The sequence below is a fragment of the Kordia aestuariivivens genome, from assembly GCF_014397005.1.
GTDB classification, from domain to species: Bacteria; Bacteroidota; Bacteroidia; order Flavobacteriales; family Flavobacteriaceae; genus Kordia; species Kordia aestuariivivens.
Genome location: NZ_JACGWS010000008.1, coordinates 57,672 through 262,754, shown reverse-complemented (window position 1 = coordinate 262,754; position 205,083 = coordinate 57,672). Strand labels below are relative to the sequence as shown.

Here is a 205,083-nt window from a genome sequence, read left to right as displayed (position 1 = left end):
TTGATCGCATTTTCTATATGTTCACTGTTGTATTCACTTTCTTTACGAACATCTAAGATGTTGATCGGTTCTTTTTTGTTTATATATGCAAGTTCATCTGCTGTTATTGATGAAATGGAATCGACTTCTTTTCCTGCTGCAATCCAAGCATCCATTCCGCCCTTTAGATACCCAAGTGTGTTGTCAAATCCAATTCGAGCTAATCGTGTAGCAACTTCTTCTTCTCTTCCAGCATCAGCTATAAGAATGAGTGGTGTGGAGGTGTCTATAATGGTTGTACCTACCCAATTTGCAAAGCTTCCGTCTAGTCCAATATTATATGCTCCCTCAACAAAACCTGAAGCAAAATTTTGTGGACTTCGGGTATCAAGAATAATAGGGCAATGATCATCGATTGCCTTTTCAAAAGCTGCTACGGAGAGTGCATTTGTTCCTTTTTTTACTACGGTATCAATACTTTCATATCCTTGAATATTGAGCATTACATTTTGTGGAAAATATCCAGGAGGCGGTGTAAGACCATCTAATATAGCTTCAATAAACTCTTCTTTGGTCATATCTGCTCTCAATGCATAATTGGTTTTCTTTTGATGACCAAGTGTATCGGTGGTTTCATTGCTCATCATTTTTCCACAAGCACTACCAGCGCCATGTCCAGGATATACAATAATATTGTCATCTAATGGCAGTATTTTATTTCTAAGAGAATCAAACAAATATCCTGCAAGTTTTTCTTGAGTTAAGTCAGGAATTACCTTTTGAGCTAAGTCAGGACGACCAACATCGCCTATGAAAAGTGTATCTCCAGAAAAGAGCGATGTTTCCTTATCATTTTCATCGATCAATAAATAACAACTGCTCTCCATCGTATGTCCAGGTGTATGGAGTAGTTTTATGGTACAATCTCCTAAGGTAAATTCTTGTCCGTCTTCGGCACTTACAAAGTCAAAACCAGTTTTCATAGTTGTGGGTCCATATACAATAGTAGCTCCTGTTTTTTTCGCTAAATCTATATGACCCGATACGAAATCTGCATGAAAATGGGTCTCAAAAACATACTTGATCGTTGCGTTTCTATCTTTCGCCATCTCAATATATTGATCTACTTCACGTAAAGGATCAATAATAGCTGCTTCGCCATTACTTTCTATATAATAAGCTCCTTGCGCCAAGCAGCTTGTGTAAATTTGTTCTACTTTCATAACTAAATCCTTTAAAAATTAGTCACAAATGTCTATATATGTACTTAAAAAAACACTGATGTTGATCAGTTTGAAAAGAAGTTTGTAAGAATAACTCTATGCTTATAATATAAAAAGCCATCAAAAAATAGAACCAAACAAAATGACTAAGTTTAATAATATGGAAAGATTATTATTCTTAATTAAAACACTGAGATTCCTACCACACCAAAATTTAAAATTGCTAAGCGAGCTTTTGATTTCAGGATGTTTTTGGACTTCAAATTCTACAAATCTATTTGCAGTGTACACAACCTTTAATGGATAAGTTTTATAAATTATTCTGACTGACCTAAATCATAGTTAGTTTAAACATTTCAGGATAAATTTGCTTCTTCAGGACAAAATCATAATATATAATGACGAAAGATTTACATCAAATCCTAAATGAAATTATACAATTGACGACGAATATTGAGGCTAACTATCCAGAACTCTATCGTACTTTGGATGAAAACCCAATGACTTTGCCTGTAATCAATAATCCGCATATTGATAAAAAGATAATGCAGGAATATCTTGAAAGTTTAAAACAATTGTTGTGGCATCATTTGGAAACGCATAAAAATAAATAATTCATTTAATAACAAAAGTTATGGGAGGAATAGCGACATCCGACAGACAAATTACTTTGTTTTATAGTACTAAATCTGTAAGAGCAAAACAAACATTAGCTTATGCCAAGGCAGAAGGATTGCCTATTCAAGAAATTGATATTTTAAAAACTCGCCTAACGGGAACGCAAATTGCTGAATTGGCTGATAGATTAAACCTAGAAATAAAAGAGCTTGTTAATCAAGAGCACCCAGTTTATACATCACATTTTGAACATCATAATTTTTCTTCAGAGGATTGGATTAAGATGATAAGACATAATCCTGAGATTATGAAACAACCTATTGCATTAAGAGGTGACAAAACAATATTGGTGGAAACACCTACCGATATTATTAAAATATAGTTAATACAAGTATTGCTATTTTCTATAGCATAACGCACTACAAAGTCATTTATTAATCATTTTTGGATTGCATTAGTTCAGGATAAAATTTCTTTAAAAAAGCATTTCGAGTTGAATCCATTTGTTGCATCATTTTTGAAATATCCAAAGGTTCTCTATTCCATTGATCAAAGAAATAGTCATCTTTAAAGAAGTCATTCATAAACAATGAATCATTTTGTGGAAAATAGGAAAAACGCTCATTCCATGTAAAAGGTGTATTCTCTTTAAAATATCCTCTAAATGAATTCATAATGCTATCCAGGTTTACCTGAATGGTATCACCTTCAATATTGGAATAAGAATAGGAATAAATAGAATCGTATTTGATGAGGTTTCCATGCTCATCGTATTTTTTCTTAACATTCCATTTTTCCTTAGGTTTAATGACCTCTTTTTTGTTTTTATCTGTTTGAGTTTCTTGGTTCTCTTTTTCTTGGCTATTGCAACCTAAGAGTACTATAAGAAACAATAGGGTAAAGGCTGTCTTTTTCATTTTTTATGATTTTAAATTAATTTCTTCTTCCTATTCTTCTCGTTGACGTTTTACTATACCTAGGATTATTAGAATAATTTTCCCTGTGGTATATTACTACTACTGTTATGACCTTTAACGCCCACAAATTTACTTCGATTGAGATCCATGCTTCTATATCTAGGAGGAAGCACGTCAACACGAATCCAGACGCTACTTTCCAAGTATAAATACTGTCGCGCAGAAAGGTCATAGTAGATAATATGCTCTGGAAAATAGACATAACGCACAGGTTCAATTCTATTTGGATATAACAACGAAGGTGTTGGTACGTGTGAATCTGGAGTTATAATTATTGGTCCACAACTTCCCAAAAACAATAAACTTGAAATTAGAATGACTGACAATAATAGCTTATTTCTTTTCATAACGAGTTATCTAGATTACAAAGAAAATATGTATGCAAGTAGATTGAAATGACCTAAGTCATTTAATAGATGCTCAATTTAAAATAATTTTGATTTCATAAAGCTCTAGCTCAATTTAAGACAACATGAAACCATCAAATAGAAAAAGTCCTGTAAAGATTACCCCTTTTTGGTTATATACGGCTTTTCTTATTTTGCTGGTACTTATATCACTTTTTAATTCTTTATATAGAACCTCAGATATAAGTTGGCTCACTTTTAAAACAAAGATGTTAGACGCACATGATGTAGAGAAAATTGTTGTTAAAAACAAGCAGACCGCAGAAATATATATTAAGACCGATCGCCTTTCCGATCCAAAATATCAGTCACTTAATACTTTTAAACTTAGCAAATCATTAGAACCTCATTATTCTTTACAGATTGGTTCTGTAGAAAGTTTTGAGCATAAAATGGAATTGGCGCAAGAAAATTTTGCCGAAAATGAACTTGTTGATATACAATATAAAGATAGTACAGGTTTAGTAAATCTACTTCCATGGGTATTTCCTATCCTAATGATCATACTCTTTTGGATGATACTATTTCGTCGTACTAGTAGAGGTGGTTTAGGTCCAAGCTCTATAATGAACTTTGGAAAATCTACAGCAAAACTGTCTAATAGAGATGTTAAAAGTCAAATCACTTTTAAGGATGTTGCAGGTCTTGAGGAGGCCAAGGTAGAGATTATGGAGATTGTTGATTTTTTAAAACATCCAGAAACCTATACTAGGTTAGGCGCAAAGATACCTAAAGGAGTTATGCTCGTTGGTCCACCAGGAACTGGCAAGACATTATTAGCAAAGGCGGTTGCAGGAGAAGCCCAAGTACCTTTCTTTTCATTATCGGGATCTGAATTTGTAGAAATGTTCGTTGGTGTTGGAGCATCAAGGGTAAGAGACCTTTTTAAGCAGGCTAAAGAAAAAGCACCTAGTATTATTTTTATTGATGAAATAGATGCCATTGGTCGAGCACGTGGTAAAGTGAACGCCCTTCATAGTAACGATGAACGTGAAAACACCTTGAACCAACTGTTAACCGAATTGGATGGTTTTGGTACAAATACTGGAGTCATTGTACTTTCTGCTACCAATAGAGCAGATATATTAGACAAAGCATTATTGCGCCCTGGTCGTTTTGACAGGCATATATATTTAGAGCTTCCAACCAAACAGGAACGTAAAGCTATTTTTAAAGTTCATTTAAAACCAGTGATAAAAGGAAATGATGTAGATGTGCCACTTTTAGCATCTTTAACTCCAGGCTTCTCTGGTGCTGACATTGCAAATATGTGTAATGAAGCTGCTTTAATAGCGGCTCGAAAAGCAAGAAATGAAGTTGGGCAAAAAGATTTTATGGAGGCTCGAGATCGTATTGTTGGAGGTTTAGAGCGAAAGGGAAAACTTATTTCACCGAAAGAGAAAAAAATTGTAGCATATCACGAAGCGGGACACGCCGTTGTGAGTTGGTACCTTGAAAATGTAGAATCGTTGGTAAAAGTATCTATCATACCAAGAGGTAAATCTTTAGGAGCTGCTTGGTATCTTCCTGAAGAGCATCAAATTATTACGAAGCCAAAATTTACAGATAGAATTTGTGCAGCATTGGGAGGACGCGCTGCCGAAGAAGTTACTTTTGATGAAATATCCTCCGGAGCGATAGACGATTTAGAGAAAGTTACAAAACAGGCATATAGTATGGTGGCATATTATGGATTAGATAAAGAAATAGGTCCTTTGAGTTTCTACGATTCGACTGGTGAAAATGAACGTCTTCTAGGAAAACCGTATAGTGAATATCTAGGAAAACGAATTGATGAGAAGGTTATAGAACTTATAGCTTCAGAATATGAGCGAGCAAAAACATTACTAACAATACATAAATCGGAATTAGAAAAACTTGCTCAATTGCTTTTAAAACAAGAAGTGGTTGACAAAGAAGATTTAGAACGCATTTTAGGAAAGCGACTGAACAATGTGATATCAATTTGAATACCTTGAATATAAATAAAAAATTAATTTAAAATAATAAATTATGTTACAGCAAAAGGAAGTTATTTATAGTACAGATCTACATTTTGAACACCAACGTTGGAGAAGCGAACTATTATTTTGGGAAGACGAATTACGATTTTTTACCAAGCGATTGGAAGAACTTGTAGTGCGTTGGACAGATAAGAGTGTGCTTGCTCAATTAGAGCATTATCAAAATCAATTCATAATTCACGCAGAAGTAATCGATACGTTACAAGACGATATCAATGTACACGAAACAGATTTAAGCGAGCATAGTAAGCGCAATGAAGATGTACTTAATCATAAGCTTGTTAAGAAACATATTGAGTTTAGATATCGTATGGAAGCGCAGCAGCAAATATTTGCTGATCTTAAAAAAGAATTCTTTCGATTTCTTTCAAAATATATGTGATTTCTTTAAGAATAAATAAAAAATAGAAGCAATTGTGAAACTATGTAGTTGGAATGTTAATGGTCTGCGTGCCATTGTAAAAAAGGATTTCTTTAAAATCATCACTAAGATCGATTCAGATATCTTATGCTTACAGGAAACTAAAGCACAAGATAAAGAAGTATTAAATGCCTTGTCGTCATTGTCTGGTTACAACTTATATGTTAATTCGGCAACAAAAAAAGGATATTCAGGTACAGCCATATTAAGTAAGGTTGAACCAATATCGTACACAAATGATATGGGGATACCAGAACACGATCAAGAAGGAAGAATACAATGTGCAGAATATAAAAATTTCTATTTAGTTAATGTGTATGTGCCAAATTCTGGACAAGAATTAAAAAGATTAGACTATCGGAAAAGTTGGGACGCTGATTTTCTTAATTTTCTAAAAGATCTGGAAAAAGTAAAACCTGTAATTATTGCTGGCGATTTTAATGTAGCACATCAATCTATCGATTTAAAGAATGATAAATCAAACTATAATAAAACTGCTGGATATACTCAAATTGAAATTGATGGAATGACCAATCTAATGAATGCTGGTTTTGTGGACTCATTTAGACACTTGCATCCTACTAAAATTGAATATACCTATTGGAGTTATCGTTTTAAAGCTAGAGAACGGAATGCAGGATGGCGTATTGACTATTTTTTAATGAGTAAATCTTTAGTAGATAAAATTAAATCGGCAACAATTCTTGCAGAATATTATGGATCTGATCATTGCCCTATTGATCTTGAAATTACTACCTAAATGAAGAAAAATATCATTTAATCAAGCTTTGCTTTCATAACACTTATCTGCCATTCACCAACTACCGAAAGTTCAACATCTGCATTTAATAAAACTAATCCATAACCCATTCTAGAGAGTTTGCAATCGTTTACAATCTCATTGTTTCGTTGGCTAAAAATAGGCATAAAATGTTTGCGTATTTCTAAACCAGATGATTTTGTAGCCTTTATAGCTTTCAAAACAGCAGCTGAAATTTGTTTAGGAGACAAACCTTGATCTAGTAGATCACTAGCAAGAAAATGCATTTGCAAACTATAGTAAAAATCCAAAAAAGACTCAACAGAATCAATAGGATTGAATGTGCTTTTATAAATTGAAATTTCCATGATAAATAATATAAATTAACAGTCAAATATTTTTAGCAAATTTGAAAACAATCTTTTTAAATTGATGAAAATCAGTTTTAAAAGTTTCCATTCTTCCGAGAAGGCGATGATGTTTTTCTCTATATTCTCCATCAGACAGCCCTTTTTCTCCTTTATGTATTCTTGAAAGCATTTTTTCGTGTGCTATAATATCATCTTCAAAATCATTAAAAAAATCCTGATGAATTTTGTCCAAACTCTTCAACATTTCTGCATATTCCTGATTGCTTTCATTGGTAGATACTTTTTTATTTAACAAATTATCAAAGAATTTAATCTCGTCTTTCCAAAAATTTATGGTCTCTATCCATTCTCGACTTTCAAAATGTAAAACATCTAATCCTGCGCCAAGTAATAAGGTTCTCTTTGGGTTTGAAATAATTTTATTCATAATTCTTTCTTTTAGATTAAAATATTTTTGAATGAATATAAAGAACAACATTTCCATTATTAAATAAAATGACACAAGTCATTCAGACCTTAATTTTTGCTTCATAAAATTTAACATTAAAAGCATTGTTAAAAAATAATTCCACTGATGTAGGTCATTTACATCAGGGAGTTATAATAATAATTTTGTGTAATTAATATTGTTTAATCAAAACTATAATTATGAAAACAGATGTAGAAATTAAAGATGATGTATTAGATGAATTAGCTTGGCAGCCAAATATTGATGAAACTCAAATAGGAGTTATAGTTGAAGATGGAGTCGTAACACTTAGCGGTATCGTTGATGGTTACTCTAAAAAAATAGCAGCAGAAAAAGCCGCAAAAAATGTTGAAGGAGTAAAAGCTGTAGCCCTCGATATTGAGGTTAAGTTTGGTGCCGATTTTAAGAAAACCGATAAAGAGATTGCCAAAACTATTGTAGATGCTTTTGAGTGGAACTCTTCGGTTCCTGAAGAAGATATCAGCGTAAAAGTTGAAAATGGCTGGGTCTATTTATCAGGCGAAGTACAATGGGCATATCAAAAGAATGCAGCAAAAAATGCTATTAAGAATTTGTTAGGTGTAAAAGGTGTATACAATTCTATCTCATTAAAAAATAATGTTGAACCCAAAGAAGTGAGAGATAAAATCAAAAAAGCATTTCAACGAATGGCAACTCTTGATGCAGATGGTATTATTCTTGAAACACATGGTCACACAGTGACCTTACGTGGTAAAGTACATTCTATTAAAGAAAAAGAAGATGCAGAAAAAGCTGCATATAAGGCACCAGGTGTTTATGATGTAAAAAACGAACTCAAAGTGCAGTATTACTCAAAGTATGTATAGGCATTATTTTTTTGTATAATTTTCTTAAATAATTCTGATTTTCATTTTCAAGTCAGGGTTATTATTTGGTGTAAAAACTCTTTTTTTTATTCAGAAAAAAAGCAACCTAAAAGGACAATGAAAGCTAACATCTCTAAAATAAAAATTACTGGTAAGAACAAGATTTTATTTCCAGAATCTGGAATCACAAAAAATGATTTGATTCTATATTATAATAGAATTACAAATTATATACTTCCTTATTTAAAGAATCGCCCCATAACTATGCAGCGCTTTCCTGGAGGAATTAGTGAAAAAGGTTTTTTTCAAAAGCATGTCCCTGATTATTTTCCAGATTGGATTACAACTGCGCGTATAGAAAAAGTGGGAGGTTGGGTAGAACACGTTGTTTGTAATACCAAAGAGACATTGTTATATTTAGTATCGCAAGGTGTTATTACGTTTCATAGCCCATTAAGTACTTTAGATCATATTAAATTTCCCGACAAACTGGTTTTCGATTTAGATCCTCCTAAAGAAAATTTTAAATTAGCCATTAAAGCAGCAAAAGCATTGCACCATCTTTTAGAAGAAGAACTGCAACTAAAGACATTCGTGATGACCTCTGGCTCTAAAGGATTACACGTTGTTACTCCTTTATTACAAAAAGATAATTTTGATGAAGTTCACGATTTTGCTAAGAACATCTCCCAGTATATTTGTAATAAATATCCCAATGATTTTACAACAGCTATCAGAAAAAATAAACGAGAGGGGAAATTATATGTTGATTTTCTAAGGAATTCTTATGCACAAACTAGTGTGTCTCCTTTTTCCGTTAGAGCAATTGAAAATGCACCAGTGGCGACACCGATTTCATGGAATGAATTGGATGATAAAAATCTTAATCCACAACTTTATACAATTAAAAATATCTTCAATAGATTAGAAAAAGTAGAAGATCCTTGGAAAGAATTCACATTAAATGCCAAAAGCATTGACGCTGCTAAACTAAAATTAGTAACGCTGATTACTAACTGATAGTGAATTGTACAAAGAAGAAGGAAACTCGCATTAAGAAATTCAATAAAATTCAAGCTCCGAGCGAATTTTCAGAGTTCACATCCTTTTAACTAATCTGAAATTAAATCTATAAAGCAGAACGAACCATAACTAAAGTAGAAATGATGCAATAGGCAAATGGGATAATGTGCTTTACTGATCTGCATCATTGTGCTGCTTGCTAGATAAAAGTTCCTTTGTTAAAAATTTAATCATTACTATGGCACTAAATTTTAATCAATACGCAACAGAAGGAAATACATTCCTCAAAGAATATGCTAAGGGAATAGGTCTTTCTGACAATCCAGAAAGAGCTGGTCGAGTACTTAGCGCTATTTTACATGACTTACGCTCCATAATCTCCCTAGAAGAATCATTACAGTTCTAATATTAATGTTATGAAATATATACTCCACGTTTTTATTCTATTAATAACATTACAAGGGTTTTCTCAAACGATAAGTACGTTATATGAGCAATCTAGTAGCTCGGTAGTTTTAATCAAAACAATGCAAACAAACATGACTTTTAGGGCTGGGATACCTGTTGTGAACTCATTAAGTAATTATGGTTCAGGCTTTGTTATTTCTAACGAAGGTGAAATATTAACGGCATCACATCTTGTACAAACCGCAGAAAAAATATGCGTGATATTCACAGATGGTGAAGAATTATTGGCAAGGGTACTCTATTCTTATCCGCTTGCTGATGTGGCACTAATTAAAATAATCACTCCCAAAAGTACACCTCTGGTTACTGTTAAGTTGGGAAACTCCGATCATAGCAGGATAGGCGATCAAGTCTTTATTATTGGAGCCCCTTTTGGTCTTAGACATTCGCTTTCTGTAGGATATATAAGTAGAAAATATAAACGAGAGCCAAGTTATAATGGCTTGGTAACAACAGAGTTTTTTCAAAGTGATGCAGCTATTAATAAAGGAAGCTCAGGCGGTCCTATGTTTAATATGAAAGGAGAGGTTATAGGAATTGTTAGTTTCTTAGTAAGTCAATCACACGGTTTTCAAGGATTTGGGTTTGCTGCTAGTTCTAATATTGCTAAAAAATTACTATTAGAAGAACACGCTATATGGACAGGTCTTGAGGCTAACTTCATTTCTGGTCCTATTGTAGAAGTACTCAATGTGCCTCAAAAAGGTGGTATACTTATACAAAAAGTTGCACCTTTTTCTTTGGGCAGTATTATGGAGCTACAAGGCGGAATTTATGAGATAATTATAGAAAATGATAATTTGATACTAGGAGGCGATATTATATTAACCCTTGATGATATACAACTGGTTAGCGAAGAAAGTGTTTTAAAGGCTTGGTATGTATTACAAGGACTTAAATTGGGAGATTCTTTAAGGATTACCATTCTAAGAAAGGGAAAAATTTTAGAAATTAAAAAAGAGATTCCTGACTTTTTTTTCGAAAAAATATAAAAATATAGCCTAACTGACCTAGGTCAGTTTGTATCTAAAAAAACAGCTTTAAATTAGCACTATAATTAAACAGCAAGTTCTTTAAATAAAATTAAGATATAGATTTTAGGATAGCAATACCCTAAAATCTTGGAGGTATCCAAAAGTATATTAAGTTTTACTTTTTCTGTATTTCTAGTAATAGCGATACAATAAATTGTAAATAATCTTAAGCTACATTTGATATCTTCAAGGAAACCGAACTATTTCGGTATTTCGGTTTCCTTAAAAAAAATAGCCTCTAGCTACTGCAAAGTACTAAAGGCCATTGTGAAGTGATCGGTATTTTTTCTAAAATCCATTTATAGAAATCCCCTAGAAATAGGTTGTTTTGAGTGATTGGTATTGATGAAAGAATAACAACATCTTCATAGGAAACGGGAAGTCTAGACTTCCCGTTTCTGTTTTAAAATAGATTTATCTTACTACGTTATTTTTAGTGGAAGTAACTTCCAATCCACTAATAGAGTACCTTTCAGGACACAAAAATTTTCAGAATATTCATTATTAGTGTGTCTTGCACTAAACTTTCTTCGATAATTAAGGAATTACGGTTTCTATAAATTTGTTCGCTAATTCTTTTTCGGTATAACCAGGTAGTAGTTACATAACTAGATGTTGCTTTAAGAATGAATTCTTCTTCAGTAATAACAAATATAGCTTGAGGACTAGTTTTTAAAATGGTATTTCTTATATCAATTTCTAACATAAAAAATGATACACATCAATATTCAAATAATAATATTCTTTCTAAAAGATTGCTATATAGTGATATAGATCATTGCCAAACCTATTCAAGAAATCTATTTTTGGATAAAAGAAATAATGGAATTAGTAACCAGACACGGAGTAATTCTTGAAAAAAGCAGTTACAGTTTTGAAAACTTGGGTGTTTTTAATCCTGCAGTGATACAAGATGGGCAACTAATACATCTTTTTTATCGTGCAGTAAGAGAAGGAAATTTTTCTACCATTGGTTATTGTAAACTAGAAGGACCATTAACCGTAACTGAACGCCATACAAAACCCATATTTTCACCAAAAAAGCCAGAAGAAACTCAAGGAATAGAAGATCCTCGTATGACCAAAATTGAAGATTCTTACTATATTTCATATTCAGTTTATGATGGATTTAGCGTCTTTGGTGCGTATGCCACTTCAAAAGATTTAAAGACTTTTAAAAGAATGGGCATCATTACACCCAAATTCACTTTTGAAGAATATTCTAAATTAATTATGAAGAATTTTGATAAAATTAATCCTAAACATTTCGATTTTTATAGAATGCTCTCTAGGTACAACTTACCCAAAATCATTAAAGAAAAAGTATATGTCTGGGATAAAAATGTTGTTTTCTTTCCGAAGAAAATAAAAGGAAAATATGCAGTTTTACATAGACTCTACCCATCTATACAAATTCTATATTTTGATCATCCTTCTGAACTTACCACCCAATTTTGGGAAGATTATATTTCCAATCTTCAAAAGCATATTATTCTTACTCCAAAATGCAAACACGAAAGTAGTCATATAGGAGCTGGCTGTCCTCCTATTGAAACCAAGGCTGGTTGGTTGCTCATTTACCATTCGGCACAGTCAACACCAAACGGATATATCTACCACGCAGCAGCAGCTTTGCTGGATTTGGAAAATCCTAAAAAACTAATTGCTAGATTAAAATATCCATTATTTTCTCCACAAGAAGACTACGAAAAAGAAGGATATGTAAATAATGTTGTATTTCCCACAGGAACAGCACGCTTCAATGACGAGCTCTATATTTATTATGGAGCAGCAGATAGCTGTGTAGCTGTGGTGTCGTTAAATATTAATTTACTAATAAATGAACTTAAAAGATGATGATTATGAAAATGAATTCTCAAATATCCAAAATAGTATTCTTATCTACGTTTCCACCTACAGAATGTGGTATAGCTACGTATACACAAGATTCCATAAATGCTATAAAAGAAGTTTATGGAGATACCATAGCTTGTGAAATATGTGAAATAACAAAAAACAAAACTGCAATTCTTGATAGACGCTTATCGTTAGATCCAGAAAATACTACGGATTATGCAATTGCAGCTAAAGAAATAAACAAGGATTCCTCCGTAAAACTGGTTCATATACAACATGAATTCGGTTTATTTGGAGGAGAATTTGGAAATTACTTACTAGATTTTTTAACTACGATAGAAAAACCTATTGTAGTTACTTTTCATAGTGTCATACCAAATCCTGATAAAAAATTGATGGCTTTTGTTTCAATTTTAATCTCATATTGCAAGGCTGTAATCGTAATGACAGAAGCGTCTAAAAGGATTTTAATAGAACAATATAATATCGATAAAAATAACATAGAATATGTGCCACATGGTACGCACATGGTTACTTATGAAGCACCAAACAAAATTAAGGAAAGATTCAATTTAGAGCAGCGAACCGTTCTATCTACTTTTGGGCTTTTAAGTTCAGGTAAGAGTATAGAAACAGCTCTTAAAGCGTTGCCAGAAATCATTAAACATCAACCTGATGTATTGTATTTGGTTATTGGAAAAACGCATCCTAATACAATTGTTAATAATAAGGATGATTATCGAACATACTTAGAAACATTGGTTAGAGACTTACAAATCGAAAATCATGTACGCTTTATCAATGATTATATAGAAATTGAAGAGCTATTATCCTATTTGAAAGCTACAGATATTTATTTATTCACATCAAAAGACGCAAATCAGGCTGTGAGTGGTACGTTTTCTTACGCTATGAGCTGTGCTTGCCCAATTGTAGCAACAGCAATTCCTCATACAAAAGAAATGCTTACTTCTAATGCAGGAATTCTTGTGAATATTGGAGATTCTAAACAACTTGCTGATGCCACTATAAAGATATTGTCCAGCAGTGAATTGTGTGAATCGATGGCGCTAGCTGCTTTTGAAAAAACGAGAACCTCATCTTGGAAAAATGTGGCTTTAAAACAAGTAAACATTTATAAAAAATGCATACCAGAAAATTTTGAATTTGATTATAAATATCCTTCCATTAAACTCGATCACATAAAGAATATGACAACGGATTTAGGAATATTACAATTTTGTAAAGTTTCTGATCCAGATAGTTCTTCTGGCTATACTTTAGATGATAATGCCAGAGCATTAATAGCTATGTGCTTACACTATAGTTCGTTTCAAAAAAGCAGCGATTTGTCATACATTAATACATACTTGACTTTTATTGAACGTTGTCAAAAAAAAATAGGAACGTTCATAAATTATGTTGATGAACAAAATAATGTGCATATAAAAAATGATTATGTAAATCTTGAAGATTCTAATACTCGCGCTGTTTGGGCTTTGGGAACAGTAATTTCAATGAAGAAATACCTTCCAAATACTATCGTGCAAAGAGCAACGATTTGTCTTCTAAAATGTTCTCAATGGTTAAAACATATCTTATCGCCCAGAGCAATTGGTTTTGCTATAAAAGGTTTATTTCTTTACTATTCTGTTGAGAAAGATAAATCAGTTGCACATCTCATTGAAAACCTTTCAAAAAATCTAATTACCAGTTACGATATTAATGCGAAAACTCACTGGAAATGGTTTGAAAATTATATGACCTATGCAAACAGCATACTCCCAGAGGCAATGTTATATACCTATAAAGTTACGGGTAAGGAACCTTACAAAAGAATAGCTATAGAATCTTTTGATTTTTTATTGTCAAAAATGTTTGTGAATAATCATTTTAAAGTAATATCAAACAAAAGTTGGTACTATAAAAATACTACACCGCATCCGTATGGAGAACAACCTATTGATGTTGCTTATACTATACAAGCATTGGATGTTTTTTATAAAACTTTTAAAGATCCAATGTATAAAACGATGCAGCAAATAGCATTCAATTGGTTTTTAGGTAAAAATCATCTGAATCAGATTATGTATAATCCTGCAACTGGTGGTTGTTATGATGGGTTAGAAAAAGAGAATGTAAACATAAACCAAGGTGCAGAATCTACCATTTGTTATTTAATTGCTCGTATAATAATGGAAAAACATAAGGCTGTTTCATCAGGAAAATTGTTTCAACTCGTTAAACTAAAAGAAGCTGCATTTTTAAGATTAACAAATAATGGCAAATGAATAATAAATGTGACGAGCTCCTATTAATCTCAAAAATGTTATGTATAATTTAATATTGAAATAAGTCTAATACCTAGATAAGTTTATAGATAAATTTTATTACAATTATTACTTTAATTAAAAATATCAAACGACTTCATTGTCATATGAAATCATCTTGATTTGTAAAAATTTAAAATGGATTAGCCCTACTTTTTATTGAAATGATCCTAGTCATTTCAAGATCATTTCTTAAACCATAATTTTAAAGGTTATTAGCCTCAAGCAGTAATACGTTAAATAGTAAAAAGCAGAGACTTTCAATAATACAACTATGAGAAAAACAGTACACATACAAAACCTCGTTTGTGATACTTGCGTAAAAATCATAACAAACAGACTTACAGAATTACGTAATATTAGCAATGTAGATGTTAACTTAGAAAAGGAAACTGTAAGCTTTGACTTTTTTGCAAAACGTGATTTTGAACATGCCAAACATGCCTTGGAAGCTTTGGGTTATCCCATACTTGGACATGATAATATTTTAAATCATTAGCATACAAATAAAGAATAAATAACACTTTTTTACACAATAAAAAATGGAAACGATGAACAAACGGAAATTTTTAAAACAAGCAATAACGCTATCAGCAGGCGCGTATATCGCACCTTCATTGCTGTTTTTAGCTTGTGAATCAGAACCTAAAAAAGAAAAAATTATGGAATCAACTTCAAACATCTTCAAATTACCTAAACTACCTTATGGATATAACGCTTTTCCAGATGTTATTGATCCTTTAACTATGGAAATACATTATACGAAACACCATCAAGGTTATGCAGATAAGCTTAACGCAGCTTTGAAAAAAGACAATATTTCTGGGAAAACGATAGAAGAAATTTTAAGTATGGATAATCTCCCCAATGCTATACGCAATAATGGTGGCGGTTATTATAATCATAATCTATATTGGGATATCTTAACTCCTGGTGGTACGATGAGCAATACCTTTAAAGCAAAAATCATTGAAGACTTTGGATCAGAGGAAGCTTTTATGAATGAATTATCAGATGTAGGAGCAAAACGTTTTGGATCTGGCTGGGCATGGGTTATACAGACTAATGACAAAAAGCTACGTATTTTTTCTACTCCTAATCAGGATAATTCGTTAATGAAAATAACAGAAATGAGCGGGACGCCAATTTTAGGTATTGACGTTTGGGAACACGCCTATTATCTCAAATATCAAAATAGACGAACAGAATATCTCCAAAAAATTCTAAAAATCATTAATTGGAATAAAGTTGAATCCAGAATGTCATGAACTACAAAGAAGTAAATATTCCAATAAAAAATATAAGCTTAAAGGGGCGATTGCGTATAGCAGAAAACCAAAAAGGCTTGGTTGTTTTTTCACATGGAAGTGGTAGCAGTAGAATGAGTAGCAGAAACAATTATGTTGCAGATTTACTCTTAAAAGAAGGTTTCTCTTCATTATTGTTTGATTTATTGACGGAAGCTGAAGACACTATATATGAAAACAGGTTTAACATCGATTTGCTTGCTGAACGATTGGTAAAAGTTACCCAATGGATAAGCAAACGAAAAGACATGCAAAATGCACCTATTGGTTTTTTTGGTGCAAGTACTGGTGCCGCTTCTGCATTAAAGGCAGTACCATTTTTAGGAACAAGCATAAAAGCCATCGTTTCTAGAGGTGGCAGACCAGATTTAGCTGCACCTATTTTAGATAAAATAAAAAGCCCAACTCTTTTAATTGTTGGTGGTAATGACGGCGTTGTTATTGATTTAAACAAAAATGCCTACGCTAAACTTTCTGGCATCAAAGAAATAGAGATTATTGAAGGTGCCACACATTTATTTTCCGAACCAGGAAAGTTAGAAGCTGTAGCAAAATCAACCTGTAATTGGTTTACTAAATATTTAAAAAGCTAAAGAGATGGTATTTAAAGATAGAATAGAAGCTGCCAATTTGTTAGCAGACAAACTAGAAACTTATAAGGGAAAAAACGCTGTAATTTTGGCTATCCCAAGAGGTGGTGTGCCTTTGGGGTATATCATAGCGAAACAATTACATTTACCTTTAGAGGTAGTACTTTCTAAAAAAATAGGGCATCCATTCCATAAGGAATATGCCATTGGTGCAGTTACCTTAAAAAGTCAAGTTTTAAGTGATGCAGCTAAAGAAATTTCTAAAATTTATATTGAAGAAGAAACTAAAAAAATTAGAACGTTGCTTACCAACCGGTATCAGGATTATTATGGAAATAAAGAACCTCAAGATCTAAAAGATAAAATCTTAATTATTGTAGATGATGGCATTGCTACTGGTAATACTATTCTATCTACGATAGAAATGTTGCACGATGAACAACCAAAAAGAATCGTGATTGCCATTCCTGTGTCATCTCAAAGTGCCTTACAGAAACTAAAAAACACGCCTTTTGTTGACGAAGTTATCTGTCTGTCAACACCTGTAAATTTTAGAGCTGTAGGTCAGTTTTACAAAAACTTTGACCAAGTTGATGATAACCAAGTTAAAACCTTTTTAAATAAGGTTAAAATAAATTAATGTTCATTATTTGTCTATTAACCCAAACGGATGCACATTCGGAAGTTTAGTTTTTTCTATTTTTATTTCAAGTGGCGTAATGGCTTTTGTTTTATTAAACCATATATACTCATCAAATTGAGATGGCAATACGGTTTTAAAATAATGATTCCTCAATTCGGTTTCTGGTCTATAAACAACACCAATAGCGCGTTCTAATCTTGGTGTATTTAAAAATTCTCTCAATTTTTTTTCTGAATGTTCTTCTCTTAAGGGTAATGTAAAATTAGTAACGTTTGTTTTATGACAAAGCTGTTCATAGCTTTCTGCAACAGAATCATTCACATTCATAACTTTCATGGTTTCTCCCCAATTTTTAGTGGCAGCAACTGTTCCTGTGTGTGTTCCAAAACCAATATGATAAGATTTAGACCCAAAATGCTCCTTACACAAATGACCAATATTTATTTCGCCTCTCGCATACATTTCGGTTGCCAAAGCATTCCCTATATGAGAATTATGCGCCCAAACAACAGCTTTTGAGTCTTTACCGTAATAAGATAGTAAAGATTTTAAAGTATAAAACATGTGAAAATCGCGTAAGTTCCAAGATTCTGCACTGCCATAATACATCGCCTTGTAATAGCGTTCTGCATCCACCACAACCGTCGCATTTTGGTAAGCATAAAAATAAGCTTGGGAATGATTGAGTTTGTTTTTGTTTTTCAACAAATCAAATAACATTTTTAGCACGTCTTTCTCACAACTCTCCAATTTTTTAGTATTTACTAATTTTCCATATAAAGAAGGATTAGACATATATGGCATCATACAAGAATAGCGGACTTTTGCAAGTATCGCTAAATCTACGTCAATATCTTGCAGATAATTAATGACTAAATCAATAGAGTTTTCTAATCCGTATAAATCGAGTCCATAAAACCCAATAGTAGTATTATGATTGGTGTTCTTTTTTTTAAGCCATTCCACAAAATCAAGTACTTCTTTATTTTTCCACATCCATTCTGGGAAACGTGCAAAAGGCATCCAATCTTGCAATTGGTATTGGTTTCTCACATAATTATTAATTTGCTCCGCATCAGACCAATCCGCTTCTGCACAAACAAGGTTAAACCCTTTTTTTTCTATAAGTGCTTTTGTTATTTCTTGCCTCATGGTATAAAACTCTGAAGTGCCGTGCGATGCCTCACCCAACAGTACAACTTTAGCATCACCAATTCGTTCTAGCAACCCATCTGTTGGAAATTTTTTAATTGTTTTAAAAGGAATAGAACTAATACCTATTTCGTCTATAATTTCATTTTCAGGATATATTTCTTTTCCTATTTTAGGAATTAGCTTTGGTCTTGGAATAAAATAATTATCTCGCAATGCTTTTGTAATATATTCAGTTTCAGAAATACGTTCTATAGTTTCCAACATAACGTGTGCCCAATCTGGACCAACGGGCGCCAATAATTTAGCTCCGATTTTTAATTGTTCTTTTATGGTCTCTGGAATTTCTTTGAATTCTGAAGCGCTTAAAATAGCATTAAATGGTGCTTTTGCTTTCCAACCGTTTTCCAGTTTTCCAGTTTTTATGTGTACGTTGCTAATATCTATATTTTTTAAGACTTCTAAAGCCCAATTTGAGTAGGTTTTAGTAGTTTCAACAGCATATACCTCTTTATATATTTTAGAAAGTACTGCCAATATATAAACAGAATCTACTCCAGTAATTAGAATTTTCTCTTCCTCTTTTACTTCTAGTTGCTCCAACATTCTGGCAACCACAATAACTCTAGGCTCTGTTTTTTTGATAGATTTTTCAATCCGTACATCCTCATAAAAATAAGGGTGTAAGTTTTCCGATAAAAAAAAAGCTTCAGGAATATCTTGAAAAGCCTCTAAAAGTAATGTATTGCTAATGCCTTTATCCTTTAATTGTTCTTCAATATTAATGCCTTTCATTTTTATATGTATTTAAAATAGCTACATAAAAGTATCATTGATTAATCAATTATGAAATGATGCAGGTCATTTTGTATGCTCTAAGTACTAGCTAACTTTATTTAATAAAAAACTAAACTTTATTATTATGAAAAAATTATTTCTTTTTTTATTGGTTTGTGGTCTAACTACACCTTTATTTGCTCAAGTAATTGAACTCGACACTGTTGTAATTCGTCCTATCAAATACAAATATATTTATGAAGTGGTGGATGATGATATCGATCAAAACGTTAAAGATTTACAAATAAAACTTGGAAAGTTTGATGTTACAAAAGAAGAGTATTACAACGATGAATATGATAGTTATACTGTTTCTTTTTATATTCCAAAAGGGTATGCTGTAGCTACTTATGACAAGGATGGCAAGTTGCTTAGAACTATTGAACGCTATAAAAATGTAAAACTACCGTTTGCCGTAAGTCAAGCATTATTAGAACGGTTTCCTAATTGGATAGTAGATAAAGACATCTATAAAGTGAGTTATTCTGAGCCAAAATGGGAATCTAAAAAAATCTACAAGTTGAAATTGACTAATGGAGAGAAAACCATTAGAGTTAAAACGGATCAATATGGTAATTTTTTATAAAGTTATAATACATTTTTATGAACTTATAATAATTTACGATACTACCAATTACTACACAAAAGTGATTATATAAAAGAGCATTGAACGGGAATAAATTCAATGTTCTTTTTTTATGCTTTATTGTGGAATTTCAGATACACTATAAGCCATATCTAAAATGTAAACCCCAATCGCTTCATAAGTTGTGACAAAACCAATGAACCAAATGTAAATACAATTACCCACCCAAATTGTTTTATTGATAAACTAGTTAAATGAAGCGCATCAGCAACAGGAGTAATAGAATAGGCACCTACTGTTATGATTATTGATACTATAAATGCTCCCCATACCCAAGGATTTTTAATCACTTCATTACTAAAAAAGGGAACTTCGGTTTTAGACATATTAAATACATTGAATAATTGCGCGAGTAATAACGTAAAGAAAGCCATGTTATTTATTTCACTTGGGGACGCTTTTAATGCGAAGTGAGAATATGCGGTAATCCCAACTACTGCAGCGGTAATACACAACCCATAAATAATAGTAGATGACCAAAGCTTTGGTGTCATAATGGGTTCATTTGCTTTCCTAGGTGGGCGTTTCATGATATCAACTTCTCCTTTCCCCATGCCTAGGGCAAGTGCAGGGAAAATATCTGTAATAAGGTTTAGAAATAATATCTGTAAAGGCAATAATGGTGCAGGTAAATTAAGCAAAGCCGCTAATCCAACAGATACTACTTCGGCTAAATTACATGACAAAAGATACACCACAAATTGCCTGATATGATCAAAAACAGCACGACCTTGTTTTATAGCTAACTCCATAGCAGTAAATCGGTCATTTTTAAGAATGATATCTGCCGACTCTCTTGCAGCTTGGGTTCCGCGTATTCCCATAGCAATACCAATATCTGCTTTTCGCAATGCAGGAATGTCATTTACACCATCACCAAACATACCTACGATATTATTGTTCTTTTGATAAAGCGCTATTACTTTTAGCTTTTGTTCAGGAGTTACTCTTGCAAAAACCGAGGCATTCAATAGCTTCTCTTTATTAGTAGTGTCTAGCTCTTCTGTAAGTTCTAGATCTTTACCGTGGATTACTCCATCAGTAGTAGAGTCTTTTCCTAGTAATCCGACTTCTTCAGCAATCTTTTTAGCAGTTCCAGGATGATCCCCTGTTAACATTACGACCTTAATTCCTGCGTCTTTATATATTTTTATAGTAGATTTTACATCATCTCTTGCTGGATCTAAGAATGCAATGACTCCTATAAAAGTTAAATTTGATAATAAGTCCTCTTTTATTGGTGGCGCTGCAACATCTCTATAAGCAAACCCTAATATTCTTAATCCTTGAGATGCTAATTTATTCACTTTGGTAAACCATTCTTTTTTATTTGTAAATTCTTGAATCTTATCTTTCCTCAATATTGTGTCGCAGTAGTTAACTAGACTCTCAAATGCTCCTTTAACATATATAGTAGCACCAATGACTACATTTTGATTCAATGTAACCATCAGTTTACTGTTAGTATCAAATGGTATTTCTAATACCTCTGGATTATTTTTTTTAATCTTTTTTAGGTCTAATTTTAATTTTTCAGCGAATTCAATAAGTGCTAATTCAATACTATCTCCTCTCTTATTCATAGCACCTAGCGCTACATTATTACACAAAATACTAGCCTTCATCATTGTGTTGAAAGATTTTTTTTTAAGTAAATGATCAAAAAAATGATATTCTTTGTTTTGAATTTTACTCAATAGTTCATCCTCAAAAGCCATTGTATGTACTTGCATTCTATCCTCAGTGAGTGTTCCTGTTTTATCAGTGCAAATAATATTTGTGGCTCCCAATGTTTCTACCGCCTCCATTTTTTTAATAATAACCTTTTGTTTAGATAATTTAAGCATTCCTCTAGCTAAAGCAATCGTAGCTACTATGGGAAGTCCTTCTGGTATCGCTGCAACTGCAAGTGCTACGGTTGTTTTAAGGATTTCTATGATATCCATACCTCTTAAGTATCCCGTAAAAAAGATAAGTATGGCGAATATCAATGTGAGCCAAATAAGCCATTTACTCAATTCGTTCAGTTTTTTTTCTAATGGAGTTCGCTGTTCTCCAATGACGGCACTCATTTTCTGAATTTTACCCAATTGCGTATGGAATCCTGTATGGGTAACAATAGCTTTTGCCGAACCCTGAATGACAGATGTACCCTTAAATACCATGTTGCTTCTTTCTGTGAGTGGTGTATTTTTGGCTAGTCTACTTAAATCTTTATTTACGGCTGTACTTTCACCTGTTAATAAAGCTTCTTTGATGGATAAATTTTCAACAGAAATTAAACGAGCATCAGCTGAAATAATATCACCTGTTTCAATAAAAATAATATCGCCAGGCACTAATAATGTTGATGGTATCATTTGGATTTTTCCATCACGCAAAACAGTGGATGCAGTATATCCCATTTTGCGAAGCGCTTCAAGAGAGCGAATACCTTGTAATTCCATGATAAAACCAATACCAACCGTAATTAGGATAACCATTAATATGGCAATTGTTTCAAGCAAATCGGGGCTAAAAAGAAATGTGAAAAATGTTGCTAATGCAAGAATGAGAATAATGGGATCTATAAATTGATCAATAAGGATTTTCCATCTGCTTTTTTTCTTTTTTTCTGGGATGTCATTGGTCCCAAATTCTTTAATACGATGTTGCGTTTCCTCATTGGTTAAACCAAATTGAATGGAGCTGCTTAGCTTCTGTGCCACAGTTTTTGCATGTATTGCAAAAGGCTCTAAAATCATTCTTAGCATTTGAGTTAGTTTGAAGATATATTATTTTAAAACCCTTTTGCCAAATCTTTTGTACGTAGAGTTTTGGTAAAAGGGTCATTATTGAAGATGATTTTCTGAAAATAATGCATTAGGCAATTTCAATTCTTTTTGGCTTTCTTACATTAGCTTCTTCTTTTTTGATAAGATCAAAACTAAGGATGCCGTCTTTATATGTTGCTTTGACATCTTCATCCTTTACAGAATTGGGAAGCTGTAACCGTTTTTCAAAAGAATTATAACTAAACTCTTTTCTTGTGTAATTATCATCATCTTCCTCTTTGGATTCTGATTTTTCTGCTGAAATATTAAGATAGCCATCATCTATGGTGACTTCAAAATCTTTCTTCGAAAACCCAGGAGCAGCCAATTCTACTTCATAGGCTTCATCTGTTTCTTTAACGTTTAATGCTGGTTCTTGCGATTTTCCATTCCAGAAATCTCCGTTGAAGAAACTTGTATTCCATAGGCGATTTCCAAAGAAAGGATCAGAATCAAAAAAATCTGAAGCAATGAGGTTTCCGAAGGGTCTTTTTTTTCTAAATTTTATTAGTGACATGATTTTTAAGGTTTTAAATTTAACAATATTTTATAAGGCTAAATTAAGGCAGTCTTTCGTCGTAAAGAATGACCTACGTCACTATAAAGGATTATTATAAGGTTAAAGACTTAACTGTTATTATAAAAGATGGTTAAATGGATTTCTGTAGATAAAAAAGGGAATATTGTTGTATACTTCAGAAACGATTTATTGACTATAACATTTAATGATGAAAAAATTAATTTTAAACTATAAAATAATAATAAAAAACTGCCATTCATCTCAATAGCTTCTGCGGAGCAAATCAAATTACCATTCACTTTAGTTTTTTTGTGATAAAAACCTCTCCACCGAAAATCACTAGGTCATCGCCAATTTCCGTATCAATAGTAATTTTTATCTCCTGACATCATCAGCAATACACTTATTGATGGACAAATCAACACTAACCGCAGAAAGATCATCATAAATACTATCATTGATAATAATTGTTCCATCTGCTGCATTTATTTTGATCGTTTCTTCCGCTAGATAGATATCATCTTTTTGCTGGTCTGAAATCACGATATCTTCTCCACTTTTAAACTGACCAAAAAGCCAAGCTTAAAAAGAGTCCCAAAAAAAGTAAACTTATTGTTTTTATACTATTAGATGTTTTTGATTTAATACCCAAAAAAACTGACTATGAAATAGTTATAAAATGAATCGCATCATTAGACCTATGATTTAGGGATAGCTTTTTCCTTCGAGTTCTAATATAATTCTCACAACTGATTCAGGTCATTTCAAATGGTGTAAGTGTTACATAATTTTGAAGTATAAATCAATATTAAATTCTTATAAATGAAAAAATTATATGTATTAGTGGTTATGTCCTTAGTTGTAATGACATCCACATTTGCTCAAGATCAAGATCGTGATAGAGATCGCCTTATGCTCGTTGACGGTGATGTATTACAAATAAGAGACCGTGATCAAATTAGATTGAAAGATAAGGTTACCCTTTCTGATGGAACTATTTTAAATCCTGACGGTTATATACAAGTTAGAGATCAAGATCGATTGCGTTTAAACGATGGAGAATGTATAGATTCAGATGGTGTTCGCTATCGTAATGAATATCATTATCGTTTTAAAATGCACAAAGAGAACCAAGGGCTCACACGAACTCAAATACGCACAAGAAGTCAAAAGAGAGTGCATTATGTATATATGGATGGACAGGTTATGAAAGTCCGTAATCAATCGCAAAACAGAATAGAAAAGCAGATACGTTTAGCCGATGGTACAACTGTAAATACTGATGGTACGTATATGCGCTCAAGAGATCGCAAACAAAATCAATTAAGAGATGGTGAATGTATTAATATGCAAGGCAGTGTTTATAGAAATATATTACAGCACCGTAAAATGATCTTACAAAAAAAGATGCTTAAAACTAAGAAGAAGGTTAAACCTAATAAGAATAAGAAAAAAGTTGGAGGGTCTAATTAAAATAATCACGTAATCATGGGCTTTGTTTTAATATTTAATGTAAAGCAAAGCCCATTTTTATCACATAAAATAAGATTCTAATGAAAAAAAATATTATTCTCAGTCTTTGTATTGCAATGCTTTCTATCTCGTATATATTCTCGCAACAACGGGAAGATGTTATTAAAAATCTATCCGATGACGACTCATATATTCTCGCAGATGTAAGTTATATAAATGATGCTGTTTTTATGGGTCGACGTGACTCTATTGCTGCTCCATATATTTTTCCATCCATAGGGTATTATGATGCTTCTGGATTTTTTGCAGATGCCACAGTATCATATTTAACTGCTTCTGAAGAACAGCGAGTAGATCTATTTTTACTGAGCGGAGGTTACTTATTTAATTCAAAAAAATGGAGTGGAGGTATTCTAGCCACTGGTTATTTTTATAATGACGATAGCTATGCTGTTCAATCTGAAATGGCTGTCAGCATAAATGGACTTCTATCATACGATCTAGATTATGTAGAACTTTCGGCAAGTATTGGTAGTTTTTTTAATTCTGGAAGTACGAATGACTTTTTCACAAGTTTTTTCATAGAGAAATCTTTCATAAATGAGAAGGAAACATTAGTATTCAAGCCATCTATTGGCATAAATGCTGGTACTCAAAATTTTTATGAAGCATATTACCAATCCAATCGTTTGGGAAATAGAAAAGGACAAGGAGCGGGTAACTCAGCTCAATTAGCATCTAATACCGTAACATTTGAAAAGAGTTCTTCCTTTAATATCTTGAATATTGAATTATCGACTCCTATAGAATATCATTATAAATCATTCATATTTTCATTTACACCTTCACTAGCATTACCACAATCTAGCGCAACTATAGTTACGGAAGATACAGTTTTTGAAGAAGATCTTGATTCTGTATTCTATTGGACTGTTGGTGTTAGTTACTGGTTCAAAACAAAAAAGAAGCAACAATGAAACATATAGTCTTCATCTTATTTTGCACTTTTCCAATACTTGCTATTAGCCAGAGCGATACGCTATTTATTACTAAGGAAGAGGTATTGTCAAAAATAGCATCTAATAACACTATTAAAATCTCAGAACAAGAGGTGTTAGTTGCAAGAGGTGATTTTAATCAAACAAATGCTATTTTTTTACCCAAAATTACAGCATCTCATAATGCTATATCTACTACGAATCCCCTAATGGCTTTCGGTTCAAAATTAAATCAAGAGATTTTAACAGCGAGTGATTTCAATCCTGCTTTTTTAAATAACCCATCTAGAATAGACAACTATAGCACAAAAATTGAAATAGTACAACCTATTCTCAATTTAGATGGTATCTACCAGCGAAAAGCTGCTAAACAGATTGTAAGCGCATTAGAACTTCAGTCAGAAAACGCAACCAATAAAATATCATTAGAAGTAGAAAAAACATATATGCAATTGCAATTGGCTTATAAGATGATTTCCGTACTTGAATTAACAAAGAAGACGGTAGACGAAAATAAACGTCTTGTAAAAAATCTATATAAACAAGGTATGGTACAAAAGACAGATATTCTGGAAATGGATATTAGAAGTACGGAAATTGAAAACCAATTACAATACGCAAAAAGTATTATTCTTAATACTTCAAATTATTTATCTGTATTGCTGAATGAAAACATAGCTAAACTAATAAAGCCTTTAGATTCTTTACAAATTAATCCAATGAAAGAGTTTCCAGGATTTATTCCAAAATCCAGAGCAGATATTCTAGCAATGGATTTTTCAATAAAAGCATACACAGCCATGAATAAAGCAGATAAAATGAGTTTTTTACCAAGACTTAATGCTTTTGGGAGTTATCAATTATATGACAACTCATTGTTTCAAGGAAATGCAAATGGTTATATAATAGGAGTTGATCTAAGTTGGGATATACTAGACGGTTACAAACGCTTTGGAAAGACTCAAAAAAGCAAGGCATTACTTGAAAAAGCAAAAATTCAGTATGACGAATATATAACACAAAGTCAACTAGAATTAAATAAAGTAATACGCCATTTCCAAGATATAAAGAACAAACTTGTTTTAACAGATTTGGCAGTAATACAATCTAAAGAAGCCCTTAGAATAAGAACGAATAGATTTAAACAAGGATTAGAAAAAACAAATGACTTGTTAGCTTCTGAATCGTTATATGCACAAAAACAGTTAGAGTATTATCAAACTGTTTTTGAGTACAATTTTGCGCAAGCTTATATCCAATATTTAACAAAAGAAGAATAAAGAATGAAAACATTTAGATACATAATTACACTTAGTATAACCATACTTTTATTTTGGAGTTGTAGCAACGATGATAAAAAGGATAGTATTGACAATGTGCCTGTCATTGCTGTAAAAGTAGCATCTGTACAACTCGACAAAAGTGTTCCTACGCTTAGTGTGAGTGGCAAAGTACAGGCTATAAATAGTGCAACATTAAGTACTCGTATAATAGGTTCTGTAAATAAGGTATATGTAAATATTGGTGATAAGGTAAAAAAAGGACAGTTGCTTATATCTATCAATAGTGACGATCTAAGAGCAAAAAAAGCCCAAATAAATGCCAAGATTTCCGAAGCAAGAGCTGCTTATATAAACGCTGAAAAAGATTATGATCGCTATAAAAATTTGTTTTCAGAATCAAGTGCTACACAAAAGGAACTTGACAATATGAGTACAAGCTTTGAAATGACCAAAGCACGATTAGAAACTGCGAAACAAATGAAAAATGAACTCCAAACACAATTTTCATACACAGATATTAGAGCTCCTTTTAATGGTGTGGTCATTAGTAAATCTATTGAGACTGGAGCTATGGCAGCCATGGGAATACCGTTACTCACCATTGAAGCTCCTGGTAAATTAGAAGTAAGTGCAATGATCCCTGAAAATGAGATTTCTAAGATACGAACAGGAATGGTTGTGGAAGTACATGTAAAATCGATCGATCAAACATTAAAAGGAAGTGTTACACACATAAGTCCATCAGCAAAAGAAACTGGAGGGCAATATTTAGTTAAAGTCATTTTAGAAGCTAGTAATACAACTGTTTTGTCAGGAATGTATGCGACGGTTCATTTTCCAATAAAGCGCACTATATCTTCTCTAAACATTGTCATACCGCAAAAAGTAATCATAAAAAAAGGAGAATTATCTGGAGTGTATACAGTGAGTAAAAGTAATAAAGCACTACTTCGTTGGTTGCGTTTAGGAAAAGATATTGGAGAAAATGTGGAAGTACTATCTGGGCTTAAAGCTGGAGAAAATTATATCATTTCTGCGGAAGAAAAGCTCTTTAATGGAGCAAAAGTCTCCGTTAAATAAGTAAAAAAATAAAATTAATACACCTCGTAAAATAGAATCATAATGAAAGAAGGATTAGCAGGAAAAATTGCCAAAGGCTTCATAAGTTCAAAACTTACGGTGCTTTTAATGATCGTTTTTATGGTTATTGGTGTTTATAGTTCATTCTTAATTCCAAGAGAAGAAGAACCTCAGATAAATGTTCCTATTGCAGATATATTCATCGGCTATCCAGGGGCAAGCCCTACCGAAGTGGAATCGAGAGTTATTAAGCCTTTAGAAAAGCTCATTTCTAATATAAAAGGTATTGAATATGTGTATTCTACTTCGATGCAAGAACAAGGAATGGTGATTGTACAATTCTATGTAGGAGAGGACATTGAACGTTCCTTTGTGAAATTATACAATGAGATTAACAAGCACATGGATCAGATGCCAGAAGGTGTTACATTTCCTTTAGTAAAAACAAGGGCTATAGATGATGTTCCAGTGCTAGGTCTTACGCTTTGGAGCGAGCGTTATGATGATTATCAATTAAAACAGATGGCTAATGAGCTAACAAATGAGATTGAAAAAATTACCGACGTTTCTGCTACCCACAAAATAGGTGGTAGAAATCGGCAAGTACGCGTTGTTCTAGATAAAGACAAGCTATCTGCAAGTGGACTAGATTTTTTATCAGTTTCTGAAATGATAAAGACAAATAATCATCAGTTGAGTTCGGGCAGCTTTAATAAAAATGATATCGAGTTTTTAGTAACAACGGGGCGTTTTTTAGAAAATAAAGAGGATATTGAAAATCTAATTGTTGGTGTACAGCAGCAGCAGCCCATCTATTTAAAACAAATTGCCACGGTTCATGACGGACCAGAAATACCAACAAATTATGTCTCTTTCGGTTACGGTCAAGCGAGTAATATGGACATTTCATATCCATCTGAATATCCAGCAGTAACTATATCTATTGCGAAACGCAAAGGAGCTGATGCTATGAAACTTTCCGAAAAAATACTAGGCAAAGTAACTCACTTAAAACGCACCCTTATCCCAGATGATGTCCACGTTACAGTAACCCGAAATTATGGAAAAACCGCATCTCATAAAGTATCAGAATTATTAATGCATCTTATTGGAGCAATCATTGCCGTAACACTTGTTGTTATGTTGGCTATGGGATGGCGTGGCGGTCTTGTGGTATTCTTATCTGTGCCTATTACGTTTGCACTTACATTACTGAGTTATTATATGTTAGATTATACGCTTAACCGAATTACGTTATTTGCGTTGGTATTTGTTACTGGAATTGTGGTGGATGATTCTATTATTATTGCCGAAAATATGCATAGGCATTTCAAGATGAAGAAGCTTCCCTTTAAGCAAGCAGCACTATTTGCAATTAATGAAGTAGGAAACCCAACCATACTTGCAACTTTCACAGTAATTGCCTCTGTATTGCCTATGGCTTTTGTTTCTGGTTTAATGGGTCCATATATGTCTCCTATGCCCATAGGCGCATCTATTGCAATGTTACTATCCTTATTTATAGCATTAACCATAACACCGTATTTGGGTTATATTTTTCTTAGAGAAAAAAATAAAAATGATAAAGAGATAAAGCCACTAGAAGAAACTTTCATCTACAGAATTTACTCAAAAATAGAAACACCTTTAATTGAGAATAAGAAAAAAAGATGGTTGTTTTTAGGGATTACATTTCTACTATTATTAGGCTCAGTAGGGCTTTTCTTTACCAAGTCTGTCGCTGTAAAAATGTTACCTTTTGACAATAAAAACGAATTTCAAGTCGTTATCGATATGCCTGAAGGAACAACACTTGAGCGTACGGCAGCCGTAACTAAAGAAATTTCACAATACTTATCGGGTCGTCCTGAAGTAGTAAACTATCAGGCATATACTGGAACATCTGCTCCCATTACATTCAACGGACTCGTACGTCATTATGATCTTCGAGGTGGAAGTAATATGTCTGATATTCAAGTAAATCTTACAGATAAAACAGAACGTAGTACTCAAAGTCACACTATTGCCAGTGCGATGCGAACCGACATTCAAACCATAGGTAAAAAATACAATGCCAATGTGAAAATTGTAGAAGTACCACCAGGACCTCCAGTATTATCAACTATTGTGGCTGAAATATATGGACCAAATCATAAAACACAAATTCATATTGCAGATCAAATAGAGAAAATACTAAGCACTACAAATGATGTGGTTGATGTAGACGGAATGACAGAAGCAGATCAAATCGAATATGAGTTCATAATAGATAAAGAAAAAGCAATGTTGTACGGTATCACACCACAACAAATTGTATATACTATGAATATGGCATTATCGAACAGACCTATTACAACTTTGTATGATGAGAATTCAACCTCGCAAATAGGGTTGGTTTTAGTGCTAGACGAAAAAGAAAAATCCACTCTAAATGATATTTCCCAACTAAGCATTAGATCTAAAAATAATACCATGACAACCATCGGTGATCTGGTTGACATTCAAGAACGAATTAAGGCGAAAAGCATCTATAGAAAAAATCAGAAACGATTAGTATATGTACTTGCAGATATGGCAGGTGCATTGGAAAGTCCAGTATATGCCATTCTTGGTATGGAAGATAAGCTTAAAGAAATAAACCTACCTAATGGTTATACACTTGATGAGTTGTATTTCAGTCAACCTGACTTAGAAGATGATTATACCGTGAAATGGGATGGTGAATGGCAAATAACCTTAGAAGTATTTAGAGATCTAGGAATCGCTTTTCTAGGGGTAATCATCATAATCTATATACTTATCGTGGGTTGGTTTCAAAACTTTAAAGCTCCTATAGTAATGATGGTAGCTATTCCACTTTCATTAATAGGTATTGTCCTTGGACATTGGTTGATGGGAGCTTTCTTTACTGCAACATCATTTATTGGTATGATTGCCTTAGCTGGTATTATGGTGCGTAACTCAGTTTTACTGATTGACTTTATAAACCTTCGCTTGGCTGAGAAAGTCCCCTTAAAAAAAGCAGTCATTGAAGCTGGAGCCGTTAGAACAACGCCCATTTTACTAACAGCTGGAACCGTTGTCATTGGAGCCTTTGTCATTTTATTTGATCCTATTTTCCAAGGATTAGCAATATCCCTAATGGGGGGTACTATTGTGTCTACCATATTAACATTGCTTGTTGTACCGTTAATTTACTATTTAATTGAACGAAAAAAATATGAATAATAAAGTTATTGATTGTAACTGTTGTAGAGCAATATCAATAAGATATAATACAATTCCTATAAAGATGAAAATATTAAGTAATACATTTAAAAAATGAAGCGTTATGAAAAATCGAGTTGTTAGAGGTGTAGCAGGAAGTTTTATACTTATAAGTCTATTATTAGCTATATATGTAAATATGAACTGGCTTTGGTTTACCGCCTTTGTTGGAGTAAACCTTTTTCAGTCTTCATTAACCAAATGGTGCTTATTGGAAACCATTCTAGAGAAGTTTGGAATAACAGATTAATAATAATATGTAGACAAACTTTAGGACGATACCCAACAGTTTTCAACTAAAAATCATGTGTTTTTCAAATTATGAGTTACTTTAACGAGTTGAAGATATCCTTTAATAAAATATTTGGAAATAAAAAGTACCCTGAAAATTGCAACGTTACTCATAATAACTACTGTGATCTGATCCTTTAAAACCCTATTGATCTCCATATTGGGTTTTGCTTCTTTGCGAATTGATTTTATATCTAATTGATCCGTTATGGATCTTTTTCAGTTTGTATTATACTATAAATTTCAAATGATAATAACTTCTTTTCTTACTTAGATTACTATTTGTTTTAAACTACTCAAAGTCTTTAAACTTCATATCTAAAACAAATATGAAAAGAAACACTTAAAATATGATTTATTCACTTTTATCATTCGGTACAAAATCGAACAAATAGAAAAATTTATGGGTCGTAAAAAACCTTAAAGTATTACTTTGAATCAAAGCGATACATGAATGACTTATGAATTTCAAAAAAGAAAAATAAATACTAACAAGAGAATAAAATCGGAATAATTAAAAAAGGTGTTTAGTAGAGAAAATTTAGCCGAAAAAGAGAAAAACAAATTGAATTTCAAATTAAATAAATAAAATCCAGCATTTTGAATACATTGTTACATTACGGAAACCCGTAAGGATTGCTAGTATTATAATTGTAAGGTGAAGATTTCAATACTGTAAAACTGTACTTATTTTACGGTATTTCCGTAAGTGACTAGACTCCTAACTTTTATCTTTGTAAGACATTTTTCCTTAATTATATCAAATAAGGAAAAAGGTAATATGTAACGAAAATATAGTTATTACTTACTGTTTTGCTTTCTGTTTTATTAGTAATTTACCTCTTTATGGAATTCTAATTTAAACCTAAAGTATTATGAAAAAAGTATTTTTAACAGCAGTATTTACATTTTTATTTTCAGTAATGTACACAAGCTGTACACCCGAAACATTAACTAACGAGGATGAACCAGATATTACAGTGGTTGATCCCGCAAATGACGGACAAGTAGATGATGAGCCAGAGGAAGAACCAGTTCAAGATTAAAGAAATATTAAGAGGCATTGTTTTATATTTATGTATAACGATGTCTCTTTATCATGTTTCATTTAATTTTTTATCAAATGAGCAGATTGAACATAAAAAAACCTATGTACCAATAATCAAAGAAAGGAATGAAAATCAACAATCTTTATTTAATAAATTTGAAAAAAATGAGATTACAAAATCAGATTTTTTAAGATTGTACAAAGAACAAACCAAATTATCAAAAACTAAAATAAACAACTATAACTATGTAAAAAGAGATTTGGCATTAGCACATTCCTTTAACGGAAGAAATAGCTTTCAATATTGGTTATTTGTTTTTGGCTTGTCATTTTCCTTTTTTGCATTATCCATACGTTATACATTACGTATCATTTACGATCATAAAAATAAATACCTAAAAAAATCACTTGTCTTAGAAGCATCTGCATGGATAGCAGTTTCGCTGTTTTGGGTTATTCATTCAATCTTTATTACAAACGCAGATTTACCAACGCCAATATATGCTAGTGTTATGTTTTGTATTTGTTTGGTTCTTGGTTTTTCCATCTTTTTTTCTATCAAATATTTAATCAATAGAAAAGCACATACTTTAAAAAGTTACAAAGCTTCCATTGTTAATCTTATTGAACTTATAGGAGAAATTAGAGTAGATCATTACTTTAAAATGGCAGCAAAAGCCATGACCAAAGAAAACAAGGAAATAATTTCAAAAGACTCTGAAGTTATGGATAAAAAGATTTTTTCAACGTTAGAGAAAGTAGCAGATGGAGAGTAATAATAAGAAGATATTAGACCGCCTTAAAAGTTTAGGATTCATCGTCAATGATGCTGTTACCCATAACCTAACAGTTACATTAACTGATGTCGTAAACTTCCTTTTAGATGATGAAATGAAGTTGTTAGATGAATTTGAAAGATTGCATAAAAGAAAAATTAACGGAGGAAATTTGTCTTATTTAGAAGAATCATTTTATAATCAACTTGCTAAAAGCTACGTCAAAGAATAGTTTATTTCTTGTTCACAATATCACTTATTTTTTGAGAAACTTTTAGTTTGTCTACAAATGAATTAAATGAAGATAATTTTAAAAACTCTTCTTCTCTTAAAAGCAAATACGCCACTATCTTGTCTTTGTCTACACTTTCCAAAGCTTTCAGTAAATCTTTGTCAAAGAATGATTTTAGTGTTTCTACTTTGTCAATCAATATAGGTTTTATACCATCTTTTAGCCATTTTCTTGAAATACCACAGTTTTGTTGTATCAATATCAAATATCCATCGTTAAGGCTTTCTCTATTGATAGCCTTGCGAAGCGTATTTGCTTTTAAACCAATAGATTCCGCAACTACTTTTGTGGATAAACCTCCTTCTTTCAAAGCTATATCGAATCGTTCATTCATAAATTTATAGTGATATTTGTCTTTTTATTTGTTTTATCAGGAAAAATGTCATTTATTTGTCTTGGTCTTAAACAAATGTAATGAAATCGCTCCTAATTTTTACTTCATTTGTTTTCTACCCTTATTTTTTTCATGATGTAAAAATAGTAATGAGGTTAAAAAAGGAACTTTCCCTAAAATAAGGGGAAGTTTCCTCTTACAATCCTTACTTTTTTTCATGTTATTTGTGGTTAAGTTACTGTATAGAAATTTCCCTATTCCCTAAAATTATGTTGCATATAATTTTTAAGAATGGGCGTAGCCGAAAACCTCTAAGAGTAGGCGTAAATCTAAAGAACTAAAAAAATGAAAATCGTAAGAAATTTAATGCGCACTTTGTGTATCTTGGTATTGTTTTTGTTTACTAATTGTCAAAATGATATCGTTACAGAAGTACAACAAGAGGAAACTTTACAAAAAGAATCTCCTTTTAGATCAACTCTAATGTCAAAACAAGACGTAGATAGTAACAACAAGCTTAGTGATAAAATGAGAAGTTTAGCAACACTACAACAAGGCAGCCTTGCAGAAAGTACGTATAGTGAACTATATAATTTCACTATTGACGCAAGTATTGTAAAGTTTGTTGAAAATGTGGAAACGAATGCACATTCATACACGTTTAGCATCAGTCGTGCAAACGATACAAGCAGTGTATTAGAGAATGCTGTTTTTTCATACAATGAAACTATGGATGATTATGATGCTAGTTTGATAACGTATCATTTTACTGAGTCACAAAGACAAGAGTTTTTAGCAACACGACACGTAAACTCCCCTTACGAAATAACATACGAGCCACTTGCCGTAAACTTATCAGACATACTAGGCGAAGACTCGTTACCATGTACTATTACGTATGCAGAATATCATGTGCCAGACGGTTCAAGAACTTCATATTTATATTCAACTAATGGGCATATACAGAACGGTTGTGAGCATGAAGGCGCAAATGATGTTCCTTGTACCACGTACACCAATATCGTTATTTATTGTCCGCCAAGTGGTAGTGGAACTGGTAATGGAACTGACGATAATACCACTGACCCTTCAACTCCTTCAACTACGGGTGGAAGCGGTGATACAACTGATGGAGATGCAACAAATGACAATACTACGGATGTTTTGACTTCACCAATTTCAGAAGAAGATATAGTAAAGCAATCTATTTTGGAATGTATTAATACCTTTTCTTTTGATACCGTAGATACCACTACTATTGACCCTGAAATTTTGGAGCAAGTTAGTTTAACACTTAGACAATGGACTGCCATTATTAATTATTTAGATGAAAATGGTTGTAGTGAAGTGTCGCAAGAGTTTGCTATAAATGTCCTTACTGCTTCAGAGAATGCAATAATAGATTTTGATTTAGAATTGATTATTGAAATTAACGAGACCGTTGAATTCCAAAACCAAACTTGTCTTAAATCAATTAAAGACGATGTCATAGCAACAAAACAGATAAGTAAAATAATTAAAAAATTTGAACCAACGTATCCTGTATTACATTTAGAATGGGGAATTTTTAGTAGTTCTCAATGGAGTAATACAGGGCAGACTAGCTTAAATCAACAGCAAGATACTGCCTTTCTTAACTTTAATAGTCAATCATTGTCACATGTAAGTAATATTATAATGGTTAAAACAATTGTCCACGAAATAATACATGCTGAGCTTTACAGGAAATTAAAAGAATTAGTAGAAAATTATAATATTATATCTATAACTGAATATGACGCATTACGAAACAATTATCAAGGTATAGCACATTATACTATGGCTTATGGCAATGTAGAGTCTTCACAAAATTCAGCAGGGAATCTAATTACATGGGCATTATATCCAGATTATTCATTAGCCCATCACAACCAAATGGCTTCATTTTACAGAGAAACTCTTATTCAAGCTATGAAAGATTATGATACAGCAAAAGGTATCACAAGAATTAACCCTGAAGAATTTTATGAAGCAATATCTTGGGCTGGTTTAAGACAGACTTCCAGTATTAATGGTAATAATAGTCAATATACAGATGCGTGGAAAAAATTTAAGGAACAAGTTGATATTGACGAAGCGAATATCCCTGAAGGTCAAAGAAAATATAATAGATATGAAAATATAATGAACCAAGAGTATAATAGTACAGGTGTAAATTGTAATTAAATCGTAATTAAAATGAAAACAAAAACAATAGCCATTAGCAGCTTCATTATTCTTTTATTTTGTTTTGCTTGTCAGCAAAAGCAGAATGATAATTCGTGTGAAGATTTACAAGGAAAAATAGATAGTCTTACAGCTTTACATGCTGATTTTGAGAATTCGGCAATGTATAAGTTTTACAATATTCTCAGTAAAGAAAAAGGAGAAAGTATTGATACATCTTTGATTAAAGAGTATACGAGCCTTATCGGAAAAGATGAATTAGTTGACTTATATATTTGGGATAGAATACATACTATAAATACCAATACTAATAAAAATAATATAATAGAAAGATTTACGGGAATATATATCTTGAAACCTAATCATAATGCAAAAGACGCTAAAGTTACATCAATTAGAATTCAAGAAGATAGTTGTTTCATATATAAAAACAAAAAATTACTCAAAGCTGAAAAACTTAAATTCAAAAATTCTTCCAATAAATACATAAACGGAAAAATTATAATAAATAATTATAGGATAAGTTTGAGTGATGCAACACATCCAAAAATAGCAACCCTAGATGATAATTTATGTATGGACTGTGAACAATTACAATTCTACAAGAAAAAATAAAATGTATATAGATTTCTGCTAATCAATATTAACGAAACTTGTATGTCATGAAAAATTTAACTTCGATACTCTTATTATTTTCCTGCTTTTTTTGTTTAGCTCAAGAAGTAAAAAAGCAAAACGTGTATTTACATTTTGACTCAAATAGTAAAAAAACTTATTTGGTTGAAGTAAATGGAAAAAATATCAAAGAAAAATTTTATACTAAAGGAATAAAGAAAGACGGGGAAATTACCTTTTACATTGATAAAGAAATGTTTCTCTCTAATAAAAAGCAAGCTGATACTTGTTCTGTTATTTATTTAAAAAATATCAAAATATCAAATATTGAAGACCTTAAAAAAGACGTTGACAAAATAAACCCATTATATCCATATAAAGTTTATCCAAATTTATTTTTAATTGAAAAGATTAATGATTCAACAATTGTCAAATACAAAGTCAGATGGGAATATTATATTGAATAAATATTAATGAATATCAAAATCAAATCTGTATAACATGAAAAATTTAACCTTCTTAGTATTCATTTTATTTTTTAGCTGTGCTAAAAACGATCAAGAAGATTCATTAAGAAAAGAATTGGAAATTCTTAAAAAAGATCACACTGAATTGGTCAATGAACTAAATTACATTAAGGAAAATTATTTAGAGCCTTTCAAATTATATGAAGAAAATGTTCTTAATGAGTTAAAAACATCACCAGATACAATCATATTAAATTATACCAAGCTTATTGAAAAATATCCAAACTCTTTTTGGAAGCACGAATCAGAAAAAAGAATGGAGAACATCAAGAACAGAAAACATCTTTGGACAAAAGAGAGTGGCTGGAATCTTAACAGTAAAAATTATATTCCTAAGCCCATGTCGGTAATAAAGCCTATAATTTGCCCGGGATGTTAAGTTAGGTCGTTCTTAAGAAAATGATTCTTTAGGGTGCTTAATTCAAGTTGAAAATCGGGTTAGTAGAAGATAAAATAGTTGATTAAACACCATAAGTATAGGTGTTATGAAACGGTATTTCTAAACAATTAACGATTATGAATATTGATAATGCTGAGCGATGCAAATGGTTTACAGCAGGAGTATGTATAGGGCTAATCATATCATTAATAACTTGTACCGTAGTCTTTTATTTTTTATGAGATAAGAAGAAAAAACACGTCGAGAATAGTATCATTTTTTCACTTTAAGTTACTACTAGAAAGCACTTTTCCGAATACAAGTGCTGACATTCAAGACGTGTTATTGATTGCAGAATTTTAGTCGAATTCTGCTGTTTAGGGCAAGACGGTATTTTGTAAAAGGCAAATAAAACCGTCTTGCTACTTAAACAAAAATAAGGATTTATCTAAAAGATTCACGCCTTCGCGGGAAATAAATATGAGCATACAAAAGTTAGAACGTTTCAAATGGTTTATAGTAGGTTTTCTTACTGCTATGATTATTGAAACGCTATTTCTAATCATATCACTTTATTTGTATTTAAAATAAACAGAATAGTTACCTAGAAACCCTAATAATCGTAAAACTAAAATTATTCTGAGTAAGAAAACCTCGAACATTGGTTCGAGGTTTTTGATTTTAAATAAATCCATAATGGAATAGCCAAATCCTAAAGGATAAAGTTCATTAAAATATAAAATTTAGAAAGAAGCTGCCTTCTCAAATTATGTTGCGCATTGCGTACCGCTTTTACAAGTCCAGCAAAAGCGTAGAATAAGCAGATCAAAACCTTAAAGTAATACTTTAAGTAAATCAAAAATTAGGGTTTATTTTTCATAGTTAAACTTGGTGCATACTAAGTGTTTTTTTAAAGTATCATTCCATGCGCAACAGTAAATAAATATTCTTTCATTTTTTTTCTTCAACTTATTACTAAACGATAAGTTTTATTTTTTAATCAAAACTGAAGCTAAATTGCAAAACTTTCCTTGTTTCTACGAAATAAAGGTGTTTTTTCAAATTTTATTTTTTATTCCAAAAAAAATAATTGATATTTTAAACATATAAGTAACTGAAATACAATTAGTTAACTTTTCAAAAGTAAAAGTGGTTTTACTTTTTATGAAATTCAAAAATATGCTAGTTTTTTAATTTCAAAAATAGAATTGAAATTTTTAGTGATTAAGTAACTGAAAAACAGGTGTTTGATTTTTCAAAAGTCAATGCGTATTGACCTTTTAGCATAAAAGTCAATCCACATTGACTTTTTTATAATTTGAATTTAAAAAACATCCATTTTTGAAATTTTTACGTCAAATATGAGAAAAAACACCTGTTTTTCGGAAAAACAGCCGTTTTATCAGCTTTTCTTTTGAAAAAAATAACTCAGTTTTATTTTCCAAAATAAAAAACAAAAAATGAAAGTAAAATTTTAAATGATCTTGATTTTTTGTAAGCCTTCGGTAAAACCCGATTTTTCGGGTTATTTATTTAATAATGAGTTGTCAAGAAATTAAACAGTAAAATAAGAGTAATTAAAAAGGGAAGATAAAAGTAAAAGGAAGGGAATTGAAAAGTCACTTTTCAGGCATCGTAATTCTGAATATTTTGTGTGATCTGCATACCAGTGTAAAATATGCTTTCACAGATTTTGTAAGCCGAATTTCAAAAATGAACATTGCTGTGGAAGAAGAAAAATAGCAATGGTATATTTAATTTTAAAAAGTGATTAAAAAAAATAATCAAGAAGTATGATTCAAAACAGCTTTGTAGAATTGCTCTAATAATTCTGGATTTCCAAGTTTCTGTATCTTTTTTTCGCAATCTTTAAACAATGACAAACGCGGTTTTTGTTTGGCAGTTTGCTTTTCTTCATTGTTTACAAAGCGTCTAATTTGTGCATGTAGAATTAATTTTAAGTGTGTTTTTCGTTTACTTCGCATTTGATTTTCATACCAAACTTTTGTCCCTGTAAAGCCAAATTTATTAGTTGGATCAAAATAACTGTTTGGTAACTGAACAAATCGATTCTGAGGATCTTTAGCGATGTATTTACATACCAATTCGATCCGTTCTAGATAGACTTTATGAACTTTATCCAAGTGTTGTTCTTTCACAGGTTTATACCATAAATGCAACAACTCTTTTGCTCGTTTTTCTTGATGTTTGGTTAAAAACACATGTTCATAAAGATTATTCTTTGCAAGTTTCCACAATGCATCCACATACAAATTAAAGGAGGCAAAGCCAGAAGCCTCAAGCCTTGAAACTGTGTCTTTGGCTTGTTCTATGGCTTCTAAGCTTTTACCTTCCTTCTCTGCATCAGTATCACATTGATTCTGTGTGTGTTTTTGATGATTTATATGTTCTCTTTGACGAAAATTTCGCGCGCCTGGTGTGCCTTGCGTATGTGGCTCAGTCTTTTTTATAACGCCTTCCTTCTCTGCGTATCTTGAAAAATGAGTCTGTTGCTTTTTCTTTTCTGTGCTTCCAGTATCGTTGCCAATTAAATTGTTAGCTGTTAGCGAGAGTGAACTCCTTCGGTTTTCTGCATCCAACTTTTTATCAACTGCTATTAGTATATTATTTATGTAACTATTGTTACTAGAGTCTGTATGTGGACAAGTTGTCCGCATATCGTTTTTAAAAAACTGATTATCAGTGGTTTTTGTTTTTTCGGTTTTTTCTTGAATTGAGGGTTTATCAACAGGTTGTTGACCGTTTATCAACAGGATTTTTGGGTTGAAATAAAGCTCATAACTAGCATTAGAACCATGCCAAATTTTCTTTGTCAAAATATTTGCTTCTAAAAGCTTTTTAAGATGTCTTTGAATGGTTCTAGTACTTGTGTGTGCAATGGTAGCTAACTGTACGTTATTGGTTTTTAAAGAAGGAATGTTTAAAGCGTCAAAAGAAGGCTCTTTACTCGCTTTTAATAAGGAAGCACCATAAATTCTAATAACCTCTCTAGCGGTCGCAATCACAGGTTGACGCAAACGGCTTGAAAGGTTATCAGAAGTAGCATTGTATTGTGCTACAAAAGTATCAAGTGCTTTAAAAGCAGTTGAAAAATGGATGATGCTCATTGATTATTTAGTATGCTATTTATTAAATGTCTTCGCTAACAAATCATCCATAGCAGAAGCCACAGAAATTAGTTTTTGTTTTTTTCTCTTAATTCTTTTAGCCGAAACCTTATGCAAATCAAGCATGGCATATAATCTCAGTTTCTCATCTGAGTTTAATGCTTGAATGACGTTATATACGGTTTCTGCTTTCAATTAAATTTTGATGCTATTAATGTTGAATTATGTATAAGTGATTCCTGTAATTTTGGACAAAAGAAATCCTGATCGCTTACTTGGGCGATTTTATATTTTTCATATAATTTGTTGAATAGCTACATCAATAATTAAATAACCAGATGTAGATAATTTGATATTGGTAACTTCTTTATTTTATCTATGTAAGTGCTACATGTTTTTTTACAATCAATATGATTGTACGGGTTTTACAATTTTGTTTCTTTAGTATTTTTTATTTTTAAAGGATTTATAAAATGGGTTCTGATATATGAGCAGTTAATCTCTAAATTAGGTACTCATACTAGTAATAACCGACCCCTTTCGGCTTGTAGTAAATCTAATTAATTTTTTGGTTAAAAACCATAGGTAAATTCAAGAAAAGTTGAAAATTAAAAATTGTAACTTGTTTATTTTATGAAAGTTAGCTTAAATTTTGCTGAAGTTTTACTTTAGTTTTATCTAAAGTTTGCTCAAGTTTTACGCAAAGTTTGTCAAAGATTTGCTAAAGTTTGTCGCAACTTTTGCTTCAATTTATATCAACGTTTAGTTTTTATTTTTACTCAAAAGACATAAACGGTTGATGTTCAGTTAAATACTATTTTTTTTCTATTTAAAAAGAAATAATATTCATGTAAAACTTGATAAAAATGTGTTTTTACAGAAGCGGAGATGTCCGAAAAGGAAAAAATAAAATGTTTAATTTCAATAATTTTGAAAATTTCTTTTAAAAATTTCATCAAAACATAGAAAAAATAATCTTTTTCATACGTTTGTCAGCGTAAATTTTGATACTAAAAAAGTGCAAAACGCGAGTTTTGGAAAATTAGCTTGTAAAAGTGAAGGATGTACTAAAGTCTATTCGATATAAAAACAGCAACTCATCACTAAGCAATGAATTGATGTTTTACAACTTATTACTTAACGATCAGTAGCTGTCCATAAAAAAAGAGCGCTGTACTTTTAATCAATAATGATACACGTATGTATAATTTTTGTGCGCGCTCTTTTTATAACCTTATTTTGGTTTAGAAGTCTATGGTATATTTATTTGAATAATCTTTTGCAAGTGAAGCACCAATGCCTCTAAGATATTTTTTTAATTGTGACTTGGTTTTATGTCTTGTGAATCCCATAAGTTCCATAAGCACTTGTTCGTTTGCTTTGCCTTCAGAAGCTAAAGAATTATATAAATTTGAAGCAGCGGTATGTTTAAAAGAATATAAGGTTTGATCTTCATCGAGTTCTAATTCTTTTTTCATGATGGCGAAACGATCATAAAAATGATTGGTTTTAGTTTTTTCCGAAACATTCCATTGTCCACAAGTTTCGCTATCTGAAAATATAAAATCAGTTGACTTGTACTTATGGAGTTCCATTTGCTCAATAACTTTGGCTAGACTACCAATAATAGGAACTACTTCCTTTGCTTCAGTCTTAGTTTGCACATACAAGCGTCTATTTTCTAAATCAATGTCACCAACTTTAAGTCGGCATACTTCCACATTTCTTAAAAAGGCATAGGCAATAAATTGCGTAAACTTTCTAAGGTATGGATCATTCTTGTCCATATACTCGCGCATTACTTTAATTTGCGAGTCTGAATATGATTTATGTTTCTTAGGGTTTTCTTTTAATTTTTTAATTGCAGTAATGATATTGTACTCTACAATATCATCACTTACTAATTGACCAAAAATTAAGGATAAAGAAGTTCTATAACCATTACGAGTTTTAGCACCAATTGCCTCATCTGTTAGCTTATGTTGTTTATCAATCTTTTTTAATGAATTCAAAAAGATTGAAATTTCACGTCTTTTAAGTGTTTTAATGTCAATCTTGTCTAGTTTTTGTTGTTCTAGCCAAGCTTTGAAACGTTTAAGATGACTTTTAATAGATACTTTCGCACGATCTGACAAATACGGTAATTTTTGTTTAAATGCAAAATCTAATGCTTCTACGGCGTTATAATTGTTAGGTTGTATCTGTGTATCAAGTTGCGCTTTTTTTACTTTTTCAAGTTTCTCAATTTTAGCTTGAGTGACCTTATAATTTTCGTAGGGGCTATATCCCTCTGATAAAAGCTTTTTAAGTGCTGACTTGTAAGCCATTAATATTTCTAAACGTTCTGCCTTCGTTTTAAACCGATTTGCTCCTTTATAGATAGGAGGTTGCCGTTTTAACTTCTCTGTATTGGGATCGCGAAATGAGTAATAAACATACCAACGTTTGCTTAAATCACCATCTGCGTCATAAATCTTTGGATCTGAGTACTCTTTTTTTGCGTTCAAACTGTATTCGGTAACGTATTCGTTTTGTAATAAGTCGTTAAATGTAGGCATAAAATTGGTGTTTTCAAAACAGAGAAAACACAGATGAATACTAGCTTTGTCGCTTTTTAGGTATATTTCTAATAAAGATCGATAGGTACAGCTATCCGCTGTATCTTTTTTTAAATTTGTCATTGCGAGAATTTTTAGAAAATTCGTGGCAATCTGCGCTTTAAATGAACAAATTACTTCGTCGTTCCTTCTCGTAATAACGCTTCAAAATTAAAAAAAGGATGCCGCTCCTATCCTTAACGCGAATAGATAATACCATTTGTAGTTTGAATAAAGGGGAAAAGGGCGTTTTATTACGGTAAATTCAAATGGTAAATGGTATAAGATACATTGTGTTTAGCAGAGTCGAAACATTCTTAACGCAAAATTGTACAATTCATTAATATCCATTACATTTAAAACTTAAAGCTATATTCTCTATGATTATTTTTAACCTTGATGCAATTCTAATCACTTTATTGGCTGGTATACTTTCACTTCCATTTTTTGGTATCTACTATTTTGGAGGCATGAATGAAGATATTTTAATTATCTGTATTAGTTGGATGATTTTAGTTGCTTCGTTTATTGGGAAAGCCTCAGGAACCGTTGGTCGTATATTCTTTATTCCAATGTGGTTACTCAGTATTCCATTACCATTTATCATGACCTACGGAAGATATGAATGGACAGGAATTGGTGTTACTTTTGCAATTTTCATTGGATTTATTAGCCTTATGGTGTTGTTAATGTATTATTTTGAAAATAAGCGTTTGAAAAAATTACGTTCTGAAAAAATAGAATTCCCCAATCGGGAAGAAGATCCCGAAGTGTATTGGGACGCTGTAAAGGACAAGTTCTTTATACCTACATTTTTAAAAATGACACCCGAAATTGCACGTTTCAATATCAGAGTTGCAGAACATTTAGAAAAACAAGATGTAACACTAGAAAACGTAGCCGCATTCAAAAACGAAATGGGCAAAGCCGGTTCTAAACGAAAAAAGATTGATCCGACAGCTGAAAAGAATTTAATGGCAGAAATCGATCAAAAGATTCTAGCCATACAAGAAGCAAAGGAATTATTGGAAAAGGGTTCTGTGTAGTTTTAGATTTCTGTTTTTGCAGGAATGACAATACGATTCATCTAAAATTGATTAAATCAGAGATCCCGTTTTTCAACGGGATTGGTAAAACTCAAGACATTGAGTTTTACTAAAAAAAGCTGCCCTAATTCAACTAAAGGCAGCTTTTAAACTAAGTCACTAAACTAACTTAATAAACACTTAACTATAAACAATTGTTGCAATCTGCTTCTAACGTATATAGTGTAGAAACATCATTTGGGTTTAAGGCAACTTTGTATACTCTTATATCGTCTAAATGACCTTCAAAGCCATTTCCTAATATGTAATTCATTAATGGTGTATTTCCAATATTAATGGTAGCATTTAGGTCTACATTTCGTTGAATGCCGTCGCGGTATAAACGGACTGTATTGCTTGCGTCTACGGTAACTACTAAATGATGCCAATTGGTGGTGTCTGTTGGTAAGTTGGCGTCCATATTCCAAGGATCGTCCCACAAACCATATCCAGAATCGGCGTCACTAAATACGGGCGTATTCAAATCGAAGACACTGAGTTGAAAACCTTCACTAACCGCAGCTCCTTTTTGAAATAAGATTTCATAATTAGCAGGATCTGTATTTTGCATTTTAAACCAAAGACTTACCGTAAATGCATCGCCTTGTACAATTTGATTTGCTGTTGTCACAGGAATTTCCACAGCTTCATTTCCGTTAAAAGCAATGGCGCAGGTTGCGTTTCCTGCTCTGTCAGAAACATAATTATAACTTTCGTTGGATTCCCAATTGCTAACTAAGTCTTTTACTTCGTTGGAAAATGGCATGTATAAAATTAGGTCGTCTGTTAGTATGGTCGTATTTGTACAGCAATCTTCTACGGTAATCGTAATTGTATATATTTGAAAAGTTCCGTTTATATCTTCAATACGCAAATACAGTGTTTGTTGCTGCGTTAAATTTGTATACGCAGTTGGAATGATTGTGTTTACTTCATTATTCGCATCAGCTTGTGTTTCGTAGAACCCGAAAGTATAATTTTGCGTACACACAACATTTAAAATAAATAGCTCTTCTAAGTTCATTTCAACAAAACCGTCATACGGATTTCCTTCATCGCAAATCGTTGTTGTAATGTTATCAAAACACTCAAATGGCGTAAAGTTTTCACACGATTTTTGCAGTGTAACTTCTTGGTTTCCGCTATGTAATAACAATTGATTTTCGCTGCATTCGTCAATAATCCACGAACCATTAAAGCTGGTAATATTTGCACTTACATTGCTAATGTTTAAGACTAAGTTTCCTTGCGAAGTTGTTACTTCCCAATTTCCTTCATATACGGTACTGCTTGTTGGTTCTGTCGAAAATGTAAACGAACCATCTGCATTAAAGTAGAATTCATAAATTAATTGTGTATTTCCGTCCAAGTCGGTAATTCGCCAAAAACAATCCATCAAGTTTTCGGTTACTTGTGCTTGTGTACAGTCGCCATCATTGTAATTGTTATCATCGTCTTCATCGCAAGTATCTTCCGCCGCAGCGATTGCCGCTTCTAAGGCTTCATTAGTGTTCACAGAAATAATAGTTCCATCTGCTTGTATCAAATTGATTGGATAGTTGATACTTGCCAAAATTCCATCCGAAAGTGTTTCGAGGAAATAATACAATACTTCATCGTGTGTGATGTTTACCGTTTCAATTACTTCAAAATTGATATCATATACTGCAATGCTAAACGGATATTGAAAGTCAATACATTCAATGTCAATATCTGGCTGATTTGGTCCAGCACAGTTTGTAATTTGCGCTAGTAACTGCGCTTGATTTTCTATAATAACTTCTGTGTAATCGCTTAATATTATTGTGATTGGATATGTGATTGCAACCGTTTCATCATTGGATTGATTTAATAATTCGAGAATTGCGCCGTAATCATTCGTACTGTTTACCACAACCGTTGTTCCGCTTACGGCAACCGTCACAGGTAAATCGACTAAGAAACAATTTGCATTGTCAATGATGTTATCCGCAGAACCATCAAGCAATGTCATGCGTTCCATGAGTCTTGGCAATGTGGTGTTTGCAACCAATGTTGCTTCCGAGTTTGGCTCCGAAACTTGATCATTTTCTTCTTGACAAGCACTGAAGCAGAGACATATCGCGAGAAGCGAAAAGAATATTTTTAAAGATTTTAGTTGGAGCGTTTTATTCATAGTTTCATTGGGTTTGCATACTCTAGTTTTTTAGTATGCTATTAGTAAAACAACTTCGAAGGCAAAATTCCCACCTTTATAAATTAAAAAATTTATGTTTACTTTTAACGAACATTTTAACCAGCCTTCATGCCAAAATCATTAAACGATAATATATGTAACGAGGTAATGTTTTCTAAATTGTTTAAAAAACATTACCAAAACCTATATTCGTATTTGTATTATAAGTTTGGCGATTATTTGAATCCGGAAGATAAAGCACAAGAAGCATTTACCAAATTATGGCAAAATTGCGGCAAAGTAACGCCCGAAAAAGCCAAAAGCTATGTGTTTACGGTTGGAAATAATATGATGCTAAACGAAGTAAAACATCATAAAGTAGTATTACAACATCAACAAACAAAACCAAGATCGCATACGAACGAAAATCCTGAGTTTTTAATGCAGGAGCAAGAATATTTGCAAAAATTACAACGTGCTATTGGCAATTTGACAGAATCCGAACGCACCGCTTTTTTAATGAATCGTGTGGAAGGAAAAAAACATAAAGAGATTGCAGCCTTGCTTGACATTTCGGCAAAAGCTGTAGAGAAACGAATTTATAGAGCGTTGAGTAAGCTGCGGGTAGAGATTGAGGAGTTGTGAGTTTATGAGAAAAATAAATTTAAAATGTAAAACTCTAAATGTAAAATGTAAAAGTGAGCACTCGACTGAAAACCGCGACTGCAAACTGAACACTGAAACTGAGAACTGGAAACAGGGGGAATTTTAGATAGTAAGTTGTTATATAGATAAGTAACGATTATGACACGAGAAGAATTAATACAAAAATGGCTAGATCACGCGTTGACACCTCAGGAATTGGAAGCTTTTAAACAGCTTGACGATTATGAGGAATTAACGAAGATGCACAATGCCTTACAGTCTTTTAAAGCACCAATCGCAGACGTTGAAACGGCGTACGAGACTGTTACATCTAAGAGAAAAGACACATCAAAACCTACTTCATGGCTCAAGCCATTACTACGAATTGCCGCAATTTTAGTGATTGGATTTGGCGCATATATGTATGCAACCTTGCCCAGCCTTACTACGGTTGAAACAGTTGTTGCGAATAAAGAATTACTCAAATTACCCGATGCTTCCGAAGTAACATTGAATGCCGTATCGAGTGTATCATTTAACGAAGACACTTGGAACGAGCAACGCGAAATCAATTTGAAAGGTGAAGCGTATTTTAAAGTAGCCAAAGGCGCTACATTTAATGTAGTTACCGAAGACGGAATTGTAACCGTTTTAGGAACTCAATTTAATGTAAAACAACGCAACGACTTATTTGAAGTTTTCTGCTATGAAGGTTCAGTAAGTGTTACGCACAACAGTGAAAAAGTAGTGTTAACTCCTGGGCAACGCTATTTGATACTTGATGGGAAACAAATTCGCAATGAAGAAGAAATGCTAAAAGAACCTACGTGGATTCGCAATGAAAGTTCTTTTAAAAGTTTACCTTTACGAGAAGTTATTCAAGAATTTGAACGACAGTACGATGTAACGGTTGACGCCAAAAATGTAGATCTTTCCCAAGTTTTCACGGGAAGTTTTACGCACACAGATATAGACATGGCATTGAAATCGATTACCATACCGTCACAATTGAAGTATCAAAAGAAACAAAAATCGATTATTCTAAAACGTGATTAAAAAACGCGTACTCACTTTTCTCACTTTTTTTTGCTTCTTTCTTAGTTTTCAATGTGTTATAGCACAAGAAAATCAAGAGAATAAAGTCTTGCTGTCTAAATTATTACCTAAAATTCAAAAACAATACGATGTTGTTTTTTCGTATGTAGATAAAGTTTTAGTGAATGTTTTAGTCACTCCGCAAGCAAAAACGATTTCTCTGGAAGCATTATTAGATGGTTTTGAACTCGAAACCAATCTTCGGTTTACCTTAATTAACGGACGCTATATTGCCATTACTGTTTTTATAGATCAGATTCAGGAGTTGGACGAGATTTACTTAACCGAATATATTGCTTCAGGAATTTCCACTAATAGAACCGGACAAATTACCGTGAAACCCAAGAACTTTGGCATTCTGCCCGGCGTTACCGAACCTGATGTTTTACTCACCATTCAAGCCTTACCGGGAATTTCTAGTATTAACGAAACGGTTTCTAATATAAACATTCGCGGTGGTACCAATGACCAAAATATTTTATTGTGGGACGATATTAAAATGTATCAATCTGGACATTTCTTCGGGTTGATTTCTGCGTTTAATCCATACTTTTTAAATAAAGTAACTGTGACTAAAAACGGAACAAGTGCTAAATTTGGCGATGGAGTTTCTGGAATGATTCAGATGCAATTGGACGAACATCCAAACGATACGTTGATTGCTGGCGCAGGATTAAACTTGATTCATGCAGATGGTTTTGCCAAGATTCAACTCAACAAAAAAATGGAAGTCCAAGTTTCGGCGCGTCGTTCCATTACCGACTTGGTAGAAACGCCCACCTACGCTATTTATTTTGATCGAATTTTTCAGGATACTGATATTACCAATAACAATCAGGATACAAACAATACAACCACGACGAATAGAGATTTTTATTTCTATGACATGAGCACGAAATTTATCTATGATATTTCTAAAACAGACAATTTACAGTTTAGTTTTTTGAATATTTATAACGATTTAAGCTATACGGAAGAAGCAACACTCAACAATCAACGACAAGCTGTTAATAGTGGCATTACACAACGCAATTTAGCCGCAGGCTTGACGTATAATCGTGAATGGACACCTTCATTTTCTACACAAGTACAATTGTATGCATCTACCTATAATTTAGAAGCAACAAATTTTAATATTACGGATAATCAGCGATTGTTTCAAGAGAATGATCTCGCGGATAGTTCTATAAAATTACATACAAAATATCGCATCAATGAAAATTTTACCATCCAGAATGGTTATCAATTTGCTGAGATTGGCATCACGAATATTCAAGATGTGAGCAATCCACAATTTCGCAGCGATCGTAAAGATGTGATGCGAAATCACGCGGTGTATTCTGAACTTAATTTTGTTTCAGATAGTTACCGAACACTTGTAAATATTGGTTTTCGCGCAAATCAATACGGAAAGATTGATCAGTTTCGTTTTGAGCCGCGTTTGAATTTTAGGCAGCAATTCTCCAATCATTTTAGCGTATTGGTTTTGGGCGAATATAAGAGTCAATCCATTTCGCAAGTCATTGATTTACAGAATGATTTTTTAGGGATTGAAAAACGTCGTTGGACGCTGGCAAACGGAACTTCTGTTCCTTTGATTGAGAGCAAACAAGCTTCTATTGGCGTGCAATACACAAAGAATAATTTGTTAATTAGCGCGGAAGCGTATATTAAAAAAGTAGACGGAATTACCACGCGAAGTCAAGGTTTTCAGAATCAGTTTCAGTTTGTAAATGCTGTCGGAAGTTATACAGCACAAGGAATTGATGTGTTATTTAATAAGAAATGGCACGATTTTAATACCTGGATGAGTTATTCTTTTAGCAAGAATGATTACGATTTTATGTCCTTGAATAATGGCGAATCGTTTCCGAATAATTTAGATATTACACACAATCTCACACTTGGCGGAACGTATACTTGGAAAGCGTATGAATTCTCACTCGGAACGTATTATCGCACTGGAAGACCCACCACAACAATTGGACAACCACAAATTGTCAATGGAGATATTAATTACAACGCACCAAACGCCGAGAATTTGTCAGATTATTTTAGAACCGATTTTTCAGCAACGTATCGTTTGATGCTTTCGAAAAAGATCAAGTCTAAAATTGGAATCTCCGTTTGGAATGTGTTCGATCAGAAAAATATTTTGAATGAATACTACAATTTAGATAATACCGTAATTTCTGAAATTCAGAATCAATCGTTAGGCATTACGCCAAATTTGAGTTTTCGAGTGGATTTCTAACTTTCTGTGAAACGTCATCACGAGCGATAGTGAAGTAATCTGTTTATTGAACAAACAGATTGCCACAAGTTTTTTCAAAACTTTCGCAAAGACGAAATCATAGAAGTGAGACCCTGAAACAAGTTCAGGGTGATTTTCTTTTTGATACTGAAACGAGTTCAGCATGACTTCGTCACATTCGCTCAGGAACTTCAATTCCTAGTAATGCAAATGCTGCTTTGATTGTGTCTCCAACTTTTTTGGATAGTTGTACTCTGAATACTTTTTTAGCTTCGTCTTCTTCTCCTAAAATGTAAATATTTTGGAAGAACGAATTGTACAGTTTTACCAAATCGTAGGTATAGTTTGCAATGACAGCCGGACTTTGCTTGTTGGCTGCTAATTGAATCGCCGCAGGATATTCTTGTAATTGCTTTACGATTTCTTTTTCACGAATATCAATCTCAATTCCTGTAATTTCCGCTGAATAGTCAAAATCTGCTTTACGCAAGATGGATTGAATACGCGCATAGGTATATTGAATGAAAGGTCCTGTATTTCCTGCAAAGTCAATCGATTCTTTCGGATCAAATAAGATTCGTTTTTTAGGATCAACTTTTAGAATGAAATACTTTAACGCGCCCATTCCGATGATTTTATATAACACTTCTTTTTCTTCGTCTGTGTAATCTTCAAGCTTTCCTAGTTCTTGAGAAATTTCTTTGGCAGTCGTTGACATTTCAATCATTAAATCATCTGCATCAACCACAGTTCCTTCACGACTTTTCATTTTACCACTTGGCAAATCGACCATTCCGTAAGATAGATGCGCTAAGTTTTTAGACCAATCGAATCCGAGTTTCTTTAAGATTAAGAATAGTACTGTAAAGTGATAATCTTGTTCGTTTCCAACCGTGTAAATCATTCCTCCAATATCTGGATAGTCTTTTACACGCTGAATTGCCGTTCCGATGTCTTGTGTCATATACACCGCAGTTCCGTCCGAACGCAATACAATTTTCTCGTCCAAACCATCATCTGTCAAATCGCACCAAACAGAACCATCTTCTTTTGCATAGAAAACACCTTTTTCTATTCCAGTTTGCACCACATCTTTTCCTAAAAGATAGGTGTCACTTTCATAATACAACGCATCAAAATCAACACCTAAGTTTGTATAAGTCGTTGCAAAACCGTCATACACCCATTGATTCATTTTTTTCCAAAGTGCAACCACTTCTTCATCTCCAGCTTCCCATTTGAGTAACATTTGTTGTGCTGCCTTCATGATTTCTGAACTATCTCTTGCAATTTTAGAAATTTTTCCTTCTTCTACTATAATTTTACTTTCTAAATTAGTAACATTTTTGACAAGCTTATCAAACTGTTTCGTTTTCTTTTCAATAACATCTTTTTCACTTTCTGGAGTAATATGTAATATGAAGTTTGAAATACTAGAAATAAATAAATTATTATCGATTGCTTCTTTTAATCTAAAATCAAAATTAGCTCCCAACTTAGCAATCGCTTCATAATCTAACTTCTTTACCTCTTCCTCAGACTTTAAATTTAATTTTTCAATCAATTCGTTGTGCTCTTTAATTTGAACTTCTAAAGCTGTAGGAGGATCAATATGATTATTTCTATAATTTTCAAAAATTAGTGTAGCTTGTTCACGTAATTTCATTTCGAATAGTACGTAATAGTTTCCAACCAATTTATCACCTTTTAAACCTGTTGATTGTGGCGTTTCTCCGTTTCCGAAACGTTGCCAAGCCAACATGGATTTACAGATGTGAATTCCTCGATCGTTAATGATTTGTGTTTTGTATACTTTTTTTCCAGAAGCTTTAATGATTTCCGCAACGCTGTATCCTAATAAGTTGTTACGAACGTGTCCTAAATGCAAAGGCTTGTTTGTGTTTGGTGAAGAATATTCAACCATTACAGCCGTTTCACCTTCTTGTGGCGTTTCGTGTCCGAACGTATCATTTTTTACAATACTCGCGAAGAAATTTAGATAGACAGCATCATCAATCACTAGATTTAAAAACCCTTTTACCACGTTGAAACTACTAATTTCGGCTACGTGTTCTGCTAAATACGTTCCTAATTCTTCTCCTAATTGAGCTGGATTCATTTTTTTAACGCGTAACATCGGAAATACCACAACCGTGATATCACCTTCAAAATCTTTTCGTGTTGCTTGGAATTCTACATTGTCTAATGTAACTCCATACAAGGTTTCAAATGCTTCTTTGACTTTTACCGTTAAGACTTCTTGAATATTCATTGCTCCTAAAATTTGAGGTGCAAAGATATCAATTATTGGGAATGAATGACGAAAGTTCTAATAGATAATTTAACGTGAGTTTATATTACTTAAGAAAAGAATATTTAAAAATCTTTGAGAAGATTTTGAGTACGTTACTATTTTAGTCTTTATTCTATAATCTAGTAGCGCAGCGATCTTGTATCTGTAAAACTTATATTCAGATTTATAAAGTAGTAAGGTCTTCAAGTGTTTTGTTATCTAAAACAGCGAGCATATTATCACGAACTTCTAACATGAGATGATGCAACCCGCATTTGGTTTCATCCACACAATCATCGCACTTTTCATAAAAGTTTAAACTTACGCAGGGAAGCATTGCTATTGGGCCTTCTAAAATTCGGATGAGCGAAGCTACTTTGATTTCACTAGGCGATTTAATTAGATAGTAACCGCCACCTTTTCCTTTTTTGGAACCTAAAAGACCATTGTTCTTTAGTTGTAATAAAATTGCTTCTAAGAATTTTTTAGATATTTTTTCTTCCGTAGCGATTTCTGAGATTAACACAGGTAGGTTGTTGTCTTTACGTGCTATGTAGGTTAATGCTTTGAGTCCGTATTTTGTTTTTTTAGAAAGCATGTTGGTAAATTTCAGATAGTAATAACGTTTTCGAGGCGTTTCAATCTAGTGTATAAAAATAAACGGTTGTTAGTTAATAACAAAGGTATTCTCTAATTATCTATCTATTTTGCTGAGATATTCCTAAATTTTAAAGCATTTAGCACCTTTTTAGCATATTATTTCCTTTCTAATAAAGCAAAGTAGCTACAAATAGTATACTACTTATCCGTAACATTCTGATACTGTGTGGTTTTATTTTAGTATTTTAGCCGCCGATTGTATAAACCTTTACACATTACATTACATGAAAAAAATCCTATTTGTATTGCTGTTACTACCTGCTTTAGCAATAAGCCAGAAAATTAAGATTAAGAAAAATAAAATTCTTTTTGATAAGAAAGAAGTTGCTATCCTAGAAGATGGAGGCGAAAGAAACAAGTATACGTTTAAGTATTTGTCAGGCGAAAAAGCGTTTGATGCAGCTTACAAGGCAATTTCTATTTCCGCAATTCAAGATCATCAGTATTTAGAATTGACTTCCGTAGATGGAACAAAAACGGAGATTCCGTATGAAATTTTACAAACGTCATTCAACTCAAAGAAAATTATTATTCGTTTGTTAAGCGAAAAGTATAATATGATTGACGCGAACGGAATTAATAAAGAAGGTGTTGCAGCCTTTTTTGCAGAAGAACGCGAATCAATTAGTGAAAAGTATTTGAAAGCTGCTGCTTCTGCTAAGTTGGAAGCCGATAAACGTCAGCAAACTGTTGGTCGCTACAAACCGTATGTAAAAACAAATGGAACGATTTCTTTTGGTGGAACGCGAGGAACTAAGATTGTCGGTAAGGTATATTATTCAGCTTCCGAAAAAGCGTATGCGATTACAGATTTGGATGGAATTAGAGTGGCAACTGCCAAAGAAACTTCTAAAATGGGCTCTACAGCTGCCGTTGTAAAAACATATACCGATGAAACTTTTGAATTTGATAAAGGTTCACAAACGATGTTTACCAATCGTTTTTCAAGAAATTTTGGACAGTTTTTTGTGGAAGAAATGGTAGGTCGTGGGTATCTTTTTGGGCGTCAAGCGAAGAAATATCAAAGTGATTTACATAAAGAGAAAGTGAAAATTGCGAAAGAGAATAGCGTGAATTTGTATGGAGTTCCAGGAAGCATTACCGATGCCAAAGGAAAGAAATATAGCGGAACTGTTTATGTTGTTTTTGAGAAATTAGAGCTTGAACCGGGAGAACAAGTTGCTGGCTTGCATGATATGAATTCGATTGATAACTACGGAAAGTCGATTAGTATTCGTTATGAAAATGATAAAGGACGTACGCGTATTAAGAAGTTTTCTGCGAAAGACGGAATTTCGTTTACTGCCATGGATGAAGGTGTTGAGAAAACATTTTACGGAATGAAAACGAAAGGAAATGCATTGAAGAAATTATCAAATGCTTCAAACTTCGGGTTTAATAATTCGTATTTCTATGAGAAGATTTATGAAGAAAACGGAAATTTGTTATTGGTGAAACCAGGCGAAGAAGGAACATACGTGATTAAAGTGAAAGGTGAGAAATCCGGTTTTATGATTGACGATCGTAAGAACGAAAAGATTTCAAAAGCAATGGCAAAATACTTATCTAAATGTAAGCAAGTCGCGAGCGATTTGAAAGCTGGTGAGTTTGATGTAAAGAACGAAGAAAACTTGAAGCAGATTTTACAAGAGTATACTGATTGTGGAAAGTAAAACTGCCATTTGATATAAAATGAAAAAGCCTGAGAAATTGAAATTCTCAGGCTTTTTTTATGTTTCTATTTTGCACGCGTTACAAACGCGCGCCAACTCTATTTTAAATTGATTCAAATTTTGGACTACTTCTCGATACTATTTTTCTCCATTTCATTCTGAAAAATCACTCGAAATGACGTTATGCAATTCCTTATGAATGAGATTCCTGCCTTACTTCGACTCCGCTCAGCAAGCACACGAAAATTTATTGCTTCGGTAAGAAAACCTCAGCCATCATGCAACGTGCGCTTCCGCCGCCGCAAGTTTCAATAGTTTCTAATGAACTTGATAGTATTTTACAATGCTTTTCAATCGCTTGTATTTGACCTTTTGTTAATGATTTATGTGCAGCAGCACTCATGATTAAAAAGTTTTCATCATTTGCTCCTTTTACTTGCAACATGTTTCCTGCAAAGTTTCTTACTTGTGCTTCTGTGATGGCAATGATTTCTTTTCCATCTCCTTTGAGATGTTTTTTTACGTTTTCACGTTCTTTTTTATCATCAATACATTCTAAACAGATAACTGCAAATTTTTCCGCCAAACACATCATTACATTCGTATGATAGATGGCTTTGCGTTCTCCGTTTACCGTTTGATTGGCTGTAAAGATTACTGGTGTGAATTCAAAATCTTCACAAAATTCTATGAATAATTCTTCGTCAGCTCGTGGTGATAACGCGCAATACGCTTTTCTGTTGACTCTGTCGAGTGCCATACTTCCAGTACCTTCTAAGAAAATTTCTTCTTCTTCGGCAGATGTATAATCAACAATGTTTTCAATAACGTATCCTTGTTTTTCTAATTCCAATAATATATCTTCTCTCCGTTCGAGACGGCGATTTTCTGCAAACATTGGATATAATCCCACGTTTCCGTTTTCATGAAAAGAAATCCAGTTGTTTGGAAAGATTGAATCTGGTGTGTCTGGCTCTTTCGTATCTTCAATTACGATTACGTGTATGCCAATTCCTCTTAGCTTTTCGACATACGCATCAAATTCTTGTAGCGCTTTGACTTGTACCGTATTTGGCAACGAGCCATCTAATTCTTGTTGGTAATAGTTATTTACCGCCGTTTGTTCGTTCATGCGAAATGCTACAGGACGAATCATGAGTATAGTATTGGTAATTTGTTGCATAGTATACCTACCTTTTTGTTATTGCTTTATGATGAGGTAAAATTACATAAAAACTAAAATAATGCCTGTTTAATTTCGTTTTTTTCAATAAAACTTAAAAATTTTACGAAGCCTATAAATAAAGTGCTGATTTAGAGTTGCTTTTTATATTTTATAGGTCCAACCAATATAATATGCAAATCCTTGAAATACATTTCTACCTGAAATCACGTACGATGATGCTATGTATATTCCTGATTTTTTGGAAAGTGAAAAATGATAGGTTCCGCCAATTTTATGATAGCTTGTACCAAAACGTTGAAAGTCTTGTGGTGTTGGTGTTTCCAGATAGTCTATCCCGCCAAAAGCATATTGAAAGTCGTACCAAAAGTCAACATAGTTTTTCGCGCTTGCTTTTCCAAATTTAAGCGTCATGGGAAAGCTATTCGGTACATTTTCAAATTTAAAAGAAAATCCACTTTGTACATTTACAAACCAACCGGATTGTTTTTGATAATGAAGTAATGCGCGTGTATCTAAAACTTTAGCTTGCTGTCCTAAATCGTTTAAACCTCCCAAATTATAATCAGTGATATTAAAGGAAAATCCTGCAGCAAATGAAAGCTCCAATTTATCAGTTTTCCATTCTTTTTTTAAAGCTTTATATTTTAGAAAAAATTGTGCATCTTGAAACCCGTTTTGTTTGTTACTTGATAAGTAAGGCAATGAAGCTTGTATGTTTAGTTTATCGTTTATTCCATAGATTCCAAATAGCGTAAAGCTGTAGAGGCTTCTGCTTAAATCGCTTTTTTCAGTTCCGATGTAGTAGTTTTTAGAATCTTCAAATCCTAAACCAGCAACTACGGTTGCTTCTCCTTTTTTATTGTAAAACCCACTAATGGGACCTTGTGCAATTCCATAAAACGAATTACTGAAGATACCAATGAAACAACTTATTTTTAGAACATGTTTCCACATAACTTCGTTTTGGTTTTTAGTCTATAGCGTTTTAAGAAACTTACTTACTGCCGCTGTTTTATTTGCTTGTTTAGCATTTCGACTGCGCTCAATGTGACAAAAAGAAAGTATCCTTCTATAAAGGCTTCAAAAATTCTTAACGAAAAATTCCTGCTATACTGCGGAAAAGAAGAAAAATCGCTATTGAATTTTAGATCGAACTCAAGTTAAATTAACCTCTAATTAATGGCATGGTACTACAACGTAGTAATCCTTCTTGTTTGGCTATTTCTGAGTATGGCACTTTTTCTACGGTGAATCCTTTTTCTTCAAGCCACGTGTTTAAGCGTGTGAAGTTTTGTTCGGAAATGACAACTTCTGGTGAGATAGAAAATATGTTGCTATTCATGTTGTACATTTCGTCTTTTGTAATTTCAAAAATGTTTTCTTTTCCAAAGAAGTTTACCAACCATTCGTATTCATCGTCCACTAAGAAACCGTTTTTGTGTAGAATGGCTTTGTCATTTCCAATGGGTTGAAAACAGCAATCTAAATGCAATGCATTTTCTTTTGCTTCTGTATTTGATTTTCGTAATTCGAATGATTTTACAGTTTTGTGCGGAAATAATTCTTGCAATGCAATGACTGCATCGATATTGGTACGTGCGGTAATGTACTCCGGATAGTCTTCTCCTGAATAGGTTCCCACAAAAATATAATCGCCCCAAGGCATTACATCGCCACCTTCTACATGAACCTCTTCTGGTAAGGTTATAATGTTTTCAGGATTGATTTGATCAATGACATGCTGAATTGCTTCTATTTCACGATCGCGATCTGGTAATATGTTTGATTTGATAAATTTATCTTCAATGACAAAAGCGATATCTCTAGCGAATATTTGATTGTAATCTTTGATGATTTTCGGGCGGAAAACTTTGACATTGTGTTTTTCAAAGATGGCAGCAACAGCTTCCATTTCGGGAACCATATCTTTTTCTAATGGATACGTTCCTGCCAAAACATGTTGTTTTGATTTTGGATCGTAACAGTCTTCAGCTTTCGGAGTAGGTCCGCAACTTTCTGCTGTTCCTAGTACAACTGCCCGCAGTTGAGAGGTTTCATCGTTTACGTATAATTCTAACATATAATTCGGGTATATAGTAAAAAAGCTTCATAGACTTGAGTCCATGAAGCTTTTCAGTGTTGTTTTATGTGTTATCTATCAGAGATATTTTTGAATTCTCTGTGGTTTTCTCCGGTGTAAACTTGACGTGGACGACCAATTGGTTCTTTGCGTAAACGCATTTCTCTCCATTGTGAAATCCATCCTGGTAAACGTCCTAATGCAAACATTACCGTAAACATTTCTGTTGGAATTCCCATTGCTCTGTAAATGATTCCTGAGTAGAAATCTACGTTTGGATATAGTTTTCTATCTACAAAGTACGGATCTTCTAGTGCTTCTTTTTCTAATCCTTTTGCGATGTCAAGGATTGGATCTTCCACTCCTAAGTCAGCTAATACCTCATCGGCTGCTGTTTTGATAATGGTTGCTCTTGGATCAAAGTTTTTGTAGACTCTGTGTCCGAATCCCATTAAACGGAAAGGATCACTTTTATCTTTTGCTTTCGCCATGTATTTTTTAGTGTCTCCACCATCTTGACGAATTCCTTCTAACATTTCTAATACTGCTTGGTTTGCACCTCCGTGTAATGGTCCCCAAAGTGCCGAGATTCCTGCGGCAAGTGAAGCAAATAATCCAGCGTGTGATGAACCTACAATACGAACCGTAGATGTTGAACAGTTTTGTTCGTGATCACCGTGTAAGATTAGTAATTTGTCTAATGCATTTACAACTATTGGATTTAGTGTGTAATCTTCATGTGGTTTTTTGAACATCATTTTTAATACGTTTTCTACGTATCCTAATGATGAATCGCCATAGTCTAACGGTAATCCTTGTTTTTTACGCATTGTCCATGCAACTAATACTGGGAATTTTCCAAGTATTTTTACGATTGCATGATACATTTCTTCTTCCGAATCAACATTTACTGATGATGGGTTGAATGCTGTTAGTGCGTTTGTTAAAGACGCTAACACGCCCATTGGATGTGCAGATTTTGGAAACGCGTCTATTATTTTTTTGATATCATCATCTACAATAGATTGCGCTTTGATGTCTTTGTGGAATTTTGCTAGTTGTTCAGAAGATGGTAATTCGCCAAAAATTAGTAAATACGCAACTTCTAGGAAATCAGCCTTTTCAGCTAAGTCTTCAATGGAATATCCTCTGTAACGAAGTATTCCTTTTTCTCCATCTAAGAAAGTGATTGCACTTTCACAAGAACCTGTATTTTTATATCCTGGATCAATTGTAATGACTCCACCAGTTGCACCTCTTAAACTCTTAATATCAATAGCTAATTCATCTTCAGTTCCTTTGATTACAGGAAATTCATATTTTTCACCATTGATTTCTAACGTAGCTGTATTCTCTGACATATATCTCTTGAATTTTTATTTTTTTCTTTGGTTGCTAAATTACGAAATAAGTGGCGATTTATGAAAAGACTTAACAAAGGATTTAACAATTAAGATATTGCTAAAATTTATAGTAAAAGAAAAGCGATTATTATGAATTTAATAATCGCTTTGAAAATGTATTTATGTTTTGATTTTTATTCTTTTATGATTCTTTTTAAGAGCTGTCCTTTTGTTTGATACAATTTTACACTTTTATTTTTGTCTATTCGTTTTCAGGCAATTGCTCAATAATTTGATATGTACTAAAGTTTAAGAAGTTTCCGGGATGTGCTAATATGTTTTGGAGTATGAATGGTGTATCAGGAGTTGTACCCGTATATTGCGCTGTGCCGTCCATGTTTATATCATTTGTATTATATCCATTTAATACATACGTTGGGAAGTTTAAGAAGTTTCCAGCATCATTTAGTATTGTTGATAGAATTGCTGGTGTATCAGGTGTAGTTCCTGCGTATTGCACAACAGTATCTCCATTCACATTTCCACTCCACATTCCTACAGTATTGGTTGGCATTCCAAAGGTGGTTTGCGCATTTGCACCATAGGTAATTTGGTTGTTACTGTTTGTAAAATCTACAGTAGTGGCAACATCAGATAGCGAAAGTGCATTGCTTGACATGATTCCTAAGTGATTGCGATGTTTTATAACCACATAATAATCGCCTGGTGCTTTGCTGAAACGTACAGGAGTTGTGGCATCGTCAACTAGCGCTTCCACAATGTCTCCATCGCGTTGTAATAGTGCAGATTTTCCATCAATGATCATTGTAGGATCTGTAGCATCTCGCAGTTCTATCCAAACCCAATCGACAATTTTATTTTGTCCTGTTGCTGTGAATACTGGATCAGATGCAAGAATAGCAATGCCATCTGTGTATGGACTTGTTGTTGATATGTAGCTATTGTCTTTTAAGTCTGTACGCATGAAACCATCAGTATGTTGTAGCATGGCACCTTGCAAGTATATTTTTGCAGCTACTTGAATTGGATCGCCACAATATTCACTGAAAGTAGTTAGTGGTTCAATAATTGTCCAATTGGCTGTACTGTATGCGGCGTCATCTACTTGAATACAGAATAAGTCTACATTACCAAGCGTGATAAACGTTGTAACGTTCGTATTGTTTCCGTTTTTCACATTTAAACCAACTAAAGCACTGTTATCAGCAATTAGATAGTTTAGGTTTGTATTGTTGCTTAAGTCTAATTCTCCTAAGAAATTTAATCCGCAGTTTAAGATCTCCAATGCTGCAAAGTCTTCAATTCCTGTTAGGTCAAAAATACCAAGATTGCGAATGTTTAAGTCGTTTACTGTATTAATATTGCTTGTTACTACATAATCATCTAATACATCGTCTAAACTTAAATCAATCAATGCTTGCTCAAAGTTATTGTCTGGCACATAGGTTAGTCCTGGAATTGCCAATGAAGATACACAAAGATCAAAGGTTGCACTCACATTTGCTAAGCTTGAAAATACTTGTATGTAATACGTGTTTCCAACTGTAAGTCCTGTTAGTTGGCTATTTGATGAATCTGAACAGGCAATCGCTGCCGTAATGTTTCCGCAATTGTATGTTTCGGCATCAATGACTGCATGAAATACAGTATTTGGTGGCCCTGTTAAATTGAAGAACGTGATATTGTGTGTTGTTTCTGTGGCAACGAAGCTATACCAAACATCTGAGAAAGAAGCGGTGTTTCCATAACATTTAAATTCGTTTGAATCTGTTGATTGAGCTAAAGTTCCTGTAACTGCATTGAGACACAGTGCATCGCTCATAGGAATGTTGATTGCATCTACACAATTATCATTTTCAAGGAAACCACAATCCGTACTAAAGTTAGTACCTGCATCTATATTACTCCAATTGGCTGAACTATATGCTACGTCATCTACCTGAACACAGGTAAGATTTGGTGTGTTTAAAGCAAAGAAGGTTGTAACGTTTGTATTGTTTCCATTTTGAATATTTACACTGGTAAGTGTACTTGTATTACTGCAAAATAAGCTTACAAATGCTGGATTTTGAGATACATCAATCGTCCTTATTTGGCTTCCTACGACACCTAAACTTTGTAGTGCTACATTTGCAGTAAGATCAACTCCAGTTATGGGACAATTTGATATGGACAAACCTTCCAAGTTTAGATTATTTGAAACATTTACTTCTGATATCTGCGTACTGTTTATTCTTAAATTTTTTAAAGCTGCGTTTACGGATACATCTATTGTTGAAATTTGGCTATTTGCAGTAACACTTAGCGTTTCTAATGCTAGGTTTTGAGAAACATCTATCGTTGTTAATTGGTTGTATCCAAAATATGCCCTTAACAATACTGGATTTTGGGTGATATCAATTGTTGTCAATGAATTTTCTTCAACAGATAAACTGGAAAGTAGTGGATTGTTTGTAACGTCTACAGCAGAAAAATTGTTTTTATCTAGTGTTAAAAAGGCCAAAACAGGATTTTGAGTGACATTTATTTGGCTTAGTGAATTTTCTCCTACATCTAGATTAGTTAATCCAGCGTTTTGAGTAACATCGATAGACGTAAATAAATTTTTTGAAATGTTTAGTGATTCTAGAAGTGGATTTTGAGTGACATCGATAGTTGTAAGTAAATTTTCTTCAACAGTTAACCCTCTTAAGAGTGGATTTTGAGAAACATTGATAGTTGCTAGTGAATTTCCGGTAAGTAATAAGACTCTCAATTGAGCGTTTTGAGTAAGGTCTACTGTAGTAACATTGTTGATTGAAAAATCGAGCGACTGTAATGCTGTGAAGCTTTGAAGTCCTGTTAGGCTTGCAATATTTTTGCCTACTACGTTTAAAGATGTTACGGTGTTAATATTTGCCGTAGTTACGTAATTGTCTAGCGTTGTATCGTATCCTAAATCAATAAGTGCTTGTTCAAAGTTATCATCTGGCACATAAGTTTGTCCTGGAATTGTATTTGTAGATACACAAAGATCAAAGGTTGCGCTCACATTTGCTAAGCTTGAAAATACTTGTATGTAATAGGTGTTTCCGACTGTAAGTCCAGTTAGTTGGCTATTTGATGAATCTGAACAGGCAATCGCAGCCATAATGTTTCCGCAATTGTATGTTTCGGCATCAATGACTGCGTGAAATACAGTGTTTGGCGGCCCTGTTAAATTAAAGAATGTGATATTGTGTGTTGTTTCTGTGGCAACGAAACTATACCAAACATCTGAGAAAGAAGCGGTGTTTCCAAAGCATTTAAATTCGTTTGAATCTGTTGACTGAGCTAAAGTTCCTGTAACTGCATTGAGACACAGTGCATCGCTCATAGGAATGTTGATTGCATCTACACAATTATCATTCGCCAGAAAACCACAATCCGTGCTAAAGCTTGTTCCTGTTTCAACGGTTGTCCAATTGGCAGTACTATACGCGGCATCATCCACTTCAATACAGAATAAGTCAACATTACCAAGCGTGATGAACGTTGTAACGTTGGTATTGTTTCCGTTTTGAACATTTAGCCCAACTAACGCGCTATTGTCAGCAATTAGATAGTTTAGGCTTGTATTGTTACTTAGGTCTAATTCTCCTAAGAAATTTAATCCGCAGTTTAAGATTTCCAACGCTGCAAAGTCTTCAATTCCTGTAAGGTCAAAAATACCAAGATTTCGAATGTTTAAGTCATTAACAGCATCAATATTACTTGTTACTACATAATCATCCAATACATCATCTAAACTTAAATCAATGAGTGCTTGCTCAAAGTTATTATCTGGCACAAAAGTTAATCCTGGAATTACACTTGAAGTTATACAAATATCAAATGTTTCTGTGGAGTTAGCTAGATCCGTAAATACTTGAATGTAATATGTGTTTCCTATCGTTAATCCTGTTGCTTGTCGTTCTAGAGCATCCGTACAATAAACGGCATCTGTAATATTTGTACAGTTATACGTTTGTGCATCAATGACCGTATGAAATACTCTCGAATTCGCTCCCGTAGTATTTAATATCTTTACCTCGTGTGTTGTTTCTGTGGCAACGAAACTAAACCAAACATCTGAAAAGTCTGTACCTCCAAAACATTGGAATAGGCCAGAGTCTGTTGCGCCTGCTAGTGTTCCTGCGACTATATTGTTACAAGAAGCATCACTTATTGGAATATTGACGGTATCAGCACACTCATCATTCGGTGGAATTGGTGCTGTACAATTTTCACTAAACGTCAGTCCTGGGTCAATACTTGTCCAATTTGCAGTACTGTATGCAGCATCGTCAACATCTACACAGCTTAGATTTGGATTATTGGTAACATCGAAACCTGCTAAGTTGAAATTAATATTTACGTTATTTCCATTTCTTAAGTCTAAACTTGATAATGAACCACCTGAAGCGTTTATTGAAGTTAATTGAGAATTGTTTGATAAATCTAGGTGTTCTATTGGATTTTCACCAAAAGCGATTGATCTTAAACTTAAATTCTGAGTCACGTCTATACTTGTAAGTTCATTATCAAAACATAGAAATGATCTTAAAATAGAGTTTTGAGTTACATCTATACTAGTTAATGAGTTTTCATAACACCAAAAGGTTTCTAATACAGGATTTTGACTAACATCTATAGTTGTAAGTTGGTTATTTTTACAATAAAAATATCCTAACATTGAATTATTAGTAATATCTATAGTTGTCAACATGTTATTACTACAACTTAAAAATGTTAAAGCCGTAAATCCTTCAATTCCTGTTAGGTCTGTAATATTTCTACTTGAAATAGTTAAAGATCCAACTGTATTGATATTTGCTGTTAGCACATAATCATCCAGTGAAGTATCATATCCTAAATCAATCAACGCTTGTTCAAAGTTATCATCTGGCACATACGTATAAGTTGTTTGGTTGCACATTTCTGAAAACTGAACATTGGCGTCTCTGTTTGTCCAATTGGCTGCACTGTACGCTGCATTATCAACCTCAATACATGCTAAATTTGCAGTATTGCGAGCATCAAAAAGTGTGATATTAGTATTGTTACCATTATTTGCAAATAGCACACTCAATCCGTCATTATTGTTGCATTGTAAAGAGGTTAAATTCGTTTGATTCCGCAAATTTATAAGTGTTATAGCGTTAAAACTGCAATTAAGCGACGTTATATTTGTAATTGCGGTAAGCGGTAAACTTGTAAGATTGTTATTGCTGACATTCAAAAATTGCAATCCTGTAAAGTTTTCAATACCTGATAAGTCTGAAATATTACTATTGCTAATATTCAAATCATTGATTTGATCTATTCCTGTCGAAGAAATATATCCATTTACAATTCCTGTATCTAAACTTAAATCAATCAGCGCTTGTTCAAAATTAGCATCTGGAATCAGTATTATATCCGATGGGAAACAGGAAACCGTTAAGTCGACATCTCCAACATCTGATGAGTTGTATCCAGTAATCGTAATATAGTATGTAGTATTTCCATCCGATTCAAAGGTACCATACGAACGATATCCTGGACCACATTCAGTATCATTGAAATCATTTGCCGCAACCAAGGTAAGGTTGCCAGATGTTCCCGTATATACTAAATACGAAGTATCATATCCGGAAGCACATAAATCTAACGTAATGGTTTCTGGAGTTCCTGAACCTGTATATGAATACCAAATGTTTGGCGCATCCAAATCAACCGCTTGTGGGGTGGTAGCATCTGGAGCATTGTTTTCATCTAAAGTGGCTTCTACGGTGCTTGATGTGTAATTGTTTCCACAAGTTAACGGAATAGCGTTTGCAAAATTATCATTTGCCGGTGCTGCTAGATCTGTATTTGCCCAAATGATGTTTGTAATAATTAAGAATGCGAATAGTAATTTTCTTCTCATAGTGATGGTTTAATTCGTTTTCATGCAAAAAATATCGCAACAAACGATGCAAAATAATGCTGATTAGTATCGGCAGTACTTCTTAATTTTGTTAAGTTATTGTTTTATAAACAGCTTATTATATGAATGTAATATTGAGGCTGGGAGTTTTACTTTCTACGCGAAAATACTTAAACTAATTGTAAGTTTCTGAATCTTTTTCAATAACACTAGTCGTTATTTATAAATCACGATTGATTCATAAAAAAGTGCCACTTCACATACTACAGAAATGGCACTTTTTTATTTTTTATGATGTATGATTGCTAACGCATATTGATTTTAAGAATTATATTCTAAAACCGTTGGTTGTGGTAAGAAAAGCTCAATCAGGAATACGAGACTGTCTCTTGAAATGATTGTAATTGAGATGAGAATTGTTGAGAGTAATATCGCGACAGCTAAATTATTCTTTTTTAATTCACCGACTTCATCTACATGCTTCGTTAGTGATTTAGCCAACATGAACGAACTGAAGTGAATTAATCCTGCCAACAAGAATCCTATGAATAGTGATAGCGACGAATATTTTAAGACTTCAACAAATAGATTTTCCCTTGCGTGAATTTTCAGCATTTCTATTGCGCTAATAATCGATGGAATGATTCCGCTTAGTAAATAACCTGTGCTAAAAATAATTCCTGAAAAGAATATACTTAATGCTAAGTTAGAGTCGTTTAGGTTTTCTTCTTTTAGCTTGAAGATTCTGATCAGTACTTTATACGAGATAAAAAATATAATAATGGCAAGTACGATTGATAATACCATTTGACTTAATGCGAGATAGAATAATTCTGTGTTCATGTGGTTGCTTTTTTAGTTGACTAATACAAAATCCCAATAACTTATGGTTGAAACATCTTTTGGTAAATACCCAATAGGACATCCTTTTGCAGTAGTTTCTACGAAATAATATTTTTTACGGTTGTATGTTTTGTATTTTCCTCGTGCGGGCACATTGATTCCTAATACGGAATGCTTGTATTGATTGCTGTTTAAGATGGCAACATCAAAATTAAATTTTGCCAAGATTACGAATAGTAATACCGTACGCGAATCACAATCGCCTTTGAGGTTTGTACCAAATTCTGCGGGCGCAAAGATTCCAAGTCGCACATTTCCAACACATGGATAATCTTCAGTTCCTGTACACGGCGTTGATTTGATATAGTTGTATTGAATGTTTTGAATACTCGTAATGATGAATTCGGCAAACTTTTTTCTACTCATTTTTTTGTCTTTCTGAATTTTACTGAACGACGTATATAAGTGATTTAGTAATGGCTTATCATGATCTGCCATGTGTTTGTAAAATTTCCCCCAAGTAAAGTCTCTTGTATATCTATACCCTTCTCGATTGGTTTTAGACTTTTTGACGCTATTTTCAGCAATTTTAAAGTCCATTCGATACCAATCGCCTTCAAAATCTTTCCAATATTGTTTGTTGATGATGTATTTAATAACGTCGTTGCCTTCTGTCGTTGTGATGATTTCTGTTTTGGTTGTTTCTTCTTTAGGAACATCCGTATCATCAATGTCATATCCTGCATTTTTTATTAGAATTGTCATGATAATGGAGAATAAAACAAATACCGCAACTGTTCGCAGAAAATCAAAGAATACACTTTTGAACACAGCTTTGTTAGAGAGTGATTTTCGCCCAACTTTTTTCCAAAGATATCGCAACACAAAGAAACCACTCACCGCGAAAACGAGTAGTGATGCACCTTCTATTTTGACTTCAGTTGCTAAGAAGAATAAGATAATCAATAAGAAACCTGTGGCTATAAGTGCCAAACAACCCGAAAAGAGTCGTTGAAAGCTAACAATACAACCATGTGGTTTTTTTTGATTTGTCATGGTTTAAAGATACTATCTTTTTTGAATTTTAAAAATACGAAGAATTGCTGATTTTTTTTGAATGTTAAAAACATCACGATTATGTTTGATATAACACGCTTGAAGCGACGTTTAGGGAAGTTTGAATATAAAAAAGCGAGTTCCTTTACAGAAACTCGCTTTTAGCATAGTAGTGTGTGATTCGTAGTTTATTTTATTTTGAAAGCTTTGTCTTGTGGATAATACGCAACTTCGCCTAATTCTTCTTCAATACGTAATAATTGATTGTATTTTGCCATTCTGTCTGAACGAGAAGCTGAACCTGTTTTGATTTGTCCTGTGTTTAATGCAACCGCTAAATCTGCAATGGTATTGTCTTCCGTTTCTCCAGATCTGTGTGACATTACCGAAGTGTAACCTGCATTGTGCGCCATGTTTACCGCAGCAATTGTTTCTGTCAAGGTTCCAATTTGGTTTACTTTGATTAAGATAGAGTTTGCTGTATTGTTTTCAATTCCTCTTGATAAACGATCAACATTTGTTACAAATAAATCATCTCCAACTAATTGTACTTTGTCTCCAACGATTTCAGTTAGGTATTTCCAACCTTCCCAATCGTTTTCATCCATTCCGTCTTCAATAGAGATGATTGGATAGTTTGCTGCTAATTCAGCTAAGTAATCTGCTTGCTCTTTTGAAGATCTGATTTTTCCAGTTTCTCCTTCAAATTTTGCATAGTTATATTTCCCATCTACATAGAATTCTGCCGCAGCACAATCTAACGCGATCATAATTTCGTCACCTAGTTTGTACCCTGCATTTGCAACTGCTAAAGAAATGGTATCTAACGCATCTTCTGTTCCGTCTAATGTTGGTGCAAATCCACCTTCGTCACCTACAGCCGTACTTAAACCTCTGTCGTGTAATACTTTTTTTAAGTGATGAAAGATTTCAGTTCCCATTTGCATGGCATGCGTAAAGTTTTTCGCTTTTACTGGCATGACCATGAATTCTTGAAACGCAATTGGCGCATCAGAGTGCGAACCTCCATTGATGATATTCATCATTGGTACAGGAAGTGTGTTTGCAGAAACACCACCTACATATCTGTATAACGGCATTCCAAGTTCGTTTGCAGCAGCTTTTGCAGCAGCTAATGAAACTCCTAATATTGCGTTTGCTCCGAGGTTTCCTTTGTTTGGCGTTCCATCTAAATCGATCATCATTTTGTCGATTTGATTTTGCTCAAATACAGAAACTCCCATTAATGCTTCCGCGATGGTTGTATTTACATTATTGATCGCTTTACTAACTCCTTTTCCCATGTAAGCGCTTCCGCCATCTCTTAATTCAACAGCTTCATGTTCTCCTGTTGATGCTCCTGAAGGTACAGCAGCTCTTCCCAATACTCCATTTTCTGTTACTACATCTACTTCAACGGTTGGGTTACCTCTTGAATCTAATATTTGTCTTGCGTGAATGTTTATGATTCTGCTCATTTTCTTTGTTTCTTTTATTTCTTTACTGGCTAATTTACAAAACTATACCCAGTTTTATAAGGCTTGCCGTTGCTTTTACGGATATGTTAGCGATGTGCTATTTTTGTCTCTTTTTACAAAAAGCGAAAACGTTTTCTACTGATTATTGTTTAACTACTTTTTACTGAATAGCACAATATTTTCTGTTGATTTGAACGCGTACGATAATGGTTTGTTCGTAAATGACTTTTTAGCGTCGTAATTTACGAGTGCTGCTGTGTTTGGAACTTGTAATTTCCATGAACCAGAATTTGTCAAGTCTCCCGGAATGATCATGGCAACTTGCCCATACGATTCAGAAATATCAATAGCAATTGTTGCGTTTCCATTATTTGCGGCTGCTTGTGCTTTTACTAATGATTCTTGATTGCTTGCGTTGCCTAGTTTTGTCCAGTTATCAGACTTTTTTACTATGGATTGAATGCTATCATACACTACATATTCTCCTTTGTCATTTTTGAAATCGGAGATTTTATAAAATTCAGCAATCATTTTTGTGATGCTGTTTCTACAGTCATTTCTGTTTGTTGAATTTTCTTTGCAATTTTTGAAATATGCAATTGTGGTTGACAATAGTTGTTCTTTGTTAGAACTCATTTCTGCTTTTTTTACAGCCGTAACTGACCACTCATTCTCCTTCGTTGTTTCTGTTGGAGTTGTTTTTGTTGAAGTTGTTTTTGTTGTCGTTGAAGATTTTGCTTCCTCTTTACAAGAAATTACAAATACGAACACGACAAGTAGCATGATGATTCTGTACATTTTTTTGTTTTTGTTTTATGTTATTAGATTGTCTAAAAAGTCTTAAAAAACGTCATTCTGAATTAAATTCAGAATGACGAAAATTATACTTTTCAGATAGCTTTATTAAACAGTTTGTACTTTTTGAATATTCGCGATGAATTGATCAAATAGATATTCTCCATCGTGTGGTCCAGGACTAGCTTCAGGATGGTATTGTACCGAGAAACAGTTTTTGTCTTTTACACGAATTCCAGCAACTGTATCATCGTTTAAGTGTATGTGTGTGATTTCTACATCTGCATTTGCTTCCGTTTCTTCTCTATTGATGGCAAAACCGTGATTTTGCGATGTGATTTCACCTTTTCCTGTCAACATGTTCTTTACAGGATGATTGATTCCACGATGTCCGTTGTGCATTTTGTAAGTTGAGATTCCATTTGCCAATGCTATTACTTGATGTCCTAAACAGATTCCAAATAATGGCAAGTCGCGCTTGATCACTTCTTTTGCAAATGTGATTGCGTCACTTAGTGGTTCTGGATCTCCAGGTCCGTTGGATATGAAGTATCCATCAGGGTTCCAAGCGCTCATTTCTTCAAATGTAGCGTTGTACGGGAATACTTTGATGCATGCATCACGTTTTGCAAGGTTTCTTAGAATGTTCTTTTTGCATCCGATGTCTAAGGCTGCTATTTTGTGTGTCGCGTTTTCGTCTCCAAAAATGTATGCTTCTTTTGTAGATACTTTAGACGCTAATTCTAGTCCTGCCATGCTAGGTACTTCAGCTAGTTTCGCTTTTAGGTCGTCAATGTTATCAACTTCCGTAGAAATTACCGCGTTCATTGCTCCATTGTCTCTAATGTAGCCAACTAATGCGCGCGTATCAACATCAGATATTGCAAATAAATTGTTGTTGTCTAAAAATTCTTTTAGTGAACTATCAGCGGCAGCTCTAGAGTAATCGTAACTAAAGTTTTTACAGATTAAACCTGCAATTTTAACACCGTCAGATTCCATTTCATTCGTCGTGGTTCCATAGTTTCCAATGTGAACATTTGCGGTCACCATTAATTGTCCATAATACGACGGATCCGTAAAGATTTCTTGATATCCTGTCATTCCGGTATTGAAACATACTTCACCATAAGCTGTTCCAGGTTGTCCGATTGCTTTTCCGTAAAAGATAGTTCCATCTTCAAGAAGTAATAATGCCTTTTGTCGAGTTTGGTATTTCATATCAGATATACAATTTAGTTGTGTTGTGTTTATGAATTGATTAGTTGTGTTTTATTTTTACTATGGTATTGTTATGTACTTTTCCTGTTATTTCATAGCCTAATGATAGGATGTTTTCTTTGAACCAATCATTTGCTAAGATGTCATTGTGTGATAGTATTTCGAGAATAAGTATTGGTTTGCATCTTTTGATACTATTGATAGCTCCTTTGAGCGCTGGAATTTCAAATCCTTCCAAGTCTAGTTGTACTACGGAGATGTTTCTGTCTTCAGGAATCATGCTATCTAAGGTTTCAATTGTAATGGGTACAAATTTACCTTTTTTTGAATTAATTATTCTACTTGCGCCACCTAAACGTTTTCCATCTTCTGTTTCAATTTGTAATTGAACATCCGCTTTTTCTTCTCCCAAACCAACTTGAAAGAGATTCACATTGTTTAGATTGTTAATTCGCATGGTAATTTCAGCACACCGATAGTATTCTGAACTTGGTTCAAATGTCCATACTTGTGCTTTGTTTGAGATATGTTTTGCTATTCCAGGGAGAAAGTCTCCAAAATATGCGCCAGCTTGTACAACATCACCCGTGCCGCAATTGTCTATAATGTATTGAATGGTTTCTGGTTCGTATACGTTTCCTTTGAGTATTTCTTGCACAACCGATTCTTGCTGTGCAGAAAAAGGCGTACAGTATCCACCATATTTGTTGTAAGCAATTGTACAATCTAATGTAAATTCATCTTTTATTAAAGAAGCGTTATACGTAGGTTTGTTAACGTAAGAAGTTTGAAGAATTTCTCTTTTTATAAACTTCTTTAGGCTTTTAGGAACCAATGATTTTACAAGTTTAATCATTTTTACAGTGATTTGTTTTTGAATTTAAAAATCAATCTAATTCTCAAGTATTGTTTTTTTGAGATTCCGCTTATCAGTGGAATTAGATCAACTTACAATTATAAGTTTGCCTTTTAGACTTCTTAGAATTGAGTTTCTCTACTATAAAAAAAGGGATAAACTTAAAAAAAGTTTATCCCTTATATGTAATGAATTGATTTTCATCTATTCTTCTTCTGTTGAAGCTTGTGGAGTTTCTACTACTGGTGCAGTTTTGCTTCCGCCACCTCTTCTGCTACGTCTCGTAGTCTTCGCTTTCTTCTCAGTAGTGTACGTTTCGTTGTAATCTACTAATTCGATTAATGCCATTTGAGCATTATCACCAAGACGATTTCCTAGCTTTATGATTCTTGTGTATCCACCTGGTCTGTCAGCAACTTTTACAGCTACATCTCTGAATAATTCAGTTACAGCATATTTGTCTCTTAGTTTACTAAATACTAAACGACGATTGTGTGTTGTATCGCTTTTAGATTTTGTTACTAATGGCTCAACAAACAGCTTTAACGCTTTCGCTTTTGCAACAGTTGTGTTAATACGTTTGTGCTCAATTAATGAACAAGCCATATTAGCTAACATTGCTTTTCTGTGCGCTGTTTTTCTACCTAAGTGATTTACTTTTTTTCCGTGTCTCATGACATTTGTTTTTTACCTCTATCTTGCTTCAACTTGTTTAAGGAGCAAATTATAAAGGAATTAATCTTTATCTAATTTGTATTTTGATAAGTCCATTCCGAAACTTAAACCTTTAACGTTTACTAGTTCTTCTAGTTCAGTTAATGATTTTTTACCGAAGTTTCTGAATTTCATTAAATCATTTTTGTTGTAAGATACTAAGTCTCCTAGTGTATCTACTTCTGCAGCTTTTAAACAGTTTAATGCTCTTACAGAAAGGTCCATGTCTACTAATTTTGTTTTTAGTAGTTGACGCATGTGTAATGATTCTTCATCATACGTTTCTGTTTGTGCAATTTCATCAGCTTCTAATGTGATACGCTCATCAGAGAATAACATGAAGTGGTGAATTAATGTTTTAGCAGCTTCAGTCAACGCTTCTTTAGGATGAATAGATCCGTCAGTGATGATTTCGAAAACTAATTTTTCATAATCAGTTTTTTGTTCAACACGATAGTTTTCTATGCTATATTTTACATTTTTTACAGGTGTATAAATAGAATCTGTAAAAATTGTTCCTAATGGAGCATTTGATTTTTTGTTTTCTTCAGCTGGAACATATCCTCTACCTTTTTCAATCGTAATTTCCATGTTTAAGTTCACACTAGCATCCATGTTACAGATAACTAAGTCTGGATTTAACACTTGGAAACCAGAGATGAATTTTTGGAAATCACCGGCAGTTAATTGTTCTTTACCTGAAACAGAAATAGATACAGATTCGTTATCGATATCGTCTATTTGTCTTTTGAAACGCACTTGTTTCAAGTTTAAAATAATCTCTGTTACATCTTCTACAACACCAGAAATCGTTGAAAATTCGTGATCTACTTTGTCCATTCGAACAGAAGTAATCGCAAAACCTTCCAATGATGATAGAAGTACTCTTCTTAATGCGTTCCCGATTGTTAGCCCATAACCAGGTTCTAAAGGACGAAATTCAAATTTGCCATCGAACTCAGATGAGTCAATCATGATAACTTTGTCGGGCTTTTGGAAGTTTAATAATGCCATATTAAGAATACTTTCTGATTATTATTATTTAGAATATAATTCTACGATTAATTGCTCTTTAATGTTTTCAGGGATCTGAAGTCTTTCTGGAATAGCTACATACGTACCTTCCATTTGTTCTCCATTCCATGTGATCCACTCATATACGTGGCTAGCATTCGCTAGAGATCTTTCAATTACATCAAGAGATTTAGATTTTTCTCTTACTCCAACTACATCACCTGCTTTAAGGCTGTAAGAAGGAATATTTACTTTTTCTCCGTTTACTGTAATATGACGGTGAGACACTAATTGTCTTGCTCCGCTTCTTGTTGGTGCTATTCCCATTCTGTAAACTACGTTATCTAAACGAGATTCACATAATTGTAATAATACTTCACCTGTAATTCCTTTGCTACTGTTTGATTTTTCAAACAAGTTTCTGAACTGACGTTCAAGAATTCCATAGGTGTATTTTGCTTTTTGTTTTTCCATCAACTGGATAGCGTATTCAGATTTTTTTCCTCTACGTCTATTGTTTCCATGTTGACCTGGAGGATAGTTTCTTTTTTCAAAAGATTTATCTTCTCCGAAAATTGCTTCTCCGAATTTACGGGCAATTTTAGTTTTTGGTCCTGTATATCTTGCCATTTCTAATAGTTATATTTATGAGAGTGATTATGAATTAAGGCTGTCCTTCGATAATCGTTAATCTCTCAATGAAAATTAATTTGATTATACTCTTCTTCTCTTTGGAGGCCTACATCCGTTGTGTGGTAATGGAGTAACGTCGATAATTTCAGTTACTTCAATTCCTGCATTGTGGATTGTTCTGATAGCAGATTCTCTACCGTTTCCTGGACCTTTAACGTAAACTTTTACTTTACGTAATCCTGCTTCGTGTGCTACTTTAGAAGCCTCTTCAGCTGCAGTTTGTGCAGCATAAGGAGTGTTCTTTTTAGAACCTCTAAAGCCCATCTTACCAGCAGACGACCAAGAAATGACATCTCCTTTTTTGTTTGTAAGTGATATGATGATGTTATTGAAGGACGCTGTTACGTGTGCTGCTCCAACTGACTCAACTACTACTTTACGTTTTTTTGTACTCTTGCTAGACTTTGCCATACTACAAAATATTATTTAGTTGCTTTTTTCTTGTTAGCAACAGTTTTTCTTCTACCTTTTCTTGTTCTAGAGTTGTTCTTAGTTCTCTGACCTCTTAATGGAAGTCCAGATCTGTGACGAATTCCTCTGTAACATCCGATATCCATTAAACGTTTGATGTTTAATTGAACTTCAGTACGTAATTCACCTTCAATTTTAAAAGTACCAACTGCTTCACGAATTCTCCCGATTTCATCATCAGTCCAATCTGAAACTTTAGTATCTTCACTAACTTTTGCTGTAGCTAAAACTTCTTTAGCTCTACTTCTACCGACTCCAAAGATGTATGTTAATGCGATAACTCCTCTCTTATGCTTTGGAATGTCTACTCCTGCGATTCTTGCCATAACTATCCTTGTCTTTGTTTAAATCTAGGATTCTTTTTATTGATTACGTATAATCTACCCTTACGACGCACAATTTTGCACTCGGGACTTCTCTTTTTTACTGATGCTCTTACTTTCATGATTTATTAGTATCTATAAGTAATTCTTGCTTTTGTTAAATCGTACGGACTCATTTCTAACTTCACTTTATCACCAGGTAATAATTTGATATAATGCATACGCATTTTTCCTGAAATGTGAGCCGTTACAATATGTTCATTTTCTAATTCTACACGGAACATAGCATTTGATAATGCTTCTATGATTGTTCCATCTTGTTCTATTGCAGCTTGTTTAGCCATAATTATGCAACTACTTTACGGTTTTTACCAGTTTTCATTAAACCATCATAATGTCTGTTCAACAAGTATGAGTTTATTTGTTGCATGGTATCTATGGCAACTCCTACCATAATTAGCAACGATGTTCCTCCGAAGAATAATGCCCAACCTTGCTGAATTCCCATGATATTCCCAACAACTGCAGGGAATACTGCGATCAATGCTAAAAAGATTGATCCAGGCAACGTAATTTGTGACATTATCTTATCTAAGTATTCTCCAGTTTCTCCGCCAGGGCGAATTCCTGGAATAAATCCTCCACTTCTTTTTAAGTCATCTGCCATCTTGTTAGTAGGCACTGTAATAGCTGTGTAGAAATAGGTAAAGATGATGATTAGGAATGCAAATAACACATTGTACCATAATCCAAATACATCTTGGAAATTAGCGGTCATCCATTGTCCAACAGATGAGTTAGTTCCAAGTCCTTTTGCTACTGCCGATGGTACAAACATTAATGCTTGCGCAAAGATAATAGGCATTACACCAGATGCATTTAATTTTAATGGAATAAATTGTCTTGCCCCAAAAACATTTTTTTCATATCCACCTGTTGCTGTTCTTCTAGCGTATTGTACTGGTATTTGACGAACTGCCATTACCAACATGATACTTGCCAAAATAATGGCCAACCATATTACAATTTCTATCAGAATTAACATTGGTTTTCCTGAGTTAGAAACAAATTCTTGAAAAAATGCTTGTGGCATGTATGCGATAATTCCAACCATGATTAGTAATGAAATACCATTACCAATACCTTTGTCTGTAATTTTCTCTCCTAACCACATTGCAAAAATTGTTCCTGTGACTAAAATAATTACAGAAGGAATAATGAAATCTAAACCTTTCCCTACTGTAAATGCTTCAGGCGGAACTCCTAGTTGTCCTAATCCCCATAAGTAGAAAGGTGCTTGCACCAAACATATAACGATTGTAAGCCATCTAGTAATTTGAGTGATTTTTTTACGACCACTTTCTCCTTCTTTTTGAAGTTTTTGCAGGTAAGGAATTGCGATTCCCATCAACTGAACTACAATAGAAGCAGATATATATGGCATAATTCCTAATGCAAATACAGAAGCCTTAGCGAAAGCTCCTCCAGTAAACATGTTTAATAGACCACCAAGTCCATTTTCAAAATTACCAGCAAATGCATCACCAAGTTTTGTATAGTCCATACCTGGAAGACTCACTTGAGCACCAAAACGGTACACTAATAAAAGTCCTAATGTTATTAGAACCTTATTTTTTAGCTCCTCTATACTCCAAATATTTTTTATTGTGTCAATAAAATTTTTCATGCTTCTATGTAAAAATTATAAAGTTACTGCTTCTCCTCCTGCTGCTTCAATGGCTGCTTTAGCCGAAGCTGTGAATTTGTGTGCTGTAACTTTTAATTTTGATTTTAGCTCACCTCTTCCAAGGATTTTTACTAAATCAGTTTTTCTAGCTACTCTATTAGCTACTAATACTTGTAAATCAACAGTATCTGTGATTTTACCTTCTTCGACTAATTCCTGTAATCTATCAAGATTTACACCTTGATATTCTTTACGATTGATGTTTGTGAAACCAAACTTAGGAACACGCCTTTGTAGAGGCATTTGACCACCTTCAAATCCAATTTTTCTAGAATAACCCGATCGAGATTTAGCTCCGTTGTGACCTCTTGTTGAAGTACCACCTTTTCCAGAACCTTGTCCTCTACCTACTCGTTTGTTATTACTTTGAACTGAACCTTCAGCTGGTTTTAAGTTACTTAAATCCATAACTAGTTGTTATTTTTAAGCTTCTTCGACAGAAACTAAATGTTTAACTTTATTTACCATTCCAAGGATGTTTGGTGTAGCTTCGTGTTCTACAACCTGACCGATCTTTTTAAGACCAAGCGCTTCTAGCGTTCTCTTTTGATTCTGAGGACGACTAATTTTGCTTCTTACCTGTTTTACTTTGATTTTTGCCATTTTATCCTTGATTTATCCTTTAAATACTTTTTCTAAAGAAATTCCTCTTTGTTTTGCAACAACACCAGCATCTCTTAATTGTAATAAAGCATCAAATGTTGTTTTTACTACGTTGTGCGGGTTAGATGATCCTTGAGACTTAGATAATACGTTGTGAACTCCGACAGCTTCTAATACTGCACGTACAGCTCCACCTGCAATAACTCCCGTACCGGAAGATGCTGGTTGAATATATACTCTTGCTCCACCGAATTTACCTTTTTGTTCGTGTGGTACAGTACCTTTTTGCAAAGGTATACGCACTAAATTTTTCTTAGCATCTTCAATCGCTTTTGCAATTGCTGTAGCAACGTCTTTTGATTTACCTAAACCGTGTCCTACAACACCGTTTTCATCTCCAACTACTACGATCGCTGAGAAACCAAAAGCTCTACCACCTTTAGTTACTTTAGTTACACGTTGTACTCCTACCAAACGATCTTTTAATTCTAATCCACTTGGCTTTACTAATTCTGCGTTTTTGTATTTCTGATACATAGTTTCTTAGAATTTAAGTCCTCCTTCTCTAGCACCTTCTGCTAATGATTTTACTCTTCCGTGGTATAAATATCCACCTCGATCAAACGAGATTGTTTCAATTCCAGCTTTTAAGGCTTTTTCAGCAATTGACTTCCCTACTAAGGCAGCAACTTCTGTTTTTGACCCATCTGATTTGATGTCTTTATCTCTTGATGATGCTGCGGCAATTGTTTTACCATCTACATCATTAATGATCTGAGCATAAATTTCTTTATTACTTCTAAAAACAGATAATCTTGGTCTAGCTTCTGTACCGCCAACGATTTTTCTAATTCTGTTTTTGATTCTCTGTCTTCTTTCAGTCTTTGATAATCCCATAATTAATTATTAAGCTGATTTACCTGCTTTTCTTCTTAATACTTCTCCAACGAACTTAACTCCTTTTCCTTTGTAAGGTTCTGGTCTACGGAACGCACGGATTTTAGCCGCTACTTGTCCAACCAATTGCTTGTCGTAAGAAGTTAATTTTATAATTGGGTTTTTTCCTTTTTCAGATACTGTTTCAACTTTTACTTCTGGAGCTAGGTTGAGTACAATATTGTGAGAAAATCCTAAAGCTAATTCTAGTCTTTGTCCTTGATTACTTGCTCTGTAACCTACTCCAACTAGTTCTAATTCTTTTGTAAACCCTTTAGAGACACCTTCAACCATGTTGTTAAGTAATGCTCTATATAGACCGTGTTTTGCTCTATGATCTTTGCTTTCAGATGGACGCTCTAGTACTAATTGACCTTCTTCTTGTTTGACAGTAATACCATCAACTTGTTGTGTCAACTCTCCTAGCTTACCTTTTACGGTTACTTGACCTTCTTTTATATCTACAGTAACTCCTGCTGGAATACTTACTGGGTTTTTACCTATTCTTGACATTTCCGTTAGTCTTTTTAATTAGTAAACGTAACATAAAACCTCTCCACCAACATTTTCACGTTGAGCTTGCTTTCCTGTCATTACTCCGTGAGAAGTAGATACGATTGCAATTCCCAATCCGTTTAATACTCTTGGAAGTTCGTTTGCTCCAGCATACTGACGTAAACCTGGCGTACTGATTCTTTGAATTTTCTTGATTACAGGGTCTTTGGTCATCTTATCGTATTTTAAAGCGATTTTGATGCTTCCTTGAACTTTTGAATCTTCAAACTTGTAACTTAAGATAAATCCTTGATCAAACAAGATCTTCGTAATTTCTTTCTTAAGTTTTGAAGCTGGAATCTCCACAACTCTGTGTCCTGCACTACTAGCGTTTCTAACCCTAGTTAAATAATCCGCTATTGGATCTGTATACATACTTATTTATTTGCGGTTTTGGTTTTCAATACTACTTTAGCATTGAACCTGAAACCAGTTTATAATTTTACCAACTTGCCTTTCTAACTCCAGGAATTAACCCTTTGTTGGCCATTTCTCTAAACATTACACGAGAAAGACCGAATTGGCGCATATACCCTTTTGGTCTACCTGTAAGTTTGCAACGATTATGCATACGAATTGGAGAAGCATTTTTTGGTAACTTTTGTAATCCTTCGTAATCTCCAGCTTCTTTCAAAGCTTTCCTTTTCTCAGCATATTTAGCAACCGTTTTTGCTCTTTTCACCTCGCGGGCTTTCATTGATTCTTTAGCCATAATTAGTTCTTTTTAAAAGGTAATCCTAGTTCAGTTAATAATGATTTAGCTTCTTTGTCTGTTGACGCAGAAGTTACAAATGTAATATCCATTCCAGCAATTCTATTTACTTTATCGATATTTATTTCTGGAAAGATAATTTGCTCAGTAATTCCTAAGTTATAATTACCTCTTCCATCAAAACCATTTGCTTTGATCCCACCAAAATCTCTTACACGAGGTAAGGCTGAAGTAGCTAATCTATCTAGGAATTCGTACATCTGCTCTCCTCTTAACGTAACTTTCACACCAATTGGCATTCCTTTACGTAATTTGAAAGTTGCAACATCCTTTTTAGACATTGTAGGAATAGCTTTTTGTCCTGTAATTTTCCCAAACTCTTCAAGAGCGTGGTCAATTAACTTCTTGTCAGCTACTGCTCCACCAACACCTCTACTTAAAACAATTTTTTCAAGTTTTGGTACTTGCATTACGTTATTGTAACCGAATTCTTCTGTAAGAGCTTGGATAACTCTATCCTTGTACTCTTGTTTTAATCTTGGAATATAAGCCATAACTATAATACTTCATTAGATTTTTTAGAAAACCTTACTTTCTTGTCTCCTTCCATTCTGTAACCTACTCTTGTTGTTTCTCCTTTTGAAGTCAACAAAGATAAGTTAGAAATTTGGATAGGCGCTTCCTTTTTAACGATTCCACCTTGAGGGTTTTGAGCACTAGGCTTTTGATGCTTAGATACCATATTTACTCCTTCAACAATCGCTTTGTTTTTTTCACGAAGTACAGTTAGCACTTTACCTTCTGATCCTTTATGATCTCCAGCTATTACTTTTACTGTATCTCCTGATTTTATCTTTAGTTTTGTCATCTTAAACAATGTATTAAAGCACCTCTGGTGCTAATGATACAATTTTCATGAATTGCTTATCACGAAGTTCTCTAGCGACCGGTCCGAAAACACGAGTTCCTCTCATTTCCCCTGTTGGGTTTAAAAGAACACATGCGTTATCATCGAATCTTATGTAAGATCCATCAGGTCGTCTTACTTCTTTCTTAGTACGTACAACAACTGCTGTAGAAACTTGTCCTTTCTTAACACTTCCATTGGGAGTTGCATCCTTAACAGTTACAACAATTTTATCTCCTACTGAAGCGTATCGTCTTTTCGTTCCACCTAGAACACGAATAGTTAAAACTTCTTTAGCTCCCGTGTTATCTGCTACTTTTAATCTTGATTCTTGTTGTAACATAATTATTTAGCTCTATCAATGATTTCAACTAATCTCCAACATTTGGTTTTACTCAATGGACGTGTTTCCATTATTTTTACTGTATCACCAATGTTACAATCGTTCTTTTCGTCGTGCGCAACATATTTCTTTGTTTTTAACACGAACTTACCGTACATAGCATGCTTTACTCTTTTAACTTCAGAAACCACAATTGATTTCGTCATTTTATTACTAGTAACAACACCTATTCTCTCTTTTCTTAAATTTCTTTTTTCCATCTGTCAGTAGAATTCAATTTATTGCAATTCTCTTTTAGTTAGTTCAGTAGCTACTCTAGCAACTGTTCTTCTTACGGAACGCAACTGAATTGGATTATCTAAAGGAGATATAGAATTTGCCATTTTTAAGTCAGCATAACTCTTTTTAAACTCCTTTAGTTTTTCTTGCAACTCAGCTACAGATAATTCTTTAATTTCTGATTGTTTCATAACTTATAAAAATTAAGCCTCGAAATCTCGAGCTACAATAAACTTAGTTTTAACTGGTAATTTTTGAGCTGCTAAGCGCAATGCTTCTTTAGCAACATCAATAGGAACTCCACCTACTTCAAAAATAATTCTTCCAGGTTTTACAACAGCTGCCCAGTATTCTGGAGCACCTTTACCTTTACCCATACGTACTTCAAGCGGCTTCTTTGTAATTGGCTTGTCTGGAAAAATCTTGATCCATAATTGACCTTCTCTTTTCATGAAACGAGTTGCCGCTACACGGGCTGCTTCAATTTGACGAGATGTCAAGAAATTTGCATCTAATGATTTAATACCAAACATACCGTTAGAAAGTAAGTGACCTCTTCCAGAGTTCCCTTTCATACGCCCTTTCTGTACTTTACGATATTTTGTTCTTTTTGGCTGTAACATTTTTTCTTTACTTTAAAAAATTACTTTCTACGACGAGGTTTTCCTTTTCCACCAGAATTATTATTTCCACCTTTTCCTGATTGCTTTTTAGCCATCCCTACTAATGGAGATAATTCTCTTTTTCCATAAACCTCACCTTTCATGATCCACACTTTAACTCCCAATCTACCGTAAGTAGTATGAGCTTCGTGAAGTGTATAATCGATGTCTGCTCTGAAAGTTGATAAAGGAATACGACCATCTTTATAAGATTCTGATCGTGCCATTTCTGCTCCGTTTAAACGTCCAGAAATTTGCACTTTAATACCTTCAGCATTCATACGCATTGCAGCGGCAATTGCCATTTTGATTGCTCTTCTGTACGAAATTCTGTTTTCGATTTGACGAGCAATACTAGCTGCAACTAAGTTTGCATCAAGTTCAGGTCTCTTAATTTCAAAGATATTGATCTGTACTTCTTTACCAGTAATCTTCTTAAGCTCTTCTTTTAACTTGTCTACCTCTTGACCACCCTTACCAATAATGATACCTGGGCGAGCCGTCGTGATAGTAACGGTTACAAGTTTAAGCGTACGCTCGATGATTACTCTAGAAACACTAGCTTTAGATAAACGAGCATGGATATACTTTCTGATTTTATCGTCCTCAGCAAGTTTATCACCATAGTCATTACCTCCGTACCAGTTAGATTCCCATCCTCTGATGATACCAAGGCGATTTCCGATTGGATTTGTCTTTTGTCCCATATCTATCTTAACTTTGTGTATTATTATTAGCTCCTAAAACCAATGTAACATGGTTGGAACGTTTTCTTATTCTATGAGCACGACCTTGTGGAGCTGGGCGAAGTCTTTTTAACATACTTCCACCATCAACTCTGATCTCTTTTACAAATAATTCAGCATCTTCAACACTTGCATCTTCGTTTTTAGCTTGCCAGTTTGCGATAGCAGACAATAACAATTTTTCTAAACGACGTGATGCTTCTTTTTGACTGAATTTCAATATATGAAGCGCTTTTTCTACTTTAACACCTCTTACTAAATCCGCAACTAAGCGCATTTTTCTTGGTGAAGTAGGGCAGTTATTCAACTTTGCAAAGGCTATGCTTTTCTTAGCCTCTTTGATTTGCTCTGCTCTTTCTCTTTTACGAACTCCCATAGCTTCTTATTATTTTTTTCCTTTATTTTTCGCACCTGCATGACCTCTAAATGATCTTGTTGGTGAAAATTCTCCTAACTTATGTCCTACCATGTTTTCTGTAACATATACAGGAACAAACTGACGACCGTTGTGCACAGCAATAGTTTGTCCAACGAAATCTGGAGTAATCATAGATGCTCTTGACCAAGTTTTGATCACGGCTTTCTTTCCTGACTCAACATTTTGCTGAACTTTTTTATCTAAACTATGGTGAACGTAAGGTCCTTTTTTTAATGATCTAGCCATGTCTTATTTCTTTCTACGTTCAATGATATACTTATTACTCGCTTTCGTCTTAGATCTAGTACGGTATCCTTTAGCAGGTATTCCGTTTCTTGATCTTGGATGACCTCCAGAAGATTTACCTTCTCCACCACCCATTGGGTGATCAACAGGGTTCATCACTACTGGTCTAGTTCTAGATCTTCTTCCTAACCATCTTGTTCTACCTGCCTTACCAGATACTAACAATTGATGATCAGAGTTAGAAATAGCCCCGATTGTAGCTAAACAATTTGCCATTACAATTCTAGTTTCACCAGAAGGTAATTTAATTGTAGCATACTTTCCATCACGTGCCATTAATTGAGCGAAAGCACCAGCACTACGAGCCATAACAGCTCCTTGTCCTGGACGTAATTCTACACAAGAAATAATAGTTCCCAAAGGAATACTAGTTAAAGGCATCGTGTTTCCAATTTCTGGAGCAACTTTGTCTCCCGAAATAACAGACTGACCTACTTTTAAACCGTTTTGAGCTATGATATAACGCTTTTCACCATCAGCATACTGAACTAATGCGATAAAAGCCGTTCTATTTGGATCATACTCAATAGTTTTCACTTCTGCAGGAAGATCTTTTCTATCTCGTTTGAAATCGATAATACGATATCTTTTCTTATGACCACCTCCGATGTAACGCATGGTCATTTTCCCTTGATTGTTTCTACCACCAGACCTCTTTTTCGGTACGAGTAAACTCTTTTCCGGCTTGTCAGTAGTAATGGCATCGAATCCATTGACTACTCTAAAACGCTGAGCTGGTGTAATTGGTTTTAATTTTCTTACTGACATTTTTTGTCTTTACTTATATATTGCTATAAAAATCAATAATATCTCCATCCGCTACATCGACTATTGCTTTTTTCGTTGCGTTAGTCTTACCATGCTGAATTCCAGTTTTGGTGAAGCGTACTTTTCTATCAGGTCCGTAATTCATAGTACGAACTTTATCTACAGAAACCCCATAAGTAGCCTCTATAGCTTTCTTAATCTCAACTTTATTAGCTTTTACATTCACTAAAAAAGTATAACGATTATTTAACTCACTATCAGCGGTAGCTTTTTCAGTTACAACTGGCTTTATTAAGATGCTCATTTGGTTTCTTATTTACTTAAATTTGACTCAATTCCTTCTAATGCACCTTCAAAGAGAACAACGCTATTTGCGTTTATTATTTTGTAAGTGCTTAATTCTGAGCTAGTTAAAACCTCAGAGGTTTTCAAATTACGTGACGACAAATATACATTATTATTTGAATCACCCAACACAAATAGCGATTTTTTACTATCTAACCCTAAAGCTTTCAATACATTGATGAAATTTTTAGTTTTAGCAGTGTCAAAATTAAAGTCTTCAACTACGATGATAGACTCACTTTTTGCCTTTAATGCAAGTGCTGATTTTCTAGCTAATCTCTTTACATTTTTATTCAATTTCTGAGAGTAACTTCTTGGTCTTGGACCAAAAACTCTACCTCCACCTTTGAATAATGGGTTTTTAATACTACCTGCTCTCGCCGTACCTGTACCTTTTTGTTTTTTAATCTTTCTAGTACTTCCAACGATCTCAGCTCTTTCTTTAGCCTTGTGCGTCCCTTGTCTTTGATTTGCAAGATATTGCTTCACATCTAAGTAAACCGCATGATCATTTGGCTCTATAGCGTAAACAGCATCAGAAAGGTTTGCCTTTCTACCTGTTTCTTTTCCGTTTAAATCTAAAACTGCTATTTCCATTACTTCTGAACGATTACATAAGCGTTTTTATGCCCAGGAACACATCCTTTGACAACTATCAAGTTCTTCTCAGGAACAACTTTTAAAACTCTTAAATTTTGAACTTTCACTTTATCTCCACCCATTCTTCCTGCCATGCGCATTCCTTTGAATACACGTGCAGGGTAAGAAGCAGCTCCAATAGATCCTGGTGCTCTAAGACGGTTGTGCTGACCGTGAGTCGCTTGACCAACTCCAGCAAAACCATGACGCTTAACAACCCCTTGGAATCCTTTACCTTTAGAAGTACCAGCAACATCTACAAATTCACCTTCTTCAAAGTGATCTACAGTGATACTGTCTCCTAATTTATACTCTTTCTCAAATCCTTGGAATTCAATGACTTTATACTTAGGCGAAGTTCCTGCTTTTTTAAAGTGACCATTAGCCGCTTTAGAAGCACGTTTTTCTGCCTTGTCATCGAAACCAAGTTGAAGAGCTTCATACCCGTCAACCTCATTGGTTCTGACTTGGGTAACAACACAAGGTCCAGCTTCAATAACAGTACATGGAATGTTTTTTCCATTCTCGTCAAAGATGCTAGTCATGCCGATTTTTTTTCCGATTAACCCAGACATATTTATTAATTTAATTAATTATTATTTGCTTTCTTCTGAAAGCTCTAAAAAAAACAGGGTTAAATACTTCAACCCTGTTTGATGTATTTTTACCATTTTTCCTTTGCGAAACGCTCCGGACATGTTACTAAAAGATTCCCTTTTAGTTTTTTATGATCACACTTTGATCTCTACTTCAACACCACTTGGTAATTCAAGCTTCATAAGTGCATCAATTGTCTTTGAAGAAGAACTATAGATATCTAATAGTCTCTTGTAAGAACTTAATTGAAATTGCTCTCTTGATTTCTTGTTTACGTGTGGAGAACGCAATACAGTAAATATTTTTTTGTGCGTTGGTAATGGAATTGGCCCAGTTACTACAGCTCCAGTAGTTTTTACTGTTTTTACGATTTTTTCAGCTGACTTGTCAACTAAGTTATGATCGTATGATTTTAATTTTATTCTAATTTTCTGACTCATTTTCTTAGTTTTAAGCAGTTACACCTTTAGATTTTGCAATTACATCTTCTGAAATATTAGAAGGTGTTTGTGCATAATGTGAAAATTCCATTGTTGATGTTGCTCTTCCTGATGATAATGTTCTTAATGTAGTTACATATCCAAACATTTCAGATAATGGAACATCAGCTTTTACAACTTTCGCTCCAGCTCTATCATCCATCGCGTTCACTTGACCACGACGACGGTTTAAATCTCCAACAATATCACCCATGTTTTCTTCTGGTGTTACTACATCCATTTTCATGATTGGCTCAAGAATAACAGCTCCAGCAGCTTTTGCAGCAGCTTTATACCCTAATTTTGCAGCCAATTCAAATGAAAGTGCATCAGAATCCACAGCGTGGAAAGATCCATCTTTTAAGACAATCTTCATAGAATCCATTTCAAATCCTGCTAAAGGACCATTTTGCATTGCTGCAGCGAACCCTTTTTCAACAGACGGAATAAATTCTTTAGGAATACGACCACCTTTAATTTGATCGATAAACTGTAATCCAGTTCCTTCAAAATCATCATCAGCAGGACCCATTTCGAAAACAATATCTCCAAATTTACCACGTCCACCAGATTGCTTCTTGTAAGTTTCTCTGTGATTAGCAGTTTTCGTTAATGCTTCTTTGTATTCTACTTGTGGCTCTCCTTGGTTTACTTCAACCTTAAATTCACGTCTTAAACGATCTACAATAATATCTAAGTGAAGCTCTCCCATCCCTGAGATAATAGTTTGACCTGAAGCTTCATCAGTTTTTACTGTAAACGTTGGATCTTCTTCAGCTAATTTACCCAAAGCAACTCCTAATTTATCAACATCCGCTTTCGTCTTAGGCTCAACCGCGATACCAATTACTGGATCAGGAAAGTCCATAGATTCCAAAATAATTGGATGCTTTTCATCTGAAAGTGTATCTCCTGTTTTTATGGATTTAAATCCAACAGCAGCTCCAATATCTCCAGCTTCTATATAATCAATTGAGTTTTGCTTGTTAGCATGCATCTGATAGATACGAGAAATACGTTCTTTTTTACCAGAACGGTTGTTTAATACATAAGAACCTGCATCTAAACGACCTGAATATGCTCTAAAGAATGCTAAACGACCTACAAAAGGATCAGTAGCAATTTTGAATGCCAATGCAGCAAACGGTTCTTTAATATCTGGTTTACGTAATTCTTCTTTTCCTGTATCAGGATTCATCCCTAAAATACCTTCCTTATCTACAGGAGAAGGCAAGTAACGACATACAGCATCTAATAAGAACTGTACACCTTTGTTTTTAAAGGCAGAACCACAAATCATTGGAATGATAGACATATCCATTACAGCAGCACGAAGCGCAGCATGCACTTCTTCTTCTGTGATAGAATCTTCATCTTCCATGAATTTTTCTAAAAGATCCTCATCATATCCTGCAACTTCTTCAATTAAAAGTGCACGATATTTACGAGCTTCTTCTTTCATATCTTCTGGAATATCAATAACATCAAAAGTTGCCCCTTGAGTTGCATCATGCCATACGATAGCTCTGTTTTTTACTAAATCAACAATACCTTTGAAGTTTTCTTCGTCTCCAATGTTTAAAACGATAGGAACAGCATTTGAACCTAACATTTCTTTTACTTGGCGACAAACCATCATAAAGTCAGATCCTTGACGATCCATTTTATTGACGAAACCAATTCTAGGTACTTTATAGTTATCAGCAAGTCTCCAGTTAGTTTCAGATTGTGGCTCAACACCATCAACTGCACTAAATAAGAAAACTAAACCATCTAATACACGTAATGAACGGTTTACTTCAACCGTAAAATCAACGTGACCAGGAGTATCAATAATATTAAAATGGTATCCTTTTGCATCCGCAGTAGGCTCACCATTTTCAGTTGGAAATTGCCATGTACAAGTTGTAGCAGCAGACGTAATTGTAATACCACGCTCTTGTTCTTGCTCCATCCAGTCCATTGTAGCAGCACCATCATGCACTTCTCCAATTTTGTGACTTACACCTGTATAATATAATACACGCTCAGTCGTAGTGGTTTTACCGGCATCAATATGCGCAGCAATACCTATGTTTCTAGTATATTTTAAATCTCTAGCCATTTCTTAGTTATGTAATGAATTAAAATCTAAAGTGTGAGAACGCTTTGTTAGCCTCAGCCATTTTATGCGTATCTGTTCTCTTTTTAACTGCTGCACCTTCTTCTTTTGCAGCTGCTAATACTTCTGAAGCTAATTTTAAAGCCATTGACTTCTCGTTTCTTTTACGAGAAAAGCTAATTAACCACTTCATAGCAATAGAAACTTTTCTATCTGGTCTAATTTGCATTGGAATTTGGAATGTAGCTCCACCTACTCTACGAGAGCGAACTTCTACGTGTGGCATTACATTAGATAATGCATCTTTCCATAATTCTAAAGCTGTTTTTTCTTCGTCCGTTTTCTTTTGATCTACAATATCCATTGCATCATAGAAAATCTTGAATGCTATCGACTTTTTACCATCCCACATTAAGTTATTCACGAAACGTGTAACTAATTGATCATTAAATCTTGGATCTGGTAAAAGAGGTCTCTTTTTCGCCTTACTTTTTCTCATGTCTTTACATTAAAAGTTTTTAATTACTTCTTTGGGCGTTTTGCACCGTACTTAGATCTACGTTGTGTTCTACCTTCTACACCTGCGGTGTCTAAAGCTCCACGAACGATATGGTATCTAACTCCTGGTAAATCTTTTACCCTTCCACCTCTAACTAATACTATCGAGTGCTCTTGTAGATTGTGTCCTTCACCTGGAATGTATGCGTTCACTTCGTTACCATTTGTCAAACGAACCCTTGCAACTTTACGCATTGCTGAATTCGGTTTTTTTGGTGTTGTCGTGTAAACACGCGTACAAACTCCACGTCTCTGAGGACAAGAATCTAAAGCAGCCGATTTACTCTTCTTAGTTATTTTGGCTCTTCCTTTTCTTACTAATTGTGAAATTGTTGGCATCTATTGTTAAATATATTTTGATGTTAAAACCCTCTTTAGAGGGCGGCAAAGGTAAGTATTATTTCCAATTATTCAAATCTTAACGACTTAATTTTCAATAAGATTAATTTTTTAAAGCTTTCACACACATTAATTCCTGTTTTTTTACGTTATTTTGACACTGAACGTATTCTTTTTAATTTGAAAAAATCATCATTATATAGTATCGTTTTTTTGTTGTCACTTTTTTGTTTTTCATTTATGAGCAGTCAAACGCTAAATGTAAAAGGAAGTACAACTGACGAACAACAAATTATTGACGCAATCAATTATAAGAAAGCGCACGAAAATATAAAATCTATCGTAGATGAGCTAAGTTCTTTACAAAAAGAGTTTTTCAACGTTGGCTATTTTGACGCTTCTTATTCGGAACTGATAAAAACAAATGATTCTACGTATCAGAGCACCTTCAAACTGAACACAAAATATACTTCTTTAAAAGTGTCCTATAATAAGGAGAAGATGGACGAAAATCTGCTTAGCGCATTTAGTTTAGATTATACAGATACTTATTTCAACATCACACCAGAAAATTTAACTCCTTTTTTGGAAGCACTTATTGAGAATTTTCAGAATACAGGAAATCCTTTTGCAGAAGTTCAACTTAAGAATATTAAAAAACAAGAGCAGACGGTTTTAGCCGATTTAGATATTCAAGTTATTGAAAAGCGACGTTTGGATAAGATCATTATTAAAGGATATGAAAAGTTTCCAAAGTCATATACGAAGCATTATTTACGATTGACTTCAAAAATTTTCAATAAAGAAGAAATTACAAAGCAAACCAAACGTATTGATCAATTGCCGTTTGCGCGTCAAATAAAAGATCCTGAATTGTTATTCACCAAAGATTCTACAACCTTATATATATACATTGAAAAAGTGAAGAGTAATTTTTTTGATGGTTTTATTGGATTTAATACAGATGAAGATACTGGCGATTTAAAACTAAACGGTTATCTTGATTTGAAACTGACCAATAATTTGAATGTCGGTGAGCAATTCAATATTTTATGGAAAAACGACGGGAATAAACAGACGAAGTTTTTAGCTGATTTGAAAATTCCGTATGTTTTTAATTCTCCTATCGGGATTAATGCTGCGCTAGATATCTTTAAACGCGATTCACTTTTTACAACTGTCAACACCACTTTTAAAGCGTTTTACCAGATCAATCAAAACAATCAAGTGCACCTTGGAATTCAACAAACAGAATCCAACAATCTTTTAGACGATACTGCAAATACAGCAATTGACGATTATAAAAGCTTTTTTACCACAGCAGGATATACTTTTGCAAAACGAAATAATAATTATAGTATTTTTCAAGAGAAAACAACGATCCGTATTGAAGGACAACTCGGAACTAGAAAAAATAACGCCGAGAAAAATGAACAGACTAAATTTTCTTTCACTGGAAATTATTTATGGGAGTTGAACAATCGGAATTTTATATATGTTAATAACACTTCAGAAGCATTAATTTCTGACTCCTATTTAACCAACGAAAAGTTACGCTTAGGAGGAATCCAATCAATTCGCGGATTTAATGAAAATAGCTTAGAGGCAACTCTATACAGTACCATAAACACAGAATATAGATATATTCTTTCCAGAAATTCCTACGTACATTCCATTATAGATTTTACCTATTTGCAAGATGATTTAACACAAACTGACGTAAAATTATACGGTTTTGGTTTCGGACTTGGAATTCGATCAAAATCGGGTCTTTTAAAAATAAATTATGCAGTTGGAAAAACAGACAATTCTTCTATTAAACTATCTGAATCTAAGGTGCATATAAGCCTGTCAACCTCCTTCTAATAGTGGTCATCCCGCTAATTTTCTTAGATCGCAGTGACTTTTTTCCGTAAAAAAATAGGAATATTAACATATTATTATGATTTTTGGGATAGCTAATTCAAATAATTAACACAATGAGAACAAAGTTTAATGGAGTATTGACGCTTTTGCTGGCGTTAATGGTGCAGCTCGCGCTTGCACAAGAAAAAACAGTCAAAGGTACTGTTTCCGACGATTCTGGAATTCCGCTACCCGCGGCCAGTGTAGTCGTTAAAGAAACGAAAGCTGGAACGTCTACTGATTTTGATGGAAACTTTTCCATCCAAGTAAATCAAGGACAAACTTTAGTATTTAGTTATGTTGGGTACGAAGACAAAGAAGTTACTGTTGGTGCAGAAAGCACGATCAACGTTTCTTTGAAACCTGGCAACCAACTAGAGGAAGTAGTTATTACAGCACAGGGTATTAAAAAGGAAAAGAAAGCCTTAGGTTATGCTGTAACAACAGTAAACAGTGAAGACTTAGAGCAGAAAGCTGACACAGATATCGGTAAGATATTACGTGGTAAAGCTTCTGGTGTACGTATTACTGGTTCTGGAGGTGTTTCTGGTAGTGGTTCTAATATCATTATTAGAGGACAATCTTCTATTACTGGTGGAAACCAACCTTTATTTATTGTAGATGGTGTACCATTTGATGGTTCATCAGGTGGAGCAAACCAATCTGCAAGTTCAGGAGCTTTCCAATCAGGTAACGTAAGTAGTAGATTTGCCGATATTGATCCTAACAACATTGAAAGCGTAAGTATCTTAAAAGGTTTAAGTGCAACAGCTTTATATGGTGGTGAAGGACGTAATGGTGTAATCTTAATTACAACAAAATCTGGAAAAGATGCTAACAAAAAGATGGAAGTTACTGTAAACCAGTCAATTTTCTTCAACAGTATCGTTTTACCAGATTACCAAGACACTTGGGGTAATGGTTTCCAAAATGTATACGGAGCCTTCTTTAGTAACTGGGGAGCACGTTTTGACAGTCAAGCTACAATTGACAATGCATTTAGAACATCTATTTTAAACAACTTTGGAGTAGAGCCATCTGTTTTATTCCCAGGAAGAACTGATTTAGATGCTCCAAACGTAGATTACAGAGCGTATGATAGTCAAGAAGAGTATTTCAAAACTGGTACTATCGTTAGTACTTCTGTAAACGTTGCAGGTGCATTTTCAGACAGAGGAAGTTTCAACGCTTCTTACGCACACGTAGACGATCAGTCATTTATTCCAAATAACGGATTACGAAGAGATAACTTTTCTGTTGGTGGAACTTTTAAAATGGCAAACAAGCTTACAGTTTCTGGAAAAATTAGTTTAGCTAAAACAGATATTAGAAGTCCATTTACGGATGCTTCTACTGGTAGTGATGTTACATCTTCTACTGCTGGTACTGGAGGTATTGCTTCTGTATGGAACATTCTTTATTTACCACGAAGTGTAGATATCACTTTACCTAGTCAACATCCTATTACAGGTGAAAGTGTTTGGTATAGAGGTGGAAATGACCGTACAAACCCAAATTGGGTATTGAACAACACACAAGATAGTAACAGTACTGACCGTGTATTTACTAATTTTGTAACTTCTTATGAAGCTGCAGATTGGTTAACGCTTAGCTACAGATTAGGTATTGATAGTCAAAACACAAGATCAAAACGTGTAATCAATAAAGGTTCTAATGATGGTCTTCATCCAAATGGATACTTACAGACAACTTCTGAAAGATTTACTATTTGGGATCACTCTTTATTAGCTTCTTTTGACAAAGAAATTTCTGAAGACTTTGCTGTTCAAGGTACTTTTGGAGCAACAACTAAGCGTCAAGTTTTTGAGCGTGATGGTTCTGAAAGTAGAGATCAAATTATATTTGGTTTACAAAATCACTTAAACTTTAGTAATTCAAGTACTATTATTGAAGGAACTGTTTTTGCTGATAATAATCAAACATACCAAACATCTAATCAACAAAACAACGTTGCAGCGTATGCTTCAGCTACGTTATCATATAAGAACTACTTATATTTAAACGCAACAGCTAGAAACGAATGGAACTCTACATTAGAACAAGAAAACAGATCACAGTTTTCTCCTGGTGTAAGTATGTCATTCATTCCAACATCTGCTTTTGAAGGACTTAGATCTAAAAATGGAATAAACTTCTTAAAGCTTAGAGCTGGTTACGGTACTTCTCCAGGTTTCCCTGGTCCATACAACACAAGAGGTGTTATATCTTTAGTACCTAACATTTTCCAAACTGCTGGAGGAAGCGGAACTACAACAACCAGTATTCCTAACTTTTTACCGAATCCAGACTTAAAACCAGAACTTTCTAAAGAACTTGAATTTGGTTTAGAAACAAGATTCTTAGACAATAGAGTTGGATTTGAGTTTACATACTATAGTAGAGATACGGAAGATCAAATTATTCAAAGACCTTTAGCTCCTGAAACAGGATACACTAGCACATTTACAAACATTGGTAATGTAGTGAATAAAGGTTTTGAAATTGGATTTGATATTATCCCTGTTAGAACTGAAGACTTTGAATTTAAACTTTCTGGTAACTTTACACAAAATGAAAGTGAAGTAAAAGGTCTTGATGATGGAGAACAAATCCTTTATGGAGGTATCTTTGCAACTCCTGCAAATGCTGCAATCAACGGACAACCATTAGGTGTTATTGTTGGTGGACAGATAGCAAGAGACGATGCTGGTAATCGTTTAGTTGATGAAAATGGATACTGGATTCAGGATACTGAAAACGGTGTAATTGGAGATCCAAACCCAGATTGGTTTGCAACAGTAAACACTGGATTAAAATACAAAAATTTTACTTTCAACATGCAATGGGAATACCAAAAAGGTGGAGACATCTACGCTACTACAGTAGGAGCATTAGTTGGTAGAGGACTTGTAGAAGACACTGATTTTGACAGAACACAAAGTATCGTATTACCTGGTACACGTCAGTCAACAGGACAGCCAAATGATATTCAAGTAACTGCTACAGAAGCATACTTTAACAATATTGGTTTCGGAATTGACGAAATATTAGTTTATGACGCAACTCACATCAGATTGAGAGAAGCATCTATCAGTTATAGATTACCTAAGAAATGGCTTGATAAAACTCCTTTTGGAAATGTATCATTTACCGTTTCAGGTCAAAACTTGTTTGTAAAAGCATTCAATACACCTGATAGTGTAAACTATGATCCTGAACTAAACAGTTTAGGAGTTGGTAACTCTCAAGGATTTGACTATTTAACTTCTTGGAATTCGAGAAGATACGGTATGAGCGTAAAAGTAACATTCTAAAAAAAATGACAATGAAAATAAAAAATAACAAATTGTTTTGGTTGCTAGGACTAATACTTGTATTCTCTTGTGAAACAACAGAATTAGATTTACTAGTAGACCCAAATGTACCGACTCCCGCAGCATTAGATGCGGATTCGAACTTAAATTTCATCCAATTCCAGCTTGCAAAGTTCTTTGAAGAAGCAACTGAAGCGGGTGCAGAAACTGTACGTTTAGAGTACATGTTTGATACGTATGCAGTAAACTTCAATAATACGAATGTAAATGCTGGTGGAATGTGGCGTATCGGATATGCTGACATTTTAAATGAAATTCAATCTTTAACTACCGTTGCGACAAACACAAGTCGTCACAGACATTTAGGTGTTATAAGAATTATTAAAGCATACACATTGATGACATTAGTTGACTACTTTGGAGATGTTCCTTATTCAGAAGCATTACAAGGAGACAGCGGAATTGTTTTCCCTTCTGTTGATCCAGGGTCTGACGTATACGACGCTGCATTAGATGAATTAAACCTAGCATTAGCTGATTTTGCTAATATTGATGGTAACACACCAGGTTTTAATGATTTATATTACGGTGAAGGCGGAAGCGCTACTATGGAAAAATGGACAAGATTTGCCAATACACTGAAACTTAAGTATTACTTAAATAGAAGACTTATTGACGAACCAGGTGCTACAGCAGGAATCAATGCTATCCTTACAGCTGGAAACATTATCACAAGTAGTGCTGATGATTTCAAATGGACTTCTGGAACTTCATTAAATCCACAAAGTAAGCATCCTTACTATGTAGAAGAATATGAAGCTGCAAATACAGGTGAATATATTCCTAACTACTTAATGTGGGCATTAACCGAAGAAAAAGGTGCTGATGACCCAAGATTACGTTACTATGTATACAGACAAGTTGGAAGCTTCCCTTCTGATGAAGCAACATTAAACAACGAGATTGATTGTTGGAATGATCCAAGACCTGCAACGTATGCAGCAATTGATGCACTACAAGCAGTTCCTTTACCATTCTGTTCACTATTCGGAAGAGGTGATGGATATTGGGGAAGAGATCATTCTGAAAATGACGGTATTCCACCAGATAACGCAAAAAGAACTACTTTTGGAATATATCCAGTTGGAGGTCGATTTGATGACAATGATGCTGACGGAATTGACTCTGGAGATGGACTTGCTGGTGCAGGACTTTGGCCAATCATGATGGATTCTTTTGTATATTTCATGAGAGCTGAAGCTGCTTTATACTTAGGAACAGCTGATGACGCTGCTGCAATGTTAGAGCAAGGAGTTAGATCTTCTATGGCTACTGTAACAGGATTTTTACCAAACCCAGGAGATTTCACAAATGTTGCTGACGCTACTGATATTAACAACTATGTAGCTGGAGTTATGGCTTCTTACATGGCGGCTACAAGTGACGCAGAAAGAATGGACATCATTGGAAAAGAATACTGGTTAGCAATGTACGGTAACGGAGTTGAAGGATATAACCTTTACAGAAGAACTGGTGCACCAGGTAATTTACAACCTACATACCTAGGAACTGGATCGTTCCCAAGATCGCTCCTATACCCAAGTAACACGGTTGATAGAAACTTAAATATCACTCAGAAGCCTGGGCTTACAGAGCAAGTATTCTGGGATAACAATCCTGCAGGATTTATTCAATAAAAAGATAAATTATGAAAAATAAATTTTTAAAAACAATCCTAGCTTTAAGTGCTATATGCATAGCATTTTATAGCTGTAAAGATGACGACACGTTACCTATAGACTTTGATGATTTAATCAATACAGGAGTGCCTTTTGCTTCAGAAATCACTACTAATGGCTCTACGAACGTTAATAAGTTAGACCCAGGTAGCTCAAGCTTCTCTAAAGATTATCAATTAGTTTCTCCCGCTGGAGGAACTGATATTTCTAAAGTAGAAGTATATGTAAGCTTAACAGGACAAAATATTAATGCTGCAGAAGCATTATTAGCAACTGCTGACGCATCAAGTTTCACTGCTACTGGAGGATATCCTGAGGTAAATATTTCATATGATGGCGCAGCAATTATAGCTGCTTTAGGAATTGACGCAAGCAATTTAGAAGGTGGTGACACGTTCAATTACAGGTTAGCGTTAACAAACCCGCAAGGAACATTCTCAGACGTAAGTGCAAACTTCGACAATCAATCAGCTGATCATACTTTCTCATCTACTGTAGTTTGTGATTCACCTACGCTACCTGCTGGTGACTGGGTAATTGACATGCAAGACTCTTATGGAGACGGATGGCAACCTACTACTGGTAACGGTGGTGGAGCTGGAATTACTGTTACTTTAAGTGATGGAAGCACTATAGAGATTGGATTATGCACACCATATGAACCACCTGGTTATGCTTGTACAACTGGACTTAGTAGCGGTTCTGCTACTATTACAATACCAGCCAATGTAAGTGGAGACTGGACATTTAATGGTGATTTTTGGGGAGAAATGTCTTTCCAAATATATGGACCAAGTGGTAGTACAGTAGCTACAGGTACTGCTGGAGCATCTGCAGGACCAATTGCATTAAACTTATGTAACGAGTAAAAGATATAATAAAAATCTTATTACAATATTTAACTAACTGCCCATGAATAAATTTCATGGGCAGTTTTTTTGAGATATAATCAGATTTAACAGACTGCCTATTTTAGCTATGAAATAAATAAAAATACAACCACTAAAAGTACACCTAATCTAGTGAGATTCTTTAGTGATATTTAGCAATACTGAATTAATTAAAATAAAAATATACTCCGCACACAGAAGACCAGTTCATTCAACTCAAAACAAAACTATTGATTTTAAGCAAAAATACTCGGCACTAAACAGCGCAAAAGTTTACGCAGCGAATAGTGTATTTGCTTACAAAAGCATTAGATAATAATTTAAAACACACAGCTTATTTGGAAATTGCTCTTCCAACACTAACAAACACAATAAATCAGCACTAGTAAATTGTCTGAATCATTGAGTTTTTAGTATTCTTTAAAAAATATTCACAAAGTATTGGTTTCAAATCCAGTATTTTATCAATTCGTTAAATATTTAACAAAACTATATCGTTTTGATAATTTTATATTTTTTATACACGCATTACCCTCATTTCTATACGTATACCTACGTTTATAGACCCAAAATAAACCTTGTTTTTAAAAAAAACTTCACATCTAAGATCATTTTTAAGAAAAAAAAATTGGATTATTAACATATAATTAGGATTTTTGGCGATAGCTAATTCAAATAAATTAAAAAAATGAGAACAAAGTTTAGTGGAATTCTAACGCTATTCCTAGCGTTATTTGTGCAAATTCTGTTTGCACAACAACAGACTGTCTCAGGAACAGTAACCGATGACACCGGTTTACCGTTACCAGGAGCAACTGTTTTGATTGAAGGTACAAACACAGGTAAAACTACTGATTTCGACGGTAATTATTCTATCAAAGCTAACAACGGGCAAACGCTTGTATTTAGTTACGTAGGATTTACATCACAAAAAATCAAAGTAACATCTGCAACTATCAATGTACAATTGAAACAAGGTGAAGCATTAGAAGCAGTAACAATTGTCGCTTATGGAGGTGCAGTAAACAGCGCCAAAGTAGCATCTGCAATTGCTACGGTTGATGGTTCAACTATTGAGCAAGTGCCAATTAACTCCTTAGACCAGATCCTTCAGGGTGCTGCTGCTGGGGTTAGTGTGAACACAGGTTCAGGTCAACCAGGACAATCAGGAACAATCCTTATTAGAGGTCGTGGATCATTACAAGGTGATATTGAGCCTTTATTCGTTATTGATGGTGTACCAGTAGATCAAGATAACTTTAGAAGTTTAAACCAAAACGACATCGAATCTTTATCTGTATTAAAAGATGCAGCTGCTACCGCTATTTATGGTAACAGAGGATCAGGTGGTGTGGTTATTGTAACTACTAAGAAAGGTAAAAAAGGTTCTGGGCTTAACATTCAGTATAGAACACTTTATGGTGTTGCTGTAAAGCCTAAAACAAGATTTGAAGTTATGAACGCAAGTCAGTTCTTAACATTTCAAAGAGATTTATTACCAGGTAACCAATTTGGAGATTCTTTATCAGATACTCAAATTGCTGCAATTTCTGCACAAACAAATACTAACTGGTCAGATATCTTTTTCCAACAAGGAACAACATTATCTCACGAATTAAGTATTTCAACAGGTAGTGAAAACACAAGTTCATATACTTCGCTTCAGTATTACAAGCAAGAAGGTATTACACTTGGTAGTGATTTAAAACGTTTCTCTTTCAGAAATAACTTCAACGGAAGTTCTGAGAGCAAGAAATTTAACTATGGTACTACATTAACGTTAAACTACTCTGTAAACAACTTTATTGTTGATGCAACAAGAGGTGGTAACACAGGAGGTCAGTTAGACAACCCGTTCATTGTACCTTACATTGGATTACCATATTTATCTCCATACAATCCTGACGGAAGTTTAAACCTTGTAGGTACTCAAGGAAGTGGAGCTCTTAATGCTGATGGTACAGTAAATGCAAGTGGAGCTAACGGATTCGTTAACACTGCTTTCTTAGCATTGAACACAGCACGATTAAATACTGATCAAGAAAATGAATTTAAAGCCGTAGGTAGTATTTCTGCAGATTATAACTTTGCGAAAAACTTAACTGCTGGAGGTTCTGTTGGTATTGATTATACAAACATTGAGTTGTTACAAATTACTGCTCCAGGAAGTATTAGAGGTTTAATTACTCCTAGTCAAGCTTCAGAAGAAAAAGGATCACAAAGTGAAACTTTCTTTAGAGATGCTAACTTCATAGCGAATGCTTTCTTAAGATATCAAAATGATATTACAGAAGACTTAAGCGTAACAGCTTCTTTATACGGAGAGTACAACTACTCTAACACACAATCAGCTGGATTTACAGCTTTTGGTTTGAATCCTGCATTACCAGGTTCAGGAAGTGGGTTCACAGCTGGAAACACTGCTGAATTCCCTGCTGATTCAAACGGTGATGGTGTTGATGATCCAGAAGATCAAGTTTTCAACTATATTCCAGGTGTTGCTTCTTCAGAATCTGAAATTGCTTTAGCTTCTGTATTTGCTACAGCTGCTATAGATTACCAAGGTAAATATGGTATTGAAGCAACAATAAGACGTGACCAAACATCTCGTTTCCCTAAAAACCCTACTGGAACATTCTGGTCGGTTGCAGGTAGATGGAATATTGACAACGAAGACTTCATGAGTGAAGTTGATGTAATCTCTACATTAAAACTTAGAGTAAGTTACGGAGTTGTAGGTAACCAAAACGTTGGTAGCCGTTATCAAGGTCTTCAAACTGTAAATGCTGGTCCTAGTTACCAATTAGGTACAGGATATAACTTAGGTACTTTAGTTGATGAAAACATTAAGTGGGAAACTGCTAATAAATTCAACGTTGGTTTAAGTTTCGGTTTATGGAACAATAGATTATCTGGAGAACTAGATTACTATAGAGAAGTAACAAAAGATTTATTCTCTCAGAAATTATTATCTGTTGCAGGTACTGGATACAACCAAGTTACAGCAAACGTTGCTGACATGAGTAATACAGGTGTTGATTTACAAATCGCTTACGATATATTAAGAAAATCAGCAACGAACCCATGGTCTGTTAAAATATTTGCTAATGGTAACTACAACAAAAACGAAGTTGAAAGATTACCAGGTGGATTTACAGGAAACACATTACGTGTAGCTGAAGGACGTCCTGCTAATACATGGCACCAGGTAAGATGGGCAGGAGTTGATCCATCAAATGGTCAGCCACTTTACTTAGATATCAACGGTGACATTACAAATGTTTTCAATCCAGACGATGCAGTTTATTTAGATAAAAACTTTGATCCTACATATACTGGAGGTTTCGGAGCTGATATCTCATACAAAGGATTCACATTAAGTTCTTTATTCTCATTTGTAGCAGACAGATATAGACAGAACAGTTCATTAGCAATTGTAGAAGATGTAGGATTAGCAGGATTTGCTAACCAGTCAACTACGATATTAAACGCATGGACTACTCCTGGACAAGTAACAGACATTCCATCATTATCTTTTGGAGGTCTACGTGCAGTTGATGGAGATCGTTATATCGAGGATGCATCTTTCTTACGTTTAAGAAACGTTACATTATCATACACAGTTGATTCTAAAATCTTAGAAAAAACAAATATCTTATCAGGAATGAGAATTTTTGTTCAAGGAACAAACTTAGTAACATGGACAAAATGGAGAGGATTTGATCCTGAAAGTAACCAGAGTACTGGTTTCTTCGATTATCCAGTTCCAAGAACTTTCTCTTTAGGATTTGACTTAAACTTTTAAAAAATAAAAAATGAAAAAATATTTTCTAATACCAATTATTATTACCTTACTCTTCGCAGTAAGTTGTGATGATCAATTAGAACGTTTTCCGGTAGATAGTTTGGTTGAAGAAACCGCTTATCAAAGTGTTTCAGATTTAGAAGCAGGATTACGTGGAGCAATAAATAGTATAAACCGTGGAGGTGGAACTGCAAGTTTAATAGCATTCAACTCTATCTTTACAGATAATACTAGAATCGGTGGAAACAATGGTGGTCAACAATTAAACTTGTTAAACCAGATATTGAACTCTCAAACTGGTGACCAAGGAACTTGGGCAGACAGATATAACGCGATTAACAACTTTAACCGTGTTTTAGCTGGTGCAGCTGCAATTACTCCTGGAGCATCTGAAACTAGTGCATACAACGAAGTATTAGCACAATGTTATGCTTTCAGAGCTTATTTACACCATGATGTATTAACATACTATTCTGAAGATTTATTAAATGGTTCTGCATTAGGTGTTCATTACCAAAATACAGTATCTACTTCAGATTTCCCTGCTAGAGCAACTGTTGCAGAGAACTTAACAGAAATTGATAATGATCTTACATTGGCTGCTAGTTTAATGCCATCAAGTTCAACTGATAAGAACTTCGCTACTCAAGACTTTATTACTTTCTTGAGAGCTAGAGTTGCTTTATATAGTGGTGATTATACTACTGCAATTTCTAATGCGAATTCTTTAATTTCTAGTTATTCATTAGCAAATCAAGCTCAGTATACTGCAATGTTCAATGGAGATACCGATACAACTGAAGTTATCTTCAAGTTTGACAATGTTCAAGGAAACAATAGTAACATCGCTTTCAACTGGATCTTTACAGGTACAGGTGGAAACTTTATTGAAATGTCAACTGAATTATTTGGTCTTTTTACTACTGGAGATGTTCGTCGTACAGTAAATGTTGATCCAGCAAGTGATCCAGGAGCTAATCCTCCTTTATTAACTATTGGGAAGTATCCAGCAGGTGCTGATACGAACTACATTAATGACTACAAGGCAATGAGACTTTCTGAAATCTATTTAATCAGAGCTGAGGCGCATGCTAGAAAAGCTGCTCCAGATTTCGCTGCTGCTTCTGCAGACGTGAATGCAGTTAGAACTGCTAGATTTGGATCTCCTCAAACGACAGCTGCTTATACTTCTTTAAACGAAGCTATAACAGGTATCAAAGCTGAAAGAAGATTAGAATTATGTTATGAAGGTTTCAGATTTGTTGATCTTAAAAGATATAGAAATATCTTGAATCAAGGTATCGAAAGAGATGCTAGTGATTGTGCTGGTGGAATTCCATGTTCACTTCCAGTTTCTTCTGAGAAGTTTACTTTTCCTATACCACAAGCAGAAATAAATGCTAACCCTAACATGACCCAAAATTCAGGGTACTAATAATCTAAAAAAAGAAAGTAATGAAAAAAATCGCAATACTTTTCATAGGTGCCTTGTTTATGTTCACTTCATGTGAGGAAACGGAGTCACCAATATATGATGGTAGCCAAACTTTGGCTTACTTTAACGGAATATCTTCGACATTAGAGGTTGAGATCAATAATACGAACACCATAGATATTTCTGTGGGAGCTAGTACTATATCATCAACAGCAAGAACAGTAAATGTTTCTGTTGATGCAGATAACACTACAGCAACTAGTGGAATGTATACATTCCCTACTACTGTTACAATACCTGCTAACGAATTCTTCGGAACTTTAACAGTTACTGGTATTGATGATGGACTAACTACAGCTGGTGAAACTTTATCATTAAAAATTGATTCTGTTGACGGTGGTGTTGGTAGCTCACAAGTTCACACTTTAACAATAATAGAGATTTGTCCAATTGCTGCAACTTTCGCAACAGGTATGTATACTTTAGATTTCGTATCAGGTGGTATCGGTGCTGCTGGATTTGCTCCAGCATTAGGAACTGGTATTGCTGTAGAATTAGTTCCTGGAACTGCTTCTACTGAAAGAACATTTAACGTGAAGTGTTATCCAAGTTTTGGATTTGCTAACCCTAATGTTGATTTCTCTTTTAGCTTAGTATGTGGAACTACTGTATCAAACGGATTAGTTTCTCCTCAAGTTTCAGGAGTAGGATGTGGTGGTTCTATAGCATTTGGACCTTCTGGTGCAGGTACTTATAATACTGCAGATGATACTAACATGACCATTCTTTTTGCAGAAGATACAGAAGAAATATGTGGTTCAGTTGCAACAACTACGTATACATTAACTAAAATATAAATAACCCTGTTATGAAAAAATTTATAAAATTATTCATCATACCAGTAGTATTGGTACTTACATACAGTTGTGTAAGTGATGATGGCAGTAGATTCCAATTCGATAATGAATATGGATGGGTGGAGTTTCCTTCAGCGGAAACTACAGTAGCTGTTACTTCAAGAACTACTACGGTAAATATTCCTATTAACTTTACAGCTCCAGTAAACGCAAGTTCTTTAGTTGTTGGTTATAACATTGTAAATGTAGATGGTGTACCATCTGACGTTGCAACTGGATTTGGTTCATCATTAACCATTTCTGCAAATACTAACTCAAATAGTATTGAGCTTAATATTTTACCAACAGCCGTAGCAACTTTAATTGCTAATGGAGATATTGTTTTTGATATTGAATTGACAACTGCTACAAGAGGAATTTCTGTTGGATTATCTGACGGAAGTGCTACAACTGTACACAGAGTTAATTTGTTATGTGGTGGTGAGCCACAGCCAGGTACGTATGTAATAGACATGCATGACTCTTATGGAGACGGATGGCAAACTGATGAAGCTAGTGGAGGTGCAGGAGTTACTGTTACTCTAACTGATGTTGGTGGTACTGAAAGTGTTGTAGAATTTGGTATGTGTTCTCCTTATGGAAACGCTGCTGGTACTTTCTTAGGAAGTGCTGATTGTACAGGACCTGCTAGTACTTCATTCTTCGATGCAACTACTACAGTTGAAGTTGGAACTGATATCGTAGGAGCTGTTTGGAATTTCCCTGGAGACAATTGGGGAGAAATTAGCTTCGAAATTTACAATCCAGATGGTAGCTTATTATTTGCTGTAACAGCTGGACGTGACGCAGGTGAATTACCTGTATCATACTGTCAGTAACATTTCTAATGTCGTTTACAGAAATTCTGTTTACACACTAATATAGAAATAACATGATAATACATACAAAAAACCACCCAATTGGGTGGTTTTTTATTTTATATTTGTCCCATGCAAAATGATAACACACAAATATTCGGTATAAGAGCCATTATAGAGGCGATTAACTCTGGACTTAACGTAGATAAAGTTTTTGTTCAAAAAGGGCTTAGAGGCGAACTATTCAATGAATTAGACCACCTTTTGCGCACAAACGCAATCAGTACTTCGTTTGTTCCGCCTGAAAAGCTAAATAGACTCACCAAAAAGAATCATCAAGGTGTTGTTGCATTAATTTCTCCCATAGAATTTCACGATCTAGATACTTTAGTATTAAGTGTAATTGAATCTGGGCGTGTTCCAAAGTTTTTAATCTTAGATCAACTAAGTGATGTCCGAAATTTTGGTGCCATCATCCGTACAGCAGAATGTACTGGAGTTGACGGAATCATCATTCAGAAAAAAGGAGGCGCACCTGTAAATGCAGATACAGTAAAAACTTCAGCTGGCGCCATATTTAAAATGCCTATCTGTAAAGTGGATCACATCAAAGATGCCATCTATCATTTACAAAGTTCTGGTGTGCAAATTGTTGCTGCTACTGAAAAAACAGAAAACACATTGTATGATATCGATTTCACAGTGCCTGTCGCTATTGTTATGGGTTCTGAAGGAAAAGGAGTTTCACCTTCTATCCTCAAAATTGTAGATCAACAAGCAAAATTACCAATCTTAGGAGAAATAGAATCGTTAAATGTTTCTGTAGCTTGTGGTGCCTTTTTATATGAAATGATAAGACAACGTTTGTCGTAACTATTCTTCTTCGTTTATTTTAGAATTGTCAACGTAGATATAATTTATCTTTATTGAAGATAACTCTTGTGGTGTTTCTTCAACTTCATCTGGTAGAATTTCGATAAAATTTCCATCTTCATCAAAATGTCTCATAAAGGGATCATTTTCTGGAACAAACTCTTCTTTTTCCCATTCGTAGGTGTCCTTTGAATATACAACTGGAAGAAAAACTGCTAACAAAAAGCCTGTCGTAAATCCACCTAAGTGACCTTCCCATGAAATATGTGGTTCAATCGGAAATAAATACCACAGCATTCCACCATACAAAAACATGATGATTAAAGACAGCGCCACAAACCTGTAATACTTCGTGATAACTCCTTTAAAAAAGATAAAACTCATCAACACATAAATAAAACCGCTCGCGCCAATGTGGTTTGCTTCTCGCCCAATAATCCATGTCAAAATTCCTGAACCAAACAATCCAATCAAAAATATTGTCCAACGCTGCGACCTGTAAAAGTAAATTACCGAAGCACTCAGCAGAAACAACGGAATGGTATTATTCCAAACATGTTTCAAGCTTCCGTGAATAAACGGGCTCAGAATAACGCCTCGCAATCCTTTCAACGTTCTTGGATACACGCCGTACTCATTAAAACGAAATCCAAAACGTATTTCTGACCAATACACCAACCAAATTGAGAATATAAATAGAAATGGCAGCAGTACGACTTCTGGTGTAAATACAAATGGAGATTGTTTTGAATACATATAAAATTTTAAATCAAGTATTCAAAAAATTAGCCAAGATTCATTTACATGAAAAATTGTCACCTCTACAAATAGCAACTTTTATTAAGGTTTTTCCGCTATAAAATTACGGCATTCGTATACTAAAAGTTAATTTTTTAATGTTAAATTTAATTGTAACCAACTAAATAACAACATTATGAAAAAAAAATTAACACTTCTGACATTACTAATGCTTATCATTTTTTCTTGCAATACAGATGAAAATACAAGCCAGAGAATTACTCCAGAAAACAATCTAAAAACCTATAGTGACTTTACAGGTTATGGACTAGCTCACAATCTTGCGATGGACCATATTGCTACGATGCCAAATTTCAACAATGCATCTTTACAAGACATTTTTTACTTTGCAGATACCTATTCCGACTCATATTTCAATAACCCAAGTTGTAACTGTGATGATTGGCAAACACAACAAACACACATGACAATGATAGAAGGAATGCTTGACGACATGAACAATGCATCCAATACGCTTGTTAATATGGGTTTTATTGACCCTGAAGATATACCATTGACAGACATGCTGCTTACTATTTTAGACAATGCGGTTTCTCCTGAAAATAGCACTTACAAAAGTGTTGCAGAATTTACTGCCGAGATTGAAGCATTTGAAAATTTTGTTATTAACAATTATACCGTAATACATGATCTAACTACAAAAACAGGAAATTATGCCGCAAATATTTTAGGAGCTTGTAGTATTGCCAAAAATAGTTATAGCTATTGGATCAATGCCACACTCGATAGCTCACATCCTTGGAATTACCGTTTAATACACATGAGTTATTACAATAGAGGCACTAACAGAATAGGACCTATTCAAAAAGGTTTTTTTGGTGATCTCTGGCGAGGTATAAAAAGAGGCGGCGCAGATGTCTTCGGTTTTTTAGTAGGTGGAAAATGTGGAGGCATTGTGGATGGAAGAGATTTAGGATGTGCTATTAAACATGCCGGGAAAAAATCTTCTGGAGTGCGATAAAATCCATCAAAATAATGACCTAATTTAAAAGTACTTCTACTTTTAAATTAGGTCATTATTTTGTAGTTGCAATACCTAATGAAAACTTCTGCTGTATAATTTGAGGAAATGCCTTATTTTTACACCATGAATGAACCATTAGCTGAACGCATTCGCCCGAAAACATTAGAAGACTATATCAGTCAAGAACATCTTGTCGGAGAAACTGGTGTGCTTACACGTCAAATAGAAAAAGGGATTATTCCTTCACTCCTACTTTGGGGACCTCCAGGAACGGGGAAAACTACCTTGGCAAATATTATTGCCACAACGTCAAAACGCCCTTTCTATTCGCTTAGCGCGATAAGCTCTGGTATAAAAGATGTCCGTGAAATAATTCTGCGAGCAAAGCAAGATGGTGGTTTATTCACCACAAAAAACCCAATACTTTTCATTGATGAAATTCATCGTTTCAGCAAATCACAACAAGATTCGCTACTAGGTGCCGTAGAAAAAGGTTGGGTAACTCTCATTGGTGCAACGACCGAAAATCCAAGTTTTGAAGTCATTCCCGCATTACTGTCACGTTGTCAAGTATATATATTAAATCCTTTCGGGAAAGATGATTTGGTAAAGCTATTAAAACGCGCAATTAAAGAAGATGCGCAACTCGCTGAGAAACAAATTACGCTCAAAGAAACAGAAGCATTACTAAAACTTTCTGGCGGCGATGCCCGAAAACTGTTGAATATTTTTGAATTACTAATCAATTCCGAAGGAACCGACAAAGTCACGATCACCGACGAATTGGTATTAAGTCGCGTGCAAAAAAACACGGTTTTATATGACAAAACTGGTGAACAACACTACGATATCATTTCGGCTTTTATAAAATCAATTCGTGGAAGCGATCCAAATGGTGCAGTCTATTGGCTTGCCAGAATGATTGAAGGCGGCGAAGATGTAAAATTCATTGCGCGTAGAATGTTGATTTCTGCCAGTGAAGACATCGGAATTGCAAATCCGACCGCATTGGTCATTGCTACAAATACCTTTCAGGCAGTTTCCATCATTGGATATCCGGAAGCGCGGATCATTCTAAGTCAATGTGCCATCTATTTAGCGACTTCTGCAAAAAGTAATGCTTCGTATATGGCAATTAAAAAAGCACAAGCTATTGTGAAAGAAACTGGCGATTTACCGATTCCGTTACCTTTACGAAATGCGCCAACTAAGCTAATGAAAGATTTAGGCTATGGCGAAGATTACAAATATGCACACGATTACAACAACAATTTTATAGCACAAGAATTCCTTCCCGATGAAATATCTAACACAAAAATATACGATCCAGGAAGCAATGCAAGAGAAAAGAACCTGCGTGATTTCTTAAAAAATCGCTGGAAAGATAAATATGATTATTAGATTGTTAGATTGTTAGATTGTTAGATTGTTAGATTGTTAGAAAACAAAAATTTTACACCTCTAAAAACGTCATTTCGAGTGATTTTTGACAAAAAATTGTATCGAGAAATACTTTTAAATAATAGACTTCTCTCAATACTCAATACTGCAAACAAAATAAAACTCAAAACAAAGATGACTGAGCGGAGTCGAAGTTAGAATTTTATATTCAATACAGTAATATCATTGCCTTCACTTGTTATTTTTGACAATAACCATTTTCCGTTTTCTTTATACACAGAAGCATCTCTACCTTTTACAATGTATACATTTGGAGCACCTGTTTTTAATAAAATCATCACCACTTTTGGTGTACTATCAACCAATTGATAACCGTTTTTTATCGGTTGTGCATACAAAACAGGAGTCTTAGTTGTAGTGGTAGTCATTTCTTGTTCAACTACTTCTTCTACTTCAACCTCTTCTACTTCTTCCACTTCCTCTAACTCTATTACTTCTACGGATGGCGTTTCAACAACCGTTTTCACAACTGGCTTGTAGCTGTAATTTTTAGCTTCAATATCTGCAAAAGCTCTTCGCAATGCTTGATTGTATCCTTTTTCGTATGCTTTTATTTTTGATCGCCCTATGGCAGTTTCAAAAAATATTTGATTGGAACAATCACGCAGCACAATTGACATTTTCACGGTAAAAAGACCCGATTGATTATTAATATCAGCATACATTCCTAAACATCTATTATCTGCTAAATCTTTTGGAAACGGTTGATTATCGTACACTACATGAAAACCTTCTTTCTTGAACAAATGACGCACCAATGTATTTACACGATACTTATCATGCTTATTTAAAAAGTTGAATTCATAAGGAATCACCACATATTTGTAGCTATCAAAATCTTGTGAAAAGCAAGAAACCGTAATAAAAAGAAAAAGAACACTTGCTAAAAAACGTTTCATATACTTGTATTTTATCTATTAGGCTTCCAAATTAAGAATTTTATTGCAATCCACTACTTTTTCTCCATCGGAAAAATGTAATTAAATCCAAGTTGCACGGAAGCATATTGTGCTTTGGCAATGTTCTGATATTCAAAGAGATTGTCTGCCATGATGTAAAAATTCATGTTTCCAATGTGTGACGACAGACCAACACCAACGTTTGTTTTGGAAAAACCATCCGCTGTATACGTTACTTTTCCGCTTAAAAAGCTAAATAATCTTCTGTAATAAAATGCGGTTACCGCCAATTGTGGTCGTCTCGATCTGCCAATGGCAAACAATTGCACACCAACTTCATTCAAATAATCGCTATCATCCGCAGTACAATTGCACTCTTTCAAGATTTTTTTTCCGTATTTATACGAAGCGGAACCATTCAATTTCGGCGAACGCCAAGAAGTATAATTTTTTGTAATCGTATCCAACTCGAATAAATCTTCAAAATTATCTGTAATCTCTTGCCAATATTCGTCTGCAGTTTGTCCAGATCCATTGTTGGGAAATAAAGGATTTACACCTTCAAACGTATATTCGCCTTTCAATGTATAGGTTTCTACGTCTTTGGTGTGATGAATAAACCCTAAATCTTGCACGCTTCCCGTAACGGTCCATTGTTCTTTTGGATGATAGGTAAAACCAAAATCAACACCTAAACCTAAATTTCCACCAAAAAGGACACGTTTCCGTAATTCTTTGATGGCTTTTTTATTCCAATCGTTTTGTCCGTCATTGTCTAAATCGATTAAAGAAGCATAACCCGAAGTTTGAAGTTCTAAATCCAAATCAAACGTATGATTGTAAAAATTATTCGTTCCTTCTGTTGTGACAAATCGTCCACTATTGTTCGTGGATTTAAAATTGAGTAAACTCGAATATATTTTTCCGCGCACGCCGTAGGTCCATTTTTTGTTCACTTTGGTGGTTAAACCGACATGCAATACCGAAATCAATTCGCCTTTTGCGTTCAGATCTCCTAAATCGAATTCGCGCCCAATATTACCCTGATTTCCTTCATACGCTAGAATGGCATAATCTCTCGGATAATAAAAATGTACGTCCAATTCTTGATACAATCCAAAAGATAGATATTTATTACGTTCAAACGATTTTCCTACCGCAAATCCGCCACTTAAAATTTCTACTTGCTGATTGATTGTGAAGTAATCCTTCCGATCTAAATTATACACAACACGACGTAGCTTTTCATTGAAATCAATTCCATTATCTGCAAATAAATCATACGCTGAAACACCAGAAGCGCCAGCACTTGCGTGAAGATGTGATAATAACGGAATCCCAACATGCCATTTATAATTGACTTCTGCGCCCGGATTTAACAACAACGATTGTGGAATGTCTGTAAAATTATACAACAATTGCTTGTTCTGCGCATGCGCGAAACAAGAAAAGAGTATGAATAAGATACAGAGTTTTTTCACAGGATCTATAGTTAGTTGTCTTCGGTATCTATTAGAAAGAATAAGGTGGCTTTGGAGCGCATTTTTATATTTCCTGGGCTGTTTTGATTGAGCGGAATTCCCGATGCGCTTGGAAACATATTCAGAACCAATTCGAGGCGTATAGTATTTTTTAATTGTTCCAGCAAAGCATCTTCAAAAAGTTCGGTATGTGTGGTAATTACTTCGGTATTTCCGTTTGGTGTCACATCAATTGCAAACGCATAGGTTATTTGATCATTTTCATCATACATGATAATATCAGCTCTAAAACTTCGATCGATTGAATTGGTGATTTCAAAAAAGAATTCGGCTTTGATTAAGTTATCGCGAAGAAATTCATCATTAAAAACATCCAGCTCTAAATCGTCGCCAACAGTTACAATGGCAGTTCCTGTGGGTTCTTCAAATTCAGACGCGGGAAAGTCAAAAAAGATCAAACTTGATTCTAACACAGGAGAAATCGAAATATCATCCACCTGATCAAAATCGACATCTTTCACACAAGATGTGACTATAAGCAACAACAGTACTGGAATGATTCGTTTTAGCATTGAAGATTCTATTTTGATTGAAAATACCTAGCATAGCGAAATGCTATTTTTTGTCAATTTCAGTGTAAGCGAAAAAATATACTTTTCCTTCTCTTATAACAACTACCCTATTGAAAAAACGACACTTTTAAAGTTTTATTTCAGTATTTTTTCAATTTCCGCTAAGTGATGTACAATTGGACAAAGTGAATGTGTGTGCTTTTTGTCAAAATCTACATGAATAACATGCATGTTTAAAGCATGCGCACCTTGGATGTCCGCTTCAAAACTATCGCCAATCATAACGGCGTTTTCAGGAGCCACATTTGCCAATTGCAACGCGTGATTGAATATTTTTGGATTTGGTTTTTTTACAGCAACACTTTCAGAATCGATGATGTGTTCAAAATAATCATAAATACCCGAAGCTTTTATTTTTCTACGTTGCACATCGCGAAAACCATTGGTAATAATGTGAAGTTTGTATTTTCCGTTTAAATTTTCGAGCAGTTCTTCTGTGTACTCAAAAAGATGATTGTAGCTTGATAAATACGCAATATATTCTTCTGACAAGTGATTGATTAATTCATCTGAAGCATCAAATTCTAACAGCTTGAAGGTTTTTGCCAACCGCTGATACCGAAGTTCGGTTTTGGAAATTTTATCTTCTCGAAAAAGTCGCCAGTATTCTAAATTGATCGGCACATAGACTTCTATAAAACGATCAAAATCGACAGCAACATTACTTTCTGCAAGTATTTTTTGGAAGGTTAATGCTGAATTTTTTTCAAAATCCCAAAGGGTATGATCTAAATCAAAGAAAATATCGGTGATGTTATGCATTGCTGTATTCTTTTAATAAATTGATGTACATTTCTTTCCATTCTACATTGCGTTCGGAAAGTACTACATTGTGAAATATTGGTATAAAAGTACCTTTTACTTCTTGTACTTGCGCTACCATTTTCATGATTTCATTGGTGAAAATTTCAGCTTCAAATTCGCCTCCATATTCCATACAAAAAGGATATACTTTTAAAGGTGTTTGAATTTCCATGCCGATGTCATAAAAGTAAAACGGACTGCAAGTTCCTGCGCGAAATCCGTTTGTATCACAATAGCCCATGGAATAATCTTCTGTGATTTCTAAATCGATTAAATTTCTATAAAATTGCGGCACATTCAACTTATTGTAATGCTGACGCGCGCGTTTTACAGGTTTGTTAATCGTTGTGTTGAGTCGCTTCTTCTCAACTTTTAATTTTTCAATATTTGTGAATGACTCATACGAAGCTAATAGCCCGACTTTACTGTAATCGGAAACATTTTTTATCAAGCGAATGAATTCATTTTTATAAATAGAAATGCTGTGATCATACGTTGAATAATCGCCCAATTGAAAGAAATAATAGGCTTTGGTTTGATATTTTTTGTGTAATGTGATAAACGCTTCAAAGTTGTCATACGGATCATCTTTCATGCTGAGCAATACCGCAAAACGTTCGATGAAACGTGAAAATCGAAACCGAACAATATCTGTGACAAATCCACCAAATGTTCTAATAATTCCGCGCTTTTTGTATGCATACGCCACTGGAATGTTGATCACAGGTTGGTATGAAAAGTTGCGTGCTTCTGGAACCACATTAGGAAATCTTTCTAGGAATATTTTTAAGAATTTCTGGCACCAGATATCTACAACTGGCGTAGAAAGAAAATTATTTTTAAAAGCTAAACTTTCGGCAGCGGTATAGCGTCCGTGTTCATCTTTCACATACGGTAAGTATTCTTCATATCTGCTTAAGAGATAAAAACTTGCTGCAAAAATATCATACGGAACCGTGCTTTTTTCCCCAGCGGGAAAGAAACAAGGCGTTTCATCCCATTGTTGAATGGAGATTTCAACTTCTCCAATTCCTTGTACAAATAGTAAGTCGTGACTACGTACAAAAAACTCGTCGCCAAGCGGTTGTTTTATGTATGACATTTTCACTTCATTATGCGCAATAAAGGTTTCTATCTTTGTGGTAAAATCGACAGGAATCCCCAATATTCGCGTGATTAAGTGTTTGAATGTATACCGTAATCTTGGTGTGATTTTTTGTGTGTATACTAACAGCATTTGGAACTCATTTAAACTTTTTTAATTTGCTAAAAAATTGCTGTTTTCATTTCTGTATTTGTCTTTTTATAATTCCGTAACGCTGCTATGCAATTCAAAAAAGTCTTCATCAGAATTGAAAACTTCTAATTTTCGCTTAAATCCTAAAAATTCAAACGAGTTCTTAAAGTAAGTTTTCATCAGCGAAACTAAAATACTCTTTTTCTGTGATAATTAAATGATCTAATACTTTTATATCTATATTTTCTGCACCTAAACTCAATTTCTTGGTAATCGCTTTGTCAGCCGCACTTGCTTTTAAGGTTCCGGAAGGGTGATTGTGCGCTAAGATAATCGCAACAGCACCAACTTCCAACGCCGTTTTTAGCACCAAGCGAATGTCTACCAATGTTCCAGTAATGCCACCTTTACTCAGCCGTATTTTTTTAAGTACTTTGTTAGAATTGTTGAGGTAAATAATCCAGAATTCTTCATGTGGCAATTCGCCAATAATAGGTTGCATAATGTCAAACACCATTTTGCTCGACGTAATTTTTTTAAGTTCTACTTTGGTTTCTATTTGTCTGCGTTTGCCCAATTCTAAGGCAGCAATAATGGTGATTGCTTTTACGAGTCCGACACCTTTAAATTTTCTCAGTTGATCTTCGGATAGCTTTGCGAGTTCGTTCAAATTTCCGTCAACAGACGCTAAAATTCGTTTTGATAATGAGACTGCACTTTCATCTTTGTTTCCTAATCGGATGAGAATTGCAAGTAATTCGGCATCACTCAATGCTGTTTTTCCTTTGCCTGCTAGTTTTTCACGCGGCCGATCGTCTTTTGACCAATATTTGATAGATTGTAAATGAATTTCTTTCATAAGTTTGTTTACTTTTTAATATGAGTTTGACACAGTTAGATTTAAAGAAAATACTTTAAAAAATCATTCGTTTTTATGTCGAACTCACATAAAGCTACTTATTTTTTACCAAGAAAGCCGTCACGAATTAACAAGCGTTAAAAAAAATGTATAAGCGTTATTTTTTTGTAATTATTTTCACATTTAGCGCGATTACTGTACCTTTATTTTTATAGGAATCATTTTTAGCAAATAGTTCTTATTCAATCAAAAAACTAAAAAAAACACACACCGATGAAATCACTTTTTGACGCTGAAACGCATACTGAAATTCTGAACCGAATAGAAAATTTAACTGAAACAGCAATACCAACTTGGGGAAAAATGTCTGTTGGACAAATGTGTACCCATTGTCAAATGCCATTAGAAATTGCACTCGAAAAACGAACTTTAAGTGGAAAAAAGCCCGGTTTCATGAAGCGTTTGGTGTTTAAATTGTACAAACCTTTAATGTATAACGATAAACCTTGGAGTCAAGGTTTGCCAACCGTACGCGATTTTGTAGTCACCGAAGAAAAAAATGTGGAAACTGAAAAAGCGAAGTTAGTCGAAATTATTTCCGCTTTTCATCAAGAGAAAGACAGACAAGAATGGCCTGCGCATCCAATGTTTGGAAAATTCACACAAGAGCAATGGGGGAAAATGCAATACAAACACTTGGATCATCATTTAACACAATTTGACGTCTAACATGAACTATTTGCAAAAACACCATCAAGAAACGAGTTCCCGTTAGTAACTTTGATTTCTGCGAAAGCCACACGAATTACAGATGATGACGCCGTTCGTGCTTCTATTGCACATATGGCTGCTGTTTTGGAAACTTCTGACAATCCGTATGTGTTAGATGTGGAAAATCCGAGAGTACAAACGTTGACCGATTATATTGTAGGTTTTGAATTGGAAATTACGTTTTGGGAAGGAAAGTTTAAGCTTTCGCAAGATAAATTACCGAAAGATCGAAAGCTGACCAAAGAAGCATTGATACAAAAAAGTCGCCAAAATCTGACGGCTTTTGTGAATGGCATTTTGGATAGATAACACTTAAATTCTATTCAATGCACTTAAAGTTAGCGATCATTTATGGCAAAAATAATCGCTAGTTTTATTGTTTATATAGTGTGAAAATTATTGAACATCATACGCTATTAAACGTCTCTCTACGGTATGTAGTGGATTGGATGAAAAAGAAGATGTATTGAATATGAGTCCAATTTCTTCCGAAAAATAATAGCGATCGAGTCCTGGATATGGATCTACAGATGGATCTTGTCTTGCATACACTTCCATCCATTGGCAATCAAAATCGCCCACAGTTGTTGAAACCATTTCGTTACTAGCTGCTAATGCTGTATACAAATAGAATGAACCACTGCCTCTTAACAAAAATTCTTGATTATCATTTCTTGAAAATTTAACCTTTCCAAATTCATTTACTAAATAGCCCAATGAATCTCTGTAATATTGAAAGTGTTCGCCATTTGGTGAGCAAAACGCTTGATTGGCTTCGTTTCCAGAAGTTCGGGTTCGAAATTTAAAAAAGGTGTTTCCGTCAATTTCTTCGGTGCCAACGATTTTGACAGAATCAATTACATTGATATTTTCAAATACATCAGAATTTGGTGCTGTTCTGCGATAATGATCATACACCCAAAAGTTCCCAACAGTTAACGCATGGAAATTTTGTTCGGGTTCTGGAATTGTATTATCGTCTGTGGAACAGGAAATACAGAATAGTACTAGACACGCTAGTAAAAGGTAACTTTTCATAATTAATCGGTTTTAATAGTTTTAAAAAAAGTAATTATGAAGTATAGTCGTCGGTTTTAATTGGTTCGGTCTGCAAGTAAAACGCTACTTTTTATTGTTTAGTGTATGTGTTGTTTAAATTCGGCAAAATCTAATCCGCCATAGTTTCCTGAACTCATTAATAATAAGGCGGTATTTTCTAATGATTGACTAAATAAATAGTCTTTGAATGCTGCTGGATCGGTATAAATAATTAAATCATCACGCTCAAAAGCTTCCGCAATTTGCGCTTCCGAAACTTCCTCCAATTGCTTGATTTGAACCGCATGCGGCGAATAGAAAACGACTGCTTTATCCGCTGCATCTAACGCGCCTTTGTATTCTTTTAAAAATTCGGCATTCAAACTGCTGTATGTGTGTAATTCTAAACATGCCAAAACCGTTCGGTCTGCGTATTGTTCTTTTACCGCGTTTGTGGTTGCTTGTACTTTACTCGGCGAATGTGCAAAGTCTTTGTACACTACTGTAGAATTGTGTTCGGCAATCTTTTCCAAACGTTTGCTTGCGCCTTTAAACGTCGAAATTGCTTCGTAGAAATCTTCTTCATCGACACCAATATGTTGGCAAATCCACTTTGCTCCTGCCAGATTGTTTAAGTTGTGTTTTCCAAATATTTCTATTGGCATCAAACCATCAGGCGTTTCTAGTAACGTTTCGCCATTTTCAATCTTGTAATTTGGTGTTTTATAGCTGAGTTTACGAATTGGATTTTGAGAAGCTTCCACTACGCGAACTACTTCTGCATCTTCTTCATTGTAATTAATGCTTCCTCCTTTTGTGATAGAATCTACAAAGATTTGAAATTGCTCCACATAGTTTTCGTACGTTGGAAATACATTGATGTGATCCCACGCAATTCCGCTTAGCAACGCAATGTTTGGTTTGTATAGGTGAAATTTTGGGCGACGATCAATTGGCGATGATAAATATTCGTCACCTTCTAATACTATAAAATCGTTTTCTTCCGTCAGATGCACCATCGTGTCAAAACCATCTAATTGCGCGCCCACCATATAATCAACCGCAATATCATGATAGTTCAATACATGTAAAATCATGGAAGTAATTGTCGTTTTTCCATGACTTCCGCCAATAACCACACGTGTTTTGTGTTTCGATTGCTCGTATAAGAATTCTGGATACGAATAGATGGTTACACCTAATTCTTGCGCTTTTAGCAACTCTGCATTGTCAGGTTTTGCGTGCATTCCTAAGATAATCGCGTCTAAATCCGTCGTGATTTTTTCTGGAAACCAGCCAAACGTTTCTGGCAACAAGCCTTTTGCGGCCAATCGTCCTTTTGAAGGTTCAAAAATAACGTCGTCACTTCCTGTAATTTGATATCCTTTGGCATGTAATGCTAAGGCTAAGTTGTGCATGGCACTTCCGCCAATTGCTATAAAATGTATTCGCATGAGTTGTAGAATTCTAAAGTGTAAAGATAAAAGTAGTTTTGGACTTTTGGGAATTTTCTTTTGGGAGAATTATTTTAGGGAATAATACTGGAAATAGTGGTAATTACGGGAAAACGCATTGTGTATGTGTAATCTTTGTTTTACATTTATAAAATAATAGGAACTTTGGAGAAAAATTCCTGTTATTCCCTATAATTAGTATGATATACGGAACTTACTATATCTGTTTTTCCTTTTTTATTACACTTAAAAGGAAATAATATCTATATATTTTGTTATATATATCCTTTTGAGAGTAAAACTATAGATGTCTTGTTCTTTGTACTAAAAAAAATAGCTTGTTTTTAATGAAAAACTAAGTTGTTACAAGGGTTTAGATATAATAGAAATATACGGAATTCCGTATATACATATGTTGTAACACATTAAAAAAAAAATGACAAACAGGTATTTAAGCTATTACCAATTAATCGGAATTATTGCTTCTATGACAATCATTTCGATTTGGGCTTTTAAAGAAGGCGGAATGATGCCTTTCTATATTCTGTTTGCAGGACTTCTATTCTTTCCATTTGCCATTGTTTCAGCTTTTTCACTATTGGACATTGACAAGTACAGAAAAACAATTCAAGGTGGAATTTGGACTGGAACAATTCTCCTTCTAGCTCCTTCCTACACCTTGCCGTTTTTCTTTGAATGGGGCGGACTTGCAATAGCTTTGATCTGTACTGCAATTGGATTTTACGTTTGGACTAAAAGAAATGAGATCAAATGGCAAATTTCAATATTCAATATAATCGGAACAGTTATACTAACAGTGACACTTATCTCGCTAACAGTAGCAAGTATAGGCTGAAAAAAATAAAAAACGTGCTACAACAAAGGCTAAGCAAACATGCTCGGTGAACGGTAAACATTCACATATTATCTTTCAAACCAAATTCATCTTGGCGATGAAATTCACAGTTTGAAAGCCGCACGTTTCTTAGCCAAACCGTTGCCAGTAATTTGAGAAACTCGTTAACTCAATGAAAACTAGCTTACACTCATTCTAACTTTCATAAATAAATCATCTGAATTATATTAGGCTTAAATTATAAAAAATGACTTTAAGAAAAATAACTCTTCTATTTTGTTTATGTCTGATTTTTGGATGTTCAAGGAAACTCGTTCCTGTTGATATCTATATTAACCTAGAAAAAAAGGATGACAAAACCAAATATGGAAATTTAAACATTGTTTTAAAAAATTCTGATAATAATAAGATTATTGGTAGTTTAAATACATCAAAAGATTTTAAAAAAGCAGAAATCGTAAAATTCAAGAAAGCTAAAATTTATTTGAATATAAACTACGGAAATAGAAATTGTGGATTTGAAAAAACAATTAATCAAAAAGGGAAATTAAAATATGAATTATACGATAATGGCAAAAAAAAATTCATCGACTTGTACTTTCTCAAAAACAAGTTCAAATATCAAGAACTTGTTCATTTGCATCTAAATGACCAAATCAATTTCCAACAAGGAATTCATTTAAAAGACTGGATTTCTAATAAAAATACAAATGTTATTTTCTCTTCTGGAGAATTATTTGATTTGAGCAATATAAATCAAAACTCAAAAGAATTAACATTTAGAGACTTTTCAATTGCAATAGATAAAGACGAATTAAGAACTCTATGGTTTATCGACAAAAAAGAAAGTGGATTTCTAGAGAAAAGAAAACAATACGCAAAAACTTTGATTAATGAACAAAATGGAACAACTACTATAAATTTTGAGAATTTAAGATTCTATATTGAAAATTCAGGAAACTTTAAATTACGAAAGTTGTTTCAAATCAGAACTGAAGGAAAAGAAATTATTGAATTTGAATAAAAACTACTGGCAACACAGTATAAAATTAATTGCTAGTTCTAGCCTATTTACGAAAGTCCTCGCGGACTTTCTATCTGTGATTTATTTGCTAACTTTAGCGCTTAAATCACGCAACTAACCATACACAAACACGTTAACAATAATTATGAAAAAAATATTTTTCTCTTCTATTCTAATCCTTTTTCTTGCCTGTGATAATATAGAGAATTATAAAAAATATTATGATAACGGACAATTATCGGTAACGGGAAAATTTAAAAATGGTAAAAGAATTGGAGAATGGAAAGCTTTTTATGAAAATGGACAATTAAAAGAAGTTTTATATCACGACGAAAATGAAAAAGTGTTTGGAGAAAAGAAAACTTACTATGAAAATGGGCAATTAAAATTTAGAGCGAATTATGAAAATAATTTTCTAATTGGAAATGGTGAATATTATTATGATAATGGTCAGTTATCAGAAATAGGAACTTACGAAGACGGTAAGCCTACTGGAATCTGGAAATTTTATTTTGAAAATGGAAGTCTTAAAAAAAGTGGTGAAGTGATAAATGGAAAGAATTATGATGGTTTATGGAAATATTATCACGAAAACGGACAATTAAAAGATAGTGGTGTTTATATAAATGCAAACCCCGATGGAGAATGGAAATCATATCATAAAAACGGTCAAATATATCAAATCAAATACTGGACAACTGGCAAATTGATGAACGTAACGTCTTGTTTTGATGGAAAAGGAAACGATCTAGATATCGGCACGTTAAAAAATGGTAATGGGATACTAAAAGAGTATGATATTAATGGGAACCTAATAAAAGAAATCTCATATGTTAATGGCAAAGAACTGGAGTAACTATTGTTAACATCATATATAAAATCAGAGCAAAGTTTAGTGTCAATCGAAAGATCATTTCCTTTTTGCGATGGCGCTAGATTTTTATAAATTGAATAAGAAATAAAAATGCGCAGATAAATCGATTGGTCCTGGCTTGTTTGCCTTGCTCCGATTCATATATTTGGCGTTGTGTGTCATTAAAAGAAAATGAGATTAATACCAGTAATAGAAATCGGATATGCAAATCAGGGGATCGAAACTCCTGAACATGGACCATATTGGGAATACCCCAATGAATGGGATGATTTCAATAACAAGTCATACAAAAAAGCAGGATTTAAGGATTCTTTTATACCAATTGACCCTGGAGCTTCTCTTTATGAAATTGATTTAATTAGTGACGATAACTTAAAAAAAATTGTAGTTGATCATACTCAAGAGCTACGAAATGGTGATTATGACCGTGACCAAGCAAGTCCATTGTTTGGTGGATATGTTCTCGAAATCAATGGAGAAAGACTTTTCTATCCACAATGTTGCGGAGATTTAGGAGACATCCAATTTTGGAGAAACATATCGAATACCAAAGAATCTTATTACGAAGGACATCCTGCTCCGATTGTAAAGTTTAAGAATGAGGAGATTGTATTTGACTTGAATGTTCAGGAGTTTGATGAAGAATTTACCCCAATTCCTAAAAGAAGAGTTTTTCAATTAAGAAAAGAGGAATTGAAAAAGGCTATTAAAGAGGCGGAATCGACTTTGGAAAAATTTGCAAACCGATTTCAAGTGATTAATGAATCTGAAGACTTGAGATTGGAAAGAATTGAAGATTTGCTGGTTTGGGAAAACATTAATTATTAATAAAAACGACACACAACAATGGCTAAAAAAATCATAGCTGCCCTGCGGGACAGCAACGCTTTTTAGCCAAACCGTTGTGCGTCATTAAAGCAATGAAACTAAAAATAGACTTTCAAAAAATAAAAGAACTTAGAGAAAGATTATCAATCCCTTTGGATTTAGCCAAAGAATTGATAATTGAGAATGATGGTGATTTATTGACTTGCGAACAAGAGTTCCATAGAAACAACATCAATACTATATGTAGACTTACTGAATGTGACGAAATAACAGCTGATAAATATTATAGAATTTGTGAATTTGACATAGAGAAATCTATCAAAAAAATACACGAGCAGTTGTCCTATCTGACAATTAACTCAAATGAGTCCATTCATAAAATAGGATTTATATTATGGGCAGAAAATGAAAGCCTTGACAAATATTTAACTTCAAGAGATAAAAGCCTCTTTATTCAAACTAAAGATTTTGAATATGTTATTGAAGCTTTTGAATCAGTATTCCCAATGAAAGATTTAGATGACGGTTCAATACAATCTTCTTTTAGCTATACAAGTAATAATTTTTTTGACAATAAAACGAGTAGAATTATTGTTGAAAGAATGTCTAAAATCAAAACAAAAGACCCAAATGTAGAATTGTTTATTAGAGATTTAATTAAATGGTTCAATATTCAATTAAGGTATGCTGATGACATTATTGTCTATGGAAATTTATAAAAAACGAACGCACAACACGGTGTATAAAACCGTTGTAGCACATTAAACCAAAATAACGTGAAAAGAATGAATACCTATATAATCTTCGGATTTTTAGCATTAATCGGAATATTTGCTTTGATTAGCTGGAATTCAAAACGGAATTCAAACACACTTGGAATTGCCGAAAACAAGACTGAATTACGGAATCGTGAAATCCGACAAGAAAAACGAGATTTAAAACTTACTGTCTCTTATGACTATGAAGGAAACACAAAAACCATATCTGAAAAAGCGACAGCGGAAATAATAAAAAGCACGATGGAATCAATTAACTGGAATGAATTTCACATTGTGCAACTGGAAGACGAAAGTGATAATTCTTTTAAAGGTTTACACGTGAGTGGAAGTTTATTGGAAGATGGATTGGCTTCTGGATTTGTGACAGACGACGACCATATTCTAATGGTAAAGCCGATAGCAACAGTTGACCAAATGACTGAAATACTACTTGACTTTTTGAAAGGAGAAGATATTTGGCGGAATAAATATGAATATAAATAACGTGCTACAACAATGTATAACCGCAATTACGGCGGATTCGACTATGTCCGAATCCACTCGGAATTGCTAAAGTCTGTGCCAAACCGAAAATTAGCGTCAATTTACACGCTACGTTCCATATACAAAACCGTTGCACACAACACAAAAGAAAAAATATAATAGCAGCTATGTTTAACAAGTTTATCTTCTTTAGATTATTCTTGATCGTTTTCACAAATCAAGGCAATTCTCAATCTCTAGAGAACCTAAAAGAGATCAATAAAATCTGGGCGAAATTTTATCTAGCTTTTGATTCATTGGATTATAAAATAATGGCAGAGATTCATTCAAAAGAATTAATTCGTATTTCAGGTGGTAAAAAAATCACAGATTATGAAAATTATATAAACAACTATAAAACAAGGTTTGAAAAACCCAAAAACGATACTTGCTGAAGAAAATAAACATGACAATGAATTGCGAAAACCTCCTTTAGTTTTATTTAATCACAATAAACCAATCGTAATTTCTTACTTTTAAAAGATGAATATAATAGCCGTAATATTAATAATCTTAAAAACATATTCAAATGAACAACAGCACTATTAAAGCATTTTTTAACGAAATTATACTAGATAAATTCATGGTCAACTTCGTTCCTGGATTGATTTTATTCTTTGTACTCACTACATTTATACGTATTCCAATGGGCGAAGGACTTACCATATTTCTGATTGTCACTTCAATTTCGTGGGTTTTGGGAATACTACTAGAAATGACCTTTTTTAGAAAAACGTATTTGACTCGAAGAGAAAATACAGCATTCACTACAAGTCAAAGTCTAAATTTATTATTTGGCAAAATTGGAATCAGTATTATAATTGCTTGCGTATTGTGGATTGATATAGAAGCCGTTATTGAATATAGAGGAAATACAGCAGAAGCTATTTTTCTTATCATCAGATTTTTAGTTTTTACTTTGGCTGGACTTTTCTTGTACTTATATTACTTGAAAAGTAGAATAAAAGAATAAATACTTGTTAATGGAAGAATTGACACCAACAGCACAGACTGAAGAAGTTAATGTTTGTAATACATGCGCAAGTGAATTTTTCGTGCATACATCTAAAATGAAAAATATATGTCCAGAATGTGCGCATCTGATATATAATCACAAAAGATGTTTTCACAAGTTTGAAAACGAAAGATGCAGTAAATGTTATTGGAATGGTAAAACTTCGGCGTATGCTTTAAAATTAAAACAGAAAGCTTTAAAGAAACAAAAAAACGCAAGAATAAATGTGCTAATAGGCATCATTTTTACAGCAATTTCGCTAATACAATCTCTTTCAGGTTTACTCTTTGGTGGCATTTCATATTGGGGACTTTTTGGATTACTCATCTTCATCCCTTTTTTAATGCGATCTATTCAATATAAAAAGCAATTAGACAAGGAATATAACATTCTTTAGAATCCAATAAAATTAAACTACATTGTTTTCTCATAAAAAACAAGCATATTTAGCACGGCAATAATCCCTAATACACATAATCAACATTAGAAATACAAAACACGATAACAAGCTTGGAAAGTCACTATCTTAGGAGAATGTCGTAAGAATGACGCATCAAATACATTGCGGAAATTTGAATACAGTGTACAAAACCTATAATCTTGTCCCGAATTAGAATAAGAAATGAAACAACCCGACTTAGGTAAAAAAATTTCAGAATTAAGGCTCGCAAAAGGGCTAACCCAAAGTGAACTTGCCGAAAAGTGCAATTTGAGCCTGCGGACGATTCAACGAATAGAATCAGCGGAAGTAACACCAAGAAGTTATTCTGTTAAATTGATTTTTAAAAATTTGGACTATGAAGGATATACTTCGCTTGATAAAGATTCAGAGGAAGATGAAAATGTAACTGATAGATCTAACTTAAAAACAAACATCACAAAGAAGGCATTGATTATAGCACTCGTAACTTGTATAATTGCCTTAGGTTATTTGGCATTCGATTCAAAAAGCGAAGTGCAATCTGCTGCACAAGTAAAGACAATTATTAAAGAGTCGCAAGCCAACATAAAAAAGTGGATGAATACAAATCAAGTAGACTCTGTATTAACGCTATACAAAGAAGATGCTTGTGTTTTACAATCGATCTGTGGCAAAATTGAAATTCGTAAAATGTTGCAATCTGCGATCAATAAGAACTATAAATTATTAGAATACAACATTGTGTCTGTAAGTGTTGCTGATTCAATTGCTGTCGAAAAATATGAGAACATCCATGAATTCAAAGGTAAAACTCGAAAGCAAGTTGGAATCACAGAATGGCGTCTTACAAAAGGCAAATGGTTCATCGTGAATGATGTATTTCGCGAATATTAAAGCTTCTGTTTATCCTAAAAAAGTTAATCCTTACTAATGAAAATAAAATACTTGCTCGTATTACTTTTAGTCAATTCTATAAGTTGTAAATCACAAGAAAATCGAAATTCAGAAACGATAAAAAGTGATTACATACAAGAAATGACACCAATAAACACAGTCATTAAAAAATATCTAAACACGAATTATGTTGCGCTCAATTCTTTAAATGTGACTGAATTTACTAAAAAAACAGATTCTTTAAAAAGAATGTATACCACACTATTAAATCGATACAAAGGCAAGCTTGATGAAGGTATATTTAAAGATGAATTTCTAACAGTAAATTCTATTTTTCATCAAAAAACTCTTGAGTATCCTGAACAGCACAAAAAGTTTACAGGAGAAATCGTAGTCTTATCAAAAAAGAATCAAGCAAAAATAAACAGGTTTCTCCAAAAATCTAATGATGCAAATTTACTTTCAAATAAGAGTTTTAGACGTTTTATTGAATCTTATATTCGTATTGAATCAAGAAAAGAAATTGAAACACTTGATCATGAAAAATTCGCAACTCAACAATTAACTGGTGATTTGATTACCATTGATGCACTCTTCAAAAATAAAAAAGTAATCGATTTTTGGACACAAGAATATCTATACAATCACATATATACGATGGGAATTAGAAATATAACCCATTTGTACGAACGATTTATTGCCTCTTGTGAAACACCTGAATACACAACCAAGGTTCGTGACATCTACAATTCACATAAAAAAGGAAGAGCATCTCACAACATTGAAATCTATAAAAAAGTAAAAACTTTTGAATTGGAAATGCATCTTTTTTTACCTGATACAATTGTCTTCAAAGGTGATAGACCTACAATTGTTCAATTTCATGGAGGAAGTTGGTCTGGAGGAAAACCTGATTGGTTTTTTGAAACTGCCGCAGCTTATGCAAAACAAGGTTGGGTAATTGCTGTTGTGGAATACAGAATAAAAGCAAAACAAGGCAACTCTCCTTTTCAAGCTGTAAAAGATGCGAAATCTGCCATTCGATGGTTGCGAAAAAATGCTGAACGATTAAAAATAGATTCAAACAAAATTGTAGCGACAGGTAATTCCGCAGGAGGACATTTGGCCATTGCAACAAGCTTGGTTGAAAATTGGAATGAAAAAACGGATGATCGTACGATAAGTGCTGTGCCAACTATTGTAATTGTAAACTCAGCTGTTTATGATTTAACAGTCGCTAACACAAAATGGATTGTAGAAGGCTTAGAGAACAAAGACCTTGTAAAAGAAATATCTCCAAATAGTTTGATCTCGAAAAGCACAACGAAAATGCTCTTAATTCACGGAGAAAACGATCGAAGGTGTACGTATAGTTCTGCTGAAAAATTTTATACTGAAATGAAATCGTTAGGCAATGACATTGAACTACATACCATAAAAGATGCGACTCATTTTATTTGGTATGGAAGACATTCCCAAGAAGTCTCGAAAATCACAAGCGAATATCTTGAAAAACTAAATTTCTAAGAAAACTATGCGCTACGCTATGTAAATTCAACTTAACTTCTCCCTTATTCGATTTGAAATTCCTAAATTAGTTGCAAGCAATATTAAATGCTCGTAATGATCTTAAAAATAGACGATACTATTGAATTGAAAAGCCTAGCACAATCAGACGCGCTTGCTATTTTCAATACGATTGATAGTCAACGAATATACTTAGGAAAATGGTTGCCATTTGTAGCATTGACCAAAGAACTCGCGGACACCGAAAACTTTATCAATTCGGTTTTAAATACCCCAAAAGAGAAACTTGAATTCGTATTCACCATTAGAAAACACGATGAATTTGTGGGTCTGATTGGGCTTAAAAATACGGACACGCTCAATAAGAAAACTGAAATTGGGTATTGGCTTTCTGAAAAATCTCAAGGACAAGGCATCATCACAAAATCTGTAGCAAAATTGTGCGATTTCATATTCAACGAACTTCATCTAAACAGAATCGAAATAAAATGTGCTATTGGCAATGAACCAAGTATCGGAATTCCGAAACGACTCGGCTGTACTTTTGAAGGTATAGAACGACAAGGCGAATGGATTAAAGATGATTTATATCACGACTTAGAAGTATACAGCAAACTGAAATCGGATGTTTTTGCTAAATAATATAATTACAAAGAAAATGAACGAAGAGTTTCAAATAAGAGAAAATGGGTTTAATGAAATCAAAAAAGGCATCATCATTAAAACCATTCCACTTGCAATTTTATCAGCAATAGTAGGAGTAGCAATTAGTGAATTCAATTCGAATAAAGAATCAAGTGATACATACATATATGCACTTCTGTTTTTAATTACGCTAATTATTGGAGCAATAACTTTCGGGGTATTTAAAGGTATAAAAAGACAGCGAATCTTATTTGAAAGTTACAAGCTTACCATAACCTCATCTGAAATTATTAGAGAACGACATGCTACACAAACCGTTTCGATTCCTCTTCATGAAATAAAATCTATTGTTAAAAGTTCCAAAGGAATATTTATGATTGTTGGAAGTTCTACTGAAGACGTTATAGACGTTCCATTACAAATAAATAATCCCGAAAGACTTGAACAAATATTAACTCAAATCCAACCTATCAGCGATGCTGACGAAAGATCATTCATTATAAAATATAAATACATACTGCTTGGGCTTTTAATGTTAGGCTTAATGGCTTCTGTCTATTTAGCAACAAATAAAGTAGTTGTAGGAATAGCAGGTACAGCACTAACATTATTTCTAGTATATGCTTTTTTAAAAGTTCTCAAAAGTAAACATATAGATAAAAAAACCAAGAAAGGAATGTGGTGGATATTGCTAGTACTGTTTTCAATACTTGGAACTATGTATATGAAACTAACTGGAAAAATGTAGAACATTTTACACATGAAAACAAAAAAAATCACAACAACCATAACACTTCTAATTTGTTTTCTGAGTTGTTATGTAAGCGCACAAACGACAATCGTTAAAAATGATTCCATCTGGAATCTACACGTCGATGGAAAACCGTTTGACGTAAAAGGCGTTACGTTTGGGCACACAGATGATGTGGAAAACTATGATGTCTATTTTAAAGATTTACAATCACTTGGCGTGAATACCATTCGGTTGTGGGCAACAGGAAAAAACACTGCAAAACTCTTAGATACTGCTGAAAAATACAACATCAAAATAATGATGGGCATTTGGATGCGACACGGACGACCAGGCATGGAAGATGATGACAGTTTCAACTATCTGAAAGATACCGAAGGTATGGAAGTTATGTACAAGAATGCCATGGAAGTCGTTTCAACATACAAAGAGCATCCTGCGGTGTTGACTTGGGGAATTGGGAATGAAGTCTACCTCAACATGGCGACGGATGCCGAAAAAGAAGCGTATTCCAAACTCCTTGAACGGATTTGTAGTGACATCAAAAAGATAGACGCAACGCATCCGATTACTTCCGTAGAAGCGTGGACGTTTGGACTCGATTGGTGGCAGAAATATGTGCCTTCCATTGATATCTATGGTTTAAATAGTTATGGCGCTGGCGCGAACTATCTTGCTGCCGAATTGAAAAAAAGGAATATTGATAAACCGTATATCATTACCGAATATGGCGTTACGGGCGAATGGGACATTGAAGCTAAAAAAAACGATGTCAAAATAGAACCTTCTGATCAAGAAAAATACAATGCCATTGCAAAAGGCTATCACGATTGGATCAAAAGCAAACCGAATTGTTTAGGTGTATATATCTTTCATTATTCAAATGGAAACGATTTTATGGCGCCTTGGCTATTTACACATTATAGAAGTTTGTATCGTCCGCAATATTGGGCAATCAGAGAAGCGTATACAGGGAAAAAACCAACAAATTACATTCCCGAAATTAAAACGTTTCAACTATCAGAAGAAACGCTAAAAAGTGATACTTGGATTCCTGTAATTTTAGAAGTATCTGATAAAGAAAATGAAGACTTAGACATTCGTTTCTATTACAACCAACGCGCCGGAAGTCGCAAACGTAGAGATCAAATTAATGAATTGAAGTTTAAAGGTAATGTAACTGATGGTTTTCAAATTCAAATTCCAAAAGAACACGGTGCGGTCAAAATCTATGTAAATGTACAAGACACGTTTAACAATGTCGGAATTGCTTCCACAGGAATTACGGTGGAAGATGAAACGGCTAAAAATAAAAAATACCTAGTTTCCAAAACGAAGCTTCCTTTTTATGTGTACAAAGATGGAAATGACTTGCCTTATGCACCAACTGGCTATATGGGAAATTACCAAGCGTTATCCGTTGATGCAAGCAATACAAAAGAAGTATATACGGGAACACATGCTATCAAAATACATTACAAAGAAAGAAGCGGCTGGTACGGAATTGCATTTGTAGATCCAAAAAATGATTGGGGCGACAATTTAGGCGGTTACGAAATAGAAGGTGCTAAAAAGTTTTCCTTTTGGGCAAAAGCCGATAGAAATGGCGTGACAGCAAAAATAGGTTTCGGGTTGATCGACAAAGACAAACCTTTCCCCGATACGGCAAAAGAATCCAAAGAAATCAAACTCACGGATCAATGGAAAAAATACAGCATCAATGTGAAGCGTTCAGACTTAAGCTGTATTCGTTCTGGTTTGGTTGTTTTCGCTACGAGTTTTGGCTTTCAACAAACCATCTACATCGATGAGGTTATTTTTGAATAGCGACTTCTTTCCATCATCAAACGGAAGCATCATGTAAATACACCTAAACAAGTAAAATACGTCGGAAAGCCTGTCGCACGTCTGCGAGACGCTTTCAAATACGTTGGAAAGCTGTTGCATGACTGCAGGAACGTTTCAAACACGTTGGAAAGCTTGTTGCACGACTGCAGGAACGTTTCAAACATGTTGGAAAGCTGTTGCACGACTGCAGGAACGTTTCAAACATGTTGGAAAGCTGTTGCACGACTGCAGGAACGTTTCAAACACGTTGGAAAGCTTGTCGCAAGTCTGCAGGGACGTTTCAAACGCGTTGGGAAGCTTGTTGCATTGCTGCGGGAAGCTTTCAAACGGCTTTTTATTGCGAATTATTCAATGAAATACTTAAAAATGATGGTTTTATTATGAATTCTTTAAAATAACCTTTTGCGTCACTACGAGGAACGATAGTGACACGTTAGCGGTAGTCTGTTTAATAAAAAACGATCACAAGATTGCTTCACTAGCGTTCGTAAAGACGTTCCTTTTACCTTTAGTTTCTAATGAAGTTATCAATAATTACAGAAAACCACAATGTAAAGGTCAAATTTTGTTTTATTCTAGAAGAAACAATAGAAACTTTTATAGCTGTTTTCACATTTTACCTTATAAAGTTAACGTATTTTTGCACGCTACGATTCATACACAAACCGTTGTGAATCGCTTTAAAGATTAGACTTTCTACATGCAAAATTTAAAAACTCATTACCATCCTGAAGTAAAAACTTTGGAAAATAAATCTATTTTCACAAGACTTGCCACTAGAAGTATCGCAATTCAAGGCACTAGCATTTTACTCCTTTATACGGAACGATATGAAGATTATAGTCTTCCCGGCGGAGGTTTAGATTTGGGCGAAGATAAAATAGAAGGCATGATACGAGAGCTAAGTGAAGAAACCGGAGCCACAGCTATTAGAAACATTCAACCTTTTGGTGCTTATGAAGAGTACAGACCATGGCACAAACCCGATTATGACGTGCAACACATGATTTCTTATTGCTATACCTGCGATATTAACACAGAGTTGGGCAGCTCAAATTTGGAATCTTACGAAAAAAAGAATGGTATGAAAGCCCTCTGGATGGATATTCATGAAGCCATCAAACATAATGAAAAGACCATGGCTACAAGTGCTAAAAAAGGCATGTCTATTGAACGAGAAACTTTTTTATTAAAGCTTATAGTGACGAATATGAACTGTTAATTTGCTTTTCTTTTTTGAAAAACACTTCCGTGAGATTTCTTCATTCGCAGTAAGCACGAGGTTTTTAAACGTTCTTTTTATCTTTAGTTTTTGATTGAAAGGCTATTGAAAGTATAAGTAATTACTGAAAGCCATATTGCATATGTGCGCTGTTTGTTTTACTTTTAAGAAAAATAAGTACGGAAATGGCAAAGAATAAAACAACCGAAACAGAAGTAGACGTGATTGATTTTATTAAATCCTATGTCGACAATGACCAAAAGAAAACTGACAGCTATCAATTAATAGAATTATTGAGTGAATGGTCAGGGTTTGAACCAAGAATGTGGGGACCAACAATTATTGGCTTTGGAAGCTATCACTATAAATATGCCAGCGGTCATGAAGGTGACGCGCCTTTGTTGGGTTTCTCACCTCGAAAAGCACAGTTTTCGCTCTACGTATATTCGCAAACTGAAAAAAGTAAACGTTTATTAGACGATTTTGGTAAATTCAAAATGGGAAAAGCGTGCATTTATGTTAAGAAGCTTTCAGACATCAACATTGCGGTCTTAAAAGAACTATGTTCCGAAACAATAGCCTATCTCAATGAACACCATGAGTGTGCGTGTAGAAGTTAACAACGACTCAATAACAACATATATAATTTATTACTCATTCTCATCTACTCAGAAAACCCTACGGATTCCTCTCTGGTTCGTTTTCTTTCATTAACTTTAGAACTAGCCAACGCAACTAAAGAAAAACGTTGTAGTAAATCATTCATAAAAACTAACTGTTACAAAAATTGAAATTATTCGTCATTACTATATGCGGATCATTACCATATTTCTCTTAATAAAGATATTTATTACAAAGGAATACGTTGTGTGCAATTAAAAGATATTCATATGAATCAGACAATAATTAGATTATCATTTCTACTTTTATTACTTACTCCAATAGGTATAATTCAAGCTCAAGTTCAAAAAGGAGAACTCGTTAAAGGCAAATTAACTTCATCAGAAATTACGCTTCCTGAAAAACATCATTACACTATAAATTTAGAGAAAGATCAATTTGTGTTTTTTAAGTTAATGCAACAAGGCATTGATCTAAAAGTCACAACGTATAATACGCTCGGTAAGAAATTAGAAAATTTTGACAGCCCTAATTACAGAAATGGCTATGAATTATTCACTTTAGCTTCAGACAAAAAAGGCAAGTATATTATTGAAATTGAATCTATTGACAAAGAAGGACATACTGGCACATACGAATTGCTCATGCAAAGTGTAAAACCAAAAGCAGTCACGCAAAACGAACAAGTCGACGAGCTTTTTACAGTTTGGGATACTAATAACACTCCCGGAGCCGCGGTTGTAATAGTTAAAGATGGAGCTATTATATATAAAAAAGGCTACGGCATGGCGAATTTGGAATATGACATTCCAATAAGTCCCTCTTCAATATTTCACATAGCTTCTGTTTCAAAACAGTTTACAGTTTTCTCAATTCTTCTATTGGAAAAACAAGGCAAATTAAGTTTAGATGATGATATCCGAAAATACATCCCAGAAGTACCCGATTTTGGAAAGACAATTACGTTGAGGCATTTAGCTTCTCATACAAGTGGATTAAGAGATCAATGGAACTTATTGTCAATGGCGGGCTGGCGAATGGACGACGTTATTACCAAAGAGCATATTTTAAAACTTGTTAGTAAGCAAAAGGAATTGAATTTTAATCCTGGAGACGAATACGCATATTGCAATACTGGATTTACACTTTTGGCTGAGGTAGTTTCTAGAATATCTGATATGTCTTTTGCCGAGTTTACGAAGACGAACATTTTTGAACCACTAAATATGAACAACACGTTGTTTTATGACGATCATGAGAAAATTGTAAAGAACAGAGCCTATTCTTATCATTCCGCTTCTGGCGGATATAAAAAAAGTGTGTTGAATTTTGCAAATGTAGGAGCCACGAGTCTTTTTACTACCGTCGAAGATTTAAGCTTGTGGTCAATGAATTTTTCGAACATGACAGTTGGAGATTCATCGATCATTAATACAATGAATACGCTTGCAGTTCTAAATAACGGAAAAACTTTTGGAGGAGCACTTGGTCAGTTTATTGGCAAATACAAAGGATTGAACGAAATTCAACATGGAGGAGCAGACGCAGGGTATCGTTCATATTTAACGCGTTTTCCTGACCAAAATTTTGCGGTAATTGTATTTAGTAATTCAGCCGAATTCAACTCAGGCAGAATGGCACATAAAGTGGTAGACATCTATCTGAAAGATAAAATCAAAACTGAAGAGAAACAAGAAGAAGTTAAAGAGGAAAGCACATCAGAAGTCATTGCTCTTGATCAAAACATAGCGGCGACCTATGTTGGTGATTTTGAATTGCAACCAGGGTTTATTATTACAATTAGCGCAAATGATGGTCAATTATCGGCACTAGCAACTGGACAATCACAGGTTTCATTGACGCCAATATCAACTACAGAATATATGGTTGAAGGAGTGAATGCAAAAATTGAGTTTATTCCAAATTCAGGAAAAAATATTGAACGTATCAAACTTCACCAAGGTGGTCAAATAATGGAAGCGCCGCGTGTTGAAGCATTCGATAAGACTTCTGTGAATCTATCGGATTATTCTGGCGAATACTATAGCGAAGAATTATCTACAACCTATTATTTTACGATTGTTGATGGTAGCCTAGTCGCGAAACACAGTAGATTAAGTGACGTAAATTTGAACCTTGCAAAAGAAGATATGTTTACGGGCAATTTTGGGCAAATCCAATTTATTAGAGATGCTAATGGTATGATTACAGGGTATAAAGTATCTAATGGCCGCGTTCGAAATCTACATTTTGAAAAAGTAAATTAATCAACTCATACAGCATATTAAAGCGCGTCTTATACCAATCGTTGCAAGTAATTCTCAGAGCTGTAACATATTAATGTGTATATCGTCTTTTAAATATCAATCTCTTTTAAAAAATTATATGACAATTTTAGTAGTAGGTGCAAGTGGCGCAACAGGAAGACAATTAATTGAGCAACTTTTAATTCAAGGACACAATGTTAAAGCAGTTGTAAGATCTCCTGAAAAATTACCAGAATCATGGAAAAACAATGAGCGTATAGAAATTATTTCTGCAAGTATTTTAGATTTGAGTGATGCAAAAATGAGAGAACTGACTCTTGGTTGTCATTCAGTCGCATCGTGTCTAGGACATAACATGACTTGGAAAGGAATCTATGGACATCCAAGAAAACTGGTAACAGATGCTGCTCGTAGACTCTGTAATGCTATACAAGCTAACAAACCCGAAACACCTATTAAATATGTTTTAATGAACACTACTGGGAATCGAAATCGTGATTTAGACGAACCTATTTCGTTTGCCCAAAAATGTGTTATTGGACTTCTAAGACTCCTTTTGCCTCCTCACGTAGATAATGAAAAAGCAGCAGATTACTTGCGAACCAAAATTGGACAGCACAACCAATTCATTGAGTGGGCTGCTATACGACCAGACGGTTTAATTGATAATGATGAAGTAAGTGATTACGAAATACATCCTTCTCCAACGAGAAGCGCCATTTTTAATGCTGGCAAAACCAGTCGTATAAATGTTGGTCATTTTATGGCAAGCCTCATTAGTGATGATCATTTATGGGAAAAATGGAAAGGGCAAATGCCTGTAATCTATAACAAGTCATCTCCAAAATAAAAAGTTTAGGTACTTGAAAATAGTAGCTGAATGATGAATCTAACGGCTTACAACACTACAAGTCAATATACAAAGCCCTTTTTAGGGCTTTTTGCTTTTTAAGTGAATCATCTTTGTAAAAGAATATTGATGTGAGATTGCTTCGCTACTGCTCGCAAAAACATTCCTTTTATCTTTCGATTCTAGTTGAAATACTATGGAATTGTAAGTGATTACGGAAAACCACATTGCGTATGTGTAATCTTTGTTTTACTTTTAGAGGAAACAACTAGGAACTTTAGAGAAGAGTTTCGTATATACGTACGTTGGCAGTCATTGTAACTTAACGCTTCAAACAAAATTTTAATAAAATATTCTGAAAACGGAACATCTAGATAACTCAATATGCGTACAGCGAAAAAGTATGCCTAAGAAATCAGAAATCGCAAAACATTGGAGAGAAAAAATATTTGAAATAGGTCTCTTTATGGATTGGGGAGAACCTGCTTGCTGGTCTTGTGGAGCTTATGACTCTGAAAACGACATAACTGATCCTAACACTCCTTTCAATGAAATCTTTTTAGCTTGGGATAAACAAAAATATCTTGAGAGATGCCATATTATTCCAAGAGGTTTAGGTGGATGTAATTGTCCAGGAAACATTGTTTTGCTCTGTAAGAAATGTCATAGAGAAAATCCAGACACTGATAACCCATCTTTGTTTCTAAAATGGATGACAAAAAGAAAAAATTTTGGAACAAGAAGATACGAAGAACTAAAAACTGCTTTTACTGAATTTGATTTAGAGTTAAATACGCTGAACTTTTTCGTTTATGCTTACAGTGAGATATTTTTTAATTTTGTAGAGAAAAAGGCTATTGCAGTTCGTGGAAAATACACTGATTCAACAAGAGTTTCTTGTCTTTTGGAATGGCTTGAGCAATATAATACGCAAGAGCTGATTAAACAGCTCCCAAATGAAATGCAAGGTTATGTCAAAAAAAGAATATTAGAATAACTAAAGACAACAACGTGAATAATTAATTGCTCGTTCTGTGTGTGTACTCGAAAAACAATCAAGCATTAAATGAAACTTGGAATATTTAATTTTGGAAATAAAAATAGAAGGAAGAATATTATAGAATATCTGCCAGATGTTGGATTTATTATAAATTCAAAAAAAGTAAAATGGAGAAGTGACCGTCTTCAGATAAGAAAGGAATTGAATTTAGAATTTCAAGAAGATGACAAAATTATCGATTTAGCAAGTTTTTTTGATGGAGATACGAGCAAAAACATTCATCAAAAAAGAGACATCTACAAAAAGGTAAATTCTGATACTGGTCTGATCTTCCTTAATTATGATTCAAATAATAAATTAAGAGATTTAGAGGTGCATGAAGGATTTGAAATTAAAATTGGGAATATCCAACTTGATTTTAAAACGGATATATCGGAATTCACTAGACAATTCAATAAACTAGGAACTCAAATTGTTGAATTAGAAAAAGGGAATTTTCTATTACCAAAATTAAAAATGACAATTGCGGACAATGAATCAATGGGAGGAGACGGGAAAAAACTATCATACTTCTATTGTTCATCAGATATTACACATCTTTTAGAATAAAAGTCAGTTGCGAACAACATATATAATGCCTAAAGTGACAAAAAAGGAATGTTTATTGAACGAGAAACTTTTTTATTAAAGCTTATCCCTGAACGCATACGTTAAAAATATTCTATTGTTTTGCTTCACACAAATTTTCTTTACCTTTCCCAAAGCATCCTTTTGCATACACTATGAAGAAACTTTTGCTACTCTTATGTATTATTTTCAACATGTCACTTCAAGCACAAAACTTGAACGACATCTTTGCGAATTGCCTGATTTCAGATACGGAAAATAATATAGCGCGCAAAAACCCAATTCGAATTATTGCCATCGACGAAGCAAATAATCGCATTAAAACAAACTATACAGCGATCGAAAATTTAGTAGTAAAAGCGACGGGAAATCAATCGTGGTTTATCACGCAAAGTGAAGAAGGATCTACAATTGTTGAGATTTTAAAAGTAGATGTAAAATCAGGTTGGATTACGCTTGGCGAAACCTACGCAGGGTTTTTCAATATGGACGAAGGCGAAACCTTGGAGTTTTTCAATCCGTTTGTGAACTATGAGATCATTCACAACAAACCGTTATTTGAAACTTATCCGACACACATACAAGACGAATATATCAACTACATTCAAGCTGGCGGAATTATTAAAAGAGCCGAAAATGAGTATGTATTATTAACGCCTGTGATTTTTGGCGCACATGAGAAACGAGCGATTTACTACGCGACAAGTTCGGATTTAGAAAATTGGACGTTTCACGATCAAAAAATATTGGGTACAGAACAAATTCCATTCGCGAAAGCAAAAGGAAATGTATTTAGCACAGGAAATCCGTTGGAATTGGAAGACAGCACTTTTTTAGTCTTATTGGGCGTAGAACAACCCAACGGAAATTATACGTCTGCCTACATGATTCTCAACAAGGAATTAAAAATTGTACAAGCGCCACAAGAAATTAAAATTCCCAAATGGCACGGTACCAATCAAAATAGTTTTCCGTTAGCAATTACAAAACACAATGGTGTATTTAGAGTTTTATTTCATCGAAGAAGTGCAAAGTTTATAGAAGCGGAAGTTCATGAAATTACCACAAAGAACATTCTAAATGCATTTGATAAAAACAAAGGAATTCTTTCTTCTGAAATTATTCAAAAAGCAAAAAATGAAAGCGGATATCTTCGCGGAAAAGCGGATGATGCAAGTTATGTAACGTTCAATTCGGAATTATATATAGTATTGGGTAGTGAAGAATTGCCTTCTGAATACCTAACGTCTTTCAATCGGGAATATGGTTTATTGAAGTTTGAAAACAAGCAATGGATTCACGACAAACGCAGTCCATTGATTGTAAATCCAATGACGATTCACAATAAATATCCTGAATACGAATGGACTTCCGATCATTTAGGCGGTTTTATTTCTCCGATATTTCATGATGATTATCTGTATTTATTTTTAACTTTCGGAACCGATAACCCAGATTATTTACTTTCGGGAATTAAAATAAAAACAGACTAACTAAAAACCTGCCAACCATGAAAATCATCGACTTATCCAAACCAATTCAATACAACAAAAACGATCCTTGGTTTATGAAGGTGAAAATAAAACACAAACCACATCGAAAAGCCAAATGGTTGATTCGTGTGTTAGGCTTGCCTTTTAAACTATTTCCAAAAGGATTTACAGGTTGGGCAGATGATACGATTCAGAAAATGGGCGTGCATTCTACCACACACATTGATGCGCCTTGGCACTATTCGCCCACGGTAAATGGCGAGAAAGCTAAAACGATTGATGAGGTTCCACTCGATTGGTGTTATGGCGAAGGCATTGTAATCGATATGAAACACAAAGCTGATTTTGATGCGATAACTGTTGCTGATATCACTACTTTTTTAGAAGATAATAAACTTACAATTGAACCCAAAATGATTGTCTTAATTAAAACGGGAAGAGACAAATATAACGGCACAAAAGATTTTCATAAAATTGGCACAGGCATGAGCGCGGAAGCGACTGAATGGCTCATCGACAAAGGAATCAAAGTCATGGGCATTGATTCTTGGGGCTGGGATTTGCCATTGCCATATATGTTGAAAAAAGCAAAAGAAACTGGAAATTCCGAATTGTTTTGGGAAGCACATTTAGTCGGACAGCGCAAAGAATATTGTCACATGGAACAATTGGTAAACTTAGACGCACTTCCGTATTCAGGTTTTAAAGTGGCTGTATTTCCATTAAAAATTGTGGGTGCTTCTGCAGCTCCAGCGAGAGTTGTGGCGATGCTAGAATAAATGATTTAAAGAAAATATACTTTTATGCCAAGTTTCGCACCAAGAAATTCTCCAACAAAAAAATCTCAAATTTTAGATTATAAAATATTTGAGTTTCTTGAATGTCTTAAAAAAAAATGTTCGAACGAAAAGTTAGTAATCAAAGCTGAAAACGTGAAAATTGCCAAACTTAATTTATTAAAAGCGAGATTGGCAAGCACTAAATCTTTTAGCACTGAAGATAAAACTAAAGAACAAATACAATTAAATAAAAAAGTTCAAACTCAAATTATTAAATGGGAATCAATCACTTTTTCTGAAATTGAAAAGTATTGTAGAAAGTCTAACTAAGATAACAACAAACTACATCCCCAAAATCACTTCTTTCTGCTTCTTAAAAGGCTTCAATTCTTGTGTTGCCAACGCTTTATTAATCCATTCCAAAGCTTTTTGTTTATCGCCTTTATGCTTGAATATTTGCGCCAAACGGTAATATGCCCACGATACAGGAACGCCATCTTTGGTGGTATAATTCGCAATGTATAAATACAAACACTTCTCCCCTTTTTCAAGTTGTAGATTGTAATCTGCAGCAACTTTCCCAATTTGGTAATGCATCGCATTTCGTTGATGCTTTTTGTGTGATTTTTCAATATTCTCAATCGCTTTCAACGGCTGTTCTTGCTTTTCGTATAAGTTGGTCAACTTTTCATAGCAGGTCAACGAACCACCAACTTCAATGGCTTTTTTGTAGAATTGCTCCGCCAATTCGGGTTCATCATCATACTCGTAAATGTATCCTTTTGCCAAATATCCATCAACTTTTGACAAGTTTTCAAGTTCATTGGCATACTTCATAGACGTTCGTTTGCTTCCACCAACGATGCCTGGCAATTGCATGTATAATTCTACCAACGCCCAACGCGCATCAATATGATTCGGATCGAGTTCGGCTGCACGTTTAAAAGAGCGTTTAATATCTCCTATCAAACCTAAAGCTCTAAACTTATTCACTTTGAGCGCTTTCATGCCCATCGCGCCACCATATTTATAATGATAATTAGCATTATTATCATCTATTTCTACTAGCTGCTCGTAGTATTCAATAGCATCATCCCACTTTTCTTGATAACCGTACGAATCGCCCATAAGTTCAATCAATATGCGATCGTTTGGCGAGGTGTCCAATTCCGTTTTCAGAATAGTTTCCGCTTTGCTGTATTGTTTCTTTTCAAATAGTTGTTCAATTGTTTCCGCCGTTGTTTGACTCATTAAAAACATCGGAATACATAAAAGGGCTAAAAAATAATACTTCATTCGTTTCAATTTCTTTTTCTACTAGCAGTTATTGAACTCGTTTAAACTTTTTGGATTTAAGCGAAAATTAGAGGTTTTTAGTTCTGTTGAAGGCTTTTTTTAGTTGCATAGCACAGCTACGAAAGGAAAAAAAGATAAAAACAGAGCTGAAAACAGCAATTTTTTAGCAAATTGAAAAAGTTTAAACGAGTTCATTGTTCCAAAGATACTATTTCATCTTTATTTTGAAATTATTTTTTCTATTCTTAAAAAGAAAAAGATTCAAATTTTGTTTTGGAACACTCTTTGCACTTTAACAAATAATAACATCATATTAAGACATGTTTGTATTAAAATACCTAATTTACATACGCAAAAACGTATTGTCGAGTTTTATACCATTTCTATTTTGAAATCGCTATAAAAGAAAATGATGATTTTATTCTTTATACAAAATAGAGAAATAAAGCATAGCCTTAGTTACGGTTTCTTTTTATATTGAAGTATAAAGGAAAAAAGGGCATTTTATTATAGTTATTTTCAATGTAGAAATGGTATGATATAAAAATAACGAAGAAATACGTTTTATAGTGCGACCAAATTATTAAAATAATGAAAAACATACTCACCATATTTATGATTGTATTATTTAGTCAATTCTCAAACGCGCAACAAGAATATGCCAATCTATGGAAAGAAGTCGCAGCTTTGGAAAAGCAAGGCTTGACTAAATCTGCTTTGGAAAAGGTTTCTGAAATTCATGCAATAGCGAAACGCGATCGAAACAATCCGCAAATTATCAAAGCATTTTTGCACAAAGGAAAGTATCAATTGATACTAGAAGAAGATGCGCAGTTGACAATTATCAAGGATTTAAAAACAGAAATCAGCACCCAATCATTTCCAACAAAGAATATCCTAGAAAGTATTTTGGGAAGTTTTTATTGGCAATACTTTTCGAGCAATCGCTATCAATTCTACAATCGAACTAAAACTGCCGAAAAAGTAGATGCCACCGACTTTAGAACTTGGGATTTGAATACATTATTTAAAGAAATTTTCATTCATTTTGATGCGTCTCTTGCAAATGCAGCACAATTACAAAAACTAGATTTATCGGCTTTTAATGCCATCTTAACACAAGAAGAAGGTTCTAAAATCTATCGCCCAACGGTATATGATTTTTTAGCGCATAATGCACTCAAATTTTATAAATCCGATGAAAATGCCATTACAAAACCTTCGTATAAATTTGAGATTGATGAACTAGAATATTTGTGTGATGCGGCTTTGTTTGCTGAGATGAAGTTGACAACACAAGATTCACTTTCGTTAGAATTCAAAGCATTAAAAACCTATCAAGAATTAATTCGTTTTCACTTAAAAGATAAATCGCCCGAAGCATTAATTAAAGTAAATATTGAACGTTTGTATTTCGTACAGCAAAAAGCAACGTTTGAAGACGAAACCGAGAAACTGATTGAAGCATTTCAGAATGAAAAAACAACCTATCAATCGCATCCATATTCGGGAATGTACGATGCAGAATCGGCAGTATTACATCAACGATTAGGTGCTAAATATGCAGACGATCGTACCGAGAAATACCAATGGGAGTATAAAAAAGCATTGGAACTGTGTGAAGGTGTAATTTCAAAATTTCCAAAAAGCATTCCTGGGGAAAAATGTACCGTAATCAAAAACGGAATTTTACAACCCAATATAGAAATTAAAACAGAAAAAGTCATTCCAATTGCGCAAGCTTCAAAAGTATTTGTCGCATATAAAAATATAAGCCGTATGTATTTTACCGCGCGTAAATTATCATACAAACAATACCAAAAACTGCTAACAATATATGATGAAGATGAGCGATTTTTGTTTTTACAAAACGCAACAATAACGCATCAATGGAATTCAGATTTGCCTACCGAAAATGATTATCAAATGCATTCTACGGAAGTTGCCATGCCGCCATTGAGCAATGGTTTTCATATCATTACGGCTTCTCCAACAGAAAAATTACAAAAGAAATTCTATTCTTTTGGCACCTTACAAGTCACAGACATTGCGATTAAAGACAAAAAAACATTATCTAATCATATCTTTCAAATTACAGATAGAAACAACGGAGCACCTATTCCGAATCAAGATATCATTTTTGACTATACAATAGGTTATGAAAATATAAAAGGAGCCAAAGCACTGACTACAGATGCTACGGGAAGTGTGGTTTTTGAAAGCCCTAAAAACTCTAGAATACGTAATATAAAAATAAAAATTTCTAAGGAAAATGATGTAGCTCACTTTAATGGATCTACTATATATTCTCGTGATTACATTGAAGACAGTGACCCTGTAAAGACACTCTTTTTCTTTACCGACAGAAGTATTTACAGACCTTCACAAGTAGTTCATTTTAAAGGAATTTTAATTGAACGCGAAGGCAAAAAATCTACGATTGTTGCCAATGAAAAAGTAGACGTTACGTTTCGTGATGCTAATTATCAAGAAATAAAAACAGCCACCTTGACCACCAACGAATACGGTTCTATCAAAGGTGAATTTATCATTCCAAATAATGGTTTGACAGGTAGTTTTTCCATCATGGCAAAATCGAGTAAAAGAAATCTTGGAAGCGTTAATTTTTCTGTGGAAGAATACAAACGCCCAAAATTTGAAGCTGAATTTTTACCTATAACGGAAACGTTCGCTGTAAACGATTCGGTTGTTGCCAAAGGAACTGCGAAGGCTTTCGCCGGAAGCAACATTTCGGATGCAAAAGTGACGTATTCGGTAAAACGTACGCCGCGTTATCCAGTTTGGGCATATTGGAGAAGTCCCTACATAAGTTCCGCTTCGCAACAAATTACAAGTGGAGAAACGACGACAGATGCTTCTGGAAATTTTGAAATTACCTTTAAAGCAATTCCAGATGCAAGTGCTGATAAAAAATTATTACCTGTATTTGATTATGAAATTACCGCAGACATTACCGATATCAATGGCGAAACACGAAGTGCTTCAACCATTGTTCATGTAGGATATCATAGTTTGAAAGCGAATATTGTTGTTGCCAATAAATTGGATGCAACAAAGAAAGATCACACCTTAGAGATCATCACAAAAAACTTAAACGGCGAAAAAATTGGCGCAACAGGAACCATTACGATTCACAAATTACAAGCACCCGATCGTGTGTTGCGCAAACGTCCATTCAAAGTTCCTGATTATGTAAGTATTCCTGAAAGTGAGTTTAAAAAGTTATTTCCGCATGAAGCCTTCTCGAAAGAAGAACAAGATTTTAAAACATGGAAAAAAGGCAAAAATGTATTCAGTGAATCGTTCAATACTGGAAACGCAACCAAACTCGAATTAGGCAAAATAAAACGTTGGGAATCTGGAAAGTATGTGATTGAATTGACAGCTATTGACGCGAATGGAATCGAAATTAAAGATATTGTATTCACAGATGTTCGGAATCCAACTGATAAAATAACTGCCGATAATAAATTGCTAGAAGTTTCAATTGATAAGGACGCGTATTTGCCAAATGAAGAAGTGGTTTTAACGCTCAATTCGGCAGTCAAAAACATCACCGTTTCGGTAGATATTGAAAAAGGGCAACGCATTATTAATTCGTACATGATTTCAATGGAAGACGGAAAAAAAACCATCCGAATTCCCGTAGATAAAAAAGATGAAGGCGGTTTTAAAATTCATTGTTCTGCAACGGTATTTAATAGCCTTATTGTAAAACAAATTCCTGTATTGGTGAAATATCCGCCATCGGAATTAACGATAGAAACCACAACATTCAGAGATAAATTAACCCCTGGACAAGACGAAACATGGAGTTTCCGTATCAAAGGTCCAAAAGGTGAAAAAGTAGCCGCAGAAGTACTATCTAGCATGTACGATGCCTCTTTGGATGAATTCAGAGCACACCAATGGCAGTTTTCACCACTACATACGCCACGATATTACAGCAGCATTCATATTAGTGGAGAAAAAAGCTTTGGAATTACTCGTTTTGTAGATTACCAAGTCGTAGATAAAAAGTATTATAAAACACAATCGTTTGATCGTCTCAATTTATTCGGATTGTATTTTGGAAATCAAGGACGTATGCGAAGTGCTATGAAATATAAGCGTGCAAACAACGATGCCGCTTCACAAAAAATGATGGCTGTGATAGAAATGAGCGATGACGTTGAAACTGAAGCAATGAGTCTTTCAGCAAATAGCGAGGTTGGTTATTTAAATTATGATGGTTTAGGAGATGATAAAACCCCAGACAACGCTTTAAACACAAAAGATGCTGATGAAACAATAGAAACAGTTGTTCCTCGGAAAAACTTGCAAGAAACTGCATTTTTCTTTCCGCAATTACAAACGGATAAAGATGGAAATGTTTCGTTCAATTTTACCACACCAGAAGCATTAACGAAGTGGAAAGTACAATTGTTAGCACATACCAAAACATTAAATTCGGCAACAAAAATGCTGACAACAGTCACGCAAAAAGAATTGATGGTATTGCCAAATGCGCCGCGTTTTTTACGTGAAGGCGATAAGATTGTCATCAGTAGTAAAATTTCAAACCTTTCTGAGAAGAATTTAACTGGAGAAGCGAGTTTACTATTAGTTGATCCAATTACTGGAAACGATTTAAACAATGTGCTTTTTGATAGTACAAGCGGACCAAAACAATCATTTTCAGTAAACGCTGATGGAAACACGCAAGTTTCTTGGACCTTGGAAATTCCACAAAACATTCAAGCAGTTCAGTATACAATTATTGCCAAAGCTGGCGAATATAGCGACGGAGAACAAAATGCATTGCCAGTGTTATCCAACAGAATGTTAGTGACAGAAACCTTACCCATGTGGATTCGTTCCAACGAAACAAAAACATTTACATTAGATAAACTCGCAACGACGAATTCAAGCACGTTGCAACATCATAAATTGAGTTTGGAAGTAACGTCCAATCCGGCTTGGTATGCGGTTCAAGCGTTGCCATATTTGATGGAATATCCGTATGAATGTTCGGAGCAAACATTTTCACGTTATTACGCAAACGCGTTGGCGAGTCACATCGCGAATAGCAATCCGAGAATTCAGGAAGTGTTCAATCAGTGGAAATCTTCGGATGCATTGCTGAGCAATTTAGAGAAGAATCAGGAATTAAAATCATTGATCATTCAAGAAACACCTTGGGTACGTGATGCACAATCAGAAACCGAACAGAAAAAACGAATTGCGTTATTATTCGATCTCAATCGAATGAAAAATGAAGAAACCCGAACGTTACAACAGTTGAAACAAATGCAGTTGCCTTCAGGTGCATTTCCTTGGTTTTCTGGCGGACGCAAAAACAGATTCATCACACAACATATTGTAACAGGATTTGGGCATTTAAGAAAACTTGGAATTGAACCAAAAGGTTCTCCAGAAAGTGTGCAACTTATTAAAAAAGCAATTGCCTATTTAGATCAAGAGTTTGTTACGGAATATAAAAATTTACGCAAGTACAATAAAAAAGTAGATCTTTCTAAAGATCATTTGTCGTATTCGCAATTGCATTATTTATACATGCGAAGCTTCTTTCCAGAGCTAAAAAAATCTACGGAAGTGGCAACAATCATGGACTATTATAAAGGTCAGATTGACAAGTATTGGTTGAAACGCAGTTTGTATTCAAAAGGGTTGATGGCATTGGTTTCGCACCGAATGGACAACCCAAAAACGGCAACTTCAATTCTACGTTCACTGAAAGAAAATAGCATTACGAGTGACGAATTGGGTATGTACTGGAAAGCAAATACGAGTTCTTGGTATTGGTATCAAGCACCCATTGAAACGCAATCGTTACTAATTGAAGCATTTTCAGAAATTTCTAAGGATGTCACTACGGTAGATAATTTAAAAATTTGGTTGTTGAAGCATAAACAAACCAATCGCTGGTCGACCACTAAAGAAACGTCGGATGCTGTATACGCGTTATTGTTGCAAGGAAGCGATTGGCTTTCGGTAACCGATATGGTAGATGTGACCGTTGGTGGAAAAGCAATTACGCCTGCAGATTTGGAAGCTGTAAAAGTAGAAGCTGGCACAGGATATTTTAAAACCTCTTGGAACGGAAACGAAGTGAAACCTGAAATGGCAAACGTAACCTTGACGAAGAAAGGAACTGGAATCGCTTGGGGCGGATTGTACTGGCAATATTTTGAAGATTTGGATAAGATTACCACAGCGGAAACTTCGTTGAAATTGAACAAAAAATTATTCAAGCGTACGTATAATGATACTGGAGAAATTATCACAGCCATTGACGAAAACACAAAACTTGAAGTTGGCGATTTGATTCGAATTCGTATCGAATTACGCAACGACAGACCAATGGAATTTGTGCACATGAAAGATATGCGCGCGGCTGGTTTGGAATCGATTAATGTATTATCGAGCTATAAATGGCAAGATGGATTGGGATATTATGAAAGCACGAAAGATGCAAGCACTAATTTCTTTTTTGATTATTTACCAAAAGGAATTTTCGTCTTTGAATACGATTTACGCGTAAACAACAAAGGGAATTTCTCTAACGGAATTACCACAATTCAAAGTATGTACGCACCCGAATTTAGCAGTCATAGTAAAGGTGTTCGGATTACTGTAGATTGATTTTAAAATTTAATATCATAAACAAAAGCGACGTGAATTATGATTTACGTCGCTTTTGTTTATACAGGTTTTTACGATTTATTTACTCCAAGTAAATTTCTCAAAAGGTGCATCAACAGGCGTATTTGCAATGTGATTTGTATAATTACTAATCAATTTTTGCGATAATCCAAGTATGATTTCTAATATATGGCGTTGGTTGTAACCAGCTGCGTAAAATGTTTCTAATTCCGCCTCAGAAACTACACCTCTATTTCTAACGATACTTAAAGTTGTGTCGTGTAAAGCTTGTAATTTTTCGTTTGGAAGCGCTTCGCTGTTTCTCAATGCTTCTGTTATTTTTGCATCAACTTTCATCATCTGTGCGATTGCTGTATGAGCTGGCACGCAATAATGACAAGCGTGTTCTACATTGATTGTTTGCCAAACAACAGTCAATTCTTCAGTATTGAAAGATGAATTTTGAAATAATTTGTGAAGCATTTTATACGCTTCTAATAAGCCCGGAGATTCGGCTAATACGCCGTGTAAATTTGGCAACATTCCGAATTCTTTTACCGAGTTTTCTAATAATGGCTTGCTAGCTTCTGGAGCAGTTTCAAGGGTATGAACTTTTAAGTTACTCATCGTTTTATATATTTAAAATTAGTATTGATTCTTTGATTAAAAAATTAACTAAACGATCGGTTAGTTATAGTGCAAAAAAATGTTAGATGACTTGAAAGGTCATTTCTATATAGTCTTCAATTTCTTTTGGATTGTTGACACGTGAGGCTGCTGCCAAACCATGTTTAGCAAGCAATAAGAAATTAGCTTGTTTTTGTATCGTTTGTTTGTCTTTATTAGTGTTTCCACTTAATTTTTCGATAAAAATAGTTTTCAAGTCAGCCATAAAAGTTGTCATTTGCTCTTTTATAACTTGATCATTACTTTCAATGAATTCGTTGTACGTATTGGTAAGTAGACAACCGCTGTGATTTCCGGGTTTGTGACATACGTCTACAGAATCGTAGAAAAACTCTTTGATTGCTTCCGCACCTTTTGTTGAGTTTTGAAGTTTCTCAAAAATGCTACTTATTTTTTTCTTGTAACTTTTTAAGCTTTCCAAAAAAACACCGTGTTTACTACCAAAACTAGCATAGATCGAAAATTTATTGATGCCCATTTCCTTTTCTAGCATTTGCATGGATGTATTTTCATATCCATTACGCCAAAACAAGCCCATTGCTTTTTCAATAACTTCAGCTTCTATATATTGTTTTTGTCTAGCCATTTGGTTTTATCTCAATACAAAACTAAACAATCGGTTAGAAATGGAAAACGATTTAACATTTATTTAGTTTTTTGCGAAAGAAATAACTTTTCCATCAATCTATTCTAAAATTACAGCTTTCGATACGTTGTTTTATTCTTTTCGCCCTGTTTGTTGAAGAGATTTAGCTCGATTCCTTTTTTCAAATCTCTACTTGCTGTTGCAGAAGAAATGTCTTTGAACACATTCATATACTCTTTTCTTGTAAAATTGTCAATATGTAAAGATGTGAAGTATTCAAGTCGATCTGTTTCAGTGAAGTTTCGATTATTAACATCCAAAAGTGCTGCGAGCGATCTATTAATAATGGTTAACATATATTCAATAAACACAGTCGATTTTCCTAAGCGATCGCTTTCAGCCAATGCATTGTAATATTTTTCTTGATCATTACTAATCAATGTTTCAAATGGTAAGAACTCGAAAACTGGATAAGTTTCCATTAAAATTAATGTTTGCCACAATCTTCCCATTCTGCCGTTTCCATCTGAAAAAGGGTGAATAAATTCCATTTCGTAATGAAATACACAGCTTTTTATCAATGTGATTTCTTTTGAATCTTTTAAATACGTGAAAAGGGTTTTCATTAAATAAGGAACATTCGCAAATGGTGGTGCTACATGTGCTATCTTTTCACCTTTTACAATTCCTACTCCTTGTTTTCGATAGTTTCCAGCATCATCAACTAAATTTTTCATCAGATCATGATGTGCTTTTAAAAATGATTTTTCACTTGTTGGCTGATACGTATCTAAATGATCATAAATTTCGATGGCGTTAAAAACCTCAATAATATCTTTTTTGGGACCTAAAACTCTTTTGTTTTCTATCAGTGCCGTGATTTGTGCTTCAGTCAATGTATTCCCTTCAATTTTTAAAGAAGAATGAATCGATTTGATTTTGTTTTGCTTTCGAAGTTTTGTAGAAGGTTTATGTAGGTAATTTGCATTAATTCTACCGATTTTTTCAGCTATAGAAGTAATTAATTGTAAAATCTCAACTGTTATTTCATACGGTGGATTCATTTTGATAGTATCATTTGATAGTATCAAATATATAATTATTTTACGAAAGTATTTGTATCAGTATCTATTTAACTAGAAAATGTACGATCAATAATACTCCAACACACGCACTTCTGTAACTTCCTCTTTATTTTGATGCTGGCAGCTTCTTTCTGTCCAATGTCCGTGTTCGTCAAATTTGTAATCGTAATAGGTAGAAGTTCTTATCTCTGTTTCTGGTTCGTATAAAGTTCGGATGGTTTTTTTTAAATTTCCGTTTTCTTTTTGAACCGTTACATCCTGAATTTTTTTACCATTGCTGTAATACGTACTATGTTGCTCTTCATCACAGTTTATGAATGTTGTCACCGTTTTTATTCCGTCTGAATCGATGGATTCAATGGCGCGTCCATCGTTGTTGTATTTTGTCATGTATAATGTATCGACACTTTTTTCTACAACGTCTTTTTCTGATTCCATATAGAAATCTGGTCTGGATTTTTCTTCAATCACAAACACCAATTTTTCATTTTCATAGCTATATGTAGAGGTTATTTTGTGTATCGTATTGACAACTTTTAGCGGATTACCAATTTTATCAAATTCCACATGCATAAAGTCTTCTTTAGTGACTCCAGTTGCATCATTTTTCAGAAATACTTTTGCGGTTTTGACACCTTCATTTACCAAACAATCGTTTTTAGGTTTTGTTTCGGTTGCACAACTTATCAAACTAATTAAAATAAGGATATAAAGTAGTTTCATTTTTGGGAATTTATTCTTTTAACATTGTTGATTATGGGCATCCGTATATTTTCATTTTTTGCTTCATTGAACACAGATTCTTGTGATTTTTTTTTGAAGATGCACTTCTTCATTTAAAGGAAAATGTGGTAATGTTTTATCACGATTTACAACAAACTCTAAACCAATATCTTCATACGTTGCTCTCCAAACATCACATGCATCACAGGAGTACCAATTGGGCGTTCCATAAATATCTATAACTGATTGTAAAGTGTCACCTATTTTAAAACCTTTATCCGTAATTCCATTGAATGGCGCACTAAATTTTATAGTAAAAAGCTTCTTTTCTTCATCTTTTAGAAGATAGTAAAATGAAAGCCCTAGTTTTTTGTATATAATTTCAATACTGTACTCATTGTGGTTTATTTCTTCGTAGTCTTTTCCTAAAGTTGTGATTACCTCATCAATGGAAGTTTGCTTAATTTTGAACGCTTCAAGTCCTTCACCTGATATAATTTTATTTTCTTGTTTTGTGTATTTCTCTATATGTGAATTACAACTCTGTAAACACAGAAAAGTTAATATTGAAACGAGTATTAGTTTAGTTATATATTTCATCGGTTTCTGTTGATTGTTCTCAAAATAGGCACATACTTGTTCGCATTAAAGCGAATCATATTCTAGGGTAAAGATAAAGTAAAGCATAAAAAAAAAGTCCCTTTCAAGAAAGGAACTTTTTTACCATTTAATCGTGTATTAAATTATTTATAGAGAATTCGTTTTATTCAGTTACAAAGATATTCGAAATTAAGACATTCTAGGTTAATGAACGTTAACGTCTGTTAATTAAGCCAATCAAGAAACTAATAATCAACATCCTAAGTAAAAACAAAAGCTTTTTCATGCTAACCAAGTAGAATAGCCTAGTTATTCTGCTGATCTACTTGTATTTAATTTAGGACTGTACTACGCTTACACAGTGTTTGTTAAAGTTGCCATTTTACCATATCAAAACAAACAATTTATTATGAGTACATCAACTTTAATTTTAGACCCAAGAACGAATGGAACAGCAGAGTTTACTCCAGATAGTTATCCTACGGACGTTACGCTAGTTTTTGAAGCACAAGGAGAGACCGAAGCTTTTTATGGATACTCCAGTATTTACGGTGGAATGCCAACAACTCCTATAAAACCTGGACAATCATCAGTTACGGTTGGTACAGGATCTTTACTAATATCTTATAAAGTAATTAGTGGTACAGCAAGAATTTTATGGCAAGAAATTTCCTGAAAATTTTTATGAACTAAAGGCATTTTTTTAAGTAAGAATGCCTTTGTTTTTTTCTGAAAAAGTTAGTAATATTCTAACGCTCTCATTTCCGTATACATTTCTCCATCTTCAGCTTCTAGACTTCTTTCAATCCAATGACCAAATTCATCAAATTTATACTCACTATACTTTGAAACCGTTGTAGATTCAAAAGGAATATAAAAAGTTACCGTTTTCTTCATAATGTTTCCATTTTCTTTTAAAAAATGCATCGTGCTTTGTTTTTCTTCAGCAGCATATGTTATAACTGAGCCTTCATTACAATTAGCATACGAATATTTATAGTTGACTTTATCAGTTCCGATCGATTCTAACATGCGACCTTTAGCATCATTTTTTGTAATGAATAACGTATCAACTTTAATAATTATCTCCTCTTCAGGTTGTCCTTCATAGAAATAATCAGGACCAGAAGTAACAATATATTTCAAGATATCTTCAACATATACATAGTCTGTTGTTGATTTCCATTTCGATTTGAATACTTTTAACGGATTGCCTTGTTGGGTATACTCAATCGTCATAAAATCATCTTTATCAATTTCGTTTGCTTCAGTTTTAATCTGAATTTTCGCTTTTTTAATTCCTGCATCCATATAACAAGGATCTAATGGTTTTGTTGCTGTTGTGCAACTGATGAAACAACATAAAAAAAGGAAGTATAGTGATTTCATTGATGTATGGATTACTTTTAAATTTATAGAGCTCAAATATAGTTTATATTTTATTCTCATGTTTAGATTCATGATCCAATAACCAACGTTTCCGTTCTAAGCCACCACTATAACCTGTAAGGTTTCCGTTTTTTCCGATGACTCTATGACACGGAATAATGATGGCAATTCTATTGCAACCATTTGCAGACGCAACAGCTCTAACCGCTTTCGGATTATTGATACTTTCCGCTTCTTGTTGATACGAAGTCGTTTTTCCATAAGGAATAGTTTGCAACACACTCCAAACCGTATTTTGAAAATCGGTTCCGGGTGTTTCAAGTTGTACGTCAAACTGAGTTCGCGTTCCTTCAAAATATTCCGCAAGTTCTTTTTTGGCTTGTTGTATGTGTTCATTTTCACCAACAATGATGTTTGCTTTTAGTAACCGCTGCAAGTCTTTGAATTCCGTTTCGAGCAGTTCTCTATCGACAAATTCTAACAAACAAATTCCTTTATCTGTTGCACAGACAAACATAGGTCCTAATGGCGTTGTCAATCGATTGATGAGAATTACACGATCTCCAATACTTTTTTGTGGCGATTTCCCAATGAGTTTTTTATACGTATATCCAAATCCACTTAACGATTCATAACCCGTATCAAAAGCAGTATGTGTGGTGTTTTTTCCTTTTTTGAGTTCTTGAAAAGCAGTGTTGATCCGATACATGCGTTGATATGCCTGAAACGTCATTCCGTAATTTTTATTAAACCATCGTCTAACAATTTCTGGACTTATATCTTGTTCCCGAAGTTGGGCATCTGTTATTTTTTCTTTTGGATGCTGCTTGATGAGTTGTATGGCTTTTTCAACTTGTGCAGGTGCTTCATTGGCGTTTTCTGTGGGTTTGCATATTTTACACGGACGATAGCCATTGTCTAATGCTTCTTTGAAAGAGGTATAAAATTCTACATTTTTTAGTTTTGGCTTTCTCGCTCTACACGTCGCGATGCAGAAAATGGAAGTCGTTTTTACACCGACAAAAAAGATTCCGACAAAATTTTCTTTCCGTTCGAGCAATGCTTGATAGTATTCGTGTATTTTTTCTTCTTGTGTAATTAACATCTTAAAAAATAGCGTTGAATGATTGTTGCGTAATGATTTCTTTACTCATTTTTTCAAGTTGATTGTACATGTGATCAAATAGAAAATTCCCCATGCTAATTCGCTGTACACCTACTTGTTTCAAGATATTAAAATTTGGCAACTTCGGCATGCAAAGTACATTGATTGGTAATTTTGTAGTTTCCGTCATCAGTTTAATATCTGCTTCTTTTTCAATACAAGGTATGAATATTCCAGATGCGCCAGCGTTTTCATATAGTTTGATGCGCTTCTTTGTTTCTTCCAACACATTGGCAACATTTAATAAAAAAGTATCTGTCCGCACATTGATAAAGATTTCAATCTTGTCTTTTTGAAGTTGTGATGTTATTTCGGAAAGTGTTTTTGAAAATTCAGCAGCGTCTAGCAATGTTCGTTCTTCATCTACAATACTGTCTTCTATGTTGATTCCGACAACACCCAAGTTGTGAAGTTTTGTAATGTGTTGTACAATTTGTGCTGGATTTCGGCTGTAGCCTGCTTCTAAATCGACAGATAATGAAAGTTTTGTGTTTGCACTAATTCGCTTTACGATGTATTCCAATTCTGAAAAACTGAGTTCTTCGCCGTCATTGTAGCCTAATAATTGAGCAATTGCCGAACTTGACGTTCCGATGGCTTTCGCGTTTAATTTTTCGGCAACTTTTGCGCTTGGCACATCCCAAACATTATAGATGAGTAGCGGTGTTTTTTGTTGATGTAATTGTTTAAATTCCATGCTTTGTCTGTTTTATACAAAGAACCAAAGATTATCGTTGGACAGCAACCGAAAATTGGACGTGTATTTTTTTAGTTTAAATTTGGTTGTGTTTGCATTTCGACTGCGCTCAATGTGACATTTGTTTGTTGGTTTAAGATAAAATGCTTTTTTTATTAATTAAAACACTATTTACATATCAATTAATTAACTTTGGAATGATAACGTAAAAACAACCGACATGAGTAAAGACAAAAAGAAGGACGCAAAAAAGAAAGCTTCTAAGAAAAAAGTAAAGAAAGCAGATGCTAAGAAAGTTATTGCTAAAAAAATAGCAAAGAAGAAAGCTAAAAAAGCGGCTGCGAAGAAAAAAACCAAGAAAGCAGAAGGTAAAAAAGGAACTGGAAAAAAGAAAGCGAAAAAAGGAAATAAAACGCCAAAAACTTCTACTAAGAAAGTGAAAAAAGCAAAGAAGAGTAAAAAATAAGTTTCTTTACAAGAAAACGAACAGCGCCGAAATATAGACTATTTCGGCGCTGTTCGTTTTTATTATTGAAGATTAATAATACTCAATTTCAAAAGTTGTTTCCTTGTGCAATATTTTTTCGTCTCCACTATAATAATATGATTTTATCGTGCTTGGATTTCCTTTTTCTTCATATAAGTATTCGTATTCGACTTCTAAATTCTGAAGGTTTCCTTTTTGATAAAACTGTAAATTACCTTCCACAATGTGCATCCTATTATTCACATCAAACGTAATTTTATAGGCTTCTTTTTCGTTACCAACTTCCCTAGCATAAGCGCTTATTTTATTTTTTGCTGAATATTCAAAAGTTGCTTTCCGGATACTATCCGCCGATTCTACTTCTGGAAATTCGTCATATTTTTGTGTTTCTATCGGAATAGAAGTATCGTAATAATCAAATAAATAACGTTTGTATACGGTTTGAAACTGTTCAATTAAATTAGCATCCGTATACGTATAGGTTGTTTTGTAAATATCGATGACTTCACCAAATTTGTCGTAGACTTCTTTCGTTGTCAAAAGTCCGTTCTTATAAGTTACTTTAAACAACGCTTTGTCTTCAAAAACACTGCGAAGATAGGTGACAGAATCATCTTCATCGTTATATTCTTCCATCACTAAACTTTCAAACATTTTGATTTCAATCAATCTGTCTTTTGCATCATACACATACGAAATACTATCATTGTGGTTGTAAAACGCTACCAATCGATCATTTTCATATACATAATGATCGTCACCTTTTAAATCTGGTTCGTATTCAAAATCATTTTCTAGGATTTCGCTTTTGATAATTTTAATGGTTTTGTTTCCTTCTTTTTTGATCGTAGCTTTCGGAGATTCTAAATGATTGGTAACCATTTTTGAATCTTCAATGCCATATAAATAATCGCGTACTTCTGTTTTTTCCAAATTACCATTTGCATCAACATATAATATTGTTTTTTGAACTGTTGTAGACGAAATGCCTGCTATATATTCCTTTTGAGTTCGGATTACTTTTTTTACATTTCCCTTATATTTAGAAGGATTCGAAATGTGTTCGTTGTCCAAATAGGTGTAAAAAGCGTTTTCTGGGGAAGGAAGTTCAGGTTTTGGTAATTCTTGCGCATGTACATTCGCGAAAGCGAAACTCATACAAAAGAAACTTAAAAGAATGTTTTTCATAGAATGGTATTGGAAACTAAGATACAGAAAAGAATTGTAGTTGATTGAAAGAAATTAAATCTAAGTTCTCAATACTGAATTCTCAATACTAAAAACTCATTTCCCTAATTCATAGTACGTGTTCCCAAATCGGTTATTGTATCTTTATGCAGGTTTGTAGTTATTTACCATATCAACCAATATAAAACCGATGAAGAATTTTTACCTCATTAGTATTTTTACGTTTTTTTGCTTTCAGTTTAGCCTTGCTCAATACAATTATGAAAAGAATTGGGAAAAGGTGGAAACCCTTGAATTGAAAGGGAAATTAGCATCTGCCAATAGAATTTTACAACGTATTCATAAAAAAGCAGCTACGGAACAAAATGCCGAGCAACTAGTAAAGAGTTTTGTATACAGTGCTAAGTTTTCATTGCTAATTACAGAAGCTTCAGAGGTCACAGTTTTAGAAAGTTTACAGAAAGAAATTGCAAAACAATCATTTCCTACGAATGCTATTTTAGAAAATATATACGCCCGATTTTTATTTCAATATTTTAAAAAATACCAATACAAAATTCGTTCGCGCTCTAGTATCGCTTCCGATACCATTCCCGCAGATCTTAGTTTGTGGAATGCGCGTATTTTTATCACACAAATCCACAAACATTTTCAACATTCCATACAGAAAGAAAAAACCTTACTACAACTTCCTGTAGAAGATTATATGGCGTTTTTGGACGGAAAGGAAAACACGAAAATTTTTCGATCTAGCTTGTATGATATTTTAGTGTATAATATGTTGGAATTTTACAAAAATGAGATTCCGTACAATCATAAAAGAGGCGATTCGTATACGTATGGATCAAATGATTTTTTATTAGGCGATGCGTTTCTGAAGCGAAAATTTGACACTACCGATTTTGATGAAATAGCGCGCACAAACACAATGCAACTGTTTCAAAAACTTGAAAAAATCTATAAAAATAACAAAGAAGCGTATCTAGATATTGTATTGCAACGATTGGCGTTTGTTCGTGGTAAAACAAGTGAACAACTAGGCCGTGAACTGTATGTAAAGGCTTTAGAAGAATTGACTGAACTGTATAAAAATGATCCTGTAGAAGCCTTAATTCAGTATGAAATTGCGGGTCATTATTTTAAAACTTCTTCTACGAGTTACCGGACGTATTTAATCCCCAATTTTGATCAGCTTCGCGTTGACGCATTGGCGATTACAGAAGCGATGGTTGCAAAATATCCAACTTCGGAAGGCGGCATCAAATGTCAATTACTCAAAAAAAATATTTTAAGACACGTTTTAAGTTTCAAAATGGAATCGTTTAGTGTGCCAAACAAACCTTCGCTTGCACAAGTAAAACTTAGAAGTGTAGATTCTATTTTGGTAAATACGTACCGCATTCCACATACATTTTTAGAAAATATACAATTCAACAAACGTGATTCTGTGATAAGAGATTACATAAACAATCACAAGGTAGTTTTGGAACAATTATACCTTCCGGAAATGCCAAAAGATTATTACCAACACACTACTGAACTTAGCATTCCCGCACTTCCTTTGGGGAGATATTTGGTTCTATTTTCTGATGTTTCAAGCGACGAAAAAGGGAAGAATATATTTTCGTATACGATCATTCAAAAGACCAATTTATCTGAAACAATCACGGAACTCAATGATGAAAATGTGCATACGATTGTACATCGTGAAACAGGAAAACCAATCCACAATGCAACAATTAAAGTTTTTGATAAGAAAAAAATTATCAATCAAATAGCGAGAACCGATTGGTTAGGAAATGCTCGAATTCGCAAGCGTGAAGGAAAAAGAAGTATCAAAAAGTTTATCACTTTTAAAAATGATACGTTGTATACAAATAATACATCTTTAGGATATAATTATGAAAAAGGCGACACGGACGAAAATACAGAGTTAAAAGCCAAGCCTTTTATTTTTACAGATCGAAGCATTTACAGACCCGGACAAACAATGTATTTTAAAGGAATTTTGCTCCAACAAAAAAATGGTGTCAGTTCCGTAGTTCCAAATGTATATTGTCAAGTGATCCTGGAATCGCAAGAAAGTGAGCTAAAAACATTTCGCTTAAAAACCAACGAATATGGTTCGTTTAGTGGTTCGTTCAAAATTCCAAAAAATGGCATTACGGGCGAATATTTGATTGAAGTGGATGAAGATGATGATTACGAAGAAGAAGAACATCCGTTTTGGGATTACTTAGACGAGTTTGATGCTACGCAATTCTATTTTCAAGTAGAAGAATACAAACGACCGCGTTTTGAAGTAACACTCGACGAATTGACTAAAAACATAAAATTCAAAGATTCTGTAAAAATAACTGGAAAAGCAAAAGCATTATTAGGAAGCGCAATTACAAATGCCAAAGTAAGCTACAGCGTAAACCGTAGCACAAACATTGCATACCAACAAAGAAAAAAATATCCTGAGTATCTAAAAGAAACCATCATTGCTGAAGAAACCATTCAAACGGATGCAAAAGGAAACTTTACGATTCCGTTTGCAACTACAATTGATGAAACAATTGACATAAAAGATTTATATGCATACAGTTATGAGGTTTCTATTGAAGTAATTGACCTTAACGGAGAAACGCAAACTGCTGAAAAAACAATCATTGTCAATTCGGAAGGAGTTGATTTTAGATTGGAAATGCCATGGAAATCTGATCGCAAAAATCCTTTGGAAATTACCATCAATGCGAGAGATGTAAACCGTGTTCCTGTAACCATCAATGGAAATTTAAAAATATACAAACTAAAAAGTCCGGAACGTATAGTGCGCAAACGTCCTTGGGATTTTCCTGAAATTCAAACGCTTTCCAAAGCAGCATTCGTCAAGCAATTTCCGCATGATTCGTATACAGCAAGCGAAAATAAAGACCAATGGGAAAAAGGAGCACTCGTTGCCAATGTAGATTTCAATACAGAAAAAAACACCAAACATACGTTTAATGCTACTTCTTGGACATCAGGCAGTTATATTGTTGAAGGTTTTACTTTTGATGAAACCGTGCAAGACACCATTTTTGTTGATCAAAAAATTACACTTACCAATATTGACGACACGTATTTGCCCGATCAGAAACTTTTTGAATATACTGTATTAAATACCGATTACAGAGATGACGGTTATGTAAAACTAAAGCTTTCTACCGCTTTGCGCGATGATACGCTGAATGTACAACTGCATTTATTTCACAAAGAAAAATTAGTATTGTCACAAGCAACAAGTATTGACAAAGGTTCAAAAATTGTAAAAATTCCTGTTGATAAAAGCTTTACGGAAAGCATCACAATTAGGATGAGTCATACAAAATTTAATAGCTTTGATTATGAAGATTTTACATTCAGTCTGTACGAAGAAAATAAATTTCTCGATATCAAAACCTCAACGTTTCGCAACAAACTCCAACCGGGACAAAAAGAAACATGGCGATTTAAAATTCTCGATGTAGAAAACAAAGGTAGTAATGCCGAAATATTAGCTTCGATGTATGATGAATCGTTAGATCAATTCAAACGACATTCTTGGGATCTTAATTTCTATTACTTTAACAGAAGTCGTTATTCCACACCGCGTGTAGAAGATACATATTTTGATGTTTCGCATTCTAATAAATTTTACAATATAACGAGTGAAATAAACATTCCAAATTTTAGAAACTACTTAAGGTTTAATTGGTTTGGATTAAACTTTAACAACTTACTCAGTACTAATTACAAACACATCAAACGCCTTAAAGAGAAGAAAAAAACAAAACACACAAAGGCTTCTTCAGGAACTATTTCGGGACATATATTTGATGAAGATGGATTGCCATTGCCAGGCGCAGCAGTAGTTATAAAAGGAACTTCAACAGGAACTATAACAGATTTTGATGGTTTGTATACAATTAATGCTTCTGCGGATGATACATTGGTCATTAGCTACGTAGGATTTACTTCGCAAGAAATACCTATTGAAGCTAAAAACAATATCAATGTATCCTTACAAGGTGATATGAGTCAACTAGAAGAAGTAACGGTTGTTGCCTATGGAATTTCTACGAGGCATGTTAGCTCGGTTGCTGCGTTAATTACCGTAAATGGAGAATCTGTAAGTACGATACGAGATGGCAGATTAGATCAAATTTTACAAGGTTCTTCTGCCGGATTAAATATTTCTACGGGAAGTGGACAACCCGGTGCAAATGGTGTTATTATCATTAGAGGGACTAGTTCGTTACAACAAAATAACGCTCCATTATTTGTGGTAGATGGTGTTCCTGTGGATGAAAATGCTTTCAAAAATTTGAATCAAAATAATATTACTTCCATGAGTGTTTTAAAAGATGCAGGAGCTACGGCACTTTATGGAGCTAGAGGTGCAAACGGAGTTGTTATTATTACCACAAAATACGGAACGCGTACAGAAACTATTGATGGTATGCAAGTGATTGTCGGGCTAACAGAAGAAGATTTAGATACTGTTGAAACGCGAAAAGACTTAAACGAAACTGCCTTTTTCTATCCGCATTTGCGAACGGATTCCGAAGGAAATGTATTAGTCGAATTTGAAGCACCAGAATCATTAACGCGTTGGAAATTTCAATTAGTAGCACATCAAAAAGATGGAATATTCGGAAGCATTGAAAAAAATGCAGTCACACAAAAAGAATTGATGGTTGTGCCAAATATGCCGCGTTTTTTACGTGAAAAAGATACAATTGTCATTACGTCTAAAATTGTCAATCTTCAAAATAAAGCAACCAAAGGAATTGCTTCATTACGTTTATTTGATGCACTTACGATGGAATCTATAGATGCAAAAATTCATCTAGAAGAAAAAAACAAATCCTTTACAATTGATGCGAAAGGCAATACAAATGTATCATGGAAACTCTATATTCCAGAAGGTTTTGATGCTATTCAATATAGAGTAATCGCTAAATCGGGAAATTTCTCGGATGGAGAAGAAAGTGCGTTGCCAGTACTAAAAAATAGTATTCTTGTCACGGAAGCAAAACCAATTTGGGTCAAAGCTGGTGAAGAAAAAGAAGTGACATTTAGCAAACTTGCCAACAACACAAGTGCAAGCTTGAAGCAACACAAATTGACTTTAGAATACACGTCAAATCCAACGTGGAGCGCAATACAATCGTTGCCATATTTATTGGAATATCCGTATGAATGTGCCGAGCAAACTTTCTCGCGTTTGTATGCCAACGTACTTGTGACACATATTTTGCAAAGTTCTCCTAAAATAAAAGAAGTCTTTGAATCGTGGAAAGCAAACGGACAATTGGTATCAGATTTAGAGAAAAACTCCGAATTGAAAAGCTTGTTAATTTCAGAAACTCCTTGGGTTCGCGATGCAGCTTCAGAAACCGAAAAGAAACAACGCTTGGCACAATTATTTGATCCAAAACTTTTAGAAGAACAACAATTAGAAATGTGGTTGAAGTTAGAAGATTTACAAAAAAGTTCTGGTGGATTTCCATGGTTTGCTGGTGGAAACGAAAACGGATACATCACACTTCACATCTTACAAACGTATGCGCATTTGGTAAAATTGAATGTGATTACTGATAAAAAATCAGACTTGTACAGCATCATGAAAAACGCTTGCAAATATGCAGATGTGGAATTTTTAAAAATGAATTCAGAGAATCTCAAATCGCCAAGCAACGAAAATTACGTTTCACAATTACGCTATTTGTATATCCGAAGCCTATTGGAAAATCACATCAACACTTCAAAAGATGTAAAAAGAACAATGAATCGGTATCTAGACGTTTTACAAAAAGATTGGATCTTATTGTCATTGGAACAAAAAGCAATGTTAGCACTTTCATTAGAACGCATGGGCAAACACAGCGACGCAAAGAAAATCATGAATTCTTTAGAAGAAACTGCCGTAAAAACTACGGAATCTGGCATGTATTGGAAAGAGTTTACAAATTCACGTTATTACAGTTCATCCGCGATAGAAAAACAAGCGTTATTGATTGAAGCTTTTTCAGAAATTACAAAAAATGATGAGATTGTTCAAGAATTGCAATTGTGGTTGTTGCAACAAAAACAAACTTCGCAATGGGCAACGACAAAAGCTACCACAAAAGCGATTTATGCATTATTGTTGAATCCGAAGGAATTCGTTTCTATCAAAGACAATACAATCGTGACTGTAGGAACGGAGAAAATCAACACAAAAAAATTAAACGAAACCGAAAAAGAAGCTGGTACAGGTTATTTTAAAACTTCTTGGAACAAAGCAGCAATTACAAAAGATAAAGCAACAATTAAGATTCAAAACAATGGTAAAACAGCTAGTTTTGGAGGTGTATATTGGCAATATTTTGAAGAATTGGAAAACATCACACAAAATGATAATGTCTCGTTACAAGTTACCAAAGAGTTGTATGTAAAAGAAAATATAAACAACGAAGAAGCCTTAGTGCCACTTGCTAAAAAATCACTGACTATTGGCGATTTAATTACCGTTCGTCTGACAATTACCAACACAAAAAACGCTGAATTTATTCACTTAAAAGATATGCGTGCGGCAGGTTTAGAACCTGTAAATGTATTATCGCGTTACAAATGGCAAGATGGAATTGGATATTATGAAAGCACGCGTGATGCAAGCACAAATTTCTTTTTTGACCGAATTCCGAAAGGTATTTTTATCTTAGAATATGAAGTTCGAGTGAACAATTCGGGGGAATTTTCAAATGGAATCACCACTATAGAAAGCATGTACGCGCCAGAATTTAGAAGTCATACAAAAGGTATTCGGATTAAAGTGGAGTAAGCTATATAAGGTCGTTTCTAAATTAATTGGAAACGACTTTTTTTATACAGATTATTTATTTTTTTTATGTTCTGCAGATTTTTCTTCTTCACCTCCATGAGCATCTTGCTTAGGAAGAAAACTTCCACCTGGCATTCTTTGTGCTTTGTAGCCTGCTTGTTTCCATGCATATACAGAAATTTGCCATCTATCCATATCTATTATCGGCGCATAATGACCACTTCGCAAATTGATATGAACAACATCACTTGCTGCCTGTTGCTGTCTAGTAATTTTCTTTAACTCTTGTTCTAATTTAGCTTTATTTTCCATTAACATACCTTCATAAGTACCACGACCATCCGACGCTTTTCTAACTTTTAATTCGAGTACATTAATTGTTCCTCTTAAATCAGCAATTTTACCAGCTTTAGAGGGTTTCACTCCTTCTCCTGCACTGTAAACTGGTTGCCCACCCCCAACTACTGAATGTTGATTATTTTCTGGACTACCAATTCTCAAATCTTTATCTGTCTTATACACCCAAATAAATTTCTGTCCAGAATTTAGAGCTCTTTCGAATCCTCTTTTATTTCTATAACTAACTAAAAAAGAAAGCCCTTCATCAAACGCCACTTGTGCTTTATATGTTTCTACTTCATCTTCTAAAGCCTGAGGTTGATTGTTTGGAAAAGTTTTTAATATTGGTTGTAAACTCGCCCATTCTGCGGCATCATCATCATCTTGCTTTTTTCCTTTCATAAAACCAGTTACCGCGCCAAGAAACGTTGGTAAAAAAACAGCAGCAGCACTAGCAAGTGCTTGTCCATAAAATTCAGGCTGACTATTTATTAAAAGCCCAAAAGCTGCTCCAACGAGTAAACTTCCGAGTCCATATTGTACTGTTTTTTTGACTTTGTTTCCTTCTAACTGAGCCGTTGAAGATTTGTAAGCGTTCTTATGAACACTGACATTTTCTTGAGCTTTCAATTGCATTGCCTTTGCGCCCATAACATCTGCTTCTTTTTCTAAACCGACATCATCATTGATATTGACTTTTTGCTTGAGTTGTTTTGTGGGTTTTACACGACCTTGTTTTTGCTGTACTACATGCCAAGCTTCATGCGGTAAATGTTTTTCTTGTCCTGATGCGATATGAATATTAGAACCTTGTGCATAAGCATGTGCATTGAGTTGCACAGGTTTACTCGAATTGTAATGAACTTTTACATCGTCCATACTATGACCCGAAAGATTTTCGATTCCCGATTTTAGTTTGTCTGGCAATCCTGTATCATTTTTCTTTTGTTGAATTGGATTTGATGAATTTGTTGCTTCTAATCGTTCTTTCATTTTCAATTGCGCAACTGATTCTGGCCGATTGTCTTCAAATTGAAAAACAGACGAAGCTGTCTGTTGTTGCATGACTTTATTTGCAACAGACTTCCGTGTCCTCTTTGTCTTTTTTTCTTGATAAGAATTCATAATCATTTTACAATTACCAAAATAGCATTCTTATAAAGTTAAGATATAGATTACAAATTATTGAAAAATGATTTAATTAATGTGAATACTGAATTGAATTCAGGTAGAAAAACGTAGGTTACTTACAAAATGTACATCACTTTGAAAACTCGCCAATCTGCCACAAAACGCCTGACGGATCGTGCATAAAAAATACATTTCCCCAATCGTTATAATTGATTTCAGAAACACGAACCTTTTCATATTTGGCAGGAAGTTCTAACTTTTTAATTGCTTCTAAATGGTTTTGCAAGTTTTCAACTTCCATGAAAATCATGGTATTGTCTACCCAATCTTTTACGTATGCATTTTGCAAATAGAAGCCAAAATTACCCAAATTGAAATACGACATATTATGTGGTAGCTGGATTTCTTCAAAACCCAAATCGCGATAAAAACGTCGTGAAATTTCGTAATCTTTTGCGCCAATAAAAGCGCGAATAGATTTTATGTTATACTTCATACGGATGATTTTAAAAACAATCCGTTTCACTCACTCAAAAGAGTTGTTCACGCATTGCTGGTTTTATATAAATGAAATATACAATAGTTTTGATTCAAAATCAATGAATCATGATTATAGATTCCTGCCTACGCAGGAATGACAAAATTATTCTAATCAAATAAAAACTTTATGAAATCAACTTTACTATTCACACTATTTTTCAGTATTACTTTTTTTGGCTTCGCGCAAAGCAACACAATTTCAGGAACTGTCTATGACGAAGATAAAAATGTTCTTGCTGACGCGAATGTAATCGTGAAAAATTCAAAAGAAGGAAAAATTACAGGCAAAAAGGGACAATTCGCGTTTGACGCACATCCAAAAGATACTTTAGTGATTTCCTATTTAGGGTTTGAAACAAAAGAAATTATAATTGGTGATCAAAAAGAATTTTCGATTACACTCAACTCTGAGTGGGAGAAATTAGAAGCTGTAACAATTGTAGCGTATGGAGGAACTATTTGTTCATCAAAATGGTGTTGTTGTCCCACTACTATGACATCTGAAACTGTAAGCGAAGATTTCAAAAGAATTTCTACGAATGAAAGTTTAACTTCTCTCTTCCCAAATCCTTCTGCAAATGGATTATTTCAGCTACAGCTGGATAAAACATACAATACAATTACAGTGGAAGTTTTTAATATGAATGGTCAATTGATTCAAACCAAAACGCACACGAAACTTTCAAAAATTCCACAAATTGATTTGTCAACACAACCAAAAGGAATCTATTTGATTCGCACCGTAGTTGATGGGAATATTTTGGAAACTAAGAAAGCCGTGAAATCATAAATTCAAAACGCTAAATTTTAAATGAAAAAGTTTTAATGTGAACTCAACGAAATTCTATCTCAAAACCGTCAATTCGAGTGATTTTTCTCATGTAGGCATTAGCCGAAATGAAAAAATAGTATTGAGAATACTTTACATCTCGACTGCGCTCGATGTGACATAATAAAAGCCAAATGCAAACAGCTAAAGGCTAGAAGCTAATTGCTATACAATTTCCGATTCCAAGCATTCTTCCACAACTTCACCATCTTTTTTGTATACGTAGTACGAATGATTATTTTCGTCTAACGACATGGCTTTGACGGGTTTTCCGTTTTCAAATACAATTCCTGATAAGTCATCACAAGCATAACCGTCTGTTAGAATTTCTTTTTGAATGTTGCTATGAAATAACGGACGACGCGACGGCTCCGAATGGTAATGCGGACAGTGACTGAACGGCAAGAAGTTGAAACCTTCTACAAACGTGAGTTCTTTAGGTCGCGAATCTGTAAATCCACCATTGAACCAACACAACGAACCTGCGCTTCCGCCAGCTAAGATAATTCCATGATCGTACGCTTTTTTCAATGCCAAATCAATTTCATGCGCTTTTAACAACGTCATCATGTTTAAGGTATTTCCGCCTCCAACAATAATTGCGTCCATTTGCAGTAGAAAATCTTCAAAATCCCAATCTTGCATGCTCGAATTGATCCAAACTTTTAACACATGCGGTTCTATTTCTAAATCGTGACACAACTCGTACCAATAGTTTATGTACCAAAGTGCATCGCCTGTTGCGGTTGGTAAAAAGCAAATTCGCGGTTTCTTTTTCCCTGTGAGTTTGGCAGTATATTTTACAAATTCTTGATTGACTTGTCCGCCGTAAACGAATAGTGTTTGTGTTGGGTTCATTTTTTTTTAGATTATTAGACTTCTTGGACTTCCTTAGATTACTGGAGTCAAAGTATATATTTGAAATTTATTTTTTTACTTAAAAACTATTGTTAGTTATCACGTATTGTAGTTCTTGGTTGACTTGGTTTTTGATAGAACGGAGATCGCGCACGTGTAGTATTTTTTCTTCTTTTATGTTCTTGTATTTGCTTCCAGCGTTCCGGATCAAATGTTGTCCAATAGGCTTTGTAAAAACCTCTATTACTAGAATTATTTTTGATATAGCTTCCAAAGAGTTCTACCAATTGAAATCTATATGGAGCATCTGCATGCAACATATCTTTTCCTTGTTCATCCAAAATCATCATAGACGCATACATTGCCCTTTGTCCTTCATAACCTCTAGCTATAACTGTGAATTTTTTATCTACATTATCTAATAACTTAATATTATTCCAAACTAAGTTCGGACGATGCGAACCTGGATACGGTAAAATAGATTTATGCCATTTTCCATAACGGTCATACATGGCTTTTTTAGTGTAAAATGCAGTGTAAACACATAGATACTTTATTTCATTCAATACAATAGTGTCTTTACCTGCTACCGAAATAAAATGATCGTTAACGATTTGCGTAAAATCATTTTTCAATATTTTATCACACTTTGCTCTAGCACTTAAACGTTTATAATCTTCTAAAATAGTCGCTGTTGTGACGATTTTATGAGTCAAAAACACATACTCTTCATGTAGAAACTGAATAATATCTTTTTCATCATGAATGGTTATATCACGAAAGATCAAATCTTTTTTAATCGCAAAAAAATAAACCTTTATAAATGCATCATAGTTTTGATTTCTTTGATTAAATTTAGATTCTCTAGTAAATTTTAGAAGCTTTTCATTCGTTTTTACATCATAAATAATATACTTACGTTTGCTTTGTTTTTCAATTTTCACATATACTTTGTCATCTACATAAGCAGTTTCATTTTCAATACGTATGTTTTGTGATATACAGAAATGAACACAAAACATGAAGAACAACAATGCTAAATACTTTTTCATGGCACTACCTACTTTTTATGATAGAAAGATATTTCTTTAATTTTTCCTAACCAAAATTTCTTTCGATTGATGCATTACATTTTCTTTGTGAAATAAATTTATTCTAAACTCGCTCGGTATTTTATCGTTTAATAATAGCAACTTTCCTTTCGCTTTGATGAGTTCTTGAAAGTGTTTTTCACGTTGTTCATATTGCACTTTGTTTGCATACGTTGTAATCAACATCAAGTGAAATGGTGCTTCCGCAGAATAGGGTGTTTCCATAATTTCAAAAGAAGCAATATAGTTTTTCTTTAGTGCTATTGCACGTAATGCTTTCCAATTGTATTCATAGTAAAATAATGTTTCTTCCCTATTATTATCTACAATCTGAATGAAATCAACGGTGGAGATCCGTTCGCTTTTTTGTGAAAACGAAAACTGAATCGAAATTAAAAAAAGTACTATTACTAAATATTTCAACTTAATGGATCGCATACTAACTGAGTGTTTGTTTCTAAAAAAAAGATACAAAAAAAAGCGACTTTGAGAAGTCGCTTTTAAAAAGTATTTTATGATTTGATCGTTTTTACTTGTACCAAATACATTTTTTTATTTCTGAGTTTCTGATATATGAATATGCTTTATCAGATTTCCCCCAATTGATTCCATCAGGAATTAAGTTTCCGCCTGACCATTTGTAATTACAATCTGGACCAATATCGTGTGCATCTCTTGCGCCATCTGCTTCGTCTTTCATGCTAATCCAATATATACGTGCTGGTTTGATACCTTTGTCTTTCATGTCAATAATTTCAAAGTTATCTCCTAATCCATTATTAACAACCAATTCGTTTTTCCTTCCCGATTTGTTATAGCCTACAACTACCACATAATGTGTTGGGAAATCAATAATTCTTCCGCCTTTTCTCCACATCTTTTTCTTTCCATAATCTAACAACATCACATGCACTTTTCCTTGATCTAATAGTTCCACAGATTTTTCAAAAACTCCTTTTAACGTATTGAATCCTGTAGATGCTTTTGAATACGTTCGTACATCATAAAAATCTTTAATATACGATCGCAATCCACTCCTAAAGAAGCCTGGCAAGGTAAGTCCATACCATTGTTTGTCACGCCCTTTGATTCCGTAGTAAGACGTTTTCATTTTTTTGCGCAACTTTAAAAGAATATTTTTTGGCATTCCGCTCGTCATTTCTTCCCTAGAAGGAATCAACCGCCTGTATCCGTGTCTTCTATCATAATACGACATCATAATTAACGCTGCCACAGGTCCGCAACCAGCCATTACTTGTCTGTTTTTATGATTTGTAATATAATCTTGATCGTAAGGAGGAGTACCTGTTAAAATAAGGCGTTTTGCTCTTGGCATAGTTAAATTTTTATGAATTATATGTGCCTTCACTTTGAAGGTTTTCCACAAATATAAATTCATAAAACATTGATAAACACAGTGAATACACTATTTCAAGAGGGGAATTTTCCCTTTTTAAAATAGTGCATTTACGTATTATAAAATTATTTGAGTCTTATATCAAATGAACTATTAGGCATTCAACATTTCCCAAAGTTTATCTTTCAACTCCACAATACCCAGTTGGGCAACAGAAGAGATAAACATAAACGGAGTATCTAAGTCTCTTTTGAGTTCTATGCTCATTTCTTCCATGAGTTCATCGTCTAACATGTCTGACTTAGAAATCGCGATGAAACGCTCTTTATCGAGCAATTCAGGATTGTATTTTTTTAATTCGTTGAGTAAGATGTCGTATTCTTTGGAAATATCAGGACTGTCCGCAGGAATTAAAAATAGTAAGGTTGAGTTACGCTCAATGTGTCTTAGGAAATAATGTCCCAATCCTTTTCCTTCGGAAGCACCTTCAATGATTCCAGGAATATCTGCCATCACAAACGATCTGTAATCTCTGTATTCTACAATTCCTAAATTTGGTTTCAACGTTGTGAATTCGTAATCGCCAATTTTTGGTTTTGCCGAAGTTATTACAGAAAGCAAGGTTGATTTTCCAGCATTTGGAAATCCTACCAATCCAACATCTGCCAATACTTTTAATTCAAGTAATATATCTTTTTCTTCACACGGAATTCCAGGTTGTGCGTAGCGTGGTGTTTGGTTTGTTGGCGATTTGAAATGCCAGTTTCCGCGTCCGCCTTTTCCACCTTCCGCAACAATGCGTTCTTCGCCGTGTTCCGTAATTTCAAAAAGTACTTCGTTGGTCAATGAATCTTTTACAACAGTTCCTAATGGAACATCTAAGTATACATCTTGTCCATCAGCACCTGAACTTCTATTTGAACTTCCATTTCCACCATGCTCGGCTTTAAAGTGTCTTTTAAGTTTATAGTGAAAAAGTGTCCAAAGGTTTTTATTTCCTCGTAGAATAACATGTCCGCCACGTCCGCCATCGCCACCATCTGGACCACCTTTAGCGTTGTATTTTTCGCGTAGTAAATGCATTGAGCCTTTTCCTCCGTTTCCAGAAGTAACGTGCATTTTTACGTAGTCTACAAAATTTCCATCTGTCATTGTATCGTCGTTTTATATTGTGAGACGTGGTTTCTTTCTACTCTAAATATTATAATTGGTCGATTGTTGTGCTTAATCGTGTGGTTATTTCTTCAATTGATCCAATACCATTTACGCTGTAAAACTTATTTTGCGCTTTGTAATAGTTGATTAATGGAGCTGTTTTTTCATTATATTCGTCAAAACGGTTTCTAATTTTATTTTCATCTTGATCGTCAGGTCGTCCACTATCTTTTCCGCGTTCTAACAAACGTTCAATTAAAATTTCGTCGTCAGCTTCTAAAGCAATCGTTGCCGAAATTGTCATGTTTTTTGTTTCTAAGAAAGTATCTAATGCTTCTGATTGTGCCGTTGTTCTTGGGAATCCGTCAAAGATAAAACCATTTGCATCCGGATTTTTCTCTACTTCCGCTTGCAACATATTGATCGTTACGGAATCAGGAACTAAATCGCCTTTGTCCATGAATGATTTTGCCAAATTTCCTAATTCTGTTCCGTTTTTGATATTGTATCTAAAAACATCTCCCGTAGAAATGTGTACTAAGTTGTACTTTTCTTTTAAGAAGTTTGCTTGTGTTCCTTTTCCTGCTCCAGGTTTTCCAAATAAAATTAAATTGATCATGTTGTGTGTGTGTAGTTGATAAACTTCGGGTAAGTTTCTTCCCAATTCGTCATAGTCCAATCCGTAACCTACGATGAATTCGTTCGAAATCTCCATCCCGATATAATCTATTTTGTATGTTTTAAGATATGCTTCAGGCTTAAAAAATAAAGTTCCAATTTTGAACTGTTTTACTTTTTTTGCTTTGAATATTTTGTGTAATTCTTCTAGCGTATTTCCCGTATCAATAATATCTTCCAATACCACAACGGTTCTTCCTTCAATGTCTTGAGATAATCCAATCAATTCCTTGATGTCTCCCGTAGAAGAAGTTCCATGATAAGAAGCCAATTTTATAAAGCTCATTTCGCATGAAAATGGATACGCTTTCATGAAATCAGCGAAAAACATAAATACGCCGTTCAAGATTCCAATGAAAATTGGTTGTTCATCTTTTAGGTCATCCGCTATTTCTGAGGCCATTCTAGCGACAGCTTCCTGAATTTTAGCTTCAGAGATGAATTTCTTGAAATATTTATCGTGTAATTTAATCACGTTTTCTATGTTTTTTTTTGATAAAACTACTTTTTTTATGTGATGTAGAAAGTAGATTTTTACCCGTTGATGTCTTTTAAATAATGATATTTTATCATTTTAAAGGTGCAAAGATACAAATTGATTTATGAATAACGTTTTACGAGTTTACTTTTACCGTTTTAGATTTGTACTTTTGTTAAAAATGTGAATTCCATGAATTATTTTTCCTCCAATTTTAAGTTGGGAATTTTAGGTGGCGGCCAATTAGGTAAAATGCTACTGTATACAACCCGAAAGTTTGATATTTATACAACGGTTTTAGATCCAAGTGCCGAAGCACCTTGCAAAATAGCGTGCAATGAGTTTCATGAAGGCGACTTGATGGATTTTGATACGGTGTATAATTTTGGTAAAAACGTAGATGTACTTACGTTTGAAATAGAACATGTAAATGTCGATGCTTTACAAAAGCTTGAAGATGAAGGCGTACAGGTTTATCCATCAGCAAAAACATTGCGAACGATTCAGAATAAAGGAATTCAGAAGCTTTTTTATCAGAAACATGAAATTCCGACAGCTCCTTTTTCTATTTATATGTCGCTGGAAGAATTGATGCATGGCGTGCAAAATGACGTGATTTCAATTCCTTTTGTTTGGAAAAGTACGCAGTTTGGCTATGATGGAACTGGCGTAAAAGTAGTTCGTACCTTAGATGATTTGCACAATTTGCCAAATGTGGAATGTATGTGTGAAGAATTGGTCAATTTTAAAAACGAACTCGCTGTCATTGTTGCCCGAAATGTTTCAGGTGAAATTAAAACATATCCTGTGGTAGAAATGGAATTTCATCCAGAAGCGAATCAGGTTGAATATGTAATTTGCCCAGCAAGAATCTCTGAGGATATTCAAGCGAAAGCGAAAAAAGTAGCATTGCAAGTTTCGGAAGCATTACAACATACAGGAATTTTAGCTGTAGAGCTATTTCAAACACAAAATGATGAAATTTTGGTAAACGAAGTTGCGCCAAGACCGCATAATAGTGGACATTACAGTATTGAAGCAAGTTATACCGATCAGTTTGAACAACACATTCGCGCTATTTTGAATCTTCCGTTAGGAAATACAGCAAGTAAAGTTGCCGGAATTATGGTGAACTTGGTTGGTGCCGAAGGTCATACTGGCGATGTTGTGTATGAAAATATTGAAAAAATCATGCAAATGGAAGGCGTGACACCACATATTTATGGAAAGAAGCAAACACGCCCTTTTCGTAAAATGGGACATGTAACGATTGTAAACGAGGATGTTGCAGCAGCACGAAAAGTTGCCGCAGAAGTTAAAAAGACAATTAACGTAATTAGTAAATAATATGGCAAAAGTGGGAATTATTATGGGAAGCACGAGTGATCTTCCTGTAATGCAAGAAGCAATTGATATTTTGAAGGGTTTTGATATTGAGATTGAAGTTGATATTGTTTCAGCGCATAGAACTCCTGAGAAGTTATTCGATTATGGAAAAAACGCGCATACAAGAGGAATTACTGTAATTATCGCTGGTGCTGGCGGCGCGGCACATTTACCCGGAATGGTTGCTTCATTGTCTCCATTACCTGTGATTGGTGTTCCTGTGAAATCGAGAAATTCTATTGATGGTTGGGATTCTATTTTGTCAATTTTACAAATGCCAGGTGGCGTTCCTGTAGCAACTGTTGCACTGGATGGCGCAAAGAATGCCGGAATTTTGGCGGCACAAATTATTGGAACTTCCGACAAATGTGTACTCGATAAGATTTTAGTGTATAAAGAAGGATTAAAACAGAAAGTAATTACTTCTGCTAAGGAAATTTCAAAATAAATTAATTTCTATATAACTTACAAAAGATAAAAGCTTAATTATTATTATTTTTAAATTTCGAATTGAATAGTTCATTTTTAGTTTAAATTAAAAAATTCATGAATTTTCGTTTTCTTTGCTCGCACAAAGAAAAGAAAAAAAGAAAGTGCGCTTTTTCCAGAGGTGTTTTTAGCTTTCTATTCTGAAAGCTAAAACCGCAATAATTTTCCTAAATTTTTTAGCTCACAATTTTCTATTTCAAATTAATGAGTTCATGAATCTGCGATTTTCAAGGCTTCAAAAATTCTTAACGGAAAATAATTGCTACACTGCGGAAAAAGAATCCGTCGCGGAAAAAACCTTATTAAATCAAACATAATTTAAATAAGAAAAGCCGCTTCGAGAAGCGGCTTTTTATCTTTACAAACCATTCAAAAATAAAACTAACCTACCATATTATTAATCATTTTTTACCCAAAACTAAATTTGGAAATAGTAGTTTGTATTGATGGTTCAAAAGTATTGTTTTGCTACTGTTTCCAACTTTTGAAAGTATTTAAAATACGTTTTCTCGTTTAAATGCATCAACTATTCGATGAAAGGTATTTCTACTGTTTTACACATACTTTAACTACATAGTGAGCCATTAAAAAACCCTTCAAGCATTTGCTCAAAGGGTTTACATCAACCAATCCATTTTAATTATAATACAGTTAATAGGGGCTATCAACATTGTAAAATGTGTCAAGTAGGTTACATATATTTTTATATCATGAAAAAAATTATCTCTACTAAATCAACATGACAAAAGTCTTAATTATCTAGTAGTTTGAACAATAGCAAAAAGTGTTTTCACGACGAATCGATGAAATACACAAATAATCGACAAAGTGTGTTTTAGTAGGCTTATTTTACTATTTTCTTGATAATTCTTGCGCCTGAAGCAGTTGTACAACGCACAATGTAGAAGCCATCGGTGAGACCTTGCGCCGTAATTTTGTTTTTATAGTCCGCAGAAAAAATACGTTTGCCCGCTATATTGAAAAGTTCTACCGTTTTTAAATCGGTATGTGTAGTTTGAAACGAAAGTATATCGTTTATAAAATAGGCATGTACGTCCGTATTAGTTTCTTCTAGGTCTTCTATGCTTAGTGTACCACTGCGGTAATTTAAGTTCAAAAAGAAACGATCATTTACTTCACCAATAACACCCGAAAATGTATATCCAGTTTGTCGTAAGTCCGTAAATGTTCCTTGCGAGGTATCTTCTAGAATGATATCAAAATCTGTACTTAGAAATTCTGCATCAATTGATAGTGTATACGATGCAGCAGCCGTGAGTTCATATCCTAAAGCCACTTGAACGTTTGTATTTGTTAATTCTGGTAATGCCTGAATGGAAAGTCGTGTAGTGCCTAAAAACGAGTAAAATTCTATTGGAGCACCATCATTGATAAAATTTCCATCAAATCCATTATCATGACCAACTGTTCCTTCTGGAATGAATCCTATGAGAAGTGTTAAAAAAGAGCCATTACCAGCCAATCGCAATGAAATACGCCCGTCTGTGTCACTTTCAGAAGTATGGCCAGTTGTTTGAGTTCCAAAATCTTGTCCGTAGGCTATTGCCGTCAAACTAATAAATAAAATTATTAGCAGTAATTTTATCTTCATAAAAGAGATGGTTTAGGGTACTTTCTGTAATCTCTACTACAATAATAGAAAAATTCACTTTAACAGACGAATTCTTTTAAAACTTTAAGACTTTTTTGGAAACAACAATGCCACTTTCCGTTGTAAACTTTACAATGTAAACTCCGCTAGATATTTGTGGAATTGCTACAGTTTCAGAATACTCACGTTGCATGATTTGCTTTCCAGAAATATCATACAATACAATTGTTTCAAAATCTGTGCGATTCGTAATCGTTCTTAAGTCATTATTTTTAAACAATACATTTGTTTGCTGTCCTACAACTTCAATATCTTCTATACTTAATGTGTTTTTATATTGAATGTTTAAGAAGAAACGATCATTTTCTTCTGTTGGACTTGTGGTAAATGTGTACGAAGTTTGTCTTAAATCGGTAAATGTTCCTTGATATCTATCTTCTAAAAGAATATCAAAGTCTTGACTTAAATATTCAGCATCAATTTCTAATGTATACGTTCCACTTGATAATACTTGGTATCCTAGCGCAATTTCAACATCCAAATTTGTCAATGTTGGCAATGCTTGAATAGCCAGTTTATCAGTTACTAAAAATGAATAAAACTCTATCCCAGCACCTTCATTGATAAAAGCTCCATCATATTGATCGTCAAAATTTACGTTTCCTTGTGGGATAAAACCTAGTAATTGTGTTGCGTACAATCCGCTACCTGACAAACGCAATGATAATCGTCCATCTGTTTGACTATTGCTAGAATTTGTTGATTCTGGAGTAAAAGCACCAATTGATCCGTTTGGTCTAAAAAATTGATCGTTATTGGCAATAACTCTGTGTGTGTTTTTAAACGTAACTGTTCCAGTACCGCCACTTTTCGCTTGCACAGCAAATCCTTGCGCCGTTCCAATGTTTCCGTCGGCAGCGCCTAATGGGTTTGAACCTGTACTGTTGTATTCTATATAATCTGAAGATAAATTATCGCCAATTGGCGCATCTGTTTGTCTCCAATAATAAACGGTTCCTTGAATTGCAGCTGAGTTATCACTTTGAAATGTTTCCCAATCAATTGCGGATGGATACGGATTTCCGATGATGTTGTATCCAGATTCTGAGGTACTAGGATCAACTGTGTAATATACGGGTTCACTAATATCACCATTATTTACGGTTCCAGTATATATTGCTGTTTCTACATTATAATGATTTGCTCTCAATGCATAGCCTCTTCCAACTTCCATATCCGTATGACTACTACTCCAAGCTGCATTTGTAGTAGATGCATTCCAATAGTAGCTATATCCAGCAACGTTAGGAAAAATTGTTGCAATTGTACTATTGCTTTCATCTATTGGCGTTGACCAATATGAATAGAAATATCTGTTTGTATAATTTGGAGAATCACGCTTTACCACATAATCACCTGTCCCTTTTACAGGAATGTTCTCTCTAGAAAGTAACGCACCATCATTTTCTATGGTAATTGTTCCATTATTTGTCAGATCATAATAAACATCCAAAGTAGCATCTGCATTTACAGTAATAGAAGCAGTTGCGTTTACTGTAAGTTCACCAACTACGGTATGCGCAGTTAATACAGGATAATTTGTAGAGGAAGGAATCACGACTGATTCTAACTTTGTAGCATCAGGTGCTGTTCCGCCAACCCAATTGGTTCCTGTGGTCCAACTTGTAGTTGTTGCTGTTGCTGACCAAGTAATGGTCGTTTTATTACTTGCAGAATCAGTAACTACATCATCATCATCGTCTAAATATGAAATTGTATCACCATCTAAGGCAGCCACTAAATTGTTTGTTCCTACCGTTAGTATTAATACATCTTTATTATCATCTATTTCAGTTGCTGTACGCACATCATCCCAAACTCTAAATCCCCAAACATTTCCAGCAAAGTAATTATTTGAATTGGATTGTGAATTGCTATCAAAACAATATTCTGAAGTTCCGCCAGAAGTCCAAGTTCCACAATTTGGATAACGCACATTAGAATCTGAGCGACCTAAGTTAATATCTCCAGAATGACTTCTAATTTCAAAACCAGCTCTAGAATCCATTAAAGTTCCATCCAAGTACCATTTCAAATTTGTGTTATCGGAAGCTGCTATTGGATCATTTACTGGTGTAGAAACATTATCAAACACCAACGCCACATGATACCAAGTATCATCACTTATAGGCTCTCTAAAGTACGTTCCATTCCAACGCGGTGTATAATCGTTATTGGCTCTATTGTATCCACCAACAACTACATAGTCATTTTCAACATAAATAGCAATTCCACGAGAACCACCACCCTCTTTGTAAACTACTTGTCTACTTGTAGCATCATCAACTTTAAAGTAACCTTCTATTGTTCTGTTATTGACAGTTGTTGTGTTTATATTATCTGAATCGGTTAATTCAATAAAATCATCGACTCCATCTAAGTAGTAACCATCATTAGGTGGTTGCGCAGTTGCAACAGAAATATTAAGTAGGACTAAGATTAATAAAAATAACTTTTTCATTGTTAGGGCAATTTTTAATTATATACGTAAATTCTTTACCTTTGGCTTTCAAAAATTAAGAGAAAACGATTTACTATAAATTTATGCACTCTTATTAAAGATAACTTTTTCTTACAACTATAAATATTGTATTTCGATCAAACACATAAATCGACCGATAAAATGACAGTTTTAAACAAAACATTTCCTACAAAACATACAACAGCACCTTTTTCTAAAATCAACGAAAACGACTTTGCTAGTGCGATTGACATAGAAATTAAGCGAACAAAAGAAGAAATTAACGCCATCGTTCATAGTAAGAATGCTCCTACTTTTGAGAACACCATTGAAGCGTTAGAATATTCTGGACAACAATTAGATCGTGTGACAAGTATCTTTTTTAATTTGAATTCAGCAGAAACCAACGATACTATTCAAAAAATAGCACAAGAAGTTTCGCCTAAATTAACTGAATTATCAAATGATATTACACTGAATGAAGCCTTGTTTGAAAGAGTGAAAACTGTTTATGAAGCTAGAGAAACACTCAGTTTGACAGTAGAGCAAAAAACATTACTCGATAAGAAATTTAAAAGTTTCTCACGAAATGGTGCAAATCTATCGGAAGATAAAAAAGAAAAATTGCGCGAGATTGATAAAAAACTTTCAAAATTAAGCTTGACTTTTGGTGAAAATGTTCTCGCTGAAACGAACAAATTTCAATTGCACTTAACAGAAGAAACAGCTATTTCAGGAATTCCAAATGGTGCGTTAGAAGCCGCAAAAGCAATCGCGAAAAGCGAAAACAAAGAAGGTTGGATTTTCACACTCGATTATCCAAGCTATATTCCATTCATGAAATATGCTGATAACCGTGAATTACGCCAACAAATGGCAATTGCTGGCGGTTCAAAATGTTTTAAAAATGACGAATTAGACAACCAAGCAAATGTATTGGAAATTGCAAAATTACGTCACCAACGTGCAAATTTATTAGGCTACAAAACACATGCACATTTTGTATTGGAAGAACGCATGGCTGAAACGCCTGAAAAGGTAATTTCATTTTTGAATGAACTCTTGGAAAAAGCAAAACCTGCTGCCGAACGTGAATTTCAACAATTAGCAAATTTTGCCAAAAAGTTAGATGGAATCGAAGATCTTCAAAGTTGGGACAGTTCGTATTATTCAGAAAAATTAAAGCAAGAATTGTTCAACTTGGACGATGAAAAGCTAAAACCATATTTTAAACTTGAAAACGTAATTGATGGTGCGTTTACCGTAGCCGATAAATTATTTGATTTACGTTTTGAGCAAGTTTTTGATATTGACACCTATCACGAAGATGTAAAAACTTATGAGGTATACGACGGGAAAAATAACTTCGTCGCTGTATTTTATGCAGATTTCCATCCGCGAAAAGGAAAACGAAACGGCGCTTGGATGACTTCTTACAAATCACAACAGCGAAAAGATGGAAACGTAGAACGCCCGCATGTATCTATTGTGTGTAATTTTACAAAACCAACCGAATCAAAACCTTCTTTATTAACTTTTAATGAAGTGACAACGCTTTTCCATGAATTTGGTCATGCGTTGCACGGAATGTTAGCCGATACAACCTATCCAAGTTTAAGCGGAACATCTGTATATTGGGATTTTGTAGAATTGCCAAGTCAAATACTCGAAAACTGGTGTTACGAGGCAGAAGCCTTGGCTATTTTTGCAAGACATTACGAAACTGACGAAGTGATTCCGATGGAATTTATAGAAAAAATAAAAGCTTCATCCACCTTTTTAGAAGGAATGGCAACTTTACGTCAAATCAGTTTTGGATTGCTCGATATGAGTTGGCACGGAATCAATCCGACAGGAATTGAAGATTTAAAAACACATGAAAAAGCCGCATTTGAAAATACACGTTTGTTCCCAGAAAATCCAAAAACTGCAATGAGTACTGCGTTTTCGCACATCTTTCAAGGTGGGTATTCTTCTGGTTATTACAGTTACAAATGGGCAGAAGTATTGGATGCAGATGCTTTTGAATATTTCAAAGAAAACGACATCTTTAGCAAAGAAATTGCTTCAAAATTCGCAACGCATGTATTATCAAAAGGTGGTACAGAACATCCAATGACTTTATATAAACGTTTCCGTGGAGCAGCTCCAAAACCTGATGCATTATTGAAACGTGCGGGTTTGCTAGTTAGCAGTTAGCAGTTAGCAGTTAGCAGTTAGCAGTTAGCAGTTAGCAAAAATAAAGACCATTTCAATTGTAGTTATATGATTGAAATGGTTTTTTGTTTCTAGTTGTTTCAAACCATTGTCCTTTCAATAAAAACAAAATAAACTTTCAATAATTTTTGAAAGTTTAAAAATTATTATATATTTGTCTCATGAATTACACAGAAGCAAAAGATAAGTTTATACAAACTTGGGGTTCATTAGGAACCTTATGGGGAATTAATAAAGCAATGGCACAAATTCATGCATTACTTTTAATTTCTCCCGAACCATTATCAATGGAAGATGTGATGGAAGAATTACACATTTCAAGAGGAAACACAAGCATGAACTTGCGACAGTTAATCGATTGGGGAATTGTATATAAAACTTCAAAAGCTGGCGAGCGAAAAGAGTACTTCGCATCAGAGAAAGACGTACATGAGCTCACAAAACAGATTGCTCGCGAACGCAGCCGAAGAGAAATTCAGCCCACACTAAAAATACTAAAAGAAGTAAGTAGTATTGATGAAGATGGTTCGGCAAAAACAAAAGAACTCATCAAGCAAACCAAAGCACTTCACGAGTTAGCAGAAACCGCCGATTCCATTATGAATCGACTCGTAAATCAAGAGTCTAATTGGATAACAAAAACATTCATGAAACTCATAAAGTAACGCACAAAAGGAATTCATTTTCCTTTTTTATTTCAACTTATGTTTCAATATTTATTGAAAGTTTAAAAAATACAATAGTTATGAAATTTATTTATTACATCAATAACATCTTCTTCGGATTGACACTTTTAGGATATCTAACAATTATTTACGGAATGTATCTACAAATACTTTTAGGCTGTATTCAATTACTATTCTTCATCGTATTATTGTTTAATTACCACAAATTTTCTCAGAGAATCAAAGAGCATTTAACTACTTACGGCATACTAACAAGTTTTTTTCTGCTATGGTTTTTCTTAAATAATCACACGTTAGGAATCACAATTTTGTTCATAATGATAGCACCAATGCTCATCGCTACCTATTTCACATACATCGTATATCAACTCAACCAAAAAGTATTATGATTGATTTTATTCCAAATTGGCTCATAATTCTTGGGGGAATCGGCCAAATATTTACAGCACTTATTTATCCGTATATCCGTCACCGCGTGTTTGATTGGTATACAGATGTTAAAAAATTAAAACCATTAAACCAAGAAATAGCAAAAACCTACGGAAGATACATTCAAGGATTAAATTTTTCTTTTGGTGTCATTGCAATTCTCTTGCCTAATGATTTAAAGAATCAAACATTATTAGCGTTAGCAATTACAGGATTAATTGCAATGTATTGGGTTGGAAAAGTTGCGACACAAATTGCTTATTACCCAATGTACACCATTCCACAAGAACCACTTTTTAAAATTGGCTCGTATTGCATGAATACTTTATTTGTTCTGTTTGCAACGGTTTACACACTATTATTTATTTACAATCTCATTGGAATTTATTTCAATTAAAATTATCTAACTATGAAAAATCTCTGTCTCCACTCCTATTTAAAAAAGGAACTACAAACGTCTTCTAATAAAGAACAAATCATTGATTTTTATAATGAAGCAACTGAAGACTATCGTTTTTGGAGTAAAGATTTAAACATGCACTTTGGCTATTTTGTTCCTTTCAAAACATGTGTATTTACACGTGATGTGATGTTGAATCAAATGAATTCAGAAGTATTTAAACGTTTGAATGTATCCGATCAGAAAAAACATATTGTCGATTTAGGTTGCGGAATGGGCGCTTCTATTCGTCACGGAATTTCAACCTATCCAAAATTGGCAATTACAGGTTTGACAATTTCTCCTTTTCAGGTAGCAAAAGGAAACGAAATGCTTCACTCAGAACGCGGAACAATTCTCAACAGAGATTACAGAAATACATTTTTTAAAGAAAACACTTTTGATGGTGCAATGGCAATTGAAAGTTTGTGCCATTCAGGTTGTAGCACAGAAGCTTTAGCTGAAACCTATCGAATTTTAAAACCTGAATCAACTTTTGTGATTGCAGATGCATTCGTAAAAAAAGACATTTCAGAAATGAATCCATTAGCAAAATACACCTATAAAGGTTTGTGTGATTCATGGAGTTTACAAAGTTTAGGAAATATCAATCGTGTAAAATCCGATTTAAAGAAATTAGGTTTCAAAGATGTCAAAGTACAGAATATTTGGTACAGAGTGGCACCGTCGGTATTGCATGTCCCATTTACGGTTTCGGGTTTTATCTTAAAGAAATTATTCAGGAAAGAAACACTCAAGCCAGAAAGTATCAAAAACTTAAAAGGTTCATTCTTAGCATTACTTTCAAGCTTAAGTTTGACAAATTTTGGATATTATATGATCACCGCTAAAAAGTAACATCATGAAAACAATTTTAAAGAAAAGTAAAACCCTCAATTTTGTCATTGCTTGCATAGCTACGGTGTTACTCATTGTTCTTGTACCGCCTGTGGCAGGTATGTTTTTTCCAGAAGAAGGTTCGTTCATTTCAATACTACTTCCCATATTATCAGGTTTTACGACCACTATAATTACGAGTTATCATCGTTCATTCTCTTACGGATTTGCCGTTTGTAACTCTTTGGCAGTATTCCTTCTTTTCTGTGTAATTATAATACTTACTGTCCCTATATTTGGGATCATTCTTCTAATACCACCTGGAATAGCCCTGGTTGTTTTCGGTTCCGCTGTCGGTTATGAAACTAGAGAATATCAGATAAAAAAAATAGAAGCTTTAAACCAATAACCATTCAAAAAAATAATAGCATGATCTCAATTTTAAAAAAAAATAAAAGCCTCAATTTTGTCATTGCATGCATTGTTACAGCAGCTCTTTCAACATTATTTATATATCTCGGCGTGAACACTTTTGAAGATTACGGTTGGACAGTTTTCGCCATCATTCCATTCTTTTCAGGCTTTACAACAACATTACTCATCAGTTATTACGAACCCATTACGTTTGCAAATGCTTTCAAAAGTTCATTACTCGTATTTTTTGCGTGTTGCGCTTGTTTATTGCTATTCGCGATAGAAGGTATTATTTGTATTTTAATGGCGGCTCCAATTGCAATTCCGTTTGTGATTATCGGTGCGTTTGTCGGTTATCAGATTCAACATAAAAAATCGAGTGGCGTAAAAATGATGATTTTATATGTTTTAGTCGTTCCATCATTATTAGCGTTTGAAAATCATACAGATTATGAACCAACAATTTTCCCAATTACGTCTAGTATAGAAATTGACGCGCCCATTGAAGAAGTTTGGAAACAAGTGATTGAATTTCCACAAATGGAGGAACCGACAGAATTTTTATTCAAAACAGGAATTGCCTATCCGATCAACGCAAAAATTGAAGGAAAAGGCGTTGGCGCTATTCGATATTGCAACTTCTCTACCGGAAGTTTTGTAGAACCAATTACGGCATGGAATGAACCAAATTTATTAGCATTTTCGGTAGAAAAACAACCAATTCCAATGAAAGAAATTAGTATGTATGAAATAAATCCTGCGCATCTTCATGAATATTTTGTGTCGAAAAAAGGGCAATTCAAACTGACAAAATTAGCCAATGGCAAAACATTGGTTGAAGGAACAACGTGGTATTACAATAAAATTAAACCAGAAACATATTGGAAAATTTGGAGTACGTATATCATTCACAAAATTCACGATCGTGTGTTGAATCATATCAAAACAACATGCGAAAATAAAAGCAATCCTTTAAAAATACAATCATGAAAAAAATGGTCATTGCAGGCGGAAGCGGTTTTTTAGGAAAAGCGTTAATTGAATATTTTCTTCCGAAGAATTATGAAATTGTAATCTTATCAAGAAGCAACAAGGAAACGGGAAATGATGCGTTGCGCTATGTAGAATGGGACGCAAAAACGCTCGACATTTGGATCATGGAATTAGAAGGTGTTGATGTGTTGATCAATCTTACAGGGAAATCGGTCGATTGTCGTTACAACGAAAAAAATAAAACTGAAATTTTAAACTCCAGAGTACAATCTACGGAAGTATTAGGTAAAGCAATTCAGGCATGCGCAGTTCCGCCAAAAGTTTGGATGAATTCGTCTACGGCAACGATTTATAAGCATTCGCTTGATACAAAAATGACCGAAGCAACTGGAAGTATTGGTGACGATTTTTCTATGAATGTTGCGAAATCTTGGGAAAAAGCATTTCATGACATGCAAACCCCAAAAACCTTTAAAATTGTATTGCGAACTTCTATTGTATTAGGGAAAAATGGCGGTGCTTTTGTTCCATTAAAAAGTTTAACAAAACTTGGTTTGGGCGGAACGCAAGGAAATGGAAATCAAAAAGTAAGTTGGATTCACGAACACGATTTCTGTCGCGTTGTTGAATTCCTATTAGAAAAAAATAAATTGGGAACGTTCAATGTAACTTCGCCAAATCCGATTCCGAATAAAGAATTCATGAAAACGTTGCGTAAGGTTTTAAAAATCTCCGTTGGAATATTTCAACCGAAATGGTTACTTCGATTCGGCGCACGATTCATTGGCACAGAAGCAGAACTCATCTTAAAAAGCAGGTTTGTCATTCCAGAAAAATTAGTCGCTGCTGGATTTCAATTTCAATATCCAACCGTGGAAAAAGCGATTCACGAAATTATAAACAGATAACAAAAAAATCATGAGTTTTTTAACTGCCGAATGGCGAAAATTAGTCTTTATAAATTACACGGTTGCTCCTGAAATATTACAAGAATATGTGCCAAAAGGAACTTTTCTAGATAGTTATGACGGAAAATGTTTTGTGAGTGTGATTGGATTTATGTTTAAAAACACCAAAGTTTTAGGCTGTAAAATGCCCGCTTTACATACGTTTGAAGAAGTCAATTTACGATTTTATGTGAAGCGAGAAGAAAATGGAGTTTGGAAAAGAGGTGCCGTTTTTATTCAAGAAATTGTCCCGAAACGTTTGTTGAGTTTTGTTGCAAACACAGTGTATCATGAACATTACATCACGCGTCCAATGTCGCACGAATGGAATATTACGTCCGAAACTGTTGCTATTTCTTATGCTTGGAAAAACAAACAACAAACGCAATCAATTGCAGTAACCACAAAAAATAATCCTGTGCCATTTCCTGAAAATTCAGAAATAGAATTCATCTCAGAACATTATTTTGGCTACACCAAATACAGCAATTCTAAAACGTTTGAGTACGAAGTGACACATCCAAAATGGTTATATTATAAAGCAGATGATTACAAATTAAACTTAGATTTTGAATTGAATTACGGAGAAAAGTTTGCACATTTAACAAACACAAAACCATATTCCGTATTTTTAATGGAAGGTTCTAAAATCACGGTTGAACCGAAAAAATCATTGACGAAATTTTAATTCCACATGACCACAATCAAGCTATCAACCCACATAAAAGCGCCAATTCTGACGGTTTTTGACCTTTCCAGAGATATTTCGGAACATGAAGCTTCTACCAAGAACTCGCGCGAAAAAGCAATTGCAGGTGTAACTTCTGGTAAAATAAGCTTAGGAGAAACGGTTACATGGCGCGCAAAACATTTTGGTTTCTACTTAACACATACAAGTCTTATTACTGCCTTTGAATCGCCAACTTATTTTGTAGATGAAATGACGAAAGGTGTTTTTAAGAGTCTCCATCACGAACATATTTTTAAAGAAGCTGATGGTGTTACGGAAATGATTGACATTTTTAAATATGAAGTTCCATACAGTATTTTCGGAAAGCTTTTCAACTACTTTATTTTAAAATCATACCTCACAAAATTTCTCTTCGAACGAAACAAACACATCAAACAAAAAGCAGAATTTTTGGCATTAAAAGATTGAAGGATTTTTCTAACTGAGTAATTATTTTTTATTTCAACAATTATCGTTTATTTTTGAAGAAATAATTAGCTCGCAAATGCCAAATAATCAACTAGATCCGAATACCTGGATTTCCCTCTATGCGGATTATCTCTTCAATTACACAATTGTTAGGGTAAAAGATAGAGAGACTGCGCAAGATTTAGTCCAAGAGACTTTTTTTGCAGGATTAAAATCAATGGCAAATTTCAAAGGAGAAGCGTCTGAACGTACATGGCTCATCTCTATATTGAAACGTAAAATCATTGATCACTATCGTAAAATAAATTCTAAAAAAGGCCAAGCCGAAGTTAGAATCAATTACAATTCCGACACAGAATCTGAAGGAGATTGGCTAGAAGAACGCGTTGCCGACGGCTATGAAAAAAATGCTGAAGACCAAATACAAAATGAAGAACTCGGGCTTGCCATAGAAGATTGTTTGGACAAACTTCCTGAAAAACAAGCGACTATTTTTAAAATGAAAACCATTTTAGGATACGACACCGAAACAATTTGTAATGAACTAAATATAACCGCGTCTAACCTTTGGGTTATTATTCATAGGGCGAGAACTGCGCTTTCTGGATGTCTCGAAAAGAATTGGTATTAAAATTAAGTAAATGAGTACAAAAAATAAATTTTTCATTTCCTGTGAGGAAGCAAAACATATCTGCGACAAGTCGCAATATGGAGAAGCAACACTTTGGGAGAAGATAAAACTAAACGTAAGATTGTCTTGGTGTCACATTACAAGAGGATATTCTAGCGGAAATAATAAGTTGACAAAACTTATCCGAAAATCGAAAATTGAAGCGATCGAAAAAGATAAAAAAGAAGAAATGCAACGCAAGCTACAAGAAGAAATGAGTAAATACTAGCGTATAAGTAGCAATAACAGCAACCATACAATCGGAATACTTTCCACCCAAAAAGAAGTGAAGTATTTCGATTTTTTTATGCCCGATTTCCAAATCACGAAAGCCAATCCGAAACTCAATCCAAGCGTGATAAAAAATTCTTTTGACATTTCTTGTCGAATCAAATAGTCAAATCCTATAAAAAGTAAAATCCACACAAAAGCGAGTAACTTTGTTCGCGAAATTCCCAAACGTTGTGGCAAAGTACCTAAACCTTCTGCATCATACGACAAATCGCTAATTTCAAAAGGAATCATCAAAATTAATACTAATAGAAAACGTTGCAAACAGGTGAACACAACTTTCGTTTCTGCAATTGGTAAATCTGCATTTACAATAGGCAACAATACCGTAACGCCTGTCCAACACAAAGCCACAATTGAAATTTTAAATCCTAAAAGTGTTCTAAAATTTTTCCTGTTTGGTAAAAATGGAATAATATATAAAGAAGATAACACACTAAATCCAATAGCGAACAATAGTGTTTTGACTTGCATTTGATACGCATAAAATACTGCCAACACAAAACATAAAAAACTAAACAACTGAATTCTTTTTTTATATTTTGAAGTCACAAAAAAATATTGCTTTGCCGAACTCCCATATTTTATAAAATTATAGGTCACAATTGTGCCATAAAATGTAAAATATAAAACAGCTTCATCATACGGTAACCCAAACAACAACAGCGTACTATAAGTTAGCGAATACACGCTCAATCCTATATGAATACTACTATCTAAATAAAAATTGAAAAGTTTCTTTAAAACATTCATTACGCAAAAATAGCCAAACTGTTCATAACCCACCTTTTTCGTTAAAAACTTTCCTTGTGTAGCACTTTGTAAAGTTAATAAAATGTAATTTTTTAGTTGTACTTTTGCAGCCATAAACACAACTATAAAAAAGACAAAATTATAGCCGATGAAAACTGATTCTTTTTCATTAAGACATAACGGAACACGTGCAAAAGATGTTCCTCAAATGTTACAAACCATCGGAGTTGATTCATTAGAACAACTTATTGACGAAACTATTCCAGATGAAATTCGTTTAAGAGAACCATTAGATCTTCCAGCAGGACTGAGCGAAAATGAGTTTTTATCGCACATGCAACATTTAGCAGGTCATAATAAAATATTCAAAACGTATATTGGATTGGGGTATCACGAACCTGTAACGCCAGCCGTTATACAACGTAATATTTTTGAAAATCCGGGTTGGTATACTGCATACACGCCTTACCAAGCTGAAATTGCACAAGGAAGATTGGAAGCATTATTAAATTTCCAAACTGTAGTTACACAACTTACAGGTATGGAATTGGCAAACGCTTCTCTATTAGATGAAAGTACCGCTGCGGCTGAAGCAATGGGAATGTTATTTTCTGTTCGATCAAGAGCACAAAAAAAGAATAATGTTTTAAAATTCTTTGTATCTAATGAAGTGTTACCACAAACAATTTCTTTACTAAAAACGAGAGCCATTCCACTTGAAATTGAATTGGTTTTTGGAAATCATGAAACCTTTGATTTCTCAACGGATTACTTTGGTGCTTTATTACAATATCCAGGGAAACACGGACAAGTTTTTGATTACCGTGCATTCACAGAAAAAGCAAACGCAAACGAAATTAAAGTTGCTGTCGCAGCAGATATTTTAAGTTTAGTTGTGTTAGAATCACCAGGGAATTTTGGTGTTGATGTAGTGGTTGGAACGACACAACGTTTTGGAATTCCATTAGGATATGGAGGTCCACACGCTGGATTTTTTGCAACTAAAGAAGAATATAAACGTCACATTCCAGGGCGTATCATTGGTGTTACGAAAGATACAGATGGTAATCGTGCATTACGTATGGCGTTACAAACGCGCGAGCAACACATCAAAAGAGACAAAGCAACTTCAAACATCTGTACTGCGCAAGTATTACTAGCAGTTATGGCAGGAATGTACGCAGTATATCACGGACCAAATGGCTTGAAATACATTGCGAATAAAGTACATTCAAAAGCAGTTGACTTATCAAATACACTTGAAAAATTAGGCTTTCAACAAACAAATACAGCTTTCTTCGATACCATTGTTGTCAAAGCAAATGCTGCAACTGTTAGAGAAATCGCAGAGCAAAACGAGGTCAACTTTTTATACATTGATGAAGATACTATTGGTATTTCTATCAACGAAGCAACTACGGATCGCGATCTAAATGACATTGCGTTTATTTTTGCTGCTGCAATTGAAAAAGAAACTATCAAAATTGAACAAACGAACGCTTCAAAATTATTGCCATCGGTAGTTAGAAAAACTACATTCATGGAAGAAGCGGTTTTCAATAGCTATCATTCTGAAACAGAAATGATGCGTTATATCAAAAAATTAGAGCGTAAAGATTTATCCTTAAACCATTCTATGATTGCGTTAGGTTCATGTACTATGAAGTTAAACGCTGCAGCAGAAATGTTATCGTTAAGTTCAGCTCAATGGAATAATATTCATCCTTTTGTTCCTGTGGATCAAGCAGAAGGTTATCAAATCTTATTAAAAGAATTAGAACATCAATTAAATGTGATTACTGGATTCGCTGGAACTTCATTGCAACCAAACTCTGGAGCGCAAGGAGAATTTGCCGGATTAATGGTCATTAGAGCATTTCATGAATCAAATGGTGATACACACAGAAACATCTGTTTAATTCCTGCTTCTGCACACGGAACAAATCCTGCAAGTGCAGTGATGGCAGGAATGAAAGTTGTGGTTACTAAAACGACCGAAGATGGAAATATTGATGTAGCCGATTTACGCGAAAAAGCTTTGTTACACAAAGATAATTTAGCTGCATTGATGGTTACCTATCCATCAACACACGGAGTTTTTGAAGCTACCATTAAAGACATTACCAAAATTATCCACGATAATGGCGGACAAGTATATATGGATGGTGCAAACATGAATGCGCAAGTTGGATTAACAAATCCGGCTACAATTGGTGCTGATGTTTGTCACTTAAATTTACACAAAACATTTGCCATTCCACATGGTGGCGGTGGACCTGGTGTTGGACCTATTTGTGTTGCGGCACATTTAACTCCTTTCTTACCTAGCAATCCAGTTATTAAAACAGGTGGAGAAAAAGCTATTACAGCGATTTCTTCTGCACCTTGGGGAAGTGCTTTAGTTTGTTTAATCTCTTACGGATACATTGCGATGTTAGGTTCTAGAGGTTTAACAGAAGCTACGGAATATGCCATCTTGAATGCAAACTATATCAAAGCAAGATTGGAAAGCGAATTCAATATTTTATATACCAATGAGCGCGGAAGATGTGCGCATGAAATGATTATTGATTGCAGACCTTTTAAACAACATGGTATTGAAGTAACTGATATTGCAAAACGCTTGATGGACTACGGTTTTCACGCGCCAACAGTATCATTTCCAGTTGCAGGAACGGTGATGATTGAACCAACGGAAAGTGAAAGCTTATCAGAATTAGATACTTTCTGTGATGCGTTATTAGCTATTTATGGAGAAATTTCAGAAGCTGACGCAAGCGACACCAACAACGTATTAAAAAACGCTCCACATACATTAGACATGTTAACGACTGACGAATGGAAGCTTCCATATTCACGTCAAAAAGCAGCATTTCCATTGCCGTATGTTTCAGAAAATAAATTCTGGCCATCAGTTCGAAGAGTTGATGATGCTTACGGAGATCGAAACTTAATCTGTACATGTGCGCCAATTGAGGCATACGAAGAAGCATAAAAACAAGTAAGGAGCGTTCAAAAGAATGCTCCTTTTTTTAATTTGTTTCTATTTTTCATTGAACTATTATCATTTTTTAAGGTTTTATTTTGAATATTCTCTAAAACCTTAACATTTGAGTGCATTATCCGCAAAAATTATAATTTCCACTTCGCAACTGAAATAATCAACCTTTATAATGATTAATTTAGTTGTCTTAAATCTTAAAAACTGATATTGGTATGAATGTCAAAATAACTGGGACAGGATGCTATATTCCCTCTGGTGTTGAAACGAATGAAGATTTTCATCAGCACGAATTCTTAAATGCTGACGGAAGTCCTATTAAACATAATACGGATATTATTATAAAAAAGTTTCAATCCATTACTGGAATTGACGAACGCAGATATGCAGAAGCGCATCACAGTTCATCAGACTTAGGTTTTTTTGCAGCTGAAAAAGCCATTGCAGATGCCAATATTGATCCAGAAGAATTGGATTACATCATCTTTGCACAAAATTTCGGTGATGTTAAAAAAGGTGCAATTCAAAGTGATGCCGTACCAAGTTTAGCAAGTAGAGTAAAGCACAGCTTGCGAATCAAAAACCCAAAATGTGTAGCGTATGATGTTGTTTTTGGTTGCCCAGGTTGGCTAGAAGGCGTAATCCAAGGATACGCATTTATCAAAGCTGGTATGGCTAAAAAGTGTTTAATCATAGGTTCTGAAACACTTTCAAGAGTGATTGATAAACACGACCGAGATTCCATGATTTATTCTGATGGTGCTGGTGCCACAGTTATTGAAGTTACGGATTCTGACAGCGGAATCATTTCGCACGAAACCGCTACGTATTCCTATGACGAAGCGCATTTTTTATTCTTTGGAAAATCTTACAATCAGGAGTTATCAGAAGACACACGTTACATTAAAATGTACGGGCGTAAAATATATGAGTTTGCGTTGACACACGTACCAATGGCAATGAAAGTATGTTTGGATAAAAGTGGTGTAGCAATTCAAGATTTAAAGAAAATATTCATTCATCAAGCAAATGAAAAGATGGATGAAGCCATTGTAGAACGTTTTTATAAATTATACGATAAGGAAGTTCCTGAAGGAGTAATGCCAATGACGATTCATAATTTAGGTAACAGTTCTGTTGCCACAATCCCAACCTTATTTGACATGGTCATCAAAGGAAAAGTAGAAAATCAAGAAATTCAAAAAGGAGACATTATTATGTTCGCGAGCGTTGGTGCTGGAATGAACATTAATGCCATTGTCTATAAATATTAACATGAATCAAGATACGATTGCCATTATTGGTGGCGGAAATTTAGGAAAATCAATTGCGCAAGGATTATTGAAACAAAACTACAATCCTGAGCAGATTTACGTTACACGTACAAAAGTTGAACTTTTAGCCGATTTAAAAGCTGAAAATGTACAGACAACTTCTGACAATGTATTAGCCGTAAAAGAAGCTAAAATCTTGATTTTCGCATTAAAACCGTATCGAATTGAAGCTGTTTTAAAACAACTTACTTCACACATAACACCAGATCATTTGGTGATTTCTGTGATTAGCGATTTCTCTATTGAACAATTCACAAAGTCTTTAGCTCCAACTATTCAAATTGTACGCGCTATGCCAAATACGGCAGCAGCTATTGGTGAATCAATGACGTGTTTGGCTTCTAAAAATGCTTCCGCAGAAAACATTGCAAAAACCAAATTTATCTTTGACGCACTAGGCGAAACTATTGAGATTGACGAAAGTCTCATGGATGCAGCAACCGTTTTAGGCGCGTGTGGAATTGCGTATGCTTTGCGTTTTATCAGAGCGATGATTCAAGGTGGAATAGAAATTGGATTTGATGCAAAAACCGCTACAAAAATTGCTTCGCAAACCGTAAAAGGTGCGAGTGAATTATTACTTCAAAACGGAAATCATCCGGAAGAAGAAATTGATAAAGTAACGACTCCAAAAGGTTGTACGATTGCTGGACTCAACGAAATGGAACATCAAGGATTTAGTTCTTCTCTTATCAAAGGAATTAAAACATCGATTGAAACCATTCAGAAGTAAACTCCTCAACACAATTATAGTACAAATTCCTTTTGCACACAGATTTTGGCATATATAAGAAAAATGCTTGATCTTTGAATTCAATGCATCATACGAAACTGGAAATACTAATGAATACCCATGAAAAAACTATTGACTTTATGTTCGCTTAGCGCAATACTACTCATTGCTTGCAACTCAAATAATAGCACAAAAACAGAAGTAACTACCTTAGTCAAAACCACTAAAAGTTGGAATGGTGATTCGCTTCCAAACTATCCAGAAGGCACTCCTGAAATCACGATTTTAAAAATTGTAATTCCACCAAAAACCGAATTGAAACGACATAAACATCCTGTAATTAACGCAGGCGTTTTAATAAAAGGTGAACTCACCGTAATTAGTGAAACCAATGATACTTTATATCTGAAAGCTGGCGAACCCATTGTAGAGTTAGTAAATAAATGGCATTACGGAAAAAACGAAAGCAATGAACCTGCGGAAATTATCGTTTTTTATGCTGGCGTTGAAAAAACGCCGATTACGGTTATTAAAAATGAAAAATAGTTGAAAAACCATCAAACAACTTCCGACTTTTAAAATGATTAGTTGCTCTTTTTTACATTCAAAAACGCTTCTACATGTGTAAAAAATAATGTTGCAAATAGGATTTGAAAGCTAAGTGCTATTATGTTTTGATCGATTCCAAAAAGCGGTTCTTTGATTGCTGATAATAGTATCGATATTACAAATCCAAATATACTTCCTACGATAAAGAAAAACCTTGAAAGCCTTAATTCTCTATTAATTTTACTTTTTTGAGCAGCTTTTTCTTCAATGAGTTGCATCACTGTATCTTCAAAATCAGAAAAAGGCATCTCTAATGTACTTTTTGTCATTAAATCCCCAAAAGCATCTTTTTTATCTAATTCATCCATTCGCCAAATGTTTGTTTATTATTTTTATCATGCATTGTTAGTATTTTCTTCATATTGTTTCTTCCGCGATGAAGCAACACTTTAATATTCGTTTTATTCCAACCTGTAATATCTGTAATTTCATTAATAGTGTGTTCTTCCAGATAGAATAAGCGCAGCGCTAAACTCTCTTTCGCTCCCAACTTTTTTAAGGCTTCATTAATGTAGTATTGCTGATATTCTACATCTGTTTTAAAGATCATATCATCAATTCCTACCTCATTACTTTCTGTGTTTTCTTCATACACTAAAAAGTCTTTTTTACGCTTGTTTAAAACTTTAAAAGCTTCATTAACCACAATTCTATACAACCAAGTACTAAATTTTGAATTCTTTTTAAAAGTATTGAGTTTCGTGTAGGCTTTAATAAATGAAGTCTGTAAAACTTCTTGTGCAATAAATTCATCTTTCACAATGGACATTGCATACGAATAAGATAGATCTTTGTATTTTTTAATTAAAAAACGAAAAGCATCTTGGTTACCATCTAGTACTTTTTGTATGTAGATGTCGTCCATATATTAGTCTTCCTTAGGTTTATCTACTTTATTTGCAATGATCATTCCTATGCCTGCAAACATAAATACAGCTATAACAAAGATCATATTCTCATCAATTTCTGAAGGAAAATTTACGTCTAATAAAAGACCAATAATAGCACCAATAGAACTTGCCAAAAGAATGATGCCCGTTTTCAATAGATTAAAGGAGTTTTTTTTATTTTTAAGCAACTTATTTTCATCAAAATCCTTTTCAATCATCAATAAGCGTTCTTTTGCTTTTGCTTTGTATTTTACCATCCAAGCTAAATAAATGATAATCATGAATAGCATTGCCATAAAAATAGCTAGGTTATCCATTCGTATTCCTGCGTCTATCATAATATATTTTTTTAAGTTACATAGATAAGATACTTCAAAGACACAAAAGGTTACGTCTGGAACTTAATTTATAGAAAATTCTTCATTAATGAGCAGTTTTTTTAGGTTGATGCAACTAAAAAACAAACCTACTTCGCTCCTATTTTCTTGGAAATCCAATCGTTTAGCATTGGAATCATTCGAAGTTTATAAATAACAAAACCATTAAACAACATACAGCTTCCAACTTTTAGAATGATATTTAAGATCACAGAATTTGTTGTTGGAATGTTATGAAGCAAACTCACACTTCCTATAAACGCGAGTAATAGCAGAAAATGTTTTTTTGTAAATGGTTGAATTTTATATTTTGAATAGATAAAAATTAACTTCACACTGTTGTACAACGTCATTGAAATCAAGGTTGCATACGCTGCACCTTCAATTCCCCAATTGAGATATTTGATGAAGTAAACATTCAGGGAAACGTTTAACACGACCAAAATAGCGATCGCAAACATATTGAAACGATAGTATTTTGAATAGAGTAAAATGTGCGAATTGAATCCGGTACTCATATCAATCACGACATTAAAACTCAGAATTAAAATGATCGGAATCGTATCAATTAAATTTTCACGCGTTGGTAAAATCGAAAACAAATCATCCACACCTAAAAAGATACAGCACAATAGAAATCCGCCAAGCGCAAATAACAACATCGAAACTTCTTTATACTTTTTTCCAAGCGAAGCAATATCATCTTTGGCAATATATTCTGTGATTATCGGACTGTAAATGGTATACAAACCAATTGCCGGAATTGCCAAAGTTGCTGCCAGAACCACGCCAATACTATAGGTTCCGTTTGCGGTCATGGCACTTGCGCCTTCAATCAAATTTGGAACCATAATTCCATCAATCTTAAACGCTAATAGTGAACCCAAAATACTAAAAAAAGCAAAGATGCTATACTTTAGGTATTCTTTCCGAAATGGACGATCAAATACTTTTTTATACTTAAAATTGAATTGAATGTTCGCAACTTTCTTTACATACAACAACGCGATTATAAAAAGAATAACAAAGCAAATCGTATAAATGATTTTGCCAGTTTCTACCGTGATGACTCCGCCCAATAAAAGTAAAAATATAACTGGGAAAAATAGTTTAATAGAGAAGCGTTCCAATACGGTCGGAATCGCTATTTTTTGATAGTTTGATGCTTGTCGCTTGCTTACATCCATCATCGCGAAAGCAAAACCCACAATAATGGAATATCCGATATAATCGAACGCATGAAAATCGGGCAATACACTTGATAGTGAATTCGCCAATAATAAAAAGATGATGGAGAATAAGATACTGTTGATTAACACAATTCCTACCGTAGTAGAAAAAAATATGTTTCGTTTTTCAGCTGAATCTTTAAAACGCGGAAAATAATTCACCAACGATTGCGAAGTTCCAAATACAAAAAACGCCATGAGAATTTGCGAACCATCAAAAATATAGCGCATGATTCCTAAAAATTCTTTATCGTTTGGATAGATAAAAAGTGTAGACACAATTCCAATAGCCGCACCAATGTAATTGATGACACTAAATTTCAGCGCTTGTGACGATACTTCTTTTTGGTGTTTTTCCAATCGAATAAGTTCTAATAATCACAAATTTACATAAATGAATGTATTGTTGGCTTAAATGATGAAAAGATTGAAGAATTATTCGTTGTTGGTTGTTGGTATGTTGGTATGTTGGTATGTTGGTATGTTGGTATGTTGGTATGTTGGTATGTTGGTATGTTGGTATGTTGGTATGTAAAACTAATTTATTTTCAAATTAACAAGTCCAAATTCTAATAATCCAACAAGTCTAACAATCTAACAAGTCTTTTATATATATTTGTATAGACTTTGATTTTCAATAGATGCACAGTAAATTTTACCCGCATAAACGTTATAAACACACACTCGATTTTTTACAAGAAGTGGTTCCTAAAGGTGCCAAAATTTTAGATTTAGGTGTTTCAAATCCTTTTTCTGAAATTATGGAGACAGAAGGATATATCGTTGAAAATACTAAAGGAGAAGATTTGGACGAAGATTTTTCTTCGGTACAAGAAAGCGATGCAGAAGTCGTAACTGCTTTTGAAATTTTTGAACATTTGCTCGCACCTTTTAATGTCTTAAAAGAAATTAAAGCTAAAAAATTAGTGGTCACCGTTCCGTTGCGTTTGTGGTTTGCTAAAGCGTATCGCAGTAAAACAGATCCGACAGACAGAAATTATCATGAGTTTGAAGATTGGCAGCTTGATTGGTTGTTGGAAAAATCGGGTTGGGAAATTAAGAAAACAAAAAAATGGACAAATCCATCACTTTTGCCCATTACGCAACGTCCATTATTACGTCATTTAATTCCACGTTATTACGCTGTATACGCGGAACGCAAAGCATAGTATATGAACTACTACATTGTCATTCCTGCGCATAATGAAGCGGCGTTTATTCAATTGACGCTCACTTCTATTGTGGAACAAACCCTACTTCCAAAAAAGGTAGTTGTCGTGAATGATAATTCTTCGGATGGAACAGAAACCATCATTGACAATTTTGCAAATCAGTATGATTTTATCACAAAAGTAAACAGCAATTCATCAGACGAACATTTGCCTGGAAGCAAAGTCATCAATGCATTTTACAAAGGTTTTGAAACTTTGGATGCTCATTTTGATATCATTGTAAAGTTGGACGCAGATATTATTTTACCCAAAAACTACTTTGAAACCATTTGCGATCATTTTAAAAATGATGCAACGATTGGTATTGCTGGTGGTTTGGCATACATTGAAAAAAACGGACAATGGGTTTATGAAACTATTGCCGATAAAAATCATGTTCGCGGTCCTTTTAAAGCCTATCGGAAAGAATGTTTTGAACAGATTGGCGGATTGCAAAAATCACTCGGTTGGGATACCGCAGATGTGCTGTTAGCGCGTTTTCACAACTGGAAGGTATTTGTAGATGAAACATTAGAGGTAAAGCATTTAAAACCTACTGGAAACGCTTACAAACAAAAAGTACATCGCAATCATGGAGCCGTTTTTTATAAATTGGGATACGGGTTTTGGATTTCGTTGATTTCTTCCGTTAAAATTGCACTCAAAAAGAAAAGCATCGCTGTATTTTCGGGCTATATGAAAGGTTTCTTTGCTGCAAAAAAAGCACAAACACCCAAAATGGTGACTTCGAAACAAGAACGTTTTATTAGATCCTATAGAAGATCGCAAATGCTTAATAAAATTAAACAATTCTTCTTATTTAGATCGTAAGAAAATTAGCGGGTATTGTCTCCTATTTATCTAAAAAATTACAATCTTTCATAAATTAACCGTATTTTGCTGTCAATAGTACCCTTCAAAAAAACCCTATCAAGAAAAAAGTACATTCATGATTAATGCAATTATCATTGAAGATGAAAAATCTTCTATGGAATATTTACTATCTATTTTAAAGAAAAATCATCCAAACATTACTATTTGCGGTTGGGCATCAGATGTAGACGCTGCTGTGGCGCTGATTACCTCAAAAGATCCAGATATTGTCTTTTTAGATATTCAATTGAATGACGGAAGTGGTTTTGATGTGTTGGATCGTTTGGAAAGCAGCATGCCTTTTGAAGTGATTTTTACCACAGGTTTTCTAGATTACAAGGAACGCGCTATGGATTATTTTGCGTTTTATTACCTCAACAAACCTGTACAAGAAGACGAAATCAAAAAAGTATTGAACATGTACGAACTGAAGCGTTCTGCTTTTGACATGCGAAAATATCAAGCGTTTAAAAATCAGCTCGAATCTAAAAATCATACGATTACTATTTTTGAGAGAAACGAATATATTTCGTTGAAGTTCTCAGATATTATTTATTGTGAAGCTGGTGGAAATTACACCCATATTTACAACACGAAAGGGAAAAGCTTGCTTAGCTCAAAACATTTAAAAAAGATTGAAGATATCATTGATAGTACTGACTTTTACAGAGTCCATCGTTCGTTTTTGGTGAATTTGACGCATGTCAAAGAGTTTACGAGAGACGGTCTATTGGTGATGTCTGACGGTAATGAAATCATAATTTCCATACGAAATCGCAAAAAAGTAGTTGATTTTCTAACCGATTACATGGAAAAATAAAGTCTATTTTTTTAAAACACTTTGTATTGGGTTCCCTGTAGCACCATTAGGAAACGAAATTTGTAATAATGCCGAAATTGTTGGTGCAATGTCTGAAATTACCGTTCGTTCAAAAGTTGCTCCTTGCTGAATTCCATTTCCATAGAACAATAACGGAACGTGTGTATCATAGTTAAATCCTGAACCATGTGTTGAACCTGTTCGAGAGTAAGAAATCGTAGCTATGTCTAATACAAAACAAACATCTCCCGAACGTTTTTGACTGAACCCTTTTTGCAAAGCAGCAGCAATTCCAGAAGTAAATTCGCTATTCATTAAAGCAGTACGCGTATATACTTTTGTAATTTGATCGTATGCTAATAATTCACGCTGCAAAGCGTTTTCTATTGCTGTTGCGGAAAGATTCAATCGTTTTACTTCTGCATGGTTCAAAAAGATTTGTCCACTAGAAATATTCTCAATCAATTCTTCGCTTCCGTAGGTTGTATTTAAGAAATCAACTAAATGTGTTTTCAACGCACTGTTGTCAAAATAACCCGCAGGAATCTTCATGCTTTGCAAGTATGATGGTACATGCACTGCTGCATGATCTGCCGTTAAGAAAATTGTATAGTTTCCTTTTCCAACTTGTTGATCTAACACAGCAAACAAACGCTCTATATCTTTATCTAAACGAATGTAAGTATCTTCAATTTCTTTAGAATTTACTCCAAATCTATGACCAACATAATCCGTACTCGAATAACTTACTGCTAAGAAATCTGTATCATTATCTTGTCCTAATTGTTCTCCATTAATGGCTGCAATAGCGAAATCAGTTGTTAAATTGTTTCCATACGCTGTTGCTTTTAATATATCAAATCCGCCATTTTCGTCTTTCAATGCTGCTAAATCATACGGGAAAACTGCATTTGTTTTTCCTTTAAAAGTTCCTTCAAAAGCACTTGCATCAGAACCACTTTCTGTATACGTGTTAATGTCATATAATGTGTTCCAAGGTTTCAAGTATTTTTCAGCTTCATCTGCAGCATTAAATTCTTGTACCCAAGTTGGTAAAGTGTTTCGATAATACGTACTTGTAATCCAGTTTCCTTTATCCTTTCCATAAAACCAATACGCACCATTTGCTGCATGACCTGCTGGTAAAATTGCGCCTCTGTCTTTAATTGCAATTCCAATTACTTTTCCGCGTTGTTGTGTTGCCAAACGCAATTGATCCGTTACTGTCGTCGTTTGCATTCGGTATGGCGACATTTTGCCTTCCCACTTTCCTTCTACTCCAACAGAAGCGTAGTTTGCATCGGAAACACAGTATACATCATCTTTGATGTTTTTATCATACCAATCATTTGCTATAATTCCATGATTGTCTGGCGTGGTTCCTGTATATACAGATGCATGTCCAGGACCTGTATAGGTTGGAATATAATTGTAGTGATTGTTTTTACAGTTGAATCCTTCATCCATCATTCGCTTAAATCCGCCTTCACTATACTTATCTTCAAACTGCGTTAAGTAATCATATCGCATTTGATCAACTACAATACCAATAACTAATTTTGGTTTCGTAATTGTTTTTGAAGTTGTACTAGTTGTACTGACCGTTTTTGGCGTTGGTTTTACTTTCTGTTTTACAGATATACATTGTATAAAGAGCAAAGACAGGAAGCTAAAAAAGATAACTTTTTTCATGACGAGGCTTTCTTATTTTTATGAGAATAGATCATACTTGATCTTAAAATCGGATCAAAAATAATCGTTTTTAATCAAATAGCATTTAACTAAACATTAAATACATGAATTATTTTATTAGCTTCCCCGAATAATGTATTTTTAGCCCATGATTTACCTAGAAAATATAGGACGCTATTTTTTGATGTTGAAAAGCGTATTTAGCAAAATGACAAAATGGTCAATGCTAAGAAATCTTATTTTTAAAGAGATTGATGATTTAATCATTGGTTCGATGGGAATTGTATGTTTCATTTCCTTTTTTGTTGGTGGTGTTGTTGCGATACAAACTGCCCTGAACATCAATAATCCTTTAATTCCAAAGTACTTAGTTGGCTTTGCGACACGACAATCTGTAATTTTAGAATTTGCGCCTACGTTTATTTCTATTATTATGGCAGGAAAAGTAGGTTCGTTTATTACCTCAAGCATCGGAACAATGCGAGTTACAGAGCAAATTGACGCGTTGGAAGTTATGGGTGTAAACTCACTCAACTATTTAGTTTTTCCAAAAATTGTAGCGTTATCTTTATACCCTTTTGTAATTACAATTGCTATGTTTTTAGGAATTTTGGGCGGTTGGTTAGCGTCTATTTATGGAGGTTTTTCCACAAGTGCCGATTTTATTCAAGGATTACAGATCGAATTTATTCCATTCCATGTGACCTATGCTTTTATTAAAACATTCTTATTTTCGTTTGTATTGGCAACGATTCCTTCTTTTTATGGATATTATATGAAAGGTGGCGCATTGGAAGTTGGAAAAGCAAGTACCACTTCATTCGTTTGGACGAGTGTTGTTATTATTTTGATAAATTACCTCATCACGCAATTATTACTGACCTAATGATCGAAGTAAAAAACATAAAGAAATCTTTTGATGGCGTTGAAATTTTAAAAGGAATTTCAACAACTTTCGAGAAAGGAAAAACCAACTTGATTATTGGTCAAAGTGGTTCAGGGAAAACTGTGTTTTTAAAATCGTTGCTAGGTTTATTTACACCAGAAGAAGGCGCCATTATATTTGATGGAAGAGATTACAATTCACTTTCCACCAAAGAAAAGAGAGAACTGCGTACTGAAATCGGAATGGTTTTCCAAGGAAGTGCTTTGTTTGATTCCATGACGGTTTCGGAGAATGTAATGTTTCCGTTGCGCATGTTTGCCAATCAACCTTTGAGTGAAATGCAAGATCGTGTCGATTTTGTATTGAAGCGTGTAGACTTAATTGATGCGCATCATAAATTCCCTGCGGAAACTTCTGGAGGAATGCAAAAACGTGTTGCGATTGCTAGAGCCATTGTCATGAATCCGAAATATTTATTTTGTGATGAACCCAATTCTGGACTCGATCCAAAAACGGCGATCGTTATTGATAATTTGATTCAAGAAATTACAGACGAATACAATATTACAACCGTTGTGAACACACACGATATGAATTCTGTGATGGAAATTGGCGAGAAGATTGTCTTCTTAAAAAATGGTGTCAAAGCTTGGGAAGGCACGAACAAAGAAATCTTCAAAACCGATAACAAAGCGGTAACTGATTTTGTGTATTCTTCTGATTTATTCAAAAAGGTAAGAGAAGTGTATTTAAAAGAATTGGAAGAAGAATCTTAAGATTTTTAAAAACAATCTTACTTAGTTTTTCTGATACTTTATTCACGCTTAAAAACGAATTGTTTTTCTCTCCCCATATTTTCTCCTAAGTTCATTTCTAAAACTAACTCGTTCTTAGTTAGTTGTACTATTTTTATCAATTTTTGTTTGTCCATTTCTAGTAAAATTATTTTTTCATCTTCATAATACTTCCAACTACTTCTAGATTTCCAAATTCTATTATACATTTTTATCGAATCTTCTTCTATGCTTAGTTTATGTAAGTTATTCATTGAATATAGCTCATACTGTAATTCACCATCCACTTCAATGATTTCTTTTTTAGAAACCAATTTCCACTCTCCAAACAATTTAGAAGGCTTCGTTGTCACATTTTTTTGTTCTTCTAAAACTATATTGTTTTTTTTAATCGAATAATTAGTTAGATATACGTTAGTTCCTGAAACTGAATCAATCAATAAAGGTGCATTACCCGCTGAAAACTTATGAAGTAGAAAACTATAATTATCTACGTTCTCTATTTGCCACTTATTTGCATAGACATCAATTTCGTTTACATAATGTGAATACATAATAGAATCGTTGGTATAATCTTGATGTAATTTTTCTCCATCTCCCTCCATGATGTAACGCTTCCCTTTTGGATTCCAATCTATCTTTTTAGAACGTTTAGGTAATTTTCTAAAAATTACTTGCATCTTTTCATTCGTATCAAATATTACAACCATACTATCTTTAGAAACCTTTACTTTCCAATCATAAATTTCATCGCCACCAAAAACAAATTTATTGTTTTTTAGCTTGAAATAAACTGTTGTGTCAACCATTTTAAATTCTTTTTCTATTCCTTTAAAATTTTTAATATGAATAGAATCTCCTTTTATATTCAAGAAACTCTTGTATTCATTATTTATGTCAAATGGTACAACCTTACTTTCCGGGTATTCTATATAACTCTGTATCCAAAAACCGTCAATAGTTGAACTAGAATTACACGAGATCAGTAAAATAAAGAATAAAAAATATGAGAAGATGGTTTTGAACATAGTAAAGTATTTTTATAATTATATACTATATCAGTAAGCAATAATCTTCAAACGTTACAGATATAGTATCGTAAACAAAAAAGCGAACCGAAGTTCGCTTGATTATATATGCCTTTTTTCTATTTCTCTTGAATTCGTTCGATGATTGACGTATCAAGACGAGCTTCGTCAGTTAATTACTTTATTGCTTTATAATTCCTATGGTTTTCCCATAACTAAAAGACCACCATTCAACCTACCTTTAAGATTATTAATATTTAAACCTATGATTATGAAAAAGATGCCTTTTATTTTATTACTCAGCGTTTCACTTTTTATCTCTTGCTCTTCCGATGATGGAGCATTCTTTGAAGAAGATAAAGTCGAAACTATTGAAACAGATGCAACAACTGAAAAATCATTTTACATTCCTCCAGGAGCCATCGTAAATAATGTTCCTGTAACGTTTTATGGCTGTGTTACGTATACTTTAAATGTACAAACAGTGAAGTATAATTCTTCGGTAACATTATCACCTGACACTTCCTTTTTGAATAACCCAGGAAATGCTACAGTGTATATTGATATTGTTCCGTCTCCTTATGGACAAACCATTTCTACTCCTATTACAACCAGTAATCAATATATTTTTGTGAACAGTCAATATTTAAGTGGACGAACATCTTTTTATTGGCGAATGCGAATCGTAAATAATTCTTCTTATAATTGTTGGCCAAACCCAACAAGCTGGATTTTTCAGAATTTAAATTAATATCGCTTACTGCTATTCTTTACAAATACATTGTAGACAATGAGGTTGAAAACAATCAAGCCTAAAATAATGCTTTTTTGTTTTTGTAAAAAAACTTTCCCTCTTCTTCCATCAATACTTTGTACACGTATTAATATTAATTGATGCGTTCAATAATCAAAGTATCAAGACTCAGTTCTTTACGCAACCACGTATTTAATTCACGTTCGCGAATGGTTTGTATACTATCTGATAATTGTGAATTCCACTTCACAGCAGCCACCGGAATGGTATCAATTTTTATAAAATCATTTGAGTTTAACATTTTCGCAAATCCAAACTGACGTAAATCTACATATCTAATTTTTGCATCTTTAGCAACTTGACTAAACGCAACATAGTTTTCATTTTCTAACGAAGCTTTCGATTCTATTTGCCTGTTCAAATTAGAGACCTCTTGTTTCAATTCCGTGATTTGCGCTTCGAGCCCTTGAACGATTAATTCTTTTTGATCTAAATCTTTATATGCTCTATCTAAAGCATCTGAAATTTTGTCAACACTTCTATTTTTATTACCAAAAACTTTCAACTCAAAATCTTTGATATTTTCATAGTTCTTGAGGTCATTTCTGTACTCAGCTTCTAATACAGACGGAACTTCTCCATTGAAATGAAGAAATACTTTTTTATTCGTAATATCTAAATCTTCTTTTCTTTTTTGCAACCAAACTTCTGGATTTCTTTCTATTTTTTCTACGAATAAATTATAGTCCCTTTCTGCATTACTAATTTGAAGTACATTCCAAAATGTCCAAACCGCTGGAATCATTACGGCAAACGCAACTAATGAAGCCATTCGTGAAATACGTTTACGCTTCGCAGAGTTTGCATATTTCAGCATCGGAAAACGTAAAACCTTCAATACTAAAAATGTGGCTAATGCAATGAATGTTGTGTTAATTGCGAAAAGGTACATCGCGCCAAAGAAGAATTGAAAATTCCCTACTGCCAATCCGTATCCTGCTGTACACAAAGGCGGCATTAATGCCGTAGCAATCGCAACACCAAAAATTACGGAAGCAATTGTTCCTTTCTTTGTTCTAGCTACAATCAATGCCAAACCACCAAATATGGCGACAAACACATCCAATATATTAGGAGATGTTCTAGATTCTAATTCTGGTGTTAATTCGGTTAATGGAGATAATAAGAAATATAAGTATGCCGTAAGAATACTCAAAACAACCATGACCAATAAATTGGTAAACGAACTTCGCAAGGTATCAATATCATTGATTGCAAGTGACATTCCAATTCCCAAAATAGGTCCCATTAGTGGCGAAATTAACATGGCACCAATTACGACTGCCGTAGAACTTACATTCAATCCAATAGAAGCCACAAATACCGCAAATATTAAAATCCAAGCGGTTGCTCCTTTAAATGGAATATCAGCTTTTATGGCAGCAATTGTTTGATCTTTGTCTGTATCTTGCTGAATGTCTAACAATTCATTTAAGAATGTTTTCAATCCTTGCCACAATCCTTTTGCGTCTGTTGGTGGTGCAGTTTCTGCTGTAACTTTTGGTTCTTCCTCTTCCGAAAAGTTGAACTTATTTTCTCCTTCTGTACTCATGCTTATCCGTAATTTTCGCCAAATTTATCTTTGACTTTTTGTAATACTTTTTTAATGTCTTGCTCTTTCGCTTTCGGATAAATAAGCAACACATCTTCTTTATCTACGACAATATAATCATTTAATCCATCAATCACCACGACTTTTTTGTCTGACGTTCGAATCATGTTTCCACTTGCATCTTGCAACACGGTCTGTGCATTTACAACCGCATTTCCGTTTTCTTCTTTATCGAGTTTATCGTATAAACTTCCCCACGTTCCTAAATCGTTCCAATCAAAAGTTGCTGGCAATACATATACGTGTTTTGCGTGTTCCATGATGGCGTAATCAATGGAGATGTTTTCGGCGCGTTCGTAATTATCACGAATAAAATCGTCTTCAAAATCTGTATTGTAAACGGTTAACCCTTCATCAAACAGCTCGTATAATTTAGGTTGAAAGTTTTGAAATGCTGTAATAATCGTTTCCACACTCCAAATAAAAATTCCCGCATTCCAAAGATATTCTCCACTCGCCAAAAACGTTTTAGCCGTTTCATAATCAGGTTTTTCAGTGAACTTATTTACTTTCTTAATTGCGTTTTCATTTGCTTGAAAGTTGATATATCCATAGCCTGTGTTGGCAAATGTGGGTTTAATTCCTAAGGTCATCAATACACTTTCTTGTTCACATTTATCAAAAGACATCTGTAAATTATCAATAAATGCATTTTCATCTTCAATCCAGTGATCACTTGGCGCAACCACCATCACGGCATCCGGATTTTCCTTCTGAATTTTTAACGAAGCATATAAAATACAAGGTGCCGTATTTCGCATCGCAGGTTCGAGCAGCACTTGTTTTTGTGTTGCATCTGGCAATTGTTCCAATACTAAATCATTGTATTTTTCATTGGTAAGAATGTAAATATTTTCCTTTGGAATTAATTTACTCAACCTACTAAATGTTTTTTGAAGTAAGGTTTCTCCAGTTCCTAACATATCGTGAAACTGCTTTGGGAAACTAGAAGTACTTACGGGCCAAAAACGTGAGCCTACACCACCAGCCATTAGAATTGCATAATAATTCTTGTTCATTATCGTCATTAT

Annotated in this window: 195 protein-coding genes and 1 pseudogene; 98 read left to right on the top strand and 98 right to left on the bottom strand. The window is 34.0% G+C overall.

Translation table 11 applies throughout. The features are described from left to right. On the bottom strand, positions 1-1,202 hold a 1,202-nt coding region (locus H2O64_RS14550; protein ID WP_187562930.1), incomplete at its 3' end, for an MBL fold metallo-hydrolase. A gap of 398 nt (positions 1,203-1,600) precedes the next feature. Between H2O64_RS14550 and H2O64_RS14545 the strand changes: the two genes are divergently transcribed. Together H2O64_RS14545 and H2O64_RS14540 are read left to right on the top strand one after the other, a co-directional pair. Beyond that, the gene (locus tag H2O64_RS14545) at positions 1,601-1,816 is read left to right on the top strand and encodes a hypothetical protein (protein WP_187562929.1); all 216 of its coding nucleotides are present in this window, start codon (positions 1,601-1,603) and stop codon (positions 1,814-1,816) included. 20 nt (positions 1,817-1,836) lie between these two features. After that, positions 1,837-2,202, top strand: a complete 366-nt coding sequence (locus H2O64_RS14540; protein ID WP_187562928.1) for an arsenate reductase family protein — start codon at positions 1,837-1,839, stop codon at positions 2,200-2,202. A gap of 52 nt (positions 2,203-2,254) precedes the next feature. On the opposite strand, the gene H2O64_RS14535 is transcribed toward H2O64_RS14540, so the two are convergent. Beyond that, positions 2,255-2,737 carry a hypothetical protein gene (locus H2O64_RS14535; RefSeq protein ID WP_187562927.1) on the bottom strand — a complete coding sequence of 161 codons (483 nt, stop codon included), beginning with the start codon at positions 2,735-2,737 and terminating at the stop codon, positions 2,255-2,257. A 68-nt stretch (positions 2,738-2,805) separates the two neighbouring features. Further along, positions 2,806-3,144, bottom strand: a complete 339-nt coding sequence (locus H2O64_RS14530; RefSeq protein WP_187562926.1) for a hypothetical protein — start codon at positions 3,142-3,144, stop codon at positions 2,806-2,808. Positions 3,145-3,269: 125 nt separating this feature from the next. On the opposite strand from H2O64_RS14530, the gene ftsH reads away from it, so the two are divergent. Genes ftsH through H2O64_RS14515 form a run of 3 tightly spaced genes read left to right on the top strand, consistent with a single transcriptional unit; the run spans position 3,270 to position 6,409 of the window. Then, positions 3,270-5,174 (top strand): ATP-dependent zinc metalloprotease FtsH, encoded by a 1,905-nt coding sequence (gene ftsH, locus H2O64_RS14525; protein WP_187562925.1) that lies wholly within the window; start codon positions 3,270-3,272, stop codon positions 5,172-5,174. Between the two features lie 43 nt (positions 5,175-5,217). After that, positions 5,218-5,610: a hypothetical protein gene (locus tag H2O64_RS14520; protein ID WP_187562924.1), complete on the top strand. Its 393-nt coding sequence runs from the start codon at positions 5,218-5,220 to the stop codon at positions 5,608-5,610. A 34-nt stretch (positions 5,611-5,644) separates the two neighbouring features. Further along, complete coding sequence (locus H2O64_RS14515; RefSeq protein WP_187562923.1) at positions 5,645-6,409, top strand: exodeoxyribonuclease III; 765 nt, start codon at positions 5,645-5,647, stop codon at positions 6,407-6,409. Positions 6,410-6,426: 17 nt separating this feature from the next. On the opposite strand, the gene H2O64_RS14510 is transcribed toward H2O64_RS14515, so the two are convergent. Together H2O64_RS14510 and H2O64_RS14505 are read right to left on the bottom strand one after the other, a co-directional pair. Further along, positions 6,427-6,777 carry a hypothetical protein gene (locus H2O64_RS14510; protein ID WP_187562922.1) on the bottom strand — a complete coding sequence of 117 codons (351 nt, stop codon included), beginning with the start codon at positions 6,775-6,777 and terminating at the stop codon, positions 6,427-6,429. A gap of 22 nt (positions 6,778-6,799) precedes the next feature. After that, positions 6,800-7,207: a hypothetical protein gene (locus H2O64_RS14505; protein WP_187562921.1), complete on the bottom strand. Its 408-nt coding sequence runs from the start codon at positions 7,205-7,207 to the stop codon at positions 6,800-6,802. A gap of 221 nt (positions 7,208-7,428) precedes the next feature. Between H2O64_RS14505 and H2O64_RS14500 the strand changes: the two genes are divergently transcribed. From H2O64_RS14500 to H2O64_RS14460, 9 genes are all read left to right on the top strand, one after another. Beyond that, entirely contained in the window at positions 7,429-8,097 is a 669-nt protein-coding gene (locus H2O64_RS14500) for a BON domain-containing protein (RefSeq protein WP_187562920.1), read from the top strand. Positions 8,098-8,214: 117 nt separating this feature from the next. Further along, on the top strand, positions 8,215-9,117 hold the full coding sequence (gene ligD / locus H2O64_RS14495) for a non-homologous end-joining DNA ligase (protein ID WP_187562919.1): 903 nt from the start codon (positions 8,215-8,217) through the stop codon (positions 9,115-9,117). Positions 9,118-9,536: 419 nt separating this feature from the next. Further along, positions 9,537-10,580 carry a S1C family serine protease gene (locus tag H2O64_RS14490; protein ID WP_187562918.1) on the top strand — a complete coding sequence of 348 codons (1,044 nt, stop codon included), beginning with the start codon at positions 9,537-9,539 and terminating at the stop codon, positions 10,578-10,580. Positions 10,581-11,444: 864 nt separating this feature from the next. Continuing rightward, a complete protein-coding gene (locus H2O64_RS14485; protein WP_187562917.1) occupies positions 11,445-12,479 on the top strand; it encodes a glycoside hydrolase family 130 protein in 1,035 nt (344 codons plus the stop codon). Positions 12,480-12,484: 5 nt separating this feature from the next. Continuing rightward, positions 12,485-14,770 carry a glycosyltransferase gene (locus H2O64_RS14480; RefSeq protein ID WP_187562916.1) on the top strand — a complete coding sequence of 762 codons (2,286 nt, stop codon included), beginning with the start codon at positions 12,485-12,487 and terminating at the stop codon, positions 14,768-14,770. Positions 14,771-15,083: 313 nt separating this feature from the next. After that, the gene (locus H2O64_RS14475) at positions 15,084-15,308 is read left to right on the top strand and encodes a heavy-metal-associated domain-containing protein (RefSeq protein WP_187562915.1); all 225 of its coding nucleotides are present in this window, start codon (positions 15,084-15,086) and stop codon (positions 15,306-15,308) included. A 163-nt stretch (positions 15,309-15,471) separates the two neighbouring features. Next, positions 15,472-16,077: a superoxide dismutase gene (locus tag H2O64_RS14470; RefSeq protein WP_187562936.1), complete on the top strand. Its 606-nt coding sequence runs from the start codon at positions 15,472-15,474 to the stop codon at positions 16,075-16,077. Further along, positions 16,074-16,709 carry a dienelactone hydrolase family protein gene (locus tag H2O64_RS14465; RefSeq protein WP_187562914.1) on the top strand — a complete coding sequence of 212 codons (636 nt, stop codon included), beginning with the start codon at positions 16,074-16,076 and terminating at the stop codon, positions 16,707-16,709. The genes H2O64_RS14470 and H2O64_RS14465 overlap by 4 nt, the downstream gene beginning before the upstream one ends. Positions 16,710-16,713: 4 nt before the next feature. Further along, a complete protein-coding gene (locus H2O64_RS14460; RefSeq protein WP_187562913.1) occupies positions 16,714-17,346 on the top strand; it encodes a phosphoribosyltransferase in 633 nt (210 codons plus the stop codon). Between the two features lie 6 nt (positions 17,347-17,352). On the opposite strand, the gene H2O64_RS14455 is transcribed toward H2O64_RS14460, so the two are convergent. Then, a complete protein-coding gene (locus H2O64_RS14455; RefSeq protein WP_187562912.1) occupies positions 17,353-19,296 on the bottom strand; it encodes an erythromycin esterase family protein in 1,944 nt (647 codons plus the stop codon). Positions 19,297-19,423: 127 nt separating this feature from the next. Here H2O64_RS14455 and H2O64_RS14450 point away from each other — a divergent pair, with 127 nt between their 5' ends. Next, positions 19,424-19,924: a nicotinate-nucleotide adenylyltransferase gene (locus H2O64_RS14450; RefSeq protein ID WP_187562911.1), complete on the top strand. Its 501-nt coding sequence runs from the start codon at positions 19,424-19,426 to the stop codon at positions 19,922-19,924. A gap of 152 nt (positions 19,925-20,076) precedes the next feature. On the opposite strand, the gene H2O64_RS14445 is transcribed toward H2O64_RS14450, so the two are convergent. From H2O64_RS14445 to H2O64_RS14435, 3 genes are all read right to left on the bottom strand, one after another. Then, positions 20,077-22,728, bottom strand: a complete 2,652-nt coding sequence (locus H2O64_RS14445; RefSeq protein ID WP_187562910.1) for a cation-translocating P-type ATPase — start codon at positions 22,726-22,728, stop codon at positions 20,077-20,079. Between the two features lie 118 nt (positions 22,729-22,846). Continuing rightward, positions 22,847-23,314 carry an Hsp20/alpha crystallin family protein gene (locus tag H2O64_RS14440; RefSeq protein ID WP_187562909.1) on the bottom strand — a complete coding sequence of 156 codons (468 nt, stop codon included), beginning with the start codon at positions 23,312-23,314 and terminating at the stop codon, positions 22,847-22,849. A gap of 378 nt (positions 23,315-23,692) precedes the next feature. Then, complete coding sequence (locus H2O64_RS14435; protein WP_187562908.1) at positions 23,693-23,860, bottom strand: hypothetical protein; 168 nt, start codon at positions 23,858-23,860, stop codon at positions 23,693-23,695. Between the two features lie 279 nt (positions 23,861-24,139). Between H2O64_RS14435 and H2O64_RS14430 the strand changes: the two genes are divergently transcribed. From H2O64_RS14430 to H2O64_RS14390, 9 genes are all read left to right on the top strand, one after another. Then, the gene (locus H2O64_RS14430; protein WP_187562907.1) at positions 24,140-24,790 is read left to right on the top strand and encodes a DUF6799 domain-containing protein; all 651 of its coding nucleotides are present in this window, start codon (positions 24,140-24,142) and stop codon (positions 24,788-24,790) included. Positions 24,791-24,870: 80 nt separating this feature from the next. Then, positions 24,871-25,767 carry a hypothetical protein gene (locus H2O64_RS14425; RefSeq protein WP_187562906.1) on the top strand — a complete coding sequence of 299 codons (897 nt, stop codon included), beginning with the start codon at positions 24,871-24,873 and terminating at the stop codon, positions 25,765-25,767. Beyond that, positions 25,764-27,068 carry a TolC family protein gene (locus H2O64_RS14420; protein WP_187562905.1) on the top strand — a complete coding sequence of 435 codons (1,305 nt, stop codon included), beginning with the start codon at positions 25,764-25,766 and terminating at the stop codon, positions 27,066-27,068. Before H2O64_RS14425 ends, H2O64_RS14420 begins: the two co-directional genes overlap by 4 nt. A 3-nt stretch (positions 27,069-27,071) precedes the next feature. Further along, positions 27,072-28,151: an efflux RND transporter periplasmic adaptor subunit gene (locus tag H2O64_RS14415; RefSeq protein ID WP_187562904.1), complete on the top strand. Its 1,080-nt coding sequence runs from the start codon at positions 27,072-27,074 to the stop codon at positions 28,149-28,151. Positions 28,152-28,193: 42 nt separating this feature from the next. After that, positions 28,194-31,379, top strand: a complete 3,186-nt coding sequence (locus H2O64_RS14410; protein ID WP_187562903.1) for an efflux RND transporter permease subunit — start codon at positions 28,194-28,196, stop codon at positions 31,377-31,379. A gap of 103 nt (positions 31,380-31,482) precedes the next feature. Then, positions 31,483-31,668 carry a YgaP family membrane protein gene (locus tag H2O64_RS14405; RefSeq protein ID WP_187562902.1) on the top strand — a complete coding sequence of 62 codons (186 nt, stop codon included), beginning with the start codon at positions 31,483-31,485 and terminating at the stop codon, positions 31,666-31,668. 916 nt (positions 31,669-32,584) lie between these two features. Next, positions 32,585-32,755, top strand: a complete 171-nt coding sequence (locus tag H2O64_RS14400; RefSeq protein ID WP_187562901.1) for a hypothetical protein — start codon at positions 32,585-32,587, stop codon at positions 32,753-32,755. Then, positions 32,721-33,533, top strand: coding sequence for a hypothetical protein (locus H2O64_RS14395; protein ID WP_187562900.1), 813 nt, complete (start codon positions 32,721-32,723; stop codon positions 33,531-33,533). The genes H2O64_RS14400 and H2O64_RS14395 overlap by 35 nt, the downstream gene beginning before the upstream one ends. Continuing rightward, the gene (locus H2O64_RS14390; RefSeq protein WP_187562899.1) at positions 33,523-33,765 is read left to right on the top strand and encodes a hypothetical protein; all 243 of its coding nucleotides are present in this window, start codon (positions 33,523-33,525) and stop codon (positions 33,763-33,765) included. Before H2O64_RS14395 ends, H2O64_RS14390 begins: the two co-directional genes overlap by 11 nt. A gap of 1 nt (position 33,766) precedes the next feature. On the opposite strand, the gene H2O64_RS14385 is transcribed toward H2O64_RS14390, so the two are convergent. Then, positions 33,767-34,159, bottom strand: a complete 393-nt coding sequence (locus tag H2O64_RS14385; RefSeq protein ID WP_187562898.1) for a hypothetical protein — start codon at positions 34,157-34,159, stop codon at positions 33,767-33,769. Between the two features lie 483 nt (positions 34,160-34,642). Between H2O64_RS14385 and H2O64_RS14380 the strand changes: the two genes are divergently transcribed. From H2O64_RS14380 to H2O64_RS14365, 4 genes are read left to right on the top strand one after another with little or no spacing between them, the layout of a single operon-like run. Next, entirely contained in the window at positions 34,643-36,364 is a 1,722-nt protein-coding gene (locus H2O64_RS14380; protein ID WP_187562897.1) for a hypothetical protein, read from the top strand. 12 nt (positions 36,365-36,376) lie between these two features. After that, positions 36,377-36,979 (top strand): hypothetical protein, encoded by a 603-nt coding sequence (locus tag H2O64_RS14375; protein ID WP_187562896.1) that lies wholly within the window; start codon positions 36,377-36,379, stop codon positions 36,977-36,979. Positions 36,980-37,026: 47 nt separating this feature from the next. Further along, positions 37,027-37,446: a hypothetical protein gene (locus tag H2O64_RS14370; protein ID WP_187562895.1), complete on the top strand. Its 420-nt coding sequence runs from the start codon at positions 37,027-37,029 to the stop codon at positions 37,444-37,446. Positions 37,447-37,480: 34 nt separating this feature from the next. Then, complete coding sequence (locus H2O64_RS14365; RefSeq protein ID WP_187562894.1) at positions 37,481-37,885, top strand: hypothetical protein; 405 nt, start codon at positions 37,481-37,483, stop codon at positions 37,883-37,885. Between the two features lie 1,784 nt (positions 37,886-39,669). Here the strand turns inward: H2O64_RS14365 and H2O64_RS14360 are convergent. From H2O64_RS14360 to H2O64_RS14350, 3 genes are all read right to left on the bottom strand, one after another. Continuing rightward, entirely contained in the window at positions 39,670-41,013 is a 1,344-nt protein-coding gene (locus H2O64_RS14360; RefSeq protein WP_187562893.1) for a hypothetical protein, read from the bottom strand. Between the two features lie 15 nt (positions 41,014-41,028). Further along, positions 41,029-41,208, bottom strand: a complete 180-nt coding sequence (locus tag H2O64_RS14355; protein WP_187562892.1) for a hypothetical protein — start codon at positions 41,206-41,208, stop codon at positions 41,029-41,031. A gap of 1,049 nt (positions 41,209-42,257) precedes the next feature. After that, complete coding sequence (locus H2O64_RS14350; RefSeq protein ID WP_187562891.1) at positions 42,258-43,694, bottom strand: tyrosine-type recombinase/integrase; 1,437 nt, start codon at positions 43,692-43,694, stop codon at positions 42,258-42,260. 296 nt (positions 43,695-43,990) lie between these two features. On the opposite strand from H2O64_RS14350, the gene H2O64_RS14345 reads away from it, so the two are divergent. Next, positions 43,991-44,656, top strand: a complete 666-nt coding sequence (locus H2O64_RS14345) for a hypothetical protein (RefSeq protein WP_187562890.1) — start codon at positions 43,991-43,993, stop codon at positions 44,654-44,656. 184 nt (positions 44,657-44,840) lie between these two features. On the opposite strand, the gene H2O64_RS14340 is transcribed toward H2O64_RS14345, so the two are convergent. Continuing rightward, positions 44,841-46,850, bottom strand: a complete 2,010-nt coding sequence (locus H2O64_RS14340) for a LamG domain-containing protein (protein ID WP_187562889.1) — start codon at positions 46,848-46,850, stop codon at positions 44,841-44,843. Between the two features lie 129 nt (positions 46,851-46,979). On the opposite strand from H2O64_RS14340, the gene H2O64_RS14335 reads away from it, so the two are divergent. The 3 genes from H2O64_RS14335 (at position 46,980) to H2O64_RS14325 (ending at position 50,844) form a co-directional block, all read left to right on the top strand. Further along, on the top strand, positions 46,980-47,495 hold the full coding sequence (locus H2O64_RS14335; RefSeq protein ID WP_187562888.1) for an RNA polymerase sigma factor: 516 nt from the start codon (positions 46,980-46,982) through the stop codon (positions 47,493-47,495). 159 nt (positions 47,496-47,654) lie between these two features. Next, positions 47,655-48,551, top strand: coding sequence for a FecR domain-containing protein (locus H2O64_RS14330; RefSeq protein ID WP_187562887.1), 897 nt, complete (start codon positions 47,655-47,657; stop codon positions 48,549-48,551). Positions 48,552-48,639: 88 nt separating this feature from the next. Continuing rightward, positions 48,640-50,844 (top strand): TonB-dependent receptor plug domain-containing protein, encoded by a 2,205-nt coding sequence (locus H2O64_RS14325; RefSeq protein ID WP_215907171.1) that lies wholly within the window; start codon positions 48,640-48,642, stop codon positions 50,842-50,844. Positions 50,845-51,016: 172 nt separating this feature from the next. On the opposite strand, the gene argS is transcribed toward H2O64_RS14325, so the two are convergent. The 3 genes and pseudogenes from argS to H2O64_RS14315 all read right to left on the bottom strand — a co-directional run bounded on the left by argS (position 51,017) and on the right by H2O64_RS14315 (position 53,735). Next, positions 51,017-52,768: an arginine--tRNA ligase gene (gene argS / locus H2O64_RS24300; protein WP_394368167.1), complete on the bottom strand. Its 1,752-nt coding sequence runs from the start codon at positions 52,766-52,768 to the stop codon at positions 51,017-51,019. A 153-nt stretch (positions 52,769-52,921) separates the two neighbouring features. Next, positions 52,922-53,116, bottom strand: a pseudogene (locus H2O64_RS24380) (arginine--tRNA ligase); the annotation flags it as partial. Positions 53,117-53,321: 205 nt separating this feature from the next. Then, positions 53,322-53,735, bottom strand: coding sequence for an RrF2 family transcriptional regulator (locus H2O64_RS14315; RefSeq protein ID WP_187562884.1), 414 nt, complete (start codon positions 53,733-53,735; stop codon positions 53,322-53,324). A 286-nt stretch (positions 53,736-54,021) separates the two neighbouring features. On the opposite strand from H2O64_RS14315, the gene H2O64_RS14310 reads away from it, so the two are divergent. Further along, entirely contained in the window at positions 54,022-55,470 is a 1,449-nt protein-coding gene (locus tag H2O64_RS14310) for a hypothetical protein (protein ID WP_187562883.1), read from the top strand. Between the two features lie 247 nt (positions 55,471-55,717). Here the strand turns inward: H2O64_RS14310 and ctlX are convergent, their stop codons facing one another. The 43 genes from ctlX to rpsL form a co-directional block, all read right to left on the bottom strand. Beyond that, positions 55,718-56,653: a citrulline utilization hydrolase CtlX gene (gene ctlX, locus H2O64_RS14305; RefSeq protein ID WP_187562882.1), complete on the bottom strand. Its 936-nt coding sequence runs from the start codon at positions 56,651-56,653 to the stop codon at positions 55,718-55,720. 144 nt (positions 56,654-56,797) lie between these two features. Next, positions 56,798-57,610, bottom strand: coding sequence for a transporter (locus tag H2O64_RS14300; RefSeq protein WP_187562881.1), 813 nt, complete (start codon positions 57,608-57,610; stop codon positions 56,798-56,800). Positions 57,611-57,821: 211 nt separating this feature from the next. Beyond that, positions 57,822-58,736, bottom strand: coding sequence for a dimethylarginine dimethylaminohydrolase family protein (locus tag H2O64_RS14295; RefSeq protein ID WP_187562880.1), 915 nt, complete (start codon positions 58,734-58,736; stop codon positions 57,822-57,824). 71 nt (positions 58,737-58,807) lie between these two features. Beyond that, positions 58,808-60,097 (bottom strand): citrate synthase, encoded by a 1,290-nt coding sequence (locus tag H2O64_RS14290; RefSeq protein ID WP_187562879.1) that lies wholly within the window; start codon positions 60,095-60,097, stop codon positions 58,808-58,810. Positions 60,098-60,341: 244 nt separating this feature from the next. After that, on the bottom strand, positions 60,342-66,008 hold the full coding sequence (locus H2O64_RS14285) for a hypothetical protein (protein ID WP_187562878.1): 5,667 nt from the start codon (positions 66,006-66,008) through the stop codon (positions 60,342-60,344). Positions 66,009-66,329: 321 nt separating this feature from the next. Continuing rightward, the gene (locus H2O64_RS14280; RefSeq protein ID WP_187562877.1) at positions 66,330-66,851 is read right to left on the bottom strand and encodes a DUF350 domain-containing protein; all 522 of its coding nucleotides are present in this window, start codon (positions 66,849-66,851) and stop codon (positions 66,330-66,332) included. A 12-nt stretch (positions 66,852-66,863) separates the two neighbouring features. After that, positions 66,864-67,907 (bottom strand): hypothetical protein, encoded by a 1,044-nt coding sequence (locus H2O64_RS14275; RefSeq protein WP_187562876.1) that lies wholly within the window; start codon positions 67,905-67,907, stop codon positions 66,864-66,866. 188 nt (positions 67,908-68,095) lie between these two features. Then, complete coding sequence (eno, locus tag H2O64_RS14270) at positions 68,096-69,385, bottom strand: phosphopyruvate hydratase (RefSeq protein WP_187562875.1); 1,290 nt, start codon at positions 69,383-69,385, stop codon at positions 68,096-68,098. Positions 69,386-69,538: 153 nt separating this feature from the next. Then, positions 69,539-70,183: a hypothetical protein gene (locus H2O64_RS14265; RefSeq protein WP_187562874.1), complete on the bottom strand. Its 645-nt coding sequence runs from the start codon at positions 70,181-70,183 to the stop codon at positions 69,539-69,541. Between the two features lie 105 nt (positions 70,184-70,288). After that, positions 70,289-71,401 carry a glutamine-hydrolyzing carbamoyl-phosphate synthase small subunit gene (gene carA / locus H2O64_RS14260; protein ID WP_187562873.1) on the bottom strand — a complete coding sequence of 371 codons (1,113 nt, stop codon included), beginning with the start codon at positions 71,399-71,401 and terminating at the stop codon, positions 70,289-70,291. A gap of 40 nt (positions 71,402-71,441) precedes the next feature. Further along, a complete protein-coding gene (locus H2O64_RS14255) occupies positions 71,442-72,257 on the bottom strand; it encodes an FkbM family methyltransferase (RefSeq protein ID WP_187562872.1) in 816 nt (271 codons plus the stop codon). Between the two features lie 204 nt (positions 72,258-72,461). Beyond that, positions 72,462-72,932 carry a 50S ribosomal protein L17 gene (gene rplQ / locus H2O64_RS14250; protein ID WP_187562871.1) on the bottom strand — a complete coding sequence of 157 codons (471 nt, stop codon included), beginning with the start codon at positions 72,930-72,932 and terminating at the stop codon, positions 72,462-72,464. A gap of 60 nt (positions 72,933-72,992) precedes the next feature. After that, positions 72,993-73,985, bottom strand: coding sequence for a DNA-directed RNA polymerase subunit alpha (locus H2O64_RS14245; RefSeq protein WP_046756842.1), 993 nt, complete (start codon positions 73,983-73,985; stop codon positions 72,993-72,995). 24 nt (positions 73,986-74,009) lie between these two features. Next, positions 74,010-74,615 carry a 30S ribosomal protein S4 gene (rpsD, locus tag H2O64_RS14240; RefSeq protein ID WP_187562870.1) on the bottom strand — a complete coding sequence of 202 codons (606 nt, stop codon included), beginning with the start codon at positions 74,613-74,615 and terminating at the stop codon, positions 74,010-74,012. A gap of 84 nt (positions 74,616-74,699) precedes the next feature. Next, positions 74,700-75,089: a 30S ribosomal protein S11 gene (rpsK, locus tag H2O64_RS14235; RefSeq protein ID WP_187562869.1), complete on the bottom strand. Its 390-nt coding sequence runs from the start codon at positions 75,087-75,089 to the stop codon at positions 74,700-74,702. 11 nt (positions 75,090-75,100) lie between these two features. Continuing rightward, positions 75,101-75,475: a 30S ribosomal protein S13 gene (gene rpsM, locus H2O64_RS14230; protein ID WP_187562868.1), complete on the bottom strand. Its 375-nt coding sequence runs from the start codon at positions 75,473-75,475 to the stop codon at positions 75,101-75,103. Between the two features lie 2 nt (positions 75,476-75,477). Continuing rightward, positions 75,478-75,594 carry a type B 50S ribosomal protein L36 gene (gene ykgO / locus H2O64_RS14225; RefSeq protein ID WP_008992256.1) on the bottom strand — a complete coding sequence of 39 codons (117 nt, stop codon included), beginning with the start codon at positions 75,592-75,594 and terminating at the stop codon, positions 75,478-75,480. A gap of 6 nt (positions 75,595-75,600) precedes the next feature. Further along, a complete protein-coding gene (gene infA, locus H2O64_RS14220) occupies positions 75,601-75,816 on the bottom strand; it encodes a translation initiation factor IF-1 (RefSeq protein ID WP_046756846.1) in 216 nt (71 codons plus the stop codon). A gap of 2 nt (positions 75,817-75,818) precedes the next feature. After that, positions 75,819-77,159 (bottom strand): preprotein translocase subunit SecY, encoded by a 1,341-nt coding sequence (gene secY / locus H2O64_RS14215; RefSeq protein WP_187562867.1) that lies wholly within the window; start codon positions 77,157-77,159, stop codon positions 75,819-75,821. A gap of 15 nt (positions 77,160-77,174) precedes the next feature. Next, on the bottom strand, positions 77,175-77,627 hold the full coding sequence (gene rplO / locus H2O64_RS14210; RefSeq protein ID WP_187562866.1) for a 50S ribosomal protein L15: 453 nt from the start codon (positions 77,625-77,627) through the stop codon (positions 77,175-77,177). 15 nt (positions 77,628-77,642) lie between these two features. Further along, complete coding sequence (rpmD, locus tag H2O64_RS14205; RefSeq protein ID WP_160129202.1) at positions 77,643-77,822, bottom strand: 50S ribosomal protein L30; 180 nt, start codon at positions 77,820-77,822, stop codon at positions 77,643-77,645. 12 nt (positions 77,823-77,834) lie between these two features. After that, on the bottom strand, positions 77,835-78,359 hold the full coding sequence (rpsE, locus tag H2O64_RS14200; RefSeq protein WP_187562865.1) for a 30S ribosomal protein S5: 525 nt from the start codon (positions 78,357-78,359) through the stop codon (positions 77,835-77,837). 6 nt (positions 78,360-78,365) lie between these two features. Next, the gene (gene rplR / locus H2O64_RS14195; protein WP_187562864.1) at positions 78,366-78,719 is read right to left on the bottom strand and encodes a 50S ribosomal protein L18; all 354 of its coding nucleotides are present in this window, start codon (positions 78,717-78,719) and stop codon (positions 78,366-78,368) included. Positions 78,720-78,728: 9 nt separating this feature from the next. After that, positions 78,729-79,271, bottom strand: a complete 543-nt coding sequence (rplF, locus tag H2O64_RS14190; RefSeq protein WP_187562863.1) for a 50S ribosomal protein L6 — start codon at positions 79,269-79,271, stop codon at positions 78,729-78,731. 18 nt (positions 79,272-79,289) lie between these two features. Continuing rightward, a complete protein-coding gene (gene rpsH / locus H2O64_RS14185; RefSeq protein ID WP_187562862.1) occupies positions 79,290-79,688 on the bottom strand; it encodes a 30S ribosomal protein S8 in 399 nt (132 codons plus the stop codon). Positions 79,689-79,755: 67 nt separating this feature from the next. Further along, on the bottom strand, positions 79,756-80,025 hold the full coding sequence (gene rpsN / locus H2O64_RS14180) for a 30S ribosomal protein S14 (protein WP_187562861.1): 270 nt from the start codon (positions 80,023-80,025) through the stop codon (positions 79,756-79,758). 2 nt (positions 80,026-80,027) lie between these two features. Beyond that, positions 80,028-80,579: a 50S ribosomal protein L5 gene (gene rplE / locus H2O64_RS14175; protein WP_187562860.1), complete on the bottom strand. Its 552-nt coding sequence runs from the start codon at positions 80,577-80,579 to the stop codon at positions 80,028-80,030. A 2-nt stretch (positions 80,580-80,581) separates the two neighbouring features. Beyond that, positions 80,582-80,893 (bottom strand): 50S ribosomal protein L24, encoded by a 312-nt coding sequence (gene rplX / locus H2O64_RS14170; RefSeq protein ID WP_187562859.1) that lies wholly within the window; start codon positions 80,891-80,893, stop codon positions 80,582-80,584. Between the two features lie 13 nt (positions 80,894-80,906). Then, on the bottom strand, positions 80,907-81,275 hold the full coding sequence (gene rplN / locus H2O64_RS14165; RefSeq protein WP_161416048.1) for a 50S ribosomal protein L14: 369 nt from the start codon (positions 81,273-81,275) through the stop codon (positions 80,907-80,909). A 2-nt stretch (positions 81,276-81,277) separates the two neighbouring features. Next, positions 81,278-81,535 (bottom strand): 30S ribosomal protein S17, encoded by a 258-nt coding sequence (rpsQ, locus tag H2O64_RS14160; protein ID WP_187562858.1) that lies wholly within the window; start codon positions 81,533-81,535, stop codon positions 81,278-81,280. 18 nt (positions 81,536-81,553) lie between these two features. Next, positions 81,554-81,745, bottom strand: a complete 192-nt coding sequence (rpmC, locus tag H2O64_RS14155) for a 50S ribosomal protein L29 (protein ID WP_187562857.1) — start codon at positions 81,743-81,745, stop codon at positions 81,554-81,556. A gap of 12 nt (positions 81,746-81,757) precedes the next feature. Next, the gene (rplP, locus tag H2O64_RS14150; RefSeq protein ID WP_187562856.1) at positions 81,758-82,177 is read right to left on the bottom strand and encodes a 50S ribosomal protein L16; all 420 of its coding nucleotides are present in this window, start codon (positions 82,175-82,177) and stop codon (positions 81,758-81,760) included. Between the two features lie 20 nt (positions 82,178-82,197). Continuing rightward, positions 82,198-82,923 carry a 30S ribosomal protein S3 gene (rpsC, locus tag H2O64_RS14145; protein WP_160129213.1) on the bottom strand — a complete coding sequence of 242 codons (726 nt, stop codon included), beginning with the start codon at positions 82,921-82,923 and terminating at the stop codon, positions 82,198-82,200. A 7-nt stretch (positions 82,924-82,930) separates the two neighbouring features. Then, positions 82,931-83,338, bottom strand: a complete 408-nt coding sequence (gene rplV, locus H2O64_RS14140) for a 50S ribosomal protein L22 (protein ID WP_187562855.1) — start codon at positions 83,336-83,338, stop codon at positions 82,931-82,933. Positions 83,339-83,347: 9 nt separating this feature from the next. Beyond that, positions 83,348-83,626 (bottom strand): 30S ribosomal protein S19, encoded by a 279-nt coding sequence (rpsS, locus tag H2O64_RS14135; RefSeq protein WP_187562854.1) that lies wholly within the window; start codon positions 83,624-83,626, stop codon positions 83,348-83,350. A gap of 3 nt (positions 83,627-83,629) precedes the next feature. Further along, positions 83,630-84,454 carry a 50S ribosomal protein L2 gene (rplB, locus tag H2O64_RS14130; RefSeq protein ID WP_187562853.1) on the bottom strand — a complete coding sequence of 275 codons (825 nt, stop codon included), beginning with the start codon at positions 84,452-84,454 and terminating at the stop codon, positions 83,630-83,632. Between the two features lie 13 nt (positions 84,455-84,467). Beyond that, positions 84,468-84,758, bottom strand: coding sequence for a 50S ribosomal protein L23 (gene rplW / locus H2O64_RS14125; protein WP_187562852.1), 291 nt, complete (start codon positions 84,756-84,758; stop codon positions 84,468-84,470). A gap of 8 nt (positions 84,759-84,766) precedes the next feature. Further along, complete coding sequence (rplD, locus tag H2O64_RS14120; RefSeq protein WP_187562851.1) at positions 84,767-85,396, bottom strand: 50S ribosomal protein L4; 630 nt, start codon at positions 85,394-85,396, stop codon at positions 84,767-84,769. Continuing rightward, positions 85,396-86,013, bottom strand: a complete 618-nt coding sequence (gene rplC / locus H2O64_RS14115; RefSeq protein WP_187562850.1) for a 50S ribosomal protein L3 — start codon at positions 86,011-86,013, stop codon at positions 85,396-85,398. The genes rplD and rplC overlap by 1 nt, the downstream gene beginning before the upstream one ends. A 156-nt stretch (positions 86,014-86,169) precedes the next feature. Beyond that, a complete protein-coding gene (gene rpsJ / locus H2O64_RS14110; protein WP_007094989.1) occupies positions 86,170-86,475 on the bottom strand; it encodes a 30S ribosomal protein S10 in 306 nt (101 codons plus the stop codon). A 10-nt stretch (positions 86,476-86,485) separates the two neighbouring features. After that, positions 86,486-88,618, bottom strand: coding sequence for an elongation factor G (gene fusA, locus H2O64_RS14105; protein WP_187562849.1), 2,133 nt, complete (start codon positions 88,616-88,618; stop codon positions 86,486-86,488). A gap of 19 nt (positions 88,619-88,637) precedes the next feature. Continuing rightward, a complete protein-coding gene (gene rpsG / locus H2O64_RS14100; protein WP_187562848.1) occupies positions 88,638-89,114 on the bottom strand; it encodes a 30S ribosomal protein S7 in 477 nt (158 codons plus the stop codon). A 23-nt stretch (positions 89,115-89,137) separates the two neighbouring features. Then, positions 89,138-89,512, bottom strand: a complete 375-nt coding sequence (gene rpsL, locus H2O64_RS14095) for a 30S ribosomal protein S12 (RefSeq protein ID WP_007094992.1) — start codon at positions 89,510-89,512, stop codon at positions 89,138-89,140. Between the two features lie 240 nt (positions 89,513-89,752). Between rpsL and H2O64_RS14090 the strand changes: the two genes are divergently transcribed. The 9 genes from H2O64_RS14090 to rlmB all read left to right on the top strand — a co-directional run bounded on the left by H2O64_RS14090 (position 89,753) and on the right by rlmB (position 105,187). After that, the gene (locus tag H2O64_RS14090) at positions 89,753-91,378 is read left to right on the top strand and encodes a BamA/TamA family outer membrane protein (protein WP_187562847.1); all 1,626 of its coding nucleotides are present in this window, start codon (positions 89,753-89,755) and stop codon (positions 91,376-91,378) included. Between the two features lie 113 nt (positions 91,379-91,491). Then, positions 91,492-94,731, top strand: coding sequence for a SusC/RagA family TonB-linked outer membrane protein (locus tag H2O64_RS14085; RefSeq protein WP_187562846.1), 3,240 nt, complete (start codon positions 91,492-91,494; stop codon positions 94,729-94,731). A gap of 11 nt (positions 94,732-94,742) precedes the next feature. Beyond that, positions 94,743-96,428: a SusD/RagB family nutrient-binding outer membrane lipoprotein gene (locus H2O64_RS14080; protein ID WP_187562845.1), complete on the top strand. Its 1,686-nt coding sequence runs from the start codon at positions 94,743-94,745 to the stop codon at positions 96,426-96,428. Between the two features lie 11 nt (positions 96,429-96,439). After that, on the top strand, positions 96,440-97,339 hold the full coding sequence (locus H2O64_RS14075; RefSeq protein ID WP_187562844.1) for a hypothetical protein: 900 nt from the start codon (positions 96,440-96,442) through the stop codon (positions 97,337-97,339). Between the two features lie 709 nt (positions 97,340-98,048). Continuing rightward, on the top strand, positions 98,049-101,165 hold the full coding sequence (locus H2O64_RS14070) for a SusC/RagA family TonB-linked outer membrane protein (RefSeq protein WP_187562843.1): 3,117 nt from the start codon (positions 98,049-98,051) through the stop codon (positions 101,163-101,165). A gap of 10 nt (positions 101,166-101,175) precedes the next feature. Further along, entirely contained in the window at positions 101,176-102,600 is a 1,425-nt protein-coding gene (locus H2O64_RS14065; protein ID WP_187562842.1) for a RagB/SusD family nutrient uptake outer membrane protein, read from the top strand. 59 nt (positions 102,601-102,659) lie between these two features. Then, positions 102,660-103,457 carry a hypothetical protein gene (locus tag H2O64_RS14060; protein WP_187562841.1) on the top strand — a complete coding sequence of 266 codons (798 nt, stop codon included), beginning with the start codon at positions 102,660-102,662 and terminating at the stop codon, positions 103,455-103,457. An 11-nt stretch (positions 103,458-103,468) separates the two neighbouring features. Then, positions 103,469-104,335, top strand: a complete 867-nt coding sequence (locus H2O64_RS14055; protein ID WP_187562840.1) for a hypothetical protein — start codon at positions 103,469-103,471, stop codon at positions 104,333-104,335. 111 nt (positions 104,336-104,446) lie between these two features. Next, the gene (gene rlmB / locus H2O64_RS14050) at positions 104,447-105,187 is read left to right on the top strand and encodes a 23S rRNA (guanosine(2251)-2'-O)-methyltransferase RlmB (protein ID WP_187562839.1); all 741 of its coding nucleotides are present in this window, start codon (positions 104,447-104,449) and stop codon (positions 105,185-105,187) included. Here the strand turns inward: rlmB and H2O64_RS14045 are convergent, their stop codons facing one another. After that, a complete protein-coding gene (locus H2O64_RS14045) occupies positions 105,188-105,943 on the bottom strand; it encodes a rhomboid family intramembrane serine protease (protein ID WP_187562838.1) in 756 nt (251 codons plus the stop codon). Positions 105,944-106,121: 178 nt separating this feature from the next. Here H2O64_RS14045 and H2O64_RS14040 point away from each other — a divergent pair, with 178 nt between their 5' ends. Both H2O64_RS14040 and H2O64_RS14035 read left to right on the top strand, forming a co-directional pair. Next, entirely contained in the window at positions 106,122-106,967 is an 846-nt protein-coding gene (locus H2O64_RS14040) for a hypothetical protein (RefSeq protein ID WP_187562837.1), read from the top strand. A gap of 126 nt (positions 106,968-107,093) precedes the next feature. Beyond that, positions 107,094-108,371, top strand: coding sequence for a replication-associated recombination protein A (locus H2O64_RS14035; RefSeq protein WP_187562836.1), 1,278 nt, complete (start codon positions 107,094-107,096; stop codon positions 108,369-108,371). 194 nt (positions 108,372-108,565) lie between these two features. Here H2O64_RS14035 and H2O64_RS14030 read toward each other — a convergent pair whose 3' ends face one another. The 6 genes from H2O64_RS14030 to radC all read right to left on the bottom strand — a co-directional run bounded on the left by H2O64_RS14030 (position 108,566) and on the right by radC (position 114,343). Then, positions 108,566-109,330, bottom strand: a complete 765-nt coding sequence (locus tag H2O64_RS14030; protein WP_187562835.1) for a hypothetical protein — start codon at positions 109,328-109,330, stop codon at positions 108,566-108,568. A gap of 53 nt (positions 109,331-109,383) precedes the next feature. After that, positions 109,384-110,811, bottom strand: coding sequence for a DUF5723 family protein (locus H2O64_RS14025; RefSeq protein WP_317173831.1), 1,428 nt, complete (start codon positions 110,809-110,811; stop codon positions 109,384-109,386). Between the two features lie 11 nt (positions 110,812-110,822). Beyond that, the gene (locus H2O64_RS14020; protein WP_187562834.1) at positions 110,823-111,383 is read right to left on the bottom strand and encodes a hypothetical protein; all 561 of its coding nucleotides are present in this window, start codon (positions 111,381-111,383) and stop codon (positions 110,823-110,825) included. A 135-nt stretch (positions 111,384-111,518) separates the two neighbouring features. Continuing rightward, positions 111,519-112,205 carry a YjjG family noncanonical pyrimidine nucleotidase gene (locus H2O64_RS14015; protein WP_187562833.1) on the bottom strand — a complete coding sequence of 229 codons (687 nt, stop codon included), beginning with the start codon at positions 112,203-112,205 and terminating at the stop codon, positions 111,519-111,521. Next, a complete protein-coding gene (locus H2O64_RS14010) occupies positions 112,198-113,484 on the bottom strand; it encodes a polysaccharide deacetylase family protein (RefSeq protein ID WP_187562832.1) in 1,287 nt (428 codons plus the stop codon). Before H2O64_RS14010 ends, H2O64_RS14015 begins: the two co-directional genes overlap by 8 nt. Before the next feature lie 163 nt (positions 113,485-113,647). Continuing rightward, complete coding sequence (radC, locus tag H2O64_RS14005; protein WP_187562831.1) at positions 113,648-114,343, bottom strand: RadC family protein; 696 nt, start codon at positions 114,341-114,343, stop codon at positions 113,648-113,650. Between the two features lie 273 nt (positions 114,344-114,616). Between radC and H2O64_RS14000 the strand changes: the two genes are divergently transcribed. Both H2O64_RS14000 and H2O64_RS13995 read left to right on the top strand, forming a co-directional pair. Next, positions 114,617-115,072 carry a DUF1569 domain-containing protein gene (locus H2O64_RS14000; protein WP_187562830.1) on the top strand — a complete coding sequence of 152 codons (456 nt, stop codon included), beginning with the start codon at positions 114,617-114,619 and terminating at the stop codon, positions 115,070-115,072. 51 nt (positions 115,073-115,123) lie between these two features. Next, positions 115,124-115,423: a hypothetical protein gene (locus H2O64_RS13995; RefSeq protein WP_187562829.1), complete on the top strand. Its 300-nt coding sequence runs from the start codon at positions 115,124-115,126 to the stop codon at positions 115,421-115,423. A gap of 87 nt (positions 115,424-115,510) precedes the next feature. Here H2O64_RS13995 and H2O64_RS13990 read toward each other — a convergent pair whose 3' ends face one another. Both H2O64_RS13990 and H2O64_RS13985 read right to left on the bottom strand, forming a co-directional pair. Then, entirely contained in the window at positions 115,511-116,152 is a 642-nt protein-coding gene (locus H2O64_RS13990) for a hypothetical protein (RefSeq protein WP_187562828.1), read from the bottom strand. A 98-nt stretch (positions 116,153-116,250) separates the two neighbouring features. Continuing rightward, entirely contained in the window at positions 116,251-117,606 is a 1,356-nt protein-coding gene (locus tag H2O64_RS13985; protein WP_187562827.1) for a UDP-N-acetylmuramate--L-alanine ligase, read from the bottom strand. A 436-nt stretch (positions 117,607-118,042) separates the two neighbouring features. Here H2O64_RS13985 and H2O64_RS13980 point away from each other — a divergent pair, with 436 nt between their 5' ends. From H2O64_RS13980 to H2O64_RS13870, 23 genes are all read left to right on the top strand, one after another. After that, positions 118,043-118,462 carry a hypothetical protein gene (locus H2O64_RS13980; RefSeq protein WP_187562826.1) on the top strand — a complete coding sequence of 140 codons (420 nt, stop codon included), beginning with the start codon at positions 118,043-118,045 and terminating at the stop codon, positions 118,460-118,462. 247 nt (positions 118,463-118,709) lie between these two features. Continuing rightward, entirely contained in the window at positions 118,710-119,486 is a 777-nt protein-coding gene (locus tag H2O64_RS13975) for a hypothetical protein (protein ID WP_187562825.1), read from the top strand. A gap of 145 nt (positions 119,487-119,631) precedes the next feature. Continuing rightward, on the top strand, positions 119,632-120,342 hold the full coding sequence (locus H2O64_RS13970; RefSeq protein WP_187562824.1) for a toxin-antitoxin system YwqK family antitoxin: 711 nt from the start codon (positions 119,632-119,634) through the stop codon (positions 120,340-120,342). 189 nt (positions 120,343-120,531) lie between these two features. Further along, positions 120,532-121,188, top strand: coding sequence for a class I SAM-dependent methyltransferase (locus tag H2O64_RS13965; RefSeq protein WP_187562823.1), 657 nt, complete (start codon positions 120,532-120,534; stop codon positions 121,186-121,188). A 92-nt stretch (positions 121,189-121,280) separates the two neighbouring features. Next, the gene (locus H2O64_RS13960) at positions 121,281-121,907 is read left to right on the top strand and encodes a hypothetical protein (protein ID WP_187562822.1); all 627 of its coding nucleotides are present in this window, start codon (positions 121,281-121,283) and stop codon (positions 121,905-121,907) included. Between the two features lie 66 nt (positions 121,908-121,973). Continuing rightward, positions 121,974-122,450, top strand: coding sequence for a hypothetical protein (locus H2O64_RS13955; RefSeq protein WP_187562821.1), 477 nt, complete (start codon positions 121,974-121,976; stop codon positions 122,448-122,450). Positions 122,451-123,018: 568 nt separating this feature from the next. Continuing rightward, positions 123,019-123,462 carry a hypothetical protein gene (locus H2O64_RS13950; RefSeq protein ID WP_187562820.1) on the top strand — a complete coding sequence of 148 codons (444 nt, stop codon included), beginning with the start codon at positions 123,019-123,021 and terminating at the stop codon, positions 123,460-123,462. Between the two features lie 10 nt (positions 123,463-123,472). Then, on the top strand, positions 123,473-123,901 hold the full coding sequence (locus H2O64_RS13945; protein ID WP_187562819.1) for a hypothetical protein: 429 nt from the start codon (positions 123,473-123,475) through the stop codon (positions 123,899-123,901). Between the two features lie 225 nt (positions 123,902-124,126). Continuing rightward, entirely contained in the window at positions 124,127-124,819 is a 693-nt protein-coding gene (locus tag H2O64_RS13940) for a helix-turn-helix domain-containing protein (protein ID WP_187562818.1), read from the top strand. Positions 124,820-124,855: 36 nt separating this feature from the next. Continuing rightward, on the top strand, positions 124,856-126,346 hold the full coding sequence (locus H2O64_RS13935; RefSeq protein ID WP_187562817.1) for an alpha/beta hydrolase: 1,491 nt from the start codon (positions 124,856-124,858) through the stop codon (positions 126,344-126,346). Between the two features lie 96 nt (positions 126,347-126,442). Continuing rightward, on the top strand, positions 126,443-126,988 hold the full coding sequence (locus H2O64_RS13930; protein WP_187562816.1) for a GNAT family N-acetyltransferase: 546 nt from the start codon (positions 126,443-126,445) through the stop codon (positions 126,986-126,988). A gap of 16 nt (positions 126,989-127,004) precedes the next feature. Further along, a complete protein-coding gene (locus tag H2O64_RS13925) occupies positions 127,005-127,739 on the top strand; it encodes a hypothetical protein (protein WP_187562815.1) in 735 nt (244 codons plus the stop codon). A 12-nt stretch (positions 127,740-127,751) separates the two neighbouring features. Then, positions 127,752-129,569, top strand: coding sequence for a glycoside hydrolase family 2 TIM barrel-domain containing protein (locus tag H2O64_RS13920; RefSeq protein ID WP_187562814.1), 1,818 nt, complete (start codon positions 127,752-127,754; stop codon positions 129,567-129,569). Between the two features lie 224 nt (positions 129,570-129,793). After that, positions 129,794-129,988, top strand: coding sequence for a hypothetical protein (locus H2O64_RS13915; RefSeq protein WP_187562813.1), 195 nt, complete (start codon positions 129,794-129,796; stop codon positions 129,986-129,988). Between the two features lie 302 nt (positions 129,989-130,290). After that, positions 130,291-130,812 carry an NUDIX domain-containing protein gene (locus tag H2O64_RS13910; RefSeq protein ID WP_187562812.1) on the top strand — a complete coding sequence of 174 codons (522 nt, stop codon included), beginning with the start codon at positions 130,291-130,293 and terminating at the stop codon, positions 130,810-130,812. Positions 130,813-130,997: 185 nt separating this feature from the next. Further along, on the top strand, positions 130,998-131,432 hold the full coding sequence (locus H2O64_RS13905) for a DUF1801 domain-containing protein (RefSeq protein ID WP_187562811.1): 435 nt from the start codon (positions 130,998-131,000) through the stop codon (positions 131,430-131,432). 270 nt (positions 131,433-131,702) lie between these two features. Further along, positions 131,703-133,700: a serine hydrolase gene (locus H2O64_RS13900; RefSeq protein WP_187562810.1), complete on the top strand. Its 1,998-nt coding sequence runs from the start codon at positions 131,703-131,705 to the stop codon at positions 133,698-133,700. 118 nt (positions 133,701-133,818) lie between these two features. Continuing rightward, positions 133,819-134,550 (top strand): NAD(P)-dependent oxidoreductase, encoded by a 732-nt coding sequence (locus H2O64_RS13895; protein ID WP_187562809.1) that lies wholly within the window; start codon positions 133,819-133,821, stop codon positions 134,548-134,550. Positions 134,551-134,953: 403 nt separating this feature from the next. Continuing rightward, positions 134,954-135,547 carry an HNH endonuclease signature motif containing protein gene (locus tag H2O64_RS13890; protein ID WP_187562808.1) on the top strand — a complete coding sequence of 198 codons (594 nt, stop codon included), beginning with the start codon at positions 134,954-134,956 and terminating at the stop codon, positions 135,545-135,547. A gap of 69 nt (positions 135,548-135,616) precedes the next feature. Further along, the gene (locus H2O64_RS13885; protein ID WP_187562807.1) at positions 135,617-136,159 is read left to right on the top strand and encodes a hypothetical protein; all 543 of its coding nucleotides are present in this window, start codon (positions 135,617-135,619) and stop codon (positions 136,157-136,159) included. Between the two features lie 173 nt (positions 136,160-136,332). Beyond that, positions 136,333-137,670 carry a hypothetical protein gene (locus tag H2O64_RS13880; protein WP_187562806.1) on the top strand — a complete coding sequence of 446 codons (1,338 nt, stop codon included), beginning with the start codon at positions 136,333-136,335 and terminating at the stop codon, positions 137,668-137,670. 17 nt (positions 137,671-137,687) lie between these two features. Beyond that, entirely contained in the window at positions 137,688-138,449 is a 762-nt protein-coding gene (locus tag H2O64_RS13875) for a cyclase family protein (RefSeq protein ID WP_187562805.1), read from the top strand. A 24-nt stretch (positions 138,450-138,473) separates the two neighbouring features. After that, positions 138,474-138,779 (top strand): hypothetical protein, encoded by a 306-nt coding sequence (locus tag H2O64_RS13870; RefSeq protein ID WP_187562804.1) that lies wholly within the window; start codon positions 138,474-138,476, stop codon positions 138,777-138,779. A 12-nt stretch (positions 138,780-138,791) separates the two neighbouring features. Here the strand turns inward: H2O64_RS13870 and H2O64_RS13865 are convergent, their stop codons facing one another. Further along, a complete protein-coding gene (locus H2O64_RS13865) occupies positions 138,792-139,745 on the bottom strand; it encodes a tetratricopeptide repeat protein (RefSeq protein ID WP_187562803.1) in 954 nt (317 codons plus the stop codon). 591 nt (positions 139,746-140,336) lie between these two features. On the opposite strand from H2O64_RS13865, the gene H2O64_RS13860 reads away from it, so the two are divergent. Continuing rightward, positions 140,337-146,411, top strand: a complete 6,075-nt coding sequence (locus tag H2O64_RS13860; protein WP_187562802.1) for an alpha-2-macroglobulin family protein — start codon at positions 140,337-140,339, stop codon at positions 146,409-146,411. A 78-nt stretch (positions 146,412-146,489) separates the two neighbouring features. Here H2O64_RS13860 and H2O64_RS13855 read toward each other — a convergent pair whose 3' ends face one another. The 5 genes from H2O64_RS13855 to H2O64_RS13835 all read right to left on the bottom strand — a co-directional run bounded on the left by H2O64_RS13855 (position 146,490) and on the right by H2O64_RS13835 (position 150,092). Beyond that, entirely contained in the window at positions 146,490-147,038 is a 549-nt protein-coding gene (locus tag H2O64_RS13855; protein WP_187562801.1) for a carboxymuconolactone decarboxylase family protein, read from the bottom strand. Between the two features lie 82 nt (positions 147,039-147,120). Beyond that, positions 147,121-147,684 carry a TetR/AcrR family transcriptional regulator gene (locus H2O64_RS13850; RefSeq protein ID WP_187562800.1) on the bottom strand — a complete coding sequence of 188 codons (564 nt, stop codon included), beginning with the start codon at positions 147,682-147,684 and terminating at the stop codon, positions 147,121-147,123. Between the two features lie 110 nt (positions 147,685-147,794). Then, positions 147,795-148,748 carry a Fic family protein gene (locus H2O64_RS13845; RefSeq protein ID WP_187562934.1) on the bottom strand — a complete coding sequence of 318 codons (954 nt, stop codon included), beginning with the start codon at positions 148,746-148,748 and terminating at the stop codon, positions 147,795-147,797. Between the two features lie 87 nt (positions 148,749-148,835). Continuing rightward, positions 148,836-149,492: a hypothetical protein gene (locus H2O64_RS13840; RefSeq protein WP_187562799.1), complete on the bottom strand. Its 657-nt coding sequence runs from the start codon at positions 149,490-149,492 to the stop codon at positions 148,836-148,838. Positions 149,493-149,555: 63 nt separating this feature from the next. Beyond that, positions 149,556-150,092: a hypothetical protein gene (locus tag H2O64_RS13835; RefSeq protein ID WP_187562798.1), complete on the bottom strand. Its 537-nt coding sequence runs from the start codon at positions 150,090-150,092 to the stop codon at positions 149,556-149,558. A gap of 409 nt (positions 150,093-150,501) precedes the next feature. Here H2O64_RS13835 and H2O64_RS13830 point away from each other — a divergent pair, with 409 nt between their 5' ends. Continuing rightward, the gene (locus H2O64_RS13830; RefSeq protein WP_187562797.1) at positions 150,502-150,768 is read left to right on the top strand and encodes a hypothetical protein; all 267 of its coding nucleotides are present in this window, start codon (positions 150,502-150,504) and stop codon (positions 150,766-150,768) included. A gap of 62 nt (positions 150,769-150,830) precedes the next feature. Here H2O64_RS13830 and H2O64_RS13825 read toward each other — a convergent pair whose 3' ends face one another. The 3 genes from H2O64_RS13825 to H2O64_RS13815 are packed head-to-tail and all read right to left on the bottom strand — an operon-like array spanning position 150,831 to position 153,343. Next, positions 150,831-151,481, bottom strand: a complete 651-nt coding sequence (locus H2O64_RS13825) for a hypothetical protein (RefSeq protein ID WP_187562796.1) — start codon at positions 151,479-151,481, stop codon at positions 150,831-150,833. A gap of 43 nt (positions 151,482-151,524) precedes the next feature. Next, positions 151,525-152,586, bottom strand: a complete 1,062-nt coding sequence (locus tag H2O64_RS13820) for a bifunctional transcriptional activator/DNA repair enzyme AdaA (RefSeq protein ID WP_187562795.1) — start codon at positions 152,584-152,586, stop codon at positions 151,525-151,527. A gap of 1 nt (position 152,587) precedes the next feature. Then, positions 152,588-153,343, bottom strand: a complete 756-nt coding sequence (locus H2O64_RS13815) for an isocitrate lyase/PEP mutase family protein (RefSeq protein WP_187562794.1) — start codon at positions 153,341-153,343, stop codon at positions 152,588-152,590. 220 nt (positions 153,344-153,563) lie between these two features. On the opposite strand from H2O64_RS13815, the gene H2O64_RS13810 reads away from it, so the two are divergent. After that, positions 153,564-153,809, top strand: a complete 246-nt coding sequence (locus H2O64_RS13810) for a hypothetical protein (RefSeq protein ID WP_187562793.1) — start codon at positions 153,564-153,566, stop codon at positions 153,807-153,809. Positions 153,810-153,881: 72 nt separating this feature from the next. Here the strand turns inward: H2O64_RS13810 and H2O64_RS13805 are convergent, their stop codons facing one another. Further along, positions 153,882-155,018, bottom strand: coding sequence for a hypothetical protein (locus H2O64_RS13805; RefSeq protein WP_187562792.1), 1,137 nt, complete (start codon positions 155,016-155,018; stop codon positions 153,882-153,884). Positions 155,019-155,208: 190 nt separating this feature from the next. On the opposite strand from H2O64_RS13805, the gene H2O64_RS13800 reads away from it, so the two are divergent. Then, the gene (locus H2O64_RS13800) at positions 155,209-161,850 is read left to right on the top strand and encodes an alpha-2-macroglobulin family protein (RefSeq protein ID WP_187562791.1); all 6,642 of its coding nucleotides are present in this window, start codon (positions 155,209-155,211) and stop codon (positions 161,848-161,850) included. A 51-nt stretch (positions 161,851-161,901) separates the two neighbouring features. Here the strand turns inward: H2O64_RS13800 and H2O64_RS13795 are convergent, their stop codons facing one another. Together H2O64_RS13795 and H2O64_RS13790 are read right to left on the bottom strand one after the other, a co-directional pair. Next, complete coding sequence (locus H2O64_RS13795) at positions 161,902-163,254, bottom strand: eCIS core domain-containing protein (RefSeq protein WP_215907170.1); 1,353 nt, start codon at positions 163,252-163,254, stop codon at positions 161,902-161,904. A gap of 196 nt (positions 163,255-163,450) precedes the next feature. Next, the gene (locus H2O64_RS13790) at positions 163,451-163,816 is read right to left on the bottom strand and encodes a VOC family protein (protein ID WP_187562790.1); all 366 of its coding nucleotides are present in this window, start codon (positions 163,814-163,816) and stop codon (positions 163,451-163,453) included. 171 nt (positions 163,817-163,987) lie between these two features. Here H2O64_RS13790 and H2O64_RS13785 point away from each other — a divergent pair, with 171 nt between their 5' ends. Further along, a complete protein-coding gene (locus tag H2O64_RS13785; protein ID WP_187562789.1) occupies positions 163,988-164,650 on the top strand; it encodes a carboxypeptidase-like regulatory domain-containing protein in 663 nt (220 codons plus the stop codon). 204 nt (positions 164,651-164,854) lie between these two features. Here H2O64_RS13785 and H2O64_RS13780 read toward each other — a convergent pair whose 3' ends face one another. From H2O64_RS13780 to H2O64_RS13755, 6 genes are all read right to left on the bottom strand, one after another. Then, positions 164,855-165,547, bottom strand: coding sequence for a Type 1 glutamine amidotransferase-like domain-containing protein (locus tag H2O64_RS13780; protein WP_187562788.1), 693 nt, complete (start codon positions 165,545-165,547; stop codon positions 164,855-164,857). 92 nt (positions 165,548-165,639) lie between these two features. Then, positions 165,640-166,599 carry a hypothetical protein gene (locus H2O64_RS13775; RefSeq protein WP_187562787.1) on the bottom strand — a complete coding sequence of 320 codons (960 nt, stop codon included), beginning with the start codon at positions 166,597-166,599 and terminating at the stop codon, positions 165,640-165,642. A gap of 36 nt (positions 166,600-166,635) precedes the next feature. Beyond that, entirely contained in the window at positions 166,636-167,076 is a 441-nt protein-coding gene (locus tag H2O64_RS13770) for a hypothetical protein (RefSeq protein WP_215907169.1), read from the bottom strand. Between the two features lie 91 nt (positions 167,077-167,167). Next, positions 167,168-167,974, bottom strand: a complete 807-nt coding sequence (locus H2O64_RS13765) for a C39 family peptidase (RefSeq protein WP_187562786.1) — start codon at positions 167,972-167,974, stop codon at positions 167,168-167,170. 174 nt (positions 167,975-168,148) lie between these two features. Then, on the bottom strand, positions 168,149-169,147 hold the full coding sequence (gene obgE, locus H2O64_RS13760) for a GTPase ObgE (protein ID WP_187562785.1): 999 nt from the start codon (positions 169,145-169,147) through the stop codon (positions 168,149-168,151). Positions 169,148-169,196: 49 nt separating this feature from the next. Further along, entirely contained in the window at positions 169,197-170,303 is a 1,107-nt protein-coding gene (locus tag H2O64_RS13755; RefSeq protein WP_187562784.1) for an adenylate kinase, read from the bottom strand. Positions 170,304-170,498: 195 nt separating this feature from the next. Here H2O64_RS13755 and H2O64_RS13750 point away from each other — a divergent pair, with 195 nt between their 5' ends. Both H2O64_RS13750 and purE read left to right on the top strand, forming a co-directional pair. Then, entirely contained in the window at positions 170,499-171,653 is a 1,155-nt protein-coding gene (locus H2O64_RS13750; protein ID WP_187562783.1) for a 5-(carboxyamino)imidazole ribonucleotide synthase, read from the top strand. Between the two features lies 1 nt (position 171,654). Beyond that, complete coding sequence (gene purE / locus H2O64_RS13745) at positions 171,655-172,140, top strand: 5-(carboxyamino)imidazole ribonucleotide mutase (protein WP_187562782.1); 486 nt, start codon at positions 171,655-171,657, stop codon at positions 172,138-172,140. A gap of 885 nt (positions 172,141-173,025) precedes the next feature. Here the strand turns inward: purE and H2O64_RS13740 are convergent. Together H2O64_RS13740 and H2O64_RS13735 are read right to left on the bottom strand one after the other, a co-directional pair. Next, the gene (locus tag H2O64_RS13740; RefSeq protein ID WP_187562781.1) at positions 173,026-173,793 is read right to left on the bottom strand and encodes a T9SS type A sorting domain-containing protein; all 768 of its coding nucleotides are present in this window, start codon (positions 173,791-173,793) and stop codon (positions 173,026-173,028) included. Positions 173,794-173,869: 76 nt separating this feature from the next. Beyond that, positions 173,870-176,314 (bottom strand): T9SS type A sorting domain-containing protein, encoded by a 2,445-nt coding sequence (locus H2O64_RS13735; protein WP_187562780.1) that lies wholly within the window; start codon positions 176,312-176,314, stop codon positions 173,870-173,872. Positions 176,315-176,476: 162 nt separating this feature from the next. Here H2O64_RS13735 and H2O64_RS13730 point away from each other — a divergent pair, with 162 nt between their 5' ends. From H2O64_RS13730 to H2O64_RS13675, 12 genes are all read left to right on the top strand, one after another. Then, positions 176,477-178,513 carry a M3 family metallopeptidase gene (locus H2O64_RS13730; protein ID WP_187562779.1) on the top strand — a complete coding sequence of 679 codons (2,037 nt, stop codon included), beginning with the start codon at positions 176,477-176,479 and terminating at the stop codon, positions 178,511-178,513. A gap of 179 nt (positions 178,514-178,692) precedes the next feature. Beyond that, positions 178,693-179,196: a GbsR/MarR family transcriptional regulator gene (locus H2O64_RS13725; RefSeq protein ID WP_187562778.1), complete on the top strand. Its 504-nt coding sequence runs from the start codon at positions 178,693-178,695 to the stop codon at positions 179,194-179,196. A gap of 80 nt (positions 179,197-179,276) precedes the next feature. After that, on the top strand, positions 179,277-179,606 hold the full coding sequence (locus tag H2O64_RS13720) for a hypothetical protein (protein WP_187562777.1): 330 nt from the start codon (positions 179,277-179,279) through the stop codon (positions 179,604-179,606). Further along, positions 179,603-180,043: a hypothetical protein gene (locus H2O64_RS13715; protein WP_187562776.1), complete on the top strand. Its 441-nt coding sequence runs from the start codon at positions 179,603-179,605 to the stop codon at positions 180,041-180,043. The genes H2O64_RS13720 and H2O64_RS13715 overlap by 4 nt, the downstream gene beginning before the upstream one ends. A gap of 12 nt (positions 180,044-180,055) precedes the next feature. Further along, positions 180,056-180,943, top strand: a complete 888-nt coding sequence (locus H2O64_RS13710; RefSeq protein ID WP_187562775.1) for an SAM-dependent methyltransferase — start codon at positions 180,056-180,058, stop codon at positions 180,941-180,943. Positions 180,944-180,947: 4 nt separating this feature from the next. After that, positions 180,948-181,331 (top strand): hypothetical protein, encoded by a 384-nt coding sequence (locus H2O64_RS13705; RefSeq protein WP_187562774.1) that lies wholly within the window; start codon positions 180,948-180,950, stop codon positions 181,329-181,331. Positions 181,332-181,351: 20 nt separating this feature from the next. Beyond that, a complete protein-coding gene (locus H2O64_RS13700; RefSeq protein ID WP_187562773.1) occupies positions 181,352-182,326 on the top strand; it encodes an SRPBCC family protein in 975 nt (324 codons plus the stop codon). Continuing rightward, on the top strand, positions 182,323-183,237 hold the full coding sequence (locus H2O64_RS13695) for a TIGR01777 family oxidoreductase (RefSeq protein WP_187562772.1): 915 nt from the start codon (positions 182,323-182,325) through the stop codon (positions 183,235-183,237). Before H2O64_RS13700 ends, H2O64_RS13695 begins: the two co-directional genes overlap by 4 nt. Before the next feature lie 10 nt (positions 183,238-183,247). Further along, positions 183,248-183,964 (top strand): YqjF family protein, encoded by a 717-nt coding sequence (locus H2O64_RS13690; RefSeq protein ID WP_187562771.1) that lies wholly within the window; start codon positions 183,248-183,250, stop codon positions 183,962-183,964. 6 nt (positions 183,965-183,970) lie between these two features. Next, positions 183,971-184,435, top strand: a complete 465-nt coding sequence (locus H2O64_RS13685) for an SRPBCC family protein (protein ID WP_187562770.1) — start codon at positions 183,971-183,973, stop codon at positions 184,433-184,435. 76 nt (positions 184,436-184,511) lie between these two features. Then, positions 184,512-185,066 (top strand): sigma-70 family RNA polymerase sigma factor, encoded by a 555-nt coding sequence (locus H2O64_RS13680; protein WP_187562769.1) that lies wholly within the window; start codon positions 184,512-184,514, stop codon positions 185,064-185,066. Positions 185,067-185,076: 10 nt separating this feature from the next. After that, the gene (locus tag H2O64_RS13675) at positions 185,077-185,334 is read left to right on the top strand and encodes a hypothetical protein (RefSeq protein ID WP_187562768.1); all 258 of its coding nucleotides are present in this window, start codon (positions 185,077-185,079) and stop codon (positions 185,332-185,334) included. Here H2O64_RS13675 and H2O64_RS13670 read toward each other — a convergent pair. After that, positions 185,331-186,263: a UbiA prenyltransferase family protein gene (locus tag H2O64_RS13670; RefSeq protein ID WP_187562767.1), complete on the bottom strand. Its 933-nt coding sequence runs from the start codon at positions 186,261-186,263 to the stop codon at positions 185,331-185,333. The genes H2O64_RS13675 and H2O64_RS13670 overlap by 4 nt on opposite strands. A 34-nt stretch (positions 186,264-186,297) precedes the next feature. On the opposite strand from H2O64_RS13670, the gene gcvP reads away from it, so the two are divergent. The 4 genes from gcvP (at position 186,298) to H2O64_RS13650 (ending at position 191,763) form a co-directional block, all read left to right on the top strand. Next, positions 186,298-189,144 carry an aminomethyl-transferring glycine dehydrogenase gene (gcvP, locus tag H2O64_RS13665; RefSeq protein WP_187562766.1) on the top strand — a complete coding sequence of 949 codons (2,847 nt, stop codon included), beginning with the start codon at positions 186,298-186,300 and terminating at the stop codon, positions 189,142-189,144. A 221-nt stretch (positions 189,145-189,365) separates the two neighbouring features. Further along, a complete protein-coding gene (locus H2O64_RS13660) occupies positions 189,366-190,424 on the top strand; it encodes a 3-oxoacyl-ACP synthase III family protein (RefSeq protein WP_187562765.1) in 1,059 nt (352 codons plus the stop codon). Position 190,425: 1 nt separating this feature from the next. Continuing rightward, complete coding sequence (gene proC / locus H2O64_RS13655) at positions 190,426-191,217, top strand: pyrroline-5-carboxylate reductase (protein WP_235982882.1); 792 nt, start codon at positions 190,426-190,428, stop codon at positions 191,215-191,217. Between the two features lie 120 nt (positions 191,218-191,337). After that, positions 191,338-191,763 (top strand): cupin domain-containing protein, encoded by a 426-nt coding sequence (locus H2O64_RS13650; RefSeq protein ID WP_187562763.1) that lies wholly within the window; start codon positions 191,338-191,340, stop codon positions 191,761-191,763. A 38-nt stretch (positions 191,764-191,801) separates the two neighbouring features. On the opposite strand, the gene H2O64_RS13645 is transcribed toward H2O64_RS13650, so the two are convergent. The 4 genes from H2O64_RS13645 to H2O64_RS13630 form a co-directional block, all read right to left on the bottom strand. Further along, entirely contained in the window at positions 191,802-192,134 is a 333-nt protein-coding gene (locus tag H2O64_RS13645) for a hypothetical protein (RefSeq protein ID WP_187562762.1), read from the bottom strand. After that, complete coding sequence (locus H2O64_RS13640) at positions 192,122-192,691, bottom strand: RNA polymerase sigma factor (RefSeq protein ID WP_187562761.1); 570 nt, start codon at positions 192,689-192,691, stop codon at positions 192,122-192,124. Before H2O64_RS13640 ends, H2O64_RS13645 begins: the two co-directional genes overlap by 13 nt. 3 nt (positions 192,692-192,694) lie before the next feature. After that, positions 192,695-193,054, bottom strand: a complete 360-nt coding sequence (locus tag H2O64_RS13635; RefSeq protein WP_187562760.1) for a DUF6249 domain-containing protein — start codon at positions 193,052-193,054, stop codon at positions 192,695-192,697. A gap of 128 nt (positions 193,055-193,182) precedes the next feature. Continuing rightward, the gene (locus H2O64_RS13630; protein ID WP_187562759.1) at positions 193,183-194,682 is read right to left on the bottom strand and encodes a lipopolysaccharide biosynthesis protein; all 1,500 of its coding nucleotides are present in this window, start codon (positions 194,680-194,682) and stop codon (positions 193,183-193,185) included. Positions 194,683-194,963: 281 nt separating this feature from the next. Between H2O64_RS13630 and H2O64_RS13625 the strand changes: the two genes are divergently transcribed. The 3 genes from H2O64_RS13625 (at position 194,964) to H2O64_RS13615 (ending at position 197,226) form a co-directional block, all read left to right on the top strand. After that, entirely contained in the window at positions 194,964-195,491 is a 528-nt protein-coding gene (locus H2O64_RS13625; protein WP_187562758.1) for a methyltransferase domain-containing protein, read from the top strand. Positions 195,492-195,494: 3 nt separating this feature from the next. Further along, a complete protein-coding gene (locus H2O64_RS13620) occupies positions 195,495-196,364 on the top strand; it encodes a glycosyltransferase (protein WP_187562757.1) in 870 nt (289 codons plus the stop codon). 118 nt (positions 196,365-196,482) lie between these two features. Then, entirely contained in the window at positions 196,483-197,226 is a 744-nt protein-coding gene (locus H2O64_RS13615; RefSeq protein WP_187562756.1) for a LytR/AlgR family response regulator transcription factor, read from the top strand. A 3-nt stretch (positions 197,227-197,229) separates the two neighbouring features. On the opposite strand, the gene pafA is transcribed toward H2O64_RS13615, so the two are convergent. Continuing rightward, a complete protein-coding gene (gene pafA / locus H2O64_RS13610; protein WP_187562755.1) occupies positions 197,230-198,918 on the bottom strand; it encodes an alkaline phosphatase PafA in 1,689 nt (562 codons plus the stop codon). Between the two features lie 148 nt (positions 198,919-199,066). Between pafA and H2O64_RS13605 the strand changes: the two genes are divergently transcribed. Together H2O64_RS13605 and H2O64_RS13600 are read left to right on the top strand one after the other, a co-directional pair. Then, entirely contained in the window at positions 199,067-199,804 is a 738-nt protein-coding gene (locus H2O64_RS13605) for an MlaE family ABC transporter permease (protein WP_187562754.1), read from the top strand. Then, positions 199,804-200,580, top strand: a complete 777-nt coding sequence (locus tag H2O64_RS13600; RefSeq protein WP_187562753.1) for an ABC transporter ATP-binding protein — start codon at positions 199,804-199,806, stop codon at positions 200,578-200,580. Before H2O64_RS13605 ends, H2O64_RS13600 begins: the two co-directional genes overlap by 1 nt. 38 nt (positions 200,581-200,618) lie before the next feature. Here the strand turns inward: H2O64_RS13600 and H2O64_RS13595 are convergent, their stop codons facing one another. Then, entirely contained in the window at positions 200,619-201,470 is an 852-nt protein-coding gene (locus tag H2O64_RS13595; RefSeq protein WP_187562752.1) for a hypothetical protein, read from the bottom strand. 427 nt (positions 201,471-201,897) lie between these two features. Here H2O64_RS13595 and H2O64_RS13590 point away from each other — a divergent pair, with 427 nt between their 5' ends. Further along, positions 201,898-202,377, top strand: coding sequence for a hypothetical protein (locus H2O64_RS13590; protein WP_187562751.1), 480 nt, complete (start codon positions 201,898-201,900; stop codon positions 202,375-202,377). A 136-nt stretch (positions 202,378-202,513) separates the two neighbouring features. Here the strand turns inward: H2O64_RS13590 and H2O64_RS13585 are convergent, their stop codons facing one another. Next, a complete protein-coding gene (locus H2O64_RS13585) occupies positions 202,514-203,992 on the bottom strand; it encodes a DUF389 domain-containing protein (protein WP_187562750.1) in 1,479 nt (492 codons plus the stop codon). Positions 203,993-203,994: 2 nt separating this feature from the next. Continuing rightward, entirely contained in the window at positions 203,995-205,071 is a 1,077-nt protein-coding gene (locus H2O64_RS13580) for a mannose-1-phosphate guanylyltransferase (RefSeq protein WP_187562749.1), read from the bottom strand. Between the last annotated feature and the right edge of the window lie 12 nt (positions 205,072-205,083).

What these genes read in the sequence shown, in the direction of transcription:
- H2O64_RS14545 (WP_187562929.1), top strand. Translation starts at nt 1,601, where the DNA reads ATGACGAAAGATTTACATCAAATCCTAAATGAAATTATACAATTGACG.
- H2O64_RS14540 (WP_187562928.1), top strand. Translation starts at nt 1,837, where the DNA reads ATGGGAGGAATAGCGACATCCGACAGACAAATTACTTTGTTTTATAGT.
- H2O64_RS14535 (WP_187562927.1), bottom strand. Translation starts at nt 2,737, where the DNA reads ATGAAAAAGACAGCCTTTACCCTATTGTTTCTTATAGTACTCTTAGGT.
- H2O64_RS14530 (WP_187562926.1), bottom strand. Translation starts at nt 3,144, where the DNA reads ATGAAAAGAAATAAGCTATTATTGTCAGTCATTCTAATTTCAAGTTTA.
- ftsH (WP_187562925.1), top strand. Translation starts at nt 3,270, where the DNA reads ATGAAACCATCAAATAGAAAAAGTCCTGTAAAGATTACCCCTTTTTGG.
- H2O64_RS14520 (WP_187562924.1), top strand. Translation starts at nt 5,218, where the DNA reads ATGTTACAGCAAAAGGAAGTTATTTATAGTACAGATCTACATTTTGAA.
- H2O64_RS14510 (WP_187562922.1), bottom strand. Translation starts at nt 6,777, where the DNA reads ATGGAAATTTCAATTTATAAAAGCACATTCAATCCTATTGATTCTGTT.
- H2O64_RS14505 (WP_187562921.1), bottom strand. Translation starts at nt 7,207, where the DNA reads ATGAATAAAATTATTTCAAACCCAAAGAGAACCTTATTACTTGGCGCA.
- H2O64_RS14500 (WP_187562920.1), top strand. Translation starts at nt 7,429, where the DNA reads ATGAAAACAGATGTAGAAATTAAAGATGATGTATTAGATGAATTAGCT.
- ligD (WP_187562919.1), top strand. Translation starts at nt 8,215, where the DNA reads ATGAAAGCTAACATCTCTAAAATAAAAATTACTGGTAAGAACAAGATT.
- H2O64_RS14490 (WP_187562918.1), top strand. Translation starts at nt 9,537, where the DNA reads ATGAAATATATACTCCACGTTTTTATTCTATTAATAACATTACAAGGG.
- H2O64_RS14485 (WP_187562917.1), top strand. Translation starts at nt 11,445, where the DNA reads ATGGAATTAGTAACCAGACACGGAGTAATTCTTGAAAAAAGCAGTTAC.
- H2O64_RS14480 (WP_187562916.1), top strand. Translation starts at nt 12,485, where the DNA reads ATGAAAATGAATTCTCAAATATCCAAAATAGTATTCTTATCTACGTTT.
- H2O64_RS14475 (WP_187562915.1), top strand. Translation starts at nt 15,084, where the DNA reads ATGAGAAAAACAGTACACATACAAAACCTCGTTTGTGATACTTGCGTA.
- H2O64_RS14470 (WP_187562936.1), top strand. Translation starts at nt 15,472, where the DNA reads ATGGAATCAACTTCAAACATCTTCAAATTACCTAAACTACCTTATGGA.
- H2O64_RS14465 (WP_187562914.1), top strand. Translation starts at nt 16,074, where the DNA reads ATGAACTACAAAGAAGTAAATATTCCAATAAAAAATATAAGCTTAAAG.
- H2O64_RS14460 (WP_187562913.1), top strand. Translation starts at nt 16,714, where the DNA reads ATGGTATTTAAAGATAGAATAGAAGCTGCCAATTTGTTAGCAGACAAA.
- H2O64_RS14455 (WP_187562912.1), bottom strand. Translation starts at nt 19,296, where the DNA reads ATGAAAGGCATTAATATTGAAGAACAATTAAAGGATAAAGGCATTAGC.
- H2O64_RS14450 (WP_187562911.1), top strand. Translation starts at nt 19,424, where the DNA reads ATGAAAAAATTATTTCTTTTTTTATTGGTTTGTGGTCTAACTACACCT.
- H2O64_RS14445 (WP_187562910.1), bottom strand. Translation starts at nt 22,728, where the DNA reads ATGATTTTAGAGCCTTTTGCAATACATGCAAAAACTGTGGCACAGAAG.
- H2O64_RS14440 (WP_187562909.1), bottom strand. Translation starts at nt 23,314, where the DNA reads ATGTCACTAATAAAATTTAGAAAAAAAAGACCCTTCGGAAACCTCATT.
- H2O64_RS14430 (WP_187562907.1), top strand. Translation starts at nt 24,140, where the DNA reads ATGAAAAAATTATATGTATTAGTGGTTATGTCCTTAGTTGTAATGACA.
- H2O64_RS14425 (WP_187562906.1), top strand. Translation starts at nt 24,871, where the DNA reads ATGAAAAAAAATATTATTCTCAGTCTTTGTATTGCAATGCTTTCTATC.
- H2O64_RS14420 (WP_187562905.1), top strand. Translation starts at nt 25,764, where the DNA reads ATGAAACATATAGTCTTCATCTTATTTTGCACTTTTCCAATACTTGCT.
- H2O64_RS14415 (WP_187562904.1), top strand. Translation starts at nt 27,072, where the DNA reads ATGAAAACATTTAGATACATAATTACACTTAGTATAACCATACTTTTA.
- H2O64_RS14410 (WP_187562903.1), top strand. Translation starts at nt 28,194, where the DNA reads ATGAAAGAAGGATTAGCAGGAAAAATTGCCAAAGGCTTCATAAGTTCA.
- H2O64_RS14405 (WP_187562902.1), top strand. Translation starts at nt 31,483, where the DNA reads ATGAAAAATCGAGTTGTTAGAGGTGTAGCAGGAAGTTTTATACTTATA.
- H2O64_RS14400 (WP_187562901.1), top strand. Translation starts at nt 32,585, where the DNA reads ATGAAAAAAGTATTTTTAACAGCAGTATTTACATTTTTATTTTCAGTA.
- H2O64_RS14395 (WP_187562900.1), top strand. Translation starts at nt 32,721, where the DNA reads ATGATGAGCCAGAGGAAGAACCAGTTCAAGATTAAAGAAATATTAAGA.
- H2O64_RS14390 (WP_187562899.1), top strand. Translation starts at nt 33,523, where the DNA reads ATGGAGAGTAATAATAAGAAGATATTAGACCGCCTTAAAAGTTTAGGA.
- H2O64_RS14385 (WP_187562898.1), bottom strand. Translation starts at nt 34,159, where the DNA reads ATGAATGAACGATTCGATATAGCTTTGAAAGAAGGAGGTTTATCCACA.
- H2O64_RS14380 (WP_187562897.1), top strand. Translation starts at nt 34,643, where the DNA reads ATGTCAAAACAAGACGTAGATAGTAACAACAAGCTTAGTGATAAAATG.
- H2O64_RS14375 (WP_187562896.1), top strand. Translation starts at nt 36,377, where the DNA reads ATGAAAACAAAAACAATAGCCATTAGCAGCTTCATTATTCTTTTATTT.
- H2O64_RS14370 (WP_187562895.1), top strand. Translation starts at nt 37,027, where the DNA reads ATGAAAAATTTAACTTCGATACTCTTATTATTTTCCTGCTTTTTTTGT.
- H2O64_RS14365 (WP_187562894.1), top strand. Translation starts at nt 37,481, where the DNA reads ATGAAAAATTTAACCTTCTTAGTATTCATTTTATTTTTTAGCTGTGCT.
- H2O64_RS14360 (WP_187562893.1), bottom strand. Translation starts at nt 41,013, where the DNA reads ATGAGCATCATCCATTTTTCAACTGCTTTTAAAGCACTTGATACTTTT.
- H2O64_RS14350 (WP_187562891.1), bottom strand. Translation starts at nt 43,694, where the DNA reads ATGACAAATTTAAAAAAAGATACAGCGGATAGCTGTACCTATCGATCT.
- H2O64_RS14345 (WP_187562890.1), top strand. Translation starts at nt 43,991, where the DNA reads ATGATTATTTTTAACCTTGATGCAATTCTAATCACTTTATTGGCTGGT.
- H2O64_RS14340 (WP_187562889.1), bottom strand. Translation starts at nt 46,850, where the DNA reads ATGAATAAAACGCTCCAACTAAAATCTTTAAAAATATTCTTTTCGCTT.
- H2O64_RS14335 (WP_187562888.1), top strand. Translation starts at nt 46,980, where the DNA reads ATGCCAAAATCATTAAACGATAATATATGTAACGAGGTAATGTTTTCT.
- H2O64_RS14330 (WP_187562887.1), top strand. Translation starts at nt 47,655, where the DNA reads ATGACACGAGAAGAATTAATACAAAAATGGCTAGATCACGCGTTGACA.
- argS (WP_394368167.1), bottom strand. Translation starts at nt 52,768, where the DNA reads ATGGTTGAATATTCTTCACCAAACACAAACAAGCCTTTGCATTTAGGA.
- H2O64_RS14315 (WP_187562884.1), bottom strand. Translation starts at nt 53,735, where the DNA reads ATGCTTTCTAAAAAAACAAAATACGGACTCAAAGCATTAACCTACATA.
- H2O64_RS14310 (WP_187562883.1), top strand. Translation starts at nt 54,022, where the DNA reads ATGAAAAAAATCCTATTTGTATTGCTGTTACTACCTGCTTTAGCAATA.
- ctlX (WP_187562882.1), bottom strand. Translation starts at nt 56,653, where the DNA reads ATGCAACAAATTACCAATACTATACTCATGATTCGTCCTGTAGCATTT.
- H2O64_RS14300 (WP_187562881.1), bottom strand. Translation starts at nt 57,610, where the DNA reads ATGTGGAAACATGTTCTAAAAATAAGTTGTTTCATTGGTATCTTCAGT.
- H2O64_RS14295 (WP_187562880.1), bottom strand. Translation starts at nt 58,736, where the DNA reads ATGTTAGAATTATACGTAAACGATGAAACCTCTCAACTGCGGGCAGTT.
- H2O64_RS14290 (WP_187562879.1), bottom strand. Translation starts at nt 60,097, where the DNA reads ATGTCAGAGAATACAGCTACGTTAGAAATCAATGGTGAAAAATATGAA.
- H2O64_RS14285 (WP_187562878.1), bottom strand. Translation starts at nt 66,008, where the DNA reads ATGAGAAGAAAATTACTATTCGCATTCTTAATTATTACAAACATCATT.
- H2O64_RS14280 (WP_187562877.1), bottom strand. Translation starts at nt 66,851, where the DNA reads ATGAACACAGAATTATTCTATCTCGCATTAAGTCAAATGGTATTATCA.
- H2O64_RS14275 (WP_187562876.1), bottom strand. Translation starts at nt 67,907, where the DNA reads ATGACAAATCAAAAAAAACCACATGGTTGTATTGTTAGCTTTCAACGA.
- eno (WP_187562875.1), bottom strand. Translation starts at nt 69,385, where the DNA reads ATGAGCAGAATCATAAACATTCACGCAAGACAAATATTAGATTCAAGA.
- H2O64_RS14265 (WP_187562874.1), bottom strand. Translation starts at nt 70,183, where the DNA reads ATGTACAGAATCATCATGCTACTTGTCGTGTTCGTATTTGTAATTTCT.
- carA (WP_187562873.1), bottom strand. Translation starts at nt 71,401, where the DNA reads ATGAAATACCAAACTCGACAAAAGGCATTATTACTTCTTGAAGATGGA.
- H2O64_RS14255 (WP_187562872.1), bottom strand. Translation starts at nt 72,257, where the DNA reads ATGATTAAACTTGTAAAATCATTGGTTCCTAAAAGCCTAAAGAAGTTT.
- rplQ (WP_187562871.1), bottom strand. Translation starts at nt 72,932, where the DNA reads ATGAGACACGGAAAAAAAGTAAATCACTTAGGTAGAAAAACAGCGCAC.
- H2O64_RS14245 (WP_046756842.1), bottom strand. Translation starts at nt 73,985, where the DNA reads ATGGCATTATTAAACTTCCAAAAGCCCGACAAAGTTATCATGATTGAC.
- rpsD (WP_187562870.1), bottom strand. Translation starts at nt 74,615, where the DNA reads ATGGCAAGATATACAGGACCAAAAACTAAAATTGCCCGTAAATTCGGA.
- rpsK (WP_187562869.1), bottom strand. Translation starts at nt 75,089, where the DNA reads ATGGCAAAGTCTAGCAAGAGTACAAAAAAACGTAAAGTAGTAGTTGAG.
- rpsM (WP_187562868.1), bottom strand. Translation starts at nt 75,475, where the DNA reads ATGGCAAGAATCGCAGGAGTAGACATTCCAAAGCATAAGAGAGGAGTT.
- ykgO (WP_008992256.1), bottom strand. Translation starts at nt 75,594, where the DNA reads ATGAAAGTAAGAGCATCAGTAAAAAAGAGAAGTCCCGAGTGCAAAATT.
- infA (WP_046756846.1), bottom strand. Translation starts at nt 75,816, where the DNA reads ATGGCTAAACAAGCTGCAATAGAACAAGATGGAACAATCATAGAAGCA.
- secY (WP_187562867.1), bottom strand. Translation starts at nt 77,159, where the DNA reads ATGAAAAATTTTATTGACACAATAAAAAATATTTGGAGTATAGAGGAG.
- rplO (WP_187562866.1), bottom strand. Translation starts at nt 77,627, where the DNA reads ATGGATTTAAGTAACTTAAAACCAGCTGAAGGTTCAGTTCAAAGTAAT.
- rpmD (WP_160129202.1), bottom strand. Translation starts at nt 77,822, where the DNA reads ATGGCAAAAATCAAAGTAAAACAGGTAAGAAGCAAAATTAGTCGTCCT.
- rpsE (WP_187562865.1), bottom strand. Translation starts at nt 78,359, where the DNA reads ATGTATCAGAAATACAAAAACGCAGAATTAGTAAAGCCAAGTGGATTA.
- rplR (WP_187562864.1), bottom strand. Translation starts at nt 78,719, where the DNA reads ATGGGATTATCAAAGACTGAAAGAAGACAGAGAATCAAAAACAGAATT.
- rplF (WP_187562863.1), bottom strand. Translation starts at nt 79,271, where the DNA reads ATGTCAAGAATAGGTAAAAACCCAGTAAGTATTCCAGCAGGAGTTACT.
- rpsH (WP_187562862.1), bottom strand. Translation starts at nt 79,688, where the DNA reads ATGTATACAGATCCAATAGCGGATTATTTAACTAGGGTTAGAAACGCT.
- rpsN (WP_187562861.1), bottom strand. Translation starts at nt 80,025, where the DNA reads ATGGCTAAAGAATCAATGAAAGCCCGCGAGGTGAAAAGAGCAAAAACG.
- rplE (WP_187562860.1), bottom strand. Translation starts at nt 80,579, where the DNA reads ATGGCTTATATTCCAAGATTAAAACAAGAGTACAAGGATAGAGTTATC.
- rplX (WP_187562859.1), bottom strand. Translation starts at nt 80,893, where the DNA reads ATGACAAAACTAAAGATAAAATCAGGAGATACAGTAAAAGTAATAGCT.
- rplN (WP_161416048.1), bottom strand. Translation starts at nt 81,275, where the DNA reads ATGTTACAACAAGAATCAAGATTAAAAGTAGCAGATAACACGGGAGCT.
- rpsQ (WP_187562858.1), bottom strand. Translation starts at nt 81,535, where the DNA reads ATGGAAAAAAGAAATTTAAGAAAAGAGAGAATAGGTGTTGTTACTAGT.
- rpmC (WP_187562857.1), bottom strand. Translation starts at nt 81,745, where the DNA reads ATGAAACAATCAGAAATTAAAGAATTATCTGTAGCTGAGTTGCAAGAA.
- rplP (WP_187562856.1), bottom strand. Translation starts at nt 82,177, where the DNA reads ATGTTACAGCCAAAAAGAACAAAATATCGTAAAGTACAGAAAGGGCGT.
- rpsC (WP_160129213.1), bottom strand. Translation starts at nt 82,923, where the DNA reads ATGGGACAAAAGACAAATCCAATCGGAAATCGCCTTGGTATCATCAGA.
- rplV (WP_187562855.1), bottom strand. Translation starts at nt 83,338, where the DNA reads ATGGGAGTTCGTAAAAGAGAAAGAGCAGAGCAAATCAAAGAGGCTAAG.
- rpsS (WP_187562854.1), bottom strand. Translation starts at nt 83,626, where the DNA reads ATGGCTAGATCATTAAAAAAAGGACCTTACGTTCACCATAGTTTAGAT.
- rplB (WP_187562853.1), bottom strand. Translation starts at nt 84,454, where the DNA reads ATGTCAGTAAGAAAATTAAAACCAATTACACCAGCTCAGCGTTTTAGA.
- rplW (WP_187562852.1), bottom strand. Translation starts at nt 84,758, where the DNA reads ATGAGCATCTTAATAAAGCCAGTTGTAACTGAAAAAGCTACCGCTGAT.
- rplD (WP_187562851.1), bottom strand. Translation starts at nt 85,396, where the DNA reads ATGGAAATAGCAGTTTTAGATTTAAACGGAAAAGAAACAGGTAGAAAG.
- rplC (WP_187562850.1), bottom strand. Translation starts at nt 86,013, where the DNA reads ATGTCTGGGTTAATCGGAAAAAAAATCGGCATGACTAGCATCTTTGAC.
- rpsJ (WP_007094989.1), bottom strand. Translation starts at nt 86,475, where the DNA reads ATGAGTCAGAAAATTAGAATAAAATTAAAATCATACGATCATAACTTA.
- fusA (WP_187562849.1), bottom strand. Translation starts at nt 88,618, where the DNA reads ATGGCTAGAGATTTAAAATATACTAGAAACATAGGTATTGCTGCGCAT.
- rpsG (WP_187562848.1), bottom strand. Translation starts at nt 89,114, where the DNA reads ATGAGAAAAAGTAAGGCGAAAAAGAGACCTCTTTTACCAGATCCAAGA.
- rpsL (WP_007094992.1), bottom strand. Translation starts at nt 89,512, where the DNA reads ATGCCAACAATTTCACAATTAGTAAGAAAAGGAAGAGCCAAAATAACT.
- H2O64_RS14090 (WP_187562847.1), top strand. Translation starts at nt 89,753, where the DNA reads ATGAGCAGTCAAACGCTAAATGTAAAAGGAAGTACAACTGACGAACAA.
- H2O64_RS14085 (WP_187562846.1), top strand. Translation starts at nt 91,492, where the DNA reads ATGAGAACAAAGTTTAATGGAGTATTGACGCTTTTGCTGGCGTTAATG.
- H2O64_RS14080 (WP_187562845.1), top strand. Translation starts at nt 94,743, where the DNA reads ATGAAAATAAAAAATAACAAATTGTTTTGGTTGCTAGGACTAATACTT.
- H2O64_RS14075 (WP_187562844.1), top strand. Translation starts at nt 96,440, where the DNA reads ATGAAAAATAAATTTTTAAAAACAATCCTAGCTTTAAGTGCTATATGC.
- H2O64_RS14070 (WP_187562843.1), top strand. Translation starts at nt 98,049, where the DNA reads ATGAGAACAAAGTTTAGTGGAATTCTAACGCTATTCCTAGCGTTATTT.
- H2O64_RS14065 (WP_187562842.1), top strand. Translation starts at nt 101,176, where the DNA reads ATGAAAAAATATTTTCTAATACCAATTATTATTACCTTACTCTTCGCA.
- H2O64_RS14060 (WP_187562841.1), top strand. Translation starts at nt 102,660, where the DNA reads ATGTTCACTTCATGTGAGGAAACGGAGTCACCAATATATGATGGTAGC.
- H2O64_RS14055 (WP_187562840.1), top strand. Translation starts at nt 103,469, where the DNA reads ATGAAAAAATTTATAAAATTATTCATCATACCAGTAGTATTGGTACTT.
- rlmB (WP_187562839.1), top strand. Translation starts at nt 104,447, where the DNA reads ATGCAAAATGATAACACACAAATATTCGGTATAAGAGCCATTATAGAG.
- H2O64_RS14045 (WP_187562838.1), bottom strand. Translation starts at nt 105,943, where the DNA reads ATGTATTCAAAACAATCTCCATTTGTATTTACACCAGAAGTCGTACTG.
- H2O64_RS14040 (WP_187562837.1), top strand. Translation starts at nt 106,122, where the DNA reads ATGAAAAAAAAATTAACACTTCTGACATTACTAATGCTTATCATTTTT.
- H2O64_RS14035 (WP_187562836.1), top strand. Translation starts at nt 107,094, where the DNA reads ATGAATGAACCATTAGCTGAACGCATTCGCCCGAAAACATTAGAAGAC.
- H2O64_RS14030 (WP_187562835.1), bottom strand. Translation starts at nt 109,330, where the DNA reads ATGAAACGTTTTTTAGCAAGTGTTCTTTTTCTTTTTATTACGGTTTCT.
- H2O64_RS14020 (WP_187562834.1), bottom strand. Translation starts at nt 111,383, where the DNA reads ATGCTAAAACGAATCATTCCAGTACTGTTGTTGCTTATAGTCACATCT.
- H2O64_RS14015 (WP_187562833.1), bottom strand. Translation starts at nt 112,205, where the DNA reads ATGCATAACATCACCGATATTTTCTTTGATTTAGATCATACCCTTTGG.
- H2O64_RS14010 (WP_187562832.1), bottom strand. Translation starts at nt 113,484, where the DNA reads ATGCTGTTAGTATACACACAAAAAATCACACCAAGATTACGGTATACA.
- radC (WP_187562831.1), bottom strand. Translation starts at nt 114,343, where the DNA reads ATGAAAGAAATTCATTTACAATCTATCAAATATTGGTCAAAAGACGAT.
- H2O64_RS14000 (WP_187562830.1), top strand. Translation starts at nt 114,617, where the DNA reads ATGAAATCACTTTTTGACGCTGAAACGCATACTGAAATTCTGAACCGA.
- H2O64_RS13990 (WP_187562828.1), bottom strand. Translation starts at nt 116,152, where the DNA reads ATGAAAAGTTACCTTTTACTAGCGTGTCTAGTACTATTCTGTATTTCC.
- H2O64_RS13985 (WP_187562827.1), bottom strand. Translation starts at nt 117,606, where the DNA reads ATGCGAATACATTTTATAGCAATTGGCGGAAGTGCCATGCACAACTTA.
- H2O64_RS13980 (WP_187562826.1), top strand. Translation starts at nt 118,043, where the DNA reads ATGACAAACAGGTATTTAAGCTATTACCAATTAATCGGAATTATTGCT.
- H2O64_RS13975 (WP_187562825.1), top strand. Translation starts at nt 118,710, where the DNA reads ATGACTTTAAGAAAAATAACTCTTCTATTTTGTTTATGTCTGATTTTT.
- H2O64_RS13970 (WP_187562824.1), top strand. Translation starts at nt 119,632, where the DNA reads ATGAAAAAAATATTTTTCTCTTCTATTCTAATCCTTTTTCTTGCCTGT.
- H2O64_RS13965 (WP_187562823.1), top strand. Translation starts at nt 120,532, where the DNA reads ATGAGATTAATACCAGTAATAGAAATCGGATATGCAAATCAGGGGATC.
- H2O64_RS13960 (WP_187562822.1), top strand. Translation starts at nt 121,281, where the DNA reads ATGAAACTAAAAATAGACTTTCAAAAAATAAAAGAACTTAGAGAAAGA.
- H2O64_RS13955 (WP_187562821.1), top strand. Translation starts at nt 121,974, where the DNA reads ATGAATACCTATATAATCTTCGGATTTTTAGCATTAATCGGAATATTT.
- H2O64_RS13950 (WP_187562820.1), top strand. Translation starts at nt 123,019, where the DNA reads ATGAACAACAGCACTATTAAAGCATTTTTTAACGAAATTATACTAGAT.
- H2O64_RS13945 (WP_187562819.1), top strand. Translation starts at nt 123,473, where the DNA reads ATGGAAGAATTGACACCAACAGCACAGACTGAAGAAGTTAATGTTTGT.
- H2O64_RS13940 (WP_187562818.1), top strand. Translation starts at nt 124,127, where the DNA reads ATGAAACAACCCGACTTAGGTAAAAAAATTTCAGAATTAAGGCTCGCA.
- H2O64_RS13935 (WP_187562817.1), top strand. Translation starts at nt 124,856, where the DNA reads ATGAAAATAAAATACTTGCTCGTATTACTTTTAGTCAATTCTATAAGT.
- H2O64_RS13930 (WP_187562816.1), top strand. Translation starts at nt 126,443, where the DNA reads ATGATCTTAAAAATAGACGATACTATTGAATTGAAAAGCCTAGCACAA.
- H2O64_RS13925 (WP_187562815.1), top strand. Translation starts at nt 127,005, where the DNA reads ATGAACGAAGAGTTTCAAATAAGAGAAAATGGGTTTAATGAAATCAAA.
- H2O64_RS13920 (WP_187562814.1), top strand. Translation starts at nt 127,752, where the DNA reads ATGAAAACAAAAAAAATCACAACAACCATAACACTTCTAATTTGTTTT.
- H2O64_RS13915 (WP_187562813.1), top strand. Translation starts at nt 129,794, where the DNA reads ATGTTGGAAAGCTGTTGCACGACTGCAGGAACGTTTCAAACACGTTGG.
- H2O64_RS13910 (WP_187562812.1), top strand. Translation starts at nt 130,291, where the DNA reads ATGCAAAATTTAAAAACTCATTACCATCCTGAAGTAAAAACTTTGGAA.
- H2O64_RS13905 (WP_187562811.1), top strand. Translation starts at nt 130,998, where the DNA reads ATGGCAAAGAATAAAACAACCGAAACAGAAGTAGACGTGATTGATTTT.
- H2O64_RS13900 (WP_187562810.1), top strand. Translation starts at nt 131,703, where the DNA reads ATGAATCAGACAATAATTAGATTATCATTTCTACTTTTATTACTTACT.
- H2O64_RS13895 (WP_187562809.1), top strand. Translation starts at nt 133,819, where the DNA reads ATGACAATTTTAGTAGTAGGTGCAAGTGGCGCAACAGGAAGACAATTA.
- H2O64_RS13890 (WP_187562808.1), top strand. Translation starts at nt 134,954, where the DNA reads ATGCCTAAGAAATCAGAAATCGCAAAACATTGGAGAGAAAAAATATTT.
- H2O64_RS13885 (WP_187562807.1), top strand. Translation starts at nt 135,617, where the DNA reads ATGAAACTTGGAATATTTAATTTTGGAAATAAAAATAGAAGGAAGAAT.
- H2O64_RS13880 (WP_187562806.1), top strand. Translation starts at nt 136,333, where the DNA reads ATGAAGAAACTTTTGCTACTCTTATGTATTATTTTCAACATGTCACTT.
- H2O64_RS13875 (WP_187562805.1), top strand. Translation starts at nt 137,688, where the DNA reads ATGAAAATCATCGACTTATCCAAACCAATTCAATACAACAAAAACGAT.
- H2O64_RS13870 (WP_187562804.1), top strand. Translation starts at nt 138,474, where the DNA reads ATGCCAAGTTTCGCACCAAGAAATTCTCCAACAAAAAAATCTCAAATT.
- H2O64_RS13865 (WP_187562803.1), bottom strand. Translation starts at nt 139,745, where the DNA reads ATGAAGTATTATTTTTTAGCCCTTTTATGTATTCCGATGTTTTTAATG.
- H2O64_RS13860 (WP_187562802.1), top strand. Translation starts at nt 140,337, where the DNA reads ATGAAAAACATACTCACCATATTTATGATTGTATTATTTAGTCAATTC.
- H2O64_RS13855 (WP_187562801.1), bottom strand. Translation starts at nt 147,038, where the DNA reads ATGAGTAACTTAAAAGTTCATACCCTTGAAACTGCTCCAGAAGCTAGC.
- H2O64_RS13850 (WP_187562800.1), bottom strand. Translation starts at nt 147,684, where the DNA reads ATGGCTAGACAAAAACAATATATAGAAGCTGAAGTTATTGAAAAAGCA.
- H2O64_RS13845 (WP_187562934.1), bottom strand. Translation starts at nt 148,748, where the DNA reads ATGAATCCACCGTATGAAATAACAGTTGAGATTTTACAATTAATTACT.
- H2O64_RS13840 (WP_187562799.1), bottom strand. Translation starts at nt 149,492, where the DNA reads ATGAAACTACTTTATATCCTTATTTTAATTAGTTTGATAAGTTGTGCA.
- H2O64_RS13835 (WP_187562798.1), bottom strand. Translation starts at nt 150,092, where the DNA reads ATGAAATATATAACTAAACTAATACTCGTTTCAATATTAACTTTTCTG.
- H2O64_RS13830 (WP_187562797.1), top strand. Translation starts at nt 150,502, where the DNA reads ATGAGTACATCAACTTTAATTTTAGACCCAAGAACGAATGGAACAGCA.
- H2O64_RS13825 (WP_187562796.1), bottom strand. Translation starts at nt 151,481, where the DNA reads ATGAAATCACTATACTTCCTTTTTTTATGTTGTTTCATCAGTTGCACA.
- H2O64_RS13820 (WP_187562795.1), bottom strand. Translation starts at nt 152,586, where the DNA reads ATGTTAATTACACAAGAAGAAAAAATACACGAATACTATCAAGCATTG.
- H2O64_RS13815 (WP_187562794.1), bottom strand. Translation starts at nt 153,343, where the DNA reads ATGGAATTTAAACAATTACATCAACAAAAAACACCGCTACTCATCTAT.
- H2O64_RS13810 (WP_187562793.1), top strand. Translation starts at nt 153,564, where the DNA reads ATGAGTAAAGACAAAAAGAAGGACGCAAAAAAGAAAGCTTCTAAGAAA.
- H2O64_RS13805 (WP_187562792.1), bottom strand. Translation starts at nt 155,018, where the DNA reads ATGAAAAACATTCTTTTAAGTTTCTTTTGTATGAGTTTCGCTTTCGCG.
- H2O64_RS13800 (WP_187562791.1), top strand. Translation starts at nt 155,209, where the DNA reads ATGAAGAATTTTTACCTCATTAGTATTTTTACGTTTTTTTGCTTTCAG.
- H2O64_RS13795 (WP_215907170.1), bottom strand. Translation starts at nt 163,254, where the DNA reads ATGCAACAACAGACAGCTTCGTCTGTTTTTCAATTTGAAGACAATCGG.
- H2O64_RS13790 (WP_187562790.1), bottom strand. Translation starts at nt 163,816, where the DNA reads ATGAAGTATAACATAAAATCTATTCGCGCTTTTATTGGCGCAAAAGAT.
- H2O64_RS13785 (WP_187562789.1), top strand. Translation starts at nt 163,988, where the DNA reads ATGAAATCAACTTTACTATTCACACTATTTTTCAGTATTACTTTTTTT.
- H2O64_RS13780 (WP_187562788.1), bottom strand. Translation starts at nt 165,547, where the DNA reads ATGAACCCAACACAAACACTATTCGTTTACGGCGGACAAGTCAATCAA.
- H2O64_RS13775 (WP_187562787.1), bottom strand. Translation starts at nt 166,599, where the DNA reads ATGAAAAAGTATTTAGCATTGTTGTTCTTCATGTTTTGTGTTCATTTC.
- H2O64_RS13770 (WP_215907169.1), bottom strand. Translation starts at nt 167,076, where the DNA reads ATGCGATCCATTAAGTTGAAATATTTAGTAATAGTACTTTTTTTAATT.
- H2O64_RS13765 (WP_187562786.1), bottom strand. Translation starts at nt 167,974, where the DNA reads ATGCCAAGAGCAAAACGCCTTATTTTAACAGGTACTCCTCCTTACGAT.
- obgE (WP_187562785.1), bottom strand. Translation starts at nt 169,147, where the DNA reads ATGACAGATGGAAATTTTGTAGACTACGTAAAAATGCACGTTACTTCT.
- H2O64_RS13750 (WP_187562783.1), top strand. Translation starts at nt 170,499, where the DNA reads ATGAATTATTTTTCCTCCAATTTTAAGTTGGGAATTTTAGGTGGCGGC.
- purE (WP_187562782.1), top strand. Translation starts at nt 171,655, where the DNA reads ATGGCAAAAGTGGGAATTATTATGGGAAGCACGAGTGATCTTCCTGTA.
- H2O64_RS13740 (WP_187562781.1), bottom strand. Translation starts at nt 173,793, where the DNA reads ATGAAGATAAAATTACTGCTAATAATTTTATTTATTAGTTTGACGGCA.
- H2O64_RS13735 (WP_187562780.1), bottom strand. Translation starts at nt 176,314, where the DNA reads ATGAAAAAGTTATTTTTATTAATCTTAGTCCTACTTAATATTTCTGTT.
- H2O64_RS13730 (WP_187562779.1), top strand. Translation starts at nt 176,477, where the DNA reads ATGACAGTTTTAAACAAAACATTTCCTACAAAACATACAACAGCACCT.
- H2O64_RS13725 (WP_187562778.1), top strand. Translation starts at nt 178,693, where the DNA reads ATGAATTACACAGAAGCAAAAGATAAGTTTATACAAACTTGGGGTTCA.
- H2O64_RS13720 (WP_187562777.1), top strand. Translation starts at nt 179,277, where the DNA reads ATGAAATTTATTTATTACATCAATAACATCTTCTTCGGATTGACACTT.
- H2O64_RS13715 (WP_187562776.1), top strand. Translation starts at nt 179,603, where the DNA reads ATGATTGATTTTATTCCAAATTGGCTCATAATTCTTGGGGGAATCGGC.
- H2O64_RS13710 (WP_187562775.1), top strand. Translation starts at nt 180,056, where the DNA reads ATGAAAAATCTCTGTCTCCACTCCTATTTAAAAAAGGAACTACAAACG.
- H2O64_RS13705 (WP_187562774.1), top strand. Translation starts at nt 180,948, where the DNA reads ATGAAAACAATTTTAAAGAAAAGTAAAACCCTCAATTTTGTCATTGCT.
- H2O64_RS13700 (WP_187562773.1), top strand. Translation starts at nt 181,352, where the DNA reads ATGATCTCAATTTTAAAAAAAAATAAAAGCCTCAATTTTGTCATTGCA.
- H2O64_RS13695 (WP_187562772.1), top strand. Translation starts at nt 182,323, where the DNA reads ATGAAAAAAATGGTCATTGCAGGCGGAAGCGGTTTTTTAGGAAAAGCG.
- H2O64_RS13690 (WP_187562771.1), top strand. Translation starts at nt 183,248, where the DNA reads ATGAGTTTTTTAACTGCCGAATGGCGAAAATTAGTCTTTATAAATTAC.
- H2O64_RS13685 (WP_187562770.1), top strand. Translation starts at nt 183,971, where the DNA reads ATGACCACAATCAAGCTATCAACCCACATAAAAGCGCCAATTCTGACG.
- H2O64_RS13680 (WP_187562769.1), top strand. Translation starts at nt 184,512, where the DNA reads ATGCCAAATAATCAACTAGATCCGAATACCTGGATTTCCCTCTATGCG.
- H2O64_RS13675 (WP_187562768.1), top strand. Translation starts at nt 185,077, where the DNA reads ATGAGTACAAAAAATAAATTTTTCATTTCCTGTGAGGAAGCAAAACAT.
- H2O64_RS13670 (WP_187562767.1), bottom strand. Translation starts at nt 186,263, where the DNA reads ATGGCTGCAAAAGTACAACTAAAAAATTACATTTTATTAACTTTACAA.
- gcvP (WP_187562766.1), top strand. Translation starts at nt 186,298, where the DNA reads ATGAAAACTGATTCTTTTTCATTAAGACATAACGGAACACGTGCAAAA.
- H2O64_RS13660 (WP_187562765.1), top strand. Translation starts at nt 189,366, where the DNA reads ATGAATGTCAAAATAACTGGGACAGGATGCTATATTCCCTCTGGTGTT.
- proC (WP_235982882.1), top strand. Translation starts at nt 190,426, where the DNA reads ATGAATCAAGATACGATTGCCATTATTGGTGGCGGAAATTTAGGAAAA.
- H2O64_RS13650 (WP_187562763.1), top strand. Translation starts at nt 191,338, where the DNA reads ATGAAAAAACTATTGACTTTATGTTCGCTTAGCGCAATACTACTCATT.
- H2O64_RS13645 (WP_187562762.1), bottom strand. Translation starts at nt 192,134, where the DNA reads ATGGATGAATTAGATAAAAAAGATGCTTTTGGGGATTTAATGACAAAA.
- H2O64_RS13640 (WP_187562761.1), bottom strand. Translation starts at nt 192,691, where the DNA reads ATGGACGACATCTACATACAAAAAGTACTAGATGGTAACCAAGATGCT.
- H2O64_RS13635 (WP_187562760.1), bottom strand. Translation starts at nt 193,054, where the DNA reads ATGATAGACGCAGGAATACGAATGGATAACCTAGCTATTTTTATGGCA.
- H2O64_RS13625 (WP_187562758.1), top strand. Translation starts at nt 194,964, where the DNA reads ATGCACAGTAAATTTTACCCGCATAAACGTTATAAACACACACTCGAT.
- H2O64_RS13620 (WP_187562757.1), top strand. Translation starts at nt 195,495, where the DNA reads ATGAACTACTACATTGTCATTCCTGCGCATAATGAAGCGGCGTTTATT.
- H2O64_RS13615 (WP_187562756.1), top strand. Translation starts at nt 196,483, where the DNA reads ATGATTAATGCAATTATCATTGAAGATGAAAAATCTTCTATGGAATAT.
- pafA (WP_187562755.1), bottom strand. Translation starts at nt 198,918, where the DNA reads ATGAAAAAAGTTATCTTTTTTAGCTTCCTGTCTTTGCTCTTTATACAA.
- H2O64_RS13605 (WP_187562754.1), top strand. Translation starts at nt 199,067, where the DNA reads ATGATTTACCTAGAAAATATAGGACGCTATTTTTTGATGTTGAAAAGC.
- H2O64_RS13600 (WP_187562753.1), top strand. Translation starts at nt 199,804, where the DNA reads ATGATCGAAGTAAAAAACATAAAGAAATCTTTTGATGGCGTTGAAATT.
- H2O64_RS13590 (WP_187562751.1), top strand. Translation starts at nt 201,898, where the DNA reads ATGAAAAAGATGCCTTTTATTTTATTACTCAGCGTTTCACTTTTTATC.
- H2O64_RS13585 (WP_187562750.1), bottom strand. Translation starts at nt 203,992, where the DNA reads ATGAGTACAGAAGGAGAAAATAAGTTCAACTTTTCGGAAGAGGAAGAA.
- H2O64_RS13580 (WP_187562749.1), bottom strand. Translation starts at nt 205,071, where the DNA reads ATGAACAAGAATTATTATGCAATTCTAATGGCTGGTGGTGTAGGCTCA.